This window comes from Variovorax sp. dw_308 (genome assembly GCF_019207085.1).
Taxonomy (GTDB): Bacteria; Pseudomonadota; Gammaproteobacteria; order Burkholderiales; family Burkholderiaceae_C; genus Variovorax.
Map to the genome: position 1 here is coordinate 1 of NZ_JAATOM010000012.1, position 196676 is coordinate 196676.

The following is a 196676-nucleotide window of genomic DNA, read 5'->3' on the forward strand; positions in this document are numbered from 1 at the left end:
GCGGTGGACGAATTGCTTTCCATCTACTATCCGTCGCTGAAGTTGAGCGAAGGTCATGCTTTATGGTTGACTCAAACGCTATCTACGAATAAAAGAGTGATCTTACATTTTATGAATTTCAAGACCAAAGACGGTCACGGCGACTATCAACCGATCAAAGCGCAAATAATGAATGAAATTACTGAATTGCTAGCAAAAATCCGCTTCCAGTTGAATGGAAACCCATCAGATAAAGAACTTCGTCATCTGCGCCAAGAACTATTCATTTGCCAGGAATTTATGAAAGCTATCGAGGATTAACAATGACTGCATGTCGTCTTAGCCTATCTAACAGCGGCGCGTTTCGCGTCGAGAATCGCCGCGTTCTGAGCCTCTGAGGGGGGTGTAATGGCAGAAATTGGCACCCTCAACGGCCTTGGAAGCCCCGTGGAAGCATCGAAACGGGCTTCACCCCCCCGCCGTATGCGCCTGCACCTGAAAACGGCTGAGGACGTGCGTGCCGAGCTTGCGCGGCTCTACCGTGAGGGCAAGTCAGGAACGCGTGATGTTTCCGATGTTAGCCGCCTCGCAAACGTGTTGGGTTTGCTAGGTAGGCTTATTGAAACCGGCGATCTTGAAGCCAGACTGCAAAAGCTTGAAAAATCTGATGAATGAGTAACTTAGCGCAACGACTGACTAAGCTTGAGGCAGGCCGCATTAAAAAGAATGCGCGCCTGCCTTCACTCGTTTATTCCATAACAGACCGAAATGGTTTGTCATGTGGGCAATATTACATCGCTATCGGCAAAAAATTTGGTCATTACAGGCAACCAACGCCCGAAGAACTTAGGGCGCTGGCTCACCGAACGTGCTAAGCGCCCTTTTTAGATCTCACCGAATCGACCGATTCTGTAAATTCTTTCATTGAAAGAATTGCCGTACCCTGTCCTCCGGGAATGCGTTCTATTGAAAACTGCGAGTCCTCATAGCCTTTGCTAGTGTGGATTCGCAAGCGGGTATCCTTTGCAGCCACCATTCGTTTAAGCAATGGATATGGAATTACAACTGCGTTTTTTGACGAGGTATATATCGTTTTCGATACAGTGTTATAACTACTACTGCTCAAATCAGTTGGCGCCCCAACTGCAAATGATGATATTTCTCCATCAATGTTTATCTGAAGAGATTTCAAGCCAATGTAGGCAGTGCCAGATGCCACATTTGACTCATAGGCAAGTATCAATGCAACACTATCAGGCGATGCGCTTGACCAACGCGCACCAAGCCTGACCGCGTTACCCCATGAGCCCTCCGCGTAGAGATGGGCCGGCGACATTGCGATAACTGTCGCGTTATCAAAGGTCGATCGCTCGCGAGTGACTACACCTAGTCCCGCAACCTTCGACACTGAGTCTGCCATGTCGGCACATCCGCCCAAAAATGCCAACGCAGCAATAGCAAGCGCTAATCGTTTCATCCTCGCTCCTTGATCAGTGGGTGAAAATTATTGACTGTATCGGGATGCTTCGACAACTGTTGTGATAATGCTGATGTGAAGTAGGCCGCCCAGCCTCTCTTCTTCAAAGGTTTCGATCGCTGTTCTGAGTCCAATCGCCTACCTGCTTCGTACGTTTCCGTACCGCCTCAGCGAGATCAGCGGCCTTAATCGGCGGCCACATGGTCCCCTGGAGAGTGGCATAGGTGTTGTCGGACCATTCGCTTACGACAGCCTTCCATTTGCGATGATTTCGCCTTAGCCAGTCCGCGCTTCCTGCCTGTCGCGCGTCCTTAAGTGCGACCCGCATCGCGTCGGCTAGCCCCTTCCTCGCAGACATTACTTCTGCCCTCCCGTGGTCGTTCATCTCACGCGTTGTCAGCGGGAGACTTGTGTAGACCGTAGTCCAAAGCACGCCATCAACAGCTCGTATCCAAGTTGTCACCGCTTCAAACAACAGTCGGCAATAGTCGGCGTCTATTTCAACATTCGGAGCCGCTTCATGCGCAAATATGTGCCGAAGCCTGAATGCGTCCGCTAATCGGCTGAGCATTTCGTCAGTATTGGCGACGAGTTTGACAGGATTCGCGATTCGATTTCGTCGGTCATGTGGGTTGATGGCTTCGGCAACAGCTACCCGCATGTCACAAGCCAGCAGTTTGCCCAGCCACGACAGGAGGTCGCTTACCGAGTTGCAAGGCGCCGTATGGGCAACTAGTTCTCCGAACGTAGCTGACTGGCCGCGAAGCCACCCGAGAGCGTCCTTCATCAAAAATTTCTCAGATATAGCTTCGGCGGCGCGCTCCCTGTACTCGTCGCCAGAGTCAATGATCGACACAAGCGTTCCCCGATGAAACGTTTGCAGGGCGGCGATGGAGGCAACGACGACGTGGCGATGGAATTCGTTATCAACGGGTCTTTCCAAGACTAGTTCCCGCAGCTTCATCATTCGCTGCTCCACGTCGAGCCACATCGTGTCCCATTGCTTCAACACCAAGCGCGACCGAACATCTTCGATTTCTTGAATGTTTCCGATCCGTCGCGTCGCCATATCTTCGCCTTTGATGGACAGCCTACTGCGTGTAGTTTGTGGGTACAAACATGGGTAGCACGCATTCGGACGAAAAAAAACCTAAGTAAATCAATTACTTAGGTCTTCAATCTGGCGGACCGGAGACGTTCGCATATCGGGCTGCAGGGCGTATGGATGCTAAGTTTGGCTAAGGTTCTATCGAGTGCGTTCCCCCTCTGCTTCCCCCGCTTTGAAAAGTCACTCGCCCTGCTGGTCTGCAGCGTCAAGCAGCCCAGAAAAACAAGCTCAAGAGAGTTGATCCTTCCGTTGCTTTCTCACGAATGCGGGGCGCCGGCAGCATCAGGGCATTGGGTGCCTTGATTACTTCTTCAGGGACCGCCGCCAGTTTCTGCGCCCGGCTGGACAGGGTCTTTGCTGACTCCAACATCGGACAGTTTGGGACGCAAAAGTGCGGTCGTCAGTAACGACCGCACTTTTCCCGTGGTCGTTGGTGACGACCACGGAGCCTTGCTTCAGCGCGCCAGCGTTTCTTTGACCGCCGGCTACAGCGCGCGTACCGGCGCGGTCGGTCGGAAACGAGAACCTGACAAAACCTGACATAGCCCAGGCCGTCCAATCGGCCTTGAAGTTCGCCTTGTCGCTGATCTCTCTCTCGCACTAAGGGTTTGAGAGGGGGTGCGACGAGGAGTCGCGGAGATCTTCGTTCCACTCGACATCGGTCGACCGCAGCTCGCCTGCGTACACGGGCATGAAGACGCGGCAGCCTGGGTGCGTCTCCATGGCCCGAGCCTTGAGGTCGTCGAGGCGCTCGGCATGTCGGCGGCGGATGCCACGCAACGGAGCGCCCGACATCCCCAATGTGTAGCCGATCGTCGTCTCGTCGCTGTACTCGACCTGGCCAGAGATCACAGGCCCGGCGTCCTCCAAGGTCGCACCGTCCGGCAGGCTGGCGTCAACGACCACCAGGAACAACGTGGGCAACGGATCGTCATGCATGCCGAGCCACTTCTCGAGCTCGGCGGCGCGTGCGAGCAATGCCTTGTTCACCATAGCGCCACCTCCCGGCCTTCGTGCCCGAAGACGGTTGCACGCCCCTTTGCGTTGATCTCGCAGAGGTAGCCCACGTCGAGGCTGTCAGGCGCGAGGAAGTAGAGCCCTGGCCCGCTGGCGCGCTCGACAGCGATCAGAGGGGTTTCGGTGCAGTCGTTGTACGTCAGCATGCCATCGAGGCCTCCAGCGCCGCGCTCGGCCCTTTCCAGCGCCACGAGGCGGCTCATCAGTGTCTTGTTGACCATCGTCCTTGTCCTTCCTGCTTTGCAGATTCGAGTTGTTCGATTCGCTTCTCCAGATCGCTGCCTTCGATCAGCCGACCGAGGATCGCGAGCATGTTCGCCATGCGCGACGCGTCCTGCGTGTCGACCTTCTTGGAGCGCGCCTCGCGGTACAGCCTGGCCATCTCGCGCTTGACGTCGTCGATGGTGATCAGGCGCACGCGGACCCGGGAGGGGGGCTTGGGCCGATCTCCAGCACTGGCGCGGGTTGCAGCCGGTTTCTTGGTGCGTTTTTCCGCCACCTATCCTCCGCTTCGAAGCCACAGCAGCGCGCGCGCCGCGGGGAAGGGTTGGGGGAACGATGGCAGCACAACGGCCAGCAAAGGCCCGCTGCGCGCGCCCTGGCGCCGATGTTGAGAAGGCACAGACATCAGCCGAGCCTCGCCGTGGCGCGCCGAGTCTGCACGCCAAGTTTGTGGAGCATCTGGTCGGCCGTGCGCCTGTCCACGCTGCCGTTGACGGTGACGTGGTTGACCTGATTGAACCCGGCACCCGCACCACGCGCGACAGCAGCAGGATTGCCGCCACCGCCGCCGAGAGCGGCCACAAGCCCGCCTTCTGCATACCCGCGCTTGTTCAGGCGTTCGAGGAAGGACAGGCCGAGACGCTTGGTGTTCTCAGCATTCACCACGTACTCTCCCGCGTGGACGATGCCCGCCGGCTGGTACTTGGTGCCCGGACCGGTGAAGCCGCCATCGGAGAACCCGAGGCCGGCAATCAGGTCATCGAGTCCGGCCTGGTCGGATGCGCTGTAGCCACCGCCGCCGCCGAGTTTGCTGATGAAGTCGCCGAGGACATCGCCGCCGCCACCGCCGGATTGACCAGTCAAACTATCCAGTCCCACCGATTGCACGTACAGCGGGTTTGCTGGTGTAGCGCCGCGCGCAAGAGCGCCGCCGAGCGCACTCGTCGCGCTGCCGCTCTTCTTGCCGCCAATAAGGCCGGCAATCGTGTCCAGAAAACCGCCGCCGCCAGCTTCCCCAGCGTTCGCGCCCGCCACAGTGCCACCCAGTCCCGCCGTCCCAAGGAACGAGCTGGCAGCCTTCGCCAAGGGGCCTGTAATGCTCTCTTTCACCGCATTGCGCGTCAGATCGTTGGCGATCGAATTGAGCAGCGCCTTGCCGTCGAACTTCTTGCCGGTGAACAGGTTCGTCAGTTGGTCTTCCAGGCCCTTGAATGCGTTGCCGAATGCCTCCTCGGTGTGCTTCGCGGTGTTGTCCGCCTCGTCGGCGTAGTTGTGCAGCGCGTCCTGCGCACCGGCGAGCCAGCTGGCCTGCAGCTCGTCCATGCGTTTGGTGCGGGCTTCGTAAAGCGCAACCTCCTTGCTGTAGGTTTCATCGGCGACGGAGATGTACTGTTTGTACGCGTCCTCCGTGATCTCCTTCCGCCGCAGCTCACCGTCATACAGCATCTTTTGCTGCTGCAGGCGGTCGTCGATCTGGCCACGTGCCGTCAGGTCAGCGCGGTTCTTGTCGCCGGTGCCGACACCCTGGATCTCGCGGTTATAGCTGCGTGCGATCGTGTCCAGGTAGCTGGCGGCCGACTCCTTCGCGCGGTCGTACGCATCGGTGATGCGCTTGATGCTGGCCTCTTGCTGGAGGCTCAGCACCTGCAGGTTGGTCGCGCCGTCCTGCCGGGTCTTGGCCAGCTTGGCTTCGACATCCAGGATCTTGCGGGCATTGTCGATCTGGTCCTTGCCCGAAAGTTTCTCCTGCTGGAGGCGATCCAATTCCTTCTCGAGCCCCTCCTGCTGAGCCTGGTTGTTCTCGATGAGAAATTGCTTCTTCTGGTCCCAGTACTGCTGCTCGGTGACCAGGCTGGCGGCGCGCTTCGCTTCGAGGACCTTCTCCCCATTCGCGATGGTGTTCGTAATGGCATCCTGAGCTTTCCTGATGTCTTCCAGGTCGAATGCCAGCTGCGCCTTCGCCTCCTGCCTCGAGGTGTCGCGCCCGGGGCTGCCCGCCTTCTCCGGCACCTTGAGCGTCGGCTTGTTGGTCACAGCATCGGGGGCCGGCGCAGTGAACTTCTCGCCGAAGCCCTTGTCGCTGCGCAGGAACGACTTCGAGAGCGACTGCAGCTCGCTGGTCTTGTCCGCGATCTCCTTGTCGATGCGGCCCTTCTGCCCGAACACGTCGAACGAAATGTTCGAAGACGCATCCTTCAGCTCGTTGATGTCGGCCGTGAGGCTCTTGATGCGCTTGGCGTTCGCGTTGCTGGTCCAGCTGAAGGCGCGCTCTCCGAAGTCATCGATCGCAGCCTTGAGACCACCGTTGTTGAACGTGGTGATGATCGCGTTGAGCGCCGGCAGGAAGTCGCTGACGATGTTGCGCGCAGCATCCTGCGAGTTCGCGCTGAGCCGCGCGATGGACTTGCCGAACTTGTCGGCCTCTTCGGTCGCCGCGGCCGACTTCGTCGCGGTGAGCCCGGTCTGCTCGGCCAGGTCGTGCAGGAAGGGTCCGACCTCCTTGACCGACTTGCCGAACAGCTCCTGGATAGCGCGCGCCTTGTCGCCGTTGTCCGCGAAGCCGTCGAACGCCACCGCGACCCGGCGCAGCGCTTCGGCAGGATCGAGCGCCTTGAGTTCTTTCAAGTCCAGATTCAGTGCCTTGATCACGCGCGACGCATCGTCCTTGCCATTGGCCTTGGCCAGCTCCGCGTTGAACTTGATCAGGCTCGTCGAGACTGTGTCGAAGCTGCCGCCGGTCTCGCGTGCGATGCGGTCGAGCGCGCTGATGTTGTCGACGCTCGCGCCAGTGGCGTCGGACAGGTCCTTGAAGTCGGCGATGCTCCCGGCGATCTTCGACACGTACGCGACGGCAGCCCCGGACGCGGCGATCAGCGAGGCGCCGAGCACCGTCGCCGCAGACGCTGTCGAGATCATGTCGGTCCTGAAGCGCTGGCCCATGGCCAGGCCCTTCTTGTAGCCTTCATCCAGTCGGATAGCCGCATCGGCGGCCTGCAGCTGCGACTTGGTCGCACCCTGCAGTGCGAGGTCGTACAGCTTGGCTTCTCGCGTGCCGAGCCCATTGGTTGCGGCAACCTTCTGGAGGTTCTGCACATACCTGTCGATGCTGTCGCTGTTGGCCTTCGCGGCCTTGGCGCCAGCATCCATCGACTGCTGCAGCTTCTTGCTTGCGTTCGCGGTGTCCGCGATCGATTTCGAGACCTTCTCGCCGGTGGCGGCAAGCTTGTCGAGGTCCTTCGTTGCTTGGACAGCTTCGCTGCTATCGATCCTGATGCCCAGGGCGGCAAAGTCCATTTTTGGCCTTTCAGCGCATCAAGCGCGGGGGTTGAGTTGGGGGCAAGTCGCCTGGCCGGCCGGCGCAGCGTGAGCACCGGCGCGGCCTGGCGCGCATGGTTGGGTTGCCGGTATGGCAGCGAGACAAGCGATGCTGGCTTCGTTGGCAGCGCGCCGGGCCGCAATGGCCAGGGCGCTGCGTTGGTGGCCCAGCACCACGGGCGGCTGGTGGGGCAACGATGCCCACCGCAGCGCCGCGGAGGCGCCACGCCTGCTCGAACGTCAACGTCCCGGCCACGTCAGGAGACCCGTTGCCGCTTTTCACCGGCGATGCGCTGGCGCATGCGCACCACCGTTGCCTGCCCGTAACCGAAGACACCGAAGCCCTTCTGCACGCGCTCTTCTTCCGAGGAGATCAAGGTGTGCAACGTGCGATCGTCATTCCACCCGATGACCTGCCTCGCGAGTGCTGCCACCGTCGTCACGCCTCTGCGCGCCCATTCGACGGCGGCGCGGCCCGAAGAGATTGACTCGGCCTCTGGGAGGTTCTCGAGGCGCTTGCTGCGGTTCCAAACATCGCGCACGAACTTCACCTCGTGGTCGAGTTGCGGCACAGGGCTGCGCAGGAGCGCGATCATCATTCGATCGTGGCCAGGCTCGTCGCCGATCTGGTTGAGCAGCTTCGTCCGGGTATCGCTGTCCTGCCTGGCCCACCAGTCGCGCATTTCGCGATCCTCGATCGCCATCGCGGTGTGGGTGGGATCAAGGTTGGGCACTCGCAGCATCTCCGCTTCGCGCCTGTCCAGACTCTGCTCGTAGTTTTCGATAGACGCCCACGCGCGGGAGACGCCCTCGATTCGCTCCTTCTGCTTGGGAAGGAGCTTCTGCTCTTTGCCCAAGGGACTGAGCATCGCGTCACCGTGAATGAGCGCGGACTCCTCAACGAAGGTGTCGAGAAGACTGAGCTGGCCTTCGAAATACATCAGCGGCTCGCTGGCCACTGCCACGGTTGCCGAGTCGAGAGTGGGCATGACAAAGGTCTTCCCGCCCGCCAGGTTGATCTGCGTCTGGCCGCCGTTGAGGATCGTTTTTTCAACAGCCATTTCAGACCCCCGTGACCTTCTTGATCTGCTCCGCGCGCGCCTGCACGCGCTCGACGTGCGTGCCGTGGATAGGGTCGGCAAGGAAGTCGCCGTGCGGCGTGGGCGGGCGGAACTCGGGGAAGCCGGGCCCGGCGCCGCCGTGGTACGCGAGATCGTGCGCGTGCAACTCGACATAGGCGTCGAGATAGGCTTGAGCAGCGGCCGCGTATGCGGCGCCGGCGGCTTGCCGCTGTTGTTGGAGTTGGTTCGTTGCCATTTGATGTGCCCTTTCAAGAATTGGTCGGTTGGCCGGCTGCGATCGCGAGGGCCTTTTCATCGTCGGGAAAGAACTTGCTGCGCGCGGAGCCGGGGAGGCCGTAGGTGGCGTCGTGGCTGGCGAGTCCGTTCGTATCGCCGACCTCCTGCAGCATCGCGCGCACGTTCGCGCACAGCCTCATCCGGTCGGCATCGTCGAGCACAAGGTGACCGTCGTTGTATCTGGTCCCGTTCGCTCGAGGCGGGTTGTAGGTAATGCTTCCGCTTCCGTCGGTGTTGGTCGTGACGACGACTACGGTGCGATCGAACTGGAACGTCTTTGTGGAAGTTGCCATGGTGGTTTGCCTTTCTTGGGCTGTTGGGAAAGAGGAAAGGGGGCAATGCCGGGGGACTGGCGCCGCGGTGTGAGCGCCGAGAGGCGCGCCGGGGCAGGCCTGCCGCGGATGATGGGAAAGCTGGTGGAGCATCACGACACGGCCTCCAGCTCCAGCGCTGACTGGTCCGTCACGGCGTCACGTGACGCGTCACGCACTTTCGTGGCGGTGTTCGTGACGCGGCGGCGCGCGCGATAGTCCTTGGCGCGCTCGGCGGCAGACTTCGCCGGAACGGTGGACAGCTGTTGGCCAACGGATGTCACGCGTGCCGCCGGCGCGACAGAGCGTGACTCCGCGTGACATGGCAGGTCGTCGAGGTCCCGGACGAACTCCTGGGCAATGTCGCAAGTCGCACGGCTGTAGCTGACCTCCCAATCGAGATCCGCGTGCTCGTGATCGCTGCAGTTCAGCAGGTAGTCGTCAAAGCGGTCGATGCGTTCGTAGAGCGTCCTGATGCGGCGCGCGAGCTTGTCAATGGTCCGACCTTCGCCCGCTTCCGGGCCCAGCAGGCCCAGCCGCTCGGCCAACGCCCGGATGTGCAGCCGATGAATGACCACGCACGCGGTCTCGTTGCCGCCGAAGCCGTCCTGGCTCAGTTCGAATAGGCCGCTCGGCAGCTCCTCGACCGAAAGGTCCGGAAAGTCGAGCCCGGTCAGCATGCTGCGCACCCCGGAAAGGTGTCCAGAGCCTCCAGCACGCCGGCAGAGGGCTTCATCCGCCAATCGGCCGCGGCGGGGTTCTCCAGCCCGTAGTACTGCAGGTTCGCCTCCACCCACGGAGCGCTGACTGGTCGGCGTGTGTAGTCCACCATGTCGGTCGCCGCATCCATCTTCGACACGAAGAAGTAGCCCGGGTGCTTCAGCGATGGCTCGATCGCATAGACGGTCGTGTCGGGCAGGACAACCGCATAACAGTGCCCAGCCTCGGGCACGAACTCGGCCGCGGGCGGGCCGCCAGGGAACAGGCGCGGTGCGTCCACTTCCAAATGCGACACGGTGTCGTTTTTGGGCAGCGCGGGTGTAGTCGGACTACACGGCGCTTTAATCGGCAGCGGCCGCCCCTGGGCAACTTGCATATAGCGCTGCACTTGGCGGGCGCTCACGAAGATGTTCTGTTCGAGCCAGGGCAACCACTCGCCATGCTTCAGGGCCGCCTTCGCCTCCAGCAACAAGAGGCCCGCTTGCTTCGCGTGGTCGACCGCCTCCTCCGCCCGCTTGCATGCCAGTTCGTGGAATCGGTTGATGTCGGCCGCGATGTTGAGTCGTAGTTCGGTCATGCCTGCACCCCCTTCAATGCGACACCACAGATGGCATCTCTAGAGGGTGTCCGGGAGACGGAACAGAGGAAGGGGCTGAAATGGCCCGCATAGCTCCGGGAGACGGAACAGCAGGGAGTCGCTCTGTTCCGGGAGACGGAGCTATAGAAGCCCTCCCTGTTCCGGGAGACGGGATAAGCACATCGTTTTTGCGATAGGCCCCTTGCCTGAAGGCTCGCTCGATTCCCGGGTCGAACCCCTGCAGCTTTCCGAGCTTGTGCCAGGTCACCGCGTACCAACTCGCCTTGTTCGGCCTGCAGCCCTGCACGGTCTGAAAGATGAACTCCGCTTCGAGCAACTCGGTCTTGGCGCGCTGGATCACATCGGCCGACTTCCAGCCGCGGGCAGCAAGGTACACGCGGGACAGCAGGAGCCGTCCGTTGTCGTCCCCGTGGCATTGCCTCGCCAACTCCAGCAGAAGCGCCTTGGCGGGGTGCGAGAGCTTCAGGAAGGCCTGGGAGTCCAGTACTGCCCATGGCAGCGCCACGAAGCCCCCTGCGTCCCGTCCTGCGCCTCGCGCTGATCGTTCCTTGCGGGCCATGCATCACACCGCCCCTTTCGGCTCGTGCAGCACATAGAGGGCTGCGCGCGGGTGTGAGTAGCTTTCCCGATCGACGACGGTGACGCGCACCGTCTCGATGTCGTATCCGAAGCGGTCGCGCAACTCCTTCACTCGAGCGGGCACCTGAAAGATGCCGATCGTGCGTAGGTCTTCGGTGGTCTGGCCACGGCGGCGGAGCGCTTCGATGATGCGCTGGCGCTGGGCTTGACCGCTTGAAGCGGGGGCGTGAAACTCGGTGCGCATTCTGATTTCGTTTGTGACCCCAGTGCCGTTCCCGCGGTGCTGGGGTTTCTTTTTGGCCGTCATGGGGTGCGTCCTTTCGCCTTGCCGGTGAGCTGTTCCATCAGGCCGGCCGTGAGCGCGTCAGCGGTGGTCATCGCAGCAGCGCGGATGCCCGGGCCCTTGTCGTTGAGCACGTCGCGCAGCATCTCGAAGCTGACGAAAGAGAGCCGCTCGCCGATCTCGGGATGACCCAGCAGCGCGCGGGCGAGGCCGTCGGCGCCCTTGCCATCGGAGTTGTCCACGAACGCGACCAGGCCGCGCAGGATCGCGAAGTTGCTCATGGCAGCACCTCGCACGCCAGCTGCTGCGGCAGGCGGTCGAGCCAGGCGTGTGCCTTCTCAACCGTCCCGAAGATCCACGCACCACCAGAACGGCCCAGGACGATGTTTCCGGCCTCGGTGAGGGTGCAGGTGTAGCCAAGCAACGCCGAGCGCGCCTGGAGCGTGGTGAAGGCCTTGCCGGCCTCGATCGCGGAGCTCATTGCGGCGCGACCTCGCCCTGCGCGTCGAGGAACGCGATCAGCTTGTCGCGGTCGTAGAGCGTGACCCGCGGGGTCGGACGGCTGGGCTTCGGAAAGTCGGCCCGCTCCTTCTCCCAGCGGAGCAGCGTCGCCTTGCTGACGCCGCAGAGATGGCTGGCGACGGTGGGTCGCAGCTTTTGATGGGTTGCCTGAGATTGATGCATCTATTCGCTCCGTGTCGCTGCGGGGTGCAGCACGGAGCGAATGGTGTCTGGGGACGCTTACCGGATGTGGAACCGAAAACGCCGCTTGAGTTCTAGCCTCGGTCCGGCCACAACTCCTGAACTATCTTCTGCGGAAGCTCAGACTTGTAGAACACGCTGAGTTGGTCCCGCCGCTCTTCCTGTGTCCATCCCAGATTCCTGAACATGATGGGGAGGTGCTTCAATTCGTCCGCCACACGAGCGACCGCCTTTTCAATGGCCTTTCCGGTCATGCTCATTCGACCGAGCGACTCAGAATGGCGCCCGATTTTGATGACCTGACCATCGGGGATCCGGTCCAGCAGACTTGCAAGAGCTCGAGCCGCCTGCGGCCGCGAAAGCCCCAAGCTCTGCATCTTGAGCACCAATCTAGCCATCTTGAAATCGCGCACGCGAAGGTCGTTCTCCCTCCATGACGTTGCCTCGCCTCGCCCTCGGACCAAGCCAAGCGCTCCATCGAGATTCCCCATGCCCTCCGCCGCCGCGGTGACGTATCTGGTGAAGCCATTCTGTAGGCTGTCAAGGACCCAGAGCGGCGGATACAGACGCTTCGCAGTTGCGATCCTGAAGGCCTCGATCACGTATAGAAAATTGCCCGTCTGCTCGAACTCGACGCGCAGCATGCGGAGACTGCGCTCCACGCCCGCGTACTCTTTGTCGATCCCATAATTTGCTGGCTTCCATTCGTTTCCAGGGAGCCGATGGCCATCATCGCCTTCTGGCGGATATGTGACGAAGATGGCCATGCGCGGATCAGAAGTCAGCAAGCCCGGCTGGGGGCAAGAAATGGGGGCGCCCGCAGTGCGCACGATGGCGCATTGCAGGCGTGGTGCGGCTTGCGGCCGAAGATCATGACGAGTGGGCCTCGGTCACAGGCTTTCGCACCTTCGTCGACTTCGGCTTTGCAATGGGCTTGTCCTTCTCCGTCGTCCGGGCCAGGCCGTCATCGTCGTCGCCCAAGGGCTCGAGGTCGGCATCCTCGCAGACACAAGCGATCGAGTCGCCGAGGTACTTCCCTGTGTTCGAGCAGACGATTGTTATGGGACCGCTGAGGGAGATGACCTTCCAAGGGAAGACGCATGCCGCCCAATTGCTGGACCCAGCGTATTCGGTTCCATGGAACCATGGACCGACGACCATGACGATGGTTCCTTGGCTCCGCCCTGTGACGAAGCGGGCGCGTTGCCCAGGCTTGCAGCGGCGGCTCACGACGCTTCTCCTTCGAGGATGGAAGGGTTCGGTGCGACGAGCTTGTCGAGGTGCGCGTAGAACGACGGGTCGGCCGCCTTGATGGTGGCTTGGTAGCCCTCGACGATCCTCGCGTGAAGCGCCACGTCGAAATGCACAGTGGACTGCATGATCGCCTCGACCACCGCGTCGCCGGCGAGCAGGACGGCCTCCTTGGACTCTTGGTCCAACCTGTAGGCGTGCCAGTCCTTCGGCTTGTCGCTTTCGCCGTACATGATGCCGAGCATCTCCGTGATCTTTTCGACCAGGCTGCGACGATATTCGTCCTCGGATCGAAAAACCGACTTCAGATTACGCTTCGCGCGCTCCGCCGCTTTGGCGCGCTCCTGCTGGGCCTCCGCTTCATACCTTCGCCGGCGCTGGCCCTCCGCCGCTGCCTTTCTTGCCCGCGCGGCCTCCTGCGAGATGCCAACGTACACGCGCATCAATTCACCACGGAAGCGCTCAACACGGAGATAGGTCTGGTCCTTGCGGACGTTGCCATGCACCTGCTTGCCCTGCAAGTACGAGATGCCGTAGCGTCCATCGGGCGGGAACTGGTCGGCGCGCGCCAGGCCGGCGGCAATCAGGTCGGCGGCGGTGCCGCGGTACTGATCGCAGGTGGCTTCTTCGATCTTCTCGATAGCGGTGCTCATGATTCGTGTCCCTCACAGCGCAGCACGTGCGGCCAAGCGCACGGCATCACGACGGATGGAGGCAACGATGCTGCCGGTGGTCCGGCCCTGCGTGAAGCCCTCGGCAACGGCGGTGCGCATGATCTGCAGCATCTCCGGGCTGAGCTTGTCAGCGTAGGCCTTCAGCAGCGGGGACTCAAAGGGGCAGGATGCCTGCGCGGCCGCGGCGCGCTTGGCGGCGGCAAAGTCGATAACATTCGAGGTAGCCATGATTCACTCTCCAGTAGTGGTTGATGGTTAGACGGCTGCAGGAGGTCAGAGCCCTGCGGCCGTCGCCTTTTTTGCCTCAGATAGGTAGGCTGAAAATTCAGCCCACGTCGCCCCGAGGCGCGGCGTCATTCCTTCGGCAACTTCGCCTTTTCGATCCTCTCGCGCACCCATGGGGCGCCGCCAAGGATCTGCAGCTTGTCGCGCTGCCCCTCGGTCATGCGCACCGCCACCGGTACCGTCTTCTCGCCGTCCTCGCGCGGAGGCCGGCCGGGTTTGCGTTGAGGTGGTTGCTTTGTTGCCATGGGAATTAATGTAAACATCAATCCGGCAGATTGCAAGCTAATTTCTGTAAACAGAAACTCCGGCGCTACGATTCGAAACTCAACAACAACGAGGAGTTGAAGATGGCAACAGCCGGCGGATTGACGATTGTGTTCGCTCTGATCGCGTTTTTCATCGGGGTGCTCTGGATCCTGATGCCCTTCGCGATCTTCGGCACCAAGCCAATGCTTCGCGAGCTCATCAACGAGCAGAAGAAGACCAACAAGCTGCTGCAGGAACAGGCGGATCGAGCGAAGGCGATACGCGAGGCGGCGCAGGCGCTGCCGCGCAAGGTCGAGCACTCCGCTGCTACCTGAGCGTCAGCATCTCAGGCAGCAGGCCGCGCCGGTGCTGGAAAGATGGCCTGCGCCACGAATGCTTGCCCCCGCTTCATGCCCCTGTTGGTGATCCGCCGGCGGGTTTTCCGAACATATGCTCACGCAAGACCTCGACGGCCTGAACGCTGATGTCGGGGAAGCCCTTGTCACTGGCCAAGATGCCAGCGATCGTGCGTTCGAACAGATCATCGAAAACCGCGCGCAGCGCCGGTCGGTCGCTCTCATCGTACCGATGCGTCAGCGCCTGCAAAAGGAAGTGCACAAAGCTGATGGCGATGGCCTGCTGAGCTTCCAGCACTTCAACCCGTGCTCGGAGTTCGTCAAGTTCGCTGGCCATCACGCAGCCTTGAAGGGCAGGATCTTCGCGCCCCGGCGCAGCTGGTCCAGGTGGTCGGCGTACTCCTGCATCATCTTGCGGCGCTGCGGCAGGTAGGTCGCGAAGTTGTAGGCCGCGCTGACGTTGTCCCGCTCCTGGTGGGCCAGCTGCAGCTCAATGATGTCGTGGCGATGGCCGTGCTCGTGCAGGATGGTCGACGCCACACCGCGGAAGCCGTGGCCCGTCATGCGGCCGGCGTAACCCATGCGCTTGAGCGCGCCCAGGATCGTGTTGTTGCTCATCGGCTTGTCGTGGTCCCTCTCGCCAGGGAACAGGAGGCCGCTCAGCCCGCGCAGCTCGTGGATCGCCTGCAGCACTTCGATCGCCTGCGTTGAAAGCGGAACGATGTGCGGGGTCTTCATCTTCATGCGCTCGGCCGGCACGCGCCATTCCTTCGCGTCCTCCAGGTCGAACTCGTCCCAGTGCGCCGCGATCAGTTCGCCGGTGCGCACGAACGTCAGCGCCATCAGCTTCATTGCCAGGCGTGTTGCAGGCGCGCCAGGGTAGGCCTCGATCTTCCGGAGCAGCTCGGGCATCTCCTTCGCTTCCAGCCGTGCATAGTGGCTCTTCACCCGAGGCTTGAGGGCGTCCGCCGGCTTCACGTCGGTGGCGGGGTTGCGCTCGACAAGGCCATGCGCCACGGCATAGCGGAAGATCTGGCCGCACGTCTGCCATGCGCGCTTCGCGATGTCCCCTGCTCCCCTGCTCTCGATCTTCTTGGCCACGGCGAGCAGCTGCGGCGCGGTGATGCTGGCGATGGGCTGCTTCCCGAGGTCAGGGAAGACGTCGGCCTCCAGGCGGCGCAGAACGTAGTCGGAGTGCCGCACAGAGCGCGGGCCCTTCCAGTGGGCGAACCATGCCCGCGCGACCGCCTCGAAGTTGTTCTCCATCTTCACGCGGTCAGCCAACTTTCGAGTGGCCTTGGCCTGCACCGGGTCGCTGCCTGCCTTGAGCGTGTCGCGCGCATCGTCGCGGTCGCGCCGGGCCTTGGCAAGCGGTACGCCGGGATAGGCGCCCAAGGCAAGGCGCTTCTCCTTTCCCCCGTATCGGTACTTCCAGTACCAATGCTTTCCCCCAGTCGCTGCGACCTCGAGGTAGAGGCCGCCGGCGTCCGCGAAGCGCGTACGGGGCTTGTCAGGGGCGCACTTGGCGTTCTTGCAGGCGGTGTCGGTGAGAGCCATGGTGGGGGAAAAACTCCGGGGTTGCGGGGGCAAAACGCCTCCTGTTCCCCCGAATTTGCCCCCAAACCGCGTGTTGTGTCAAAACGCAATGTGAAGCGACCGGACGCAAAAAAGCCCCGACTGGCGGGGCTTTCAAGGGCTTTTTGATGCACCGTGAGGTGATCTGGAAGCCAATCCTGGCGGAACCGGAGGGATTCGAACCCTCGATGAGGCTCTACACCCCATACTCCCTTAGCAGGGGAGCACCTTCGGCCACTCGGTCACAGTTCCGGAACCATCGATTATGCCATCTTTGGCAACGGTTTTACGCCGGTGGCTGGTCCAGGTCAAAGGCCTTGTGCAGCGCACGCACGGCGAGTTCCATGTACTTCTCGTCGATCACGACCGAGGTCTTGATCTCGCTGGTGGAAATCATCTGGATGTTGATGCCCTCTTCGCTCAGCACGCGGAACATCTTGCTGGCCACGCCCACGTGGCTGCGCATGCCGATGCCCACGATGCTGACCTTGCAGATCTTCGCGTCGCCCACCACTTCGGCCGCGCCCAGTGTCGGCAGGACCTTTTCCTTGAGCAGGTCGATGCACTTGGCAAAGTCGTTGCGATGCACCGTGAAGCTGAAGTCGGTCCTGCCGTCCTTGCTCAGGTTCTGGATGATCACGTCGACCTCGATGTTGGCATCGGCCACCGCACCCAGGATGTGATACGCGATGCCCGGCTTGTCGGGCACGCCCAGCACCGAGACCTTGGCCTCGTCACGGTTGAACGCGATGCCGGATACGACGGCTTGTTCCATGTTTTCGTCTTCCTCGAAAGTGATCAGCGTGCCGGACTTGGCTTCTTCGTTGATGTCGATGTCCCAGGGCGTGAAGCTCGAAAGCACGCGCAGGGGCACCTTGTACTTGCCGGCGAATTCCACCGAGCGGATCTGCAGCACTTTGGAGCCTAGGCTCGCCATCTCGAGCATCTCCTCGAAGCTCACCGTGGTCAGGCGGCGTGCGTCGGGCTCGACGCGCGGGTCGGTCGTGTAGACCCCGTCGACATCGGTGTAGATCAGGCATTCGTGCGCCTTCATCGCCGCGGCAATGGCCACCGCCGAGGTGTCGCTGCCGCCACGGCCGAGCGTCGTGATGTTGCCCGCGTCGTCCACGCCCTGGAAGCCGGTGATGACCACCACCTTGCCGGCCTCGAGGTCGGCGCGCACGCGCTCGTCGTCGATGCTCTCGATGCGCGCCTTGGTGTAGGAGTTGTCCGTGCGCACCGATACCTGCCAGCCCGCATAGCTGACCGAAGGCATGCCCTCGGCCTGCAACGCGATTGCCAGCAGCGCCGACGAGGCTTGCTCGCCAGTCGAAGCGAGCATGTCGAGTTCGCGGTTGTAGTCGTCGTTGGTGCGGCCGGGTGCGAGTTCCTTGGCCAGGCCGAGCAGGCGGTTGGTCTCGCCGCTCATCGCGCTCGGAACCACCACCATCTGGTGGCCGGCGCGTGCCCACTTGGCAACGCGCTTGGCGACATTCCTGATGCGCTCGGTCGAGCCCATCGACGTGCCGCCGTATTTGTGAACGATCAATGCCATGGGTGAAGTATGGGAAAGAAATGAAACCGGCCCGGGGTTGCCCTGGAGCGGTACACCTTGACGATCAGCGCGAAGCCTCTGTCGGGGGCGAGGGATTGTACCAATGGAGCAATGCCCCCCTCCGCTCCGCGAAGCCGGCGCCGATCTTGATGTGCAAGCGGTGTCCGCGCGTGGTGCAAGCGTGAACCTGGTCCAGCAGTTCCTCGAGTTGCGCCGTGCTGGGCGTGCAGTCATGCGCCTGCAGCAACCAATGGCGCAGGACATTCGCCTGGCGGGCGCGCGACAGCCGGCGCAACGCGTCGATGCCCGGCGGCGCGCCAATCGCCCCGAGGTCCTGCTGCGCGAGTTCGACGAGCAGGGCATGCGCTTGCGCCGCGTGCCGCGCGCTTCGGGCAAAGGTCGAACGAAACTGCGGGAACGCGCGATCGAGTGCCGGCAGCAGCTCGGCCCGGATGCGGTTGCGCGTGAAGCGCGCGTCCGCATTGCTCGGATCTTCGATCCATGGCACGTCGCGCGCCTTCAGCCATGCGCGGATCTCCGCGGCCGGCACGCCAAGCAAGGGTCGGTGGAGCACAAGGCCATCACGCTGCGCCACCTCGGGCATGGCGGCCAGCCCGGCCACGCCTGCGCCGCGCGACAGTGCCAGCAGCACGGTTTCCACCTGGTCGTCGGCATGCTGGCCGAGCGCGATCGACCCGATACCGGGTCGCGTGCCCTCGGCCCGTGCCAGCGCGGCCAGCGACGCGTAGCGCGCACGTCGTGCCGCGTCTTCCGGGCTCTCGCCCGGCGCATGTCGCGCATCGACGCGATGCACCCGCAGCGTCACTCCCAGCCGCTCGCACACGACCGCACATTGGCGCTCGAACTCATCGGCCGCGACCTGCAACCCATGGTGCACGTGAAAGGCCTCGACCTGCCCCGGCCAGCGCGCAGCACAAGCCACGAGCAACGCGGTCGAATCGGCGCCACCGCTGTAGGCCACGGCAAGCGGAAGCGACGGCGCGAAAGCCGCGATGGCCTCATCGAAATTCATCGGGCAATTGTGCGACGCACCCGGCCCGCGCAAAGGGCCAGTTGCAGGCGCCGCCCCTCGGGCGGCGCGGGTCGACTACTTGTCGGCCTTGGTGTCGTTGAAGCGGCCGTAGCTCTGCAGGCGTTCGTAGCGGCGATCCAGCAGTTCCTTGACCTTCAAGTCACTGACCTGGCGGAAGGCGTCACCCAGGGCACGCTTCAGGAATGCAGCCATCTGCCGATGATCACGATGCGAACCGCCGACCGGCTCGCTCACGATCTTGTCGACCAGGCCCAGCGCCTTCAGCCGATGCGCCGTGATGCCCAGCGCATCTGCGGCTTCCTTCGCCTTCTCGGAAGTCTTCCAGAGAATCGACGCGCAACCTTCGGGGCTGATCACCGAATAGATCGAGTACTGCAGCATCAGCAACTGGTCGCCCACCGAGATCGCCAATGCGCCACCCGAGCCGCCTTCGCCGATGATGGTGACGATGATCGGCACCTCCAGTTGCGCCATCTCGAAGATGTTGCGGCCGATGGCCTCTGACTGCCCGCGCTCTTCCGCATCGATGCCCGGATAGGCGCCCGGCGTGTCGACGAAGGTGAAGACGGGCAGCTTGAACTTCTCGGCCGTCTTCATCAGGCGCAGCGCCTTGCGATAGCCCTCGGGCTTGCTCATGCCGAAGTTGCGCGCAGTGCGCTCCTTCGTGTCGCGCCCCTTCTGGTGGCCGAGGACCATGCACGGCGTGCCGTTGAAGCGCGCGAGTCCACCCACGATCGACAGGTCGTCCGAGAAATGCCGGTCGCCATGCAGCTCCACGAAGTCCGTGAAGATCTCGTTGACGTAGTCGAGCGTGTAAGGGCGTTCCGGATGCCGGGCGATCTTCGTGATCTGCCAGGGCGTCAGGTCGCTGTAGATATCCTTGGTGAGTTGCTGGCTCTTCTTGCCGAGCTGGTCGATCTCTTCCGAGATGTCGACCGCCGATTCAGTTTGCACATAGCGCAGCTCTTCGATCTTGCTTTCGAGTTCCGCAATCGGCTGCTCGAAATCGAGGAAGGTTCGTTTCGCCAACGTCTTCTCCTTGTTGTTCAGTACACGACCGGTGCCGGGTCGAGCGAGCGCCAAATATACCAAGTTGCGACGCTGCAATAGGGTGCCCAGGCGACCGCAACCTCGCGTGCGTCGCTGCGGCTGACAGGGTCGCCGGAAAAATAGTTCTGGCTGATGCCGGTGATGAGGCCAACGTCGTCCAACGGGAGCACATTGGGCCGCATCAGGTGAAAGATCAGGAACATTTCAGCCGTCCAACGGCCGATGCCACGGATCGCAACGAGCTCTTCGATGATGAGTTCGTCCGCCATGTGTTTCCACGCATTGACATGCACGGCTTGCGTATCGAAATGGATCGCCAGGTCGACCAGGTACTCGACCTTTCGCGCCGACAGTCCGCAGGCCCGCATGTCGTCGACCTTGAGCTTCAGCACGTTCGCCGGCGTCATCTTGCGCGGCAGCATCTCGAACTTGTCCCACACCGATTGCGCGGCCTTCACCGATATCTGCTGGCCCACGATGCTGCGTGCCAGCGTGGTGAAGGCGTCGCCACGCGTTTCGAGCCGCACATCGCCGAATTGCGGGATGAGCCGCTTCATCACGCGATCCTTCTTGCCCAGGTGCTTGCACGCCTCTTCCCAGTAATCGGGCGTGAAGATCTCGACGCTTGCTTTTTTGACAGGAGCCACGCTGATCCTCAATTCACTGCGCCGAAGCCCATGTGGTTCCGGTGGGTGAATCCTTCAGCACGATGCCCTGTTCCAGGAGCTGCTTGCGGATGCGATCGGCCTCTGCGAAATTCTTCTGCGACTTGGCACTTGCCCGCTCGGCGATCAACACCTGGATCGCCGCATCGTCGAGCGCGCTGCCGGCCTGCAGGAAGGCCCGTGGGTCACCCTGCAGGACACCCAGCGTGCTGCCGAGCGCCTTGAGCAAGCCGGCCAATTCGAGCGAGCGCGTACGGTTGACTTCGCTGGCCAGGTCGAACAGCACCGCGATCGCTTCCGGCGTGCCAAAGTCTTCGTTCATCGCGGCCCTGAATCGCGCTGCATGAGGCTGCGACCAGTCGATTGCAACGTCTGCCGGCGTCACGCCATCCAGTGCCGTGTAGAGCCGCTTGAGCGAGTTGCGCGCATCGTCCAGATGCGCATCGCTGTAGTTCAACGCGCTGCGGTAGTGCGTTCGCACCAGGAAGAAGCGCAGGCTCTCCGCGTCGTACTTCTGCAGCACTTCGCGGATGGTGAAGAAGTTGCCCAGGCTCTTGGACATCTTCTCGTTGTCCACGCGCACGAAGCCGTTGTGCACCCAGAAGCGCGCGAGCGGCTTGCCGGTGGCGCCCTCGCTCTGCGCGATCTCGTTCTCGTGGTGCGGGAACTGAAGGTCCGCGCCGCCGCCGTGGATGTCGAAGGTCTCGCCGAGCGTGGCGCAGCTCATCGCCGAGCATTCGATGTGCCAACCCGGCCTGCCGATGCCATAGGGGCTTTCCCATTTCGCGTCATCGGGCTCGGTCGGCTTCGCGGACTTCCAGAGCACGAAGTCCAGCGGATCCTCCTTGCCGTCCAGCACTGCCACGCGCTCACCCGCATGCAGTTCGTCGAGCGACTTGCCCGAGAGCTTGCCGTAGCCGGGGAACTTGCGCACCGCATAGTTCACGTCGCCATTCGTCGAGCGATAGGCCAGGCCCTTCTGCTCGAGCTTCTCGATGATGCCGAGCATCTGCGGCACGTACTCGGTGGCGCGCGGCTCGATGGTGGGCGGCTCGATGCCGAGCGCACCGATGTCCTGGTGCATGGCCGCCACCACTTCCTCGGTCAACGCGCGGATCGTGATGCCGCGCGCCAGGGCGCGGGCGATGATCTTGTCGTCGATGTCGGTGATGTTGCGCACGTAGGTCACGTCGAAGCCGCTCGCGCGCAGCCAGCGTTGCACCACGTCGAAGGCCATCATCATGCGGGCATGGCCGATGTGGCACAGGTCGTACACCGTCATGCCGCAGACGTACATGCGCACACGGCCGGGTTGCAGTGGAGAAAACTCCTCCAGTTCACGCGAGAGCGTGTTGTAGATGCGCAGGCTCATGGAATTCGGAAGGCCGCCATCTGGTGCTCGAGCATTGCTGAAGCAACGCCGACAAATGGCCGTGGATTTCAGGGGTGTTGGGGTTGTAGCGGCAAGGGCTGCCGAACGGTCCCTCAGCTACAATTCATTTCAAGTATAAACGGCCGGCGGCGGGCATTTTCGGGTGTTTGTCGAGCCCTCATCCGCCCATTTTCCAGAGGCTTCATGAAGCACGCCGCACCTCCTCTCATGCACACCATCCCCCGCATTGTCTCCGCCCTGGCCTTCGGACTGCTGCTGGGTGCGGCCCATGCGGACGAGTATGCCGACGTCAACCTGCTGCTGCGTCAGGGCAAGCAGGCCGAAGCCCTCAACAAGGCCGAGACCTACATCGTCGCCAAGCCGCGTGATCCGCAAATGCGCTTCCTGCGCGGCGTGATCCTCAGCGAGCAAGGCAAGGTGCCCGAAGCGACCGTGGCCTTCACCCAGCTCACGCAGGACTTCCCCGAACTGCCCGAGCCCTACAACAACCTGGCGGCCCTGTACGCTTCGCAAAGCGAATTCGACAAGGCCCGCACCGCACTCGAAATGGCGGTCAAGCTGAACCCGTCCTATGCCACCGCGCATGAGAACCTGGGCGACGTGTACGCCCGGCTCGCCGCACAGTCCTACACCCGTGCCCAGCAACTCGAACCCGCCAACGCCGGGCTTGCACCCAAGCTCACTCTGATCCGGCAGATCTTCACGCCGGCCAGCGAGCGCGCCGCGGGTACATTGCCACCAGCCGTGCCGGCCGTTACCAAGCCAGGCATTCGCAAGTAACTCCGCCGATGGGCGCTGCTCCGGCGGTGCCGGCGGCACTGCCATGAAAGCGAGACTCTCTTGAACATTTCCCACCTGACCCGCCGCGCCGCATTGGCGCTTGGCACCGCAGTGCTGTTGACCGGCACCGCGTGGGCGCAAGACGCCGCGCCCCGCGTCAAGCTCGCCACCTCGATGGGCGACATCGTGGTCCAGCTCGACCCGGCCAAGGCGCCGAAGACCGTGGCCAACTTCCTGCAATACGTCAACGAGAAGCACTACGACGGCACGGTGTTCCATCGCGTGATCGACGGCTTCATGATCCAGGGCGGTGGCTTCACGGCCGACCTCAAGCAGAAGCCAACGCGCGCGCCGATTCCACTGGAAGCCAGCAACGGCTTGAAGAACGACAAATACACCATCGCCATGGCCCGCACCGGCGACCCGAATTCGGCCACCTCGCAGTTCTTCATCAACGTGAAGGACAACGCGATGCTGAACGCACCCAGCCCCGACGGCCACGGCTACACCGTCTTCGGCAAGGTCGTCTCCGGCACGGAAGTCGTCGACAAGATCCGCGCCGCGCGCACCGGTGTCAAGGGCGGCATGTCCGACGTGCCAGCCGAACCCATCACCATCCAGTCCGCCACCGTCGTGGCGAAGTAACCCAAGGACCGCATCATCATGAGCAACCCGCAAGTCGAACTCCACATCAAGAACATGGGCGTCGTCACGCTCGAACTCGACAGTGCCAAGGCACCCAAGTCGGTCGAGAACTTCCTGGCCTACGTCAAGAAGGGCCACTATGACAACACCGTGTTCCATCGCGTCATTCCCGGCTTCATGGTCCAGGGCGGCGGCTTCGAACCCGGCATGACACAAAAGCCAACCGCCGGCGAGATCGAGAACGAAGCCAACAACGGCCTGAAGAACGACAAGTACACCGTCGCCATGGCGCGCACCAACGCACCGCACTCGGCCACCGCGCAGTTCTTCATCAACGCCTCGAACAACGGCTTCCTGAACCACACCGCACCCTCGGCCCAGGGCTGGGGCTATGCCGTGTTCGGCAAGGTCGTCTCGGGCAGCGACGTCGTCGACAAGATCGAAGGCGTGAAGACCGGCCGCAAGGGCTTCCATGACGACGTGCCGCTCGACGACGTCGTAATCGAGAAGGCCGTCGTCAAGGCCGAATAACCGCCGGACGAGCGATGTTGCAAAGGCCCGCATGACGACCCATGACGCGGCTTTTGCCGAATGCGTTGCGCCGCCCGGGTGGCGCACCGTCGCCTTGATTTCCGACCTGCACCTGCACGTCGACGAGCCGGCCACCTTCCAGGCCTGGTGCGGCTACTTCGAGACCACGCCAGCGGACGCCGTGTTCATCCTTGGCGATCTGCTGGAGGTCTGGCCTGGCGACGACGTGGCCGCCGTGCCCGGCTTCGAGGCGCAATGCGTCGAGGTGCTGCGCAATGCAGCCCAGCGCCGTCCGATCTTCGTGATGCACGGCAATAGAGACTTCCTGATGGGCGCGGACTTCGCCGCCCGCAGCGGCGTCACGATGCTGGACGACCCGACCGTGCTTGTGCTGCATGGCGAACGCTGGTTGCTGAGTCACGGCGACGCGCTGTGCCTCGACGACCACGAGTACCTCCAGTTCCGCGCGCAGGTGCGATCGCCCGAGTGGCAGCAGGCCCTGCTCGCGCGCCCCCTGGAAGAACGGCGTGCGCTGGCCCGCTCGGTACGCAACCAGAGCGAAGACCGCAAGCGCAGCCCCGGCATGGTGTGGGCCGATGTCGACGCCGACGCGGCGCGCGCGTGGCTGCGCCGCGCGGATGCCCGCACGCTGATCCACGGCCACACGCATCGCCCCGCGGAGCACGACCTCGGCGACGGCCTGCGACGCATCGTGCTGAGCGATTGGGATGCGGCTGCGCATCCGCCCCGCGCCCAGGTGCTGTGTCTCTCCCTCGCTGGCGCGCAGCGCGTGGACCTGCGTTAGATGCTGAGTTGGTTGCGCAACTTGCGCGCCGGGCCGCGGATTCCGGATGCGGCCTGGCAAGCGACACTCGACCGCTACCCGTTCCTGTCGGAGCTTGCGGCATCCGATGCAACGCGCCTGCGTGAACTCTCGGCCCTGTTCCTGCGCGACAAGCGCTTCCACGGCGCCAAGGGCTTCGAGATCACCGACGAGGTTGCGCTGGCGATCGCCGCGCAGGCCGTGTTGCCGGTGCTGCACCTGCGGGGCGGCCTGGACTGGTACGACGATTTCGTCGGCATCGTGGTGCATGCCACCGAGGTCGTCGCGCGCCGTCGCGTCACCGACCCATCGCAAGTGGTGCACGAATACGACGAGGTGATCGCCGGCGAGGCCATGGAGAACGGCCCGGTGACCCTGAGCTGGAAGGCCGTGCTGGACAGCGGTGCCACCGCCGGCACCGGCTACAACGTCGTCATCCATGAGTTCGCCCACAAGATCGACATGCGCGACGGCGCGGTGGACGGTTGCCCGCCGCTGCCCGCCGGATTTGCGGGCGCGCGAACGCCGAACGCAGCGCGCGCCGCATGGCTCGCGGTGCTGAAGCCCGCCTACGAGGACTTCCGCGAAAAGACAATCCTCGCCGACCGCTTCGGCGCCGAACGGCCGTGGCTCGATGACTACGGCGCCGTCAACATCGGCGAATTCTTCGCGGTGGCGTGCGAGGCGTACTTCGTGAATCGCCCTCGATTCGGCGCCGACTTCGCACCGCTGCTCGCGCTGTTCGACGAGTTCTTCAGGCCCGCCCGGCGGTAGCGCCCGAATCAACTCAGCGGCTGCGCTGGCCCAGCGTCAGCGTGTCGAGCTGGAACCTGCCGCTCTTGTCCCAGAGCCAAGTCTCGACGTAGGTGTGCGCGCCGACCGTCTGCGGTGGCGGAGGCAGCGGGGAGGCCTTCCTGATCAACTCCGCAATCTCCAGACTGACCTCCGGCGCGTGTTCCGGCGTCCGCATGAAGGTCACGGCCTCGACTTCGCCGCTGGCGCCCAGGTGCGTCTCGACCGTGACCACCGCATAGACCAGCGGCGGAATCTTGCCCTTGTAGATCCGCGTCTTGTAGGCCGCGTAGATGTGCCGGGCGCCGGTCTTGCGATAGGCACGCACCTCCGGCGTCTGCGGCGTGATCTTGCGCACCGGCGCGGGCAATGCGTCCCTGGCCGCCTGCTGCTCGGGCGTCAAGGGAGGAGCACCGGCCTCACCGGCCTGCTTCGGCGCCATCAGCTCACAGCCACCCAGCCCTGCCGCCAGCACGATCGCCGGCAGCAAGAAGCCGTAGCGGCTGCGGGGCATCGCTAGCTCTTCAGCAGCGCCTTGAGCACGTTCTGCAAACGACGCGCGGTGGAGGCGTCATGGCTGCCGGCCAGCACCCTGGCGGCATCCTGGCCCCAGGTCTGCGCGGGCGTCGGCTCATTGCGCTTGGTCAGCAGCTGGAGCTGCATGGCGCGGCGCGCGTCGACATGCTCGGCGGGTGTCGGCACTTCGGCTGCGATTTCGAGCCGCAGGAGCGCGTCCTGCGGATTGCCCGCCGGCGTCGATCCGAGGGCTTGCGACCATGCACCGCGCACTGCCGGCGAGACCGCCCGGCCGAGTTCCTGCACAGAAGGCAACGCTGCGGCGTCGCGCTTTTCCCAGGCGCCGAGCAGTTGCGTCAAGGCCTCGCCATGCGCCTGCGCGGCGAGCTTGCGCAGCGCCGCCTGGGCGTGCTCGACCGCATCCCGTTGCGCGCGGAAAGCCGCATCGCCAAGCCGAGGTCCCCGGTCCTCGAACCGAGGGGACGCGCCACGGTCGCCGAAACGGCCACCGCGATCGCCTCCGGGCGCGCCAGCGCGGTCCGGCCGGCCACCAGGTCCACCGGCGCCGCGGCTGTCACGCCGGTCGCCACCGCGATCGCCAGGACGGCCGCCACGGCCTGCCATCGCCGGTTCGGGCTTGCGCATGCCGGGACGGTCATCGGCACGGCGCATCGCGACCACGGGCTTGGGCGCCGCCACCGGAGGCGCAGCGGGTGCGGGGGCCGCATCGCCAGCGGCGTCTCCACTGGCCGCAGCATCGGCACTGCCCTCCGGCGCGACGAGATCATGCGCCTCGGCAGCCGTCGTGGGTGCGGCGGATTGATCGCCTTCGCCCGAGGTCTGGGCCAGGCCCGCGCTCTCGGCGAATTCGGCTTCGGCTGCCTGCGCGGCTTGAGCGGGCGGGGCCGCCTCGGCCGTGTTGAGATGCGATGTGGCTGCGGGCGCGGCCTTGGCCGGCGCTTCCACGATCTGTACCTTCTCGCCACGCATCGCGGCTTCGAGCTGGTTCATCGCGACGCGGATCTTCTGCGCATCGCCGGTGGCATTGGCAGCTTCCAGCGCCTTCGAGGCCAGCAGCACGTTGCGATCGTGCTCGCTCATCGCCGACGAGACCTTTTCGCGCTCGGCGGTCTTGCGGTTGAAGGCCTCGTCGATCGGCGCGCGGAAGGCGTCCCACATCTTCTGCTCCTGGCGGCGGTCGAGCGGAACGCCCTGGGCTTCCGCTTGCCAACGCTGTTGCAGTGCCTTGACCGCGTCGATGCGCAGCATCGGCGCGGCCCCGAGTTCCACGGCCTCGGCAATCATGGCCTGCCGCCGCTCGACACTCGACTTCTGGGCCGACTCGAAGGGCGCGCGGGCCGCGCCGAATGCCTCGTTCCATTGCGGCTGCAACTCGGCGAACACCTTCTCGCCCACATGCCCGGCATCGCGCCAACGGTCTGCGAACTGGTGCAGGGCGCGGTTGTGCGCCTTGAGGTCGGCCGCATCGGCATGCGCCGCCGCCCACGTCTTGACTTCCTCGATCAGCGCGAGGCGTTGCGCCCGGTGCTCGGCCGCATCGGCACGCACCTTCTCCAGCCATGCCTCGACCACCTTGTGCGCCTCGTTGCAGGCTTCGTCGAAACGCTTCCACAGCGCATGATTCGGCACGCCGCCCTGGTCGGACTGCTTCCACTGGTCACGCAGGGCACGCAGGGTCTCCTGCATCTTGCGCCCGCCCAGGGCCTGGCCCTCAGGGCGCTTGAGCAGGCCTTCGGCCTTGGCGACGAGGTCTTCGCGCACCTTGTCGGCGCTCCAGCGTTGCCAGCCTTCGAGTTCGCCGGCGGCGACGAGCGCCGCATGGACGCGCGACTCCAGTTCCGATTCGACCAGCTTGCCGTGCTCCTTCAACACCGCACGCAATGCCGCGGCAGCGCCGGCGCTGCCCTTGCCATGGCCCTCGGCGGTTTCCTGTTCCAGCTTGGCAAGCGCGGCTTGCACCGCTTCCTGCGCAGCGGCACGCACGGCCGGATCGACCGGCGGCCGGGCCGGCTTGGCAGGCGCCGCCTTGGGCGCCACCACTTCACCACGCGCGGCACGCAGTTCGTCAGCCCACACGGGCACCGGCGGCAAGGCCGCGGCGGCATCGTTGGCAGCGGCAACGGCCTGGGCCAGCGCGGCATGGAAGGCGTCGGACACGCTCAGCAACTGGGCGCGCGAGGCTTCGAGCTGCGGTGCGAACTTGCCGTCGAGGCTGGTCCAGTTGACATCTGTAGCGATCTCGTCGGCCTGCTGCTGCCAATGCGTGACGTCCCCGCGCAGCGCTTCCTCGGCCGCCTGCGCGTCCTTCCAGCCCTTGGTCGACAGCACCTCGAAGCGCTGCGCCAGCAGCACGGCGGCCTCGCGATGCACCTGCGCCCGGTGCTGCAGGTCCTCGATGCCCTTCACGCGATCGGCCAGGCGGGCCTTGAAGCCGGTCAGCGGCTCGCGCGACAGCGGCGCGCCGGCCTTGGCCGCATCGCGTTGCCAGGCGAGCGCGTCGGCAATGTTGAGCTTGGGCTGGGCCAGCAACGCCTCGGCCTTCTGCGCCCATTCGGCAGCAATGACTTCCTGCCCCTTGGCGCGACGGATCTCGTCGAGCTTCTCGCGCACGGGGCGCGCCGCGCCCTTGTCGCGGCCGCTGAGTTCCTTGAACACATCCTGCAATTGCTCGGCGGTGGGCTGCCCGGCCAGCCAGTCGCGGATTCGCTGGGCGCGTTCGCCCGAAGTCGGCGCGGTGAAGGCGCCGCCGGTGAGCGTATCGAGGGCCTGGATGTCGAGGGATTTGGTGGAGCTTGAGGTCACGGGAACGGATGTCTTTGTCTGGAAGGAAGGTGCGCGGAAACGCACCCGGCAAGGGGCGCCCGAATTCCGGCGAACCCCGCATTTTCACAGACCCGGGGGAGCGTGTCTGCGAGCAACTGTTTACGCGCCTGCTATCGCATGTCGAGTTTGAGTTCGGCGCCCGGCCTGGACTCGCCGGCGCCGGCCTGTACGTGCACCGCGCCGAGGAAAAGTCGCTCTGTCGGCACATTCTGCGCGAGCAGGTAGTCGCGCACCTCGCCGCCGCGCTCCACGGCGAGTTGGCGGATCACTTCCTCATCCACCGGGATGTTGGTGATCATCAGGTTTTCCATCTCGGAGACAGGAAGGTCCTTGGCCAGGCCGACCATGTTGCGCGGCTTGGTGATGTCGGCCCGCTTGTAGATGGCCGCGAGCAACTCGGGGTACTCCGCATCGGTGACCGGCTCCACCTCGGCCGCATCCTTGCCCGCCCGCACCGCGACGCGGCGCTTCTCGGCCTGCGTCAACTGCCGCAGGCGCTGCTTCTGATAGGGAATGCGCTCCTGTTCCAGGCTGGCCGAGCCGCTCACCGTGAGGCGCAGGCTCGGCTTGTCGACCATGGCCTTGCCGATCTTGTCGAGGTTCTCTTTCGCTGCTGCATTCAAGGTCGCGCTGCCGGGATCGAACGCGATGGCGCTGGCATCGCCGCCGCCTCCGCCGCCGCCGGTGAGAAGAGCGAACGGCGCCGTCGCGGCCTTAACGATCAGGTTGACGATGGCCTTCCAGATCAGCGGGCCGATGCTGAATTGCGGGTCGTTGAGGGACCCGCGCAGCGGCAGGTCCACGTCGATCACGCCGTTGCGATCGGCCAGCAAGGCCACGGCGAGGCGCACGGGCAGGGTGCGCGTTGCGCCGGGGACTTCCTCGCCGAACTGGAGCTGGTTCAGCACCAGCTTGTTGGTCGCGGTCAGCTGGCCGTCCGGCGCCACCTTGTAGTTGACCTCCATGCTCATCTTGCCGCGCTCGATGCCATGGCCTGCGTACTTGGCCGAGTACGGCGACAGCGGCGCCAGGTCCAGCTCGCGCATCTTGGCGGTAATGTCGAGCTCCAGCGGCTTGGCCAGCGGGTTCAGCTTGCCGGTGATCTCCAGCGAAGCGGTCTGCTGGGCCTTGCCCCGCAATTCCAGGTCGGCCAGTTCGGGCGACCCGGTGCTGCCCTTCGGCGGATTGGATGAGAACGCGCTGAGCTTGCCGGTGAGTTCGCTCAGGTCCGCCGAATAGTTGGGCTTGACGAACAGGTCGGTGAAGTCGATCTTGCCGTTGACCAGGCTCATCGGGCCGAAATTGACGATCGGCTTCATGCCGGTGTCTTCCGGCTGCGCCGCGGCCACCGGTGCGGGAGCCGCCGGCGTCGGCGCTGGCGCACCTCCGCCGACCATCAACTCGGCCGGCGGCGGCTCGCCCGTCGCACGCCCCGGCGCCGGCTTGGACGTGATCCGCGCGCCGCCGAACTTGCGCTGGGTGGTGGTCGTCGGCGGCTGCGGCGCGGCGGCGGCCTTGGCAATCCCCTCCTGCTCGCCCTTCTTCGTCAGGTCCTGCAAGTTGAGCCGGCCGCTGGGGTCGACGATCACACGCGCGAAGAAGTCGGTCAGCGAGGTTTCGCGGACATCGACCCTGGGCGGCGCGCTGGGGGCCAGCGTCACCTGCAGGCCGCCCAGGCCCAGTGTCTTCCAGCCGAGCAACTGGTTGTTCGATCGGTCGAACCCGGGAGACTGGGTCAACTGGACGCTGTTGATGCGCAAGTCGTCCACCGCCAGGTCGCCCGCCAGTTTCGCGCTCATCCCGGTGGGCATCTGGGCATAGTTCACCGTGCCCCGGTAGCTGGCGAACGCCCGTCGCACGTCCACATTGAGTGCCTCGGAGTAATAGGCCTTGAACGCATGCACAGGGAAATTGCCGAATTCCAGACGGCCTTCCGCCGACACCGGCTTCAACACCACCTGGCCCTTGTAGAGGAACCTGCCCGGGTCCGAGCGCCCGGCGCCGATACGACCGGACACTTCCAGCGGAGACGCCGTGGCGGTATTGGGCGCCAGCTTCTGCGCGTTGACCTTGAGCGCGGTGATCTCCACGGCCACGGGCGTGCTGGCGGCATCGTCGGTATAGGACACCGCGCCGCCATCGACCAGCAGATTGCCGATGGTCAGGCCCCAGGGCTTGGTGTTCGCGTTCGCCTTCGCCGATCCGGCATCGGGCGGCTTGGGTGCGGCAACCTTGGCCGGCTCGCCTTCGGACTGCCCGTTGCCGGACGGCGCCTTGAGCCAGCGCTCGAACATCCAGTGCTTCTCCTTGTCGCGCTCGACCCGGACCTTGGGCTGGTTGGCGCTGAAGGTGCCGATGGCCAGCGTGTGCTGCGTCATGTCCGCCACGGCGGCGGTCAATTCGAATCGACCGACGCTGGCCAGTGCCGTCTTGCCCTGCGACAGCGCCAGGCCATCGATCGAGACCTTGGTTGCCTTGAACTTGAGGTCGGGCTGGGCCCAGTCGATCTCGACTTCGCCGCCGAGCTTGCCGTCGAGCGTGGGTTCCAGGCTTTGCGCCAGGTACGGCGCCGCCAGCGACAGCGGCAAGGCCTCGACCTGTGCCTTGACCGTGGCCGCCTTGTCGGTGCCCTGCCCCTCGAATTTGAGCCCCGCCCCGCCAATGGCCACGCCGCCGCTGAAGTTGGCCGGCTTTTCCATGGGCCACTGGATCCCGGTGGCGTGGACGCCGAGCCCGGTCATCTCGACCACGGCGGCCGGCTTGACGGTTTCGTCATGCCAGCCGATGTTGCCGTCGCTGAGGGCGAACGTGTCGACCTCGATTTTCCAGGGCGCAGGCGCCGGGGCCTTGGGCGCGGTGGCGGCCTCCTCAGCATCCGATTTGGGCTCCGGCTTCTCCGCGGCGCCGGTTGCCGGGTTCTTCGGCAACAGGTTCAGCTTGCCGGCCGCATCGCGCGCCACCGCCAAGTTGGGCGCAACGAGGCCGATTTCACCGAGGTGGATCAGCCGCTCCAGTGGCCGAATGTCGGCGAGGCCGACCGTCAGGCTGTCGAAGGCGAGCAACTCGCGTCCTTCGCCATCTGCCATGCGAATGCCATGCGTCGCGACCGTGCCGGAAATCTTCAGCCCGGCAGTGGCGGCGCGCTCGAAATCGATCTTGATGTCGGCGTCGAGCGAGCCTGCCTTCAATTGCACGGGCATCCCGCTTGGCACATAACCAAGGTAAGGCACCAAGTCGAGCCCCTTGAACTGGATCTGCGCATCGGTCTTGCGGCTCTCGGCGAAGGGCGTGGTCGCCGCGGTCGAGTCGAACTTGCTGCCGTTGAAGGTGAAGGCGAGCTTGGGCTCGACCTTGGCCTCGCGCAGGGAGGCCAGGTTGCTGATGAACGGCACGTTCAACACGAGGTCGCGCAAGGTGTGCTTGCGTTGGACGGCCTGGTCGTCGAAATCGACCGAGCCCCCATTCACCGCGATGTTGTAGATGGCAAAGCGCGTCGGGTCGCCGGGCGGCTTGTCGGGCGGCGTCGCGAGCTTGGCAAGGATGTCGTCGATGTCGTAGTGCCCATCGCCCAGATGGGTCAGCGCGATGGTCGGCTGATCGATGGTCACCGCGTCGATCACCGGCGCCAGGCGCACGATCGACTCCATGTCGGCATCGACGTAGATCCGGGCGATTTGAAGCTGGGCGCCCTTGCCGTCGGCCGTGGCGATGCGCAGATCGTTCAGCGTGAGTTCCAGCGTCCACGGCTTGAAATCGATCTTGCCCACGGTGACCTGGCGCCCCAGCTTGGCGCTTGCCAGGGATTGAATCTGACTCTTGAGCAGCGGCGGCACCACCAGCCAGGCCACCAGCCAGATCACAAGAACAGTGAGCATGGCGACGATCACCCGTCGCACCCATTTGCTTTGTATCAGGGCAGCAGCTTTCATCATCGGGAAGTGTGCCGCAAGGCAACACGGGTTCGCAGAAACAAGAAAGCCCGGTGAGTTGACGCGGAGTCTCGTCACCGGGCTCGATGGCGAGTTCAAAACCCATGCCATCTTTTCGCTTGACCGGAAGTTGAATGGTTCCGGCTTCGCTGGCAGCAAGAGATTGCCACCGGGGGGTGCTTCCAACGTCGAACCGGGAGAAATCCCTCTGTTCTCGGCCTTTGGCGTGACGCCTGACGGTTCAGGCATCTTCACTTTAAGCGGTGGAATGGTCTTTTCAAATCGGTGTTGCAATCACTTGCAGTGAGCCGTTTCCCTCTACTGATCCAGACTTTTCTCAGGTCATTTTTAGAATAAGACCCCTAGACGTTATTCTTGACCAGGTATTAGGCGACCCCTAGAATTCGTCCAACCTTGCTGCCCGCTTGCAGCATGTAGTCTTTTGTACTCCGCCGCCGCGTGCACTATTGCCACCGGCCCTATCAGGCGGCCGCGCTCCCCAGACCACTTCGCGCGGAACCTGATACCCACCCCAGCGACGTCACCGTCGACCCGGCTCGCTTTATGCGTTGCCTGCGTTTTCCGGTGCCGACGACGAAAGGAAAAGCGATGAAACAGGCCTTGGCCTCCACAGCCCGCGGGCTACGGACCTTCGGGTCCGATGTGGCAGATGGTTTCTTTGAACTCACCCACAACGGCTTTGCGTTGATCGGTCTGGCTATCGTGTTTGCCGCGTTGGCACTCGTGGCCCGGCCCGACTTGCGCGAGTCCGGGGAAGCCCAGTTGATGGGCTGGCTCCAGTCGCGCAAGCCTGCGCCGGAGCCAAGCGCAACCGATCTGCAACCGAACGCGATCGAACGCACCACGGCAGCGAGCCCCGGCGACCTGCCCAAGCAGCAAGCCGCGGTGGCCTATTGGCTCAGCAAGAAGTACCGTGTTGCAGCGGAACCCCTGAGCGTGCTGGTCGCGGAGGCCTATGACATCGGCAAGCGCACCAAGCTCGACCCGACCCTGATCCTGGCCATCATGGCCGTCGAATCCAGCTTCAATCCGTTCGCCCAGAGCAGCGTGGGTGCCCAGGGCCTGATGCAGGTGATGACGCGCGTCCATGGCGAGAAATACGAAAGCGCCGGCGGCACGCTGACGGCCTTCGACCCGGTCACCAACATGCGCGTCGGCGTCAAGGTGCTGCAGGAATGCATTTCGCGCGCCGGATCCGTCGAGGGCGGCTTGCGCTACTACGTCGGCGCCGCCAAGATGGAAGACGACGGCGGCTATGCCGGCAAAGTGATGGCCGAGCACGAGCGGCTGCGCCTGGTTGCCCAGGGCAAGGCGCCCTCCACGACTTCGAACCGCACCGCTGGCCTGCCTGTGGCCGAGCGGAACAAGTCCGCCGAATCGACGGGCGGACAAAAGGTCGCATTGCTGGAGAGCGACTCCTGGAAAGACGCTGATCCTCTGCGTCAGGAGCCTCTCGGCTACACTGGCGCGGTACGCGACTGGCGATAGGCGCAACCCTGGGGCAACTTGCTCCGGGTGCATGCGCTGACGTGGAATACCACTTGGGAGCGTACCGCCCGGTTTGCCGGGTGTTCCGCCGTTCGCCTGGGCAGCCCTTGTTTGCATGAACAAGGAAATTTGTCTTCAGGACTGCCATGTACCAACGCAACAATCTGGTCGAACAGACCGACCCCGAAGTGTGGGCTGCCATCCAGGCCGAAAACGCACGCCAGGAACAGCACATCGAACTCATCGCGAGTGAAAACTACGCGTCGCCCGCCGTCATGGCGGCGCAGGGTTCGCAGCTCACCAACAAGTACGCCGAGGGCTACCCCGGGAAGCGTTACTACGGTGGCTGCGAGCACGTCGACGTGGCCGAGCAACTGGCCATCAACCGCGTCAAGCAGTTGTTCGGCGCGGACGCGGCCAACGTGCAACCGCACTGCGGCGCCTCGGCCAACGAAGCCGTGATGCTGGCGTTCCTCAAGCCCGGCGACACCATCATGGGCATGAGCCTGGCCGAAGGCGGCCACCTCACCCACGGAATGCCTCTCAACATGAGCGGCAAGTGGTTCAACGTGGTGAGCTACGGCCTCGACAAGAACGAAGCCATCGACTACGACGCGATGGAGCGCAAGGCGCATGAGCACATGCCCAAGCTGATCATCGCCGGCGCCTCGGCCTATTCGCTGCACATCGATTTCGAGCGCTTTGCCAAGGTCGCGAAGGACGTGGGCGCGATCTTCATGGTCGACATCGCCCACTATGCCGGCCTGGTGGTCGCGGGCTGCTACCCCAACCCGGTGCCGCACGCGGACGTGGTCACCTCCACCACCCACAAGAGCCTGCGCGGCCCGCGCGGCGGCATCATCCTTATGAAGTCGCAGCACGAGAAGGCGATCAACAGCGCGATCTTCCCCGGCCTGCAGGGTGGCCCGCTGATGCACGTCATCGCCGCCAAGGCGGTCGCCTTCAAGGAAGCGCTGACGCCCGAGTTCAAGACCTATCAACAGCAGGTCATCAAGAATGCGCAGATCGTCGCGGAGACGCTCACCCAACGCGGACTGCGCATCGTGAGCGGGCTCACCCAGAGCCACCTGATGTTGGTCGACCTGCGGCCCAAGGGCATCACCGGCAAGGAAGCCGAGGCGGTGCTCGGCAGCGCGCACATGACCATCAACAAGAACGCGATCCCAAACGATCCGGAAAAGCCGATGGTCACCAGCGGCGTGCGCATCGGCACGCCGGCCATGACGACGCGCGGCTTCAAGGACGAGGAAGCCCGTGCGACGGCGCACCTGATTGCCGACGTGCTGGACAACCCGCGCGACGAGGCGAACCTGGCGACCGTGCGCACCAAGGTCGAGGCGCTGACGACGCGCTTCCCGGTTTATCGCTGAGCAGGACCGCAGGTGGCCGCAGCATGAAATGCCCGTTCTGCGGCCACCTTGAGACGCAGGTCGTGGAGACCCGCGTCTCGGAGGACGGCGACTTCGTGCGCCGCCGCCGACAGTGCGGGTCCTGCGAGAAGCGTTTCACCACCTACGAGCGGCCGGACGTCAACTTTCCGGTGGTCGTCAAGAAGGATGGCGGCCGGGCAGACTTCGAAGCATCAAAGGTCCGCGCATCGATGATGCTGGCGCTGCGCAAGCGACCCGTGACCATCGAGCAGATCGACGGCGCGTTGCTGCGCATCGAGCAGGAGTTGCTGGCGCTCGGCCTGCGCGAAATCGAGTCCAACAAGGTCGGCGAACTGGTGATGCGCGAACTCAAGAAGCTCGACAAGGTGGCCTACGTGCGCTTTGCGTCGGTCTACCGGAGCTTCGAGGATGTGGACGAATTTCGGCAGTTGCTGCGGGATATCTAGGCAACCGATTTCGACGCAATCACGCGTCATCTTTGTGACTTCTTCAGCACAAAGATCGTTAATTGTCTCAATTCGCCGGATTGGCTCCGTTCGTCGGAGACAGACTGCCGTCTGGTTTTGTTCACTTTTTTATTACATTTGCGCCCCTAGCATGCGGGCGTGAATTCGCAACCCCTTACTCAGCAGATCGCATTGTTTGCCCGTGAAGCGCGCCGCGTGTCGGGCTTCACTGCGATCGAATTGCTGGTGGTCGTTGCGGTCGTGGCCATCCTGGCCACGCTAGCGTTGCCCAGTTTCAACGCCGTCGTGTCCCGCTACCGCGTTCGAACCGCCGTCGAGGACTTCACTGCAACCATCTACTTCGCGCGATCGGAAGCGATCCGGCGCGGCGGCGGGGTCGTGCTCCGCAAGGCGACACAGGCGGGTTGCTCGGCGCCGGGGTCCCAGAACTGGAGTTGTGGGTGGCTGGTGTTTGCGGACCTCAACGGCAACGGATCCGCCGACAAGGGCGATGAGGTCTTGCAGCAATCGCCCGCTCCCCGCGGAGTCGATGTCCGGCGAACGACGAACGCATCGCTCATGCGATTGAATCAGTGGGGCGAAGCCGGCGCCGGCATGGTCGGCGTCGTCTTCAGTCCTGCCGACGATGACAACGTTGCGAACAAGACAGCGCTGTGCCTGAGCTCGGGCGGCAGGCTGCGAGTCGTGCCGGGCGTCGAGGAGTGTGCTGGATGATCGCCCGCCCTGTTCTTCGGCGCCACTGCGAGCGCGGGGTGACCTTGCTGGAGTCCCTGGTCTCGATCCTGATCCTGGCAGTGGGCGTGCTCGCGATTCTGTGGGTGCAGGTGCGCACGCTGGCGGAAACACAGACTTCCGCGCGACGCGCACAAGCGGTGCGGGCGATCGAAGACCTCGGCGAACGCATCAAATCCAATCCCGACGCCTTCGCGCAATTGAGCGCTTACGTGGCCGACTGGAACATCGGCGATGCGCCTGAAGAGGATTGCAGGGCCAAGGCCTGCACCACCACGCAACTGGCCGCCCGCGACCTCTGGGAATGGAAAACAGAAGTCTCACAGCGACTGCCGTTGGGCAAGGCCACGGTCTTCCTGTCGTCGGACGAGGACGCCAACAACAAGCGGCAATTGGGCGTGATGGTCGGCTGGCGCTCCAACGAACGCTCGAATGACAAGGGCTATCTCGCGCCGCTGGCCCAGCCCACCCCCACCAGCGCGGGCATCCCTGATTGCCCTGCCGGCTTGATCTGCCACGTCGTGTATGTCCAACCGTAGTCCATCCACGAGCCCAAGGCCAGCTGTACGCCGGGCGCAACGCGGCGTGACGCTCGTCGAATTGCTGGCCGCGCTTGTCATCGGTCTACTCGTGATTGGTGCAGCCATTGCCTCGATGTTGCTCTCACGGAATAGCGCGGCCGTGGTCACGGACGTCGCGCACCTGCAGCAACAGGGGTCGTACGCATTGAGGGTGTTCGGCATGCAGGCGCGGCAGGCTGGTTCCCTCGACCTGGCGAAATCTTCCGCGCCGGGCATGGTGTCCTTCAATACCAGCTTCACCGGCTTCGATGGCGCCGCGGTACAGGGCACGGAGGGCACCAAGGGTGCTCCGGACACCGTCTCTTTCAGCAACCAGCCTGTCCTCGCAGGCGCTGAAGCCGATGGGGAGGCCGCAGACGACAAGCGGCCACGCGACTGCCTCGCCAACAGGGTGCCGAAGGAGATGGCGGGTTTGCGCTTGGATAGCACCTTCTCGGTGAAGGAAGGTGCGTTGATGTGCAAGGGTGTGCAGGACGCCGCCCAGCCCATGGTCGCCAACGTCGCGGACTTCCAGGTCTGGTACCGCGTGAAGGCCTCGCCGACCACGATCCGGCGCATGGACGCCAACGAAGTAGAGGCCGCCAAGCTCTGGGGCATGGTGAGTTCGGTCGAAATCTGCCTCGACCTGAAGGGTTCGGAAAACACCGGCGACCAACCGTCCAGGAACTACGTCAATTGCCAAGGCGAAGCCGTGCCGCACAAAGGCGTGGTCCACATGCTGTTTCGCAACGTGTTCGACCTGCGCACCCAGGGAGCCTCGTGACAAGGCCGGGCCTGCGCCAGCGCGGCGTATCCATGTTCATCGTGCTGGTCATGGTGATGCTTTCGAGCCTGCTGGTGATCTGGGCCTCGCGCACCGCGCTCTTCAGCGAAATGATCACCGGCAACGACAGCGATTACCAGCGCGCGTTCGAGGCCGCGCAGGCCATGGTGCGCGATGCCGAATTCGACATCATGGGCACCCTCTCGGACGGCAGGACCGAATGCAGGCGCGGCGCCGCGTACGTCGGCTGCCGTGACCTGTCCGGCGGGATCTTCTTCCCGGCCGACGAAGCCGACTTCCAGAATCTGTCGGATTCCCTGCGCAAGGCGCCGCTCCTTTGCGTACGCGGCATCTGCCTTGCCAACGACGGCAAGTTCCTGAATTCGCAAGGTGATCTGGAGGCCATGAAGAAAGTCGCAGCCACCTACGGCGCCCACACGGGCGCCAAGGCCACGGCCGCCAGCAACCCGCTCCTGATGACGGGCGCTGGCCAGGAGGCGCGGGCCTGGTACTGGGTCGAGGTGCTGCCCTACGACGTCGGCGCGGCCACCGCGGCCGGTCCGGCACAACGGTATGCGCCCGACGCCGGCAGCCCCTACGTCTTTCGCATCACGGCGATCGCGAAAGGGCTCAAGCCCAACAGTCTGGCCGTCGTGCAGACGGTGTTCGTGCGGAAGCGGATGGATTCATGAAGAGGTCACAACTCCCCAAGTCCACCGCTTGCGCGCTGCTGCTGGCGCTCGCGATGCTGTCGTCGCATGCGGCCGCGACTCCGCTGCAGTTCAGCACCGCACCCGCCGGCACGAGCTACAGGAAGCCGGCACCCAACGTCATCGTGTCGGTGGACGATTCGGGCAGCATGGGGGATGAAGGAATGCAGACCTTGCGCGAAGCATTGCTCGACACCTTCTCGCAAGCGAACGTGCCAGATGGCGCCATTCGCCTGGCCTGGCAATCGATGGCGCACTGCTACACGATTCCGAGCGGTGGCGACTGCGATGGCCAGAATGAAATGCGGGTGCTGGACACCGCGCACCGCAACAATTTCAAGACATGGGTCCGCACACTTGCGGCAGTGGGCGACACGACGTCCCATCGCATGCTGTTCAACGCCGGCCAATACCTGCGCATGCCTCCCGGCATCAACAGCCCCTGGGCCAGCGTGCCGGGGCGCGTTCAGGAGCCGATGCTGGGCTGCCGCAAGGCTTACAACCTGTTCATGACCGACGGGGGATGGAACACGCCTTTCGGAAATCGGGATGACCCGGTCCGATGGGATGCGGGCAACCCGCAGGCCGCGGCGTTGATTCCAAATGCAGACGGCACCTCGCGCACGCTCGGCGACGGGACGACGCCATACGCCACGACGAATGAACAAACGCAGATCTACCGCGACGATTTCGGCGCCGGCCTGTACGGCGACGGCTACAGCTCCGGCGTGCTGCCGACCTTCTCGGACCTGGCCTTCTACTACTGGGCGACCGATCTGCAGCCGGACTTGCCCAACAACGTGCCCCGACGCATCGCGCGCGAAGGCAGCGAGACCTTCACGGACGCGGAGGGCACGAAGACGCGCACCCTCACGGAATTCTGGAATCCCCGCAACGATCCCGCCAACTGGCAGCACCTGACGCTGTACACCGTGGGCTTCAACGGCGCCGCCAAGTGGGACGCGAGCGTGGGACCGGTGTTGGGCGACAGCACCTGGAGCGGTGAGGACTACAACCGCCTGATGCTTGGTACGACGTCCTGGCCCAACCCGTTGAACTTCGCCTCCGCCATCGATGACACGAAGCGGATGCCCGAGTTGTGGCACTCCGCCCTCAACTCACGCGGCAAGTTCATTCCGGCCCCCACCGCTGCATCGTTGGCCGTGGCTTTCAAGGACGTCCTGAACACGATCGCCGCGGAGACGGGCAGCGCGCTCAGCTCGGTGACCGGCAGTTCCGGATCGGCACGGGGCGCGTCGATGTCGTTCGAGGCCGGGTATTCAGCGGACGGATGGCATGGCGCCGTCACCGCCTACAACGTGGCCGCGGGGACCGCCGTGGTGTCGGCGGGCGGCGCCTGGGGCACGGCGGTTGCCGCCTCGGGCAATACGCTCGCAAAGCCGGTTTCGACCGCCACCCTTCTGGACGCCAGTTCCTACGTCCCCGCCAGCCGGCTTGTGCTGACCCACAACGGCACCGAAGGCATCTCGTGGACCTGGGACAGCCTCTCCGAAGCGCAAAAGGCCGCGCTCGACACGGGCGGCGCAGGCGTCGACGGCAAGGGGCAGGGCCGGCTTGCCTACCTGCGCGGCGACCGCACCCAGGAACTCTCCAATGGCGGGACTTTCCGCAACCGCAAATCGCGTCACGGCGATATCGTCAATTCGGCGCCGTGGGTGGTGCCAGGCAAGCCCGCGGGAACCTACAACGACGCCACCTACGCCACATTCCGCAACGCCCGAGCAGCGCGGCCCTCCATGCTGTACGTCGGCGCCAACGACGGCATGCTCCATGGCTTCGACACCGCCGACGGCGCCGAGAAGATCGCCTATGTGCCGCAGGGCTTGTACGGCAAGTTGTCGCAACTGAGCTCGCCTGCCTACGAGCACCAGTACTTCGTCGATGGCTCGCCGCTTTCAGGTGACATCAAGCCGGTCGACGGCACCTGGAAGACGTACGTTGCGGGCTTCCTCGGCGCCGGAGGCCATGGCTACTTCGTGCTGGATGCAACCGATCCGGCCGCCTTCGCATCCGCATCGCCGGGCAGCCTGGTGGTACTGGACAAGACCGGCGCCGATGCCGACCCGGACATCGGAAGCATCTTCAGCCGACCGGCCATCGAACAGGCCAACCCCAACGTGACACAGCAGATCACCCAGCTCAACGACGGCCGCTGGGCGCTGGTGACCGGCAATGGTTACAACAGCCCGAACGAAAAAGCGGTGTTGTTGATCCAGTACCTCGACGGCGACAAAGCGCTGGTCAAGATCAACGCAGGCCACGCGGGCGGCAACGGCCTGGGCGCACCCCGCCTCGTCGACCTCAATGGCGACGGCAAGCCGGACATCGCCTATGCCGGCGACCTGAAGGGCCAACTCTGGAAGTTCGACCTGACGGGAAATACCGCAGGCCAATGGAAGCTTTCCTTCGACAACGCGCCGCTGTACACCGCCCATGATGCGACCGGCAAGGCCCAGCCCATCACCAACGCGCCGGTGTGGCTGCCCCATCCGGACGGTGGCCTCATGCTGGTGTTCGGCACCGGGCGCAATCTCACCAACGAGGATCGGGGCGACGCTTCACCTCAGAGCATCTACGGCATCCGCGACAACACCGTGATCACGCGCAGTTCAGAGAACGCAGTGGTGTTGTCGGAAGGCGAAGCCGTGTCCAACGGCCGCCTTTCGCTGGTCGCACAGACCATCGGCGCAGAGGCCGGCACGTCCAACGCCACCGGCAGCCGGCTTTGGCGCCTCAGCAGCAACGAGGTGGATTTCACTTCGCACAGGGGGTGGTACCTCGACCTGCCCGCGGGCGAGCGCGTGGTGCAGAACCTCGATTGGTTCGACGGCTTGCTGGTGGACGTGCCGAGCGCCATCCCCGGAGTGGATGGCAACACGACCGAAGAGACCTGCGGTCCAACCATGGTGAACGGACGCAGCTACCTCACCACCCTGAACGCCATCACCGGCGGCGCCCCGCGCTCGCAGCTCTACGGCTACACCGCAAGCACCGCCATGGCGGATGCCCCGATGACCGCCTCGCGCATCGAATCGTCGCTGCGCTACGCACTCAAGACGGACAAGAAGCTCATCAGCGTCTGCCCCTCGGGCCAAACCTGCGACGACCGGGATCGCCTGGGCAAGATCAGCCTGCGGCCGAGCTGGAGGCAGTTGCGGTGAAGGTGCAGACGAAGGCTCGCCCGCGCCTACGCGGCTTCACGCTGATCGAGGCCATGATCGTGCTCGCGGTGATCGGGATCCTCAGCGCCATCGCGCTGCCGAGCTACCGGGAGTACATCCGCCGCGGCCACCGCGCCGAGGCGCGCGCCGGGTTGCTGCAGGCGGCCCACTGGCTGGAGCGCGTGGCGACGGCCCGCGGCACCTACCTCACCACGGAAGAGGCCGCGACCAAGTTTCCGTCGGCGCTCGAGGCCGTGCCCTCCAGGAGCTATTCCATCAGCATCGCGGGCACGGATACGAATGGCGCCCGCTACACTTTGAAGGCGACTCCGCAGAACGGCCAGGTCGGCGACAAGTGCGGCGAATTCACGTTGACACATGATGGCAAGCGCGGCCTGTCCTCCGCCACCGCTTCGCCCGAACTGGTGGCGGACTGCTGGAGTCGTTGAAAGCCCGTACTGCTCAACTTCACATCCTGATCACGCATCCATGCCCCCTGCCGCGCAAACGATGGAATTGGCGCTCGCGCTGGCGAGCGCGGCACACGCCAATGTCTCACCCAATCCCGCCGTCGGCTGCGTCATCACGAACAGCAACGGCGAGGTCATCGGCCAAGGCCATACCCAGCCGGTGGGCGGTCCGCACGGCGAGATCAAGGCGTTGCACGATGCCGCGGCACGCGGCCATTCGGTCGCGGGCGCAACGGCCTACGTCACGCTGGAGCCCTGTTCCCACCACGGACGCACCGGCCCGTGCTGCGACGCGCTGATCGCCGCGGGCATCCGGAAGGTGGTTGCGTCGATCGCGGACCCCAACCCGCTCGTCGCGGGCGAGGGCTTTGCGCGGCTGCGCGCGGCGGGCATCGAGGTCCAGGTCGGCCTGGGCGCCGCCGAATCGCGCGAACTCAACATCGGCTTCTTCAGCCGCATGGTGCGCAAGACGCCCTGGCTGCGGATGAAAGTCGCCGCCTCGATCGACGGCAAGACCGCCCTCGACAACGGCGTGAGCCAGTGGATCACCGGCCCTGCGGCACGCACTGACGGGCACGCCTGGCGGGCACGGGCGAGCGCGGTGCTGACAGGCGTGGGCACGGTGCTGGAGGACAACCCCCTGCTCGACGTGCGCCTGGTCGAAACGGGCCGCCAGCCCCACCTGGTGATCATCGACAGCCAGTTGCAGACACCGCCCGATGCGCGCCTCTTCATGCCCGGCCGCTCCGTGTGGATCTATGCCGGCGCGCGCCCGAACCCCGAAAAGGAAGAAGCGCTCAAGGCACGCGGCGCCACGGTCACGCACCTGCCCAACCCGCAGGGCAAGGTCGACCTGGCCGCGATGCTGGCCGACCTGGCGCGACGCGAGATCAACGAACTGCATGTGGAAGCCGGCCACAAGCTCAACGGCTCGCTCATGCGCGAGGGTCTGGTCGATGAACTGCTGGTCTACCTGGCGCCGAAGTTCATCGGCAGCGGCATGGGGATGGCCAGCCACGTTCACGCCGACGGACCGTTGACCGAGCTGGCCGGCGCACTGCCGCTTGAGTTCCGATCCGTCGAGATGCTGGGCCCCGATCTGCGGATCGTCGCCCGGGTCGCCGGCCGCGACGTCTTCTAGCCCCGAAACGGGCGCACCCAGTGCCAGGAACACCGTGGAACCGGCTTTGCCGGCCACCGGTTTGGGCTCTGCGAAGCGCACGAAATGCGTGGAGCCCGGAGGCAGGCCAATACTCTGCGAAAATGTGCGAATGTTCACCGGAATCATCACCGGCGTGGGGCGCATCGCCGCCATCCACGACCTCGGCAGCTCTTCTTCCCACGGCAAGCGACTCAGCATCGCCACGCCCGACGGCTATCTCGACGACGTGGGGCTCGGTGACAGCATTGCGCTGAACGGCGCGTGCATGACCGTCACCACCCTGGACCCCGCCAACAAGCAGTTCACAATCGACATTTCCGCCGAGTCGCTCGACAAGACGGCCGGCCTGACCGAAGCCTCCGCGCGCATCAACCTGGAGAAGGCCTTGCGCGCCAGCGATCGCCTGGGCGGCCACATCGTGTCCGGCCACGTCGATGGCATTGGCACGGTAAGCCGCTTTGCGCCGGTGGGCGAGAGTTGGGAGTTGCGCATCGTCGCGCCTCCTGCGCTCGCGCGCTTCCTGGCCTACAAGGGCTCGATCACGGTCAACGGCGTGAGCCTCACGGTCAATAGCGTCAGCGACGGCCCGCAGGGTAGCGAGATCAGCATCAACCTGATTCCGCACACCGTGGAAAACACGTCGCTGGGAGGGCTGGTTGAAGGCAGCCGAGTGAACCTCGAAATCGACACCGTCGCGCGCTACGTGGAGCGCATGCTCCAGGCTGGCGCCATCCCTCTTCCCACCCAGACGAACAAGCCATGAACGCCACCGTCACGCCGCTTGGCGCTCCTGTCAACGGGCGAACGCCCGCCCCCATTTCCCCCGTCGAGGACATCGTGGCCGACCTCCGCGCTGGCCGGATGGTCATCCTTGTCGACGAGGAAGACCGCGAAAACGAGGGTGACATCGTCATCGCGGCCGACCATGTCACGCCGGAAGCGATCAATTTCATGGCCCGCCACGCGCGCGGCCTGATCTGCCTGACCCTGTCGCGCGAGATGTGCGAGCGCCTGAACCTGCCGCCGATGGTGGCGCGCAATGGCGCCAAGCACTCGACCGCTTTCACCGTGTCGATCGAGGCCGCCGAGGGCGTCACCACCGGCATCTCCGCGGCCGACCGCGCACGGACCGTGCAGGCGGCCGTCGCGCGCAATGCCGTGGCAACCGACCTGGTGCAGCCGGGCCACATCTTCCCGTTGCAGGCGGTGGATGGCGGCGTGTTGATGCGCGCGGGCCATACGGAGGCGGGTTGCGACCTCTCCGCCATGGCTGGCTGCTCGCCCGCCTCGGTGATCTGCGAGGTGATGAACGAGGACGGCACCATGGCCCGCCTGCCGGACCTGCAGGTGTTCGCCGCCGAGCATGGGCTCAAGATCGGCACCATCGCCGCGCTGATCGAGCACCGCGCGCAGACTGAAACGCTGATCGAGAAGGTCGGCAGCCGCGAGATCAACACCGCCTGGGGTGCGTTCACGGCGCACGCTTTCCGGGACAAGCCAAGCAACGGCGTGCACCTGGCACTCGTGCGCGGCGCTTGGGCGACCGACGATGTCGTGCCGGTGCGCGTGCACGAGCCGCTGTCGGTGCTCGATGCGCTCGAAGTCAACCGCGCGCTGCATTCATGGAGCCTCGATGCGAGCCTGGCGCACATCGCGGCAGAAGGCAAAGGCGTGGCCGTGCTGCTCAACTGCGGCGAGTCGGGGGCCGAGTTGCTGAGCCAGTTCGAAGGCACCGCACGCCCCGCGCAGGCGCCGGAGCGCGGCCGCATGGACCTGCGCAACTACGGCGTGGGCGCGCAGATCCTGCGCGACTGCGGCGTGCACAAGATGAACCTCATGGCGAACCCGCGTCGCATGCCGAGCATGACGCCCGGCTATGGCCTCGAGATCGTCGGCTACACCCACAAGGACTGCTGAACATGCTGAACGCGAACAAGGGCGCCGCTGGCGCGCTCGATGGCAAGGGCTTGCGCATCGGCATCGTGCAGGCGCGCTTCAACGAGGACATCACCGGCGCACTCGCGGCGGCCTGCCTGGCCGAGCTGGCTTCGCTAGGTGTTGCGGACGACGACATCGACCACGTCTACGTGCCCGGCGCGCTGGAGGTGCCCGTGGCGCTGCAGGCCTTCGCCGAGCGCGGCGGTTACCAGGCGCTGATCGCGCTGGGCTGCATCATCCGCGGCGAGACCTATCACTTCGAGCTGGTGGCCAACGAGTCGGGCGCAGGCGTGAGCCGCGTGGCGCTCGACTACCGCATCCCGGTCGCCAACGCGATCATCACCACCGAGAACCTGGCGCAGGCCGTGGCCCGACAGACCGACAAGGGCCGCGACGCGGCGCGCGTGGCGGTCGAGATGGCGCAGCTGCTGGCGCAATTGTCATGACCGAACAAACCCCCAGCAAGAACAAGCCGTCGCGAAAGTCAGCCCCCGGCCTGACGAGCACCGGCGCGCGCAAGGCCTCGGCAAAGTCCAACCGCAGCCGCGCGCGCGAGTTTGCGCTGCAGGCGCTGTACCAGCACCTGGTCGGGCGCAATGACGCGACCGAGATCGATCACTTCACGCGCGACCTCGCGGGCTTTCACAAGGCCGACGCAGCGCACTACGACGCGCTGCTGCACGGCTCGATCGAGCAGGCGGCGGACATGGATGCACTCATCCTGCCGCTGCTTGATCGAAAGATGGAAGAGATCTCGCCGGTCGAGCACGCGGTGCTGTGGATCGGCGTCTACGAATTCCAGAATTGCCTCGACGTGCCGTGGCGCGTGGTGCTCAACGAATGCGTGGAACTCGCCAAGGAATTTGGCGGCACCGACGGGCACAAGTATGTGAATGCCGTGCTCAACGGGCTCGCGCCGAAGCTGCGCGCCGCGGAGGTCGAGGCGGACCGGGCCAAGGGCAACGTCCGATGAGGGTGTCGGCGCGGGCGGAGCGCATCGAGCCGTTCTACGTGATGGAAGTGGCCAAGGCCGCCAGCAAGCTGGCGCGCGAGGTGGCCAACACCGATCGCCCGATGATCTTCCTCAACATCGGCGAGCCCGACTTCACCGCGCCGCCGCTGGTGCAGGAGGCGGCCATGCGGGCCGTGCGCAGCGGCGCCACGCACTACACGCACGCCGTCGGCCTGGACGCCCTGCGTGAGCGCATCAGCGGCTGGTATGCGCAGCGCTTTGGCGTCGACGTGCCGGCGCGCCGGATCGTGGTGACGGCTGGCGCTTCGGCCGCGCTGCAGCTGGCCTGCCTGGCCTTGATCGAGGCCGGCGACGAGATGCTGCTGCCCGACCCGAGCTATCCGTGCAACCGCCATTTCGTGAGTGCCGCCGAAGGCAAGGCGATACTGGTGCCGACCACCGCGGCAGAGCGTTTCCAGCTCAGCGCGGAAAAGGTTGAGGCAGCCTGGACCGACCGAACACGCGGCGTGTTGCTGGCTTCGCCCTCCAACCCGACCGGCACGTCGATCGCGCCGGACGAGTTGCGGCGCATCCACGAAGTGGTGACAAGGCGCGGCGGCATCACGCTGATCGACGAAATCTACCTGGGGCTGTCGTACGGCGCAGCGCTGGGCCGCCCCGAGCAAGCCGGCGCCCCCCCGGGGGGCAGCGAGGACACGCCAGTGCCGAGCGTGGGGGCACGTGACCACGACGCTTTTGGACAGACCGCATTGGCGATCGACGACAACGTCATCAGCATCAACAGCTTCAGCAAGTACTTCAACATGACCGGCTGGCGGCTCGGCTGGATGGTCGTACCGGAAGCGCTCGTGCCGGTGATCGAGCGTCTTGCGCAGAACCTGTTCATCTGCGCCAGCACCGTGTCGCAGTACGCGGCACTGGCCTGCTTTGAGCCCGAGAGCATTGCCGAATACGAACGCCGTCGCGCCGAATTCAAGGCGCGGCGCGACTGGTTCATTCCGCAATTGAACGCGCTCGGCCTGACCGTGCCGGTGGTGCCGGATGGCGCTTTCTACGCCTGGGCCGATTGCAGTTCGCTCGCACGGAAACTGGGCATCGAAGGCAGCTGGGACTTCGCCTTCGAGGCGATGAAACGCGCGCATGTCGCCGTCACGCCGGGCCGCGACTTCGGCACGGCCGAGACGGCGAAGTTCGTGCGCTTCTCGACGGCGAGTTCGATGGCGCATCTGCAAGAGGCCATCGAGCGGCTGAAGGCATTGGCGGCATGAGCGCGAACACGAACCGCGGCGCGTGGAGGCTCCCGTGAGCTTTCAGTTCCCGATCCGCGTGTACTGGGAAGACACCGACGCCGGCGGCATCGTGTTCTATGCCAACTATCTGAAGTTCATGGAACGCGCGCGCACCGAATGGTTGCGCTCGCTCGGCATTGAACAGCGCCAGTTGCGCGACGAGACGGGCTGCCAGTTCGTCGTGAGCGAGACGCAGATCAAATACCACCTTCCCTCCCGCCTCGACGATGAACTGCTCGTTACAGCCGATGTCCGACAAATCGGCTCGGCGTCATTGATAATCGGCCAGCGCGTGCTATCAAAAACGGAGCAAGGCAAGCTGCTTTGCGAAGGCACGATCCGCATCGGATGGGTCGATGCCACCACCTTGCGGCCAGCGCGCATTCCGGCCCGCGTCACGGGAACCCTCGGCACGCCGGCGGCTCCATGTTTCAACAACGAATCGCCGGGGGGCCCGCGCGACGAAGCGGCCAAGGGGCCCTCACCTAAGCTCAAGCCATGAACCAAGACCTCTCGATACTCTCCCTGCTGCTCCATGCCAGCATTCCTGTGCAGCTGGTGGTGCTGCTGCTGGTCGTGGTGTCGGTCGCGAGCTGGGCCGCCATCTTCCGCAAATACTTTTCGCTCAAGCGCACGCGTGCGCTCAATGACGAGTTCGAGCGCGAGTTCTGGTCGGGCACCAGCCTCAATGAACTGTTCGCCTCCGCTGCGCAGAACGCCAAGCTGGCCGGCCCGATGGAACGCATCTTCGCGAGCGGCATGCGCGAGTACCAGAAGCTGCGCGAGCGCAACATCATCGACGCCGGCACGCTGCTCGACGGCGCACGTCGCGCGATGCGGGCGAGCTTCCAGCGTGAACTGGATGCGGTGGAGCAAAACCTCTCGTTCCTGGCCACCGTGGGTTCGGTGTCGCCCTACGTGGGGCTGTTCGGCACGGTGTGGGGGATCATGCATGCCTTCACCGGCCTGGCCGCACTGGCGCAGGTGACGCTCTCCACCGTCGCCCCCGGCATCGCCGAGGCGCTGGTGGCCACGGCCATCGGCCTGTTCGCGGCGATCCCGGCAGTGGTGGCGTACAACCGCTTCGCACGCGAGATCGACAAGATCGCGATCGCGCTGGAAACGTACATCGAGGAGTTCTCGAACATCCTGCAGCGCAACCTGTCGGCCAACGTCGCTGCCGCGACGAACCGCTGAACGGAGACGCCCGCCATGCCCGCCATGTCCTCCCGCGGCCGAGGCCGCCGCACGATCAACGAGATCAACATGGTCCCGTTCATCGACGTGATGCTGGTGCTGCTGATCATCTTCATGGTCACAGCGCCGCTGATCACGCCGAGCGTGATCAACCTGCCGAGCGTCGACAAGGCCAACAAGCAGCCCGACAAGCCGATCGAGATCGTCATCAAGAGCGATGACGAGGTGCAGTTCAAGAAGGACTCGTCGCAAGGCACCGGCGGCACGTCGATACCCATGGCGCAGATCGGCAAGGCCGCGAAGGATGCACAGGGCGGCGACGACCAGCGCCCGGTGGTCATCAGCGCCGACAAGTCGGTCAAGTACGAAACCGTCGTCAAGGCGATGAATCAGCTGAAGCGAGGCGGCATCGACCGCGTCGGCCTCTCCGTGACCACGACAGGCGGCAAATAACGCATGTCACTGGCCGCTGACCGCCCCGAATTCGCGCCGCCACCGCAACGCGGCACACCGCGCGCCGTGGTGCTCGCGCTGATCGCGCATGCGCTGCTGATCGCTGCCCTCACCTGGGGCGTGCACTGGAAGCGGGAAGCCGACGACGAGGCGGTCGAGGCCGAACTCTGGTCTGCGACCGTGCAGCGCGCAGCGCCGCGGCCGGAGCCGCCGCCAGCGCCCGTGCCGCCGCCTCCGCCGCCCACTCCGGCGCCGGCCCCGCAACCACCACCGCCACCCCCTCCACCGCCGCCGCAAGCGGTGAAGCCGCCGGAGCCCACGCCGAAGGCGCCCGACATCGCGCTCGAACGCGAGAAGAAGCTGAAGGAGCAGCGCGAGGCGGCCGAGGCAGAGGAGCAGGAACGGCTGCGGCAGCAGCAGGTCGCCGCAAAGAAGGCGCAGGCCCAGAAGGACCGCGAAGCCAAACAGCGCGCGGACGACGAAGCCGAGCGCAAGAAGGACGAACAGAAGCAGAAGCTTGCCGAGCAGCGCAAGCGCGACGAAGCGGAAGCGAAGAAGGCGGAAGCGGCCAAGCAGGCGGACGCAGCAAAACAGGCTGAAGCGAAGAAAGCCGAAGCGGCCAAGCAGGCAGCGGCTGATGCGGCGAAACAAGCTGCGGCCGATCGCGCGGCCACGCTCAAGCGGATGCAGGGGCTGGCGTCCGGCGATCAGAATTCGGCACCCAAGATCGGCAATGCCGGCGGCTCGGGAAGCGGCGGAGACGCCGGGTACGGCGCACGCATCGCGAACGCGGTTCGTCCCAACATCACCTATCCGGACGCCGACACGGTCAGCGGCAATCCACGCGCGGAGTTCGAGGTCAAATTGGCGCCTGACGGCACGATCACCGGTGTCCGGCTGGTACGGTCCAGCGGGAACTCGGCCTGGGACACCGCTGCAGAAGGTGGGCTGCGCAAGACCGACAAGCTGCCTCGCACGGCAGATGGCCGGATCATCACGCCGATGCTGGTCGGCTTGCGTCCCAGGGACTGACATGAATCCCAGCGCTGCCAATGGCGACCGTCGCCCCGGCAGGGCCGATGCGCGGCTCGTTGCCACGCTGCTGCGGGTCGAAGTGCCTGGACGGGATGAAGTGATCGCCGCGCTGGAACGAACAATTTGACAGTGCGGCCTGCACAGTCACCTCGACCCTGCGAAGCGCAGACCTGAATTCGGGATCGGGTGCCGAACGCAGAAGTCGCAGAGCTTTCGCAGAAGTCGCAAAAGGAAAACCCAAAGAATTCTTGGATTTTTTCTTGTCTTCTTCTGCGACTTCCGCGGAATCTTTGCATCCTCTGCGTTCGGAAGCCCGCATTCAGCAGGCCCCTTCCGCCGCCCCTATTCGTAGACCACCACCGCATCCCCCGCCTCGGCCTGCGCCGTCCAGCTCGCCAGCGCCGCATCTTCCGGGAAGAATCGCGCCGCCTCCCCAAGCTGCAGCTCCACCTGCGCACCGCCACGCGCAAGTGACAGCCGCACCGGCAGGCCGATGCGCGGCTCGTCGGGCTCGCTGTTCTCCGGCCTGCGCGGCGGAAAGTCCCGGGCGATGCGCGCTATGTCCGGCGCCTTGCCATTCACCGCAACACGCAGGAACTTGCCGAAGCGGCAACGCGCCGCAGCCAGGCTCCAAACTTGCGCGACCTTGAAGCGCGCCTCGAAGCCGCCTCGGCCCTGTTGCAGCACGCCGCTGACGACGACGAGTTCGTCGTCTTTCAGCACGTTGCGATTGGCGTTGTAAGTGGCTTCGTCGCAGGTGGCGTCGATGGCGTCGCTCTTGTCGTCGAGCTTGAACAGCACCATGCGGCCACGCTGGCCGTTGATGATGCGAAGGTCGCTCACGATGCCCGAGATCACCTGCTGGTCGCGCGAGTCGAGCAGGTCGGTGATCTCGCGCTTGCAGAAGCGGCGCACCTCGTGCTCGACCTCGTCGAACAGGTGGCCGGAGAGGTAGAAGCCGATGGCGGTCTTCTCGTAGGTCAGGCGCTCCTTCACGCCCCACGGCGTTGCCGCGACGAGTTCGGGCTCCTGCGTGGCCGAGCCGTGCTCACTGTCGCCGAAGATGTCGACCTGCGCCGCGTTGGCCGCGGTCGCGTTGGCGAACTCGTAGGCCCGATCGATCGATGCAACCAGCGACGCGCGGTTCTGCTGGATCAGGTCGAAGGCGCCGGCCTTGATCAGCGCCTCGACCGTGCGCTTGTTGATGCGCGTGCGGTCCACGCGCACGCAGAAGTCGAACAGGCTCTTGAATGGGCCGCCCTCTTCCCGCGCTGCCGCAATGGCGTCGATGGCATGCTGGCCCGTGCCCTTGACGGCACCGAGGCCGTAGCGGATCACCTTGTCGGTGACCGGCTCGAAGCGATAGCGGCCACGGTTGACGTCCGGCGGCTCGAAGGTCAGGCCGAAGTTCTTGATCGCATCCTGGAACAGCACCTTGAGCTTGTCGGTGTCGTCCATTTCCACGGTCATGTTCGCGCAGAAGAACTCGGCGCAGTAATGGACCTTGAGCCAGCCCGTGTGATACGCCAGCAAGGAGTAGGCGGCAGCGTGCGACTTGTTGAAGCCGTAGCCTGCGAACTTCTCCATCAAGTCGAAGATCTCGTCGGCCTTCTCTTCGTTGATGCCATTGACCGCCGCGCCCTTGCGGAAGATGGCGCGGTGCTCGGCCATTTCCTCGAGCTTCTTCTTGCCCATCGCGCGGCGCAGCAGGTCGGCGCCGCCGAGCGAGTAGCCGCCCAGGATCTGCGCGGTCTGCATGACCTGCTCCTGGTAGACCATGATCCCGTAGGTCTCGCTGAGCATGTCGGCGACCAGCGGATGCGGGTACTCGACCGGCTCGCGGCCGTGCTTGCGCGCGACGAAGCTCGGGATCAGGTCCATAGGGCCTGGGCGATACAGCGCGTTGAGCGCGATCAGGTCTTCGAGCCGCGTGGGACGCGCGTCCTTCAGCATGCCCTGCATGCCGCGCGATTCAAACTGGAACACGGCCTCGGTCTTGCCGTCGGCGAAGAGCTTGTAGGTGGCGGCGTCGTCGAGCCGGATGTTCTCGAACGCGAAGTCCTCCTGGCCTTTGTGGCGCGCGACGATGAAGTCCTTGGCGATCTCCAGGATCGTGAGCGTGGCAAGACCCAGAAAGTCGAACTTCACCAGGCCGATGGCTTCGACGTCGTCCTTGTCGTACTGGCTTACCGCGGAGTCGCTGCCCGGCTGCTGGTAGAGCGGGCAGAAGTCGGTGAGCTTGCCCGGCGCGATCAGCACGCCGCCCGCGTGCATGCCGATGTTGCGGGTCATGCCTTCGAGCTTCTGCGCGAGCTCGACCAGCATCTTTACTTCTTCTTCCTTCTCGATGCGCGCCGCGAGCTGCGGCTCCATCTCGATGGCGTAGTTGTTCTTGTCGCCCTCGACCTTCGGCACCGGCGGGTATTGCAGCGTGTACGACATGCCCGGCTTGTTCGGGATCAGCTTGCTGATGCCGTCGCAGAACATGTAGCTCATGTCGAGCACGCGGCCCACGTCGCGGATGGCGGCGCGCGCGGCCATGGTGCCGAAGGTGGCGATCTGGCTCACGGCATTGCGGCCGTACTTGTCCTTCACGTAGTCGATCACCCGGTCGCGGTTGCCCTGGCAGAAGTCGATGTCGAAGTCGGGCATCGAGACGCGCTCGGGGTTCAGGAAGCGTTCGAACAGCAGGTTGTATTCGAGCGGGTCGAGGTCGGTGATCTTGAGCGCATAGGCCACGAGCGAGCCTGCGCCCGAACCCCGGCCCGGACCGACCGGACAGCCGTTGTTCTTGGCCCACTTGATGAAGTCGCCCACGATGAGGAAATAGCCCGGGAAGCCCATCTTCAGGATCGTGTTGATCTCGAACTCCAGGCGCTCGACGTAGCGTGGCCGCTGCGCGTCGCGCTTGGCCGCATCGGGGTACAGGTGCGCGAGCCGAACCTCCAGCCCTTCGAATGACTCCTCCCTGAAGAAGTCGTTGATCGGCATCGGCACGCCGTCGATGAGCGGCGTCGGAAAGTCCGGCAACTGCGGCTTTCCGAGCACCAGCGTGAGGTTGCAGCGCTTGGCGATCTCGACCGTGTTGGCGATGGCACTGGGCACGTCGGCGAACAGCGCCTTCATCTCGGCAGAGGACTTGAAATACTGCTCTTGCGTGAACTTGCGGACGCGTCGCTGGTTGCCCAGGATTTCGCCTTCGGAAATGCAGACACGCGCTTCGTGCGCCTCGAAGTCTTCCGGCGCGGCAAATTGCACCGGATGCGTTGCGACCACGGGCAACTGCAGGCGCGCCGCCAACTGCACGGCGGCGATGACGTGCGGTTCGTCCTCTGGACGGCCGGCGCGTTGCAGTTCGACGTAGAAGCGATGCGGGAAGATCCCGGCGAGCTGCAACGCGATTTCAGGAGCGCGTGCATCGCCATGCGCACCGCCTTGCAGCAGCGGATGGCCCAGCGGCCCGGCCTGCGCGCCGGAGAGGCAGATCAAGCCGCCATTCAACTCCTCGAGCCACTCCAGCTTGCAGGCCGCCTGCGACTGGCCACGCCCGACGTTCTGCGTCCAGGCACGCGCCAGCAGTTCCGAAAGGTTCAGGTAGCCCTGCATGTCCTGCACCAGCAGCACCATGCGGGTCAGCGCGCCGGGCTCCTTTCCCAGGCCTTCCAGGAAAATCTCGGTGCCGAGCACCGGCTTCACGCCCTTGCCCCGTGCTTCCTTGTAGAACTTGATCGCGCCGAAGAGGTTGCTCAGGTCGGTGATGGCCAGCGCGGGTTGCTTGTCCTTGGCGGCAGCCTTGACAACTTCGTCGATGCGGTTGGTGCCGTCGACGACGGAAAATTCGGTGTGCAGGCGCAGGTGAACAAACATGCCTCCATTGTAGGAAGCGGGCCTTTCACAAGGTGCATTCACGGGTGGTCGAAGGGTTGTCCTCATCAGGGAGAACGAGCACCCACGCGCTTATTGACGATACTTGCAAAAAATTTCAGAGAGACACCTTTCATGGCCATTTCCATCGCCGCGCGCGAAGCTGGGCTGTTGCAGCGATTTCCGGTGCTGCGGCACGTTCCAGAGGGCCAGCGCCTCTTTCTGGCAAGGCAAGCCGCGAAGCAGCGCGCGGTCTGGGGTCCGCTGCTGCTCACGCTCGTGCCGTTGCTGCCGGTTCTGTGGCTGGGCCTGTCGGGGGGCCAGGAGAACCTGGCGCGGGGATCGCTCGCCGCAATAGGCGGGCTGGTCGGCGGCTTGCTGGTCGCCACGTTCATGCAGCTTTTCCACTACAGGCACGGCAAGGCGATCCAGCGGCTGGTCGGGCAGTAGGCATGCCCGGATGGGCCGGCATGCCCCGCCTAGAATCCCGCCCCGTGAATGAAATCCTGAACATCGCCGCCTACAAGTTCGTCGCCATCGACGACGGGCACGAACTGCGCGAGCAGTTGCTCTCGCAAGCCCGGGGGCTCGGCCTCATGGGCACCATCCTGCTGGCGCCTGAAGGCATCAACCTCTTCCTGGCCGGGCCGGGCGATGCGGTGCGCGAATTTGTCGCGGCCTTGCGTGCCGCCCCGCGCTTTGCCGACCTCGAAACCAAGGAAAGCTGGTCGGCCGCGCAACCTTTCCGGCGCATGCTGGTCAAGCTCAAGCGCGAGATCATTCGCATGGACCATCCGGCGATCCAGCCCGCCACCGGCCGCGCGCCGGGCGTGGAGGCGCAAACACTCAAGCGCTGGCTCGACCAGGGGCATGACGATGCGGGCAAGCCCGTGGTGCTGCTCGATACGCGCAATGCCTTCGAGGTCGATCACGGGACCTTCGAAGGCGCGATCGATTGGCGCATCGAGAAGTTCACCGAGTTTCCGAGGGCCTTGCTCGACCATCGCGACGAGTTGGCAGGCAAGACCGTCGTGAGCTTCTGCACCGGCGGCATCCGCTGCGAGAAGGCCGCCATCCTGATGCACGAAGCCGGCCTGCCCGACGTACTTCAGCTCGAAGGCGGCATCCTCAAGTACTTCGAGGAAGTTGGCGGCGCGCACTACCGGGGCGAATGCTTCGTCTTTGATGGCCGCCGCACGCTCGACGCCAACCTTGCAGCCAGCGGCCACGCCGCGAGCGCCCGCGCTGCGGAAGACCCGGATATCGCGATCAAGCAATAGTTGCTGCCTTGGCGGCGAGCGTCCCAGTGCGCAGGCCAGGTCGCTCGTCCGCTATTTCAATTTCAGTTTCCCACCGCGATTTCGCGCGACCCGCGACGCATGAATCTTGAGCGGGAGTGTGGGTCGAGTACACATCGGGGCGCGGGCCGAGGGCGGTGGGCATCCCCCTCCGCGAATGCCCCCCGCCTTCGGCTCCTCCCCGGACCCTGGAGCCCGCGGCCCCATGCACCCGATCGCACCGCGCTCGACGCGCCATGCGGCGTTGCTCCTCCTTGTGGGCAGGAGCCCACTGCGTCGTCGCGCCTTGCCTGGCACGCCGATCACGGCACGCTCAGGCACATGCGGCTGCGGTTCCAGGGTCATTTCGCTGCGGGGGACACCCACCGCCGTCGGCGTGATCCCGCCCCAGCCTCCAATCCGCGTCCCGGCTCGCAAGGGCAGTCGGAGGCATCCGAGCTGTTCATTTCAGCGTGAAACGGGCCGTGGACGGCGATGCGCTGGCACCCGTCACGACCGTCACCGCCTTGGTGCCAGGCCCTACCTTGAAGGCGCCCGTCGCCTCGAGCCTGTCGCCCGCGGGCCGCAACTCGACCTCTTGCTTCTCGCTGCCCGACAGCAGGGTGAGTCGGGCACTGGCCTTGGTGATATCGACTGGTTTGCCGTGGTCGCGCAGGTAGAGCCGGATCACATCGGGCTTGGCGACCAGTTCCTGGTCGAGCTGCCTTGTTTCCGCCACCACGCCGCCGTGGCGAGGGGCGTGACCGTGGTCTCCGGCAGCGAATGCCGACGCAGAGACGACGGCGGCGCAGAGGGCAACGAGCAATGAGCGTTTCATGATGAACCTTTGTGTTGAGAAAAATGAATGGGATCGGCACGCTCACAGCGCGCCCGCGTCCTTGTCGTCCAGCAAGCGCTCGGCCGGCTTGCGGCCGAACAGCCAGAACATCGCCGGCGTGAGGAAGGTGTCGAGCAAGGTCGAGCTGATCAGGCCCGCGAAGATCACCACTGCCACCGGATGCAGCACCTCAGTGCCCGGTTGCTCGGCCTCGAACAGCAGCGGCGCCAGCGCAAAAGCCGTGACCAGCGCAGTCATCAGCACCGGCGCCAACCGCTCCAGCGAGCCGCGCAAGACCATCTGCCGGTCGAAGCCCTCGCCTTCGAGGCGCATCAGGTTGATGTAGTGGCTGACCTTCAATATGCCGTTGCGCACCGAGATGCCCGCCAGCGTGATGAAGCCCACCAGCGCCGCCACCGACAGCGGCTGCCCCGAGATCCACAGGCCGACCACCGCCCCCACCAGCGCCAGCGGGATGTTGACCATGATCAGCGCCGACAGCACTGCCGACCTGTAGCGGCCATACAGCACCACGAACATCAGCGCGAGCGACACGAACGACAGCAGCCCGACCAGCCGTGACGCCTCCTCCTGCGCCTCGAACTGCCCGCCCAGCGTGATGAAGTAGCCCTCGGGCAACCGGGCCTGCGCCACCGCGGCGCGGATGTCGGCCACCACCTCCGACAGCGGCCGGCCCTGCGCGTTGGCCGAGAGCACGATGCGCCGCTTGCCGTCGTCGCGGCTGATCTGGTTCGGCCCGTCGCCGTCCTCGATGGTCGCGATCCTCGACAGCGGGATGCGCCCGGTCGGCGTCTCGATGAGGATCTGCCCCAGCCCGTCGACCGATCGCGCCGTTTCGGGCAAGCGCACGACGAGCGCAAAGCGCCGCCCGCCCTCGACGACCTGCGCCACCTTCTCGCCTTCGACCAAGGCTTGCAGCGTGGCCATCACCTGCGGCGCGGGCACGCCGTACTGCGCGGCAGCCGCATAGTCCACGCGCACCTTGATCTGCGGCGCCAGCACCTGTTTCTCGACCTGCAGATCGGCGATACCCGGGATGGTCGCCAGCGTTGCACGCAGCGCGTCGGCCTGCCCCCGCAGCACATCGAGGTCATCGCCGAAGATCTTGATGGCGATCTGCGAGCGCACGCCCGAGAGCATGTGGTCGATCCGGTGCGAGATCGGCTGGCCGATCTCCAGCGCGGCCGGCAGGTTGGCCAGCCGGGCGCGGATATCGGCCTTGATGTCGTCCATGCTGCGCGTCAGCCTGGCCGTCGGCAGCAGGCCCACGTCGAGTTCGCTGACATGCACGCCCTCGGCATGCTCGTCGAGTTCGGCGCGGCCACTGCGCCGGCCCACGTGTGTGACTTCCGGCACCTGCTTGACCAGCACCTCGGCCTGCCGCGCGAGTGCGGCTGTTTCGGCCAGCGTCACGCCGGGGCTCAGGCGCAGCCCGATCAGCAAGGTCCCTTCGTTGAAGGGCGGCAGGAAGGTGGTCGGAAAGAATGGCACCGACGCGCCTGCGGCCAGCACCGCGATGCCGGCCGCGGCCAGCGCGGCCTTCGGCCGGTCGAGCACGCCTTGCAATCCGGCACGGTAGCGCGCCTTCAGCCAGGCCAGCATCTTCGTGTCACCGTGGTCCAGCGACTTCATGCGCGGCAGCAGGTAGTAGCTGAGCACCGGCGTCACGGTGACCGACACGACCAGCGAGGCCAGAGTCGACACGATGAACGCGATGCCGAGCGGCACGAACAGCCGCCCCTCCAGCCCCGGCAAGGCAAACAGCGGGATGAACACCAGCACGATGATCACCGTCGCATAGAGGATGGCCGAGCGCACTTCCATGGTCGCCCGACCGACCAACTCGACGGTGTCCATCGGATGTTCCGGATGTGCGGCACAGTCTTCCTTCAGCCGCCGCAGCACGTTCTCCACGCCGACCACCGCGTCATCGACCAGTCCGCCGATCGCAATCGCCAATCCGCCCAGCGTCATCGTGTTGATCGACAGGCCGAAGTACTTGAAGACCAGCGCCGTGACGAAGATCGACACCGGGATGGCCGTGAGCGCGATCACGGTCGGGCGCAAGGTGCCGAGGAAGAAGAACAGGATCACCGCCACGAACACCGAGGCACCGATCAGCTTGCCTTGCAGCGTGGTGATCGAGGCCTCGATGAAGCTGGCCTGCCGGAAGGTGACGCGCGGCGCCTCCATGCCGGGCGGCAGCGAGGCCTTCATGCCGGTCAGCGCGTCTTCCAGTGCGCGCGTCAGCGCGATGGTGTCGGCGCTCGGCTGCTTCTGGATGCCGAGGATCACGGCGGGCTTGCCTTCGAAGCCTGCGTCGCCGCGCTTGGTGGCCGCCGCGAAGGCCACCTCGGCGATCTGGCGCAGCAGCAAGGGTTGCCCGTCCTTCGTCGAAATCGGCAGGTCCTTCAGGTCGTCGAGGCGCGAGGTTCGCCCGAGGTTGCGGATGAGGTACTCGCGCCCGTTCAGTTCCAGGAAGCCGCCCGAGGTGTTGGACGAAAACCCCTTGAGCGCAGCCTCCAGTTGCGCGTGCGTGATGTCGAGCTCGGCCATGCGCACGGTGTTCGGCTGCACCTGGAACTGCCGCACCTCGCCGCCGATCGGGATGACCTGTGCCACGCCGGGCACCGACAGCAGGCGCGGGCGCAACACCCAGTCGGCGTATTCGCGCACCGCCATCGGGCTGATCTTGGTGGTGTCGACCGGGATCGCGATCTGCATGATCTCGCCCATGATCGAGCTGATCGGCCCCATGCGCGGCGTGACGCCGGCTGCGATGCCCTCCTCCATCGACGCCAGCCGCTCCGACACGAGCTGGCGCGCACGGAAGATGTCGGTGCGCCAGTCGAAGGTCAGGTAGAGGAAGGACAGACCGGCCGACGACACGGAGCGCACCGTCTCCACGCTCGGCAGGCCGTTCATCGTCGTCTCCAGCGGGAAGGTGATGAGCTGCTCCACCTCCTCCGCCGCCATGCCGCCCGCCTCGGTGACGATGGTGACGGTGGGCTTGTTGAGATCGGGGAACACATCCACCGGTGTGCGCGACAGCGTGAAGGCGCCGTAGCCCATCACGACCAGGCTGCCGATGATCACCATCAGCCGGTTGCGCAAGCTGTTGTCGAGTAGCCACTTGAACATCTCAGCGCACCTGGTTGATCAGGGTTGCGCCCTGCGTCGCGACACGGTCGCCAGCGGCAAGGCCAGAGGTGATGGCAACGTCGACGCCATCGAGCGGCTCGACCGTGACGGTGCGCGGCTCGAAGCGCTCGGGCGCGGTCTTGACCCACACGATGGTTTGATTCGCAGGGTTCTTCATTAAGGCGGCCACCGGCACGGCAATGCCCTTGACCTTCTGCCGCGTCTGCACGAACACGCGCACCGGCTGGCCGACTGCCAGCTTCGAGACGCCATCGCCTTGCGCCTTGAAGCCCAGCGGCAACGCCTGCTGGCGCAGGCTGCGTCCCGCGCCGGTGAAGGTGAGCGCAAGCCGTTCGTCGCCGACGGCCAGCGTGGCCCCGGCGATGTCGGCTGCCACGGCGGTGTCGAAGGCCAGTGCCTCGATGCGCATGCGGGATGGGTCGACGACCTCGAAGACGAGTTCACGCGCATCCACGACCTGGCCGGCGACCACATTCGCTGAGGCGATCAGGCCGGTCACCGGCGCGACCAGCGGGTCCCGGTTGCTCAATCCCGCGCCGATGGCTGCGGCACGGGCCGCAAGGCTTGCGGCCTCGCTTTCAACGGCCTCGATGTCCTTGCGCGGCACGGTGTCGGCAAGTTCCTTCAGCCGCGCAACACGCTTGTTCGCCAGCGCCTGGCTCGCCCGCAATTCGGCCAGCAGCGCCGACTGATTCGAGCGCTCGATGGGTGCGGCCGATGGCAGCACCCAGCCCAGGACCTCGCCCTTGCGCACCGGCTGGCCGGCCACCGGCAGGCCCCTGGGGCCGGGCTCGATGCGGCCGGCGACCATCGCCTGCACACGTCCACCGGCGTTGGGGTCCATCAGCACCTTGCCGCTCAGTTCGACTGTGCGCGGCAGTTCGCCGGCTGCGGTCAGGCGTGTGCGCACGCCGAGCTGGCGCTGGGCCAGCTTGGGCAGGAACACGCTTCCATCGGGTTGGCGGTGCGGACCATTGGTGTTCGACGCAGCGGACGCGCCACCGTGGTCATGGCCTTCGCCGGCGTGCGCAGGCGCTAGAAAGAGCGGCAATGCGATGGCCGCGAGCAGAACGAGGCGGTTCATGCGGCACCTCCCGCGCGCCGTTCGCGCGCCGGCCCCATGCGTCGCGCTCCCCGCACCAGCAAGGCCAGTGTCGCCACCCCGCCGAAGGCCCAGCCCGCGATCGCTTTCCAATCGCGTCCGTTTGCAGCGGCGTCCTCATGCGCGTCGGCGTGAATGTCCAGTTCGCCCGCGAGCAGGTCGGACTCGTTGCCAACCCCGACGCCGGCAATGACCGACAACACGCCCGCCCGCGGCTGCGCGGCCAGCGTGGCCTCGAACTCGCCTTCGCCGTGCGGCTCAGCCTTCAACTTGACGCCATCGATCTCGAGGTCGAGCCGGGCATCCTTCACCGGGCTGTTGTCGGCAAAGCGGTCGAGGTACAGCGTCAGGTGCTTGCCGTTCAGCACGCCGACCAGTTCGAAAGTGTCGGAGACGGCGGCAAAGCGCGGCGAGGCCGGGCCGGCGGCGGCGGACGACGCATTGCCGTGGTCATGGCCGTCGCTGGCCGCTGCGGGGCCGGTCGCCAGCAGCATGGCCGCGAGGCTCCATGTGAAGAAGAAATTCGGTGTCATGGGAAAGCTTTCGTATTCGGGGGATGGATGTAGCGATGCGTCATTCGGGCAGCAGGCCCAGCGCCTGGCGCCATTGCGAGATGGCGGCTGCGAGTTCGATGCGTGCGCTCGCGGCCTGGCGCTGTGCTTCGACCGCCTCGGCCTCGATGCGCAGGCGCGTGGGCAAGTCGCTCTCGCCCATGCGGAATGACTTCTCGAAGAAGCCGCGCGATTCGTTCGCCAGCCGGGCGCGCCGTTCGGCAGCCGCCACCAGTGCTCGTGCCGAGCCCACGCGTTGGCGCGATGCCTCGTACTCGGCCGCGAGGCGTTTGCGCTCCAGCGCCAGCTGCGCCTGCAACTCGATAGCTTCGGCCTGGACGCTCGCCGTACGGGCCGATTCGCGGCTGCCCGCGCCAAATGGAATGCGCAGTGCCAGCGTGATGGACGGGTCGTAGCGTTCGTTGCGCAGGTGGCGCTCGCGCGTCGCCGCGATCAGCAACTCGGGGTTGGCACGCGTGCGCACGGCGCTCAATGCAGCATTGCGGTCGGCAACGGCCACACGATGCTGCAGGTCCTGGATCGCAGGGTGCGCGGCGGCGTCGGGGGGCCCTGGATCGTTTGGCGGTTCGGGCTCGGCGGCAAGCTGCGCTGCACCGGCGGGCTGCGTTGCGCTGGATGCGGTCGGCGGGGTTCCGGCCATCGCGACGCGCAATTGCTGCGCAGCGCTCGCACCGGCTGCCTGCGCGCGTGCTGCTGCGGCCTCGGCGGCAGCCACTGCGCCATCGGCCTGGTGCTGGTCGGCACGCGCAAGGTCGCCGGCTTTCACGCGCCGTTCCACATCCGCGGCCAGCAGTCGAGCGTTGGTCAGTTGATCGCGCGCCAGATCGACGTCGACCTGTGCCCGCTGCCATTGCCACCACGCCTCGCGCAGCACGCCGGCCAAGCGCAGCCGGGCCGCGAGCGCGCGGCTCTCGACACCTGCGGCCTCGGCATCCGCAAGCGCACTACTGCTGGAACGCTCACGGGGCAGCCACAGCGGGATGGCCACGCCGACCTCCAGTTCGCGCGCGCCGAGGTCCCGGTTGAACCGGTCGGTCTTGTTCGAGATGGCAAGCGCTGGCGGCTCAGGCGTCCAGGCTTGTGCGGCGTCCTGCCGGGCCCTGGCAGCGTCGTGGCGCAAACGCAATGCTGCTGCTTCGGGTTGGCGCGACCATGCGGCCTCGAAGGCCTGTCGCAGCGTCGTCGCCGCAGGCTCGATCGTGCGCGGTTGCGCGGCAGCGCCAGCCCCGCAAAGGATGGCCAGCGCGATCGCGTGAACGCGCACGAGGCCCAGTAGTCTTCGTTTTCTTCGGTGCATCCGATCCTCCGGTGAAGTTGAAACTCACGAGAGATCGGCGAGGTGCGATCGATAGGATCGCCACGCACGGCATACGCCAGCGCGACGCGCGGCTCAGTGCCGTGCGCGAACGGTGCTCAGGGAATGTGAGGTGCCGCCCCGCCGATCAGGCGAGGCGTGCCCATTTCGGGCGATCGGGCGGAGATGCAGGCGGCGCACGCAGCGCCGCCCGGGACCACGGCGCGGGCTGGCCGGCACCGGCACGATGGCCATCGGAAACAACCAGCAGAAGCATCGCGCCAGGGCTGTGGCAATGGTCGCAGTGGGCTTCGGATGCGCCCGCATTCGAACCACCTTGATCGTCGTCATGGTGCGCGTCCACATGGTGGGCCACATGCGCCGGGCGTTCGATGGGCTCATCGCCGCAATAGGCGGCCGCCGCGCTCCAGCTCGACAGGAGCGGGAGGAGAACCAGCATGAACAGGGAGAGCCAGCGACGCATCGCGGGCGAGTCTAGCAGCGCGATGATTGCCCTTGCCTCGCCCACGGGAGATGTGCGCTCGCTCGAGGGGGTGTGGTCAACAGCAGCCACCCCTTGCTCAATGCGGGTGCCGGTGATGCGCATCGGGGAAATGCGGGTGCGCGTGTTCCAGCGGCTCGTGGCGATGCCAATGCGAGTGACGCGCGCCCTCCTCGATGCCCGGCGGATGCGGATGCTGGTGGTGCGCGTCATGCTCATGCGCGTGCTCGTGTTCCATGGCCTCGTGGACATGGGCGTGCGCGTGGTCCTCGCTCAGGTGCAGCCAGACGCCGATGCCCATCAGGAGGCCGGCCGCCAGCAAGCGCGCATCGACGGCTTCACCCAGCATCGCCACGGCCACCAATGCGCCAAAAAAGGGTGCCACCGAAAAATAGGCGCCGGTTCGCGCGGTGCCCAGGTGCCGCAGGCTCACGACAAACAACGCAAGGCTCAGCCCGTAGGCCAGGAAGCCCAGCGTCATGGCACCGGCCACCAGAGCCGCGGACGGCAGCGCAGCGCCCATCGCGAAGGCCAGCGACAGGTTGACGACGCCGGCAGCGAGGCCCTTGACCGACGCGATCCACATCGCGTCGTTGAGCGAGACCTTCCGGGTCAGGTTGTTGTCGACGGCCCATGCAAGGCAAGCACCCAGCACCAGCAACGCGGGCCATGCATCGCCGAAGCTCGCCTCGCCCGGCCAGCTCAGGACCAAGGCGCCGATCACGATGCACAGCATGCCGAGCGCAATGCGCCGGTCGAAGTTCTCCCGGAAGGCAAACCAGGCAAGCAACGCGGTGAACACGCCTTCGGCATTCAGCAGCAGGGACGCACCGGATGCCGGCAAGCGCGAGAGCCCCAGCATCAACAGGACAGGGCCCACCACGCCACCCGACAGGACCGCGCCTGCCAGCCAAACGCCCTGTCCCTGCGGCAGTTCGACCCGCGGCGCGCGCCGCAGCCTTCGCAGCAACGCGAGGCCGATGCCTGAGCCAAGGTAGAGAAGTCCCGCGAGCATCCACGGACCGACGCCCTCCAGCAGCCGCTTGGCCAGCGGTGTTCCGATGCCGAAGAGCAGTGCGGCCGCCAGTGCTGCCGCAACGCCGGGTTGGTCGATGGTCTCCCTGATCTTCATGAGTGGCTGTCTGCCCGCGTCTGGAATCCTCTTGCAGAGGGAATGACGAAGCTACGTCGGCGTAGTCTTGACGTCCGGCTGCGCGTTGCCGAAGGGATGTTCAGGCAACGGGATGAATTCCGTTTCGCCGGGCACGTGACCCATGCGCTGCGCCTTCCAGTCGGCGCCCGCTTCGAGGATGCGCTCGCGCCGGCTGGATACGAAGTTCCAGGTGATGAAGCGCGGGCCGTCGAGTGGGTCGCCGCCGATCACGACCAGGCGCACCGCCGTTTGCGCTTCCAGCGAGGCGCCGGTGTTGTCGGCCAGCGCGGCCATGGTGTGCTCCGCCACGGGCGCGCCGTCGAGCATGACGTCCCCTTCGACGACGTAGATCGCCATCTCCCGCGCCAGCGCCGGCAGTTCGAACCACTCGCCGGCGGGCAAAGCGATGTCGAGGTACAGCGTCGGCGCGAACGTCTTCACTGGCGAGGTGAGCCCGAAGGCCGTGCCGATCAGCACCCGCACCGGAACGCCCTGCACCACCGTCTCGGGAATGTCCGATGCGGCTGTGTGCTCGAAACTCGGGTCTGTTTCCTCGAAGGCTTGTGGCAGTGCACACCACAGTTGCAGACCGTGGTTCACATAGCTCGCATCGAGCAGCCGCTCGGGCTTGCGTTCGGAATGCACGATGCCACGCCCGGCGGTCATCCAGTTGATGGCGCCCGGCAGGATCTCCTGCACGCTGCCGATGCTGTCGCGATGCATCATCGCGCCCTCGAACAGGTAGGTGACCGTGGCCAGTCCGATGTGCGGATGCGGCCGCACGTCGTGCGCGTTGCCGGGCTGCTCGGTGGCCGGGCCGAAGTGGTCGAAGAAGACGAAGGGTCCGACCGATCGGCGCTTCGCGGCAGGCAGCAGGCGCCTGACCTTGAAGCCGCCGCCGAGGTCCTTGTCGGCGGGTTGCAGCAACTGGAGCGAGTCTGGGTTCATGGCCGCGATCATGCTGGAAACGGGCCTGCGATGCACGTCGCTGCGCCGCAATCAGGGCAGCGGCGACGAAGAAGGTGTGACGATTTCGTAGCGAGGGCGCCGAGGTCGGTTTGAGGAGCGGAACTGCACTCCCGTGCAGTGACAACGAAGTTGCGGCAGAGGCTAACAACTGCGCGAAGCGCTTGCTATGCCGGAGCCAACACCGCAGGCCCGAGATCGGCGGCCGCAGTAGAAAGATTCACACCTTCGGTGCCTGGCGGGTTGCGATGCTGGCCACCCTCTCCCCGAAAGCCCGTGCCGTCTCCAGATCCCCCTTGGACATCTCGCCCGGGCTCGCATCGGTCGGCGAGGTGGTCATCAACCCGCCGTAGCCGCCGACGTAGTTGAGCGACTCGCGCGTGGCGGCCTTGTTGTTGCTCGGCATGAGGCCCTGGCTGATCCACAGGCCGTGGTGCTGCATGGCGAGCGTCCACAGGTAGGTGATGGTCGCGTACTTGTCGCCGTTCATGGCGGCGCTGTTGGTGAAGCCGGCGAAAAGTTTGTCTCGCCAGCCCTGGGCGAACCAGACCTTCGACGAAGCATCGGCAAAGCGCTTGAACTGCCAGCTCGGACCGCCCATGTAGGTGGGCGCGCCCAGGATGATGGCGTCCGCCGCGGCAAGCATCTCCCATCCGCCTGCCGGCAGCTTGCCGTCGCCGTCAATCTGCAGAAGCACCGCGCCGGCGCCGTCCGCCACGGCCTGCGCCACGCGCTGGGTGTGGCCGTAGCCTGAATGAAAAACGACGACGATGTCGGCCATGAATGTCCTTGGCGAAGGGTGACGGGAGCGACGGCATGACGATCGCTTCGTCCATCGCCGTGCAGTGCCGGCGATTCTGCCGTGCCGGCGCCCCCTTCGATTCGCTTCCCCGGGAGGCTGGAAGCTGCGCCGGATCCCGAATTCATGGCCACGCACCGATTTCGGCGACAAGCCGTCGTCAGGGATGCAGGCGAATCCAGGCTGGGCAGGGAATAAGCGCGCCAAAGCCCGCATCCGCGGGCCAGGAAGGATCAGGCTCGGGCAGGGACGGTGGAAGCCCTGTCACTGCACATTGCATGCGCCTGGAATTCAAAGTGGCGGAACGCTCGGCGGGCTCCCGCCGCTCGAGCGGGAGCCTGATATGACTCATCGGCACCGGGCGATCGCGCTGCGCGACGGGGTTGGCCGCCGCCACGCTGTCGCCCGTACCCCACCGCTGCTCAGCGCTTGCCGTCGAAGCTCAACCGCCCTGCCCCGAAACCGGCCAGCGCGATGAGACCACCGGCAATGGCCATGTTCTTGTTGAAGTTGATCGTCTGCATCATCTTCATCGCGTCAGGCGCCGACCAGTACTTGTGGAAGAACAGCGCCGCGGCCACGGTGAACACGGCCATGGCCAGCGCGGTCAGGCGCGTCTTGAAGCCCAGCAGCAGCGCGATGCCGAGGCCGACCTCCACGAAGATGGCGATGGCCGCGCCGACTTCCGGCAGTGGCAAGCCCGCCGAAGCGACGTAGCCGACGGTGCCCGTGAAGTTCATGAGCTTGCCGATGCCGGCCGGGATGAACAGGTACGCGATCAGGATGCGGCCGATGAGCGCCGTGATGTCCTGGAACGAATTGGTCGAGACGCCCGAAGAAAAGGTCGAGGTGGTGGAAGCTGAGGCCATGACTGACTCCTTGGTTGAGAAAAACAAATGGGTACCGTGCTGCGGGACCGGGCGGGCCGACCGCGGCTGTGATGCGTGGGATGAAGCGCCGCGACCTGCGCGGCGCCTGTAGGTGAACTACGGATTCAGGTCGAAGACCAGGACTTCCGCGTCCTTGCCGCCGGAGAGCGTGAGCGTCGACTCGCCTTCGAGCATGGCGGCGTCGCCGGTGCCCAGCTTCTGGCCGTTCACTTCAAGCTCGCCGCGCACCAGGTGCACGTAGTTCTTGCGCTTCGGGTCCAGCGCCAGCGTGGCTTGCTCGTCGCCGTCGATGAGGCCGGCGAACAGCTTCGCGTCGGCATTCACCTTGACGGAGCCATCGGCGCCATCGGGCGATGCGACCAGGCGAAGCTTGCCGCGCTTTTCGGCCACGTCGAAATTCTTCTGCTCATAGTCGGGCGCGATGCCGCGCACGTTGGGCTCGATCCAGATCTGCAGGAAGTGCGTGGTCTGGTCGGTCTTGTGGTTGAACTCGCTGTGCTGGACGCCGCGCCCCGCGCTCATGCGCTGCACGTCGCCGGGCGGGATCGACTTCACGTTGCCCATGCTGTCCTTGTGGGCCAGTTCGCCCGACAGCACGTAGCTGATGATCTCCATGTCCTTGTGGCCGTGGGTGCCGAAACCGGCGCCACCTGCCACGCGGTCTTCGTTGATCACGCGCAGGTTGCCGAAGCCCATGTGGGCCGGATCGTAGTAGCCAGCGAACGAGAAACTGTGGAATGAACGCAGCCAGCCATGGTCGGCATAACCGCGGTCTTGTGATTTACGGACTTGCAACATCGTTGAACTCCTGAGGCCCAAATGGCCTTCTCTTCGAATGCCGCGCCGGATGCGCAGCGGATGTGAAGAACTTTAGGGCGTGCAATCCTCCGCACCAGCGCGCGGTTTTGATGGCACCATTCAAATAATTTGAACGAATGACCCGCCAAATGCCTTCACCGCGCGATGTCCTGACCCCCGACGCCCTGGCGATGCTGCAGACGGTGGCGGCCACCGGCAGCTTTGCCGCCGCCGCGCGATCGTTGAACCTGGTGCCCAGCGCTCTGAGCTACCGTGTGCGGCAGATCGAGGATGCGCTGGACGTGCTGCTGTTCGACCGCAGCGCGCGCCAGGCCCGCTTGACCGAGGCCGGCGCGGAGCTGCTGCGCGAGACCGATCGCCTGCTGGCCGACATCGACGCGGTCGCCAACCGCGTGAAGCGCGTGGCCACGGGTTGGGAGCCGCAACTGACCATTGCGCTGGACAGCGTGATCGCGCGCGACCCAGTGCTGGACCTCGTCGGCGCTTTCTATGCGCTCGAACCGCCGACGCGATTGAAGCTGCGCAACGAGACCCTGCTCGGCACCATCGAGGCGCTCAGCGTGGGCGAGGCGGACCTGGCGATCGGCACGGTGCTCGATGCATCGAGCCTGGCTTTCACCGCGACCGGCATCCGCACGCGGCCGCTCGGCGAGTTGCGTTTTGTCTTCGCCGTCGCGCCGCACCATCCGCTTGCGCGCCTGACCGGGCCGCTCAGCGACGCGGTCATGCGGCAGCATCGCGCGGTCGCGGTGGCGGACTCCTCGCGCGCCGGTCCGAGCATGACGGTCAACCTGGCCGGCGGACAAGACCGGCTGACCGTGCCGACGATGCACACCAAGCTGTCGGCGCAATTGCATGGCCTCGGTGGCGGCTTCCTGCCAGAGCCGATGGCGCGTCCCTTCATCGAGGCCGGCCACCTGGTCGAGTGCCAGACCGAGCGCGTGATGCCGGTCGGCCAGATGCACGTCGCATGGCGCGCCCCCTCGGCGGGCAAGCCCGGACGCGCGCTGGAATGGTGGCTCGCGCAGTTTGAACACGAAGGTACGCGTCGCGCATTGCTGGAACGCCACAGGGGGCGTTGATGCCCGCGCGAGGTAGAGTCGGAGAAGGTGTGAACGAACCCGAACACGTCGCAAAGAAAGAGACTCGTCATGAAAGTACGCCCTCCCGCCGACCGCCATCGACCCACCGCCGCCAGGCATTTCGCCATCGTTGGTGCGGGCATCGCGGGCATCACCGCAGCCCGCACGCTGGTGCAGGCCGGCCACCGCGTGACGGTGTTCGAGCGCAATTCCGGCGCGGGCGGCCGCATGGCCAGCGAGGCGACGCAGTTCGGCCGCTTCGACAGCGGCGCGCAGTACTTCACCATCCGCGATGACCGCTTCGCGCTGGCGCTGCAGACCGTGCATCCGCTGTGCAAGCCGTGGAGCGCCAACCTCATCCGCGTGCTCGATGCGCATGGCCGCGTGGCCGAGGCCGCATTGCCCTCGCTGGAGCCGCATTGGGTCGCACAACCGGGGATGGACGCCCTGGTCGCCACGTGGGCGCGACCGCTCGGCGACGCGCTGGTGACCGATACCGAAGTGACCGGCATCGAACGCGATGCGCTCAATCCCGCACGCTGGCAGCTGCGCACCACTGGCGCGGGCGACAGCTCCCATGTGTACTCTGATTTCGACAGCGTCCTCGTCACCGTGCCGGCAGGCCTCGCGCGCACGCTGCTCGCCAACAGCAAGGTGCCGGACACGCTCGGCAAGAAGATCGAGCATGTGCGCATCGCGCCCTGCTGGACGCTGATGATCGCGTTCCCGCAGGCCAACCAGCCGACCATGTCGCACCTCGGCCCGCAATGGAACGCCGCGCGCAGCAACCACCACCGCGTGGCCTGGCTGGCGCGCGAATCGTCCAAGCCCGGCCGCGACCCGATCGAGCGCTGGACGCTGCAGGCCAGCCCCGCCTGGTCGCAGGAACACATCCGCGACGATGCCCAGCGCGTCGAAGCCAAGCTGCTGCGCGCCTTCTCGGAAATCACCGGCATCCTGGCCACGCCGAGCTATTCGCAGGCCCGCTGCTGGCCCGAGGCGCAGACGCTGGCGCCGGCGGGCGCGTCCCACTTCTGGGATGCCGAGGCGCAGATCGGGCTGGCCGGCGACTGGTGCACCGGGCATCGGGTCGAGGACGGATTCCTGTCGGGCCTCTCGCTTGCGCTGGATGTGATCTAAGGCTCACGCCCAGGCTCCGCGCACGGCGTGCGCCTTCCCCCCAAGGGAACGCCAATCGCCCGGCAAGGCCCGTTTCACGCTGTTCGCGGACTGGGTGCCCACAGACTCCGGCAATGCCCGCGATTCCTTCCGGTCGATTCGCCCCATCGCCCACCGGCCCGCTGCACGCAGGCTCGCTGGTCGCCGCGCTGGCAAGCTGGCTCGACGTGCGCGCACGCGGACCGCAGGCGGAATGGCTGGTGCGGATCGAAGATGCCGACACCGAACGCTGCCTGCCCGGCATGGGCGACGTCATCCTGCAGCAACTCGCGGCCTGCGGACTGGCGCCGGATGAACCCCCGGGGTGGCAGACGCAGCGCGTCGCGCTCTACCAGCAGGCGCTGGACACTTTGCAATCGCTGGACCGGGCCTATCCCTGCGCCTGCTCGCGCAAGGACATCGAGCATGCGCTGACGCGGCTGGGCCTCGTGCACCACCGACACGGCGAGCGCGTCTACCCCGGCACCTGCAGGGACGGATTGCGTGGCAAGCCCGCACGCGCGTGGCGCTTCCGCGTGCCGCCCGGCGATGTTCAATGGGTCGACCGCCGGCTCGGCGCGCAGCACCAGGACGTTGGCGCGGAGGTCGGCGACTTCATCCTCAAGCGTGCCGACGGCCCCTGGGCCTACCAGCTCGCGGTCGTCGTCGACGATGCGGCGCAGGGCATCACCGACGTCGTGCGCGGCGAAGACCTGGCCGACAACACGGCCCGCCAGATCCTGCTGCAACGCGCGCTCGGCCTGCCGACGCCCAGCTACCTGCACACGCCGCTGGTGCTCGCGGCGGACGGCCAGAAGCTCTCCAAGCAGAACGGCGCACAGCCGCTGGATACCGGCACACCCGCTGCCGCACTGACGGCTCTCAAGGCCGCCGCCGTCGCGCTCGGCCTCCCCGCCGGCAGCGCGGCCACCCTCCCCGAGGCGCTAGCCGCATGGGTGCCCGCATGGCGCGATCTCTACAATCCGGCCCCGTGAGCCAAGCCCCTTCCACCCCCCACGACCTCCCGCCCGCCACCCCTCCGGGCCAAGACGACAAGCCGCATCCCCTGCACCGCCGACTCAAGAGCTTCGTCAAACGCGGCGGCCGCACCACCGAAGGCCAGGCCAAGGCCTACGAGGACTTCGGGCCGCAGTTCCTCCTGCCCTACCAGCAGGCGCCGCTCGACTTCGACGCCGCCTTCGGCCGACATGCGCCGACGGTGTTGGAGATCGGCTTCGGCATGGGCGAGGCAACGGCGCACATCGCCACGGTGCTGCCCGGAACGAACTTCCTGGCCTGCGAAGTGCATGAACCCGGCGTCGGCAAGCTGCTCAAGCGCTGCGGCGAACAGGGCATCGGCAACATCCGCATCGTGGCCCATGACGCAGTCGAGGTGCTCGACCACATGATCCGGCCCGGCACGCTCGCCGGCGTGCATGTGTTCTTCCCGGACCCGTGGCACAAGAAGCGCCACAACAAGCGCCGCCTGCTGCAGACGCCCTTCGTGCACAAGCTGGCCGAACACCTGGCGCCCGGCGGCTACCTGCATTGCGCCACCGACTGGCAGCCCTATGCCGAACAGATGCTCGAAGTGCTCGGCGCCGAACCGCTGCTGCGCAACACCGCGAACGACTACGCACCCAAGCCCGACTACCGGCCGCTGACCAAGTTCGAGAACCGCGGGCTCAAGCTCGGCCACGGCGTCTGGGACCTGGTGTTCGTAAAGCCGAGGGAATGAAGATGCATCTGCAGGCCGCCCGTCGTGGGTGAGCTCGCAGGCGTGCTCGCGGCTATGCTGTCGAGCGGCCTCGGCGGCACGGCGATCGGCGCCACGCGCTACCTGATCGGGCTGACCGATCCGCTCACGCTGGGCGCCTTTCGCTTCGGAATCGGCGTCGCGCTGCTGCTGCCGGTGGCGCTGCTGCGGCGCGAGCGTTGGCCCGGTGCGCGCGACTGGCCCGCGGTCGCCGCGCTGGGCCTGTTGTTCTTCGCGCTCTTTCCGGTGCTGTTCAATGCCTCGCTGATCCACACCACGGCTGCACGCGGCGCGCTGGCGCTGTCGACGCTGCCGCTGCTGACCATGCTGATCGCGGCGCTGTTCGGCGTCGAACGGCTCACGCGGCGCAAGTCCGCGGGGGTGTTGATCGCCATGAGCGGCGTTGCGCTGGCGCTGCTGGCAGGTCTTGCCAACGCGCCGGCGGGCGCCTGGCGCGGCGACCTGCTGATGGTGGCCGCAGCGCTCTGCATGGCGCTCTACAGCGTGAGCGCGAGGCCGCTGATGGCACGCTCCGGGCCAGTCGCATTCACCGCCTTCGCCATGGGCGTGGGTGCGCTGTGCCTCAGCGCCATCTCGGCCTGGCGCGGCGGCTTTGCCTCGGTGGCGAAGCTTGGCGCGGCGCAGCGGTGGGCCTTGCTCTACCTCGGCGTCTTTGGCGGCGCTGTCGTCTTCATCCTCTGGGCCTATGCGCTGGAACGCACCACGCCCACGCGCGTGGCCGTGTCGATCACGGTCAACCCCATCATGGCCGCGCTGGTCGGCGCATGGTTGCTGCGCGAACCGATCGGCTGGAACCTCGTCGCCGGCCTCTTCGCCGTCTTCCTCGGCATCTGGATCGCGACGACGCGCGGACGCGCCACGCCGGGACAAGCCTGACGCCTGCTTTCACGCGGCCACCCCGATGCTTCCTTGCAAAAGTGGCGACAGGCCCTGCTCCGGTTGCATGACATCATCAGCGAAGCCTTCAACAGCCCCCAGGAAACATGACATCGCAAGAGACAAGCAGCGCAGACGCCAAGGCCCGCGAATTTGGCGAGCTATTTGCCCGCCGCATACCGCATGGCCTCGACATCGGCATGCAAGTCGAGGACGCGGGCGCGGACGGCAAGACGCGGGTGCGCCTCGCGCCACGGCCCCACTTGTCGGGCGACAACGGCGGCGCGTTCTTCTTTCCCGGCGTGCTGTTCAGCCTGGCCGACTCGGCCTGCGGGCTGGCGGTGATGCGGGCGCTGGAGCGCGTCGTTCCCATTGCCACGCTCGACATGCGCATCGACCACCTCGCACCGGCCACGATGGATGCCGAACTGTGCGCGCAAGCCGAGTGCTACCGCATGACCCGCACAGTGGCCTTCACCCGATGCGAAGTCATCGCCGGACCTGCGTCGAAGCTCGTGGCCGTCGTGATGGGCACCTTCATGCTCTCGTCGAGCACGCCGCGTGGGAGCCGCGCATGACGAAGGAGCTCGATCCCGGCGAAGTCGGCGCGCAAACCCTGCGCGACAGGACGGCTGCGGCACTGGAGGCCGCGCCCTATTGCCGTTATCTCGGCATCCGTCTGGCGCCGGGCGCGCCAGGCGGGGAGTTGACGTTCCACATGCCCTTCGATGCACGGTGGATCGGCAACGCATCCCTGCCCGCGATCCACGGCGGCGTGCTGGCCACGTTCATGCAGGCCGCTGCCCTGACGGCCACCAGCGCCGCGCTGAGCAACCTGATGCCGCCCAAGCTGGTCGATTTCTCGCTCGACTACCTCAGTTCCGCGGGCGCGGCGGACCTCTATGCGCAATGCGAGATGCACCGCGTCGGCCGGCGCATCGCCGCCGTCGGCATCCGCTGCTGGCAACGCAGTGCGGAGGAACCCGTAGCGCTGGGACGCGCGCATGTGTACGTGGCGCACTCGGCGTCCGACGCCTCGCTGCGGGCGGCGGACCAGAAGGACTAGCGGCCTCTCACCGCCAATTCGCGAGTGCCTGCCACGCCAGCGGAGGCTGGGCAAGGCGAATCCGTTCGGGAGCACCTCCGGACCCGGATCTGCCGGGCCGCCGGGTGCGCCCCCTTCGAGGGTGGCGCCGCTGGCGCCACGGGAGTGGGTGTCAATCCCCCCGGGGTGACGGCGTCCGCATCCGATCCGGCAGACCCAGCGCGCGATTGATCTTGACGATCAGCCCGGGGACGTCGATGGGCTTGGTGTCGACGTCATTGCAGCCCGCGTCGAGCGCACGTTCGCTCTCCTCGGGCACGCCCTGGGTGGTCAACGCGATGATCGGGATCGACAGCGTTCCCGGGTCCGCCTTCAGGCGGCGCGCGGCCTCCCAGCCATCGATCACCGGCAGGCTGCAGTCCATGAGGATGAGGTCGGGTGACTCCATGCGCGCCCGCTCGATGGCCACCGCGCCGTCGCCGGCCACGGCGATCTCGAAGCCCTGCCGCACCAGCCGGCGCGAGAGCGCGTCACGTTCCGCGTCGTTGTCCTCGACGATCAGGATGCGCGGCATGGGCCTCCCGCGCAGGCGTCAGGGGCCCGGCATGCGGGCGCGCCGGCCTCGCGCGCGGGTCGACCTCGATGACAACGCCCTTGAGTCATACAGAAAGTAATACTTGTGTTTATATGCAGACACAGATTAAGCTTTCCACGGGGAGCAAGACTGTCCGCAGCCGCCAATCCACTCGCTTTTCGCGCCAAGCGTGAATGAGGTTCGCGGCCGGATTATTCGATCAAGGCCTGTCGTCGTGGCGTCCTGCGCTCCTCTGCCGTTGAACATCCTCCATGGCCTGCAAAAAGCCGGCATCGATCTCGCCGAAGCTGCGGCAAGCGCCCACCTCACCGTCGAGGACCTGAAGAAGTCACTGGGCGAAGAACAGGCCGACCGCTTCTTTACCGCCGCTTACGAATCCCTCGGCGATCCTGCCGCTGGCCTGGCCATCGGAATGCAGATGCGGCCCGAGCTCTTCGGCGTGGTCGGCTTCTCGGTCATGACCTGCCCGAATTTCGGTGCAGCGCTGGCGCGCATCGTCCGCTACACGGCGCTCGCATCGGCCTGCAACGTGGAACTCGTGCAGGACGCGCGGGAGATCGAGGTGCGCATGCACTGCGCCGGGCCGCAGCGAAGCTACAGCCGTTGTCGCATGGACATCCAGATGGGTGCGCTCCTCAGCTTCGGGCGTCTCTTCACCGGACAGCCGATCACGCCGCTGCGCCTCGCCTTGCGCGGCGAGCACCCTCCCTACCATGCCCGGTATGCCGAAGTGTTCTCCTGCCCTGCCCTGTTTGAGCAACCGCACGATGCCATCGTGTTCCGCCGCGCCGATCTCGATCTGCCGCTGGTCGGCGCCAATCCGCAGGTCACGGCCTTGTTCGACGATGCGGCCGAACGCGACCTGCTTGCCTGGCGCATGCCTCGCAGCATGACGAAGGCCGTGCGCGACGCGCTGCGCGAGATGTTGCGCGGCGAGCTACCCACCATCGAGCAGGTGGCCAGCAGGCTGTGCGTCAGCGAGCGCACGCTGCAGCGGCGGCTGGCGCGGGAGGGCGCACAGTTCACAGCCTTGCTGGACGAGGTGCGGCTGGAGATGGCGCGGCACCACCTGGCAGCCGGCCGCGCCAGCCTGACCGAGATCGCCTACTTGCTGGGATTCGTCGATCCCAACTCCTTCTTCCGCTCCTTCAAGCGCTGGACCGGCCAGACGCCCGACGTCTACCGCAGCGGCGCAGCACTTCCATCGTTGCCGTTGCCGCCGGGCGCCCACGCGTCGGGCAGTGCGTGGCCGGCGCCGTCGGCCGGATCCGTGTAGCACGGCAGCGCGCCTGGCGCATACACCGCCGCGATCCGCGATCCGCATTGCGACAGCTCCGCTAGACTGCGCCGGTGTATTTGCCGCTTTGACATTCGCGAGCGCTACCTGATCGATTCCTGAACGTATGGTTCATGCTGCAGTCACGCGCAAGCGATAGCCTGCCAGCTTGCAATCCGTCAGACCTCCTGGGCTGCGTCCTGCCCCTGCGGCAGCGAGGTGTCCCGCCCAATGAACCTCCTCAATCACCAACTCTTCCAGTGGATCGGCGCCGGCTTCTCGCCCAACGCCGCCCTGCTTTGGCTGGCCACGCAATTGGCTGTCGGCACGTCCTGGATGATGGCGGGCGCGGTTGCCTTCGCGGCTTGGCGGCGCCCCGCAGACCGTCCCTACATCCTTGCGGCGTGCCTGATGGCCGTGTGCGCGGGCATGCTGGCCCATGAGATCGCAGCCACGCTGAAGCACCCGAGGCCGTTCATGATCGGGCTGAGCCCGCCCTGGATCGCCCACGGCGGCCGCGGCTCGCTGCCCAGCACCCACGCGAGTGTGATGTTCACCGTGGCGCTGTGCTTCCTGTACCGACCGCAATTGCGCGTGTTTGGCGCAATCCTGGCCGCGCTGGCACTTCTGACGGGCTGGGCACGCGTCTATGTTGGCGTTCATTTCCCCCTGGACGTTGCAGCCGGCCTGCTTCTCGGCGCCACGATGGCAGCCGGCCCGGCTTTGGCCAGCCAATGGCTGAAACGTCTCCAGGTGCCGCGGCCTACGCTCCCTGCCTGACACCCATCTCGTAGAAGCCGGGCTTGATCGCCGCTACTGGGCGACCAGTTCGACGCGCTGGTTTCTTGCACGGCCTCTGCTGCTCTGGTTCGACACCATCGGTGAGAGGCTGCCCATTCCGTTGGCCGTCAAGCGGTTGCGCTCGATTCCGTAATCCACCACCAATGCGACGCAGATCGCGTGCGCTTGCCGCTTGCTGATCTCGCGGTTGCCGGCCAAGGCCCCGATGTTGTCCGTGTGCCCCACGACATGCAGCCGGAGACCGGGCCGCAGTTTCATGAGCTTGCCGATCTGATCGAGCGCAGGCTTGCTGGAGGGGTCGAGGTGGTCCCGGTCGTTGAACATGACGCCACCGATCACCACCTTGCCATTGACATCGAGGCTTCGGCCCAACTCCGCAGCGCTGAAGACCTGCCCTGACGGGCCGGGCATTGGCTCTTGTCCCGGCATCGGCGGACGCATGTGCTGCGCACCGTCGCGCCGGTCCACTGGCACATGGATCTCGTCGTTGCCAGCGTCGTCCCGAAGAATCAGCACCTGGGCAGGCGGCAGACGCCTGCTGTCTTCGCTGGCCACGAGCTGAGCGTCGGCGGACGACGTGCGGTAGACCAGCAGCAAATAGGCGAATGCGAACCCGGCAACCGGGCGGCTGACGACACGAGACATGGTTTTCACGTGGCTCCCTGAAACGAATAAAACGGATTGTCACCCAGACAATCAGAAATTCAATTCGTCTCCAGGAGCTTCTTGCCATAACCCCTTGATCGCCGATCGCAACGCCATTTCATGCTATTACTTTCGTAGCAAAAAATGTGCTTTGGACCCGTTGATCAAACCCGAAGCAGCGCAGGCGCATTCGGGGACAGGCCTTACTTCCGCATCAGGCGCAGGCCGTTGCCCACCACCAGCAGGCTCGCGCCCATGTCGGCGAACACGGCCATCCACATCGTTGCACTGCCCATCACCGCGAGCACGAAGAACACCGCCTTGATCGCCAGCGCGATGGCGATGTTCTGCCACAGGATGGCGTGCGTGCGGCGCGAGAGAGCGATGGTGTCGGCGATGCGGCCGAGGTTGTCGTTCATGATGACCACGTCGGCGGTTTCCACGGCAATGTCGCTGCCGGCGGCGCCCATTGCGAAACCGATGTCGGCCTGCGCGAGCGCGGGCGCGTCGTTGATGCCGTCACCGGTCATGGCGGTGGGGCCGTAGCGCTTCTGCATCTCGCTGATTGCGGCCAGCTTGTCCTGCGGCAACAGGCCGCCGCGTGCGTCCGCGATGCCGGCCTCGCGGGCAACGGCCTGCGCGGTGGCGGGGTTGTCTCCGGTGAGCATGACGGCCGCGACACCCATGCGCGCCAGTTGCGCCACGGCGTGCACCGAGCCCGGCTTGAGCGTGTCGGCCACAGCGAACAGCGCCAGCACGCCGTCCTCGTCGGCCAGCAGCGTGACGGTGCGGCCCAGGGCCTCGTGGGCTTCGAGTTCGGCATCGAGCGTGCTAGTGCTTTGCTGGCGTTCCTTGATGAGCCGGTGGTTGCCCAGCACCAGCCGTCGGCCGCCGACCCATCCCTCGACGCCCCGACCCACGAGCGCCTTGAACGAATCGACCTCGACCGGCACCGCGTCCAGCCCCGCCGCGATCGCGCGCGAGACCGGATGGTCGGAACGCACGGCCAGGCTGCGGGCCAGCAGCCATGCGCGCGCCTCCTGCGCGCCATCGATGGCCCGTGCTTCGACGAGCCGGGGCTTGCCTTCGGTCAGCGTGCCGGTCTTGTCCAGCGCCACCGCCTTGATCAGCCGCGCCGTCTCCAGGTAGGTGCCGCCCTTGATGAGGATGCCGCGCCGGGCCGCCGATGCCAGCCCGCTGACCACGCTGACCGGCGTCGAGATGACCAGCGCGCACGGGCAGGCGATGACTAGCAGCACCAGCGCCTTGTAGATGGCGTCGAGCCACGCCCAGTCGAGCAGCAGCGGCGGCAGCACCGCCACCGCCAACGCCATCGCGAAGACGGCCGGCGTATAGATGGCCGCAAAGCGGTCGACGAAACGCTGCGTCGGCGCCCGCGTGCCTTGCGCCTCTTCGACGGCGTGGATGATGCGGGCCAGCGTGGTGTCGCTGGCCGCGGTCGTCACGCGGTACTCCAGTTCACCATCGAAGTTGATGGTGCCCGCGAAGAGCGGCAGCCCCGGCCCCTTGTCGACGGGCATGCTCTCGCCCGTGACCGGCGCCTGGTCGACGCTGCCGTAGCCCTTGGTGACCGTGCCATCGAGCGCCACGCGCTCGCCCGGCTTGACGCGGGCGATCGCGCCGACCTCGATGGCGGCGGACTTCACGCGCTGCCATGCGCCGTCCTGCATGACCTCGGCATCGTCCGGCGCAAGCGCGACCAGGCCCTGGATCGCCTGCCGGGCCTTGTCGACGGCGCGAGCCTCGATCAGTTCCGCGATGGCGTAGAGCGCCATCACCATCGCCGCCTCCGGCCACTGGCCGATCACGAAGGCGCCGGTTACGGCCACCGACATCAGGGCGTTGATGTTGAGGCGGGCATGCCGCAGGGCCAGCAAGCCCTTGGTGTAGGTTTCGATGCCGGCGAGCCAGATCGCCACCGCCGCGACGCCCATGCCGGCGACGCGCCAAGCCGTCGTGTCGGGGGCGAAGTAGTGGACGCACTCGGCCAGCAGTGCGAGGGCGAGCGCGGCGCCGAGGCGGGCGTGGATCGACGTGCCGGATGCAGCGTGCTGCGCGTGATCGTGGTCATCCGCATGACCGTGCCCCTCCACCGAGGCACCCGGCAACGGACCCGCGCCGACCGGCACCGGCGCGAAGCCCGCCTTGCGGATCGCGGCCAGCGCAAGAGGCAGCGCCTCATCGCTGCCGTCGATGCGCAGCAGCCGCCGGGCCAACTGGAAATGCAGCCCGCGGATGCCCGCGATCGGTTCGACGACACGGCGGATCTCCGATTCCTCGATGCTGCAATCCATCGTTGCGATGCGATAGGTGCCGGGCGCGGCGACCAGCGCGGCAGCCGGGGTCAACGCCTCTGGTTCGGGTGCGCAGCAAGCGCCTGTGTGTGCGCCGTGTGTGTGTGAATGATTTGCCATGTTCGCTTTCTGAGCTCGAGCCGGGATGGCAATGCCACATCGACTGGAGCGGGCATTTCACACCTTGGAGCCGCTCCAAGGTCAAGCGCGTAGCATGCGGAGAACGCACCAGCACGGAGCCACGGCCATGAAAATCAGCGAACTCAGCCGGGCGACCGGCGTCGACAGCGACACCATCCGCTACTACGAGAAGACGGGCCTGTTGCCCGCGCCCGCGCGCGAACCCAACGGCTACCGCGCCTACGGGCCGGAGCACCTGGAAGGCCTGTCCTTCGTGCGGCATTGCCGGGCGCTCGACATTCCCTTGGCCGACGTGGCCCGGCTGCTGGCCTTCAGCGCCGCACCCGGCGGCGACTGCGGCGACATCAACCGCCTCATCGACGACCAGATCGGCCGCGTGCGCGCCCGCCTCGCCAGCCTGCAGGCGTTGGAGGTGCAACTCACGCAATTGCGCAGCCGCTGCACCGAGCCGCACGAGGCCGCCGACTGCGGGATCCTCAACGAGCTCGTCTCCGCCGCGCACGGTGAAGCGTGCGCCTGCCATCCGACATGACCCCAGCCAGGACGATCGACACCCGCTTCCTCGACATCCACAACGCGTCGCCCGCCGAATGGGCCGCCTACCACCGCTACCGCAGGCTGCGCGCCAGCCAGGACACGCCGGATGAACCTGTGCTGGCCGACGCGGACTTCGAGCTTGCCGTGCGCAAGCGCTCCCCGCTCATCGAATCGCGCCGCTACGTCGCGCTGATCGACGGCGAGGTGGTTGGCAACCTGTTCATCGGCGCGCGCCGCAATGGCTCGCCCGACTACGAGACCTTTGCGCCCTTCCTCGACGCCGGTGGCGGCGTGCTGCACGAGCATCGCCGGCAGGGTGTCGCCACCGCCTTGCTGCGGCCGCTGCTGGATTTCATGGAAGCGCACGGGAAGCACACAGCCACCGCGAGCGCGGACCTGCCCGCAGGCCACGCCTTCCTCAGCGCCCTCGGCGCTACCGAGAAGCTGCGGATGATCGAGAACCGCCTGCCGCTGGCCGGGCTGGACTGGGCCGAACTGGCGCGCTGGAAGGCCGGCGTGGACGCGCCGGCGCTGGGCCTGCGCTGGAGATTCACGCGGGCCGGGTGCCGATGGACCGGCTTGCCGAACTGATGGGCCCCTTCACGGCCATCGTCGACGACATGCCCCAGGGCGCCGGCCCGTCGCTGCGCTTCGAACTGCAAGCCCACATCACCTGGTACGAGGAGATGGACCGCATCGGCAGCGAGCACTTCGTCGTCATGCTGGTCGACGGCAGGAACGAGGTGGCCGCGGTGTGCAACGCCCATTGGGACGCACGCTTTCCGGACCGGCTGTTCCAGGCCCTCACCGGCGTCACGAGACCGTGGCGCGGCAAGGGCCTGGCGAAGGCAATGAAGGCCGCCATGCTCGAGCTGGTGCACACACGCCATCTCGAGGTGCAGATGATCATCACCTCCAACGCCGAGATGAATGCGCCGATCCTGTCGATCAACCAGCGCCTGGGCTTCGCGGTGCACCGTTGCAACGGCCAGTACCAGCTGGACCGGCAGGCGTTGCGCGACTTCCTGGCGTTCAGGGCGACACCGGCCAGCCCGTCAACGAACGCGCACTGACGAACTCCCTCGCCATGCCGGTGAGCGGGTCGTCAAAGGCCAGCTTGCGCGCGAGCAATTGCATCGGCCGCGCCAGGTCGTCGGGGCCGAAGGGCTTGAGCACCGGGTAGATCTCGTCGTTGACGATCGGCATGCCGAGCGCGTTGCAATGCACGCGCAACTGGTGCTTGCGGCCGGTCACGGGCGACAGCCGCAGCCGCCCATGCTGCCCGCGCACTTCGAGCAACTCGATGTGCGTCTGCGAATTGGGCTCGCCAGGCGCCTCCTGCGTGCGCATGAAATGGGCGTCGGGCAACAGCCGGCTCTCATACGAAGCCGGCGCCGTGGCGCCGGACGGCCAATGCACGATGGCCTCGTATTCCTTGTGCATCGCACGATCGATGAACAGCCGCTGGTACTGCCCGCGCGAGGCCGGGTTGGCGGAGAACAGCACGAGGCCCGCAGTCGCCCGGTCGATGCGGTGCAGCGGCACCAGTGCGTCGATGCCGAGCGCCCGTTTCAAGCGCACCAGCAGGCTTTGCTGCAGGTACGGTCCGGAGGGCGTGACAGGCATGAAATGCGGCTTGTCCACGACGACCAGCTCGGCGTCTTGATGGAGCACCGTTTCGTACTCGGGCAGTTCGGGCTCCCTGCCGAGCGAGCGGTAGTAGAAAAGGCGCAGGCGCGGCTGGTAGCGCCGCGTGGGCGTGACCGGTTCGCCGCGCTCGTCGACCACCGTGAGCGCCGCGATGCGCTCCAGCCACGTACTGCGCGCGATCGCCGGAAAGCGCTCCACGAGAAAGTCCAGCATCGTCGGCCAGTCGCCTTCCGGCAGCGCCACCACGCTGGGCCCGACGCCGTCGCGCGTGGGCAAGGGCGCGACGGGGCGAGTCGATGGCGGGATGGGCATGGCGCCCACTCTATCGTCACATCGAGCGATCACCGCGCAGCCCACCGTCGCTTCATGGATGACGCCGCACGACAGCCGTCGTATCCTCATGCATCCACAGCTCCCGGGGAAAGCGATGATGAAGATTCTTCTGCCCATTGACGGCTCCGACGAGGCACTGGCCGCGGTGCGGCATGCGATCCGGCTCGTGGACGAAGGGCTGAAGGCAAGCTTCGTGGTGGCCAACGTGCAGGCGCCGGCCAACCTCTACGAGATGGTGTCGGCGCCCGACATCGGGGTGCTCGAAGAAGTGAGCACAAGCGCCGGCACGCACCTGCTGGCGTCGGCCGAGGCGCTGCTGCGGCACGCGGGCCTCGAGTTCGAAAGCGAGGTCGGCACGGGCGACCCGGGCCACACGCTGGTGGACATCGCGGAAGGCTTCGCCTGCGACATGATCATCATGCAGACCTCCGGCTCGAGCGACCTGCGCAGCGCGCTGGTGGGCTCGGTCTCTCATTCCGTGCTGCACGGCGCCGGGGTTCCGGTGATGCTGGTGAAGGCCGTCGGGGATTGATGGCTGCAGCCCCTCCCTGCGCGCTGCTCACGGCCGAGTTCATCGCGATGGTGAACCGGGGCGTGTCGACCGTGGTCGCATCGCGCGACGCGGCCTTGAGGCCGAGCCTGATGCGGGCCATGGGCAGTTCCATCTCGATGGACGGCACGCGCATCACCGTGTTCCTGGCGCGCAGCCAGGGCAGGCAACTGTTGCTTGACGTGGCGTCCACCGGGCAGATCGCAGTGGTGTTCAGCGACCCGGGCAGCCACCGCACCTTGCAGGTGAAAGCTGGCGCGGTCGAGCTTCGCAACGCCGATGCGGGCGACACGGCCCTGCTGCGACGCTACCTGCTCGCGATGGAGCGCGAGATCAGCGCCATCGGCTACCCGACCAGCGTGGTCGACGCCATGCTGGCCTGCCGGCTCGAGGACCTGGTGGCGATCAGCTTCTCGCCAGCCGCCGCCTTCGACCAGACGCCGGGCCCGCGCGCGGGCAGCGCATTGCCGGCGACGAACTGAACGCCCGGCGCACCGATGACGATCCACGCCACCATCGAGCTGTCCGCGATCCGCGGCTGCCTCGAAGGCATGGTGCCGTCGATGATGGCGACCTGCGCGCAGGACGGCACGCCCAATGTCGCCTATCTGTCGCAGGTCTGCTATGTGGACGATCGCCACGTCGCCCTGTCCTTCCAGTTCTTCAACAAGACGCGCCAGAACATCCTGGCCAACCCGCACGCGGCGGCGCTGGTGATGCATCCGCGTACCGCCGCCTTCTACCGGCTGCACCTGCACTACCTGCGCACCGAAACCAGCGGCCCGACTTTCGAGAGCATGAAGGCGCAACTGGCGGGCATCGCCTCGCACTCCGGCATGGCGGGCGTCTTCAAGCTGCTGGGCGCCGACATCTACGAGGTGCTGTCCATCGAATGCGTGGACGGCTCGCCGTTGCCCGCGCCACCGGCGCCAGCGATCGGCCTGCTGGGTGCGCTGCGCCGTTCGGCCGAGCGGCTGATGCGCTGCAGCGGCACCGACGAACTGCTGCAGGCCACGCTCGCCACCCTGCACGACCAGATGGACGTGCAGCATGCGATGGTGCTGATGCTGGACGCCAACGCGCACCGGCTCTACACGGTGGCCAGCGCGGGCTATGCGACCTCCGGCGTGGGCTCCGAGATCGAGATGGGCCACGGCGTGATCGGCGTCGCGGCACGCGAATGCACACCGGTGCGCATCAGCCACATGACCAACGCGGCGAGCTACAGCCACGCGGTGCGCAGCAGCATGCAATTGCTGGAGCCGGGCCTGGCGCTCGACACCGACATCCCCTACCCCGGCCTGCCCGAGCCGCACAGCCAGCTGGCCGTGCCGATCGTCTCGACCGGCCGGCTGCTGGGCGTGCTTTTCGTCGAAAGTCCGCTGGACATGCGCTTCGGCTACGAGGACGAGGACGCGATGGTCGCCATTGCCGGGCAACTGGGCGCCGCGCTGGAATTGCTGCAGAACGCCGCGGAACCGGCCGGCGAGACGCCTTCCGTGCAGGACGCCGCGCCGCCGCGCGCGCAGCCAGCGCCCGGCGCAGCCGCGCTGGAGCTGCGGCACTACCGGGTCAACGACAGCGTGTTCATCGACGGGCAGTACCTGATCAAGGGCGTGGCCGGCGCCATCCTGTGGAAGCTGCTGCGCGACCACGCCGGCCACGGCCGCAGCGAGTTCAGCAACCGCGAGCTGCGGCTCGACCCAAGCATCGGCCTGCCCGACGTGGCCGACAACCTGGAGGCGCGCCTGGTGCTGCTGCAGCGCCGGCTGGTGGAGAACAGTCCCCACATCCGCATCGAGAAGACCGGGCGGGGACGCTTTCGGTTGCGTGTCGAGCGGGCCGTGAACCTGGTCGAGATGGGCTGATCAACAGCCTTCGAGCGGTCCGCGTTCCACCGGTAGGCCGAGGCTCTTCATCAGCTTGGTCCATTCCTGCTCGCGCAGATGCGGTCGCACCAATCCGAGCGCCGCCTCGAAGGCCGGCGCGGGCGCATGGGCCTGCATGTCGCCCAGCATCGCGGCGCGCTGGGCCGGGTTGATCCACGGCACCATCCAGCGCACGGCGAACATCATTTCATGCGGCGGAATCGAGGCCAGCAGGGCGTTGTGGATGTCGATCAGCTCCGCGTCCGTGTAGCGCGCCCACAGCACCGCGTTGTGCGCCGTTTCCTCGATGTACATGTGCTCGTAGTTGTGCGAGACAAAGAGCGACAACCGGCCGTAGAGCGTCGCCGCGGCCCGCGCCCGGTCCTCCGGCGCGCATTGCAGAAGGGCCGTGACCAATTCCCCGAGCAAGCGGATGTCACGCTCGTGCTCTTCATGCTCATGCGCGATGACGCCGCTCGCGCCCGGCGCACGCGCCTCCAGTGCAGGATGGATGAACTCGTTCTCGTGCGCCAGGTGCGAACGGCAGAAGTCGAGCAGTTCCATCACGCGCTGCGTGGTCTGCGCCAGCTCCAACGCGTCGTCGCAGTCCATGCGGCCCACCGCCAGCAGCGTGTCTGCCATCAGCGCGCGCAGCCCCTTGTGAATGCCTGCATACAAATCGACGCGCGATGCATTTGCGGCCGCGGCCTGCGCCACTCGTTGCAGTTCGTCGAGGTCGTTCTTCATGGTGATCGGTCCTTCATTCAAGTGGGTGGAAGGCGGTGCCGGATGCGCCAGCCTTGAACGGAAGTCTAGGAACCGGCGCGCCGCAGCGCTGCTAAGAAATGCCTAAGGGATTACTCAGAATTTCTTAAATGGGCTTGGACGCCCAAGGGATTTGCGTGCCACGCCGTCAGCTTGTTGTCGTGCGTTCGGCATATGCTCGGGCAGGCTCGACCACGCACATGAATCCATCGACAGACTCGTTTGGCATCCCCGCCCCACCGCCCTGGAAAGCCGAGATGTGGCTGCGCTTTCGCAGTTTGTTCTGGCTGAAGCTCGTGGGCACCACGACCTTCACCTGGCTCTTTTTCATCGGCTACTTCCACCTGCTGCGCCATCCGGTCAATTCCGTGACGGAGATGCCGCTGACCGCGCTGGACCACCTGATCCCGTTCGGGCCGCAATGGCTGGGCGCGTACCTGTCGCTCTGGCTCTACGTGGGCGTTGCGCCCGGCTTGCAGCGCAACTTTGCCGAGCTTGTGGTCTATGGCCTCTGGGTGGGCGGGCTATGCCTGTCCGGCCTGGCCCTGTTCTACGTGTGGCCGACCGCGGTGCCCCCGCTGGCCTTCGACGTCTCGGGCTATGCCGGCTTTGCCATGCTGCAGGGCGTCGACGCGGCGGGCAACGCCTGCCCCTCGATGCATGTGGCGGCGGCCATGTTCACGGCCTTGCGGCTAGACGACGTGTTCCGGCAGGCGCGCACGCCGATCGCCTTCCGGCTGGCGAACGCCCTGTGGTTCATGGCCATCGTGTATTCGACGCTGGCGGTCAAGCAGCACGTGGCGCTCGACGCCCTCGCCGGCGCGCTCCTGGGCCTGGCTTTCGCGCTGCCCTCGTTGCACTGGCGTCCCACCCCCCATCGGATGGAAGCCCTCACGGTCTGAACGGATATCATCCGTCATCAATGACTAACTGGCCTCGCTCGGTGGCCACGCGATACAGGCATGAGTTCGCTGAAAGAATTGCAGGAACTGATCCACGAGAAGTACGGGATCGACACGTCCACACTCGACCCGAACACCTCCTTGCGCGACAAGGGATTTGATTCGCTGGCATTGGTGGAATTCGTGTTCGCGATCGAAGACAGGTTCGGCATCACCATGCCCGATGCCGACACCGACGTCGACACGCTGGCCAAGCTGGCCGATCTGGTCGACCAGCTCAAGGCCGCGCAGACAACGTGAACGTGCGGGTCGACGTCACCGGCCTGGGTGTGATGGCGCCGCATGGCGCGGACGCCCAGGCGATGTTCGAGGCACTGATGCGCGGCGAATCCGCGGTGCGACCAGTCTTTCCGGAACTGCCCAAGCCCGCCGCCGCAGCCACCGTGGCCTTCGACGAGACGCGCTGGTTCACCAAGCTGCAACTGGCCGGCGTCGACCGGGTCAGCCAGCTTGCAGTGGCCGCGGCCGACCTGGCCATGCGCGATGCGGGTTTGTCCGACGGCGGCAACGGAACCCATGTCGACCCCGAACGCATCGGCATCTACGCGGGTTGCGGCATGGGCGGAGCCACGGCGCTCGAGTCCGCCTACCGCAGCGGCGGACGTGTGCCGCCGCTGACCATCCCGGCCTTCATGCCCAACGCGCCCGCCTCGCACATCGCGCTGCGCCAGCGTGTGCAGGGGCCGGTGTTGACCTACTCCGTGGCCTGCGCCTCGTCCGCGATCGCCATTGCTGAAGCAGCCAAGGCGATACAGCGCGGCGAGATCGACGTGGCCATTGCCGGCGGCAGCGAGGCGCTGGTGGTGCCCGGCGTGGTGCTGGCCTGGCAGGCGATGCAGACGCTCGCCACCTTCCAGCCCGGCGAGGCGGCTTCGGCGGTGCGGCCTTTCGCGGCCGATCGCAGCGGCTTTGCGCTGGGCGAAGGGGCCGCGTTCATCGTGCTGGAATCGGCCGAGCGCGCCCGGGCGCGAGGCGCCCGCAGCTATGCGACGCTGGCCGGCTGGGGCATGAGCTGCGACGCCACGCACCTGACCAAGCCCGACGCCACGGGCCAGGCCCGCGCCATTCGCGCCGCGCTGAAACAGGCCGGGCTGCAGCCCCGGGACGTCGGGTACTGCAACGCACACGGCACGGCCACGCGCATCGGCGACGTGGTGGAGCGCGATGCGCTGGCTTCCGTCTGGGGTGAGGACGAGGCCTTTGGCGATCTGCGCGTGAGTTCGACCAAGGCCTTGCACGGCCACCTGCTCGGCGCGGCTGGCGCACTGGAAGCCGTGGTGACGGTGCTGGCGCTGCACCACCGAGCATTGCCGCCCAATGCGAACTGCGCCACCGTCGAGCCGGCATGCGGCGGCCTGAACCTGGTGCGCGAAGCCGGCGCCAACGCGCCGGGGCTGGAAGCGGCCATCAGCAATTCGTTCGCGTTCGGCGGGACGAACTCGGTGCTGGTGTTCACCAGGCAGTGATTTTCAGAGGATGTCGAGCGGGCTGAGCACGCCGCGCCCGGCCTTGTTGAGCACGTGCGGGTAGATCATGGTGGTGCTCACGGCACTGTGGCCGACCAGATCCTGGACCGTCCGGATGTCGTAGCCGGCCTGGAGGATGTGTGACCTGCCCCCTCCCGCCATGCCATTCATAACGAGGAAGTCCGGGGTTGGCGATGCGCTATGAGTCGACAGGGTAGCCAAAACTGCGCGCGACATTAAAGTCGGCGAACGAGCCACCCGCTGAGGACAGGAGCGTTTCCATCATGGCCAGAAAACTCATCGCATCCACATTCGCCTCGCTCGACGGAATCATGCAGGCGCCGGGCGGGCCGGAGGAAGACCCCACGGGTGGGTTCAGCCTTGGCGGCTGGATGTTCAGCTACGCGGACGACAGCATGGACATCTCCGAGGCAGGCTTCGACGGAAAGGATCGCGAGCTGGTGCTGGGGCGCAAGACCTATCAGATCTTCGAGGCGTACTGGCCCTACCAGCCAGACGACAACCCGATCGCGAAGACGCTCAATGCAGCAAGAAAGCATGTGGCTTCGCGCACGCTGACAACGCTGCACTGGAACAACTCGGTCCTGCTCGATGCAGACGTGGTCCCGGCGATCACCGCGCTCAAGGCCTCGCCGGGCCCGGACCTGCAGATGATCGGCAGCGGCGACCTGATTCAAACGCTGCAGGCCGCTTCGTTGATCGACGAGTACAACGTGTGGACCTTTCCGGTGGTGCTGGGACGAGGCAAGCGGCTCTTCGGCGAGACGGCCAGGCCATCGGCGCTTCGGCTTGTCCGGTCGAAGCTCTCGACGAGCGGCGTGGTGATGAGCACCTATTTGCCGAGCGGCGATATAGAGCCCGGTTCGTTCGCGAGCGCCGCGCCGAGCGAGAGGGAACTGGCTCGACGCGAGAGGATGGCGAAGGGGATCTGGTGAATCCCGACCCCGGCCCACTCCCGCGCGCGGGAGTGGGAGTGAAGGGAGTGAAGGGGGTGAACGCCCTCTTGCGCGGCCCGGTGCCGAACGCATACTTCCTTCGCGAATATCCGCACGCGAAGAAAGGATGGTCTGCATGCGCCTTCACAGGACAACCCTGGGTCTACTCATTGCCGTTGCATTCGTTGCCGGCATCGTCGTCGCACCGACGGCCCATCACCTGATCGGCGAGGCGCATGCGCAGGCGGCGCCGTTGCAGCCGATGGTGATCGACCTGATGGCGATCAAGCATGGCGACCTCCCCACAACGCCGCTGCCCGAGATGAACTCCAAGGGCCTGGTGAGCACCGACAACGCCACCATCGCGATCCAGTCCGGCAACGTCGCCAAGCACAACCATCCGAAAACCGACGAGATCCAGTACATCATCGAGGGAACCGGCGCGATGTGGCTCGGCAATGAACGCAAGGAGTTCAAGCCGGGCACGCTGATCATCATTCCCAAAGGCATGGCGCATGGCGGTTCGATCGTGACGAGCGGACCGGTCAAGGCGATTGCGATCAAGATACCGCCGCAGCCGAAGGACGACACGGTCTTCATGAACTGAGTCCCGCGCCATGCCCGACAGCGAAGCGCTGCTCGCGAGCCAATGGGTCGTGCGCATCGGATTGTTCCTGGTGGCGGCAATTGCCATGGCCGGGGGCACCTTGCAGATGGTGCTGGGCCAGCCGCACACCGAGCCACGGCTGGACAACGTGCACCGCTTCATGGCCGGGGTGTACTTCTCGACGGGGCTCATCAGCCTCTGGGCCGGCATCACGATCCGGCAGCAAGGAACCCTGGTCTACCTGCTGGCGCTGGGCGTGCTGCTGGCTGGTTGCGGGCGACTGCTGTCGATCAGCAAGGTCGGATTGCCGAAGCCGGCCGCGGTCTGGCTGGGCTATCTCATTCCGGAACTGGTGCTGCCCTTCGTCATCGCCGGTGCGCACTACGCCGGTCACGGAGTCTGAGATGTTCCCCACCGAAGTCCTCGCCGCCTACCTCTTCGCCGTGCTGCTGGTCGTGATCGCACCGGGGCCGGACAACATCCTCGCGATCAGCCGCGGGCTCAGCCAGGGGCGGGCCGCCGCGGTGCTTTCATCGATTGGCGCGGGGCTGGGCATCATGGTCCACACCACGGCCGCGGCGCTGGGGCTGACGCTGGTGATCCAGGCGTCGCCTGCGGCCTTCTGGGCGGTCAAATTGATTGGCGCGGCCTACCTGCTGTGGCTGGGGTTCAAGGCGCTGGCCTCGCGCAATCTGATCTCCTTCACGCCGGCCGCGCGGCAGAGCCTTCCGCGCGTGTTCGCGACGGGGCTTCTGTCGAACGTGCTCAACCCGAAGCCGGGGCTGTTCGTGCTGGCGTTCATCCCGCAGTTCGTCAGCGCGTCGCGCGGCTCGGTGACGGTGCAGATGCTGGTCTACGGCGCGATCTTCGCGGTGGTGACGGCCATCATCTTCTCGGTGCTGGGCAGCTATGCGGCCAGGCTGTCCGGATGGCTGGAGCGACGGCCGAAGGCGACGAGCTGGCTCAACTTCGGGGCGGGGGCGACGTTTGTCGCTTCGGGGGTGTCGATACTGGTGCTGGGGAATCGGCGCTGAGGGGCGCGGCGGCGGGGCATGCCCTCAATCCGGCCCTCTCCCGCAGGCGGGAGACGGGGTAGCCACCGTGCGCCATCACAAGCCCTCCCGGTCAGCAAGTGCACAGCAAAGTCGCGACCCATTCAGGGTCCGGTACATCACCCATTCGCGGTACATGAAAGCACGAGTGCATCACGCCTGATACACCGCGCCGCCATTGCGCCACGGAAAGTGACAAAAGTCACATGACCCCTATGCAGCCTGCACTCCTTCAAAGAGGACAGGACGACTAAATTTGCCCGCACCCAAGTCGCGCAACCGGCGCGAATCCACTTCGGAGCACGGCCCATGAAACTCTCTTCGCGCTTCCTGTTCTGGACGACCTGCATGCTGTCGCTGGTGGCAGCACTCGGCGCACTGCTGCATCCGATCCCGGCGGTCGCCGAAGACCGCACTTACCTGAACAAGGGCGAGATCCAGGAAAGCCTGGTCGGCAAGGCGATCCTGTCGAAGAACCTGCAGAGCGGCGCGGTGTCACATTGGGCCTACCACGCGGACGGCACGGTCGACGCGTCGCGCTCCGGCATGGGCAAGGCCAGCGGCACCTGGGCCATTCGCGACGACGGGCAGATGTGTGTGACGATGGTCAAGCGCACGGGCTGCCGCTACTGGTTCCGCAAGGGTGACACGCTGGCCAACGCGGACACCAATTCGCCTGGCGCGCCGGTCGTGGCGGAAGTGCTCTTCGAGTAAGGCGCTTTCAGGCGCCGGCCGGGCGCCAGAGGGCCAACAGCGACGGACCCGTGGCCGGGTCGGTGTCGCACGGGAAAGTGACAAGGCGGCGGCAACGGCACGCGATGCAAACGGAGGTCGCGGACGCCAAAATGCTGCCTGCTGCCGCCACCCAGGCGCTCGCGTCTGCGCGCGGCACAGTCACTCAACCCCTGAAAGCCGCCCATGCCCCGCCCCGTCCTCGACGAAGCCCACATCCACCCCGCCATCCGTACCAAGGTGGCCGAGAGCCGCCAGACCCTCGTGCGCGAGGTCGTGGCCGCGATCGCTTCCAACGACGTGGTCGTGGTGGGCATGGCGATGAACCCGCATCCCCGGAGAGCGCGCAAGGCGCTGGACCAGGCCGGGCAAGCCTACAAGTACCTGGAGTACGGCAGCTACCTGAGCCAGTGGCGCGACCGCAATGCGCTCAAGATCTGGACCGGCTGGCCGACCTTCCCGATGGTCTTCGTCAAGGGCGTGCTGGTCGGCGGCGCGACCGAGGTGCAGAAGCTGATCGACAGCGGCGAATTGAAGACCTTGCTGCAGCGCGGCGCGCCGAGTTGAGAGCGGGGGGATCGCGTCGAGATGGCAAAGCCACATCGACTCGAGAACCCCCAGCGCCGGGCCAAGCCCGGCCCGCCCCCATCAAGCGCTCGCGGCCTCCAGCCCAAGATAGGCACGTCGCAATTCCGGCCGCGCCATCAGCTCATCGGGCGGCCCGACCGCCACGATGCGCCCCTCTTCCAGCACGGCGGCCTGCTGTGCAATCGCCAGCGCCATGCTGACGTTCTGCTCCACCAGCAGGACGGAGATGCCGTCCTGGTGGATGCGACGTATCGCCTCGAACATGTCGAGCACGATGCTCGGCGCCAGGCCGAGCGAGGGCTCGTCGAGCAGGAGCAGCCGGGGCTGCGCCATCAGCGCGCGGGCGATGGCCACCATCTGCTGCTGGCCGCCGGACAGCGCACCGGCCGGCTGCGACAGCTTTTCGGCGAGCACGGGGAACAGCTCGCACACGCGAGCCAGCGAACGCGCACGCTCGCGCCGCGCCGCGGGCAGGTAGCTGCCGATCTCCAGGTTCTCGCGCACCGTCATCCCGGTGAACAGCCGACGCCCTTCCGGCACCAGCGCAATGCCCCGCGCGCAGAAGCGATGCGGCGCCAGCCGCGAGATGTCCTGCCCCTCGAACACCATGCGCCCGGCGCCGATGCGGTGCAGCCCGGCAATGGCATGGATCAGCGTGCTCTTGCCGGCGCTGTTGGGGCCGACGACGCAGAGCAGTTCGCCAGCGCCAATGCTCAGCGACACATCCCACAGCGCAACCGCCTGGCCGTAGGCGACGCGGATCGAATGCAGCTCAAGCATGGGCCGGCTCCGGGTCGAAGCCCGCTGCTGTCGGCAAACCCGCTTCCTTCGCCTGGCCGAGATAAGCCGCGACCACGGCGGGCCGCTGCATCACCTCGGCCGGCAGGCCTTCGGCCAGCACTTCGCCACGGTTGAAGATCACGACGCGGTCGCACAGCGCCATCACCGCACGCATGACGTGCTCGACGAAGACGATGGTCGCGCCCTGGTCGCGGATGCGCCGGATCAGCGCCACGGCCTCGTCGATCTCCGAAGGCGTGAGGCCGGACAGCACCTCGTCCAGCATCAGGATCCGCGGCCGCGCGGCCAGGGCGCGGGCGAATTCCAGGAACTTGCGCTGGTGCAGGTTGAGTTCGGCCGGCAACGCATGGGCCCGCCCGGTCAGGCCGGTGAAGGCCAGCCACTGCCAAGCCTCGTCCTCGGCCGCGCGGCGGTCCAGCGATGCGGCGCCGAACATCGCCGGCAGCGCCACGTTCTGCAGCACCGTGAGGTGCGCGAAGGGCCGCGGGATCTGGTAGGTGCGGGCCATGCCGCCATGCGCGATGCGGTGGGCCGGGATGCCGGAGATGCGCCGTCCCGCGAACTCGATGTTGCCCGCGCTCACCGCATAGTGGCCGCTGGCGACGTTGATGAAAGTCGACTTGCCCGACCCGTTGGGCCCAAGCAGGCCAAGGATCTCGCCCTGCCGCACTTCCAGGTCCACGCCGCGCAGCGCCTGCACACCTTTGAAGGACTTGTGCACGCCCTGTGCGCGCAACAGCACCTCGCCGGTCTGCGGCGCGGGCGATGCGGGCTGCGTCAGCGATCTTGCGGAGGCCATATCCGCTTCTGACACGGGTTGCGTCGTCGACATTGCAGCGACCTTGCGCCCCGCTGTCGCAGGCCCGCGCCGCGCCCCCCACCACTTCAGCGCCTGCCCCAGCAAGCCCTCCGGCATGAACAGGATCACGACGATCAGCACCAACCCCGTCAGCCCCTTGCCGATGACCGCGCTCTCGCTGCCGGTGAAGGCATAGAGCAGCAGCGTGATCGCGGTAGCGCCGACGATCGGCCCGGCCCAATGGCGCGTGCCGCCCAGCACCGCCATCAGGATGACGGTGAGCGGCATCGCGATGGTGAAGGTGTCGCCGGTCGTCACGTACGAGATGAACAGCGCATGCACGCCGCCCACCAAGCCGGCCAGCCCGCAGGAGAGCGCGAAGGCGCCCAGCTTGTAGCGGAAAGTGGGCACGCCCATCACTTCCGCCACGTCCTCGTCGTCATGGATGGCAAACAGGCCGGTGCCGAAGCGCGAGCCATGCACGACCAGCGCCGCCACCACCGCGAGCAGCGCGCCAGCCAGCGCAAGCAGGTAGAAGGTGCCCGATGCCGTCGGCCCGATCGCCGGCACCGCAACGCCGGCCATCGACACGCCCGGCCCGCCATCGATCGGCGTGTTGAGGATGATCGTGGCCACCACGAAGGTCGCGGCCAGCGTCAGCAGCGAGAACAGCTCCGCGCGAACGGCCTGCACGCGGAACGCGACGGCGCCAAGCAGCGAGCCGAACAGCGCGGCAGCCACGGCCGCTGCCGGCAAGGTCCAGAGGAAGGGCACGTCGAAGCGCGTCGCCAGCGTGGCCGTGGTGTACATGCCGATGCCGAAGAACGCGCCATGCCCGAAGGAGAAGTACCCCGAGTAACCCGAGAGCAGGTTCCACGAGGTCGCCAGCGCGATCCAGTGCAGCACCAGGTAGAGGATGGATTCATAGAAGGCGGGCAGGCGCAGCCACGGGACCACGGCCAACACCGCGCCCACGGCGAACAGCAGCAACAGCGAACGCCTCAAGCCACCCTCCCCGGCCGCGCCAGCAGCACGGCCATCAGCAGCGAGAAGGACACCAGCGGCGCCCACGAAGGCGCGGTGACGGCCATGGTGACCGCCTCCGTCACACCGATGATGCAGCCGGCGATGAGCGGCCCCAACGGCCGGCCCAGCCCACCCAGCATGACCGCCGCGAAGACCACGCCGATCCACGCGTAGATCTGCGAAGGCGACATCGTGTAGGCCAGCGCGATGCACACGCCCGCCACGCCGGCGAGCGCCGCGTTCAGGCCCGAGAGCATCAGGGCCAGCGCATTCTGGTTCACGCCGAAGGCCGCGGCGATCGGCGCGTCTTCCGCCGCGGCGCGCATCGCCTTGCCGAGGTCGGTGCGGCTCATCACGAGCCACACCGCGAATGAAATCCCGACGCCCAGGCCCAGCGTGATCAGTTCCGGCACCGGCAGGAACAGCGGTCCGAGCCGCAGCTTGTGCTCCGCGTAACTCGATTCGAGCTTGCGAAAGTCTGCAGTCCACACCCACTGGATCAGCGCTTCGATGATCACCGTCACGCCGAAGGTCACGAGCAGCGAGTTGAACGGACTCACGCGGAAGCGCGTCAGCAGCGCGTGCAAGGCCACCCCCAGCACGAAGAACAGCGGCACGATGATCGCGAGCGTGAGCAGCGGGTCCATGCCGAACCGGCTCGACAGCTCGTAGGTCAGGTACGCACCCAGGAAGGCCAGTGCGAAATGCGCCAGGTTGATCTGCCGCAGCAGGCCCCACGACAGGCTCAGGCCCAGTCCCAGCAAGCCGTAGAGCGCGCCGGTGAACAGGCCTGCAAGAACCGACTGGGCCAGCAGCGTGGCGCTGGGAAGGTTCATCCGGGCTCGGCTACGTGCTTCGGGTCACCAGCTTCGCGCCGGGCGCGGCCCACTCGGGCGGCCAGACCGTCACCCACTTGCCGTTCTGCACTTGCTTCACCTTGCTCAGGTCGGCGCCGAAGTTGCCGCGCTCGTTGAAGCGCAGCTTGCCCTGGATGGTGTCGACCTGGTTCGCCTTGAGCCAGGCGGCCATCGCCTTGTCGTCGATGCCCTTGGTGGCGACCACCGCCGCCTCGATGAGTTGCCAGGCGGTGAACGAGGCCGCGGCCTGCGTCTCGACGGTCGTGTCCGGCAGGTTGGCTTGCGTGGCACGCTCGCGGTAGACCTTCACGAACTCGGCGGCGGCAGGGTTGCTGGTGAACGGCGGATGGTCCTCGAAGATCGTCATCGAGAGCGCACCGTTGGCCTCCGGCGCCTTCAGCATCGGCGCCGGAGAAGGGAAGTGATAGAAGTGCAGGCGCGGCGCATAGTCGATCTTCTTCATCGCATCGAGCAGTTGCGTGCCCTCCAGGCCGATCGCGCCGGTCCAGATGAAATCCGGGTTCGCTTCCTTGATGCGCCCGGCGATCGGGCCGTAGTCGCGGTTGCCGAAGTCCCATTCGAGGAACAGCACTTCATTCAGTCCGCGCTGCTTCGCCACCTCGCGCGCGCCCAGCGCAACGAAGTGCACCGACGGGAACTTGCTCGTGACCACCGCGATGGTCTTCGGCGGCTGCGCCGTCTTGTTGAGCGCGTCCAGCACCAGCGCCGGCAAGGTCTTCTCCGGGTCCGGCCCGATCGACCAGGCCGGGAACTGTTGCGCGTACTTCGCCAGGTTCGGGATGCCGAAGGTGTGGTGCACCAGCGTCTTGTTGTAGCGCTCCGCCACGCCCATCGCCGCCAGGATGTTGCCCGTCGCGTAGGGGCCGATCAGCAGGTCGACCTTGTCGGAGGTGACGAGTTGCTCGTAGAGCGTGCGCGCCAGGTCGGTCTTCGACTGGTCGTCCTTCAGCACCCATTCCACTGGCCGGCCGAGCAGGCCGCCGCGCTTGTTGAGCCCGTCGACATAGATCTCGCCAGTGAGCTTGTGCACCAGGCCCGTCGCCGACAGCGGTCCCGTGAGCGCCAGCGTGCCGCCGATGCGAATCGGCGCGCCCGCGGGCTGCGCCCCGGCGTTGCCCCCGAGCAGCGAACTCGCGCCGAGCGCGCCGATCGAGCCGGCAGCGGCCACGAATGAACGACGGTCCATGGTCATGCTTGTCTCCTTGAAATGGGGGAATGCGGCCTGTTCGACCGCGCGGGCTTCAGCCCTGGATCTCGAAATTGGTGACGAACTCTTCCGGCACCTTCGGACCCCAGGCGTAGAACGAGTCCTCCGGCGGGTGGTCCGCCGAGGTCCAGTCGAAGTCGCCGGGCACGTAGTCGATGTCGAAGGAGTACTCGGCGTAGCTGCCCCACGGGTCACGCACGTAGTAGAAATAGTTGGAGCCCAGCACATGCCGGCCCACGCCCCAGCCCTCGGTGTGGCCAGCCGCAAGCATCTGCTCCATGCCGCGCCCCACCTCGTCGACGCTGCCCACGTCCCAGCTCGAATGATGCAGGCCCGGTCCGTTCGACTTGGCCATCGCGATCATGTGATGGTCGCTGCCATGCGCACCATGCAGGAACACGATGATGTCGGCCGAGCGGTCGGAGACGCGCAGGCCCAGCGCCTTCTCATAGAAGTCCGCGGCGGCGGCGACGTCCGGCGAAAACAGCAGCACATGCGACAAGCGGCGTGGATGCACCTTGGGAATGCGCGAGCGCGCGAGCGATGCGCCCGTACCCACCGGCACCGGGTCCGCCACGATGGGTGTGCTGCGCGCATCCGCCATGCTCTTCGGCCCCACCACGACCTGCACCGGAAAGCCGTCCGGATGCATGAGCCAGAGGCCTTCGTCGTTGCCCAGTGGATGCGGCGCGCAGGGCGGGAGTTTCAGTTCATCGATGCGTGCGGCGATGGCGTCGAAGTCCTCGGCAAAACAGGCAAAGCGCAGGTACTGCAGCTTCTTCGGCCCCGGCGCCTGGAAGACTGACCCCCACGTGTGCGGATGGCCGCAGGTGCGCAGGTCGAGCTGGCCGTTCGTACGCCGCAACTGCAGGCCGAAGGCATCGTAGAAGCGCACCGCCGTGTCGAGGTCCGGCACGGTGAAGACGAAGCGGTCCAGCGAGTGGACGCCGTGGACGCTGGCGCGTTCAGCGGACTTCTGTGTGCGTAGCTGGAGACCTGTCATCTGCCTCTTCCCGGTGGTCGCGCCCACCTCGATGAAAACAATTTGATTCGCCAATCAAACTATATCGACGGGAAGTTTTGGGATGGCTAGGGTTAACAATTAGCAACAGTAGTGCCCGCAGCCCCGATGTGGGACGCCGGTTTTCCATCGTCGGACGCGCGACAACACGGCGGGGCCGCCTCACCCAAACCTGTACGTTCACGTATATGTTGTGCTAGACTTGCTCCCGCCAGGAGCGAATCGGCCATGCCCATCAAGGAAGCAGCCCCACCCGTCACCGTCCGTGAAGCCGCAGCCCGGCTCGGCGTAACGCCGCGCACCCTCAAGTACTACGAGGAGCGCGGGATCGTCGTGCCCATGCGCAGCGAAGGCCGCTACCGCCTCTACGAAGCGGCCGACCTCGAGAAGCTCGCGCGCGCATTGCGCATGAAGTCGCTGGGCTTCTCGCTCACCGTCATCACCGCGATGCTCCAGCAGCCCGTGGACGAAGCGCCGGAAGGTGGCTCGTCGGCGCTGTCCGAGGCGTCGCTGCGCAAGCTGCACGACACGCTCGGCGAACAGATCGCCGCGCTCGATGCCCGCATGGCGCAGGTCCGCCGCGAACTCAAGGAAGCCTCCGCCTTGCACGCGCAACTCCAGCGCGACCAGCAGTACGTGGAGCGCCGCCTCGCAGGCGAGGCGCCGGCAGCCGCGCTGGCGCATCTCCGCCGCGGCGGGCCGGCGCGATGAAGCCGCAGCGCATCAGCGCCTCATCGGCGATGCCGTGGGCGATCGGCCTCGTGGTCGCGCTCGATTACTTCGACGCGGCGCTGTTCGCCTTCTTCGCGACCTACATTTCCGCGGGCGTCAACGCGTCGCCCGAGGAACTGGTCTGGGCCTCCAGCGCCTACGCCCTGTTCGCGGTGCTGGGCATCCTGCAGCAACATGCGTGGGTCGAACGCATCGGCTACCGCCGCTACCTGGCCATTTGCATGTTCATGTTCGCGCTCGGCGGCTTCGGCGCCGCGCTGTGCGACAACTCGGCGCAGCTCACGCTCGCGCGGTCGCTGCAGGGCTACTTCATCGGCCCGATGCTCGGCGCCTGCCGCATCCTGATCCAGAACAACCTACCCGCCTCCGGCCGACCCAAGGCCCTCAAGTCGCTGATGACGCTGGTCGTCTTCGGCGGGGGGCTCGCGCCGATCCTCGGCGCCTGGCTGGTGGCCGGCTTCGAATGGCGCTGGCTGTTCGTGTGCACCGCCATCCCGGCCGTGGGCGTGGGGCTGCTGGTGCTGTGGTCGGTGCCTGACGTGGGCGATGTGCCTTTCCAGCAGCGCACCGAGCCCCACCATGTGGCCTTCCTGGTGTTCGCACTGGCGCAGGCCGCGCTGCAAGTGGTGCTGACGCGCACGCACTTCGAGTTGTTCTCCGGCTCGCCGGCCATGGTCGGCATGGCCATCGCAGGGCTGGCCGGGCTTGGCTGGTTCGCGGTCCAGCAGTGGACGCATCCCGCGCCGATCATTCGCATGCGAACACTGCAGAACAAGACCTTCCAGGTGGGCCTGGCGCTGTACGTCGTCTACTACTACCTCTCGACGGCCTTCAGTTACCTGCTGCCGCGCCTGATGGAAGGCGGCTACGGCTACACGGTGAGCGAAGCGGGCTACCTCACAGGCACGATCGCGCTGGTGACCGGCTTGCCGCTGTTCGTCTACCTGCGCTACGCCTCGCGGCTCACGCGCAAGAAGTGGCTGATCGTGGCCGGCTTCGGCGTCGCGGCCGTCGCGGGCTTCTGGATGGCGCACCTGTCGCCCGAGGCCAGCGAGGTCGCGCTCGTCGGGCCACTGGTGCTGCGCGGCCTCTTGATGCTGTTCATCGTGCTGCCCGTGGCCAACCTCACCTTTCGGCAGTTCGCGGGCGAGGAGTTCGCGCACGGCTACCGGCTGAAGAACCTCATGCGGCAGCTTGCCATGTCATTCGCCACGTCGAGCGTGATCGCGTTGCAGCAGCATCGGCTGGCGGTGCACGAAGTGCGGCTGAGCGAGACGACGACGCCTGCGAACGCGAATTTCATGCAGGCCGTCGATGCGCTCACGCGAGGCTTCGAGGCCTCGGGACATGCCGTGTCGCAGGCGCATGCGATGGCGCTTGGCACCTTGCAGCGCTTGCTTGAGCAACAGGCGACATTCATGGCCTCGATGGACGGCTTCACCGCGATCGCGGCGATCGCGCTGGCGGCAGGGCTGTTTGCGGCGTGGCAGCGACGCATCGACTGACGACTTCGCAATCAAACGCATAACTGCGTTGGATCGCCTTGCCGTGCTACAGCACTGTCTGCGGCGCTCCGCCTTGTTCTGCGCTTGATTGCAAAGTCGTATGAACTCCTGAGCTTTCGGCAGGTGTCGGTCCCGGCCGAAGCTCACCTCTTGTGAGGATGGCACCGCAACCCGCCATGGATGTAATGGCCGCATGGAGCCTGATTCCAGCAAGACCCTGCGTCGACTGGCAACTGTTGCCGGCCTGGCCTTGCTGGCTGGCTGCGCGCACGTGTGGGTCGACAGCGAAGGAAACCGGCACATCGTGGGTGCGATGGTCCTGACGCTCCCGCCGATGAATCCGCAGGCTGCGGCAGAGACCCTGAACGTGCGCACGGTCGGGCTGACGTGGACCCAGGCAGAGGCCGGCAACGCCCTCGTCCTGGGATACGGCGACACCACGCTCGGCTTCCTGCGCAACGACGTGTGCGTTGCACCGGTACGGGCGGCTCACCTGGAGACATCGCGATGAAACGCCTGCATGCCCTTCCCGGCCTCCTGGTCTCGCTGTTGCTGGCAGCCTGCGCCACCGGACCCGACACCGTGGTCTTCGTGACCAAGTCCTCGCTCGCCATCGATGTCGAGCAGACACCTCCCGCCGCCAGCATCGCCTACGACCGCGTCGAGGGCTACTTCGGCCCCCGCTACGACACCAGCGCCGTGCCGCCCGTGCTGGCAACCTTCACCACGAACGGCAAGCTCCTGGACCGGCAGGTGAAGCAGGTCTACGCGACCGGCGACGCCGCCCGGGTGTTGGCCAACCCGAACGTGAAAACTTCGCCGGACCCGGCGCTGACAGGCAACTTCAAGCCGATGTTCTTCGGCACCTCGACCACCCTCGGGCTGAAACTCGGCTTCGAAGCCAGCGGCAGCACGTCGACCTTCACCTTGGGCTACAAGCGCAAGGAACTCTCGGTCATTCCGGTGACCGACGGCGCCTTCCCATCGGTCCTGGCGACACTGCAGTCCGATGTGGACGGCACGTCGGCACAGGCCACGCAGTTCGGCGCGGGCCAGTTGTTCGCCACCGGCAGCGTCGCCACCGATCTCGCGCGACAGCCTGAAGTGCGCAGGATGTTCATGTCCAAGGCCAATTCCGCACTGGATGCCTATCGGCTGGAAGAGCGCACGCAGAGCCGGGCTGCGCTGGTCACCTTGAGTTGCCTGGCCAGCCTTGGCGACGCGCAATTGCCCAAGGTATGGAACAACGCGGACGCACTCGGCGTGCTCGACAAGGAAGCAAAGGTCGGCGACTTCGCCACCATGACCCCGGCCGCAGCCCGCAACAGGTACACGATGTTCCTGGTGGAAATCAACGCCGATTCGCCAGACACCACCCTGCGCATGAACCTGCACCGCCAATACGTCTGCGGGCTCGCCGGTCGTCCATCCCCTGCGTAGAAGGAGCTCCCATGAACCGCAACATCCCCTGCGAAGACTGCGCCGACAGGACGCTGGACACCGAGCAGATCGGCTTTCACGTCACCGGCTGCGCCCCGGACCCCGCACGGCCGGGCCGCTGCATCCTGACATTCGAAGAAGTCGCCGCATCGGCTGCGGCTGCGACCGCCCCGGCCCCCGCACAGGCTGCCCCGGCGGCCGGCGTGACCGCCGCCATCACACCCACGCAGGCGGCTGCGGCCAAGGCCATCGTCAACATCTTCGAGACGGGCGAAGTGCTCGGCGACTACGGCAACGTGACGCTGATTGCCGGCGACACCGGCCACCTCACCTTCGGTCGCTCGCAGACCACGCTGGGCTCGGGAAACCTGGCGCTGCTGCTGCAGAAATACTGTGCGAACCTGGGCGCCCGGTTCGGCGCGCGACTCAAGCCGTCGCTGCCGCGCTTCGTGGCCATCGACCATTCCCTGGACAACGACCTCAAGTTGCAGAACGTGCTGCGTGCCACCGCCGACGATCCGGTCATGCGCGAGACGCAGGACATCTTCTTCGACCAGACCTACTGGCAGCCCGCGTTGCGCGCGGCCGGCAAGCTGGGACTGAACAGCCCGCTGGCGACCACCGTGGTCTATGACGGCTTCGTCCATGGCGCGTGGGCTGCCATGCGCGACCGCACCACGCAGTCTGCCGGCGCACCGGACGCCATCGGCGAACGCGCCTGGATCACCGCGTACGTCGCCACCCGGCGAGACTGGCTCGAGAACAATGTACGCGCGGACTTGCGCCCCACGGTCTACCGCATGGACGCCTTCAAGCGCCTGATCGACCAGGGCTTCTGGGCGCTCGGGCTGCCGCTGCTGGTGCGCAGCCAGGAAATCTCGGCGGCGACCCTGGCCGCGATGCCGCCGGGCTGCTACGACGGTCCGCACCCGGGATCGCGGCCGATCGCGCTGCAGGCGCCGTTGGCGCGCGGGCTGGACGTGCGCCTGGTGCAACTCGGGCTCTCCGATCGCGGTGTCGATATCCACGCCGACGGTGTCTTCGGCCAGACCTCTGCCAACCTGGTCAAGACCTGGCAAGCGCAGAACGGACATCCGGCCAATGGCGTGCTCGACGCGGCCATGATCGGCGAACTCACTACCTGAACGCGCGAATTTCCCATCACCCTGAAGAAGAAGGAAGGATTGCGCCCGTCGACAGCGCGGGCGCCATCGCGAATGCGGCGCCAGCGAAGCGCGCCGCCTCCACCCGGCGCGCACTCACGGCGGCCCCGGGCGACTGAGCGCACCGCGCGGCGTGCAATCCGGGCGCCGGCGCCCGGCTGCCCCCGGAGAAGGTCCTGATTCCTTCCCACGTCGAGCAGCGCGAAGTCACTTGAACGATGATGGCTCCCTCGACCGGAGTCACCATGAAGAAAAGAGCCTTCCAATTCGCCGCGGCTTGCGTGGCGCTTGCTGCCTTGCTCGGTTGCGCCGCGCCTGCGTTGCAGGTCACCGAGGTCGGCAGCTTCCATGTCGGCGGCCGCGCGGTCACGCTCTCGGGCCTGCCGGAGAAGGAACTGACCTTCACGCCCGGCGCACCGCCGCTCAAGCTCAATCCGAATGGCGACTTCGAGGTCGAGGCCCTCTATGCGCGGTACACGCGGCTGGCCAACCCGAAGGCAAGGTACCCGTTGCTGCTGTGGCACGGCGGCGGCCTGGCCGGCACCACCTTCGAGACCAAGCCCGACGGCAAGCCCGGCTGGGAGAGCTACTTCCTGCGCGCCGGCTACGACGTCTACATCAGCGACGCGGTCGAACGCGGCCGCGCATCGTGGGCGCGCTACCCGGAGATCTTCAAGAGCGAGCCCTTCTTCCGTCCGAAGAAGGAAGCCTGGGAACTGTTCCGCATCGGCGACACCGATTCCTACAACACCGACCCGGCACAGCGCACGGCCTTGCCGGGCACGCAGTTCCCGATTGCCGCCTTCGACCAGTTCACCAAGCAGTCGATCCCGCGCTGGGGCACCAACGATGCGGCCACGCAGGCCGCCTACGACGCCTACGTCGACAAGGTCTGCCCGTGCGTGATCGTGGTGCACAGCCAGGGCGGCAACTTCGCGTTCAACTCGGCGTTGAAGTACCCGGACAAGGTCAAGGCGCTGGTGGCGGTGGAGACATCGGGCTCGCCCAACCCGGACACCTTCGACTTCGCGCGCGTCAAGGGCGTGCCGATGCTCTGGGTGTGGGGCGACAACCTCGGCAAGTTCCCCTTCTGGGGACGCATCGCGGCCCAGCAGGAGAAGTTCCGCGGCAACCTGATCGCGGCCGGCGGCATCGGCGACCGTATCGTGCTGCCCGACCTGGGCATCAAGGGCAACACGCACATGCTGATGATGGACCGCAACTCCGACCAGATCGCCGGCTTGATCGACCAATGGCTCGTCAAGCAGGGCATCAAGCCCTGAATATCAAGCCGGCGCGACCGCCGCCAGCCGCGGCACCGCCTCGATCAGCTTCCGCGTGTAGGCATGCTGCGGATCGCCCAGCACGCGGTGCGTCTCGCCGTACTCCACCACCTCGCCGCGCTGCATCACCGCGATGTGGTCGCACATCTGCCCGGCCACCCGAAGGTCATGCGTGATGAACACCATCGCCAAGTGAAACTGCTCGCGCACCTGCGCAAACAACTCCAGCACCTGGGCCTGTACCGACACATCGAGCGCTGACACCGGCTCGTCGGCCACCAGCAGTTCGGGCCGCATTGCCAGGGCGCGGGCAATGCCGATGCGTTGCCGCTGTCCGCCGGAGAACTCGTGCGGGTAGCGTTCCGCCGCATCGGCGCGCAGGCCGACGAGCGCCAGCAGCTCCGCCGTGCGCTTCATGGCTTCCGCCTTGTCCACGCCCTGCGCGATCGGCCCGCCCGCAATCGCCGCGCCGATCCGATGGCGCGGGTTGAGCGAGGCATACGGGTCCTGGAACACCATCTGGATCTTGCCGCCCGCCTCGCGCCGGAAAGCCGGCCCCCGCGGCAGCGGCTTGCCGTTGAACAGGATCTGCCCGCTGTCGTATGGCGCCAGGCCGACGAGGCAGCGGCCCACGCTCGACTTGCCGGAGCCGGATTCGCCCACGATCCCCAGCGTCTCGCCGCGTCGCAGGGCGAAGCTGATGTTGCGCGCCGCCTGGACCGAGCGCCCCTTCTTGAACAGGCCGTTGCCGGACCGGTAGGTCTTGCACAGGTCCACCACCTTCAGCACGTCGGCCACCTCGCCGCCGGGCGTGGCGCGCTCGGCCAAGCCCGTGGGAATCGCCGCGATCAGCTTGCGTGTGTAGGGGTGTGCCGGCGCGTCGAGCACCTGCCGCGCCGGACCCGATTCGACCACCTGCCCGGTCTGCATGACCACCACCTGGTCCGCGATTTCCGACACCACGCCAAAGTCGTGCGTGATGAAAAGGATGGCCGTGCCGCGCCGTTGCTGCAGCTCGCGCATCAGCTTCAGGATCTGCGCCTGCGTGGTCACGTCGAGCGCGGTGGTGGGCTCATCGCAGATCAGCAACAGGGGGTCGAGCACCAGCGCGCAGGCGATCATCACGCGTTGCCGCTGGCCGCCGGAGAGGCGGAACGGGAAGGCGTCGATGATCAGTTCCGGCTCGGGCAGCCCCACGTCGGCCAGCGCCGCCAGGATGCGGCGCCGCTTCTCCTGCGCCGCCACATGGCCGTGCGCATCGAAGACCTCGCCGATCTGGTCGCCGATGCGCATGACCGGGTTCAGGGCCGTCATGGGTTCCTGGAACACCATGCCGATGCGCCGCCCGCGCAGTTCGCGCATCTGCTCCTCGCTCAGCTTCAACAGGTCCACGCCTTCGAACAGCACCTGGCCGGCCACCGGCTGCACGTGCGGCCTGGGCAGCAGCCCCATGACCGAGTTGGCGATCATCGACTTGCCCGACCCCGACTCGCCGACCACGCACAAGGTCTGCCCGGGCATCACCGACAGGCTTGCCTCCGTCACGGCCAGCGCGCGGTCGGCGCCCCTGGGCAGCGAGATGCTCAGCCCGATGACTTCGAGCACCGGTTGCAGGACCGGGTTGGCTGGTTTGCCGCTCATTTGCTCCTCCCGTCCAGGCGCGAGTTGAGGCCATCGTTGAGTCCCTCGCCCACCAGGTTCAGCGCCAGCACCGTCAGCACGATCGCCGCCCCCGGAAACACCGCCATCCACCAGGCCTGGCGCAGGACCGTGCGCGCCGCACCCACCATATAGCCCCAGCTCATCTGGTTGGGGTCGCCCAGGCCGAGGAAGCTCAGGCTGGACTCCAGCAGGATCGCCGTCGCCACCATCAGCGAGGCCATCACGATGATCGGCGACATGGCGTTGGGCAGGATCTGCGTCAGCATGATGCGCGGCGTCGACTCGCCGGCCAGCACGGCGGCCTGCACGAAGTCGCGTTGCCGCAGCGTCAGGAACTCCCCGCGCACCAGCCGCGCCACGGGCGGCCAGGAGACGATGGCGATCGCGGTGACGATCGAATACACCGAGGGCTGGAAGATCGCGACCAGCACGATGGCCAGCGCAAAGCTGGGCACCGACTGGAACAGTTCGGTGAAGCGCATCAGCCCCACGTCGACCCAGCCGCCGAAATAGCCCGCCAGCGCACCCACCGTCACGCCGATGAGCAGCGCGACCACGGTGGAGACCAGGCCGATCAGCAAGGAGATGCGCGCCCCGTAGACCACGCCCGCCAGCACGTCGCGCCCCAGCGCATCGGTGCCCAGCGCCAGGCCGGGCTCGCTCCACGGGTGCAGGAACGGCTGCTCGACCATGGCCCACGGGTCGTTCGTCGCAAGCGATGGTCCGACCAGCGCGACCACAGCCACCAGCGCCAGCACGGCCACCCCGATCACCGCGCCCTTGTTGCGGCGAAAGCGCCGCCAGAATGCACTGTTCATTTCAGATCTCGATGCGTGGATCGACCAGCGTGTAGACGAGGTCGGTGATGAGGTTGAACAGCACGGCCATCGCGGCCGTGACCAGGAACACGCCCAGCAGCAGGCTGTAGTCGCGCTGCAGCAGCGCATCGAACATCAGCCGGCCGATGCCCGGCCAGGCGAACACCGTCTCGGCCAGCACCGCCCCGCCGATGAGCCCGCCGGCCTGGATGCCCGCCAGCGTGACGACCGGCAGCAAGGCGTTGCGCAGCACATGCGCGCGCAGGATGCGGTTGGGCCGCACGCCTTTGGCACGCGCGGTCTTCACGAAGTCCATCTGCGCCACTTCGAGCATCGAGGCACGCGTCATGCGCGCATACACCGCCATGTAGAACAGGGCCAGGGTGAGCGCGGGCAGTACCAGGTGCTTGCCGATGTCGAGGGCCAGTGCCAATCCGCTCAAGCCCGCGCCGACGGTGCTGAAGCCGAAGCCCGGCAGCCAGCCGAACTGCACCGAGAACACCAGCACCGCCATCAACGCCAGCCAGTAGGGTGGCATCGCGTAGAAGACCAGCGCGACCACGGTGATGGCGCTGTCTACCCACGTGCCGACCTTCCGGGCAGACAGCGCGCCGAGCGTCACGCCGAACAGCAGCGACAACACAAAGGCGCTGCCCGTCAGCAGCAGCGTTGCGGGCAACCGGTCCAGGATCAGGTCCAGCACCGGCTGTTGCTGCCGATAGGAGAAGCCCAGGTCCAGATGCAGCACCTTGCCGACATAGGTGGCCAGTTGCGTGGTCATCGGCTGGTCGAGCCCGAACTGCTCGCGCAACTGCGCCACGAACTGCGGGTCGGTGGCACCGGCCTCGCCCGCCAGCACCGAGGCCGGGTCGCCGGGCGCCGCGCGCACCAGCATGAAGTTGACGATGGCGATCAGCAACAGCGCCACCATCCCCTGCAGCACGCGCGTGAGCAGGAACTGCACGCGCTTCATCTGCGGCCTCCATCAGGCCGCCGGTGTGACTGCTGCGTCATCACGAGACGGACGCGCCGCCCAGGCTGTCGTTGAGGCCCACGCCGGAGCTGATGAAGTCCTTGACCTTGGTGCGGTAGAGCGTCGGAAAGTTGATCTCGTAGAGCCAGGCCACGGGAACGTCTTCCAGCAGGATCTTCTGCACCTCGAGGTAGATGGCCTTGCGCTTCTCCGGGTCGACCTCCTTCGCGCCGCTGTCGAACAGCGCATCGACCTTCGGGTTTTCGTAGCCCTCGACATTGTTGAAGGGCGAGCCCTTGGCAATGTTGCCGGAGGTGTAGTTGCGCGCCACGCCCAGCGCCGGGTCCCCGTACTGGTAGAGGAAGGTGAAGGCCAGGTCGTAGTCCCAGTCGTTGAGCTTCTGGTTCCAGCCGGCCACGTCGGTCGCCGACATCTCGATCTTGAGGCCGGCCTGCAACAGGTTCTGCCGCACGATCTCGGCGGAGCGGTTCCAGGTCTCGCCATAGGGAATGGGCAGCAGGCGGATCGTCTCGCCCTTGTAGCCGGCCTCGGTCAGCAGCTTCTTGGCGGTGTCGATGCTGCGCGGGTACTTCGGAACGTCGGCGCTGTAGAACTTGACGCTGCTGTTGAACGGGCCGGTCGCGGGCTTGGCGAAACCCTGCCACGCCACCTTGCACAGCGCCTCGCGATCGATGGCGTGCATCAGCGCCTGGCGGAACTTGACGTTGTTCATCGGCGCCTTGCGGTTGTTCACCCAGATCCACGACTGCGGCGCGAAGAACTCCCAACCCTTGGTCGTGACGGCGCAGCCCGGCAGCTTGGCCAGCCGCTGCACGTCGAAGTACTCGACCGCCCCGCCCGGCACCAGGTCGATCTTGCCGGACTCGAAGGCCGCCGCGCGCGCGCCCGCATCCGGGATCACGTGGAAGTACACGCTCTCGACCATCGGCTGGTCCTTTACGTGGTACTTGTCGTTGGCCACCAGGTGGATGTACGAGCCCTTGACCCACTCCTTGAACTGGAAGGGGCCGGTGCCGATCGGCTTGGCGTTGGCAGGGTTGGTGAGGAAGTCCGTGCCGTCGTAGATGTGCTTGGGCACCATCGGCATGCCGGCGGCATCGAAGATGTAGAGGAAGGGCGCGAACGGGTACTTGAGCTTGAACTCCACCGTGAGCGGATCGATCGCCTTGATGCTTTCCACGGCCGCGAGGTTGTTGCGCAGGCGTGCATGCGTCTTGCGCAGGAACACGTCCGCGGAGAACACCACGTCGGCCGAGGTGAAGGGCTTGCCGTCATGCCAGGTGACGCCGGGCTTGAGCTTGAAGGTGAAGACCGTGCCTTCCTTGTTCACCGTCCAAGACGTTGCCAGCGCGGGCATCGGGTTGATCTTGTCGTCGTAGCGCAGCAGGCCTTCGTAGATGTTGCTGGCGACCAGCGCGGCGGGCCCGTTCTGCGTGATGCCCAGCATCAGGCCGGGCGGCTCGGGCTGCACCACCGCATTGATCACGCCACCGCGCTTGCCGGCGGCCAGCAGGTGCAATGGAACGCCGGCGAGCGTGATGCCGGTCGCCGCGGCGGCGCCGAGTTTGATGAGATTGCGTCGTTGCATGGGGATGTCCTCCTTGGGGGCTCTGGGTGGTTTGTCTCTGGTTTTAAGAATGAAGCGTCTAGGCGCTCTTGCGCTTTGCACGCTCGCCGAATGACCGGGCGAGCCGCACAAAATATCGCACGCCGACCGGGATGAGTTCGTCGTTGAACTCATAGCTGGCGTTGTGGAGTTCGCAGGGCCCTGCCGCCCTGCCGTCGATGCTCTGGTCTGCCGCGCCATTGCCGATGAAGGCATAGCAGCCCGGCCTGGCCTGCAGCATGAAGGAGAAGTCCTCCGAGGCCATGGTCGGCTCGCAGTTGACGATGACGTTGTCTGCGCCGACGACCTGGGTGGCGACCTGCGCGGCGTAGTCCGCTTCGAAGGCGTCGTTGACGGTCGGCGGGTAGCTGCGGAAGAAGCTGCTTTGCGCGGTGCAGCCGAAGGTGGCAGCCGCGGTGCGTGCGACCTCGTCGATGCGCTTCTCGATGGCGTCCGTGACTGCGCGGTCAAACGTGCGCACCGCGCCGCTGAGCCATGCCGAGCCGGGCACGATGCCATCGGCGTTGCCCGAATGGATCTGCGTCACCGACAGCACCGCGCTGTCGATGGGCCGCAAGCGCCGCGAGACGATGGTCTGCAGCGACAACGCGATCTGCGAGGCTGCGAGCAGGGCATCGGCGCCGTTGTGCGGCATGGCCGCGTGGCACTCGGTTCCCTGCACCTGCACCTTGAACAGGTTGCTCGACGCCATCAGCCCACCCGGGCGCAACGCAATGCTGCCTTGGGGCAGGCCGGGCCAGTTGTGCACGCCGAACACCGCATCCACCGGGAAGCGCTCGAACAGCCCATCCTCGATCATGGCCCTGGCGCCCGCGCCGCCCTCTTCCGCCGGCTGGAAGATGAAGTGCACCGTGCCGCTGAATTCATCGCGATGCGCGGCGAGGTAGCGCGCGGCCCCGAGCAGCATCGCCATGTGGCCGTCATGCCCGCACGCGTGCATGACGCCGTCGTTGCGCGAGCGGTGCGCGAAGGTGTTGGCCTCGTGGATCGGCAGCGCGTCCATGTCGGCGCGGAGGCCGATGGCCGTCGTGCCCGGGCGGCCGGCGAGCGTGCCGACGAGGCCGGTCTTGCCGATGCCGCGCGTGACTTCGACGCCCCAGGATTCGAGCGCTTCGCAAACGACTTGTGCTGTCTGGTGGACCTCATAGCCGAGTTCGGCGCAGGCATGAAGCCGGCGTCTCAGTTCGCGCACCGGCGCGACATCGATGACTTCGTGGACATGGCGCATGGGGCGAGCTTTCCTTCGAAGCGGTGGGCGAATCAGGCCATCGCCGCAGGGGCCGTGGCGCCGGACAGCCTGTCCGTCGCCCTGGCAGTCGATGGCTCCTGGCGCACCAGGGCAAAGAGGTCCTTGGGGTCGACCAGCGAAGGGATGAGGTTCAACTCGCGCCCCACGCCATGGCGCTGCCCGAGGTCGCGCAGGTACCGCAGCGCGGAGAAGTCTTCGAGCGCAAAGCCGACCGAATCGAACACCGTGACCTGCTGCTCGCTGGTCCTGCCCGGCTGCGCCCCCGAGAGGATCTGGTGGAACTCGGTCACCGGGAAGTCCGCCGGCATCTGCTGGATGTCGCCTTCGATCCTTGTCTGCGGTTCGTATTCGACGACCACGCGCGCGTCTCGCAACACGTCGGGATGCAGTTCGGTCTTGCCAGGGCAGTCGCCGCCCACCGCGTTGATGTGCATGCCGGGCTCCAGCATCTCGGGCCGCAGGATGGTGGCATTGGTCTTGTCCGCCGTGACCGTCGTCACGATGTCGGCGCCCCGCACGGCCTGCTCGGCGGTCAGAGCAATCGTCACCTCGAGCTCCGGGAACGCCGCGAGGTTTCGCTTCAGCTTCTGCGAGGCCTCGAGGTCCGTGTCGTACAGGCGGACCTGCCGGATGCCGAGCATCGAATGGAACGCGATCGCCTGGAACTCGCTCTGCGAGCCGTTGCCGATGATGGCCATGACGCGCGAGGACTTGCGCGCGAGGCGGCTGGCCGCCAGCGCGGACATGGCGGCGGTGCGGATCGCGGTGAGCAGCGTCATCTCGCTGAGCAGCAACGGAAAGCCGGTGCCGACGTCGGCGAGCACGCCGAAGGCCATCACCGTCGGCAGCGCGCTGAAGGTGTTTTGCGGATGGCCGTTGACGTACTTGAACGCATACAGCGCCTCGTTGGCGGTCGGCATGAGTTCGATGACGCCCACCGTCGAGTGGCTTGCGACACGCGCGGACTTGTCGAAGTTCTCCCAGTCGCGGTAGTCCGATTCGATGTAGCCGGCCATGGCGCCGATCACGCGGGGAAGGCCTTCGCGCTTGACGAGTTCCGCGACATCCTGGACGTCGATGTATTGAGTCATATCTGGTCAGTCTTGGTTGGGTTCAAAAAGGATTTGGAGCGCTCAGCCGCGTGCCTCGAAGCCCTGCAGCACGTTGACGGCGTTGATGCCGATTTCATCCACCATGTAGCCGCCCTCCATCACGAAGAGCGTGGGGCACTGGATGGCGGCGATCTGCTCGCCCAGCCTGGAGAAGTCATCGGACTTCAGCAGGAAGTGGCTGATGGGGTCGTTCTCAAACGTGTCGACGCCCAGCGAGACGATCAGCAGTTCCGGCGCATGCGCGGCGACCGCCTGGCACGCGGCCTTCAATGCCACGGTGTAGGCAGCCCAATCCGTGCCCTTGGCCAGCGGCAGGTTGACGTTGAAGCCCAGGCCGGCATTGCAGCCGCGCTCGTCGGCGTGTCCGCTGAAGTACGGGTACGACACCGACGGGTCGCCGTGAATGGAGACGGTGAGCACGTCCGGCCGCTCATAGAAGATGTCCTGCGTGCCGTTGCCATGATGAAAATCGACATCGAGGATGGCAACGCGCTTGACGCCCCTGGCAATGGCGTGGGATGCCGCGATGCCCGCGTTGTTCAGGTAGCAGTAGCCGCCCATGTACTCGCGGCCCGCATGGTGTCCCGGTGGCCGGCACAGGGCGAATGCGCTGCGTGCGCCTTCGAGCACGACCTCGGCGCCGGTGAGCGCCAGGTTGGCGCTTTCCGCGACCGCGTTCCAGGTGTGGGCCGTGATGGGCGCACCGGCGTCCATGGAGAAGTAGCCGAGCTTGCCCTCGATGACCGAAGGCTCGATGTCGTCGCGCATGTTTCGCACCGGCCAGACCAGCGGCAACGCGTCGGAGCTTCGGCCGCCCGCGCTCCATTTCTGCCAGGCCATGGACAGGAATTGCACATAGCGCTCGCTGTGCGCGCCGACGTAGCGCTCGGCGCCGAACGGACGACACCCGACGACATCGCCCAGGCCCACCGCCCGCACGCGGCGAAGGATCGTATCGGCCCGCCCCGGCTCCTCGAACGAAGGGGTCAGCGCACCGTCCTTGAGTTCCTTGCCGTGGTGCAGGTGATGTGAAGAACTGAAAACCGTAAGCATCTTTGCCCTCTGTTGAAGACAAAAATCTTAGCTCGCCAGGTGCGCAAAAACATTGCTATTGCAACAGCAAAGGCTATGCTTTTCGAACTTTTCGACTCTCAAAGTCTACCCATGAGCAAAAATCGCCCTTCACCACCTTTGGATGACATTGACGTTGCCATGCTCGAATTGCTCCAGGCCGATGGCGCCATCTCGAACGCGGCGCTCGGAGACAAGCTGTCGCTGAGCGTCACCCCATGCTGGCGCCGCCGCAAGCGCCTGCAGGACGAGGGCGTGATCAAGGACTACCAGGCCAACCTGGACCGGCGCATGCTCGGGCTCAATGTGCTCGCCTTCGTCCAGATCCAGTTCGGCATGCACGGGGACGACGCGCCGGACAAGTTCGAGAAGGCCATGAAGCTGCAGCCCGAGGTGCTGTCATGCCACAAGATCACGGGGGATGCCGACTACCTGCTGCAGGTCCTCGCCACCGACCTGGACGCATACAGCGATTTCGTGGAGCAGGTGTTCCGCAAGCAGCAAGGCGTGACATCCATCAAGTCGAGCCTGGCGCTGCGAGAGGTGAAGTCGTCTGCGCGGATTCCGGTGCCGAGGCGTTGAGGCAATCCACCGAGCCCCTGGACTGACGGACTGACGCGGGAGCGGGACCGGCTCCCGGCAACGACGGATGCGGTGCGCACAGCGGCGAGAATCCCGGCGATGAAACGCCAAGGCACGCTCGTACGCTGGGTCAAGGACCGGGGCTTCGGCTTCATCCACTGTCCCGACATCTCAGCCGATGTGTTCGTGCATCTGCGCGACTTCACCGACAAGGGCATCACGCCGCAGGTCGGCATGATGCTGCGCTTCGAGGAGATTCACATGGGCGGCAAGGGTCCGCGCGCGGTCGCGGTGCAGGCGGCCGGTGCGGCGCGGCAGCCGCAAGGTCGGAGCGCTTCCGAACCGTCCCGCCGGCCATCCGACCGTCCGAACGGCCGATCGCGCGACGTTGCGCCGTCGACTTCTTCGTTGCCCATGGCCCTGCTGATCGCAATCTATGTTGCGTTACTTGGCTATGGCGTCTGGATCGCGCGCATCTCGCCGATCACACTCGCCGTGTTGCTGGTGATCAGCTTGTCGACCTTCTTCATCTATGGCCTCGACAAGAGCGCCGCCGAGGCAGGGCGCTGGCGCACGTCGGAGACCACGTTGCACATGCTGTCACTGCTTGGCGGCTGGCCGGGGCGCCTGGTGCGCCCAGCGCCTGTTTCGCCACAAGGTTCGCAAGCCGGACTTCATGGCGGTCTACTGGACGATGGCGGCGGGCCATGTCGCCATCGTGGGCGCATGGGTCGGCAAGCTGTTGCCAGCAGGCCTGTCGGGGTCCTGAGTCTCCAGGCCTGAGTCTCGTCGGATTGCCTGTCCGTCAAGCGACTCAGCGTGCCTTGCGAATCGGCGGTCGCGCGCTGCCCGGCTTCTTGCCGACCGCCGGCCGGCCCGATCCGTTGTCCCGCGGCGGCAGGCCCGTGTGCTGCGTAAGCAGGCGGCCCTTGGTCACGGGCGATGACTTCACCGTCTCGGCCGACGCGCTGGAATTGCTGCGCCGCGCGCTGGTGTAGCTGCCATCGGTGAGCGGCTGCCAGGTCGGGATCAGGTGGTGCTTGCCGTTGCCGATCAGGTCGGAGCGGCCCATGCTCTTGAGCGCCTCGCGCAGCAGCGGCCAGTTGTTGGCATCGTGGTAGCGCAGGAAGGCCTTGTGCAGGCGGCGGCGCTTGTCGCCACGCACGATGTCCACCGTCTCGCTCTCGCGCGTGATCTTGCGCAGCGGGTTCTTGTTGGTGTGGTACATCGCCGTGGCCGTGGCCATCGGGCTCGGATAGAAGGTCTGCACCTGGTCGGCGCGGAAGCCGTTCTTCTTGAGCCAGATCGCGAGGTTCATCATGTCCTCGTCGCTGGTGCCCGGATGCGCGGCGATGAAGTACGGGATCAGGTACTGCTTCTTGCCGGCCTCGGCGCTGAACTTTTCGAACAGCTGCTTGAACTTGTCGTAGCTGCCGATGCCCGGCTTCATCATCTTGGTGAGCGGGCCTTGCTCGGTGTGCTCGGGCGCGATCTTCAGGTAGCCGCCGACGTGGTGCTGCACCAGTTCCTTGACGTACTCGGGACTTTGCACGGCCAAGTCGTAACGCAGGCCGGAGCCGATCAGGATCTTCTTGATGCCCTTCAGCGCACGCGCGCGGCGGTAGATCTTGATGAGCGGATCGTGGTTGGTGCCGAGGTTCGAGCAGATGCCGGGGTAGACGCAGCTTGGCTTGCGGCAGGCCGCTTCGATCTCGGGCGACTTGCAGCCCAGGCGGTACATGTTGGCGGTGGGGCCGCCGAGGTCGGAGATGGTGCCGGTGAAGCCCTTCACCGAATCGCGGATGGCCTCGACCTCCTTGATGATCGACTCTTCGGAGCGGCTCTGGATGATGCGGCCCTCATGCTCGGTGATCGAGCAGAAGGTGCAGCCGCCGAAGCAGCCGCGCATGATGTTCACGCTGAAGCGGATCATTTCCCACGCGGGGATCTTGGTCGCGCCGTCGTGGCTGCCGGCCTCGTCGGCATAGCGCGGATGCGGGCTGCGGGCGTACGGCAGGTCGAACACGTAGTCCATCTCGGCCGTGGTCAGCGGGATGGGTGGCGGGTTGATCCAGACATCGCGCGCGGTCGTGCCTTCGCCGTGGGCCTGCACCAGCGCGCGGGCGTTGCCGGGGTTGGTTTCGAGGTGCAGCACGCGGTTGGCATGGGCATACAGGATCGGGTCGCTGCGCACCTGCTCGTACGACGGCAGCCGGATCACCGACCGATCCCGTGGCGGCACCTTGATTCGCTCCCTGGCTGTTGTCCCCTCTCCCGCTGGCGGGAGAGGGTTAGGGTGAGGGCTCTTCGTCTTCAGATTCGGGTTGGGCATGAACACCAGCGGCTGCGCCGCGCCCTCACCGCTGCCCTCTCCCGCTCGCGGGAGAGGGAGTGAACCCCGGGACTCTGCCGCCTTGGCGACCGCCTCAGCCTCGTCTTCCCGCGCGCAGCTCGCGCCATTCGCCTTGGCCTGCTCCGACACCATCAGGTACGGATTCACATGCGCCTCGACGCGGCCGGGTTCGTCGACGCTGGTCGAGTCGATCTCGAACCAGCCCTCGGGCGTGTCACGCCGCACGAAGGCGGTGCCGCGCACATCGGTGATCTGCTGGATCGGCTCCTTCGCTGCAAGCCGATGCGCCACCTCCACGATCGCCCGCTCCGCATTGCCATACAGCAGCAGGTCGCACTTGCTGTCCACCACGATCGAGCGGCGCACCTTGTCCGACCAGTAGTCGTAGTGCGCGATGCGGCGCAACGAGCCTTCGATGCCGCCAAGCACGATCGGTACGTCGTTCCAGGCTTCCTTGCAGCGCTGCGAATAGACGATGGCCGCGCGGTCGGGCCGCTTGCCGCCGACGTCGCCGGGCGTGTAGGCGTCGTCGCTGCGAATCTTGCGGTCCGCCGTGTAGCGGTTGATCATCGAATCCATGTTGCCCGACGTCACGCCGAAGAACAGGTTCGGCTTGCCGAGCGCCTTGAAGGGCTCGGCGCTCTGCCAGTCGGGCTGGGCGATGATGCCGACGCGAAAGCCCTGCCCTTCGAGCATGCGACCGATCACCGACATGCCGAAGCTCGGGTGGTCGACATAGGCGTCGCCGGTGACCACGATGATGTCGCAGCTGTCCCAGCCGAGAGCGTCCATCTCCTTGCGTGACGTGGGCAGGAATTTCGCGGTGCCGAAGCGGGCCGCCCAGTACTTGCGGTAGCTGGTCAGCGGCTTGGCGGCGCGATGAAAGAAGGAGACGTCGACAGGGGCGTTCATTGAAATTGCGGCTTGCGAGGGGCTGGCGCAATGCAACGCCATATGGGCCCGATATGGGCAACCCTCGATTTTAGGGTTTTTCCTTAGCTTTGTCGCCCAAAGGCCATCCGTCGAACCGGTCGACCATTCGGAAATCATTGCTTTTGTCAATTAATATCCATGACAATGGCAAGCATGAATGTTCCCGCCACCCGCCCCGTAGACGCCGCCGCCGTGAAGGCGGTCCGCCAATTCAACCGCTTCTACACCGCCCGCATCGGCGCACTCGACGGCTACCTTGGCAGCGATCTCTCGCTGACCGACGTGCGCGTGCTCTATGAACTGGCGCATCGCGAAACGCCCATCGCCAGCGAGATCGGCAAGTCGCTGGGCCTGGACGCCGGCTACCTCAGCCGCATCCTGCGCCGCTTCGATGCGGCCGGCTGGCTGACGCGCAAGCCGCACCCGGGCGATGCGCGCCACCAGTTGCTGGCGCTGACCGAGGCCGGCCATGCCGCCTTCGCGCCGCTGCAACAGAAGTCGCGCGACGAAGCAGGCGCCCTGCTCGCCCCACTCTCCGCGGCGCAACGGCAGCAGATGCTGGACGCGATGAGCACGGTACAGGCCCTGCTCGACCCCGCCACGCCCGCCGCGACCCGGCCCACCACCGCCATCCTGCGCGACCCTGTGCCCGGCGACATCGGCTGGGTGGTACAGCAACACGGCGAGATCTATGCCCGCGAATACGGCTGGAACAGTGAATTCGAAGCGCTGGTCGCCGAGATCGCGGCCCAGTTCCTGCGCAAGTTCCAACCCGACAGTGAACGCTGCTGGATCGCGGAACTCAACGGCGAACGCGTCGGCGCGGTGTTCGTCGTCCGCAAGTCGGCCACGACGGCGCAGTTGCGCATGCTGATCCTTGCGCCCCAGGCGCGCGGCCTGGGCCTGGGCGCCCGACTCACCGATGAATGCATTGGCTTCGCACGCCGCAAGGGGTACAAGAAGATGGTGCTCTGGACCAACAGTTGCCTGGCGGCGGCACGCGGCATCTACGCGGCGCGCGGGTTCAAGCTCACCAAGTCGGAGCCTTATGAGGGATTCGGGCAGCAGCTCGTCGGGGAGACCTGGGAATTGAAACTGTAGCGACGACGAGGGCCTCTCTAGGGCAATGCCACCCCGGCTGCCGCAGGCGCCGCACGAACCTGTGCCGGCCAGTTGATGTTCCCCGGGTCCTGGCCGCTGGCCATGCCCATGAGGTACGCGGGCTCCGCCGCGATGTTCCTGAAGCCACGCGAGACGCCCGGCGGAATCGCCACCGTGTCCCACGGTTCAAGCACCACGCTGCGCGCGCCGGTCGGGCCCCAGAAGACCTCCCATCGCCCGGAGAGCGCGACGAACACTTCCTGCGTCAGGTGGTTGTGCAGCGGCGCCGACTTGCCGGGCTCGCAGCAGACGATGTTGAGGTGGAAGCCTTCCGCCGCGAGCGGCGCGGCGGGCGGCGTGCCGAGCACGCGATAAGTCGTCCGCTCGCATCCCGGGATGGATGCATCGACGTAGTCCGTCGTCGGCTGAAGCGAACGAAATCTTGCGACGCGCGCCTGCATTTCTTCGACGGTGGGGTTGGCGTCCGTGATCGGGGCGGTGGGCGGCATGAGGAGCTCCGCGTGCGTGGTGTGGTCGCGCGAGTCTTTCATTCTTCCGCCGCGAAATCCAGGGGCCTCGAACGACGCCGCCACACTCACTCGATCCTGATGTCCCGCTCCTTCACCAGCTTCGACCACTTCACGCTACCCTGCGGGCGCATCAACCTCCGACGACGCGCATCCCGATCAGCACGATCACCGCCGCGCCCAGCATCACCGTCGTGGCCTGCCAGAAGCGCACCGGGTTCCGCTCGATCAACGGCGGTGGCCTTGCACGCATGAACTCCGGCCCCGGCGCGCGCAGGTCATGCGCCAGTTCGCTCACCGCTTGCTGCCGCTTCGCCGCGTCCGGATGCAGCGCCTTCTGCAAAACCGCATCGAGCCATGCCGGCAACTCGGGCCGGAAGTGGCGGACCGGCACATAGCGCAGCTTGCTCACGTCCGCTGTCGTCCGGATGCGTGAGGCGTCCAGACCGTAAGGCAATTGGCCGGTGAGCATGCGGTAGGCAATCACGGCCAGCGAGAACAACTCGGAGCGCACGCTGCCACCTCGCCCGACGAAGTATTCGGGCGCCGTGTATTGCAAGGTGCCGGCGATGGCGAGTGCCCTGCGCTCACCGGTGCTTTCAGCGAGGCCCGCGACATGCGTGGACGCCAGGTCGATGATCCTGACGGTGCCGCCGCGGTCGATCATCACGTTCTCGGGCCGGATGTCCTGGTGCAGCATCTCGCGCCGATGCAATGCCTGCAGTCCCATCGCCAACTGCTCGACGATGCCGCGCACGGTGTCCAGGCTGGGGCGCGGATGGTCGACCATCCATTGCGCGAGCGTCTGGCCGTCGACGTATTCCATCGCGACATATAGATGACTGCGCGGCCGGTCGATGGCGCTCGCCTTGAGCACATGCGGACTGTCCACACGACGCGCCACCCACTCCTCGAGCACGAAGCGGTCGAGGTAGTCGGCGTCATCGCGCAGGTCGACGGAGGGCAGCTTCAGCACGACCTGCTGCCCGGTGGCGTCGTCCACGGCCAGGTGCACGTGGCTGCGCGCACTCACCTGCAACTCGCGCACGAGCGTGAATCCCTCGAAACTTGCACGTGAGGCCAGCGGGGGCGCTATCGCCAGGTCGTCACGTTGCATCGGCAGTCGCGCCGCATCGGCAGCGGGCAGTTCGTCGATGCGAAGCAGTTGCACTGTCGCATCGTCTCGCGAGCCCCTGGCCCGCGCCTCGGTCGCGAGCAGCCGCGCCGCTTCATCGAAGTCATTCCCGCCCTGCACCAGCGCGGCGTGAACCGCTGCCGCATCGAGATGCGGGTACGCGCCATCGGTGGCCAGCAGGTAGATCTCGCCGGGTTCGGCTTCCCAATGGGCGTAGTCGATCTCCACGCGCGAGTCCGCGCCCAGCGCGCGACCGAGATACGACTCCACCGAAGAAAGATGCACGCGGTGATCGTCGGTGAGTTGTTCGAGCGCATGTGCATGCACCCGGTAGATGCGCGAGTCGCCGACGTGCAGCATGTGCACGTCGCGGCCCTTGAGGATCAGCGCGCTGAAGGTGCAGATATAGCCGCTGTCCTTGTCGAAGCGCGCGTCGCTGCGCATCGTTTGCGCATGCAGCCAGGAGTTGGTGGCGCTCAGCACGCGTTGGCCCGCGCGCCGCACCGACCATGCCTCGGACGTGGCGTAGTAGTCGTCCAGGAAGCCGCGCACCGCGGCGGCACTGGCCACCTGGCTGACGCGGCTGGAGCCGATGCCATCGGCAATCGCCACGGCGATGCCTTTGGAGATGCGCGCGAATCCCCGGGGCAGCATCGCGCCGTGGAAGTCCTGGTTCACGCCCTCGGCGCCGGCCAGCGAGTGTTGGCCAAGCGTCACGCGGAGCTCCTTGCGCCTCCGGTCGTCCGGCTGTTCCTCGGCGCGAAGAAGGCGTGAAGATTTCGTAGCGAGGGCGCCGAGCTCGGGTAGAGGAGCGGAACCGCACTCCTGTGCAGTGAGCACCGCAGACCCGAGATCGGTGGCCGCAGCAGGAATATTCACACCTTCTTCAGGTCAGGGCGCCCTTGGGGGCCGTCTTGTAGTGCGTCGCGTACAGCGTCAGCCCCACGAAGCTCAGCCCGCCGACCAGGTTGCCGAGCACCGTCGGGATCTCGTTCCAGATGAGGTAGTCCAGCAGCGTGAAGTTGCCGCCGAGCATCAGGCCGGTGGGGAACAGGAACATGTTGACGATGGAGTGCTCGAAGCCCATGTAGAAGAAGATCATCACGGGCATCCACATGCCGATCGCCTTGCCCGACACGGTGGTGGACATCAACGCGGCGACCACGCCCGTCGACACCATCCAGTTGCACATCACGCCGCGGATGAACAGGGTCAGCATGCCGGCCGCGCCGTGCGCCGAATAGCCCAGCGTGCGGCCTTCGCCGATGTGGCCCAGCTTCTGGCCGATGGCGTTGGGCGCCTCGCTGAAACCGAAGGTGAAGATGATGGCCATGAACACCGCCACGGTCAGCGCGCCAGCGAAGTTGCCGCAGAACACCAGGCCCCAGTTGCGCAGCACGCCCTTCCAAGTGGCGCCGGGGCGCCTGTCCAGCACGGCCAGCGGCGCCAGCGTGAACACGCCGGTCAGCAGGTCGAAGCCCATGAGGTACAGCATGATGAAGCCGACCGGGAAGAGCATCGCGCCCACCAGCGCATTGCCGGTGTTGACGGTGATGGTCACGGCAAAGGCCGCCGCCAGCGCGAGGATGGCGCCGGCCATGTAGGAGCGGATCAGCGTGTCGCGGGTGGACATCAGGAGCTTGGATTCGCCGGCGTCGACCATCTTGGTGACGAATTCGGCAGGTGCGAGGTAGGCCATAGGGTTCCTTGGGGATCTTGATGAAAAACGAAATGGGGGCTCAGGACAGCGCGACGTGCACGCGGCCTTCGTGGACGCGCACCGCGTGGGCGCGCACCGAGTGCTCCGGCGCTTCGAGGCATTCGCCGCTGCGCAGGTCGAAGTGGTTCTTGTAGAGCGGCGAGGCGACGACGATGCGTTCGCCCAGGCTGCCGACCAGGCCGCGCGACAGCACGCTCGCCCTGGACTTCGGATCGACGTTGTCGATGGCGAAGAACTGCCGCGCGCCGGCCACGTTGAAGATCGCGACATGCACGCCATCGACGAGAGCGCAGACGCCGGTGTCGGGCAGGATGTCGCTCGCGGCGCACACGGCGGTCCAGTGGAGGGTTTCAGCGGTCATGGGGATGTCCTCGCGTGCATCAGGCGGTTTCAAGATCGGTCGCTGCTTCATCGCGCTGCGCGCCGCGCGCCGGCCGGATCTGGCCGCGCTCTTCCACGAACACGATGTGCTCGTCCGGCTTCTCGCTGTTGACGAAGGAGCGGAAGCGCTGGCGCGTGGCCGGGTCGTTCACCGCGGTCTTCCACTCGCATTGGTAGGTGCTGACGACGTGCTGCATCTGCGCTTCGAGTTCAGCGCCGAGGCCCAGCGTGTCCTGGATCAGCACGCCCTTCAGGTAGTCGAGGCCGCCCTCCAGGCTCTCGCGCCAGGTGCTCGTGCGTTGCAGGCGATCCGCGGTGCGCACGTAGAACATCAGGAAGCGATCGACCAGCTTGATCAGCTCGGCCTTCGAAAGATCGGAAGCGATGAGTTCGGCATGCCGCGGCTTCATGCCGCCGTTGCCGCACACGTATAGGTTCCAGCCCTTCTCGGTGGCGATGACGCCCACGTCCTTGCTCTGCGCCTCGGCGCACTCACGCGTGCAACCCGAGACGCCGAACTTGATCTTGTGCGGCGTGCGCAAACCCTTGTAGCGGTTCTCGAGTTCGATCGCCATGCCCATGCTGTCATCGACACCGTAGCGGCACCAGGTCGAGCCGACGCAGCTCTTGACCGTACGCAGCGACTTGCCATACGCATGGCCCGACTCGAAGCCAGCGGCGATCAACTCTTCCCAGATCGAGGGCAGCTGTTCAACGCGCGCGCCGAACAGGTCCACGCGCTGGCCGCCGGTGATCTTGGTGTACAGCCCGTACTTCTTCGCGACCTGCCCCACCGCGATCAGGCCATCGGCCGATACCTCGCCGCCCGGCATGCGCGGCACCACCGAGTACGAGCCGTCCTTCTGGATGTTGCCCAGGAAGTAGTCGTTGCTGTCCTGCAGGCTGGCCAGGTCCTTCTTGAGCACGAAGTCGTTCCAGCACGAGGCGAAGATGCTGGCCGCGGTCGGCTTGCAGATGTCGCAGCCCAGGCCCTTGCCGTGCTTGTGCAGCAGGTCGCCGAAGGTCTTGATCTCGCCCACGCGGACCAGGTGGAACAGCTCCTGGCGCGAGTACGGGAAGTGCTCGCACAGGTGGTTGTTGACTGCCATGCCGCGCTTGCTCATTTCCATCTTCATCACCTGCGTGACCAGCGGCACGCAGCCGCCGCACGAAGCGCCGGCCCTGGTGCAGGCCTTCAGGTCGGCGACGGAGCACGCGCCTTCGCCGACGGCCGCGCAGAGCTGGCCCTTGCTCACGTTGTTGCACGAGCAGATCTGCGCCGTGTCGGGCAGCGCTTCCACGCCGATGCCGGGACGCGCCTTGCCGTCGCTCGACGGCAGGATCAAGAACTCCGGCTCCTCCGGCAAGGCGATCCCATTGAGCGCCAGTTGCAGCAGGTTGCCGTACTCGGCCGCATCGCCGACCAGCACGGCACCCAACAGTTGCTTGCCGTCCTCGCTGACGACGATCTTCTTGTAGACCTGCTTGTGCTCGTTCACGTATTGATAAGAACGCGACTTCGGCGTCCTGCCGTGCGCGTCGCCGATGCTCGCCACATCGACGCCCATCAGCTTGAGCTTGGTGCTCATGTCGGCGCCGGTGAAGGCGGCCTCGTCCTGACCGGCGATGTGCTTCGCGGCGACGCGGGCCATGTCGTAGCCGGGCGCGACGAGGCCGAAGGTCTGGTCGTTCCATGCGGCGCATTCGCCGATCGCGTACACGTTGCGGTCGCTGGTGCGGCAATGCGAGTCCACAGCGATGCCGCCGCGCGCGCCCAGCGCCAGCAGGCTCTGGCGGGCCAGTTCGTCGCGCGGGCGGATGCCGGCGGAGAACACGATCATGTCGGTCTCCAGGTGCGTGCCATCGGCGAACACCATGCGGTGCCGCGCGGTCGCCCCATCGACGATCTCGACCGTGTTGCGGCCGGTGTGCACATGCAGGCCAAGCGCCTCGATGCTGTTGCGCAGCGCGCGGCCGCCGCCCTCGTCGACCTGCACGGCCATGAGGCGCGGCGCGAACTCGACCACGTGCGTTTCCAGGCCCATGTCGCGCAGGGCCTTCGCGCACTCCAGGCCGAGCAGTCCGCCGCCGACGACCACGCCGGTCTTCGAGCGCGCGCCGCAGGCCTTCATGGCTTCGAGGTCTTCGACGGTGCGGTAGACGAAGCAGTTGGGCCGGTCGCGGCCCGGCACCGGCGGCACGAAGGGCGAGGAGCCCGTGGCCAGCACCAGCTTGTCGTAGTGCACGACTTCGCCATCGGCGGTGGTGATGGTGTTGTTGCGGCGCTCGATGGCCACGGCCTTCGCCGCCAGGCGCAGCGTGAAGCCGCTGCGCTCGAAGAAGCCGGGCTCGACCAGCGAGAGGTCTTCCGCCGTCTTGCCTGCGAAGAATTCGGAGAGGTGGACCCGGTCGTAGGCCGGGCGAGGCTCTTCGCACAGCACCGTGACCTCTGCCTGCGCGACGTCGAGCTCGTGGAGTTGCTCGAGGAACTTGTGGCCCACCATGCCGTGGCCAATCACTGCGATTTTCATGTCGGATCCTGCACACACAGCCGATGCCGTGAGGGTGCAGACCACCGGCCATGCTGTCTGGAACGACAGCGGCAGTGGGCCCCCGCATGGAACGGATGCGAATCGGGTTGGAACAGACGAACCGCCAGCTGCATCGCTGTCGATTCGCTCGGATCCCGCCTTCATTAGCGGAGGCACTGATACCTGCGGCAACGGTGCCGAGCAGGTCAGTGATGAATGGTGAGCAATATGCGTGCCGGCGGTTGGAGCCCGAAATGCACGTTGAATCACCGTTCATGTTTACGGCGCGCGCCCATCTGGTGCAACGGCGCTGCCACCGCACCGAACTGGGCAGCGAATGCGCCGCCGCATTGGTCGTGACCTACCGGGACACCGGCCACATCTCGCCGGCCGCGCAAAGGCTGATCGACCTGTTGGCGAAATACGCCGACGGACCACCGCTCTGACAGTCGGTCTGGCAGCCTCCAGAGCCGCCGGAATACCAAAGCATCACATCGACCGCGAATAGCTATGCGCAAGTCGTCATTTGGCGCTCGATGCAACTCCGCGAGCCTCGAGCGCAAGTTCAACCGCAGAATCGATGGCGGCGGCAGCGGGTCGCCCAATTCCGGAGGTATTCAAGTTGGCGCATTTGCGAATCTTTTTTCCGCTCGTGATGTCCTGTACGCTCGCCCAGGCCGCACCGGCCCACCGCTGTGCTGAGGATGCCTTGAAGCAGGCCAAGTCGCTGCTCTTGTTCCATGCGGGCACCGACAGCCAAGCCGATGCGGGCGTGGAGGACGGCGTCAAGGTCCTTCCTCCCTTGCGCAATCCAGTCGACCGGCGGCAGCAGTTCGATGTACTCCAGGTCCAGGGGTATGTGTATCGCGCCAGCTACCAGATGCGAGTCATCTACGCCAGGATTCCGGGCAAGTGCGTCCTGATGGGGCAGGAAATCCTCGAGCGTTCGAGTCCTTGATCTCGCCAGCCCAGGATCAGGCAGCGGCGGCGAGTGCTGCTTCGATCGCCGCCAACGTAGCCGTGTCTCGGGGACGACCATTGGGATCCAGACCTTTGCGCCGCTGGAAGCTCATCAATGCGTCGATCGACTTCTTCCCGAATGCACCGTCTGTCGCCAGGACGGGGTCGGCACCGAGCCGGTTCAATGCGTCCTGCAGCAGCGCGTTCTTCCACAGCTCCAGCTTCAGGATGCGGTCCTCCAGGCCGATCGTGCCGCCGTTGAGGTGACGCGTCGCACTTTCCACGTCATCCGCCTTGGCGGGCGCCAGGCAACCACACAGGATGAACATTGCGACGCCACATTCCAGGGCATGCTCCGGCTGGTTGACCAGCTCGGGCTGGCTGATCAGATCGAGGCCGACGAGATTGCCGAGCTTCAGGTAGTTCGCACGTCCCGTGGCCTGAGCCAGGCCTCTGCCGATGTATTTCGAGCCGTCGCTGGTGCCGGGCCGGTTGCCGTTGCGATTGCCATACACCAGGTCCATCAACTTCGTCGGGAACGCCGGGTCCCCGGCACTGCATCTGACCTTCGCCAGGCAATCCGCAGCGCTCGAAAAACGCCCGGGCCAGACTTCCGCTGCGCGTTGCGGGCTGTAGCCGATGTTTTCCGTCATCGTGCGGCCATTGCCGCATTCATGACTGAATTGCGAGATGGCATGGGCGACCAGGCGGTCGCTGGTCAAGTCGTACTTGGGGAAGACGGTGGGAGCGTCGCTGGCAATGCATTCAAGCAGTCGCTCATCAGGCTGCGGAGGGACACCGGTGTTCTGCGGCCACATCGTCTGCATCATCTTGAGAGTGATCACGTCGTCTCCTCGAAAAGGGTGAAAACAGCGGCAAAGCCGCCATTGTGGGTCGGCATGGAACGCATCTGCAAAGTCAGGTGGCTGGCTGGGGACCCGCTGTTCCTGGCGTCGTCGAAGGTCAGCATTCCCGCCAAGGCCCTCATCGGCACCGCGCAGACCTTGTTCTGCCTGGGATTGCGGACAGGCTGGGATTGAACGGCATGATCGAATCTACTGCCCTGCGGCGCCCTTTGCCTCGCCACATTTGGGGAGGCCTCATGGCCTCGTCACCGCCCCGATGCCCCAGCCGGATCTATCGATCTTCAAAAACTATCGATTGGACTGAATAGGCGCGCCACCGAAGGACGTGGTTGCCAAGCTGAACGGCGCACTCAACAAGGCATCGTCTTCGGTGGCGCGGACCGGTCCACCCTGTTCGTGACCGACTCGACGCATGGGAACATCCTGCGTGCGCGGCTGGATGCGCCGGGCGTGAGACTGCACCGCGGGGTATCACTGAGGTAGCGCAGCTCCTTGCGGCGTGAGGGCACGCCTATGATCGTTTCAGAACAATCCTGGAGACCCCATGCCCGCCTTCACCACCCTGCGCATCGACAAGGATGCCGCAGAACCCCGCATCGCCCGCCTGCTGCTGAACCGCCCCGAGCGGCTCAATGCGATCAACGACCAGACGCCGCGCGAGATCCGCGCCGCCGTCGAATGGGCCAACGATGACGACGAGGTGCATGTCATCGTCATCGAGGGCGCGGGCAAGGGCTTCTGCGGCGGCTACGACCTCTCGCAGTTCGGCGAGGGCGTGATGGACCACCCCTGCCAGCAGGAGCGCTTCCCCTGGGACCCGATGGACGACTACGCCTACATGAAGCGCAACACCGAGGACTTCATGACGCTGTGGAAAAGCGCCAAGCCCACCATCGCCAAGGTGCACGGCTACGCCGCCGCTGGCGGCAGCGACATCGCGCTGTGCTGCGACCTGCTGGTGATGGCGGAGGACGCGCGCATCGGCTACATGCCGACCCGCGTCTGGGGCTGCCCCACCACCGCGATGTGGACCTACCGCCTCGGCCCGACGCGCGCCAAGCAGCTCATGTTCACCGGCGACACCATCGACGGGCGCAAGGCCGCCGAATGGGGCCTGGCCAACGAGGTCGTACCCGCCGACCAGCTCGAAGACGCGACGATGAAGCTGGCCAGGCGCATCGCCGGCGTGCCACGCAGCCACCTCGCGATGCACAAGATGGTGGTCAACCAGGTCATGCTGACGATGGGCCTGGAGCAGAGCCAGCAGATGGCCACCGTGTTCGACGGCATCACGCGCCACAACCCCGAGGGCATGTGGTTCCGCCGCCAAGCGCAGGCCGAAGGCTTCAAGTCGGCGGTGCAATGGCGCGACAGCGGCCGGCCCATTCCGGAAGGCGACGAGGCCCGCGCGCTGATCCGCGACCACGACGCGAAACGGAAATAACCTCTCGCGCTACTGCATGAACCACCCATGGCTCACCACCAGCGACTGCCCCGTGAGCGCATTGGTCGGGAACCCCGCGAACATCAGCGCGACCTGCGCCACGTCGTCGGTCGTGGTGAACTCGCCGTCCACCGTTTCCTTCAGCATCACGTCCTTGATGACCTGCTGCTCCGTGATGCCCAGCGTCTTCGCCTGCTCCGGGATCTGCTTCTCGACCAGCGGCGTGCGCACGAAGCCGGGGCAGATCACGTTGGCGCGCACGCCATGCTTCGCACCTTCCTTCGCCACCGTCTTGCACAGCCCGATGAGCCCGTGCTTGGCCGTGACGTAGGGCGCCTTCAGCAGCGAAGCCTCCTTGGAATGCACCGAGCCCATGTAGATCACGCTGCCGCCGCGCCCCTGCGCATACATGTGCTTGAGGCAGGCCTTGGTCGTGAGAAACGCGCCGTCGAGGTGGATCGCGAGCATCTTCTTCCAGTCGGCGAAGGTGAATTCCTCCACCGGGTGCACGATCTGGATGCCGGCATTGCTGATGAGAATGTCGATGCCCCCGAAGGCCGCCGCGCCCTCTTCGACCGAGGCGTTGACCTGCTCCTCGTTGGTCACGTCCACGCCGACGCCGATGGCCTGTGCGCCGGTGGCCTTGAGTTCCTCGGCGGTCGCGACCGCGGCGTCCTTGTTGAGGTCGGCAATGATGATCTTCGCCCCCTCCTTCGCGAAGACGATGGCGATCTCCTTGCCGATGCCGCTGGCCGAGCCGGTGATGTAGGCGACCTTGTCCTTTAGTTGCATGGTGAGTCCTTTGGGTGGTTGTTCAGATGTGGGCGCGGGAATGCGGGTACTGAACGCAGAAGTCGCAAAGGTTTCGCAGAAGTCGCAAAAGAAAAACCGAAAAAATCTGATTGGTTTTCTTCTGCGACTTCTGCGTAACTTTTGACTTCCTTCTGCGTTCGGCTGTCCGAATTCCTGCCCGATGAGCTACTTCAAATAATCGAGTTCAACAGTGCCGAGCGCCAGCGTCATGTCGGCGATGTAGTGCAGGGCCGAGATCACCTCCAGCACCGGCAGCGACGCCACGGGTGCGAGCGCATGCGGGTGCAGTTCGAGCGCGGCGGGCCCGGTCCAGGCGCCCTTGAGGTCGATGTCGACCATGTGATAGCGCACCAGTTCGCAGATGCGCGGCGTACCGTCCACATGCGGAATGATCTTGAGCAGGAAGTTGGGTTGCGCGAGCGCCGCAAGAAGCGGACCGGGCTCCGCCGCGCGGTGCTTGAAACCCATCGTGGCCGAGGCCACGCGCACTTTCCCGTAGTCGAGCGTGCCGACGATGGTGTCGATCTCGTAGTCGAGCGTCGGCGTCGCCAGCTTCTTCGGAAAACCCCAGAGCTCGCGTCCGCCGGCGATCGGGGGATGGTCGTTCAGGTACATCGCATGGGTGTAGTTGCCCTGCTCCAGCCCCTTGCCGGTGCGCAGCTGCACCGGAATGACCTGGCCGGACTCGGTGTAGTCGCCGAAGCCGGTGGAGTCGGGCATGCGGATGAACTCGTACTTCACCAGCGGCTCGGCCACCTCCAGCGGCTCGGGCACCACGGCGCGCAGGGCGTCCATGTCGGTGCGGTAGGTAATGACCACGAACTCGCGTTGCATGAACCTGTAGGGCCCGGGCGGGAACGCCGGGCTGGTGGCCGGCATGGCGAATGCCTTGCGCACGTCATCGATCTTCATGGGTGGTTCTTTCGTTGAACAGGAGCCCACTCTCGGCCGCCCCGCTTAGCGGAACCTGATCTGCGCGAGGATCGCGGCCTTCGCCTACAACCGCCTACATCGGGCGCTTCACGCGAACCTGCCCCGGCTCGCCGAGGTCGAAGGTCGTGACGCCGTTGGTCTGCACGTCGCCGCGCAGCGCCTCGGGGTGCCGCAGCGTGCAGATCATGTCGCGCGCGCCGGCCTTCCAGTGCTCCTCGACCGTGATGCGCGAGAACTCGTAATCCTTCGAGTCGCGCTCGTAGGGCTTGTCACGGTAGATCAGGTGGAAGATGTCGATCGGCTGGTGCGTGAGTTGCGCCTGCACCGCCTGCACGCTGGCGTCGTCGCGCAGCGCAGGCGGCAGCTTGCCGATCAGGTCGGCAATCGCCTGCTGCAGGTTGACGTTGGCCGCCAGCGCATCTGTGTTCATGCGGGTGCGGCTCGAATAGGTGATGTCCTTCTGCCGCTCCAGCACCTCGGAGATGTTGGTCGGCATCGGCCCCTGGGCATTGAACAGGTCGACCTGCAGCACCACCAGCGGCTCGCTGCTCGGCTGGTTGTCGAGCACGTATTGCAGCGGCGTGTTGGAAACGATCCCACCGTCCCAGTAGGGCTGCCCATCCACTTCCACCGGCGCAAAGCCGGGCGGCAGCGCGCCGCTGGCCATGATGTGCTCGGGCCCGATCTTCTGCGTGGTGTTGTCGAAGTAGACGGAGTTGCCACTGAGTACGTTGACCGCGCCAACGCTCAGGCGCACCTCCCTGGCTTTATCGTTGATGCGGTCGAAGTCGACCAGGCGCTCCAGCGTCTCCTTCAGCGGCGTGGTGTCGTAGTAGCTCAGGAGCGGGGCTGCGCCACCCAACAGCAGCGCGGGCGTGATGCGCGGCCGGAAGAAGCCGGGGATGCCGAAGATCGAAGCGGCATTGGCGCTCCACTGGTTGAGCAAGGCGCGGTCGCCCGCCCAACCGGGCAGGCGCTGCGACGGCCCGGAAGACACCAGCGCCCAGAATTCGCGCAGGCGCTCCGAACGCTTCTCCGGCGCGTTGCCGGCGATCAATGCAGCGTTGATCGCGCCGATGGAAACGCCGGCGATCCATTGCGGCTCATGACCGTGCCGGCTCAGCGCCTCGTACACGCCGGCCTGGTAGGAGCCCAGTGCGCCGCCGCCCTGCAACACCATCACCTTGCGGGCGACGCTCATGTCGGGGAGCTTGAATGCGGGGGCCGGGGCGGCGGCCTGGATAGCCTTGAGTGCCTTGGCGGTCTTTGTGGCCGGGACGGATTGGGGTTGGCTGGATCGGGACTTCTTGGCTGCGGGTGTGCTCATGCCGTCATTGGACACCCGTAGCGCTTAGGCGAGCCTGACAGGGCTCGCCCGGACTCACATCTTCGGCAGCATCTGCCCGCGGATCTCGCCGCCGGGGTTGGCGGCCGTGTGCACATTGGCATACCAGCGGCCGGCCATGAGGTCGGCCGCCTGCGCGGGCGTGAGCGTGGCCTGGCCCTCGATGGGACTTGACGGGTTGGCAAAGGGCAGCACCACGCCGGCATTGGAACCAGCAACCGCCGGGCCGTGGAAATGCGCGGCCGTGGCCGGACCGCTCAGGCCGTCATAGGTGATCTTGTACTTGAGCACGTTGGTGTCCTTGTTGAGCCAGGCTTCCGCCGTGCCGCTGCCGCGCGTCATGTTGGGGGGCACCTCGCTCGCTGCGTTCATGGTCCCGCTGAAGGATGCGGTCTTGGACCCTCCCATCATTCCGCAGCCCGCCAGGGCCACGGTGGCCAGGCCGGCCAGCAGGGAAGCGCGCAGATAAATACCGTATCGGTTCATGGTGTCGACTCCTTCGTGATTGAAGCGCAACAGCATAGACCTGCGTCGCGGAAAGCCCGTGTCGGCCACTGCCGCGACTTCCCTGTCCGCACGCGCCGCGCAGGTCCGAACCATAATCGGGCGCATGCCTTCAGCCCCTGCCGGCGCGGCCCCCTCGGCCGAACTCGCCCGACCCGAATCCCCTCGCGACCTGTTTGTTTCCTTCACCTGGCTGGCGCTGCAAGGCTTCGGCGGCGTGCTGGCCGTGGTGCAACGCGAGATGGTCGAGAAGAAGCGCTGGCTCAGCCCCGACCAGTTCCTCGAGGACTGGGCCGTGGCCCAGGTGCTGCCGGGCCCCAACGTGATCAACCTGGCGCTGATGATCGGCGACCGCTACTTCGGGCTGCGTGGCGCCATCGCCGCGCTCGCCGGCATGCTGGCGGTGCCGCTGGTGGTGATCCTCGCGCTGGCCATCCTCTATGCGCAGTACGCCGGTCATCCGCAAGTGGCGGGCGCATTGCGCGGCATGGGCGCGGTGGCGGGTGGCCTGATTGCGGCCACCGGCATCAAGCTCGTGCCGCAGCTGCGACGCAACCCGCTGGGCTTCGGCGTGTGCCTCGCTTTCGTCACCCTGGTCGCCATCGCCATCGCGGCGCTGCGCTGGCCCTTGCTGTGGGTGCTGGTGGCATTCGGCGGCACCGCATGCGTCTGGACCTGGCGGAGGATTCCGGCATGAGCGCAGCGCCGGGCCGCGAGGACACGCCATTCCCACGCGTGGGGGCCACATGACCATCGTCATGGAATGGCACGACTGGCTGGGCCTCTTCGCCCAGTACATGATGCTGTCGCTGCTGTCGATCAGCGGCGCCATCACCACGGTGCCCGACATGCACCGCTACCTCGTGGCCCAGCACCACTGGCTGACCGACGCGCAGTTCACCTCGTCCGTGGCCATCGCGCAGGCCGCACCCGGGCCCAACGTGCTGTTTGTCGCACTGATGGGCTGGAACGTCGGCATCAACGCCGGCGGAGGGCTGGCCGCCGGCTGGCATGCGTGGCCGCTCGGCTTGCTGGGCCTCGCGACCACGATGATCGGCATCATGCTGCCCAGCACCACCCTCACCTACCTGGCCACGCGCTGGGGGCACCGCAATCGCGAGAAGCGCGGCGTGCGGGCCTTCAAGCAGGGCATGGCGCCGGTCGTCGTCGGCCTGCTGATCGCGACCGGATGGGTGCTCGCCAACAGCAACCGCGCCGGCGACACGCCCGCGTGGCACCTGTGGCTGGTGAGCGGCGTAGCCGCGCTCATCGTCTGGCGCACGCGCATCCACCTGCTCTGGCTGCTGGGCGCCGGTGCGCTGCTCGGCGCCTTCGGCTTCGTTTGAAGATCACTTCCAAGGACCCTTGACATGCAACTGCGTTCCCTCGGCCGCTCCGACCTGAAGGTCTCCCCGCTCGCCTTCGGCGGCAACGTGTTCGGCTGGACCATCGACGAGGCGCTTTCGTTCCGCCTGCTCGATGCCTGGCTCGACGCCGGCTTCAACTTCATCGACACAGCCGACGTGTACTCGAGCTGGGTGCCTGGCCACACCGGCGGCGAGTCCGAGACCATCATCGGCAAGTGGCTCAGGCAGACCGGCAAGCGCAACCGCGTGGTGCTCGCCACCAAGGTCGGCAAGCCGATGGGCGAAGGCAAGGTCGGCCTCGCCCCGGCCTACATCCGCGAGGCGGTAGACGCGTCGCTGCGCCGCCTTCAGACCGACCACATCGACCTCTACCAATCGCATGACGACGATGCCAATACGCCCCTGGCCGATTCGCTCGGCGCCTTCGGCGAACTCGTCAAGGCCGGCAAGGTGCGCGCGATCGGCGCCTCCAACTACACCGCGCCGCGGCTGGCCGAGGCACTGGACGTGGCCGAGCGCAACAGCCTGCCGCGCTACGAGAGCCTGCAGCCGCTCTACAACCTCTACGACCGTGCGGTGTTCGAGGAGGCACTGGAGCCGCTGTGCATCGAGCGCGGCGTGGGCGTCATCAACTTCTATGCGCTGGCCGCTGGCTTCCTCACCGGCAAGTACCGCAGCGAAGCCGACGCGGCCAAGAGCAAGCGCGGCGGCAGCACGACGAAGAAGTACCTCAACGCGCGCGGCCTTCGCATCCTCGACGCACTGGACGCGGTCGCAGGGCCGCTCGGCGCCACGCCGTGCCAGGTCGCCATCGCATGGCAGATCGCGCGGCCGGGCATCACCGCGCCGATCGCGAGCGCCACCTCGATCCAGCAGCTGGACGAACTGGTGAAGGCCGCGCAGTTGAAGCTCGCGCCCGAAGCCATCGCGGCGCTGGACGCGGCCAGCAGCGAGGCCGGGGCGACGACCCGGTAGGCTCGCTCCCACAGCGACTGGCGGCAAAGGCCGGGTGCCTGCGAGCGGCCCGGGCATGAATACTTCGGAGCACTACAGCTCACGGAGAAGAACCATGTCCTTTGCCCTCTACATGATCGGCTTTCTGATTTTCCTCGGCGGCATCGTCTGGGGCGCGTCGGTCGCCGGCGTGCCCACGCTCTACATCGGGATCGGCGCACTGATCATCCTCGGCATCGGCATCTTCAGCGCCGTCGGGCGCACGCGCAGCAAAGACCCATCCTGACGCGGATCAGGACGCACCGCGCTCGAGCATCAACGCGAACAACTCGTTGCGGAAATGGATGCCAAGCCGGCCGAAGGCGCGGTTGCGGTAGGTCTTGACGGTGGGCACACCGAGGCCGAGGTCCGCCGCGATGCCTTCCTGCGTCATGCCCTGCAGCAGGCGCACGCACACATCGATTTCCCGGGCCGTCAGGTCCGGCTGCAGCAGCCGCAGGCGGTCGCTCATGCGCGCAAGCGGCTGCAGTTGCGGCTGCCCTTGTGCGAGCGCGATGTGCTTGCGGGCCAGGGCCATCAGCAGTCCGCCCAGGCGGCCGAATTCGGCCAGTTGCCCGTCGCTCAGCGGGCGCTGGTGCTGGTGGCGATAGAAGTTGACCGCGAAGATCCCTCGGTCGCTTTCTTCCTGCACCACCGAAACGCGCTCCGCCACGCCGTGTGCGTCATAGACCTTGGCGCGATGCTCGGCGGGCACTTCAGGCGCGGTGATGTGGCACAGGCGCAGGCCCGCTTCCGGCGCCGACGCGCCGTCGCTCGCGGGCCGCAGGGTCCGGTCGACCGCAACAGGACCTGAAAGGTAGGCCCTCCAGCAGTCACGCGTGGTGTCGGGCACGCCGAGGCTGGCACTGAGGAAGATGGCTGGCAGGGTGCCGGTCCGGTACACCGACACCGAGTTCACGGGCAAGGTATCGCGCAGGTCACCGAGCAGTGTTTCGCCGAAGCGTCCTTCGCCCAGCGCGAACACCGTATCCGCCAGCGCATTGCCGGCGGTGGAGGCGGGGTCGGGCTTCCAGGAGCGCATGAGGGTTGTCCCGTCATCTTCGCGGATGACAGGCGGGCATTGTCGCCCGACTTACGCTCGGGGCATGCCCATCGACCCGCTCGCCCCTCCCACCCTCGACCACTTCGCCGACCTGCATGTCGACGTCGGAACGCCCCAGGTGCTCGGACAGGGGCCGGGTGGCCTCCGGCGCGTGGTGCCGATCCTCGGCGGCAGCGCCACCGGCGCCGGCTGGCGTGCGCGGGTGCTGCCCGGCGGCAGCGACTTCCAGTTGATCGTCAGCGACACGCTGTCCATCCTGGACGCGCGCTACGGCCTCGAGACCGAGGCCGGCGATCTGATCTACGTTCAGAACCATGCCGTGCGCGCCGCCCCGGCCGCGGTGATGGCCGCCCTGCTGCGCGGCGAGCCGGTCGACCCGGCAAGCATCTACTTCCGCTGCACGCCGCACTTCGAGACCGCGGCGCCCGCACTGCGCTGGATCAACGAGCGCCTGTTCGTCGGTGTCGGCGTGCGGCACCCGGCGCAGGTGGTGATGCGCTTCTTTGCATTGAATTGAGCCCTGCCGATATTTCCGGAGACCAGAACCCATGCCCCGCCTCATCCGCCGCCGCAGCCTCGCGGCCGCAATCGCCCTCGCCACTGCCATGCTCGCGCCGCACGCGTTCGCGCAGTCAACGGCCTATCCCACCCATCCAGTGCGCATCATCGTCGGCTTCGCGGCCGGCACCGGCCCCGACATCGTCGCGCGCCTGCTCGCGCAGAAGCTCTCCGAAGCCTGGGGCGGCCAGGGTGTCATCGTCGACAACAAGCCCGGCGCGGGCGGCCTCATCGCGGCCAGCGAAGCCGCACGCGCCCAGCCCGACGGCTACACGCTGATGCTCGGCGAGACCGGCCAGCTCAGCATCGCGCCCAGCAGCTACAACAAGCTGCCCTACGACCCGCAGAAGGACTTCGTGCCGGTGAGCCAGGTCGTGACCTCGGACTTCGTGCTGCTGGTCAATCCACAGAAGGTGCCGGCGAAGAACGTCAAGGAATTCGCGGCCTGGACGCAGCAACAGAAGGGGCTGTTCCTGGCCACCTTCGGGGCAGGGACGCCGGGCCACTTCGGCGCCTACATGTTCGGCGAAGCGTTGAAGCAGAAGCCCGAGCCGGTGCACTACAAGACCCCCACCGATGCGCTGGGCGGCCTGTTCAGTGGCGACGTGCAGGGCGTGTTCGCGAGCGTCGCGCTGGCCGCGCCCAACGTGAAGTCGGGCAAGCTGGCCGCGCTGGGCACCACCGGCGCCACGCGCAGTCCTGCCCTGCCCGACGTCCCGACCATCAAGGAACAGGGCTACCCGACGCTGGCGTTCAACTCCTGGTTCGGCATCGTCGCGCCAGCGAAGACACCGCCGGAGATCGTCGCCAAGCTCAGCGCCGACATCCAGAAAGCTGTCAGCTCGCCCGAAGGCAGGCAGAGGATCGAGGACGCCGGCTTTCGGGTGACCGGCACCACCAGCGCCGAGTTCGGCCGCATCATCGCGGCCGATACGGTGATCTGGGGCAAGGCCGTCGCGGCCACCGGGTTCAAGGCCGATTGAACCCAGCTTCATGGAGCACTGACATGCACAGATCGCCTTTCCACGCCCCCTTGTCCGTTTTGGCCGCTGCGGCCCTGCTCGCGGCCTGCAGCAGCCCGTCGGACACCCGACCGGCTTCGGCCACCGCGCCAACGGCCTGCGCGCAACTCGCCGCCACCGCCCTTCCCGGCACGCGCATCACGCTCACCGAATCGGTGGCCGCCGGCAGCATCCAACTCACCGGCGTTCAACCCGGCACACCCGGCTCGCAAGCCCCGGTGCCGGCGCATTGCCATGTGCAAGGCAACATCAACGAGCGCACCGGCATCGACGGCAAGCGCTACGCGATCGGCTTCGACCTGCGCTTGCCTGTGCAATGGAACGGCCGCTTCTTCTTCCAGGGCGGCGGCGGCACCGACGGCACCTTGCGCGACGCGGTCGGCGTGCTGACCGGGGGCGGCAACACGAGCAACGCGCTGTCGCAAGGCTATGCCGTGGTCTTCACCGACACCGGCCACCGCGACGAGCCCGGCCCCAACGGTCCGTACCAGTTCGGGCTCGACCCGCAGGCGCGCATCGACAACGGCTACAACTCCATGGCCGAGACCGGCCGCGTGGCCAAGGCGCTCATCGGCACGCACTACGGCCGCGCACCGCAACGCTCGTACTTCGTCGGCTGTTCCAACGGCGGTCGGCAGGCGATGATGATGACGCAGCGCTACCCCGACATGTTCGACGGGGTCATCGCTTCCGCGCCCGCCTACCGCGTGCCGCTGGCCTCGGTGCAGGCGGTGTACGACACGCAGCTCTTCGCGAAGGCGGCGGCCCAGAACGCGCCGCTCGTCGACGGTCGGCCGGTGCTGTCGAAGGCCTTCTCGACCGCCGACATGAAGCTGCTCACCAACGAGGTGCTCAACCAGTGCGACGCGCTCGATGGCCTGAAGGACGGCATCGTCGCCAACTTCCCCGCGTGCAGGTTCAAGCCCGAAACATTGAAGTGCACCGGCGCCAAGACCGACCAGTGCCTCACCGGCACGCAGGTCGACGCCATCACGAAGTCGTTCGCGGGCGTGAGGGACTCCAGCGGCAAGCTGCTCTATTCCGACTGGGTCTTCGACGCCGGCCTGCATTCCCCGGAATGGACGCGCTGGCGCTTCGGCGACTCGGCCACCGCGACGTCGAACGCGCGCAACATCATCCTGATGACCGGCGGCCTGGCGATGTTCTTCACCACGCCGCCGACGGTGACGAACGACTTCTGGTCGTATGCGATGGCTTTCGACTTCGACCGCGACGCGCCCAAGGTCTACGCCACCAACGCCACTTTCCGCGAATCGTCGATGCGCTCCGTGGCCGCCGATTCGACCGACGTCGATGCCTACGTGAAGCATGGCGGCAAGCTGCTGTTCTTCCACGGCCAGAGCGACCCGGTCTTCTCGATCAACGACACCATCCGCTACGTCGACGGCCTGCGCCAGCGCTACGGCACGCGCACCGATGACATTGCGCGCTTCTTCCCCGTGCCCAACATGGCGCACTGCTCGGGCGGCCCGGCCACCGACCAGTACGACGGGCTCACCGCGCTGGTGAACTGGGTGGAAAAAGGCGAGGCGCCCAGCCGCATCGTGGCCCGCGCGCGACCCCAGAACCCCGACGTGACGACGCCCGGCCGCACCCGCCCGCTGTGCGCGTGGCCGATGCAGCCGCGGTACAACGGTGCCGGCAGCATCGAGGACGCCGCGAGCTTCAGTTGCCGCATGCCCTGAGGCCACATTCGGCCCCATGAAAAAAGCCGCGCGGCTCGTGGGCTGCGCGGCTTCTCGTTCATGACGACAGGCCTGGGCTCGGCGCCCGGCCCGTGTCCTGGCCTGCTCAGGCCGATGCGACGTGCACTTCGTTGCCCGCTTGCATCGCAGCCGTCAGCTTGCGCAGCACTTCGGCGGCATCGCCGTAGTCCGGCGCAGTGGCTGCATCGTTGGCTGCGGACGCCTGGGTCGAGCCCACGCTGCCCAGCACGCCATCCAGCGAGCCGTCGCCCAGCAGGTCGGCCATGCTCACGCCCGACAGTCCTTCCGCCTTCGCGTCCTCGCCCGAGACCGCGAAGTACACGTCGGTCATGTCGACCTGCTGGCCACCGGCCAGCGTCGCGCTGCTGCGCTCCAGGTGCAGGTTGCCCTGCGCGTCGATCTCCGGCACGTCCGTGTGGGCCACCTTGAGGCTGTCGACACCGGCTTGCGCCAGCGTCATCAGCTCGCCCGCGTCGGTGACGTGATTGCCGTTGGCGTCGCGCCAGACCGTCAGCTCGTTGAAACGCGCATCCTTCGCGTCGACCACGCCGTCGCCGTTGCTGTCGAAGCTCGCCAGCTTCGCAAAGCCAGCGCCCTTGGCAGTGCCGCCGAACAGTTCCGACACACTGTCGATGGTGCCGTTGTGGTTGTTGTCCACCGCCAGGAACGCATCGCCCGAGGAGATCCAGCCCGACTTCACAGCCGTGCCGTTGCCCAACAGGTCGAAGCTGCCTTGCGCATCGAAGCGGCTCACCGTGTGAATGCCATTGCCGTCCAGGTCCAGCACGATCGGCGTGATGCCGGCGTCCCAGGTCAGGTCGGTCTGGCCGGCGGCGAGCGCGAAATAGGCCGTGTATGCCGTGTTCGTGGTGCTGTAGGCATCCGCGTCGATCGCGTCGTTGGTGCCGACATCCTGTGCCGCGAAGTTCCAGCCGTCCTTTTCGAACATGACGCGGTAGTTGCCAGCCTCCACGTTGTTGAAACGGTACAGCCCATCGGTGTCCGTCACCATCGAGGCGATGGTCTGGCCGCTGGCGTTTTGCAGCGACACGCGCACATTGCCCCAGCCGGGGTTGTTGGCTTGCTGCAGGCCGTCGTGGTCGAAGTCCCAGAACACCTTGTCCCCCACGGCGCCCTTGACGGATGCATGCAGGCCAGCATCGACAGTCATGTTGCTCTGGCCGGCCGCCAGGGTGATGACGTCGGTCACGCCGGTGTTGATGTTGACGTCGGAATCGACCGTGTCGGCGCCCTTGTCCTTGCCCGACCACTCGTACCCGTCCACGGCCATGAAGCGAACCTGATACTGTCCCGCCGCCAGGCCGGTGAACTGGTAGTTGCCGTTGGCATCCGTCGTCGTCGTGGCGATGACGGCGTTCTGGGTCATGTCATCGCCATTTACGGTGTTGAGCGCGGCTGCGTTGTACCGGGTGGCGTCGAGCAGCTTGACGACGACACCGGCCTTGCCGGCTTCACCGGCATCCTGCACGCCGTTGTTGTTGGCATCGATCCACACGCGGTCGCCCAGGGAAGCCTTGCCTGCCACCACCGGGGCGGCATTGCGGATGCCGGCATCGATGTCGGTACGGTCCTGGCCGGCCGCGAGCGTGAAGGTCTGCGTCGAGCCATTCAGGCCGACCACGTCGCTGTCCTGCGTGTCGTAGCCGTTGGCGCCATAGTTGGCAGTCGTGAACTGCTGGCCCTCGCCAAGCCCGTTGAAGACGACTCGGTAGTTGCCCGCCTCCACGTTCGTGAACAGGTACTTCCCGTTGCTGTCGGTGAGTTGGTTTCCGAGGGCCACGTCGTCGCCAGTACCAAAAGTGCCGTCCGCGCCCGCGCTTCTCAACGTGACGAGAATCCCCGCCATGCCGGTATTGCCATCGTTCTGCAGGCCGTCGCCGTTCTTGTCGAACCAGACCGTGTCACCGATGCTGCCCGTGCGGCTCGCCACCCCGATGTCGACGCTGGTGTTGTAGTCGCCTGCCTTGAGCGTCACGGCGTCGGTGTAGCCGGTGATGCGGTTGGCATTGAAGATGTTGACATCCGAATCCACCGCATCATTGCCGCCCACATTGCGGCGCGTGAAGTCCTGCGTTGCCGCGTTGAGGCCGCTGCCGTCGAGGCGCACGCTGTAGGTGCCGGGCGCCAGGTCATTGAACCTGTAGTTGCCATTCCCATCGGTGGTCGTGCTCTTGCCGGTGTACACGTCGTCCGCCGTACCAGCGAACCCGTCCGCACCGACGGTGTAGAGCTTCAGACCGACGTTGGCAATGCCGGTTTCACCGGCGTCCTGGAGGCCGTTGCGATTGGCGTCGTTCCAGACGCGATCGCCCAAAGTCGCGGTCAGCGCCTTGAAGCCCGCGTCCGCCGTCGTGTTGACCTGGCCCGAGCTGAGGGTGTACGTGCCGGTGAAGCCGTTGGCGCCCGCGTCGGAGTCGAACGCGTCGTTGCCGACATTGGCCGTGCTCAGCAGCGTGCCGTCGGCGGAGGTGAATTTCACGACGTAGTCGCCCGGCTTCAGGCCGGTGAAGCTGTAGTTGCCGTTGGCGTCCGTGGTCTGCGTCGCGACGACGGTGCCGGGTGCGCCGTTCACCGAGGTGTACAGCTCGACTTTCACGCCCGCCTTGCACGCTTCGCCCGTGTCCTGCACGCCATTGCCGTTGGTGTCGATCCACACCTTGTCGCCGATACGGACGTACTTGTAGAAGCCGGAGTCGACCGTGGCGTTGTATTCGCCGGGGGCGAGCTTGATGATGCTGGACAGCGCGCCATCGCTGTCGGTGCCGGAGGCGGCGTTGCCGTCCACCTGGCGCGGGCTGGCTGCGTCGTAGCCGCTGGGGCTGACGAAACGCACCTGGTAGCTCAGGCCCGGCGTCAGGCCCTTGAAGCTGTAGTTGCCGTTGGCATCCGTGGTGGTGGTGCCGAGCACCTCGTTGGCACCGACGAACTGGCCGTCGCCGTTGACGTCCCGCACGAGTTGCACGGTGGCGCCGGCGATGCCGGCCTCGCCCGCGTCCTGGACGCCGTCCGCGTCGGCGTCATGCCAGACGCGGTCGCCAAGCTTGGCCGCCTTGGTCTCGACGATGAGGTTCTGGTCGTGGATCTGCGCCCCCGTCACCGGGTCGATGACCACGGCGATGATCTGGCCCGCATCGGCCACGAAGTCGTTGTGCCTCAGCGCCAGGTCGGCCAGCCCGTTGGGGATCGAGAAGTCCTGCGCGACCAGTTGCCAGATGGTCTCTTGCACCGACTGGGCCGAATAGCCCGACGTTCCGCTGCGGTAGTAGTTGAGCAGCCAGTTGATGGCGCCCTCCTGCTCGAAGCCGTTGTCGGCGGCCACTTCGAAGCCCGGATAACCGAAGCCCGAGTACACGTAGCCGCTGTTGTAGTCCAACCTGACCAACGGCTGGATGCACCAGCCGTCCAGCACGGTGCCCGAGGGCCCGAGCGGCGAGGCGGCATTGAACAGGACATCGTAATAGCTGTCATTGCCGGGCGATGCCGGCTTTGCAATGACGATGGGCGAAGAGAAATAGGCAGTTGCCATGTCGAGCGATCCTTGTCTCAGGTCAACAAACCCGATGCACGACGGCAGTCGAAGCGGGCCTCGACCGGCACATGCACCGGCATGCAGGATGAACAAGGGTGATGTGCGATTGCGCTCTTCCGGCGCCCGCCACGCGCACCCGGACGGGTCGCGCGCGATGACCGAGGGCTTCCGCCGGTCACACGCGAGTGCGCCGCAAGCCTGCTCTCCATCCCCCTGCCAATCCAATTCACCGGTTTCGGTGAATGAAGGATGCTACCGAGCAACCAGAACTTTTCTCGTATCAATCGACCTAGTTCAGAGGTATGACAACGGGCGGAAAAGCGCGAGACCACAGGGCTTCGTGCCGCGTCCCGCCGGACCGGCCTTCGGGGCCGCGAACCGCTTCGGCTTCGATGCTTGCACGGCCGACAATCACAGCTCCCACTCCCCCTCACAAGCCATGACCACACTCACCCTCGACCAGGCCCAACAGATCATCAGCGGCGCCCTTGCCGCCTCCAGGGAAGCAGGCTACGCGCCCATGGGCGTCGCCGTGCTCGACGAGTCCGGCAACCTCAAGGCCTATGCGCGCGAGGACGGTGCCAGCATGTTCCGCTTCGACGTGGCGCAGGCCAAGGCCTGGGGCGCCGTCGGCATGGGCGTTTCCAGCCGCACGCTCGGCGAGCGCGCCAAGGGCAACCCGAACTTCTTCGTGTCGCTCGCCGCCACCTCGAACGGCCGCTTCCTGCCGCAGACCGGCGCAGTGCTGATCAAGGATGCGAATGGTGCAGTGCTCGGCGCCGTCGGTGCGAGCGGCGGCACCGGCGATGAAGACGAGGCGATCTGCATCGCTGGCGTCAAGGCTGCCGGCCTGGCGCCGGGCTGAAGCGCTATTCGGGTTGCACGCCGGCCACCTTGATGGCCTTGCGGTTCAGCGCGATGTCCCGCTCGACCCGGACGCGGAACTCCTGTCCCGTATCGGTCGCCGGCACCGCGCCATTGGCCTCGAAGGACTCGCGCAAGGCCGGCTGCTGCAGCGCCACGGTCAGCGCCTGCCGCAGGGTGTCGGCCACCGAGGGCGGCAGGCCCTTCGGCGCCATGAGCCCGATCCAGCTGGAGAACTCGAAGCCGCGCACCGTCTCCCCGATCGACGGCACAGGCCCCAGCGGATGCGCCTCGACGCCCATGCTGTGGCCCAGCAGTCGCAGCCGCCCCGACTGCACCAGGCCGAGTGCCGCAGGCGCGGGCGTCAGCACCCAGTCGGTTTCCCCGGACACCACCGAGGCCACGCCCTGGCTACCGCCTTTGTACGGCACGTGCAGCGACTCGAATCCCGCCGCCGACTGCAGCGCGATGCCAGCCAGGTGGCTCACCGATCCCACGCCGGCCGAGGCCATGTTGGTCTTGCCATCGCGCGACTTTGCCCAAGCGATCAGTTCCGCAGTGTTGCGCACCGCGAGTGCCGGATGGCACACCAGGACGTTCGGCAACACGGCCACCAGCGAGACGAAGTCGAAGTCGTTCAACGGGTCGTAGGTGACGGCCTTCTGCAGCAGCGGCGCGACGCTCATCGAGCTGCTGGAAGCAACGATCAGGGAGTAGCCGTCGGGCGCGGCCATGCGTCCGACCTCCACGCCCAGCGCGCCCGCAGCGCCCGCGCGGTTGTCCACCACGACAGGCTGGTGCAAGGGCTGCGCCAATTGGTTGGCCACGATGCGGCCGATGGTGTCGACCGAGCTGGCAGGCGCGTTTGGAACGATCAGCCTGACCGGCCGCGTCGGCCATGCGGCGGGCTGCGCCAATGCCAGCAGTGGCTGGGCACCCAGCAGCGCCAGCAGGTGCCGCCGCGACCGCTGGAACACGGTGGCCTTCATTCCGGCAACAAGCCGATCTCGACGGCGATCTGGCCGAGGCGCTGGTGTTCCTCGCGCAGGAAGGCATCGAACTGCTGGGGCGTCTGCGGCGGCGCCGCGATCGGCCCGACCGCCAGCATCTTCTCGCTGAGGGCCGGCTTCTCCAGCATGCCGTTGATGCCGGTGTTCATGCGCGCGACGATGGGTGCGGGCGTGCCCGCGGGCGCGACCACGGCCAGCCATCCGACCATGTCGAAGCCGGGCAAGGTCTCGGCCAACGCGGGCACGTTGTCCCAGCCGGCGATGCGCTTGGGCGAGGTCACGGCGAGCATGCGCATACGGCCCTGCTTCACGAGCTGTCCGGTCGATGCCACGTCTGCCACCAAGGCATCCACCTGCCCGCCGATCAGGTCCTGCACGCCCGTGCCGATCGAGCTGTAGGCCACCAGGTTGGCGCCGGCCTTGGCACGCGCGTTGAACAGCCGCGCGATCATCCCGCCGAAGGTGCGCGGGCCCTCGTTGGCCAACGAAAGCTTGCCCGGATCGGCCTTGCTGCGCGCGACCAGGTCCTGCACGGTCTTGATCGGCGACTCCGCGCCCACCAGTAGCGCAAACGGGCTGTTGGCCACGAACGCCACCGGTGCGAAATCCTTCAGCGGGTCATAGGGAAGCGTCTTGAACAGGTAGCTGTTGGTGACCAGCGCCGCCGTCGTCGCGAAGTAGAAGGTATAGCCGTCCGGTGCGGACTGCTTGACCGCCTGCGCGCCGATCACGTTCTGTCCGCCCGGCTTGTTGTCGATGACGAAGGGCTGGCCGATCGACTGCGCCACGCCGTCGCTCAGCATGCGTGCGATCGCGTCCGGCCCCGAGCCCGCAGGCTGCGACAGCACCAGCTTGATCGGTTTGGAAGGCCACGGGTCCTGCGCGCTCGCCAGGCCCCATGGCCCGCAAGCCGCCGCCGCAAGCGCCAGGTGGAAGCTTCTTCTGTTCATCATCACGTCGTCTCCGTTGTATGAATTGGTGATTGATCTGCAAAACGGGCTGCGAGGGCGTCGCGCTGCGCGCCGAGTTCGGACGCGGTCGAGGCCACGCCGTACACATAGCGGTCGGGGCGGACGATGGCGGCGCGGCAGCCATGGCGACGGAACCAGCCCGCAGCAATGCCTTCGGTCTCGCGCAGCGTATCGCCCAGGCGCAGCGTCGTCATGCGCGGCGCGGCGTTTTCGAACTCGACGACCTCGAAACCTTCGTCCAGCACCAGCCACCAGCCATGGCCCGCCAGCGCGTCGAGGCGCACCTGGCTGTCGCCTTGCGTGATCCACGGTTGCGGAAAGATGGTGCCGGTGGCCGCATGCGCGACCGGGGAAAGCATCCCCCCTTCGAGGCCTGGAATCACGTCCTGCCGCGGCATGTCGCGCACCACACCGCTACATTCGGCCAGCATGCGCGCGTCACGTTCGCGCGCCCTCGCTTCGTTGCGCTCGCAGATCACCGCGCCGATGCCCTTGATGCGCGTCGTCAGTTGCTCGACGTGCCGCTTTCGCTCGATGCCATAGCTGTCGAGCAGCGATTCCGCGGCGGCGCCGCGAACTTCGCCACTGCACACCGCCGCCAGCTTCCATGCGAGGTTGGCGACGTCGCGCACGCCCTGGCACATGCCCTGCCCGAGAAAGGGCGGCTGCTGGTGCGCCGCATCGCCGGCGACGAACACGCGGCCACGGCGCCATGTGTCTGCCACCAGCGCATGGAACCGGTAGCTGGCCTGCCGCCACAAGCTGCCTTCGTCCGGCGACAGCCAGCGTGAGAGAAGCTTCCAGGTCTCGGCAGGCTCAACGACCTTGCGCGGGTCTTCCTCCGGCTTGAGCGAGATCTCCCAGCGCCGATGGTTTCCGGGCCCGATCACCATCGTGCAGGGCCGGTCGGGCTCGCAGTACTGCACGCTGGTCTTCGGCAGCTTCGCCAGACCGCGCTCGTTGGCAAGCACGTCGACCACCAGCCAGGGCTCGTCGAAGCTCAGGTCCTCCAGCGCGATGCCCACCCGCTCGCGCACGAAGCTCGATGCGCCGTCGCAGGCGACGACGTAGCGGGCCTGCACCTGGCCCGCATGGCCGTCGTCGCGCCGCCACTGCAGGGTGACGGCATCGGCGTCCTGCGAAAGCGCCGCCACCTCGGTGCCGAGCGCGATGTGGGCGTTGGCCAGCGACTGCACATGCGCACGCAGCGCGGCCTCAACCAGCGGCTGCGTGAACACGTTCGACGGCGTGTAGCCCAGCGGATACGGCGGCGCCACCATCGTGAGCCGCTTGATGAGCTGCCCGTCCACGCCAAAGTACTCGGAGGGCGTGAAAGGCTCCAGGTGCGGCGCGACCGCGTCCATCACGCCCAGTTGCTGGAACACGCGCAGGATCTCGTGGTCGACGGCGATGGCGCGCGGCTTGTCGTACACCTCGCGCGACCGGTCGCACACCCACACGCGCAGGCCCAATCCCGCGAGCAGGCCCGCGGCCACCGCGCCGGACGGGCCGAAGCCGACCACCGCGACGTCGAAGACGGCGTCGCGTTGCATTGCGGACGCCATCCGCTCAGGCCTCGGCGACGATCGTGTTCACCAGCGTGCCGATGCGCTCGATCTCGACTTCGTAGGTGTCGCCCGCCTTCATCCACACCGGTGGCATGCGCGCCTGGCCGACGCCGGCCGGCGTGCCCATGACGATCACGTCGCCGGGCTCCAGCGTGAGCACGTCGCTCAGCAGCGAGATGGTCTCGGCCACGCCCCAGATCATGTCGGTGGTGTTGGCGTCCTGCATGACCTCGCCGTTGAGACGGCCCTGGATCCTGAGTCCCGTGGCCGCAGGCGGCAATTCGTCGGCCGTGACCAGCGCCGGTCCAAAGCCACCGGTGCCGTCGAAGTTCTTGCCGATGGTCCATTGCGGCGTGCGCTTCTGATAGTCGCGCACAGACATGTCGTTGAAGCAGGTGTAGCCGAAGACGTACCCCGGCGCGTCGTCCTGCGACACATGGCGCGGAACGCGCTTCCCGATCACGAGCGCCATCTCCGCCTCGTAGTCGAATTTGCCCGAGACCTTCGGCAGGATACCGGGCGCGCCATGCGCGACCAGCGAGGTGGCGCCGCGGAAGAAGAACCACGGGTACTCGGGCTTCTCGCGACCGCCCTCCTTCGCGTGGTCGAAATAGTTGAGGCCGAGGCAGATGATCTTGCCGGGCTCCGGAACCAGCGGCGCAAGCTTCAGTGACGCGAGCGGCTGCCGCGGTGCATCGGAAGCGATGGCGGCCTTGGCGGCGGCGGCCAGGTCGACGCCCGCGGCGAGCGCCGCGCGAAGGCTGTCCGGCACCTGCGGCTGCGCCGCGTTCAGGTCGATGACCTGGTCGCCATCGATCACGCCCAGGCGCGCGCGATCGTCTTTCAGGAAGGTGGTGAATCTCATGGATGCTCCGGAGTCGGGATGAAGAAAACCTGTCGCTGCGCTTCCTTGAGGTGCGCCGAGGGCGGCTGCGAGATGCCCCACTGGTCGACACGGCCTGGCGGCCAGGTCCAGTCGGCGGGGCCGCCGGCCACGTAGCTGTCATCGATCTGTTCGACCTCGGCGGTGTACTCGATGACCTCGCCGAACGGACCGATGAAGTAGTTGAAGGCGTTGTCGCCCGGACCGTGGCGGCCGGGGCCCCATTCGATGGCGTGGCCCGCATCCTTCAAGCGACCGCCCCCGCGCATCACCGACTCGAGGTCGGGCATGACAAAGGCGATGTGGTTCAGCGCGTCATTGTCGGTGTCGCCCAGCGCCACGCTGTGGTGGTCGCTGTTGCAGTTGAGGAAGGCCATGATGCGCGTGCGGTCGGCCAGGCGGAAGCCCAGCGCCTGCTCGAAGAAGGCTTGCGTGGCAGGGACGTCATGGGTGTTGAGCACGACGTGGGCGAGGCGTGACGGCCGGTCCTTCGCCTCGTGTGCGTCGGCGTGCTGCGCGTCGCCGTGCACGACCTGCAGCAACCGGCCGTGCGGATCGCGGATCGTCAGGCCCGTGCCGCCACCGGGCGCCGCGAGGGGTGCGATCGGCTGCAGAACATGGCCGCCGGCGCTCATCGCTGCTTCGGCCACGGCCTGCAACGCGTCGGCGCTGCGGGCGCGCAAGGTCACATGGCGGATCGCGCAGGGTCCGCCATCGCGATGCAGGGACAGCAGGTGATGGTCGGCGCCGGTGCCGCGCAGGTAGAGCGCATCGTCGCGGCGCTCGGCCACGTCCAGGTGCCACACATCGGTGTAGAACGCCTCGGCGCGCGCAAGGTCGGGCACGTTGAGTGCCACGCTGCGCAGGCTGTTGATCCAGGGTGAGCTCATGGCCTCTCCTTCGATGATTCGGTCTGTGCAGCAAACGCGCGCGCCAGGAAGCGTCGCGCATTGCCATCGGTCAGCAGCGCCGCCGCGTCGGCGCCAAGTCCGGCCGCCTCGATTCGCGCGAGCGGCGCGCGCTCGTGGAAGTTGAACGGGTAGTCGGTGCCGACCATCAACTGCGTGGGGCCGAACACGGTGGCCAGATGTGCCAGCGTCGGCGCATCGAACACCAGGGTGTCGAAGAACAATTGCCGGGCCTGTTCGACCGGCGAGGTCCGCACCTGCTCCTTCAGTGCCGGGAATACGCCCCAGCCTTGCTGCAAGCGCGGCAGCAGCATCGCCAGCGTGCCGCCGCCGTGGCTGAAGGCGATGCGCAGCCCTGGCCGGCGCAGCATCAGGTTGCCGGTGATCACCGACGCGGCCGCCAACCCGACATCGGTCGGATAGGCCAGCACCTGCTGCAGTGGCGCCGGGCCCACCAGGCGGTCCATGCCGGTCGGCTTGAGCGCATGGACGAACACCGCCGCACCGAGCGCCTCGCAGGCTTCGAAGAATGGATCGAAGCAAGGGTCGCCAATGGGCACGCCGTTCACGTTGCTGCCGATCTCCACGCCCGCGAAGCCCAGCGTCTCGATGACGTAGCGAAGCTCCACGATCGCGGCGTCGACGTCCTGCAGCGGCACCGCGCCCATGCCGATCAAGGCGCCCCTGCCCTCCGCCACCATCGATGCGATCTGCTCGTTGAGGTAGCGCAGCAACTCCTGCGCATCGGCTGGCTCCATCCAGTACGACAGCAACTCGGGCATCGGCGAGATGGCCTGGTGCGCCAGGCCCATGGCGGGCAGGTCGGCCAGGCGGCGCGTCACGCTCCAGCTCTTTTCCGAAACGGTCCGGTAGTTCTTGCCGGCGATCATCACGTGCCTGTGGCACAGGCCGCCGGCATCGGGCGCGGCGGCGGTCGATGGCCATTGCGCGGGCATCCTGCGGCCGAGGTAGGCCGGGAATTCCGCCGGCACCATGTGCGCATGCACGTCGATGCCACAGGCGCAGCGCAGCCGCTGCGTTGCGTCGTCAACCATGCGCTGCACCCCGCGAAGTCCTTCGATCCATGTTGTCTCCTGGCGCCCGGCGCGATCAGGTCGGCAGGCTTGTGGAGGTGGAGTCTAGGCAGCTGCCTTGCATTGATGAAGTGGATTGGTCATATACATAGAATCCACGGCATGGATATCCGGCAAGTCGATCTCAACCTGCTCGTGGCCTTCCACGCCATGTCGGAACACCGCAGCGTGACGCGCGCCGCGGAGTCGATCGGCCTGAGCCAGCCCGCCATGAGTGCGGCCGTCGCGCGCCTGCGGCTGTTGTTCAACGACGCCCTGTTCGTGAAGACCGGCGCGGGCATGCAGCCCACCCCGCGCGCGGCCGAACTCGACGGCGCGGTGCGCCGCGTGATAGACACGGTCAAGGCCGAGATCCTCCCGGCGCCGGCCTTCGATCCGCTGCGCGACAGCAAGGTGTTCACCCTGGTCACGCCGGACATCGCCGAGGTGCATTTCCTGCCGAAGATCCTCGCCTGCTTTGCGCAGGAGGCGCCGCATTGCGACCTGCGGACGCTGTCGATGCCGCGCCAGGCCGCGGCGGAGGCCCTGGAAACCGGCGCGGCGGAACTCGCCATCGGCTACCTGCCCGACCTGCAGAAGGCCGGCTTCTTCCTGCAGAAGCTGTTTCGCAACGACTACGTGTGCATCGTGCGCGGAAGGCATCCCACCATCGGCGAGCGGCTCACGCTCAAGACCTACCTGGCCGCTTCCCACGCCGTGGTGAGCCCCGACGGCCGCGAGCACCTGCTCGACCAGTTCCTGCAGCGGCGCGGCCTGAAGCGACGCGTGCTGGTGGGGCTGTCGCACTTCATGAGCCTGCTGCCGATCATCGAGACTTCCGACCTCGTCGCGACGGTGCCGCGCGACCTTGCGAACATCTGCGTTCGGCATGCCGACATCCGCATCGTCGACCCGCCCTTCAAGGCGCCAGTGGTCGAGGTGCACCAGTTCTGGCACCGGCGATTCCACCAGGACGCGGCCAACATCTGGCTGCGCGGGCGCGTACAAAAGCTCTTTGGCGCCTGATCAGGCTGCGAAGGCTCAGCCGTTGTCCGGCGCCAGCGGAATATCGCCCAGCGCCTCGTCGTTGCGCACGCCATGCGCGGCCTTCAGCAGGCCGATCGACAAGCCCTCTTCCTGATTCGCGAAGCCCTTGGCAATGCCTTCGAGCGCATTCGCCAGGTTGCTGTCGCCGTCGTCGCGGGCGTCCATGCTGATGTTGAGCACCCGCGCCGCCATCTGGCGGTAGCTGACCACGCCGGATCGTTCGAGCAGCGCCACGAGGTCCAGATAGAGCGCAAGGTTGACGTCGAAGACCAGCTTCGCGGAAACATCGAGATCTTCGTGCCTGTTCTCCATGGCTTTGCTCCTCTTTAGATACGGATGGGTTGGCGCTGCCGCATGGCCTCATAGAGGCACACGCCGCTGGCCACGGACACATTCAAGCTTTCTACCGCACCCGCCATCGGGATGCTGATCAATTCGTCGCAGGTCTTGCGCGTCAGTTGCCGCATGCCTTCGCCTTCGGCGCCCAGCACCAGCGCCAGCGGACGCTTCAAGTCGCACTGGTAGAGCGTACCCGACGCGTCGTCGCTGGTACCCACGCACCAGATGTTGCGCTCCTTCAGCTCGTTCAACGTGCGCGCCAGGTTGGTCACCATGAAGTAGGGCACCGTGTCGGCCGCGCCGCTCGCCACCTTGGCCACGGTGGCGTTGATGCCGGCCGCATGGTCCTTCGGCGCGATCACCGCATGGGCCCCGGCGCCATCGGCCACGCGCAGGCAAGCGCCCAGGTTGTGCGGGTCGGTCACGCCGTCGAGCACCAGCATCAGCGGCACGGTGCCGGCGGCTTCGAGGCCTTCCAGCAGCTCGTCGATCGAATGGCTTTGCTGCATCGGCGAAACCCGTGCGGCGACGCCCTGGTGCCCGTGGCTGCCGGCCAGCTTGGCAATGCGCAGCGCATCCGCCTCGACCAGCCGGACGCCGGCCTCCTGCGCTCGCGTGACGAAGGTTTTCATGCGCGCATCGCGACGGCTGGCATCGAACAGCACCTCCAGCACCGATGCCGGCGCCGTCTTGATGCGCACGCCCACGGCATGGAAGCCGAAAATTACTTTGGGGGAAGACATCGCGCGATTATCGATGGCGCGCCGCCCGCGCCTGATGAAACCCGGCAAGCAAGACTTGACTCATGCAATGGGCAGGCCGCTCGTGGCCTGGCTCAGTTGATCGTGGACGTCCTGCACGCGCTGCGCGGCTGGGTGCACCTTCGCGCTACCGACCGCCTCCAGGAAGCGGCAGGCCGCGTGGCCACGCGCCGATGCGTCATAGCGCCGGACCCAGGCCTCGCGCATGGGCAGGCGTTCCGGCGCCACGGGCCAGACGCCGGGCCGTGGGCGCAGGTGATCGGCGATGCCGATGCGCCAGGGTTTCGCCGTCAGGCGCGCACGAAAGCAACCCTGGTTCTGGCACATGCGTGCATAGACCTTGTCGACGCCCAATTGCCTGAAGCACTCCGTCACGGCCGCACTCGCCGGATCGAAGACATCGTGCATCGCCAGCAACCGGAAGCCCGCGGGCGTGCGGTAGATGCGCAAGTGCCAGTCCGCATGTTGCTGCATGAAGCGTGCAATGCGCGCCTTGGCCCGCTTCTCCGGCCCCGGGTTGACGGCGCTCGCATCGCCACGCTTGCGATCCTTGCCGATGCGCAGCGCCACGGCAAACACCGCCACCGCCGCGATCGCCCCGGCAATCCACGATTCCGCAGACCAGCCGGCCAGCAGGCCCGCGATCAGCGCCGGGCCGAGCGCGAACTCCATCGCGCCGCTGTCCATCTTGTGCGACTCGAAGTCGATGTCGAGGAACAGCACGTCTGGCGTATTGAGGCACAGCGCGCCATAGCTGTTGCGCGTGATCACCGCATCGCCCGCGCGCTGCACGATCTCCTCGCGGATCGGCATGCCATCCGCGCCGTTGTAGGCCACCTTGCGCTCCCGCCGCGCCAGTTGCTCACCCGAGGCGATGCGGTCGAACGCGGCCAGCGTGCGCGCGTCGGCATGGCGCTGCGCCGCCTCCGCGCTTTCGTCGGACCAGCCGAAGCGCCGCACTGTCACCTGCTGGCCGTTGACATGATCCTGTACGCGCCCTTCCGCCCAATGCGCCGGAATGATCATCCCTTGAAGCTCCCCATTGACCTATTCACCCGCCTTGAAAAACCGCCAGGCGATCACCGCGATGGCCAGCAGCACCAGCCAGAACACCGGCGACGAGAGGAAGGTGCTGCGCACGCGCCCGGGCTCGGCCATCGGATCGGCGAGCACATTGCGCATGCCGCGCTCCACCGGCGCGTGATGGGCCGGCGGCGCGAACGCCTCGTCGAAGTCCTCCGTCGTGCCCGCTGCCACGCCCAGGGGCGACCGGTCGCCGTTGCGATAGCGCTCGACCGCATCCTTCGCCTCCTTGAGGCCGAGCCCGGTGTGCTCGCGGACCAGCTTGATGGCCTCGATCCACTCGCCGCGATCGATCGCGGCAATCGCTTCGGGCGGCAGGTTGAGGTTCGACATGGCCATGATCCTCGATTGCGACTATGAATCGGACGCGACCCGCCCGGCCTCGATCGTGATGCGCCGTTCGCACTGCGCCGCGATGCCGCGATCATGCGTCACCAGGACCAGCGTGGTGCCGCGTTCGCGGTTCAGGTCGAACATCAGCTTCATGACCTGCTCGCCGGTCGCGAAGTCCAGGCTGCCGGTCGGCTCGTCGGCCAGCAGCAGCGCCGGCTGCACCACGAAGGCGCGCGCCAGCGCCACGCGCTGCTGCTCGCCGCCGGACAGCACCTTGGGATAGTGGCCGAGCCGCTGCCCCAGTCCGACGCGGCCCAGCATCTCGGTGGCCGCCTTGCGCGCATCCTTGCGGTCGGCCAGTTCGAGCGGCAGCATCACGTTCTCGAGCGCACTCAGGTTGGCCAGCAACTGGAAGCTCTGGAACACGAAGCCGACCTTCTGCGCACGCAGCGCGGCACGGTCGTCCTCGTCGATGGAGAAGATGTCCGCGCCCGCCAGCTTCACCGTGCCGCGCGTCGGCGTGTCGAGCCCCGCGATGATCGACAGCAGCGTGCTCTTGCCCGAGCCCGAGGCGCCGACGATGGCCGCGGTCTCCTTCGCACCCAAGGTGAAATCGATGTCCTGCAGAATGTCCAGCGTGCCGGCCGAGTCGGTGACGGACTTGAACACATGCTCGACCGCCACGATTGGCTCGGACTTGGGTACAGACATTTGGAAGGGCTCTCGTTTTGAATCGCAGACACTTTATCCCGGCCGCCTCGCTGGCCCTCGCAATGGGCTTTCCGGGGCTGGGCGCATGGGCCCAGTCGAGCGGCGGTCCCACCGTGCTGATCATGGGCGATTCGCTGAGCGCGGAGTACGGTCTCAAGCGTGGCGAAGGCTGGGTCGCACTGCTGGAGAAGCGCCTGGCCGACGAGAAGATTCCAGCCCAGGTCATCAACGCCAGCATCAGCGGCGAGACCACCGCTGGCGGCAAGTCGCGCGTCGACGCTTTGCTCAAGACGCACAAGCCGAACGTCGTGGTGATCGAGCTCGGCGCCAACGACGCGCTGCGCGGCCTGCCCTACACCCAGACCCAGGCCAATCTCTCGGCCATGGTCGACGCGTCGAAGGCGGCGGGCGCCAAGGTCCTGATCGTCGGCATCCAGGTGCCGCCGAACTACGGCATGACCTACCTCAACAACTTCTCGAAGGTCTTCACCAACGTCGGCGTGGCGGGCAAGGCGCCGGTGGTGCCGTTCATGCTCAAGGGCGTGGCCGACGGTCCCGATGCCGCGACGATGTTCCAGCCCGACCGCATCCACCCCGTGGCCGCGGCGCATCCACGGATCCTCGACAACATCTGGCCGGAACTGAAGAAACTGCTGAAGTGAAGTAGCTTCGCGGCTCGCAGCGCGCGCCAACGAGAAAGCCGCCGCCTGCATGGCGCAGGTGGCGGCTTTTTCGTGGCGGGTTCGGTGGGACCGTTCAGCCGTTCTTCGTCGGGATCGTGGGCACCGTCGGGGCCTCGTTCTCGAGCGAAGCCACGTCCGTTTCCGGATCGCCTGGCATCAACCCTTCGCTGCTCGGGCTCAGCTTTCGGGTGGCCTTCTCCCGCAACTTTTCTTCCTTCTTCTTCTTCTTGGCCAGTTCCTTTTGGCGCTTCTCGTATCCGTAGTTGGGTGCGGCCATGTTGCTCCTGATGTCGCGCCCCGGAAGCGGGGCAAACCGGCACCCACTTTAAGCGATAACGCTTCCCGCGAAAACGCACCGGAAGCGTTGTCAGTTACGCATGCCGTCCAGCGCTTGCGCCAGGTCGTCCCGTAAGTCGGCCAGCGCTTCCAGGCCCACCGAGAAACGCACCAGCGTGCCCTTGTAGGGCCAGCGCGCCACGCTCGCGTCGCGCATCAAGCGGATGTCGTAGGGCACGACCAGGCTGATCGGGCCGCCCCATGAATAGCCCAGTCGAAACAGTTTCAAGCCGTCACAAAAACGATCGACCTCTTCGCTGCTGAATCGCTCGTCGAACACCACCGAGAAGATGCCGGCGGCGAGGTCGCGGGCGCCGCACAGCGCGCGCCAGTGCTCATGCCCCGGCGAGCCTTCGATGGCCGGATGCAGCACCTGCGCGATCTCGTCGCGCGCGCCCAGCCAGTGCGCCAACGCGCGCGCGGCCTTGTCATGGGCCGCATAGCGGATCGCGATGCTCGGCAGCGAGCGCAGCAGCGTCTCGACGTCGCCCACCCCGACACCCCAGCCCATGCGCATGTGCGTGAGCTTCAGCGCCTGGTGCAGGCGCCCGTCGTCGCGGGTGACCACGCTGCCCATCAGCACGTCGCCGCCGCCGCTCGGGTACTTGGTCAGCGCATGGACCGACACGTCCACGCCCTGCCCGGTGCCGTTGAAGTCGAACGGGTCGAAGGCCAGGCCGGCGCCCCAGGTGTTGTCCAGCGCGGTGATCACGCCACGTGCGCGGCACAGGTCCACCAGTGCAGGCAGGTCCGGGAACTCCATCGTCACCGAGCCCGCGGCCTCGAGCCAGACCAGCCTGGTGCGCTCCGACAGCTTGGCCGCCAGATCGGCCGGATTCATCGCGTCGTACGTGCGGTGCGTGATGCCGAAGTTGGCCAGCTCGCCGTTGGCCAGCGCCTTGTTGGGACCGTAGGCGTTGTCGGGCAGCAGCACCTCGTCACCGGTCTTGAGGAAGGCGAAGGCCACCAGCGCGATGGACGCCAGACCGCTGGGCACCAGCAGGCAATGCGTGCCACCCTCCAGCGTGGCCAACCGCTCTTCCAGCGTGAAGGTGGTGGGCGTCCCATGCAGGCCGTAGGTGTAGCCCACCTTGGTCTTCCAGTCGCGCGCACGCATGGCCGCGACATCGGCGAAGAAGACCGTCGAGGCCTTGTAGGTGCCCGGCTGCGGCGCCGCGAACTTCGCGGGCGGCTTGTAGGGATGGTGGATGAGGTCGGTGATCGGTTCGTGAGCCATGTCGCGATGCTAGCCCGGTTGCGGGCCGCGGCGCTGGGGCGCGCACGACCGCAGCTGAGGCACCCGTGCGACAAGGGCGCAGAATGAACCCGGCGCGCGCAGACGCGCATCCAGGAGCAAGTTGCCATGGCGATCCACGAACTCTTCCCCTACCTGCGCGTGCACGACGCCGCGGCCGCCATCGATTTCTACTGCGCCCTCTTCGCCGTCAAGGAAAAGTTCAGGCTGACAGAACCCGGTGGACGGATCGGCCATGCCGAGATCGACTTCGGCAACGGCGCCACCTTGATGCTGTCAGACGCGTATCCCGAGTACGGCATGGACAGCGCACGCACCATCGGCGCGAGCCCCGTGGCCATGCACCTCCACGTCGACGACGCGGATGCGCTGATCGAGCGCGCGGTCGCCGCGGGCGCCACGCTGGTGATGGCGCCGCAGGACCATTTCTACGGAGAGCGCTCCGGCAGCTTCGACGACCCGTTCGGGCATCGATGGAGCATCGGGCACAGCATCGAAGAAGTGACGCCCGAGGAAATGCAGCGGCGGTACACCGCCATGATGACTAACTGAATGAATAGGCCCCGAGGACCGGGCTATGCCCGGCCCGCTTCCCGAGGGGGATCAAGTCGAGATGGCAAAGCCACATCGACTTGAGCGACTCACACCGACCACTTCTCGATCAGCTTCTCCGCGCCCATGCCGTCGTAGCCCTCGAAGGGCTGGTGGATCCACGGATTGGTCGAGAGGAATTCGACCGAGTAGTCCGGCTCGAAGGTCGACAGGGCCTTGGTCCAGATCACGGCGCTGCGCAGTTCAGTGATGGGTGCATAGCGGTTGCGAAGCATGTCGACCACCGCGTGCAGCGTATGGCCCGAGTCCGCCAGGTCGTCCACCAGCAGCACCTTGCCGGCGATCTCGCCCTTGGGCGTGGTGATGTAGCGGGCGATATCGAGGTGGCCCTGGATCGTGCCGGCGTCCGCACGGTAGGAACTGGTCGACATGATGGCCAACGGCTTGTCGAAGATGCGCGAGAGCACGTCGCCGGGGCGCATGCCGCCACGCGCCAGGCACAGGATGGTGTCGAACTCCCATCCCGACTGATGCACCTTGATCGCGAGCTTCTCGATCAGATTGTGGTACTCGTCATAGCTCACGTAGAGATGCTTGCCGTCTTCCGTCAACATGGGTTGGCTCCTGAACTTTGGATGTTTTTGAGGTCGTGGGAAATCAATGATCTCGGCGATGATCAATCGGCGAGGTACGGGTGGCGCATCATGATCGTGTGATCGCGGTCCGGACTGGTCGACACCATGTGGATCGGCACGCCGGTCACCTGTTCGATGCGCTGCAGGTAGAGGCGCGCGTTCACGGGCAGCTTGTCGTATTGCGTGACGCCGACGGTGCTGTCGCTCCAGCCTTCCAGCGTCTCGTAGATCGGGGTGCAGCGTTCGATCTCGTCGGCGCCCATGGGCAGGATGTCGGTCACTTCGCCGTCGAGGATGTAGCCTGTGCAGAGCTCCAGCTTCTCGATGCCGTCGAGCACGTCGAGCTTGGTGATGCACAGGCCCGACAGGCCATTGACCTGCGCCGAGCGCTTCAGCAGCGCCGCATCGAACCAGCCGCAACGGCGGCTGCGGCCGGTGGTCACGCCCTTCTCGGCGCCCACGGTGCTCAGGTGGTAGCCGGCGGTGCCGGGCGTGGCCCAGTCCAGTTCCGTCGGGAACGGACCGCCGCCGACGCGCGTGCAATACGCCTTGGTGATGCCCAGCACGTAGTGCAGCATGCCCGGGCCCACGCCCGAACCGGCGGCCGCATTGCCGGCCACGCAGTTGCTCGAGGTGACGTACGGGTAGGTGCCATGGTCGACGTCGAGCAGCGTGCCTTGCGCGCCTTCGAACAGCAGGTTGGCGCCATTCTTGTTGGCATCGTTCAACTCGCGCGACACGTCGGCCATCATGGGCTTGAGCAGTTCGGCATGCTTCATCGCCTCGTTGAAGACCGTGTCGAAGTCCACCGCCGGCGCCCCCAGCACTTCCACCAGCACATGGTTGTGCAGGTCGAGGCACACGCGCAGCTTGGCCGCGAAGCGCTCGGGGTGCTTCATGTCCTGCACGCGCAAAGCGCGGCGCGCGATCTTGTCTTCGTAGGCCGGGCCGATGCCGCGGCCGGTGGTGCCGATCTTCTCGATGCCGCCCTTTTCCCGGTAGTTCTCGCGCGCGATGTCGAGCGCCGCGTGGAACGGCAGGATCAGCGGACAGGCCTCGCTGATGCGCAGGCGCGAACGCACCTCGACGCCGGCCTTCTCAAGGCCTTCGATTTCCTCGAACAGCTTGGCCGCCGACAGCACCACGCCATTGCCGATGTAGCACTTGACGCCCGGGCGCATGATGCCGCTCGGGATCAGGTGCAGCGCGGTCTTCACGCCGTTGATGACCAGCGTGTGGCCCGCGTTGTGGCCGCCCTGGAAGCGAACCACTCCCTGGGCGCTTTCGGTCAACCAGTCGACCAGCTTGCCCTTGCCCTCGTCGCCCCACTGGGTGCCGACGACGACCACGTTTCTTCCGGTGGTAACGCTCATGTCTACTCGCTTCTCAAAAACTGATTCAGATGGATTGCAGTGTCCACTGCCCGCCCCGCTCGATGAGCTCGCGGTCACAGTGGAATTCGTCGATTTCGCTCTCGTGGCCGGGCAGCACGCAGACCACGGTTTCACCGCTGCGGCGCAGCGCGGCGATGGCGTCGCGCAGGCCGGACGCATCGCTCCACGGCGCGCGCACGGCCGCACGCAACGGGCGGGCTGGCAGCACTTCAACCAGCTCGCGCAGATCCAGGCTGAAGCCCACGGCGGGCCGGTTGCGTCCGAACACGGCGCCGACCTCGTCATAGCGGCCGCCGCGCACCAGGGCATCAGCCGCGCCGTTCACGTAGATGCCGAAGCGCATGCCGCTGTAGTAGGCATAGCCGCGCAGGTCGGACAAGTCGAAGCTCACGTTGGCGCCGCCGCCGAGCCGGCCCGCGAGCTGGCGCAGGTCGGCCAGCGCCTGCCGCACAGCGGGGGTGGCGGGCAACGCGCGCTCGGCTTCGTCGAGCACCTTGGCGTCCCCGTACAGCTGGACCAGCGCCAGCAGGCCATCGCGCGAAGCCGCGGGAAAGTCGCGCGTCAAATTGCGCAGTTCGCTGGCGTCCTTGGTGGCCAGCGCCGCATGCACGCGGACCAGCACGCCAGCATCCACCGGCACGCCGGCGAACAGCGAACGCACGATGCGCGCATCGGCCATGTCGACCAGCACCTTCTCGGTGACGCCGGCGGCATGCAGGCAATCGAGTGCGAGCACGAGCGATTCGGTGTCCGCTTCCAGGCCGGCGTGCCCATAGATCTCGGCGCCGAACTGCAACGGCTCGCGCGTGGCATGCGGACGATCGGGCCGCACGTGGACGACCGGGCCGCAATAGCACAGTCGCGCGACGCCTTGGCGATTCAACAGGTGCGCGTCGATGCGCGCGACCTGCGGCGTGGTGTCGGCACGCAGGCCCATGCTGCGGCCGGACAGTTGGTCGACCAGCTTGAAGGTTTGAAGGTCGAGCGCCTCGCCCGTGCCCGAGAGCAGCGATTCGAGGTGCTCGAGCATCGGCGGCATGACCAGCTCATAGCCATAGCTACGGGCGGTGTCGAGCAACTGACGACGAAGTTCTTCGATGTGGCGCGCTTCGGAAGGCAGCACATCGGCAATGTGATCCGGGAGGACCCAGGCGGACATGGGAAAAGGAGGCGTGGGTTAAACGCGAATTCTACTGGGCCCGCAGTGGCCGCCCGCCGACCGACTTCACAGGCTCAATTTGCAACCCAAAGGAGCAAGACGCCGAGAAGGATGCTGCAAAGCCCGAAGAAGCGAAGCTGGCCGTCGCGCAATTGCAGCAGTTGGACGAAGCCCTTGCGCCAGGTGCCGGGCGACAGGAAGGGCATCGCACCTTCGATCACCAGCACCAGCGCCAAGGCGCTCCAGAAGACGTCGGAGCTCAACGCAGGGGTCCCCTCTTGCTAGCGCCGAGCAGCCGGGGGCGCCGCGGCTGCCGGGGCGGCGGTGCCCGAACCGCGCATCGCACGGAAGAAGTCGCTCGACGCGGGGTCGACCACCAGCACGTCGTTCTTCTTGTTGAAGCTCTGCTTGTAGGCGTCGAGGCTGCGATAGAACTGCGCGAATTGCGGATCGCGGCCGAACGCATCGGCATAGATGCCCGCCGCCTGCGCGTCGCCGTCGCCCTTGATCTTCTGCGCGTCGCGATAGGCATTCGCCACGGTCACTTCGCGCTGGCGATCGGCGTCCGCACGGATCTTCTCGCCTTCGGCAAAACCGGTGGAGCGCAGTTCGTTCGCCACGCGCTTGCGTTCGGCTTCCATGCGGCGGTAGACCGATTCGGTAATGGCTTCCACGTAGTCCACGCGCGTGATGCGCACGTCGACCACATCCACGCCCCAGGGCTTCGCGCCCTTCACCACGCCGAGCACCTCGCGCTGCACGTTGGCCATCAGTTCCTCGCGAGTGGCCGAGATCAACTGGCGCACCGTGTACTTGTTGATGTTCTCCTGGAACGCATTGCGCACCACGCGGTTGAGTTGCATGGCGCCGGCGTTCTCATCCAGGCCCACGTTCCGGATGTACTCCGACGGGTTGGAGATGCGCCAGCGCACGTACCAGTCGATCACCACGCGCTGCTTCTCGGCCGTGAGCATCGGCTCGGTGTCGATGCTCGACAGCATCAGCAGGCGCTTGTCGATGTACGACACGTTCTGGAACGGCGGCGGCATCTTGAAGTTGAGGCCCGGCTCGGTGATCACGCTCTTGATCTGCCCGAGTTGGTACACCACGCCGAACTGGCGCTGGTCGACGACGAATAGCGTGGAGCTCAGCAGCGCGAGCGCCACCAGGACCGACGTTGCGATAAATCCGATTCTGTTCATGTCAACGTTTTCCTCAGCGGGCGTCGCGATCGCGCGAACGGCCTTCGCGGGCGCGTGAGTCGGCGCCCGACATCGGTGTCACCGGAATCACCGAGGACTGGGTCGGCGCGGTGCCGGCCACATTGGGACTGGCTGCATCGGAGGGCGTGGGCGCGGCAGCGCCGGCTTGCGCGCTCAGTTGCATGAGCTTGTCGAGCGGCAGGTAAAGCAGGTTGGAGCCTTGCCTCGAATCGATCAGCACCTTGGTCGTGCTGGCGTAGATCTGCTGCATGGCGTCGATGTACATGCGGTCCCGCGTGACCTGCGGCGCCTTCTGGTATTCGGCCAGCACCTGGCTGAATCGCCCGGCATCGCCTTGCGCCTGCGCCACGATGCGCGCCTTGTACGCCTCCGACTCTTCCTTCAGGCGCGACGCGGTGCCGGTTGCCTTGGGGATCACGTCGTTGGCATAGGCCTGCGCCTCGTTCTTGGTGCGCTCGCGTTCCTGGCCGGCCTTGAGCACGTCGTCGAACGCGGCCTGCACCTGCTCGGGCGGACGCACGCCACCCTGCTGCAGGTTGATGCCGACGACTTCCACGCCGACCTTGTAGCGGTCCAGGATGGTCTGCATCAGCGTGCGCACGCGCGGCGCGATCTGGTCCCGCTCCTCGGCGAGGGCCTTGTCCATCTTCATCTTGCCGACGACTTCACGCACCGCGGTCTCGGCCACCTGCACCACGGTCTCCCCTGGCGACTTGCTTTCAAACAGGTACTGCCGCGCATCGCTCAGGCGGTACTGCACGGCGAACTTGATTTCGACGATGTTCTCGTCCTCGGTCAGCATCGCCGACTCGCGCAGGCCGGTGGAACGCACGATGCTGTCGCGCCCGACGTCTGCCGAGCGGATCTGCGTCACGACCACGATCTCGTGGCGCTGGACCGGATAAGGAAAGCGCCAATTGAAGCCCGCACCCACGGTGCTCTTGTAGCTGCCGAACTGGGTGATCACGGCCTGCTGGCCTTCGTTGACGATGAAGAAGCCGGTGCCCAGCCAGATCAGCGCCGCCACCGCGGCTACCAGGCCCAGGCCGAAGCCCGCGTTCTTCATGTCGGGCTTGAAGCCGCCGCCATTGCCGCCCCCGTTGGGACGCTGGCCATTGCCACCGCCGTTGCCGCCACGACCGCCGAACAGACCGCCGAGCTTGCGATTGAAATCGCGCCAGAGTTCGTCGAGGTCCGGCGGCCCCTGGTTCGGACCCTGCCCGCGGGGTGGATTGGGCCGCGGAGGTTGCGGAGGCGGCGTTGAAGGTGGTTCGCTGTCGGGCCGGTTGCCGGACGGTCGCTGCTCTCCATTGGACGAGGGCTCGTCGCCCCGTCCCCATCGACCGTCGTTCAGGTTGAACATTCCCTGAAGACGACTCCACACTGGCTTTGCATTCATTCGTTTTGCTTGTTATCTCGTCAGAGGCGGGATTGTGCCCAATCAACTTGCTGCATCGTGCAATTCAGCGTCGGCGTCTAAGGTCATGGCCGCAGCGCTCGCGGAGCCGGAGCGCAAGGCCAGTTCGGCCCGCAACACCGGCAGCCCCTGCCCCGAATGAGCGCTCACGAAGATGCGCGGAACCTGGACCCCATCGACCTCGATCTCGTCTTGCAGATGCAGCGGCTCTTGCCCACTTTCAAGGGCATCGAGCTTGTTGAACACCACAAGCTGCGGAATGTGGCTCGCACCGATTTCCTCGAGTACACGCTGTACCTCGGCCATCTGCTCGGGATGATGCGGGTTCGACGCATCGACGACATGCAGCAGCAAGTCGGCGTCGACGGCTTCCTGCAGCGTGGCTTTGAAGGCGTCGACCAGTCCATGCGGCAGTGCACGGATGAATCCCACCGTATCGGAGATCGAAACCTGCCGCCGCGCGTCGCCCAGGTACAGGTTGCGCGTGGTGGTGTCGAGCGTCGCGAACAGCTGGTCGGCCGCATAGGCACGCGCCTTGACCAGCGCATTGAAGAGCGACGACTTGCCGGCATTGGTATAGCCGACCAGCGAAATGTTGAAGGTCTCGCGCCGCTCGCGCTGCCGGCGTTGCGTGCCGCGTTGCTTCTGCACCTTGGCCAGGCGCTCGCGCGTGCGCTTGATCGACTCGCTGATCATGCGACGGTCGAGTTCGATCTGCTTTTCGCCAGGGCCGCCGCGAACGCCTGCGCCGCCGGTCTGGCGCTCCAGGTGAGACCACCTGCGAACAAGTCGCGTGCTGAGGTATTGCAGGCGCGCGAGTTCCACCTGCAACTTGCCTTCGTGCGAGCGTGCCCGCTGCGCGAAGATCTCCAGAATGAGAAAGGTCCGGTCGTAGACAGCCAGATCGAGCGTTCGCTCAAGGTTGCGCTGTTGCGCCGGACTCAGGGCCTGGTCGAAGATGACCTCGCTCGCGCGATGCATCAACGCCAGTTCCTTGATCTCGTCGGCCTTGCCGCTGCCCACGAACAGGGCGGCGTCGGGCGCCTTGCGTCTGCACACGATGCGCGCCACGGGTTGGAGGCCCGCGGTTTGCGCAAGCAGTCCGAGTTCCTCCAGTCCGCTGTCGAAATGAGGCAAGCCGAAGTCGACGCCGACGAGAACGGCGGCGCCTTCCTGGGTTGAAATCAGTTCAGACAAACGGAACCGTACCAATCAGGGGAAAGGCGCGACGAGCGGGCCGCCGCGCCGGAGGTAACGCTCAAGAACCCGAGTCGTCGCTCTCGGCGGCCGAGAAGTTCACCGCGCGGCCCGGAACGATCGTGGAAATTGCATGCTTGTACACCATTTGAGTAACAGTGTTGCGCAGCAGCACGACGTACTGATCGAAAGACTCGATCTGACCCTGTAGCTTGATGCCGTTCACCAGATAGATGGAAACCGGCACATGCTCCCGACGCAAAGTGTTCAGGAACGGGTCTTGCAAAAGTTGCCCTTTGTTGCTCACGATATTCTCCGTGTTCAAGGAAGAGTTATAGAAGCGACGACCTTAACACAGCGTTTCCGCGCCGCAGCAACGGTTGCCAAAGCCCTGAAAAAATAACTTCTTCTATCGGAGCGAACTTTCGCCTCAGGACAACCGAACTGTTGTCTTTAGCAGTCAACCGCGCACCAATACGGAGTTCAGTGGCCGGATTTGTCCGCGTAGGGGTTGGTCGAGGTCTTGAACTCGATTCGCATTGGTGTCCCAACGAGATCAAACTCCTTGCGGAATCGCGCCTCCAGGAAACGCTTGTACGCGTCCGTGACATGCTCCAGTGAATTGCCATGGATCACGATCACCGGCGGATTCATACCGCCTTGGTGGGCATAGCGCATCTTGGGCCGGAACATGCCGGCGCGCTGGGGTGACTGGAACTGCACCGCCTCCAGCAGCAGGCGCGTCAGCACCGGCGTGGACATCTTGCGCGTGGCCGACTTGTGTGCCTGCGCGATCGACTGCCAGACCGGACCCAGTCCCTGCCGCTTGATGGCCGAGATGAAGTGCAAGGCGGCGAACTTCAGGAACGGCAGGCGAGTTTCGATCTGCCGCTGGATCTGCTCGCGCTGGTAGCTGTCGACCGCATCCCATTTGTTGATGGCAATGACCACGGCGCGGCCCGATTCGAGGATGTAGCCGGCAATATGCGCGTCCTGGTCCGTCACGCCCTGCGTGGCATCGAGCAACAGCAGCACCACGTTCGAGGATTCGATGGCCTGCAGGGTCTTGACCACCGAGAACTTCTCGATCGCCTGGAACACCTTGCCCTTGCGGCGCAGTCCCGCCGTGTCGATCAACTCGAATCGCTGGCCGTTGCGCTCGAACGGCACCGAGATCGCGTCGCGCGTGGTGCCCGGCATGTCGAACGCCACCAGGCGCTCCTCTCCCAGCCAGGTGTTGATCAGTGTCGACTTGCCGACGTTGGGGCGTCCCGCGACAGCAAGCTTGATAGGCTTGGCTTCGCCGTCGTCTTCCTCCTCTTCGGGCTCGGCCAGGTTCAGCGGCTCCAGCGCCAGCTCGACCAGGTCGCGCATGCCCTGCCCGTGCGCCGCGGAGACGCCATGCACGTCGCCCAGGCCGAGTTCATAGAAGTCGACCAGCTTGGTGCCGTCAAGCATGCCCTCGGCCTTGTTGGCCACGAGCACGGTCGGCTTGCCGAGCCGGCGCAGTTCGCGGGCGATGTCGTGGTCCTGCGCCGAGATGCCTTCGCGCGCATCGACGACGAAGATGACCACATCGGCCTCGGCCACCGCCTGGCGCGTCTGCTTGGCCATCTCCTTGAAGATGCCGCTGCCCGCATCAGGCTCGAAGCCGCCGGTATCGATCACGATGAACTCGTGCTTGCCCAGGCGCCCGTTGCCATAGTGGCGGTCGCGCGTCAGGCCGGCGAAATCGGCGACGATCGCGTCGCGAGTCTGGGTCAACCGGTTGAACAGCGTCGACTTGCCGACGTTGGGCCGTCCGACCAGCGCCAGTACCGGCTTCATGGCCGGACCCTCATCACTGCTGGCTTCAAGGTCGGTCTTTCAAATGGGTTGGGTTATTCAGGACGGAAGCCGAACACGCCACCGTTGCGCGTCACGACGACCACCGTGTTGGCGGCGACCACCGGCGTGGCGGCGATGGCCGAGCCATCGACGCTGAGGCGGTTGAGGGGAGCGCCGTCTTCGCGCGAGACGAAATGCAGCAGGCCTGTGCCGTCTCCGATGACGATCGAGCGTCCGACGACCAGCGGCGCCGTGAGGTCGCGGTACTTGAGCCGGTCAGACTGCCAGGCGCGCTCGCCGTCGGCACGGCGCCATGCCATCAGGTTGCCGTCCGACTCGGTGCCCACCACAAGTTGCGCGTCGCCGCTGAGGCCCTCGGCGCTGACAGCCGGCTTGCTCCACAGCAAGCCGCCACGCACCGCGTCGACACAGCCGACATTGACGTAATAGGCCCGGGCGCAGACGCTGTCGCCCACGCGGCTCACGCTGCCGGTCAAGTCCACCAGGCGTTCGACATCGTTGGTGCCGCGAGGCGCTGCGATGGGCGACTCCCAACGCGAGGAGCCGTTGGATGGATTCATGCCCACCAGCCGACCACCGATACCGGACACCAGCGTATCGCCGACGGCGAGCAACACGCCGGGCTTCTTCAGCACCAGGGCTTCCGGCGTACGTTGCTGGATCCAGAGGCGGCGTCCGCTGCCGCCGTCGTAGGCACTGGTGGCTCGGTCGGCCGTCTGCACGAAGACACGTCGCCCCGCCACCAGCGGGGCAGTGAAGGTCTCGGCCGCAAGCGGCTCGCGCCACAGGACCTTGCCGCCATCCAGGACGACGAGTTCGTTCTTCTTGGTCACTACGGCCGCCATCGAGCCGTCGCTGCCCACGCCCGCCGTCAGCGGCGCGCCCACGCTGGCGCGCCAGGCTTCGGTGCCGGTGCGTGCATCGATGGCCACCACCGTGCCGTCGGTGCTGGCCACCGTGACCATGTCGCCGTTGACGCTGGTCTGCAAGGGGAAGGCCACCTGCGGGATCTTGACGCTCCAGGCCTGGCGCACGCCAAGCACCACCACATTGGCCGGCAGTTCCGGCGGCTTGGGCTTGCTCGTGCTGGAGCATGCCGCCAATGCCGCGACCAGGACCATCGCCAAACCGGTGCGAAGAACGGGTGCTGCAGGCAGGAGACGCTTGGGATTCATGTTGCGATCAGGATTGTTTGGAGGCTGCAGGCTTGAGGGATTGCGTGTCGACGCCGACCGCATTGAGCTTGATCTCGACCATGCGCCGGTAGTCGTTGCGCGGCTCCAGCGCGGTCCACGCCTTCTGGTATTCGGCGCGGGCTTCGTCGCGCTTGCCCTGGGCCATGTAGATGTCGCCCTTGCGATCCGCCACGAGCGGCTCGTATTCCTTGGGGAAGGAGGCGCCGAGTTGCTTCAGCGCTTCGTCGTAGCCCTTGCTGTCGAGCAGTTCGGCCGCGAGGCGCAGGCGCGCCACGGCCTGGTAGCCGGGGTCGACGGCCTTGTCCGCCACCCAGGCCAGCGCAGCGCGCGAGCCCTCGGCATTGCCCTTGTCGTGCAAGGCCTTGGCCGCGAGCAAGCCGGCTTGCTGGGCATAAGGAGTGGAACCGAAGCGGTCTTTCATCTCGCCCAGCGTGCGCTCGACGGTGGCCGGGTCGCCGGCTTCGACGTTGCGCTCGAGCGTGTCATAGAGTGCTGCGGCCTGCGCCGCCTGGTTGCGCTGGTAGTACTGCCAGCCGTTCCAGCCGGCGAACGCGAGCGCGACGACGAGCAGCACCGAGGTGATGAGGTTGCCCCAGGTCTTCCAGAAATGCTTGATCTGGTCGAGTTGTTCCTGTTCCTGGAGGTCTAGAGGTGTTGCCATGCGGATCAATGTGAGGGAGCCGGGGATTGTAGGGTGGTGGCCCACTGGGCCACCTCGGAGAGGGCGCGCGCGACCTGGGCGCCATCGCCGTCGCGCAGCGACTTGACGGAGACCTCGCCGCGGGCCAGTTCATCGCCACCGAAGATCAGTGCATGGCGCGCGCCGCTGGCGTCCGCCTTCTTGAGCTGCGACTTGAGGCTGCCGCCGCCCGCGTGCATCTGCACGCTGACGCCCGCAGAACGCAAGGCTTCCAGCGCCACCTGCACCTTGGGGCTCAGGGTGAGGTCCGGAACCACCGCATAGGCATGCGGCGCGGCGGAAGGCACCGGCAAGCCCAGGGTGTCGATCAGCAGCAGCAACCGCTCGACGCCGAGGCCGAAGCCCACGGCCGGCGTGGGCTTGCCGCCCAGCTGTTCGAACAAGCCGTCATAGCGTCCGCCACCGCAGACGGTCCCCTGCGAGCCGAGTTGGTCGGTGACCCACTCGAACACGGTCAGGTTGTAGTAGTCCATGCCGCGCACCAGGCGGGTGTTGACGCGGTAGGCCAGGCCGGCTTCGTCAAGGACCGCACGCACGGCGTTGAAGTGCGCCAGCGTCTCCTCGCCAAGGAAGCTCATCAGCTGGGGCGCAGCTTCGATCAGCGCCTGCATCGAAGGGTTCTTGCTGTCGAGGATGCGCAACGGGTTGGTGAGCAGGCGACGCCTGGAATCCTCGTCCAGTTGATCGGCATGCGCCTCGAAGTAGGCCACCAGCGCGGCGCGATGGGCCGCACGCTCGGCGGGCTGGCCCAGGCTGTTCAATTCCAGGCGCACATGCTCGCCTTCGACCAGGCCCAGTTCCTTCCAGAGGCGGCGCACCAGCAGGATCAGCTCGGCATCCACATCCGGCCCGGCAAAGCCCAAGGCCTCGACGTCGAGCTGGTTGAACTGGCGGTAGCGTCCTTTTTGCGGCCGCTCATGGCGGAACATCGGCCCGATGGTCCACAGGCGCAGCGGCCCGTTGTAGAGCGCGTTGTGCTCGACCATCGCGCGCACGATGCCGGCCGTGGCTTCCGGGCGCAGCGTGAGCTTGTCGCCGTTCATCGAATCGGTGAAGGAATACATCTCCTTCTCGACGATGTCCGTCACCTCGCCAAGGCCGCGCACGAACAAGGCCGTGGGCTCGACGATGGGCGTGAGCATGTACTGGTAGCCGTAGCGACCCAGCACCGAGCGCAGCGCGTTCTCGAACCACAGCCAGAGCTGGGAATCCGGCAGCTTGTCCTTGCGGGTCACGCTGCCGGGCAATATGTCATTCATGCCTTTGACGGCACTCAGTTTTTCAGCCATGTGTCAGTGAATCAGGCGACCACGGCAGCGGGGCTGCCAAAGCGCTTCTCGATGTAGTTTTCGACGAGCTGGTGAAACTCGTTGGCGATGTTGTCCCCGCGCAGCGTGAGTGCCTTCTGGCCGTCGATGAAGACGGGCGCGGCCGGCGACTCGCCGGTGCCCGGCAGGCTGATGCCGATGTCGGCATGCTTGCTTTCGCCGGGACCGTTCACGATGCAGCCCATCACGGCCACCTTCATGTTCTCGACGCCGGGGTACTTGCTGCGCCAAACCGGCATCTGCTGGCGCAGGTAGTCGTCGATCTGCTTGGCCAGTTCCTGGAAGGTGGTGCTGGTGGTGCGGCCGCAACCCGGACAGGCAGTCACGCTCGGGACGAACACGCGCAGGCCTAGCGCCTGCAGGATCTCATTGGCGATCAGCACTTCCTGGGTGCGCGACTCGCCCGGCTGCGGCGTGAGCGACACGCGGATGGTGTCGCCGATGCCTTCCTGCAACAGGATCGACAGCGCGGTGGCCGAGGCCACCGTGCCCTTGGTGCCCATGCCGGCCTCTGTCAGGCCCAGGTGCAGCGTGTAGTCGCAGCACCTGGCCAGTTCGCGGTAGACCGAGATCAGGTCCTGCACACCGCTGACCTTGCAGCTCAGGATGATCTGGTTGCCATTCATGCCCATGGACTCGGCCAGCTTCGCCGAATCGATGGCCGAGGTGACCAGCGCCTCGTACATCACCGACTTGGCATCCCAGGGCTCGGCGCGCTGGCTGTTGGTGTCCATGAGGCTGGCGAGCAGTTCCTGGTCCAGGCTGCCCCAGTTCACGCCGATGCGCACCGGCTTGTTCCACCGCATCGCGGCCTCGATCATCTGGCCGAACTGCTTGTCCTTCTTGTCGCCCTTGCCCACGTTGCCGGGGTTGATGCGGTACTTGCTGAGCGCCTCGGCGCAGGCCGGATAGTCGGTCAGCAGGCGGTGGCCGTTGTAGTGGAAGTCGCCGATCAGCGGCACGTCGACGCCCATGCGGTCAAGTTGCTCGCGGATGTAGGGCACCTGCTCGGCCGCTTCGGGCGTGTTGACCGTGATGCGCACCATCTCCGAGCCGGCCAGCGCCAGTTCCTTGACCTGGATGGCGGTGCCGATGGCATCGACCGTATCCGTATTGGTCATCGACTGCACGCGCACCGGCGCGTCGCCGCCGACGGTGACCGTGCGCGCGCCCCACACCACGCGGGCCTGGCGCGAATTGCGCGCCCGGGGCGATGCCGGCTCGATCGGCAGGCAGGGAGGAACGATCAGATCATTCACGGCTTGACCTCGAATCTTGCAACGCCGCCGGCCTTGGCCAGCGGGGTGGTGTCGAACGGCTTGCCACGCACCTGCACATCGACCTGCGAGGCGCGCCCGACGATGACCTTCAGGGGCAGGGTGCCGGACACGCCCACCGTTTCGCCGGTCTTGACGGTACGGCGCAGCAACTCCTTGCCACCGGAATCGGTCACGGTGACCCATGAATCGCCACGGGCGGTGAAGACCAGCACATCCGAAGGCGGCGCTGGCGTCGGCGGCGGGACGGGAGCCACGACGGCAGGCACCGGTGGCGTCGGCTCCGCCGCGGGCCCGTTCGGCGCGACGGGCTCGACCACGGTGCCAGGCGGCGCCGGCGGGGCTTCGACCGCGGCCGTTTCGGACTGGCCGGTCATCTTCGAAACCGCGCCGCTCAACTTGTCGAATGCCGATTGCGGAATCCAGAACATCAGCGCTGCGCCCAGGAGCAACAAGCCCACCACCACCATCAAGGCACGCGACGGCATGGACACGCCACCGGTACGGCCCTGGTGCGGCGCGCCCGAGCGAATGTTGGAACTCATGGTGCGGTCGGCATCGGCCAGACCGGGACGCTTGGCGCCAGGTATCTTGGCCAGCACCGGCGCGGGGTCGATCTTGAGCGCGCGGCAGACGCTGGCCGCCAGGGCGCGCGCAAACACGGGATCGGGCAATGCGCCGATGTTGTCGTCTTCCAGCGCCTCCAGCTTTTGCACCGGCACCTTGAGCGCAGCCGCGACCACGGCAATGTCCAGGCCATGCGCCTCGCGCGCCTGCCGCAGCATCGCGCCGGCGCTCAGCAGCGCACTGTCTCCGCCTGCCAGCGGCACGGCGACCGGGGCACCAAACTGACTGGCACGTTCAATCATTGAAATTTCCGCGCTCATACGCAATGGCTTCCCGCGACTGGGGGAAGCGGCTCTGCAACTGGCCGCCCAACTGGCTCACCGCTTCGCGATTGTTCAGCTTGCGCTCCACCTTCACGCCCAGCCAAAGTGTTTCGGCATTGGCCGCCGGACCGTTGTTGACGCGACGCACATAGAACTGCGCCCGGGTCCAGTCCTCGCGCTTGGCCAGCAGCGCCGCGAGGTTGTAGCCGATGACGGGGTTGGCGGCATCGAATTCGTAGGCCTTCATCAGGGTCTTCTCGGCTTCGGCGTTCTGGCCGGCGCGGATCTGACACAGGCCTTGCGTCATCAGCGTCTTGGACGCGTCGATGTAGCCGGGGACGGCCAGTGCGGCGTTGAACTGCGTCATCGCATCGTTGTAGCGATTCTGCTGGCACAGCAGCCAGCCGTAGTTGTGCATGGTGTTGGCGTCGCGCGGATTGATCGCGATGGCGCGCCGGAAGCTGTCTTCGGCCAGGCCCGGATCGTCCATGCGCATGTACACCAGGCCGCGCAGGTTGTAGGCCTCGGCATAGTTGGGGTCTGCCACCAGCGATTGCTTGATCTCATCCAGCGCCGTCGTGGTCTGCCCGGCCTCGAAATAGCTGATGGCCAGTTCGAGCCGGGTGCGCGCACGCTTGCGCGCCTTGCCCTCGTCGGATTCGGTCGTGAGTTCGGCGCCGCTGGCGGCCGTGGTCGTGGACGCCGCCGGCATGCCCTTGTTCGCGCAGCCGGCCAGCGTCACCACGGCGGCCGCGAACAACGGGGCGAGTGCCCACCGGCCCGGAAAGACTTTGCTCATGAATTCAACCTTGAAACGGCAATTGGATGCGCGCGATGGCGCCGTGATCGGATGGCCGGGGATTGTCGTTGCTCACGCGGACCTTCTCTTCCAAGGTTCAAGCTCCTGCACCCGGCTTGGCCCCGGCGCGCAGTGGCCGGTGCACTGTCACGGTGTGCTCCGCGAGGCGGCGCTGCGCCATCCGTTCGGCCGCGCGCGTACGGTCCTTCACGTCACCCGCCAGTTGACCGCAGGCTGCATCGATATCGTCCCCGCGCGTCTTGCGCACGGTCGTGACGATGCCAGCCTCGCTCAACAGCTTCGCGAACGCGAGCACACGCGGTTGCGGCGAACGCAGCAGGCCCGAGGCGGGAAACGGATTGAACGGGATCAGGTTGAACTTGCAGGAGACGCCATGGGCGCCCTTGACGAGTTCGACGAGTTGCCTCGCATGCTCGGGCTGGTCATTGACGCCATCCAGCATGCAGTATTCGAATGTGATGAAGTCGCGCGGCGCGTGCGCCAGGTAGCGGCGGCAGGCATCGAGCAGTTCTTCGATCGGGTATTTCTTGTTGAGCGGCACCAGGTCGTCGCGCAGCGGATCGTTGGGCGCATGCAGCGACACCGCCAACGCGACCGGGCAATCGGCGCCGAGCCTGTCCATCATCGGCACCACGCCGGAGGTCGACACCGTCACGCGACGACGCGACAAGCCATAGGCGTTGTCATCGAGCATGGTGCGCAAGGCCGGCACCAGCGCGGAGTAGTTCTGCAGCGGCTCGCCCATGCCCATCATCACCACGTTGGAGATGACGCGCTCTGTGCGCTTGAGGTGCTTGCGCAGGAAGTGCTCGGCGAACCAGAGCTGGGCGACGATCTCGCCGGTCGTCAGGTTGCGGCTGAACCCCTGGTGCCCGGTCGAGCAGAAGCGGCAGCCCACGGCACAGCCGGCCTGCGACGACACGCACAGCGTGCCGCGATCGTCCTCGGGAATGAACACGGCCTCGACCGCATTGCCATCACCGACATCGAACAGCCACTTGATGGTGCCGTCGGCGGATTCGTGTTGCGAGAGCACCTTGAGCGCCTCGACGCGTGCGGTGCCTGCGAGCTTTTCACGCAGCGACTTGGCGAGGTCGGTCATCTGGCCGAACTCGCTGGCGCCGCGCTGGTGGATCCAGCGGAACAGCTGCGTGGCGCGGAACTTCTTCTCGCCGAGCTTTTCGCAGAACGCGGCCAGCCCCTCGAGATCGAATTCGAGCAGGTTGGCCGTGGTCATGGATCAGCGCTTGTAGACGTTGAGGCCCGCGAAGAAGAAGGCGATCTCGCCCTTCGCGGTTTCAGGCGCATCGGAGCCGTGCACTGCGTTGGCGTCGATGCTGTCGGCGAAGTCGGCGCGGATGGTGCCGGCGGCGGCCTTCTTGGGGTCCGTGGCGCCCATCAGGTCGCGGTTCTTGGTGATGGCGTCTTCGCCTTCGAGCACCTGCACGAACACCGGGCCCGAGATCATGAATTCGACCAGGTCCTTGAAGAAGGGGCGCGCGCTGTGCACGGCATAGAACTGCTCGGCTTCGCTGCGCGACAGATGCACCAGCTTGCCGGCGACCATCTTGAGGCCGGCGGCTTCAAAACGGGAGACGATCTTGCCGATGACGTTCTTGGCGACGGCGTCAGGCTTGATGATGGAGAGGGTGCGTTCGATGGCCATTGAGATGCTTCCTGAGATTAGGATTTTTGAAATGTTCGATCAAGCGCGCAACAAAGGGTTGCGCTGCCTTGACAAAGCCTTTGATTTTAACCGGGGCAGGCCTGGGGTCCGATGACGGACCGATCAAAGACTGCCGGATCGGCTGGTTTCAGCGTCCGCGGCGACGCTGTCCCCCGCCACCGCCGGAACCACCGCCCGGGCCACCGCGTCGCGGGCCCTGGCGCTGCTCCTTGCGCTGGCGGGAGAAACTGTCCGCACCGATGTAGCCGAGTGATGTCTTCATCGGATCCGGCTGGTTGGCGCCGGTCGGCGGCCCGTCGGCACGTCCACGCGCGCCGCCGCCACCACCGGCACCGCCACCACGTCGCTGGCCGCCCTGCCCTTGGCCTGGGCCTGGGCCGCCTGCATTGCCGCGGTTGCCTCGCGGCCCGCGGCCATCGCCGAGCGGGTTCGGAATGTTGTTGGGTTGCGCGCGCATGTCGTCGCGCGGACCGGCCGGCCCCTTGCCGCCCTTGCCACGGCGGCGCTTGTTGCGGCCACCGCCTTCGCCGCCGGGCCCACCGCCGGGTCCGCGCGCCTGCTGCGGACGCGGGCCGCGCTCGGCGACGCCGCCGGCGGCCTGGAACAGCCCGCGAATGTCGCGCTCGTCGAGTTCCATCCACGCGCCGCGTTTGAGGCCGCGCGGCAGCACCATCGCGCCATAGCGGATGCGGATGAGCCGGCTGACCGCGTGGCCCACCGCTTCGAACAAGCGGCGCACTTCGCGATTGCGGCCTTCGGAAATCGTCACGCGATACCAGCAGTTCGAACCCTCGCCGCCACCATCCTCGATGCTGCCGAACTGGGCCATGCCGTCGTCCAGGCGCACGCCATCGAGCAGCTTCTGGCGCTCTTCCTTGCTGATGGCGCCGAGCACGCGCACGGCGTATTCGCGCTCCAGGCCGAAGCGGGGATGCATCAGGTTGTTGGCCAGTTCACCCGAACTCGTGAACAGCAGCAGGCCTTCGGTGTTCAGGTCGAGCCGGCCGACCGACTGCCACTTGCCTTGCTGCAGGCGCGGCAGCTTGCGGAACACCGTGGGGCGGTTCTGCGGATCGTCATGCGTGACCACTTCGCCGACGGGCTTGTGGTACGCGATGACGCGGGCCGGCGGCGGCGCGATGCGATAGCGGATCGGCTTGCCGTTGACCTTGACCTGGTCGCCGTACTGGATGCGCTGGCCGATGTGGGCCGGTTCGTTGTTGACGGAGATGCGGCCTTGCAGGATCAGCGCCTCCATCTCGAGCCGCGAACCAAGGCCGGACTGGGCCAGCACCTTGTGCAGCTTGGGCGAATCGGCCTCGGGCAGCAGCACGCGCTTGAGCGGCGGCACCTCGGGACTCTCTTCGTCGGCGTCGAATTGGCCCGACACCACGTCGGCAAAACTGATCGGCTGCGGCGGCGGGGCGTTGCGCTGCTCGCGCTCGGCGGCGCGCCGGGCGCGGTCGAGGTCGTCTTCCTCCTCGTCGGGCTCTTCTTCCTCGTCGTCGTAGTCGTCGTCCGCTTCGTCGGACTGCGCGACCGGCTCGGCTTGAGCAATCGGCTCGGCCTCAGCAACTGGCGCGGCATCAGCGACTGGCGCAGCCTCGACACCTGCCTCGGCCTGAACTGCGGGCTCGTCTTGCGCGACGGGTGCAGCCTGAAGAGGCAATTCCGGCGTCGCGTCGGCGGCAGCCGGTTCGGCTGCTTCGTTCGCCGGCTCCGGTGCGTCCTGCACCTCTTGCGCGGCAGGCTTGCGGGCGCGCGGGCGACGCTTGCGCGGCGCGGCGGGGCTGGTTTCGACAGCCTCGCCATCCTGCACAGGCGCGACAGGCGCAGCAGCCGCCTTGTCTTCGGCAACAGGCTCGACCGGCAAGATCAACGCGTCGGGTTCAGAGGGGCTCATGATGGGGTTCCGGAAGGGGCAGGAGTCAGGTCGGCCGGGTTGCGATCGGTATCGGGGTCGGACGGGGTGTTGTCGACTTGGGCGCCGAGCAGCTCGTCGGCTTCGGCGAGCGGCTCGGCCGCAGGTTCAGGCGCGCGGGCCGCTTTGACGATCGAAGGCGCGACTTCATCGAGCGCATCGGGAGCCGGCGTGTCGATCGGCAGGTCCGGTTGCACCTCATCCGCGGCGGCAGCGGCCAGCGCATCGACCAGCGCGCCCTGCTGGGCCGGCGACTCGATCAATGGCAACTGGTCGAGCGAGGCAATGCCGAGGTCATCGAGGAACTGGCGAGTGGTCGCGAAGAGCGCCGGGCGCCCCACGGTTTCCCGGTGTCCGATGACCTCGACCCAATTGCGGTCCTCGAGCTGCTTGAGGATCTGCGAATTGATGGTCACGCCCCGGATGTCTTCCATGTCGCCGCGCGTGACGGGCTGGCGATAGGCAATGATGGCCAGCGTCTCGAGCGCGGCGCGGGTGTAGCGCGGCGGCTTCTCGGGGTGCAGGCGGTCGAGATGGTCGCGCAATTCCGGTCGGCTCTGGAAGCGCCAGCCGCTGCCCACGCTCACGAGTTCGAGCCCACGCTGCGCCCAGTCCAGTTGCAGGTCGTGCAGCAGGGACTTGATGGTGTCGGCGCCGAGTTCGTCGTCGAAAAGCACGCGCAACTCGCGGACCTGCAGCGGTTGGGCTGAACAGATCAAGGCCGTTTCCAGAATGCGCTTGGCATCCGCCGTGTTCATGGTTCGCGTTGTGTCCGGGACAAGGCGCCCCGTGGGCGCGCGTTCAGTGGGATCTAGATCGGGTGGGGCGTCGCAGGCGCTTGGGCAGGTGCAACGCAGGGCCGGCTCCGGGTGGCTGGCGCGGCCCGCAGGCCGTCAGGCGCGATTGTAGTCCAGCCCCCATTCGTGCGCGCCCGCCGCCAGGTCGGGCGGCAATGGCGAGTGAAAGGTCATTTCCGCCTGCGTCACCGGATGCACGAAGGCGAGTCGGTAAGCATGCAGCGCCTGCCGCGCGACGCCGGCGGCCGGCGCACCGCCATAGGTGGCGTCGCCCACCAGCGGATGGCCGATCGACGCCATGTGCACGCGGATCTGGTGCGTGCGTCCGGTTTCGAGGGTGCAACGGACGATACAACCCTTGTCACCGCTGTCGAGCCGCTCGATCAGCGTGCGCGCCACCTTGCCGCCATGGCGCTCCAGGTCGACCACGGCCATTCGCAGGCGGTTGCGCGGATCGCGCCCGATCGGCGCATCGACACGGCGCGCCGCGGCGCCCTCCCAGGGCCGGTGTGCCATGGCGATGTATTGCCGCGTGACCTCGCGCGCGGCGATCAACGCGACCAGCGCATCCATCGCGGCGCGGGTGCGCGCGACCACCATCAGCCCGCTGGTGTCGCGGTCGAGCCGATGCACGATGCCGGCGCGCGGCAGCAGGACCGCCTTCGGGTCGAGGGCCAGCAGGCCATTGAGCAGGGTGCCGCTCCAATGGCCCGGCGCGGGATGGACCACGAGGCCGGCGGGCTTGTCGATCACGCGCAGGTCGGCATCCTCGTGCACCACGCGCAGTTCCATCGGCTCGGGCCGGAAGGCCTGGCTCTGCGGCGTGGGCTTGAGTTCGATGGCGCCGGCCTCGCCCGCGTGCATGGTCATCGACGGCTTGGTCGCCGGCCGCCCGCCCTGGAGGCTGACCGCGCCGGCCTCGATCAACTGCTGCAGATAGCTGCGGGAGAACTCGGGCACCAGGGCTGCCAGGGCCCGGTCGAGGCGCTGGCCGTGCTGCGCCACGCCGATGGTGAACGCGCGCGTTTCGCTGGCGTCGGCAAGGTCGGCGGCCTCGTCCGACTCTCCTGCCGTCAGGGTCATGTCCAAAGGGTCGGTCGATATAATTGAAGGCTCCTGTTTCACGAAAGCTTCATGTGATGTTTCGCGCCAAATTATCGGCGGTCCCCGGCTGGGTGGTGGCGCTTGCCGCGGCAGGGCTGTTGGCCGGCTGCTCGACGACCGAAGACGACAAGACGGCGAACTGGAGCCCCAACAAGATCTACGCGGAAGCCAAGGACGAGGCCGATTCCGGTTCCTACGAAAAGGCCGTGCCGCTGTACGAGAAGCTGGAAGGCCGCGCCGCCGGGACGCCGCTGGCCCAGCAAGCCCAGCTCGACAAGGCCTACGCCCAATACAAGTCGGGCGAAAAGCCCGCCGCCATCTCCACGCTCGACCGCTTCATGAAGCTGCACCCGGCCAGCCCGGCGATGGACTATGCGCTCTACATGAAGGGCGTGGTCAACTTCAACGACGACCTCGGCATGTTCTCGTGGATGACCCGACAAGACCTGTCCGAGCGCGACCAGCGCGCGGCCAAGGAATCGTTCGAGGCCTTCAAGGAACTGGTCACCCGCTTCCCGGACTCGCGCTACTCGCCCGACGCCCGGGCGCGCATGAACTACATCGTGAACTCGCTCGCGCAGTATGAAGTTCACGTGGCGCGCTACTACTACACGCGCGGCGCCTACCTGGCCGCCATCAACCGCGCGCAGATCGCGCTGGCCGACTACCGCGAGGTGCCGGCGCTCGAGGAAGCGCTCTACATCATGATGCGCTCGTACGACCAGTTGGGCCTGACCCAACTGCGCGACGACACGCAACGCGTGCTGGCACAGAACTACCCGAACAGCCAGTTCGTCGCCAAGGGCTTCCGCGGCAAGGACGATCCCTGGTGGAAGTTCTGGTAGCCACCCGGCTGCCCCGCCCCGCCTACACCAGCTCCGCGAGCGCTGAATCGAACGCAGCCTCGCCCTCCACCCGCCGCATGGGCGGCAACGCCGCCAGCAGGCGCTTGCCGTAGCCCATCGCCACCAGGCGGGTGTCGCAGATCACCAGCAAGCCGCGGTCGGTCTCGCGCCGGATCAACCGGCCCGCGCCTTGCTTGAGGGCGACGCCCGCCTCGGGCAGGAAGTAATCGTTGAACGAACTGCGCCCCTGGCCTTCGAGGCGGCGCGAGCGCGCCTCCACCAGCGGGTCGTTCGGGGGCGGGAACGGCAGCTTGTCGATCACCACCAGTTGCAGCACGTCGCCCGGCGCGTCGAAGCCCTCCCAGAACGACGCGGAGGCCACCAGCACGCAACCGGCCCGACCGCCGCCCGCGCCTTCGCGGAAGCGGTCCATGAGCACACGCTTGGGCAGTTCGCCCTGTACCAGCACTTCAGGCCGCAGTTCGGCCTCGGTGTGCTCGAAGTGCGCCCGCATGGCTTCGCCGATGGTGCGCAGCGCACGCAGCGTGGTGGTGAGCACCAGCGTGCGCCCGCCCAGGACCGTGGCGCCTCGTGCGGCGAGTTGGGCGACCGCTGCGCTGTGGCCTGGGTCGTTGGGCTTGGGGAACTGGCGCGGTACATACAGCGCGGCCTGCGATGCATAGTCGAACGGGCTGGCCACGCGCAGCACCTCTGCATCGCCAAGGCCGCAGGGCTCGGTGAACCAGCGCAGGCGGGCATCGTCGCCGAGCGTGGCGGAGGTGAAGACCCAGGCCCGCCCGATGGCATCCGGGTCGGCCTTGTCCGCCTTCAGCACGCGCGTCTGCACCGCTTCGGCAATGTCGAGCGGCGACTCGATCAGGCGCAACTGCTGGCCCACGTCGACCCAGCGCACGGACTCCGGCGGGCAAGCCAATGCGAAACGGGCGGCGCGCTGAGAGAGCTGCGTGGCGCGCTCGTGCAGGCGCACGAAGTCGGGCGCCATCTCGCTGACGGTGTCGATGGCCTCGGCGGCTTGTTCGAAGCCTTGCTGCAGCGCTTCCAGCGCCCTCTGCCAGCCCTCGGGCTCGATGGCCTCGGGCGCGGCGTCCAGCCAGCGCAGCTTGGCGCCTGGCCATTGCTTGCCAACGACCAGGCGAAGCTCTCGCGCGGCGCGTTCGACCGTGGCCGCGACCGTGGTCCAGTCGACCAGGCCGCGCGCATGTTGCAGCCCTGCGGCGAGGATGTCGCGCGCGAAGTCGAGTGCCTGCGCCGTGCCGATCTGCACGCCGAGGAATTGCACGCCGGTCTCGTTGAGCTGATGCGCCTCGTCGAACACGACGACGCGTACCGTCGGCAGCAATTCGGCCATGCCCGACTCGCGCACCGCCAGGTCGGCGAAGAACAGATGGTGATTGATCACCACCACGTCCGCCGCCAGCGCCTCGCGGCGGGCCGCGTTGACGTGGCAGGGCCGGAACTGCGGGCATTGCGCGCCGAGGCAGTTCTCGCGCGTCGAGGTGACGAGCGGGATCAAGGGCGAGCGTTCGTCCAGGCCCGGCAACTCGGCCAGGTCGCCGGTACGCGTGGCCTGGGACCATTGCTCGATCTTGGCCAGCGTGCGCGCCGAGACGCGGTCAGGCCCCGCGTCATGGCGCGCCAGTTCGAGCCGGTGCAGGCAGAGGTAGCTGGCGCGGCCCTTCAGCAGCGCCGTGCGCACCGGGAGGCCCAGCGCTTCGACGAGGCGCGGCAGGTCCCTGCCAAAGAGCTGGTCCTGCAGCGTCTTGGTGGCGGTCGACAGCAGCACGCGCTCGCCGCTCAGCAGCGCTGGAACGAGGTACGAGAAAGTCTTGCCGACGCCGGTGCCGGCCTCGACCACAAGTTGGCCGCCCTCCTCGATGGTTCGGGCCACGGCCAGCGCCATGTCGGTCTGCCCACCGCGCTCGCGGAACTGGTCGGCCGCCAACGACAACGCGCCCTCCTGCGCGAAGGCTTCGCGCGTCCGCGCGACGAGTGCCCCCTCGCTCGCCATCAGGCAGGCTCGGCCGGATCGATCTGCCGCACCAGTCGCTCGATCTGGTCGCGCAGGGCGAGGCGGCGCTTCTTGAGGCGGCGCAGCAGCAATTCGTCTTGCGGCGACGCCTCCGCCAGCCTGTCGATGGAGGCGTCGAGGTCTGCGTGCTCGATGCGCAGTTCGATCAACTGGCGCGAGAGGGAGTGAAGATTGGAGTCCAACGGATGGGGTTCGACCGCATAGGGCCGACACTTGTTCACTTGATAATACGTCGAGTCTTTGTCAGACGAACAACACATGGATCGCGCCTCAGGCGCACAACGCGCGCATGAGTCGAGGCTTTCGGATAGCTGCAGCCACTGGTCTCCACAAGGGAGATCGCCCCTATCAACAGGATCAGGTCCTCCTGATCGAACATCCCCGCGTCAAGGGTTGCGTGCTGGGCCTCGTGGCCGATGGCATGGGCGGACGCAGCGGCGGTCGCAAGGCCTCCGACCAGGTGATGATGACGGCCAGGCAACTGTTCAACCGCTTCTCGCCCAGCATCGACGACATGCACGACCTGCTGCGCCGCATCGTCAACGATTCGCACACGGTGATCAAGCTGACAGCGATGTCGAGCGAGAGCGAGCCGCACAGCACGGTGGCCGCGTTCCTGGTCAACCCCAACGGCGAGTGCGTCTGGATCCATGCAGGCGATTCGCGCATCTACCATTTCCAGCGCGGCCGCATGGTGCTGCGCACGCGCGACCATTCGTACGTCCAGGCGCTGGTCGACCGCGGCGAACTCACCGACGACGAGGCCAACGTGCATCCGCAGGGCAACATCCTGATCGGGTGCCTCGGCATGACGACTTCGCCGCCGCCCATCGACACGCACCATATCGCCAAGCTCAAGCCGGGCGACTTGCTGATGGCCTGCAGCGACGGGCTCTGGCATTATTTTTCGCCAGAAGAAATGGGGGCGGTGCTGCACGAGCAATCGCCGCGATCCGCGGTCGAACTGCTGGTCGACGAAGCGCGCATACGGGCGATGGGCACGGGTGACAACATATCGATCGCGGTGCTCAAGTTCGAGTCCTTGCCGCGGGAGCCGAAGACCGCCGCGGAGGCGGGCGAGCACTGATTTCCGGTATCAGGGCGGCAACGGTGCGGCGCGCGGCTTGTCGCGCTCCGCGTTGCGCCGTTCGACGTCGGCGCGGTGCTTTGCCGCCTTGTCCAGCCGCTCGTCGTTGGCCTGCACGTTGGCCGGCGCCTGGACCCGTTCGCGCTGGCGGCTGGCATCTTCCCTGGCCTGGCGTTGCTGCTTGTCGGCGAAGGCGCGCTGGTTTTGCGCTTCCTGCGCGGTCATGGCCTCACGGCTCGCCGCATGATCCGCGGTGCGCTGCTCGCGTTCCTTTTGCGCGTCGGCGGCACGTTCGCGCTGGGCTTCCTGGTCTTTCGCGCGTTGCTGCGATGCGTTGTCCTGGAGCTTTTGCGTTTCGATCGCGGCACGGCGCTTGCGCTCGATGTCGTTGAGCGCGGACTCCTGACGCTTCAGGTCGTCGCTGACCACCCTCGCACGCCGGCGGCTGTCGCTCAGGCAATCCTCGACGGCGAACTTCTGATAGCACGCCGCGCGCTCGCTATTGACGCGCACTTGCAGCGCCTGGCGCTCGGAGGCGATGCGCGCCCGCTCGGCGGCCGGGTCGAGCCCGCCCGAGGTGCTGCCGGACTGGGCCCTTGCGGACCCGGCCAGCACGGCCAACAGCAGCGAGAGCGCAAGATGCTTCATGTGAGACGGGTGTCGACCGTGCGACGCTCCAGGGCCAGGAACTCGGCCGACTGCATTTCGTTGAGGCGGGAGACGGTGCGCGGGAACTCATGGGCCAGCGGACCTTCCGTGTACAACGCCTCGGGTGGAACCTCGGCCGACATGATGAGTTTCACGCGGCGATCGTAGAACACGTCGACCAGCCATGTGAAACGGCGGGCTTCCGAGGCCCGGTTGACGCCCATGCGCGGCACGTCGGACAGCAGCACGGTGTGGAACTGCGAGGCGATCTCGAGGTAGTCGTTCTGCGAGCGCGGGCCGCCGCACAGCGTCTTGAAGTCGAACCACACCACGCCGCCGGCCATGCGCCTCGCGTGGATCTCGCGCGCCTCGATATGCAGGATCGGGTTCTCGTCGGCCGATTCGGCCAGGCGCGCAAAGGCGTCTCGCATCTCCTTGTCGGCCACCGCGCCGTTGGGCGTGAGGTACATGCGCAGCTGTTCGAGCGTGCGGCGCCGATAGTCGGTGCCGTTGTCGACGCTCAGCACTTCGAGCTGCTCGTTGAGCAGCGCGATCGCGGGCAGGATGCGGTCGCGGTGCAGGCCGTTCGGATAAAGATCGTCCGGCTTGAAATTGGAGGTGGTGACGAAGCCCACGCCGTTGTCGAACAACGCCTTCAGCAGGCGGTGCAGGATCATCGCGTCGGTGATGTCGGATACGTGGAACTCGTCGAAGCAGATGAGCTTGTAGCGCCTGGAGATGCGCAGGCCCAGTTCGTCGAGCGGGTTGACCGTGCCTTGCAGATCGGCCAGCTCGCGGTGCACCTCGCGCATGAACTCGTGGAAATGCAGCCGCGTCTTCCGGCGCAGCGGCACCGCGTTGAAGAACAGGTCCATCAGGAAGCTCTTGCCCCGTCCCACGCCGCCATACATGTAGACGCCGCGCGGGATGTCGGGCCGGTTGATGAGCTTCTTGAAGGCGTTCGAGCGCTGGGCCTTGTAGTCGCCCCATTCGCGCGCGCAGCGGTCGAGCGCCTCGACCGCGTGCAGTTGCGCGGGATCGCTCTGGAACCCGCGCTTGGCGAGTTCCGCTTGGTAGGCCTGGAGGACGCTCAAGAGGTCAGAAATTCAGCGTGCGCTTGTCCACGGCCAGGGCCGCTTCCTTGGTCGCTTCCGACAGCGACGGGTGCGCATGGCAGATGCGCGCGATGTCTTCGCTGCTCGCCTTGAACTCCATCGCCACCACGGCCTCCGAGATCAACTCGCTCACCTGCGGTCCCACCATGTGGACGCCGAGGATCTCGTCAGTCGCGGCGTCGGCCAGGAACTTGACCATGCCGGTCGTGTCGCCCAGCGCGCGTGCGCGGCCGTTGGCCAGGAAGGGGAAGGTGCCGGCCTTGTAGGCGCGCCCTTCGGCCTTGAGTTGCTGCTCGGTCTGGCCGACCCACGCGATCTCGGGCGAGGTGTAGATCACCCACGGAATGGTGTTGAAGTTGACGTGCCCATGCTGGCCGGCAATGCGCTCGGCCACCGCCACGCCCTCTTCCTCCGCCTTGTGCGCAAGCATCGGGCCGCGCACCACGTCGCCCACGGCCCAGACGTTCGGCAGGTTGGTCTTGCACTCGTCGTCGACCACGATCGCGCCGCGCTCGTCGAGCTTCAGGCCGACCGCTTCGCCGTTCAGGCCGATGGTGTTGGGCACGCGGCCGATCGAGACGATCAGCTTGTCGACATCCAGCTTCTGGTCTTCGCCCTTGGCATTGGTCCAGGCGATGCTCACGCCCTTCTTGCCCGACTTCACCTCGCCCACCTTCACGCCGAGCTCGATCTTCAGGCCCTGCTTGTCGAAGGCCTTCTTGGCTTCCTTGGCGATCTGCTCGTCGACCGCGCCGAGGAAGGTGGGCAAGGCCTCGAGCACAGTCACTTCCGAGCCGAGGCGACGCCAGACCGAACCCATCTCCAAGCCGATCACGCCAGAGCCGATCAGCGCCAGCTTCTTCGGCACGTTGCCGATGCGGAGCGCCCCGTCGTTCGAGAGGATGTTCTCCTCGTCGAAGGCTGCGCCCGGCAGTGCGCGGGCGTTCGAGCCGGTGGCGATGATCACGTGCCTGGCGCTGATCGATTCTTCTGCAGCGCCTGCGACCTTGAGTTCGTACCCCGTGTCGTCCGTCTTCGAGAAAGACGCGCGGCCGTGGAAGAAGCTGACCTTGTTCTTCTTGAACAGGTACAGGATGCCGTCGTTGTTCTGCTTCACGACGGTGTCCTTGCGGCCGAGCATCTTGGCGATGTCGAGCCCCAGGCCTTCGACCTTGATGCCGTGGTCGGCGAAGTGCTTGCCGGCATGCTCGTAATGCTCGGACGATTGCAGCAGCGCCTTCGACGGAATGCATCCGACGTTGGTGCAGGTGCCGCCCAGCGCCGGGCCGCCCTTGCCGTTCTTCCACTCGTCGACGCAGGCGACATTGAAGCCGAGTTGCGCCGCGCGGATGGCCGCGATGTAGCCGCCGGGGCCGCCGCCGATGACGACGACGTCGAATTTCTTGTCAGACATCCAGTGCTCCTCAGATGTCGAACAACAGGCGCGACGGATCTTCCAGCGCTTCCTTCATCGCCACCAGGCCCAGCACGGCTTCGCGGCCGTCGATGATGCGGTGGTCGTAGCTCATGGCGAGGTAGTTCATCGGGCGGACGACGATCTGGCCGTTCTCCACCACCGCGCGGTCCTTGGTCGCGTGCACGCCCAGGATGGCCGACTGCGGCGGGTTGATGATCGGCGTCGACAGCATCGAGCCGAAGGTGCCGCCATTGCTGATCGAGAACGTTCCGCCGGTCATTTCTTCAATGCCCAGCTTGCCGTCCTTGGCCTTCTGGCCGTACTCGGCGATCTTCTTCTCGATCTCGGCAAAGCTCATCTGGTCGGCGTTGCGCAGGATCGGCACGACCAGGCCGCGCGGCGAACCGACAGCGATGCCGATGTCGAAGTAGCCGTGGTACAGGATGTCGTTGCCGTCGACCGACGCGTTCAGCACCGGGTACTTCTTCAGCGCATGCACCGCGGCCTTCACGAAGAAGCTCATGAAGCCGATCTTGACGCCATGCTCCTTGCTGAACGCATCCTGGAACTTCTTGCGCATCTCCATGACCGGGGCCATGTTGACTTCGTTGAAGGTCGTGAGGATGGCGTTGGTCGATTGCGACTGGATCAGGCGCTCGGCGATACGGGCGCGCAGGCGGCTCATCGGCACGCGCTGTTCCGGACGGTCGCCCAGGTCCGGCGCACTGACGGGTGCCGAGACTTGTGCAAGCGCCGGGCGAGCGGCGGGCGCAGCCACTGCCGGAGCGGGTGCAGCCTTGGGGGCGGCGGCGCCGGCGGCCACCGCGCCGAGCACGTCGCCCTTGGTCACGCGGCCGTCCTTGCCCGAGCCGGCCACGTCGCCAACCTTCAGGTTGTTGTCGGCCAGCAGCTTGGCGGCCGATGGCATGGCGACGTCCGACTTCGAGCCGCCCGTGGCAGCAGCAACCGGAGCAGCAGCCGGTGCAGCAGCAGCAGCGGCCGGGGCCGCCGCAGGTGCGCCGGCGCTCGCCTTTCCTTCGGTATCGATCTTCGCGATCAACTGTTCGGCCACCACCGTGGCGCCGTCACCCTGGACAATCTCGGCCAGCACGCCGGCGGCTGGCGCCGGCACTTCCAGCACGACCTTGTCGGTCTCGATCTCGATCAGGATCTCATCGATGGCGACGGCTTCGCCGGCCTTCTTCTTCCAGGTCAGCATGGTGGCTTCGGCCACCGATTCGGACAGCTGGGGGACTTTGACTTCTACGATAGACATTTGAGTTTTGCTCCGCTTCGCGTGCTTGGCTTGTAGTGTTTTAAGAGTGGGATTACTTGGTCAGCACGAAGCCCTTGAGCTTGCCGAATGCGCCGTCGACCAGCGACTTCTGTTGTTCCTGGTGCAGGTGCGAGTACCCGGCCGCAGGCGAAGCTGAAGCGGCACGGCCCGAATAGCCGAGGCGCTGGCCTTCCTGCATGTTCTCGTGGATGTAGTGCTGCACGAAGAACCATGCGCCCTGGTTCTGCGGCTCGTCCTGGCACCACACCACGTCGACGAGGTTGGTGTACTTCTTCAGTTCCGCGCCGAATGCCTTGTGCGGGAACGGATAGAGCTGCTCGACGCGGATGATCGCCACGTCTTCGCTGCCGCGTTCCTCGCGCTTCTTGGCCAGGTCGTAGTAGACCTTGCCCGAGCAGGCGATCACGCGCTTGACCTTCTCGGCCTTCAGGTCCTTGTTGTCCGGAATGACCGTCTGGAAGTTGCCCTTGGTGAACTCGGACAGCGGCGAGGTCGCGTCCTTGTTCCGCAGCAGCGACTTCGGCGTCATGATGATCAGGGGCTTGCGCAGGTTGCGCACCATCTGGCGGCGCAGCACGTGGAAGATCTGGCTGGCGGTGGTGGGTTGCACCACCTGCATGTTGGTGTCGGCCGACAGCTGCATGAAGCGCTCGATGCGCGCCGAGCTGTGTTCCGGCCCCTGGCCTTCATAGCCGTGCGGCAGCATCAACGTGATGCCGTTGACGCGGCCCCACTTCACTTCGCCCGAAGCGATGAACTGGTCGATCACGACCTGCGCGCCGTTGACGAAGTCGCCGAACTGCGCTTCCCAGATCACCAGCGTGTTGGGATCGTTCGAGGCGTAGCCGTATTCGAAGGCCAGCACGGCTTCTTCGGACAGGATCGAGTCGATGACGACGAACGGGGCCTGGTTGTCGGCCACGTTCGACAGCGGCGTGTAGATGCCGGTGTCGAACTTCTCGCGGTTCTGGTCGTGCAGCACGGCATGGCGGTGTGTGAAGGTGCCGCGACCGCAGTCCTCGCCCGACAGGCGCACCGGGTAGCCGCTGGCCACCAGCGAGGCGAAGGCCATGTGTTCGCCCATGCCCCAGTCGACGTTGATCTCGCCGCGGCCCATGGCCGCGCGATCGTCCAGCACTTTCTTGACCAGCGGGTGCACGGTGAAGCCACCGGGCACGGTGGTGATCTTCTCGGCGAGGCGCTTCCACTCGGAGGTGGGAATGGCGGTGTCGCCGGCATCGGTCCACTTCTTGTTGAGGAAGGGGCTCCAGTCGACCGCGTACTTGCTCTTGAAGTTGGTCAGCACCGGGTCGATGGTGTTGCGGCCTTCGTCGAAGGCGGCGCGCTGGGCCTTGACCATGTCGTCGCCGAGCGTCTCGCCCATGCCTTGCGCAGCCAGCTTGTCGGCATACAGCTTGCGCGTGCCGGGGTGCTGGGCGATCTTCTTGTACATCAGCGGCTGGGTGAGCGAAGGCGTGTCCTGCTCGTTGTGGCCCAGCTTGCGGAAGCAGACGATGTCGATGACAACGTCCATGTTGAATTCCTGGCGGTACTCCAGTGCCCATTGGGTGCAGAGCACCACGGCTTCCGGGTCGTCGCCGTTCACGTGCAGCACCGGCGCCTCGATCATCTTGACGATGTCCGAGCAATACAGCGTCGAGCGGCTGTCGCGCGGGTCGCTGGTGGTGAAACCGATCTGGTTGTTGATGACGATGTGCACCGTGCCGCCCGTGTAGTAGCCACGGGTCTGCGCAAGCGCCAGCGTTTCCATCACCACGCCCTGGCCGGCGAAGGCCGCATCACCGTGCACGATGATCGGCAGCACCGAGTCGCCCTCGGCGTCGCCGCGGCGGTCCATGCGCGCGCGCACCGAGCCTTCGACCACGGGGTTCACGATTTCAAGGTGCGACGGGTTGAACGCGAGGCTCAGGTGCACCGGGCCGCCGGGCGTGGTCACGTCCGAGCTGAAGCCCTGGTGGTACTTGACGTCGCCTGCCGGCAGGTCTTCCGGCGCGGTGTGGTCGAACTCGGCGAACAGGTCGGCCGGCATCTTGCCGAGCGTGTTGACCAGCACGTTGAGACGGCCACGGTGAGCCATGCCAATCACGATTTCCTGCACGCCGGCAATGCCGGCCTGGTTGATCAGCTCGTCCATCGAGACGATGAAGCTCTCGCCGCCTTCCAGCGAGAAGCGCTTCTGGCCGACGTACTTGGTGTGGAGGAAGCGCTCCAGGCCTTCGGCGGCCGTCAGGCGGTTCAGGACGTGCTTCTTCTTCTCGACCGTGAGTTGCGGGTTGGTGCGGGCGCGTTCGAGCTTTTCCTGCCACCAGCGCTTCTGGTTCTGGTCGGTCGTGTACATGTACTCGGCGCCGATGGTGCCGCAGTAGGTTTCACGCAGGGCGTTGAGCAGGTCGCGCAGCGACATGGTGTCGCGGCCGAAGAAGGTGTTGCTGGTGTTGAACACGGTCTCGAGGTCGGCGTCGTGGAAGCCGTAGAACGAGGGTTCGAGTTCAGGGATGGCCGGGCGCTCGGTGCGCTTGAGCGGGTCCAGGTCGGCCCAGCGGGCGCCGACGTTGCGATAGGCGGCGATCAGCTGCTGCACCGCGGTGCGCTTGCGGCCGAGTTCGGAGTCTGCGCCGCTGGCCTGCACCACACGCGTGGTGCCCTGCTTGGCCCGTTCGGCGAAGGCGTTGATCACCGGCAGGTGGGGAACGTCGCGGGTGTTGCTGCCGTCGCCGGCGGGGACGTTCTGCAGCGCGTCAAAGTACGAGCGCCAGTTGTCGGGCACGCTGCCGGGGTTGGCGAGGTAGTTCTCGTACATCTCTTCGACATAGGGCGCATTGCCGCCGAAGAGGTAGGTGTTGCCTTGATAGGCGCGATACGCCGATGGCGTGCTGGATTCGCTCATATTCCGCTGACCTTCGCTTCCCTGAAGGAAGCACTAGCTGGTAAGAAAACCTTCCGCGACACGGCTGAACCGATTGGCGGATGCGACTGTGGCTGGGGAAGGGCCTGAGTACCGGGGGATTGTGCCACGTTGAACCGTGACACAACATGCGAAGCTTTCATGAAGCTTTCAAGGTGCAACCAGTTGTTTGATCTGCTGCAGCGAGGAAGGATCGTCGATGGTGGTCAGGTCGCCGGGGTCGCGCTGCTCGCAGACCGCCTGGATCGCGCGACGCAGGAGCTTGCCGCTGCGGGTCTTGGGCAATGCGGTCACGAAGCGCACGCGGGCCGGACGGGCCACCGCGCCGAGCTGGTCGGACACGCGCATCATGATTTCCCCCTCCAGCGTCAGGGCCACGTCCGCATCGCTGGCGGCGGCGCCGGCCTTCGGAACGACAAAGGCCATCGCGACCTGGCCCTTCAGCGCATCGGCAACGCCGACCACAGCGACCTCGGCCACATTCGCATGGCCGGAAATGCTTTCCTCGATCTCGCGCGTGCCGAGGCGGTGGCCGGCCACGTTGATCACGTCGTCGGTGCGGCCGAGGATGTAGAAATAGCCGTCTTCGTCACGAATGCCCCAGTCGAAGGTCGAGTACACGACCTTGCCGGGCACGCTGCTCCAGTAGGTGTTGACGAAGCGTGCGTCATCGCGCCAGACGGTCTGCATGAAGCCGGGCGGCGTCGGGCCTTCGATGGCGACCACGCCTTTCTCGTTGGGCGCGGTGAGTTCCTCGCCGGTCTCCTCATCCAGGATCTTCACGCGCCAACCGTACATCGGAACGCCGGGGCTGCCGAACTTGCTCGGCTTTTTCTCGACGCCGTTGGCGATCGTGAGGATCGGCCAGCCCGCTTCGGTTTGCCAGTAGTTGTCGATGATGGGTACGCCCAGGCCTTCGCTGATCCAGCGCGCGGTGGGCTGGTCCAGCGGCTCGCCGGCGAGGAACAGCGCGCGCAGGCTGGACAGGTCGTACTTGCCGAGCAGCGCAGGGTCCTGCTTCTTCAACACGCGCACGGCGGTGGGCGCGCTGAACATCACGGTGACCTTGTACTTCTCGACGAGGCTCCACCAGATGCCGCCGTCCGGCTGCTGGTCGAGGCCCTGGGTCGGCAGGCCCTCGTACATGATGGTCGCCATCCCGGCGATCAGCGGGCCATAGACGATGTAGCTGTGGCCCACCACCCAGCCGATGTCGCTGGTGGAAAAGTAGGTCTCCCCGGCGCGGCCATCGAAGATGTGCTTCATGCTGGCCGCAAGCGCGACGGCATAGCCGCCCGTGTCGCGTTGCACGCCCTTGGGCCGGCCCGTGGTGCCGCTGGTGTAGAGGGTGTAGCTGATGGCCGTGGCATCGAGCCAGGTGCACGGCACTTGCGTATCAATGTGCGTGGCGCGCAGCGCGCTCATCAGGTGGTCGCGCCCTGCCGCGAGTTCCATGGGCGCCAGCCCGCGATCGGCCAGCAGGACGGCATCGGGCTTGTGCTTCGACAGGCGAATGGCCTCGTCCAGCAGCGGCTTGTACGCCTGCACCTTGCCGCCGCGAGACCCGGCATCGGCGCTGACGATGACCTTGGGCTCCGCGTCTTCGATGCGCGATGCCAGGGAAACACTGGCGAATCCGCCGAACACCACGCAGTGGACGGCCCCGATGCGAGCGCAGGCCAGCATCGCGAAGGCGGCCTCGGGGATCATCGGCATGTAGATCAGCACGCGGTCGCCCTGCCCCACGCCGAGTCCGATCAGGCTCGCGGCCATGCGCTGCACTTCGGCGTGCAGATCCTTGAAGCTGAACGTGCGCTCGACGCCGGTTTCGGTCGAGACGAAGATCAGCGCGGCCTGGTCGCCACGCGTCGCGAGGTGCCGGTCGACCGCGTTGTGGCACAGGTTGGTGGTGCCGCCCACGAACCACCTGGCAAAGGGCGGACGGCTCGCATCCAGGATCTGCCGGGGCGGCGTCTGCCAGTCGACCAGGCCGGCCTGCTCGGCCCAGAAGGCCTCGGCGTCATCCACCGAACGACGATAGAACTCACTGTACGAACCCATGCTTCGTTGCCTCCTTGTATGCACCTCGCCGCCGCGTGGAATGGATCAGCGCCCGTTCATCGAATCATCGCCTGAAATTCCTTGAACTTCGGATGCTCGGCCGTGGCCAGCCATTCGAAGCCCACCATCTCGGTGGTCACCAGCTCGGCCCCCGCGCCAGCCAAGCGATCGAAGGCCGCATCGCGGTTGCGTTCGGTACGGGAACTGCAGGCGTCCACCACGACCCAGACTTCGAAGTCGTCTTCCAGCAGGTCCAGCGCCGTCTGCAGCAGGCACACATGAGCCTCGCAGCCCGCGATGACGATGCTGTTGCGCTCGTCCGCCTGGGCGGCCGGCTTCTGCAGGTGCTTGGGCAGGCTGCGCGCATTGCCCTTGGGCGCCGGGGCCGGCGCGCGCAGCCATTCGCCCAGGCCCTCTTCCGCACCGCTGAAATGCATCTTGGCCAGCGTGCGGTCGCACAGCGCGCGAATGGCCGGCAGGTTCTCGCCGAGCTTCGAAGGGTTCTGTTCGGTGCCGAATACCGGCACGCCCAGCAGCCGGGCGAACTGCCCGAGCCGCACGGCATTGGCGGCCACCGCCTCGCCCTCGAAGATCGCGGGCATCAGGCGCGCCTGGTAATCGACCAGCACGAGTTGGGATTGGGATGCATCGAGCAGCATGGCGGAATATCTCTTCAAAAACGGCGGACGTAGAACGTACCACCGAACCTGGAGCGTTCCTCGATTGCGAGGCGGAAATCGGGAGCGGACAGCCGAACGCGGAAGTCGCAAAAGGATTCACGACCCGCATACCCACGCGGCGATGCGGTGGTCAAATTGCCGGCGCCCCGCGCCACTCGAAGATCCGGAGACACCGATGAACGCCCCGCTTCCGCACGCCACGCTGATGAGCGGCCAGGACTATCGCGAGTCGCTGCGGCGCTACAAGCCTCGGGTTTTCGTCGAAGGGCGACGGGTCGAGAGCGTCGCCGATGATCCGGCCTTCCAACCCGGGATCAATGCCATCGGAGTCACCTACGACCACGCGCTGAAGCCCGCGTACGAGCGTCTCATGACCGCTGTGCAGCACACCAGCGGCAAGCGGGTCAACCGCTTTTCGCACATCGACACCAGCGCGGGTGACCTGCTCAACAAGCTGGAGGCCGTGCGCCTCGTCTGCCAGGAAACCGGCTGCGCGCAGCGCTACCTGACGCACGACGCGCTCAATGCCATCGCGCAGGTGTCGGCCCGCATCGACGATGCCAAGGGCGGCACCGAGCACACCGCGCGCTTTCACAACTACCTGCACCGCGTGCAGGACCAGGATCTCACGCTCGGCGTCGCGATGACCGATGCCAAGGGCGACCGCAGCCGTCGCCCGCACGAGCAGGCCCATGTCGACAGCTATGTGCATGTGGTCGAACGCAATGCCCGGGGCATCGTCATCTCCGGCACCAAGGCCATCGTGACCGCTGCGCCCTATGTGCATGAATTGCTGGTCATGCCCTGCCGCAACATGGGCCGCGAGGATACCGACTTCGCCGTCTGCTGCGCCGTGCCGCTCGATGCGCCAGGCCTCACGATCATCGCGCGCCCGGCAGGCCGGCCCGGCGAGAGGCTGGAGCATGGCGAGGCGCTGTTCAGCCGCAAGTACGGGCAGAGCACCGGCGTGTGCATGTTCGACCGCGTGTTCGTGCCGTGGGAGAGCGTGTTCTATGCCGGTGAATGGGAGCACTCCGGCCACCTCACCTACAGCTATGCCACGCACCACCGCCAAAGCTGCATCGGTGCACGCGCCGGCTTTGGCGACCTGCTGATCGGCGCCAGCGCGCTGATGTGCGAAGCCAATGGCTTCAATCCCGGCAAGGAGTCCCATTTGCGCGAACAGATGGTCGAACTCATCACCATCACCGAAAGCTTCTTCGCCTGCGGTGTTGCCGCCAGCGTCTATGCCAAGGCCGATGCGCATTGCGAGGTGTTCATGCCCGACCCGGTGTTCAGCAACATCGGCAAGCTGCTGCTGGCCACGAAGATCTATGACATGCACCGCATTGCCCACTACGTGAGCGGCGGCCTGATCGTCACCCTCCCCGGCCCCGACGAAGACCACAATCCCGAGACCGCCGCCAGCCTGGCCGATGTGCTGCGTGCCAACCCTTCCGTGCCGTATGAACAGCGCATCGAGACGGCGCGCTTCATCGAGGACCTGACGGCCGGCTACCAGGGCGGCTGGTACAGCGTGATCAGCCTGCACGGCGGCGGCTCGCCCGCAGCGATGAAGCAGGAGATCTGGCGCAACTATCCCGTCGGCTCCAAAGTCGAGCTGGTCGAGCGCCTGCTGGAGCGCGGCGTGGCGCACGACCCCGAACGCGCCATCACGAAAAACCGGCAGCCAGGCAAATGCTGCGATACCGGCTGCACCACGCCCGGTCAGCCAGTCATGGTCGATTTGCCAGAGCCGACGCGCCCGAAGGCATGCGACTGACCCGCTGCCTGGCGGTGTTCGCGCTCGCAGCGTGCGCGTTGATGGCCGCCGGCTGCGCCTCGCGCAAAACGGTCGCGCCGATGGCCATGCAACGCGATGCCAGTGCATGCCCCGCGCAGACCGACACCTTGCTCGTGCTGCTGCCCGGCGCTTACTCCGACCCGGAGGAATTCGTGAAGGAAGGCTTCATCGATGCGGTGCGCAAGCGCCGCCTGGCGGTCGATCTGCTACGCGTCGACGCGCACCTCGGCTACTACAGCGAAGAGGTCATCATCGACCGGCTGCGGGCTGACGTGATCGCGCCTGCGCAGGCCCGGGGCTATCGTGCGATCTGGATTGCCGGCATCTCGCTCGGCGGCTATGGCGGCATGGTCTACGCCGAAGAGCGACCCGGCGAGTTGGCCGGCATTGTCGCCATCGCGCCCTACCTCGGCGAGCGCCTGATCGCCACCGGCATCGACAACGCCGGCGGCCTGGCGCGATGGCGCGCGCAGCCGCTTCTGCCGGAGATGTCGCCGTTCGAAAAGCGCGAGTTGAGGGTATGGCGCTGGCTGCAGGCATATTCGGCCGATCCGCCACTGGGCGACCATCCGCCGTTGTGGCTGGGCTATGGGATGGACGACCGCTTCGCCTTCAGCCATCGATTGCTTGCCGCTGCATTGCCTGCGGACCATGTGGCGACGACCGAAGGCGAGCATGACTGGCCCGAATGGATGCGGCTCTGGCGCAGCCTGCTGCCACGTTTGCCGCTGCCCAGATGCCCGAGCTGAAATTCAGTCCTTGAGCTCGATGCGGTCGAGGTAGCCGAACTTCAGCGAGCCGACAAACAGGTTGCCCCTCCACGCCGGGTCGTACTGGTCGCTGGTGAGGAAGGCCATTCCGGACGGCGCGCCGGGCGGCACCCAGTCCCATTTGCCTCTTTTTCATCAGCGCGATGGAAGAAGTTAGATGCAAATTGACTCTATTTGGCGAACTTTATGATTAACGACAGATGACAGAACGGAGTCACGACTTCACGAGCTTTACATTTCACATAACGAGTTTGTAAAAATATCGTTATGCGACAAGGACTTAGCATGCAAATCACAAAGTGTGATTAATTTGACATGACCGTTTGTCATCAATATCCTACCGACCATGCGTTTTTTAGTCTTAATTGCTTCCCTCCTGCTGGCCGCCGCCGCACACGCAGCTCCCCAGCAGGACCGCACAGACGACACGGACCGCACGCTCAATGACAACAACAAGGGCTTGATCGGCCAGCTCGATCAAGTTCGCCAGTCCGTCACCGACCGTACCTCCGAACTCGTCGTCAGCGCCATCGGCTTCCTGGGCGTGCCCTACCGTCGCGGCGGCAACACGGCCGAAACCGGATTCGATTGCAGCGGCTTCGTCCGCGCCATGTACAACCAGACCGTCGGCATGGTGCTCCCGCGCCGCGCCGAAGAGCAAGCCCGCGCGACCGAACCCGTCGCCCGCGCGGACATGAAGCCGGGCGACTTGGTGTTCTTCAACACGATGCGCCGCGCCTTCAGTCACGTCGGCATCTACATCGGCGAAGGAAAATTCATCCATTCGCCACGTTCAGGCGCTGAAGTGCGCGTCGAGGACATGACGGGCAGCTACTGGCAAAGACGCTTCAATGGCGCGCGTCGTGTCGAGGCGGTGCAAGGCCCCGTGAGCGCTGGCGAATAGCCTCCCGGATTCGCAAGACCGGTCAGCCGCTTCCCGACGACCCAATAAAAATCCCGCCTCTCAGGGCGGGATTTTTCATTCGCGCCGTGCTTTCGCGTGCTCAGCGCTTCGACGGTGGCAAGTCGGTGCAGGTCCCGTGCGCCACCTCGGCCGCCATGCCGATGCTTTCACCCAGCGTCGGGTGCGGGTGGATCGTCTTGCCGATGTCGACCTCGTCCGCCCCCATCTCGATGGCCAGCGCCACCTCGCCGATCATGTCGCCCGCATGCGTGCCGACGATGCCGCCGCCGATGATGCGGTGCGTCTCGGCGTCGAACAGCAGCTTGGTGTAGCCCTCGTCACGGCCGTTGGCGATGGCGCGGCCGGAAGCCGTCCACGGGAACAAGCCCTTCTTGACCTTCACGCCCTCGGCCTTGGCCTGGTCCTCGGTGATGCCGACCCATGCCACCTCGGGGTCGGTGTAGGCCACGCTCGGAATCACGCGGGCATTGAAGGCGGCGCTGGAGAGCTCCCTGTCGCCCTTCTGCTCGCCGGCGATCACCTCGGCCGCCACATGCGCCTCATGCACCGCCTTGTGCGCCAGCATGGGCTGTCCGACGATGTCGCCGATGGCGAAGATGTGCGGCACGTTGGTGCGCATCTGGATGTCGACGTTGATGAAGCCACGGTCGGTGACGGCGACGCCGGCCTTCTCGGCACCGATCTTCTTGCCGTTCGGGCTGCGGCCGACGGCTTGCAGGACCAGGTCGTACACCTGCGGCTCCTTGGGTGCCTGTTCGCCTTCGAAGGTGACCTTGATGCCGTCCTTGGTCGCCTCTGCGCCCACGGTCTTGGTCTTCAGCATGATGTTGTCGAAGCGCGGCGTGTTCATCTTCTGCCAGACCTTGACCAGGTCGCGGTCCGCGCCCTGCATGAGGCCGTCGAGCATCTCGACCACGTCCAGCCGCGCGCCGAGCGTCGAATACACCGTGCCCATTTCCAGGCCGATGATGCCGCCGCCCAGGATCAGCATGCGCTTCGGGTCGGTGCCCATCTGCAACGCGCCGGTCGAGTCGACCACGCGAGGATCGTCCTTCGGCATGAAGGGCAGGCTCACCGCCTGCGAGCCGGCCGCGATGATGCAGTTACGGAACTTGACGACCTGCTTCTTGCCGGTGGTGTCCCAGCTCGTGCCGGAGGTCTCTTCCACCTCGATGTGGAACGGGTCGATGAAGTTGCCGACACCGCGCACCGTCGTCACCTTGCGCATCTTGGCCATCGCGCTGAGGCCGCCCGTCAGCTTGCCGACCACCTTGTTCTTGTGTGCGAGCAGCTTGGCGCGATCGACCGTGGGCGCCGCGAAAGTCACGCCGAGCGATTCGAAGTGCTTCACTTCGTCCATCACCGATGCAACGTGCAGGAGCGCCTTCGAAGGGATGCAGCCCACGTTCAGGCACACGCCGCCGAGCGTGGCGTAGCGTTCGATCAGCACGACCTTGAGGCCCAGGTCGGCCGCGCGGAATGCCGCCGAATAGCCACCGGGGCCCGCGCCAAGCACGACCACGTCGCATTCGACATCGACCGATCCGCTGTAGGAACCGGCGGGCGCCGGCGCGGACACCGCAGGCGCCTGCTTCGGCGCCGGGGCTGCTGCAGCAGGTGCCGGCGCCGGCGCGGCGGGGGATGGCGCAGTTGCGGCCGCGCCGCTGACCTCCAGCGTCAGCACCACCGAGCCCTCCTTGACCTTGTCCCCCACCTTCACAGCCAGCGCCTTCACGACACCGGCTGCAGACGACGGGATCTCCATCGAAGCCTTGTCCGATTCGACCGTGATCAGCGATTGCTCCGCCTTGATCGTGTCGCCCACCTTGACCAGCACCTCGATCACCGCGACTTCGTCGAAGTCACCAATGTCGGGCACCTTGATTTGTTGTTCGCTCATTTGGACACCTTGAGTTTGAGTGTGAGAACGTCGACCGGTCCGGCCGAATTGCGATCGAATTCGCAGGCGGCATCGATGCCGGCCTGCGCGACTTCCAGCGCGGTGCGCGCCTTCGGGTAAGCCGCATGCATGGCGCCGAGCGCGAAGTTGCGTCCGGAGCCGATGCCCCAGAACTCCTTGAACTCGAACACTTCGCGGTAGCTGTAGACACCGTAGATGCCACTCGGGTTGGCCAGCAGCAGCGTGAACTGGCTCGACTCGTAGGGCTCGTGCTCGTCTTCCTTGGTCTGCATGAAGAACGTGTCCTTCAACACCGGATGCAGCAGGGTGAAGGTGCGGTACACCTCGTCCTTGCTGCCGAAGCGAAGCTCCTCGCGCGCCGTCGCCGCCAACGCATGCCGCAGCGCCGGAAAGTGCGCCGCGGAGCCAGCCACAGCGATGACGCTCTGGCCAACGGCATCGTCGACCTTGAACATCTTGCGGTTGGCCTCCATGCGATGCGACATGCGCGTGTCCCCGAAGGTCACGAGCGAGTCCGACACCATGGCCACCTGGCCGCCCTTTCGAACGGCCACGACGGTGGTCATATGAGACCTCGCCGGGCCGCCCCAAGAGGTCTGCTCCCCCCGGGGGACGACGCCGCAGGCGTCAAGGGGCCCGCAAACCCTCGCCGAGCCGCGGACGCTCCAGGCGTCGATTCGCTCATAGAAGAACGCGGCGGAAGTCCCCGAGGATCTGCCCGATGAACACGTTGAAGCGTGCTGCGGCAGCGCCGTCGATCACACGATGGTCCCAGCTCAGCGACAGCGGCAGCATCAGGCGCGGCTGGAAGGCCTTGCCGTCCCACACCGGCTCGATCGTGCTCTTGCACACACCCATGATGGCCACTTCGGGCGCATTGATGATGGGCGTGAAGTAGCGCCCGCCGATGCCGCCCAGCGAACTGATGGTGAAGCAGGCACCCGACATGTCGGCCGGCCCGAGTTTGCCGTCGCGCGCCTTCTTCGCGAGCTCGCCCATTTCCTGACTGATCTGGATCACGCCCTTCTTGTCGGCGTCCTTGATGACGGGCACCACGAGGCCGTTCGGCGTATCCGCCGCGAAGCCGATGTGGAAGTACTTCTTCAGCACCAGCGCGTCGCCGTCGAGCGAACTGTTGAACTCCGGGAACTTCTTCAGCGCCGCCACCGAGGCCTTGATCAGGAAGGCCAGCATCGTGACCTTGATGCCGGACTTCTCGTTCTCCTTGTTGGTGGAGACGCGGAAGGCTTCCAGGTCGGTGATGTCGGCGTCGTCATGGTTGGTGACGTGCGGAATCATCACCCAGTTGCGATGCAGGTTGGCGCCGCTGATCTTCTTGATGCGCGACAGGTCCTTGCGCTCGAACTCGCCGAACTTGGAGAAGTCGACCTTGGGCCACGGGATCAGGCCCAACGCGGCGCCGTCTCCGCCACCGCCGGCCGGAGCCTTCGCGGCGGAAGCCTTGGTGCTCGCCTGGCCGGTCATCACGGCCTTGGTGAAGCCCTTGACGTCTTCCTCGGTGATGCGGCCCTTGGGCCCCGAGCCCTTGACCTCCTCGAGCGGCACACCAAGCTCGCGGGCGAACTTGCGCACCGAGGGCGATGCGTGGGGCAGGTTCCCCTTCGGCGCAACGGTCGGGTCATGCGCCGCCGGTGCCGTCGCAGGCGCCGAAGCTGTCGCCGGCGCAGCGGCCGCGACCGGCGCGGAAGCGGTTGCGGTCGCCGGGGCCGCAGCAGCCTGCGCTGGCGCAGGAGCGGCAGCACCGCCACCGGCACCCTCGATCACCGCGATCAGATCCCCAATGTTGACCGTATCGCCAACC

Annotated in this window: 201 protein-coding genes, 1 tRNA gene, 3 pseudogenes and 1 riboswitch; of the genes and pseudogenes, 85 read left to right on the forward strand and 120 right to left on the reverse strand. The window is 66.2% G+C overall.

What is annotated here, in order from left to right:
* Positions 1-300 (forward strand): hypothetical protein (locus HCU76_RS21675; protein WP_218510606.1); only part of this gene is annotated, 300 nt, incomplete at its 5' end.
* A gap of 162 nt (positions 301-462) precedes the next feature.
* A complete protein-coding gene (locus HCU76_RS21680; RefSeq protein ID WP_256354336.1) occupies positions 463-654 on the forward strand; it encodes a hypothetical protein in 192 nt (63 codons plus the stop codon).
* Between the two features lie 196 nt (positions 655-850).
* Here HCU76_RS21680 and HCU76_RS21685 read toward each other — a convergent pair whose 3' ends face one another.
* From HCU76_RS21685 to HCU76_RS21780, 20 genes are all read right to left on the reverse strand, one after another.
* Positions 851-1456, reverse strand: coding sequence for a hypothetical protein (locus HCU76_RS21685; RefSeq protein WP_218510608.1), 606 nt, complete (start codon positions 1454-1456; stop codon positions 851-853).
* Between the two features lie 103 nt (positions 1457-1559).
* A complete protein-coding gene (locus HCU76_RS21690) occupies positions 1560-2525 on the reverse strand; it encodes a hypothetical protein (protein ID WP_218510609.1) in 966 nt (321 codons plus the stop codon).
* 639 nt (positions 2526-3164) lie between these two features.
* Positions 3165-3557: a hypothetical protein gene (locus HCU76_RS21695; RefSeq protein ID WP_218510610.1), complete on the reverse strand. Its 393-nt coding sequence runs from the start codon at positions 3555-3557 to the stop codon at positions 3165-3167.
* The gene (locus HCU76_RS21700) at positions 3551-3802 is read right to left on the reverse strand and encodes a hypothetical protein (protein ID WP_218510611.1); all 252 of its coding nucleotides are present in this window, start codon (positions 3800-3802) and stop codon (positions 3551-3553) included. The genes HCU76_RS21695 and HCU76_RS21700 overlap by 7 nt, the downstream gene beginning before the upstream one ends.
* Positions 3784-4080, reverse strand: a complete 297-nt coding sequence (locus HCU76_RS21705; RefSeq protein WP_218510612.1) for a hypothetical protein — start codon at positions 4078-4080, stop codon at positions 3784-3786. Before HCU76_RS21705 ends, HCU76_RS21700 begins: the two co-directional genes overlap by 19 nt.
* Positions 4081-4208: 128 nt before the next feature.
* Positions 4209-6692 carry a phage tail tape measure C-terminal domain-containing protein gene (locus tag HCU76_RS21710; RefSeq protein WP_218510613.1) on the reverse strand — a complete coding sequence of 828 codons (2484 nt, stop codon included), beginning with the start codon at positions 6690-6692 and terminating at the stop codon, positions 4209-4211.
* Positions 6693-7375: 683 nt separating this feature from the next.
* On the reverse strand, positions 7376-8179 hold the full coding sequence (locus tag HCU76_RS21715; RefSeq protein WP_218510614.1) for a hypothetical protein: 804 nt from the start codon (positions 8177-8179) through the stop codon (positions 7376-7378).
* A gap of 1 nt (position 8180) precedes the next feature.
* Complete coding sequence (locus tag HCU76_RS21720; protein ID WP_218510615.1) at positions 8181-8435, reverse strand: hypothetical protein; 255 nt, start codon at positions 8433-8435, stop codon at positions 8181-8183.
* 13 nt (positions 8436-8448) lie between these two features.
* On the reverse strand, positions 8449-8769 hold the full coding sequence (locus tag HCU76_RS21725; RefSeq protein ID WP_218510616.1) for a hypothetical protein: 321 nt from the start codon (positions 8767-8769) through the stop codon (positions 8449-8451).
* Between the two features lie 131 nt (positions 8770-8900).
* Positions 8901-9467: a hypothetical protein gene (locus HCU76_RS21730; protein WP_218510617.1), complete on the reverse strand. Its 567-nt coding sequence runs from the start codon at positions 9465-9467 to the stop codon at positions 8901-8903.
* Positions 9461-10084, reverse strand: a complete 624-nt coding sequence (locus HCU76_RS21735; RefSeq protein WP_218510618.1) for a DUF3102 domain-containing protein — start codon at positions 10082-10084, stop codon at positions 9461-9463. Before HCU76_RS21735 ends, HCU76_RS21730 begins: the two co-directional genes overlap by 7 nt.
* 583 nt (positions 10085-10667) lie before the next feature.
* Entirely contained in the window at positions 10668-10991 is a 324-nt protein-coding gene (locus HCU76_RS21740) for a helix-turn-helix domain-containing protein (protein ID WP_218510619.1), read from the reverse strand.
* The gene (locus HCU76_RS21745) at positions 10988-11248 is read right to left on the reverse strand and encodes a hypothetical protein (RefSeq protein WP_218510620.1); all 261 of its coding nucleotides are present in this window, start codon (positions 11246-11248) and stop codon (positions 10988-10990) included. Before HCU76_RS21745 ends, HCU76_RS21740 begins: the two co-directional genes overlap by 4 nt.
* Positions 11245-11448, reverse strand: a complete 204-nt coding sequence (locus HCU76_RS21750; protein WP_218510621.1) for a hypothetical protein — start codon at positions 11446-11448, stop codon at positions 11245-11247. Before HCU76_RS21750 ends, HCU76_RS21745 begins: the two co-directional genes overlap by 4 nt.
* A complete protein-coding gene (locus HCU76_RS21755; protein WP_218510622.1) occupies positions 11445-11651 on the reverse strand; it encodes an AlpA family transcriptional regulator in 207 nt (68 codons plus the stop codon). Before HCU76_RS21755 ends, HCU76_RS21750 begins: the two co-directional genes overlap by 4 nt.
* A 92-nt stretch (positions 11652-11743) precedes the next feature.
* Positions 11744-12436, reverse strand: a complete 693-nt coding sequence (locus tag HCU76_RS21760) for a hypothetical protein (protein ID WP_218510623.1) — start codon at positions 12434-12436, stop codon at positions 11744-11746.
* A 103-nt stretch (positions 12437-12539) separates the two neighbouring features.
* Positions 12540-12830 (reverse strand): hypothetical protein, encoded by a 291-nt coding sequence (locus tag HCU76_RS21765; RefSeq protein ID WP_218510624.1) that lies wholly within the window; start codon positions 12828-12830, stop codon positions 12540-12542.
* 65 nt (positions 12831-12895) lie between these two features.
* Positions 12896-13573: a hypothetical protein gene (locus tag HCU76_RS21770; protein WP_218510625.1), complete on the reverse strand. Its 678-nt coding sequence runs from the start codon at positions 13571-13573 to the stop codon at positions 12896-12898.
* Positions 13574-13585: 12 nt separating this feature from the next.
* Complete coding sequence (locus tag HCU76_RS21775; protein WP_218510626.1) at positions 13586-13822, reverse strand: hypothetical protein; 237 nt, start codon at positions 13820-13822, stop codon at positions 13586-13588.
* Positions 13823-13947: 125 nt separating this feature from the next.
* Positions 13948-14160 carry a hypothetical protein gene (locus HCU76_RS21780; RefSeq protein WP_218510627.1) on the reverse strand — a complete coding sequence of 71 codons (213 nt, stop codon included), beginning with the start codon at positions 14158-14160 and terminating at the stop codon, positions 13948-13950.
* A gap of 66 nt (positions 14161-14226) precedes the next feature.
* Between HCU76_RS21780 and HCU76_RS21785 the strand changes: the two genes are divergently transcribed.
* Complete coding sequence (locus HCU76_RS21785) at positions 14227-14460, forward strand: hypothetical protein (protein WP_218510628.1); 234 nt, start codon at positions 14227-14229, stop codon at positions 14458-14460.
* Between the two features lie 73 nt (positions 14461-14533).
* Here the strand turns inward: HCU76_RS21785 and HCU76_RS21790 are convergent, their stop codons facing one another.
* From HCU76_RS21790 to cysS, 8 genes are all read right to left on the reverse strand, one after another.
* On the reverse strand, positions 14534-14818 hold the full coding sequence (locus HCU76_RS21790) for a hypothetical protein (protein WP_218510629.1): 285 nt from the start codon (positions 14816-14818) through the stop codon (positions 14534-14536).
* A complete protein-coding gene (locus HCU76_RS21795) occupies positions 14818-16038 on the reverse strand; it encodes an integrase arm-type DNA-binding domain-containing protein (protein ID WP_218510630.1) in 1221 nt (406 codons plus the stop codon). The genes HCU76_RS21790 and HCU76_RS21795 overlap by 1 nt, the downstream gene beginning before the upstream one ends.
* Positions 16039-16215: 177 nt before the next feature.
* A tRNA-Ser gene (locus HCU76_RS21800) sits at positions 16216-16308 on the reverse strand.
* Positions 16309-16342: 34 nt separating this feature from the next.
* Positions 16343-17611, reverse strand: coding sequence for an aspartate kinase (locus HCU76_RS21805; protein WP_213954120.1), 1269 nt, complete (start codon positions 17609-17611; stop codon positions 16343-16345).
* Positions 17612-17675: 64 nt separating this feature from the next.
* A complete protein-coding gene (tilS, locus tag HCU76_RS21810; RefSeq protein ID WP_218510631.1) occupies positions 17676-18644 on the reverse strand; it encodes a tRNA lysidine(34) synthetase TilS in 969 nt (322 codons plus the stop codon).
* Positions 18645-18719: 75 nt separating this feature from the next.
* Positions 18720-19694 carry an acetyl-CoA carboxylase carboxyltransferase subunit alpha gene (locus HCU76_RS21815; protein ID WP_213954118.1) on the reverse strand — a complete coding sequence of 325 codons (975 nt, stop codon included), beginning with the start codon at positions 19692-19694 and terminating at the stop codon, positions 18720-18722.
* Between the two features lie 17 nt (positions 19695-19711).
* Positions 19712-20362: a DNA-3-methyladenine glycosylase 2 family protein gene (locus HCU76_RS21820; protein ID WP_213954117.1), complete on the reverse strand. Its 651-nt coding sequence runs from the start codon at positions 20360-20362 to the stop codon at positions 19712-19714.
* 13 nt (positions 20363-20375) lie between these two features.
* Positions 20376-21752 carry a cysteine--tRNA ligase gene (cysS, locus tag HCU76_RS21825; protein ID WP_218510632.1) on the reverse strand — a complete coding sequence of 459 codons (1377 nt, stop codon included), beginning with the start codon at positions 21750-21752 and terminating at the stop codon, positions 20376-20378.
* 228 nt (positions 21753-21980) lie between these two features.
* Between cysS and HCU76_RS21830 the strand changes: the two genes are divergently transcribed.
* From HCU76_RS21830 to HCU76_RS21850, 5 genes are all read left to right on the forward strand, one after another.
* Complete coding sequence (locus HCU76_RS21830) at positions 21981-22553, forward strand: tetratricopeptide repeat protein (protein ID WP_218510633.1); 573 nt, start codon at positions 21981-21983, stop codon at positions 22551-22553.
* Positions 22554-22628: 75 nt separating this feature from the next.
* Entirely contained in the window at positions 22629-23198 is a 570-nt protein-coding gene (locus HCU76_RS21835) for a peptidylprolyl isomerase (protein ID WP_371319883.1), read from the forward strand.
* Between the two features lie 18 nt (positions 23199-23216).
* Positions 23217-23729: a peptidylprolyl isomerase gene (locus tag HCU76_RS21840; RefSeq protein ID WP_213954114.1), complete on the forward strand. Its 513-nt coding sequence runs from the start codon at positions 23217-23219 to the stop codon at positions 23727-23729.
* Positions 23730-23760: 31 nt separating this feature from the next.
* The gene (locus tag HCU76_RS21845; RefSeq protein WP_218510635.1) at positions 23761-24534 is read left to right on the forward strand and encodes a UDP-2,3-diacylglucosamine diphosphatase; all 774 of its coding nucleotides are present in this window, start codon (positions 23761-23763) and stop codon (positions 24532-24534) included.
* Positions 24535-25326, forward strand: coding sequence for a zinc-dependent peptidase (locus tag HCU76_RS21850; protein ID WP_213954112.1), 792 nt, complete (start codon positions 24535-24537; stop codon positions 25324-25326).
* Positions 25327-25339: 13 nt separating this feature from the next.
* Here the strand turns inward: HCU76_RS21850 and HCU76_RS21855 are convergent, their stop codons facing one another.
* The 3 genes from HCU76_RS21855 to HCU76_RS21865 all read right to left on the reverse strand — a co-directional run bounded on the left by HCU76_RS21855 (position 25340) and on the right by HCU76_RS21865 (position 32579).
* Positions 25340-25858: a hypothetical protein gene (locus HCU76_RS21855; protein WP_213954111.1), complete on the reverse strand. Its 519-nt coding sequence runs from the start codon at positions 25856-25858 to the stop codon at positions 25340-25342.
* A gap of 2 nt (positions 25859-25860) precedes the next feature.
* A complete protein-coding gene (locus HCU76_RS21860) occupies positions 25861-28683 on the reverse strand; it encodes a DUF349 domain-containing protein (protein ID WP_218510636.1) in 2823 nt (940 codons plus the stop codon).
* Positions 28684-28814: 131 nt separating this feature from the next.
* Positions 28815-32579: a DUF748 domain-containing protein gene (locus HCU76_RS21865; protein WP_256354337.1), complete on the reverse strand. Its 3765-nt coding sequence runs from the start codon at positions 32577-32579 to the stop codon at positions 28815-28817.
* Between HCU76_RS21865 and HCU76_RS21870 the strand changes: the two genes are divergently transcribed.
* The 21 genes from HCU76_RS21870 to HCU76_RS36700 all read left to right on the forward strand — a co-directional run bounded on the left by HCU76_RS21870 (position 32578) and on the right by HCU76_RS36700 (position 50633).
* A complete protein-coding gene (locus HCU76_RS21870; RefSeq protein WP_218510727.1) occupies positions 32578-32940 on the forward strand; it encodes a hypothetical protein in 363 nt (120 codons plus the stop codon). The genes HCU76_RS21865 and HCU76_RS21870 overlap by 2 nt on opposite strands.
* 302 nt (positions 32941-33242) lie before the next feature.
* On the forward strand, positions 33243-34142 hold the full coding sequence (locus HCU76_RS21875) for a lytic transglycosylase domain-containing protein (protein ID WP_256354349.1): 900 nt from the start codon (positions 33243-33245) through the stop codon (positions 34140-34142).
* A riboswitch (ZMP/ZTP riboswitch) is annotated at positions 34119-34251 on the forward strand. It overlaps the preceding gene by 24 nt.
* Positions 34252-34288: 37 nt before the next feature.
* Entirely contained in the window at positions 34289-35533 is a 1245-nt protein-coding gene (gene glyA / locus HCU76_RS21880) for a serine hydroxymethyltransferase (RefSeq protein WP_213954108.1), read from the forward strand.
* 23 nt (positions 35534-35556) lie between these two features.
* The gene (gene nrdR, locus HCU76_RS21885; protein WP_213954107.1) at positions 35557-36000 is read left to right on the forward strand and encodes a transcriptional regulator NrdR; all 444 of its coding nucleotides are present in this window, start codon (positions 35557-35559) and stop codon (positions 35998-36000) included.
* A gap of 159 nt (positions 36001-36159) precedes the next feature.
* On the forward strand, positions 36160-36735 hold the full coding sequence (locus HCU76_RS21890) for a GspH/FimT family protein (RefSeq protein ID WP_218510638.1): 576 nt from the start codon (positions 36160-36162) through the stop codon (positions 36733-36735).
* On the forward strand, positions 36732-37292 hold the full coding sequence (gene pilV, locus HCU76_RS21895; protein ID WP_218510639.1) for a type IV pilus modification protein PilV: 561 nt from the start codon (positions 36732-36734) through the stop codon (positions 37290-37292). The genes HCU76_RS21890 and pilV overlap by 4 nt, the downstream gene beginning before the upstream one ends.
* On the forward strand, positions 37279-38097 hold the full coding sequence (locus HCU76_RS21900) for a PilW family protein (protein ID WP_256354338.1): 819 nt from the start codon (positions 37279-37281) through the stop codon (positions 38095-38097). The genes pilV and HCU76_RS21900 overlap by 14 nt, the downstream gene beginning before the upstream one ends.
* Complete coding sequence (locus HCU76_RS21905) at positions 38094-38789, forward strand: PilX N-terminal domain-containing pilus assembly protein (RefSeq protein WP_218510641.1); 696 nt, start codon at positions 38094-38096, stop codon at positions 38787-38789. The genes HCU76_RS21900 and HCU76_RS21905 overlap by 4 nt, the downstream gene beginning before the upstream one ends.
* On the forward strand, positions 38786-41989 hold the full coding sequence (locus HCU76_RS21910; RefSeq protein WP_218510642.1) for a pilus assembly protein: 3204 nt from the start codon (positions 38786-38788) through the stop codon (positions 41987-41989). Before HCU76_RS21905 ends, HCU76_RS21910 begins: the two co-directional genes overlap by 4 nt.
* A 2-nt stretch (positions 41990-41991) precedes the next feature.
* Positions 41992-42438 carry a type IV pilin protein gene (locus HCU76_RS21915; protein ID WP_218510723.1) on the forward strand — a complete coding sequence of 149 codons (447 nt, stop codon included), beginning with the start codon at positions 41992-41994 and terminating at the stop codon, positions 42436-42438.
* 40 nt (positions 42439-42478) lie between these two features.
* On the forward strand, positions 42479-43600 hold the full coding sequence (ribD, locus tag HCU76_RS21920) for a bifunctional diaminohydroxyphosphoribosylaminopyrimidine deaminase/5-amino-6-(5-phosphoribosylamino)uracil reductase RibD (RefSeq protein WP_218510643.1): 1122 nt from the start codon (positions 42479-42481) through the stop codon (positions 43598-43600).
* Positions 43601-43730: 130 nt separating this feature from the next.
* Complete coding sequence (locus HCU76_RS21925; RefSeq protein ID WP_218510644.1) at positions 43731-44384, forward strand: riboflavin synthase; 654 nt, start codon at positions 43731-43733, stop codon at positions 44382-44384.
* Positions 44381-45538, forward strand: coding sequence for a bifunctional 3,4-dihydroxy-2-butanone-4-phosphate synthase/GTP cyclohydrolase II (gene ribBA, locus HCU76_RS21930; protein ID WP_218510645.1), 1158 nt, complete (start codon positions 44381-44383; stop codon positions 45536-45538). The genes HCU76_RS21925 and ribBA overlap by 4 nt, the downstream gene beginning before the upstream one ends.
* A gap of 2 nt (positions 45539-45540) precedes the next feature.
* Complete coding sequence (ribH, locus tag HCU76_RS21935; protein WP_218510646.1) at positions 45541-46005, forward strand: 6,7-dimethyl-8-ribityllumazine synthase; 465 nt, start codon at positions 45541-45543, stop codon at positions 46003-46005.
* Complete coding sequence (gene nusB / locus HCU76_RS21940) at positions 46002-46532, forward strand: transcription antitermination factor NusB (RefSeq protein WP_218510647.1); 531 nt, start codon at positions 46002-46004, stop codon at positions 46530-46532. The genes ribH and nusB overlap by 4 nt, the downstream gene beginning before the upstream one ends.
* Positions 46529-47800 carry a pyridoxal phosphate-dependent aminotransferase gene (locus HCU76_RS21945; RefSeq protein ID WP_218510648.1) on the forward strand — a complete coding sequence of 424 codons (1272 nt, stop codon included), beginning with the start codon at positions 46529-46531 and terminating at the stop codon, positions 47798-47800. Before nusB ends, HCU76_RS21945 begins: the two co-directional genes overlap by 4 nt.
* A gap of 34 nt (positions 47801-47834) precedes the next feature.
* Positions 47835-48323 carry a tol-pal system-associated acyl-CoA thioesterase gene (gene ybgC, locus HCU76_RS21950; protein WP_218510724.1) on the forward strand — a complete coding sequence of 163 codons (489 nt, stop codon included), beginning with the start codon at positions 47835-47837 and terminating at the stop codon, positions 48321-48323.
* Complete coding sequence (tolQ, locus tag HCU76_RS21955) at positions 48320-49018, forward strand: protein TolQ (RefSeq protein WP_218510649.1); 699 nt, start codon at positions 48320-48322, stop codon at positions 49016-49018. Before ybgC ends, tolQ begins: the two co-directional genes overlap by 4 nt.
* A gap of 15 nt (positions 49019-49033) precedes the next feature.
* Positions 49034-49471 (forward strand): biopolymer transporter ExbD, encoded by a 438-nt coding sequence (locus HCU76_RS21960; RefSeq protein ID WP_213954093.1) that lies wholly within the window; start codon positions 49034-49036, stop codon positions 49469-49471.
* Positions 49472-49474: 3 nt separating this feature from the next.
* Positions 49475-50503: a cell envelope integrity protein TolA gene (gene tolA, locus HCU76_RS21965; protein ID WP_218510650.1), complete on the forward strand. Its 1029-nt coding sequence runs from the start codon at positions 49475-49477 to the stop codon at positions 50501-50503.
* A 1-nt stretch (position 50504) separates the two neighbouring features.
* Positions 50505-50633 (forward strand): hypothetical protein, encoded by a 129-nt coding sequence (locus HCU76_RS36700; protein ID WP_256354339.1) that lies wholly within the window; start codon positions 50505-50507, stop codon positions 50631-50633.
* Positions 50634-50848: 215 nt separating this feature from the next.
* Here HCU76_RS36700 and dnaE read toward each other — a convergent pair whose 3' ends face one another.
* Entirely contained in the window at positions 50849-54373 is a 3525-nt protein-coding gene (gene dnaE / locus HCU76_RS21970) for a DNA polymerase III subunit alpha (protein WP_218510651.1), read from the reverse strand.
* Positions 54374-54505: 132 nt separating this feature from the next.
* On the opposite strand from dnaE, the gene HCU76_RS21975 reads away from it, so the two are divergent.
* Both HCU76_RS21975 and HCU76_RS21980 read left to right on the forward strand, forming a co-directional pair.
* A complete protein-coding gene (locus HCU76_RS21975; RefSeq protein WP_218510652.1) occupies positions 54506-54820 on the forward strand; it encodes a hypothetical protein in 315 nt (104 codons plus the stop codon).
* Positions 54821-54864: 44 nt separating this feature from the next.
* Entirely contained in the window at positions 54865-55650 is a 786-nt protein-coding gene (locus tag HCU76_RS21980; protein WP_345944634.1) for a sulfurtransferase, read from the forward strand.
* A gap of 460 nt (positions 55651-56110) precedes the next feature.
* On the opposite strand, the gene HCU76_RS21985 is transcribed toward HCU76_RS21980, so the two are convergent.
* The 11 genes from HCU76_RS21985 to HCU76_RS22035 form a co-directional block, all read right to left on the reverse strand.
* Positions 56111-56485 carry a hypothetical protein gene (locus HCU76_RS21985; protein WP_218510653.1) on the reverse strand — a complete coding sequence of 125 codons (375 nt, stop codon included), beginning with the start codon at positions 56483-56485 and terminating at the stop codon, positions 56111-56113.
* Between the two features lie 42 nt (positions 56486-56527).
* The gene (locus tag HCU76_RS21990) at positions 56528-59647 is read right to left on the reverse strand and encodes an efflux RND transporter permease subunit (RefSeq protein ID WP_218510654.1); all 3120 of its coding nucleotides are present in this window, start codon (positions 59645-59647) and stop codon (positions 56528-56530) included.
* 1 nt (position 59648) lies between these two features.
* A complete protein-coding gene (locus tag HCU76_RS21995) occupies positions 59649-60752 on the reverse strand; it encodes an efflux RND transporter periplasmic adaptor subunit (protein WP_218510655.1) in 1104 nt (367 codons plus the stop codon).
* Entirely contained in the window at positions 60749-61303 is a 555-nt protein-coding gene (locus HCU76_RS22000) for a hypothetical protein (RefSeq protein WP_218510656.1), read from the reverse strand. Before HCU76_RS22000 ends, HCU76_RS21995 begins: the two co-directional genes overlap by 4 nt.
* A gap of 40 nt (positions 61304-61343) precedes the next feature.
* Positions 61344-62606 carry a TolC family protein gene (locus HCU76_RS22005; RefSeq protein ID WP_371319877.1) on the reverse strand — a complete coding sequence of 421 codons (1263 nt, stop codon included), beginning with the start codon at positions 62604-62606 and terminating at the stop codon, positions 61344-61346.
* 178 nt (positions 62607-62784) lie between these two features.
* Positions 62785-63243, reverse strand: coding sequence for a hypothetical protein (locus HCU76_RS22010; protein ID WP_218510658.1), 459 nt, complete (start codon positions 63241-63243; stop codon positions 62785-62787).
* Positions 63218-64270: a DMT family transporter gene (locus HCU76_RS22015; RefSeq protein ID WP_218510659.1), complete on the reverse strand. Its 1053-nt coding sequence runs from the start codon at positions 64268-64270 to the stop codon at positions 63218-63220. The genes HCU76_RS22010 and HCU76_RS22015 overlap by 26 nt, the downstream gene beginning before the upstream one ends.
* A 51-nt stretch (positions 64271-64321) precedes the next feature.
* On the reverse strand, positions 64322-65239 hold the full coding sequence (locus HCU76_RS22020; RefSeq protein ID WP_218510660.1) for a pirin family protein: 918 nt from the start codon (positions 65237-65239) through the stop codon (positions 64322-64324).
* Positions 65240-65477: 238 nt separating this feature from the next.
* Positions 65478-66038 (reverse strand): flavodoxin family protein, encoded by a 561-nt coding sequence (locus tag HCU76_RS22025; protein ID WP_218510661.1) that lies wholly within the window; start codon positions 66036-66038, stop codon positions 65478-65480.
* Positions 66039-66478: 440 nt separating this feature from the next.
* The gene (locus HCU76_RS22030) at positions 66479-66925 is read right to left on the reverse strand and encodes a DoxX family protein (protein WP_213954079.1); all 447 of its coding nucleotides are present in this window, start codon (positions 66923-66925) and stop codon (positions 66479-66481) included.
* A 117-nt stretch (positions 66926-67042) separates the two neighbouring features.
* Positions 67043-67744, reverse strand: coding sequence for a pirin family protein (locus tag HCU76_RS22035; RefSeq protein ID WP_213954078.1), 702 nt, complete (start codon positions 67742-67744; stop codon positions 67043-67045).
* A 149-nt stretch (positions 67745-67893) separates the two neighbouring features.
* On the opposite strand from HCU76_RS22035, the gene HCU76_RS22040 reads away from it, so the two are divergent.
* The 7 genes from HCU76_RS22040 to HCU76_RS22070 all read left to right on the forward strand — a co-directional run bounded on the left by HCU76_RS22040 (position 67894) and on the right by HCU76_RS22070 (position 73724).
* Positions 67894-68847: a LysR substrate-binding domain-containing protein gene (locus HCU76_RS22040; protein WP_213954077.1), complete on the forward strand. Its 954-nt coding sequence runs from the start codon at positions 67894-67896 to the stop codon at positions 68845-68847.
* A gap of 69 nt (positions 68848-68916) precedes the next feature.
* Complete coding sequence (locus tag HCU76_RS22045) at positions 68917-69987, forward strand: NAD(P)/FAD-dependent oxidoreductase (protein ID WP_218510662.1); 1071 nt, start codon at positions 68917-68919, stop codon at positions 69985-69987.
* Between the two features lie 113 nt (positions 69988-70100).
* Positions 70101-71000: a tRNA glutamyl-Q(34) synthetase GluQRS gene (gluQRS, locus tag HCU76_RS22050; protein ID WP_213954075.1), complete on the forward strand. Its 900-nt coding sequence runs from the start codon at positions 70101-70103 to the stop codon at positions 70998-71000.
* Positions 70970-71743 carry a tRNA (guanosine(46)-N7)-methyltransferase TrmB gene (trmB, locus tag HCU76_RS22055; protein ID WP_371319878.1) on the forward strand — a complete coding sequence of 258 codons (774 nt, stop codon included), beginning with the start codon at positions 70970-70972 and terminating at the stop codon, positions 71741-71743. The genes gluQRS and trmB overlap by 31 nt, the downstream gene beginning before the upstream one ends.
* Positions 71744-71767: 24 nt before the next feature.
* Complete coding sequence (locus tag HCU76_RS37245) at positions 71768-72658, forward strand: DMT family transporter (RefSeq protein WP_371319879.1); 891 nt, start codon at positions 71768-71770, stop codon at positions 72656-72658.
* 107 nt (positions 72659-72765) lie between these two features.
* Positions 72766-73236 carry a PaaI family thioesterase gene (locus HCU76_RS22065; RefSeq protein ID WP_218510663.1) on the forward strand — a complete coding sequence of 157 codons (471 nt, stop codon included), beginning with the start codon at positions 72766-72768 and terminating at the stop codon, positions 73234-73236.
* Positions 73233-73724 carry a PaaI family thioesterase gene (locus tag HCU76_RS22070; RefSeq protein WP_218510664.1) on the forward strand — a complete coding sequence of 164 codons (492 nt, stop codon included), beginning with the start codon at positions 73233-73235 and terminating at the stop codon, positions 73722-73724. Before HCU76_RS22065 ends, HCU76_RS22070 begins: the two co-directional genes overlap by 4 nt.
* Before the next feature lie 151 nt (positions 73725-73875).
* Here the strand turns inward: HCU76_RS22070 and HCU76_RS22075 are convergent, their stop codons facing one another.
* A complete protein-coding gene (locus HCU76_RS22075; protein WP_213954072.1) occupies positions 73876-74277 on the reverse strand; it encodes a response regulator in 402 nt (133 codons plus the stop codon).
* 259 nt (positions 74278-74536) lie between these two features.
* Here HCU76_RS22075 and HCU76_RS22080 point away from each other — a divergent pair, with 259 nt between their 5' ends.
* Both HCU76_RS22080 and HCU76_RS22085 read left to right on the forward strand, forming a co-directional pair.
* Positions 74537-75574 carry an AraC family transcriptional regulator gene (locus HCU76_RS22080; protein ID WP_213954071.1) on the forward strand — a complete coding sequence of 346 codons (1038 nt, stop codon included), beginning with the start codon at positions 74537-74539 and terminating at the stop codon, positions 75572-75574.
* A 231-nt stretch (positions 75575-75805) separates the two neighbouring features.
* On the forward strand, positions 75806-76354 hold the full coding sequence (locus HCU76_RS22085) for a phosphatase PAP2 family protein (protein ID WP_213954070.1): 549 nt from the start codon (positions 75806-75808) through the stop codon (positions 76352-76354).
* Between the two features lie 33 nt (positions 76355-76387).
* Here the strand turns inward: HCU76_RS22085 and HCU76_RS22090 are convergent, their stop codons facing one another.
* Positions 76388-77020 carry an OmpA family protein gene (locus HCU76_RS22090; protein WP_256354355.1) on the reverse strand — a complete coding sequence of 211 codons (633 nt, stop codon included), beginning with the start codon at positions 77018-77020 and terminating at the stop codon, positions 76388-76390.
* Positions 77021-77223: 203 nt separating this feature from the next.
* Entirely contained in the window at positions 77224-79455 is a 2232-nt protein-coding gene (locus tag HCU76_RS22095; RefSeq protein WP_371319880.1) for a heavy metal translocating P-type ATPase, read from the reverse strand.
* A 127-nt stretch (positions 79456-79582) separates the two neighbouring features.
* On the opposite strand from HCU76_RS22095, the gene HCU76_RS22100 reads away from it, so the two are divergent.
* The 3 genes from HCU76_RS22100 to HCU76_RS22110 are packed head-to-tail and all read left to right on the forward strand — an operon-like array spanning position 79583 to position 81086.
* Entirely contained in the window at positions 79583-80008 is a 426-nt protein-coding gene (locus HCU76_RS22100; protein WP_213954068.1) for a Cd(II)/Pb(II)-responsive transcriptional regulator, read from the forward strand.
* A complete protein-coding gene (locus HCU76_RS22105) occupies positions 80005-80604 on the forward strand; it encodes a GNAT family N-acetyltransferase (protein ID WP_213954067.1) in 600 nt (199 codons plus the stop codon). Before HCU76_RS22100 ends, HCU76_RS22105 begins: the two co-directional genes overlap by 4 nt.
* Positions 80583-81086, forward strand: coding sequence for a hypothetical protein (locus tag HCU76_RS22110; protein WP_213954066.1), 504 nt, complete (start codon positions 80583-80585; stop codon positions 81084-81086). Before HCU76_RS22105 ends, HCU76_RS22110 begins: the two co-directional genes overlap by 22 nt.
* On the opposite strand, the gene HCU76_RS22115 is transcribed toward HCU76_RS22110, so the two are convergent.
* Positions 81046-81975: a pseudouridine synthase gene (locus HCU76_RS22115; RefSeq protein ID WP_213954065.1), complete on the reverse strand. Its 930-nt coding sequence runs from the start codon at positions 81973-81975 to the stop codon at positions 81046-81048. The two genes, HCU76_RS22110 and HCU76_RS22115, sit on opposite strands and share 41 nt — an antisense overlap.
* Before the next feature lie 115 nt (positions 81976-82090).
* Between HCU76_RS22115 and HCU76_RS22120 the strand changes: the two genes are divergently transcribed.
* The 3 genes from HCU76_RS22120 to HCU76_RS22130 are packed head-to-tail and all read left to right on the forward strand — an operon-like array spanning position 82091 to position 84414.
* Positions 82091-82528 (forward strand): universal stress protein, encoded by a 438-nt coding sequence (locus HCU76_RS22120; RefSeq protein WP_218510665.1) that lies wholly within the window; start codon positions 82091-82093, stop codon positions 82526-82528.
* Positions 82528-83028: a hypothetical protein gene (locus HCU76_RS22125; protein WP_213954063.1), complete on the forward strand. Its 501-nt coding sequence runs from the start codon at positions 82528-82530 to the stop codon at positions 83026-83028. Before HCU76_RS22120 ends, HCU76_RS22125 begins: the two co-directional genes overlap by 1 nt.
* Positions 83029-83043: 15 nt before the next feature.
* Positions 83044-84414 (forward strand): GAF domain-containing protein, encoded by a 1371-nt coding sequence (locus HCU76_RS22130; protein ID WP_218510666.1) that lies wholly within the window; start codon positions 83044-83046, stop codon positions 84412-84414.
* On the opposite strand, the gene HCU76_RS22135 is transcribed toward HCU76_RS22130, so the two are convergent.
* On the reverse strand, positions 84415-85161 hold the full coding sequence (locus tag HCU76_RS22135) for a hemerythrin domain-containing protein (protein ID WP_218510667.1): 747 nt from the start codon (positions 85159-85161) through the stop codon (positions 84415-84417).
* A gap of 218 nt (positions 85162-85379) precedes the next feature.
* Here HCU76_RS22135 and HCU76_RS22140 point away from each other — a divergent pair, with 218 nt between their 5' ends.
* From HCU76_RS22140 to HCU76_RS37250, 3 genes are read left to right on the forward strand one after another with little or no spacing between them, the layout of a single operon-like run.
* Positions 85380-86081 (forward strand): phosphatase PAP2 family protein, encoded by a 702-nt coding sequence (locus HCU76_RS22140; protein ID WP_213954060.1) that lies wholly within the window; start codon positions 85380-85382, stop codon positions 86079-86081.
* 60 nt (positions 86082-86141) lie between these two features.
* Entirely contained in the window at positions 86142-86381 is a 240-nt protein-coding gene (locus HCU76_RS22145; RefSeq protein WP_218510668.1) for an acyl carrier protein, read from the forward strand.
* Positions 86378-87607, forward strand: a complete 1230-nt coding sequence (locus HCU76_RS37250; protein ID WP_218510669.1) for a beta-ketoacyl-[acyl-carrier-protein] synthase family protein — start codon at positions 86378-86380, stop codon at positions 87605-87607. The genes HCU76_RS22145 and HCU76_RS37250 overlap by 4 nt, the downstream gene beginning before the upstream one ends.
* A gap of 3 nt (positions 87608-87610) precedes the next feature.
* Here the strand turns inward: HCU76_RS37250 and HCU76_RS22155 are convergent.
* A pseudogene (locus HCU76_RS22155) lies at positions 87611-87745 on the reverse strand (tyrosine-type recombinase/integrase); the annotation flags it as partial.
* A 146-nt stretch (positions 87746-87891) separates the two neighbouring features.
* On the opposite strand from HCU76_RS22155, the gene HCU76_RS22160 reads away from it, so the two are divergent.
* The 6 genes from HCU76_RS22160 to HCU76_RS22185 all read left to right on the forward strand — a co-directional run bounded on the left by HCU76_RS22160 (position 87892) and on the right by HCU76_RS22185 (position 91521).
* Entirely contained in the window at positions 87892-88563 is a 672-nt protein-coding gene (locus HCU76_RS22160; protein WP_213954057.1) for a dihydrofolate reductase family protein, read from the forward strand.
* A 136-nt stretch (positions 88564-88699) separates the two neighbouring features.
* Entirely contained in the window at positions 88700-89170 is a 471-nt protein-coding gene (locus HCU76_RS22165; RefSeq protein ID WP_213954056.1) for a cupin domain-containing protein, read from the forward strand.
* A gap of 10 nt (positions 89171-89180) precedes the next feature.
* Entirely contained in the window at positions 89181-89573 is a 393-nt protein-coding gene (locus tag HCU76_RS22170; RefSeq protein ID WP_218510670.1) for a DUF4345 family protein, read from the forward strand.
* Between the two features lies 1 nt (position 89574).
* Positions 89575-90204 (forward strand): LysE family translocator, encoded by a 630-nt coding sequence (locus tag HCU76_RS22175; RefSeq protein ID WP_218510671.1) that lies wholly within the window; start codon positions 89575-89577, stop codon positions 90202-90204.
* A gap of 327 nt (positions 90205-90531) precedes the next feature.
* Entirely contained in the window at positions 90532-90936 is a 405-nt protein-coding gene (locus tag HCU76_RS22180) for a hypothetical protein (RefSeq protein ID WP_213954053.1), read from the forward strand.
* Between the two features lie 204 nt (positions 90937-91140).
* On the forward strand, positions 91141-91521 hold the full coding sequence (locus HCU76_RS22185) for a glutaredoxin domain-containing protein (RefSeq protein ID WP_213954052.1): 381 nt from the start codon (positions 91141-91143) through the stop codon (positions 91519-91521).
* An 81-nt stretch (positions 91522-91602) separates the two neighbouring features.
* On the opposite strand, the gene HCU76_RS22190 is transcribed toward HCU76_RS22185, so the two are convergent.
* From HCU76_RS22190 to HCU76_RS22210, 5 genes are read right to left on the reverse strand one after another with little or no spacing between them, the layout of a single operon-like run.
* Positions 91603-92322 carry an ABC transporter ATP-binding protein gene (locus tag HCU76_RS22190; protein WP_213954051.1) on the reverse strand — a complete coding sequence of 240 codons (720 nt, stop codon included), beginning with the start codon at positions 92320-92322 and terminating at the stop codon, positions 91603-91605.
* Positions 92315-94147 (reverse strand): ATP-binding cassette domain-containing protein, encoded by a 1833-nt coding sequence (locus HCU76_RS22195; RefSeq protein ID WP_218510672.1) that lies wholly within the window; start codon positions 94145-94147, stop codon positions 92315-92317. The genes HCU76_RS22190 and HCU76_RS22195 overlap by 8 nt, the downstream gene beginning before the upstream one ends.
* Positions 94144-95004, reverse strand: a complete 861-nt coding sequence (locus HCU76_RS22200; RefSeq protein WP_256354341.1) for a branched-chain amino acid ABC transporter permease — start codon at positions 95002-95004, stop codon at positions 94144-94146. Before HCU76_RS22200 ends, HCU76_RS22195 begins: the two co-directional genes overlap by 4 nt.
* A gap of 10 nt (positions 95005-95014) precedes the next feature.
* Positions 95015-96238 (reverse strand): amino acid ABC transporter substrate-binding protein, encoded by a 1224-nt coding sequence (locus tag HCU76_RS22205; protein WP_213954049.1) that lies wholly within the window; start codon positions 96236-96238, stop codon positions 95015-95017.
* 49 nt (positions 96239-96287) lie between these two features.
* Positions 96288-97256, reverse strand: coding sequence for a VOC family protein (locus HCU76_RS22210; RefSeq protein ID WP_213954048.1), 969 nt, complete (start codon positions 97254-97256; stop codon positions 96288-96290).
* Positions 97257-97502: 246 nt separating this feature from the next.
* On the opposite strand from HCU76_RS22210, the gene HCU76_RS22215 reads away from it, so the two are divergent.
* The 6 genes from HCU76_RS22215 to HCU76_RS22240 all read left to right on the forward strand — a co-directional run bounded on the left by HCU76_RS22215 (position 97503) and on the right by HCU76_RS22240 (position 103397).
* Complete coding sequence (locus HCU76_RS22215; protein WP_213954047.1) at positions 97503-97985, forward strand: MerR family transcriptional regulator; 483 nt, start codon at positions 97503-97505, stop codon at positions 97983-97985.
* Positions 97982-99511, forward strand: a complete 1530-nt coding sequence (locus HCU76_RS22220) for an MFS transporter (RefSeq protein ID WP_218510673.1) — start codon at positions 97982-97984, stop codon at positions 99509-99511. Before HCU76_RS22215 ends, HCU76_RS22220 begins: the two co-directional genes overlap by 4 nt.
* Before the next feature lie 193 nt (positions 99512-99704).
* A complete protein-coding gene (locus HCU76_RS22225) occupies positions 99705-100022 on the forward strand; it encodes a hypothetical protein (RefSeq protein ID WP_218510674.1) in 318 nt (105 codons plus the stop codon).
* On the forward strand, positions 100019-100951 hold the full coding sequence (locus HCU76_RS22230; protein WP_218510675.1) for a hypothetical protein: 933 nt from the start codon (positions 100019-100021) through the stop codon (positions 100949-100951). The genes HCU76_RS22225 and HCU76_RS22230 overlap by 4 nt, the downstream gene beginning before the upstream one ends.
* An 11-nt stretch (positions 100952-100962) precedes the next feature.
* Positions 100963-102096: a peptidoglycan-binding protein gene (locus HCU76_RS22235; RefSeq protein WP_218510676.1), complete on the forward strand. Its 1134-nt coding sequence runs from the start codon at positions 100963-100965 to the stop codon at positions 102094-102096.
* Between the two features lie 263 nt (positions 102097-102359).
* The gene (locus HCU76_RS22240; RefSeq protein ID WP_218510677.1) at positions 102360-103397 is read left to right on the forward strand and encodes an alpha/beta fold hydrolase; all 1038 of its coding nucleotides are present in this window, start codon (positions 102360-102362) and stop codon (positions 103395-103397) included.
* A 3-nt stretch (positions 103398-103400) separates the two neighbouring features.
* On the opposite strand, the gene HCU76_RS22245 is transcribed toward HCU76_RS22240, so the two are convergent.
* The 7 genes from HCU76_RS22245 to HCU76_RS22275 are packed head-to-tail and all read right to left on the reverse strand — an operon-like array spanning position 103401 to position 111912.
* Entirely contained in the window at positions 103401-105038 is a 1638-nt protein-coding gene (locus HCU76_RS22245) for an ABC transporter ATP-binding protein (protein ID WP_218510678.1), read from the reverse strand.
* Positions 105035-105877: an ABC transporter permease gene (locus HCU76_RS22250; RefSeq protein ID WP_218510679.1), complete on the reverse strand. Its 843-nt coding sequence runs from the start codon at positions 105875-105877 to the stop codon at positions 105035-105037. The genes HCU76_RS22245 and HCU76_RS22250 overlap by 4 nt, the downstream gene beginning before the upstream one ends.
* A 1-nt stretch (position 105878) precedes the next feature.
* Positions 105879-106850, reverse strand: a complete 972-nt coding sequence (locus tag HCU76_RS22255) for an ABC transporter permease (protein ID WP_218510680.1) — start codon at positions 106848-106850, stop codon at positions 105879-105881.
* A 40-nt stretch (positions 106851-106890) separates the two neighbouring features.
* Positions 106891-108459: an ABC transporter substrate-binding protein gene (locus tag HCU76_RS22260; protein ID WP_218510681.1), complete on the reverse strand. Its 1569-nt coding sequence runs from the start codon at positions 108457-108459 to the stop codon at positions 106891-106893.
* Between the two features lie 58 nt (positions 108460-108517).
* Positions 108518-109726 carry a M20 aminoacylase family protein gene (locus HCU76_RS22265; protein WP_218510682.1) on the reverse strand — a complete coding sequence of 403 codons (1209 nt, stop codon included), beginning with the start codon at positions 109724-109726 and terminating at the stop codon, positions 108518-108520.
* A gap of 32 nt (positions 109727-109758) precedes the next feature.
* Complete coding sequence (locus HCU76_RS22270) at positions 109759-110838, reverse strand: ornithine cyclodeaminase (RefSeq protein WP_218510683.1); 1080 nt, start codon at positions 110836-110838, stop codon at positions 109759-109761.
* Between the two features lie 42 nt (positions 110839-110880).
* Complete coding sequence (locus HCU76_RS22275; protein WP_218510684.1) at positions 110881-111912, reverse strand: histone deacetylase family protein; 1032 nt, start codon at positions 111910-111912, stop codon at positions 110881-110883.
* Positions 111913-112023: 111 nt separating this feature from the next.
* Between HCU76_RS22275 and HCU76_RS22280 the strand changes: the two genes are divergently transcribed.
* On the forward strand, positions 112024-112512 hold the full coding sequence (locus tag HCU76_RS22280) for an Lrp/AsnC family transcriptional regulator (RefSeq protein ID WP_218510685.1): 489 nt from the start codon (positions 112024-112026) through the stop codon (positions 112510-112512).
* Between the two features lie 99 nt (positions 112513-112611).
* Positions 112612-113295 carry a cold shock and DUF1294 domain-containing protein gene (locus tag HCU76_RS22285; RefSeq protein ID WP_256354342.1) on the forward strand — a complete coding sequence of 228 codons (684 nt, stop codon included), beginning with the start codon at positions 112612-112614 and terminating at the stop codon, positions 113293-113295.
* 31 nt (positions 113296-113326) lie between these two features.
* Here HCU76_RS22285 and HCU76_RS22290 read toward each other — a convergent pair whose 3' ends face one another.
* Positions 113327-115777 carry a YgiQ family radical SAM protein gene (locus tag HCU76_RS22290; RefSeq protein ID WP_218510686.1) on the reverse strand — a complete coding sequence of 817 codons (2451 nt, stop codon included), beginning with the start codon at positions 115775-115777 and terminating at the stop codon, positions 113327-113329.
* A 174-nt stretch (positions 115778-115951) separates the two neighbouring features.
* Between HCU76_RS22290 and HCU76_RS22295 the strand changes: the two genes are divergently transcribed.
* Complete coding sequence (locus HCU76_RS22295; protein ID WP_371319881.1) at positions 115952-116899, forward strand: GNAT family N-acetyltransferase; 948 nt, start codon at positions 115952-115954, stop codon at positions 116897-116899.
* 17 nt (positions 116900-116916) lie between these two features.
* Here HCU76_RS22295 and HCU76_RS22300 read toward each other — a convergent pair whose 3' ends face one another.
* The 5 genes from HCU76_RS22300 to nirB all read right to left on the reverse strand — a co-directional run bounded on the left by HCU76_RS22300 (position 116917) and on the right by nirB (position 123193).
* Positions 116917-117408, reverse strand: coding sequence for a cupin domain-containing protein (locus HCU76_RS22300; protein WP_218510688.1), 492 nt, complete (start codon positions 117406-117408; stop codon positions 116917-116919).
* Positions 117409-117559: 151 nt separating this feature from the next.
* Entirely contained in the window at positions 117560-119278 is a 1719-nt protein-coding gene (locus tag HCU76_RS22305; protein ID WP_371319882.1) for a protein kinase, read from the reverse strand.
* Between the two features lie 169 nt (positions 119279-119447).
* Positions 119448-120260, reverse strand: coding sequence for a formate/nitrite transporter family protein (locus HCU76_RS22310; protein WP_218510689.1), 813 nt, complete (start codon positions 120258-120260; stop codon positions 119448-119450).
* A 40-nt stretch (positions 120261-120300) separates the two neighbouring features.
* The gene (gene nirD / locus HCU76_RS22315; RefSeq protein WP_218510690.1) at positions 120301-120642 is read right to left on the reverse strand and encodes a nitrite reductase small subunit NirD; all 342 of its coding nucleotides are present in this window, start codon (positions 120640-120642) and stop codon (positions 120301-120303) included.
* Positions 120643-120661: 19 nt separating this feature from the next.
* A complete protein-coding gene (nirB, locus tag HCU76_RS22320) occupies positions 120662-123193 on the reverse strand; it encodes a nitrite reductase large subunit NirB (protein ID WP_218510691.1) in 2532 nt (843 codons plus the stop codon).
* Positions 123194-123405: 212 nt separating this feature from the next.
* Between nirB and HCU76_RS22325 the strand changes: the two genes are divergently transcribed.
* Both HCU76_RS22325 and HCU76_RS22330 read left to right on the forward strand, forming a co-directional pair.
* Positions 123406-123639 carry a hypothetical protein gene (locus HCU76_RS22325; protein WP_218510692.1) on the forward strand — a complete coding sequence of 78 codons (234 nt, stop codon included), beginning with the start codon at positions 123406-123408 and terminating at the stop codon, positions 123637-123639.
* A 263-nt stretch (positions 123640-123902) separates the two neighbouring features.
* Positions 123903-124151 carry a hypothetical protein gene (locus tag HCU76_RS22330; protein ID WP_218510693.1) on the forward strand — a complete coding sequence of 83 codons (249 nt, stop codon included), beginning with the start codon at positions 123903-123905 and terminating at the stop codon, positions 124149-124151.
* A 16-nt stretch (positions 124152-124167) separates the two neighbouring features.
* Here HCU76_RS22330 and HCU76_RS37255 read toward each other — a convergent pair whose 3' ends face one another.
* Positions 124168-124998: a peptidoglycan-binding protein gene (locus tag HCU76_RS37255; RefSeq protein ID WP_218510694.1), complete on the reverse strand. Its 831-nt coding sequence runs from the start codon at positions 124996-124998 to the stop codon at positions 124168-124170.
* Between the two features lie 54 nt (positions 124999-125052).
* Between HCU76_RS37255 and HCU76_RS22340 the strand changes: the two genes are divergently transcribed.
* The 3 genes and pseudogenes from HCU76_RS22340 (at position 125053) to HCU76_RS22345 (ending at position 126463) form a co-directional block, all read left to right on the forward strand.
* The gene (locus tag HCU76_RS22340) at positions 125053-125193 is read left to right on the forward strand and encodes a hypothetical protein (RefSeq protein WP_218510695.1); all 141 of its coding nucleotides are present in this window, start codon (positions 125053-125055) and stop codon (positions 125191-125193) included.
* 186 nt (positions 125194-125379) lie between these two features.
* Positions 125380-125502: pseudogene (locus HCU76_RS37260) on the forward strand (SMP-30/gluconolactonase/LRE family protein); the annotation flags it as partial.
* Between the two features lie 61 nt (positions 125503-125563).
* Positions 125564-126463 (forward strand): crotonase/enoyl-CoA hydratase family protein, encoded by a 900-nt coding sequence (locus HCU76_RS22345; RefSeq protein ID WP_213954023.1) that lies wholly within the window; start codon positions 125564-125566, stop codon positions 126461-126463.
* Positions 126464-126472: 9 nt separating this feature from the next.
* On the opposite strand, the gene HCU76_RS22350 is transcribed toward HCU76_RS22345, so the two are convergent.
* From HCU76_RS22350 to HCU76_RS22365, 4 genes are all read right to left on the reverse strand, one after another.
* Positions 126473-127255, reverse strand: a complete 783-nt coding sequence (locus HCU76_RS22350; protein ID WP_218510696.1) for a 3-hydroxybutyrate dehydrogenase — start codon at positions 127253-127255, stop codon at positions 126473-126475.
* Positions 127256-127441: 186 nt separating this feature from the next.
* Positions 127442-128188: an acetoacetate decarboxylase gene (locus HCU76_RS22355; protein WP_218510697.1), complete on the reverse strand. Its 747-nt coding sequence runs from the start codon at positions 128186-128188 to the stop codon at positions 127442-127444.
* 94 nt (positions 128189-128282) lie between these two features.
* A complete protein-coding gene (locus HCU76_RS22360) occupies positions 128283-129410 on the reverse strand; it encodes a patatin-like phospholipase family protein (protein ID WP_213954020.1) in 1128 nt (375 codons plus the stop codon).
* Between the two features lie 180 nt (positions 129411-129590).
* Positions 129591-130040: a CHRD domain-containing protein gene (locus HCU76_RS22365; RefSeq protein WP_218510698.1), complete on the reverse strand. Its 450-nt coding sequence runs from the start codon at positions 130038-130040 to the stop codon at positions 129591-129593.
* 124 nt (positions 130041-130164) lie between these two features.
* Between HCU76_RS22365 and HCU76_RS22370 the strand changes: the two genes are divergently transcribed.
* From HCU76_RS22370 to HCU76_RS22385, 4 genes are all read left to right on the forward strand, one after another.
* Positions 130165-130755 (forward strand): chromate transporter, encoded by a 591-nt coding sequence (locus HCU76_RS22370; RefSeq protein ID WP_213954018.1) that lies wholly within the window; start codon positions 130165-130167, stop codon positions 130753-130755.
* A 49-nt stretch (positions 130756-130804) separates the two neighbouring features.
* A complete protein-coding gene (locus HCU76_RS22375; RefSeq protein WP_218510699.1) occupies positions 130805-131404 on the forward strand; it encodes a chromate transporter in 600 nt (199 codons plus the stop codon).
* 24 nt (positions 131405-131428) lie between these two features.
* Positions 131429-132400, forward strand: coding sequence for an aldo/keto reductase (locus tag HCU76_RS22380; protein ID WP_218510700.1), 972 nt, complete (start codon positions 131429-131431; stop codon positions 132398-132400).
* 94 nt (positions 132401-132494) lie between these two features.
* Positions 132495-132665: a hypothetical protein gene (locus HCU76_RS22385; RefSeq protein WP_218510701.1), complete on the forward strand. Its 171-nt coding sequence runs from the start codon at positions 132495-132497 to the stop codon at positions 132663-132665.
* 6 nt (positions 132666-132671) lie between these two features.
* Here HCU76_RS22385 and HCU76_RS22390 read toward each other — a convergent pair whose 3' ends face one another.
* A complete protein-coding gene (locus HCU76_RS22390) occupies positions 132672-133460 on the reverse strand; it encodes a helix-turn-helix transcriptional regulator (protein WP_218510702.1) in 789 nt (262 codons plus the stop codon).
* A 64-nt stretch (positions 133461-133524) separates the two neighbouring features.
* Between HCU76_RS22390 and HCU76_RS22395 the strand changes: the two genes are divergently transcribed.
* From HCU76_RS22395 to HCU76_RS22405, 3 genes are read left to right on the forward strand one after another with little or no spacing between them, the layout of a single operon-like run.
* Positions 133525-133998: a DUF3237 domain-containing protein gene (locus tag HCU76_RS22395; RefSeq protein ID WP_218510703.1), complete on the forward strand. Its 474-nt coding sequence runs from the start codon at positions 133525-133527 to the stop codon at positions 133996-133998.
* A 31-nt stretch (positions 133999-134029) separates the two neighbouring features.
* Positions 134030-135022, forward strand: coding sequence for a tripartite tricarboxylate transporter substrate binding protein (locus HCU76_RS22400; protein ID WP_218510704.1), 993 nt, complete (start codon positions 134030-134032; stop codon positions 135020-135022).
* A 23-nt stretch (positions 135023-135045) separates the two neighbouring features.
* Positions 135046-136767 carry a tannase/feruloyl esterase family alpha/beta hydrolase gene (locus HCU76_RS22405; protein WP_218510705.1) on the forward strand — a complete coding sequence of 574 codons (1722 nt, stop codon included), beginning with the start codon at positions 135046-135048 and terminating at the stop codon, positions 136765-136767.
* A 106-nt stretch (positions 136768-136873) separates the two neighbouring features.
* Here HCU76_RS22405 and HCU76_RS22410 read toward each other — a convergent pair whose 3' ends face one another.
* Positions 136874-140335, reverse strand: coding sequence for an SdrD B-like domain-containing protein (locus tag HCU76_RS22410; RefSeq protein ID WP_218510706.1), 3462 nt, complete (start codon positions 140333-140335; stop codon positions 136874-136876).
* 442 nt (positions 140336-140777) lie between these two features.
* On the opposite strand from HCU76_RS22410, the gene HCU76_RS22415 reads away from it, so the two are divergent.
* Positions 140778-141203 carry a heme-binding protein gene (locus HCU76_RS22415; RefSeq protein ID WP_213954009.1) on the forward strand — a complete coding sequence of 142 codons (426 nt, stop codon included), beginning with the start codon at positions 140778-140780 and terminating at the stop codon, positions 141201-141203.
* A 4-nt stretch (positions 141204-141207) separates the two neighbouring features.
* On the opposite strand, the gene HCU76_RS22420 is transcribed toward HCU76_RS22415, so the two are convergent.
* From HCU76_RS22420 to HCU76_RS22445, 6 genes are read right to left on the reverse strand one after another with little or no spacing between them, the layout of a single operon-like run.
* Positions 141208-142191 carry a tripartite tricarboxylate transporter substrate binding protein gene (locus tag HCU76_RS22420; RefSeq protein WP_218510707.1) on the reverse strand — a complete coding sequence of 328 codons (984 nt, stop codon included), beginning with the start codon at positions 142189-142191 and terminating at the stop codon, positions 141208-141210.
* Complete coding sequence (locus HCU76_RS22425; RefSeq protein WP_218510708.1) at positions 142188-143165, reverse strand: tripartite tricarboxylate transporter substrate binding protein; 978 nt, start codon at positions 143163-143165, stop codon at positions 142188-142190. The genes HCU76_RS22420 and HCU76_RS22425 overlap by 4 nt, the downstream gene beginning before the upstream one ends.
* Positions 143165-144736, reverse strand: a complete 1572-nt coding sequence (locus HCU76_RS22430; RefSeq protein WP_218510709.1) for a bifunctional 3-(3-hydroxy-phenyl)propionate/3-hydroxycinnamic acid hydroxylase — start codon at positions 144734-144736, stop codon at positions 143165-143167. The genes HCU76_RS22425 and HCU76_RS22430 overlap by 1 nt, the downstream gene beginning before the upstream one ends.
* Before the next feature lie 16 nt (positions 144737-144752).
* On the reverse strand, positions 144753-145616 hold the full coding sequence (locus tag HCU76_RS22435; RefSeq protein WP_218510710.1) for a fumarylacetoacetate hydrolase family protein: 864 nt from the start codon (positions 145614-145616) through the stop codon (positions 144753-144755).
* Complete coding sequence (locus HCU76_RS22440; RefSeq protein WP_218510711.1) at positions 145613-146524, reverse strand: VOC family protein; 912 nt, start codon at positions 146522-146524, stop codon at positions 145613-145615. Before HCU76_RS22440 ends, HCU76_RS22435 begins: the two co-directional genes overlap by 4 nt.
* On the reverse strand, positions 146521-147597 hold the full coding sequence (locus HCU76_RS22445; RefSeq protein ID WP_218510712.1) for an amidohydrolase family protein: 1077 nt from the start codon (positions 147595-147597) through the stop codon (positions 146521-146523). The genes HCU76_RS22440 and HCU76_RS22445 overlap by 4 nt, the downstream gene beginning before the upstream one ends.
* A 141-nt stretch (positions 147598-147738) precedes the next feature.
* On the opposite strand from HCU76_RS22445, the gene HCU76_RS22450 reads away from it, so the two are divergent.
* On the forward strand, positions 147739-148641 hold the full coding sequence (locus HCU76_RS22450) for a LysR family transcriptional regulator (protein WP_213954002.1): 903 nt from the start codon (positions 147739-147741) through the stop codon (positions 148639-148641).
* A gap of 15 nt (positions 148642-148656) precedes the next feature.
* Here the strand turns inward: HCU76_RS22450 and HCU76_RS22455 are convergent, their stop codons facing one another.
* The 5 genes from HCU76_RS22455 to HCU76_RS22475 are packed head-to-tail and all read right to left on the reverse strand — an operon-like array spanning position 148657 to position 151889.
* Entirely contained in the window at positions 148657-148974 is a 318-nt protein-coding gene (locus tag HCU76_RS22455) for a hypothetical protein (protein WP_213954001.1), read from the reverse strand.
* 14 nt (positions 148975-148988) lie between these two features.
* Complete coding sequence (rlmB, locus tag HCU76_RS22460; protein ID WP_213954000.1) at positions 148989-149744, reverse strand: 23S rRNA (guanosine(2251)-2'-O)-methyltransferase RlmB; 756 nt, start codon at positions 149742-149744, stop codon at positions 148989-148991.
* A 60-nt stretch (positions 149745-149804) separates the two neighbouring features.
* Positions 149805-150788: a hypothetical protein gene (locus HCU76_RS22465; RefSeq protein ID WP_213953999.1), complete on the reverse strand. Its 984-nt coding sequence runs from the start codon at positions 150786-150788 to the stop codon at positions 149805-149807.
* A 21-nt stretch (positions 150789-150809) separates the two neighbouring features.
* Positions 150810-151178: a ribosomal protein L7/L12 gene (locus tag HCU76_RS22470; RefSeq protein WP_213953998.1), complete on the reverse strand. Its 369-nt coding sequence runs from the start codon at positions 151176-151178 to the stop codon at positions 150810-150812.
* A gap of 21 nt (positions 151179-151199) precedes the next feature.
* A complete protein-coding gene (locus HCU76_RS22475; protein ID WP_213953997.1) occupies positions 151200-151889 on the reverse strand; it encodes an ABC transporter ATP-binding protein in 690 nt (229 codons plus the stop codon).
* 62 nt (positions 151890-151951) lie between these two features.
* Between HCU76_RS22475 and HCU76_RS22480 the strand changes: the two genes are divergently transcribed.
* Entirely contained in the window at positions 151952-152551 is a 600-nt protein-coding gene (locus HCU76_RS22480; protein WP_213954311.1) for an arylesterase, read from the forward strand.
* A gap of 94 nt (positions 152552-152645) precedes the next feature.
* Here the strand turns inward: HCU76_RS22480 and HCU76_RS22485 are convergent, their stop codons facing one another.
* On the reverse strand, positions 152646-152849 hold the full coding sequence (locus HCU76_RS22485; protein WP_213953996.1) for a hypothetical protein: 204 nt from the start codon (positions 152847-152849) through the stop codon (positions 152646-152648).
* A 90-nt stretch (positions 152850-152939) separates the two neighbouring features.
* Entirely contained in the window at positions 152940-154145 is a 1206-nt protein-coding gene (locus HCU76_RS22490) for a PLP-dependent transferase (protein WP_213953995.1), read from the reverse strand.
* Between the two features lie 126 nt (positions 154146-154271).
* On the opposite strand from HCU76_RS22490, the gene HCU76_RS22495 reads away from it, so the two are divergent.
* On the forward strand, positions 154272-154715 hold the full coding sequence (locus tag HCU76_RS22495) for a VOC family protein (protein WP_213953994.1): 444 nt from the start codon (positions 154272-154274) through the stop codon (positions 154713-154715).
* 89 nt (positions 154716-154804) lie between these two features.
* Here the strand turns inward: HCU76_RS22495 and HCU76_RS22500 are convergent, their stop codons facing one another.
* From HCU76_RS22500 to HCU76_RS22595, 20 genes are all read right to left on the reverse strand, one after another.
* Complete coding sequence (locus HCU76_RS22500; protein WP_213953993.1) at positions 154805-155329, reverse strand: phosphoribosyltransferase; 525 nt, start codon at positions 155327-155329, stop codon at positions 154805-154807.
* A 62-nt stretch (positions 155330-155391) separates the two neighbouring features.
* Positions 155392-156723, reverse strand: a complete 1332-nt coding sequence (locus HCU76_RS22505; RefSeq protein WP_213953992.1) for an adenylosuccinate synthase — start codon at positions 156721-156723, stop codon at positions 155392-155394.
* 25 nt (positions 156724-156748) lie between these two features.
* On the reverse strand, positions 156749-157903 hold the full coding sequence (locus tag HCU76_RS22510) for an ATP phosphoribosyltransferase regulatory subunit (protein ID WP_213953991.1): 1155 nt from the start codon (positions 157901-157903) through the stop codon (positions 156749-156751).
* Between the two features lie 74 nt (positions 157904-157977).
* On the reverse strand, positions 157978-158166 hold the full coding sequence (locus HCU76_RS22515) for a DUF2065 domain-containing protein (RefSeq protein WP_213953990.1): 189 nt from the start codon (positions 158164-158166) through the stop codon (positions 157978-157980).
* Between the two features lie 18 nt (positions 158167-158184).
* On the reverse strand, positions 158185-159105 hold the full coding sequence (gene hflC, locus HCU76_RS22520) for a protease modulator HflC (RefSeq protein ID WP_213953989.1): 921 nt from the start codon (positions 159103-159105) through the stop codon (positions 158185-158187).
* A 13-nt stretch (positions 159106-159118) separates the two neighbouring features.
* Positions 159119-160489, reverse strand: coding sequence for an FtsH protease activity modulator HflK (gene hflK, locus HCU76_RS22525; RefSeq protein WP_213954310.1), 1371 nt, complete (start codon positions 160487-160489; stop codon positions 159119-159121).
* A gap of 78 nt (positions 160490-160567) precedes the next feature.
* Positions 160568-161740 carry a GTPase HflX gene (gene hflX / locus HCU76_RS22530; RefSeq protein WP_213953988.1) on the reverse strand — a complete coding sequence of 391 codons (1173 nt, stop codon included), beginning with the start codon at positions 161738-161740 and terminating at the stop codon, positions 160568-160570.
* A gap of 61 nt (positions 161741-161801) precedes the next feature.
* Positions 161802-162065 (reverse strand): RNA chaperone Hfq, encoded by a 264-nt coding sequence (gene hfq, locus HCU76_RS22535; RefSeq protein ID WP_213953987.1) that lies wholly within the window; start codon positions 162063-162065, stop codon positions 161802-161804.
* A gap of 158 nt (positions 162066-162223) precedes the next feature.
* Entirely contained in the window at positions 162224-163567 is a 1344-nt protein-coding gene (gene der / locus HCU76_RS22540; RefSeq protein WP_213953986.1) for a ribosome biogenesis GTPase Der, read from the reverse strand.
* A 53-nt stretch (positions 163568-163620) separates the two neighbouring features.
* Positions 163621-164763, reverse strand: a complete 1143-nt coding sequence (bamB, locus tag HCU76_RS22545; protein ID WP_213953985.1) for an outer membrane protein assembly factor BamB — start codon at positions 164761-164763, stop codon at positions 163621-163623.
* 7 nt (positions 164764-164770) lie between these two features.
* Positions 164771-165445: a tetratricopeptide repeat protein gene (locus HCU76_RS22550; protein ID WP_218510713.1), complete on the reverse strand. Its 675-nt coding sequence runs from the start codon at positions 165443-165445 to the stop codon at positions 164771-164773.
* Between the two features lie 5 nt (positions 165446-165450).
* Entirely contained in the window at positions 165451-166773 is a 1323-nt protein-coding gene (hisS, locus tag HCU76_RS22555) for a histidine--tRNA ligase (protein ID WP_213953983.1), read from the reverse strand.
* A gap of 11 nt (positions 166774-166784) precedes the next feature.
* Positions 166785-168062, reverse strand: a complete 1278-nt coding sequence (gene ispG, locus HCU76_RS22560; RefSeq protein WP_256354359.1) for a flavodoxin-dependent (E)-4-hydroxy-3-methylbut-2-enyl-diphosphate synthase — start codon at positions 168060-168062, stop codon at positions 166785-166787.
* A gap of 5 nt (positions 168063-168067) precedes the next feature.
* Entirely contained in the window at positions 168068-168958 is an 891-nt protein-coding gene (locus HCU76_RS22565) for a helix-turn-helix domain-containing protein (RefSeq protein ID WP_213953982.1), read from the reverse strand.
* A complete protein-coding gene (gene pilW, locus HCU76_RS22570; protein WP_218510714.1) occupies positions 168951-169778 on the reverse strand; it encodes a type IV pilus biogenesis/stability protein PilW in 828 nt (275 codons plus the stop codon). The genes HCU76_RS22565 and pilW overlap by 8 nt, the downstream gene beginning before the upstream one ends.
* 97 nt (positions 169779-169875) lie before the next feature.
* On the reverse strand, positions 169876-171036 hold the full coding sequence (rlmN, locus tag HCU76_RS22575; protein ID WP_213953980.1) for a 23S rRNA (adenine(2503)-C(2))-methyltransferase RlmN: 1161 nt from the start codon (positions 171034-171036) through the stop codon (positions 169876-169878).
* A 3-nt stretch (positions 171037-171039) separates the two neighbouring features.
* Positions 171040-171465 carry a nucleoside-diphosphate kinase gene (gene ndk, locus HCU76_RS22580; protein WP_213953979.1) on the reverse strand — a complete coding sequence of 142 codons (426 nt, stop codon included), beginning with the start codon at positions 171463-171465 and terminating at the stop codon, positions 171040-171042.
* A gap of 148 nt (positions 171466-171613) precedes the next feature.
* Positions 171614-173389 (reverse strand): pseudouridine synthase, encoded by a 1776-nt coding sequence (locus tag HCU76_RS22585; RefSeq protein ID WP_218510715.1) that lies wholly within the window; start codon positions 173387-173389, stop codon positions 171614-171616.
* Entirely contained in the window at positions 173386-174165 is a 780-nt protein-coding gene (gene scpB, locus HCU76_RS22590) for an SMC-Scp complex subunit ScpB (protein ID WP_218510716.1), read from the reverse strand. The genes HCU76_RS22585 and scpB overlap by 4 nt, the downstream gene beginning before the upstream one ends.
* A 135-nt stretch (positions 174166-174300) precedes the next feature.
* Complete coding sequence (locus tag HCU76_RS22595; protein ID WP_218510717.1) at positions 174301-175287, reverse strand: RluA family pseudouridine synthase; 987 nt, start codon at positions 175285-175287, stop codon at positions 174301-174303.
* A gap of 56 nt (positions 175288-175343) precedes the next feature.
* Between HCU76_RS22595 and HCU76_RS22600 the strand changes: the two genes are divergently transcribed.
* On the forward strand, positions 175344-176153 hold the full coding sequence (locus tag HCU76_RS22600; protein ID WP_213953976.1) for an outer membrane protein assembly factor BamD: 810 nt from the start codon (positions 175344-175346) through the stop codon (positions 176151-176153).
* A 22-nt stretch (positions 176154-176175) separates the two neighbouring features.
* Here HCU76_RS22600 and HCU76_RS22605 read toward each other — a convergent pair whose 3' ends face one another.
* A complete protein-coding gene (locus HCU76_RS22605; RefSeq protein ID WP_218510718.1) occupies positions 176176-178182 on the reverse strand; it encodes an ATP-dependent DNA helicase in 2007 nt (668 codons plus the stop codon).
* Complete coding sequence (locus HCU76_RS22610; RefSeq protein ID WP_213953974.1) at positions 178182-178385, reverse strand: DUF465 domain-containing protein; 204 nt, start codon at positions 178383-178385, stop codon at positions 178182-178184. The genes HCU76_RS22605 and HCU76_RS22610 overlap by 1 nt, the downstream gene beginning before the upstream one ends.
* A 107-nt stretch (positions 178386-178492) precedes the next feature.
* On the opposite strand from HCU76_RS22610, the gene HCU76_RS22615 reads away from it, so the two are divergent.
* Positions 178493-179290: a PP2C family serine/threonine-protein phosphatase gene (locus HCU76_RS22615; RefSeq protein ID WP_213953973.1), complete on the forward strand. Its 798-nt coding sequence runs from the start codon at positions 178493-178495 to the stop codon at positions 179288-179290.
* Between the two features lie 9 nt (positions 179291-179299).
* On the opposite strand, the gene HCU76_RS22620 is transcribed toward HCU76_RS22615, so the two are convergent.
* The 7 genes from HCU76_RS22620 to HCU76_RS22650 all read right to left on the reverse strand — a co-directional run bounded on the left by HCU76_RS22620 (position 179300) and on the right by HCU76_RS22650 (position 189413).
* Positions 179300-179905: a hypothetical protein gene (locus tag HCU76_RS22620; RefSeq protein WP_371319884.1), complete on the reverse strand. Its 606-nt coding sequence runs from the start codon at positions 179903-179905 to the stop codon at positions 179300-179302.
* 29 nt (positions 179906-179934) lie between these two features.
* Positions 179935-181032 (reverse strand): cell division protein ZapE, encoded by a 1098-nt coding sequence (gene zapE / locus HCU76_RS22625; RefSeq protein WP_213953971.1) that lies wholly within the window; start codon positions 181030-181032, stop codon positions 179935-179937.
* Positions 181033-181036: 4 nt separating this feature from the next.
* A complete protein-coding gene (gene lpdA, locus HCU76_RS22630) occupies positions 181037-182467 on the reverse strand; it encodes a dihydrolipoyl dehydrogenase (protein WP_218510720.1) in 1431 nt (476 codons plus the stop codon).
* A gap of 10 nt (positions 182468-182477) precedes the next feature.
* A complete protein-coding gene (odhB, locus tag HCU76_RS22635; protein ID WP_218510721.1) occupies positions 182478-183746 on the reverse strand; it encodes a 2-oxoglutarate dehydrogenase complex dihydrolipoyllysine-residue succinyltransferase in 1269 nt (422 codons plus the stop codon).
* Between the two features lie 52 nt (positions 183747-183798).
* Entirely contained in the window at positions 183799-186675 is a 2877-nt protein-coding gene (locus HCU76_RS22640; RefSeq protein WP_213953968.1) for a 2-oxoglutarate dehydrogenase E1 component, read from the reverse strand.
* A gap of 168 nt (positions 186676-186843) precedes the next feature.
* Positions 186844-188778, reverse strand: a complete 1935-nt coding sequence (locus tag HCU76_RS22645; protein WP_345944632.1) for a propionate--CoA ligase — start codon at positions 188776-188778, stop codon at positions 186844-186846.
* A 32-nt stretch (positions 188779-188810) separates the two neighbouring features.
* On the reverse strand, positions 188811-189413 hold the full coding sequence (locus tag HCU76_RS22650; protein WP_213953966.1) for an isochorismatase family protein: 603 nt from the start codon (positions 189411-189413) through the stop codon (positions 188811-188813).
* 196 nt (positions 189414-189609) lie between these two features.
* On the opposite strand from HCU76_RS22650, the gene HCU76_RS22655 reads away from it, so the two are divergent.
* Positions 189610-191217: a 4-hydroxyphenylacetate 3-hydroxylase family protein gene (locus tag HCU76_RS22655; RefSeq protein WP_213953965.1), complete on the forward strand. Its 1608-nt coding sequence runs from the start codon at positions 189610-189612 to the stop codon at positions 191215-191217.
* Positions 191208-191987, forward strand: coding sequence for an alpha/beta hydrolase (locus HCU76_RS22660; protein WP_213953964.1), 780 nt, complete (start codon positions 191208-191210; stop codon positions 191985-191987). The genes HCU76_RS22655 and HCU76_RS22660 overlap by 10 nt, the downstream gene beginning before the upstream one ends.
* A 6-nt stretch (positions 191988-191993) precedes the next feature.
* Here the strand turns inward: HCU76_RS22660 and HCU76_RS22665 are convergent.
* A pseudogene (locus HCU76_RS22665) lies at positions 191994-192122 on the reverse strand (PQQ-dependent sugar dehydrogenase); the annotation flags it as partial.
* Positions 192123-192354: 232 nt separating this feature from the next.
* On the opposite strand from HCU76_RS22665, the gene HCU76_RS22670 reads away from it, so the two are divergent.
* Positions 192355-192912: a C40 family peptidase gene (locus tag HCU76_RS22670; RefSeq protein ID WP_213953963.1), complete on the forward strand. Its 558-nt coding sequence runs from the start codon at positions 192355-192357 to the stop codon at positions 192910-192912.
* A 100-nt stretch (positions 192913-193012) separates the two neighbouring features.
* On the opposite strand, the gene lpdA (HCU76_RS22675) is transcribed toward HCU76_RS22670, so the two are convergent.
* From lpdA (HCU76_RS22675) to HCU76_RS22685, 3 genes are all read right to left on the reverse strand, one after another.
* Complete coding sequence (gene lpdA, locus HCU76_RS22675; protein WP_213953962.1) at positions 193013-194833, reverse strand: dihydrolipoyl dehydrogenase; 1821 nt, start codon at positions 194831-194833, stop codon at positions 193013-193015.
* The gene (locus tag HCU76_RS22680; RefSeq protein WP_213953961.1) at positions 194830-195420 is read right to left on the reverse strand and encodes an MFS transporter; all 591 of its coding nucleotides are present in this window, start codon (positions 195418-195420) and stop codon (positions 194830-194832) included. The genes lpdA (HCU76_RS22675) and HCU76_RS22680 overlap by 4 nt, the downstream gene beginning before the upstream one ends.
* A 115-nt stretch (positions 195421-195535) precedes the next feature.
* Positions 195536-196676 (reverse strand): 2-oxo acid dehydrogenase subunit E2 (locus tag HCU76_RS22685; RefSeq protein ID WP_218510722.1); only part of this gene is annotated, 1141 nt, incomplete at its 5' end.

Excerpts from the sequence above, each read along its gene's own strand:
- HCU76_RS21960 (WP_213954093.1), top strand. The coding sequence starts at position 49,034 with ATGCCCGCCATGTCCTCCCGCGGCCGAGGCCGCCGCACGATCAACGAG.
- HCU76_RS22640 (WP_213953968.1), bottom strand. The coding sequence starts at position 186,675 with ATGAGCGAATCCAGCACGCCATCGGCGTATCGCGCCTATCAAGGCAAC.
- nrdR (WP_213954107.1), top strand. The coding sequence starts at position 35,557 with ATGAAATGCCCGTTCTGCGGCCACCTTGAGACGCAGGTCGTGGAGACC.
- HCU76_RS22145 (WP_218510668.1), top strand. The coding sequence starts at position 86,142 with ATGAGTTCGCTGAAAGAATTGCAGGAACTGATCCACGAGAAGTACGGG.
- HCU76_RS22415 (WP_213954009.1), top strand. The coding sequence starts at position 140,778 with ATGACCACACTCACCCTCGACCAGGCCCAACAGATCATCAGCGGCGCC.
- HCU76_RS21745 (WP_218510620.1), bottom strand. The coding sequence starts at position 11,248 with ATGAGCAACTTCGCGATCCTGCGCGGCCTGGTCGCGTTCGTGGACAAC.
- HCU76_RS22265 (WP_218510682.1), bottom strand. The coding sequence starts at position 109,726 with ATGCGCCATGTCCACGAAGTCATCGATGTCGCGCCGGTGCGCGAACTG.
- HCU76_RS22200 (WP_256354341.1), bottom strand. The coding sequence starts at position 95,004 with ATGAACCTTCCCAGCGCCACGCTGCTGGCCCAGTCGGTTCTTGCAGGC.
- HCU76_RS22025 (WP_218510661.1), bottom strand. The coding sequence starts at position 66,038 with ATGGCCGACATCGTCGTCGTTTTTCATTCAGGCTACGGCCACACCCAG.
- HCU76_RS21765 (WP_218510624.1), bottom strand. The coding sequence starts at position 12,830 with ATGGTCGTCGGTCCATGGTTCCATGGAACCGAATACGCTGGGTCCAGC.
- HCU76_RS22365 (WP_218510698.1), bottom strand. The coding sequence starts at position 130,040 with ATGAACCGATACGGTATTTATCTGCGCGCTTCCCTGCTGGCCGGCCTG.
- HCU76_RS22075 (WP_213954072.1), bottom strand. The coding sequence starts at position 74,277 with ATGCCGCGCATCCTGATCGTCGAGGACAACGACGCGGAACGTGACGCG.
- HCU76_RS22065 (WP_218510663.1), top strand. The coding sequence starts at position 72,766 with ATGACATCGCAAGAGACAAGCAGCGCAGACGCCAAGGCCCGCGAATTT.
- HCU76_RS21750 (WP_218510621.1), bottom strand. The coding sequence starts at position 11,448 with ATGAGCTCCGCGATCGAGGCCGGCAAGGCCTTCACCACGCTCCAGGCG.
- gluQRS (WP_213954075.1), top strand. The coding sequence starts at position 70,101 with ATGCCCGCGATTCCTTCCGGTCGATTCGCCCCATCGCCCACCGGCCCG.
- HCU76_RS22205 (WP_213954049.1), bottom strand. The coding sequence starts at position 96,238 with ATGACCATGGACCGTCGTTCATTCGTGGCCGCTGCCGGCTCGATCGGC.
- tilS (WP_218510631.1), bottom strand. The coding sequence starts at position 18,644 with ATGAATTTCGATGAGGCCATCGCGGCTTTCGCGCCGTCGCTTCCGCTT.
- odhB (WP_218510721.1), bottom strand. The coding sequence starts at position 183,746 with ATGTCTATCGTAGAAGTCAAAGTCCCCCAGCTGTCCGAATCGGTGGCC.
- HCU76_RS22240 (WP_218510677.1), top strand. The coding sequence starts at position 102,360 with ATGAAGAAAAGAGCCTTCCAATTCGCCGCGGCTTGCGTGGCGCTTGCT.
- tolQ (WP_218510649.1), top strand. The coding sequence starts at position 48,320 with ATGAACCAAGACCTCTCGATACTCTCCCTGCTGCTCCATGCCAGCATT.
- HCU76_RS22110 (WP_213954066.1), top strand. The coding sequence starts at position 80,583 with ATGGACCGGCTTGCCGAACTGATGGGCCCCTTCACGGCCATCGTCGAC.
- HCU76_RS22285 (WP_256354342.1), top strand. The coding sequence starts at position 112,612 with ATGAAACGCCAAGGCACGCTCGTACGCTGGGTCAAGGACCGGGGCTTC.
- HCU76_RS22000 (WP_218510656.1), bottom strand. The coding sequence starts at position 61,303 with ATGACACCGAATTTCTTCTTCACATGGAGCCTCGCGGCCATGCTGCTG.
- HCU76_RS21775 (WP_218510626.1), bottom strand. The coding sequence starts at position 13,822 with ATGGCTACCTCGAATGTTATCGACTTTGCCGCCGCCAAGCGCGCCGCG.
- HCU76_RS21865 (WP_256354337.1), bottom strand. The coding sequence starts at position 32,579 with ATGCTCACTGTTCTTGTGATCTGGCTGGTGGCCTGGCTGGTGGTGCCG.
- HCU76_RS22295 (WP_371319881.1), top strand. The coding sequence starts at position 115,952 with ATGAATGTTCCCGCCACCCGCCCCGTAGACGCCGCCGCCGTGAAGGCG.
- HCU76_RS22360 (WP_213954020.1), bottom strand. The coding sequence starts at position 129,410 with ATGAGCGTCGCCCGCAAGGTGATGGTGTTGCAGGGCGGCGGCGCACTG.
- HCU76_RS22180 (WP_213954053.1), top strand. The coding sequence starts at position 90,532 with ATGAAACTCTCTTCGCGCTTCCTGTTCTGGACGACCTGCATGCTGTCG.
- HCU76_RS21985 (WP_218510653.1), bottom strand. The coding sequence starts at position 56,485 with ATGAAACGCTCATTGCTCGTTGCCCTCTGCGCCGCCGTCGTCTCTGCG.
- HCU76_RS22275 (WP_218510684.1), bottom strand. The coding sequence starts at position 111,912 with ATGCTTACGGTTTTCAGTTCTTCACATCACCTGCACCACGGCAAGGAA.
- HCU76_RS22465 (WP_213953999.1), bottom strand. The coding sequence starts at position 150,788 with ATGATCATTCCGGCGCATTGGGCGGAAGGGCGCGTACAGGATCATGTC.
- HCU76_RS21755 (WP_218510622.1), bottom strand. The coding sequence starts at position 11,651 with ATGCATCAATCTCAGGCAACCCATCAAAAGCTGCGACCCACCGTCGCC.
- HCU76_RS22600 (WP_213953976.1), top strand. The coding sequence starts at position 175,344 with ATGTTTCGCGCCAAATTATCGGCGGTCCCCGGCTGGGTGGTGGCGCTT.
- HCU76_RS21785 (WP_218510628.1), top strand. The coding sequence starts at position 14,227 with ATGGCAACAGCCGGCGGATTGACGATTGTGTTCGCTCTGATCGCGTTT.
- HCU76_RS22215 (WP_213954047.1), top strand. The coding sequence starts at position 97,503 with ATGCCCATCAAGGAAGCAGCCCCACCCGTCACCGTCCGTGAAGCCGCA.
- cysS (WP_218510632.1), bottom strand. The coding sequence starts at position 21,752 with ATGAGCCTGCGCATCTACAACACGCTCTCGCGTGAACTGGAGGAGTTT.
- HCU76_RS22405 (WP_218510705.1), top strand. The coding sequence starts at position 135,046 with ATGCACAGATCGCCTTTCCACGCCCCCTTGTCCGTTTTGGCCGCTGCG.
- HCU76_RS21990 (WP_218510654.1), bottom strand. The coding sequence starts at position 59,647 with ATGTTCAAGTGGCTACTCGACAACAGCTTGCGCAACCGGCTGATGGTG.
- HCU76_RS21680 (WP_256354336.1), top strand. The coding sequence starts at position 463 with ATGCGCCTGCACCTGAAAACGGCTGAGGACGTGCGTGCCGAGCTTGCG.
- HCU76_RS22230 (WP_218510675.1), top strand. The coding sequence starts at position 100,019 with ATGAAACGCCTGCATGCCCTTCCCGGCCTCCTGGTCTCGCTGTTGCTG.
- HCU76_RS22370 (WP_213954018.1), top strand. The coding sequence starts at position 130,165 with ATGCCTTCAGCCCCTGCCGGCGCGGCCCCCTCGGCCGAACTCGCCCGA.
- HCU76_RS22380 (WP_218510700.1), top strand. The coding sequence starts at position 131,429 with ATGCAACTGCGTTCCCTCGGCCGCTCCGACCTGAAGGTCTCCCCGCTC.
- HCU76_RS22175 (WP_218510671.1), top strand. The coding sequence starts at position 89,575 with ATGTTCCCCACCGAAGTCCTCGCCGCCTACCTCTTCGCCGTGCTGCTG.
- HCU76_RS21760 (WP_218510623.1), bottom strand. The coding sequence starts at position 12,436 with ATGGCCATCTTCGTCACATATCCGCCAGAAGGCGATGATGGCCATCGG.
- HCU76_RS22290 (WP_218510686.1), bottom strand. The coding sequence starts at position 115,777 with ATGAACGCCCCTGTCGACGTCTCCTTCTTTCATCGCGCCGCCAAGCCG.
- bamB (WP_213953985.1), bottom strand. The coding sequence starts at position 164,763 with ATGAATCCCAAGCGTCTCCTGCCTGCAGCACCCGTTCTTCGCACCGGT.
- HCU76_RS22425 (WP_218510708.1), bottom strand. The coding sequence starts at position 143,165 with ATGATGAACAGAAGAAGCTTCCACCTGGCGCTTGCGGCGGCGGCTTGC.
- HCU76_RS36700 (WP_256354339.1), top strand. The coding sequence starts at position 50,505 with ATGAATCCCAGCGCTGCCAATGGCGACCGTCGCCCCGGCAGGGCCGAT.
- HCU76_RS22550 (WP_218510713.1), bottom strand. The coding sequence starts at position 165,445 with ATGGCAACACCTCTAGACCTCCAGGAACAGGAACAACTCGACCAGATC.
- HCU76_RS22100 (WP_213954068.1), top strand. The coding sequence starts at position 79,583 with ATGAAAATCAGCGAACTCAGCCGGGCGACCGGCGTCGACAGCGACACC.
- HCU76_RS21690 (WP_218510609.1), bottom strand. The coding sequence starts at position 2,525 with ATGGCGACGCGACGGATCGGAAACATTCAAGAAATCGAAGATGTTCGG.
- HCU76_RS22220 (WP_218510673.1), top strand. The coding sequence starts at position 97,982 with ATGAAGCCGCAGCGCATCAGCGCCTCATCGGCGATGCCGTGGGCGATC.
- HCU76_RS22085 (WP_213954070.1), top strand. The coding sequence starts at position 75,806 with ATGAACCTCCTCAATCACCAACTCTTCCAGTGGATCGGCGCCGGCTTC.
- HCU76_RS22455 (WP_213954001.1), bottom strand. The coding sequence starts at position 148,974 with ATGGAGAACAGGCACGAAGATCTCGATGTTTCCGCGAAGCTGGTCTTC.
- HCU76_RS21910 (WP_218510642.1), top strand. The coding sequence starts at position 38,786 with ATGAAGAGGTCACAACTCCCCAAGTCCACCGCTTGCGCGCTGCTGCTG.
- HCU76_RS22395 (WP_218510703.1), top strand. The coding sequence starts at position 133,525 with ATGCCCATCGACCCGCTCGCCCCTCCCACCCTCGACCACTTCGCCGAC.
- der (WP_213953986.1), bottom strand. The coding sequence starts at position 163,567 with ATGAAGCCGGTACTGGCGCTGGTCGGACGGCCCAACGTCGGCAAGTCG.
- HCU76_RS22010 (WP_218510658.1), bottom strand. The coding sequence starts at position 63,243 with ATGCGCATCACCGGCACCCGCATTGAGCAAGGGGTGGCTGCTGTTGAC.
- HCU76_RS21840 (WP_213954114.1), top strand. The coding sequence starts at position 23,217 with ATGAGCAACCCGCAAGTCGAACTCCACATCAAGAACATGGGCGTCGTC.
- HCU76_RS21730 (WP_218510617.1), bottom strand. The coding sequence starts at position 9,467 with ATGCTGACCGGGCTCGACTTTCCGGACCTTTCGGTCGAGGAGCTGCCG.
- HCU76_RS22280 (WP_218510685.1), top strand. The coding sequence starts at position 112,024 with ATGAGCAAAAATCGCCCTTCACCACCTTTGGATGACATTGACGTTGCC.
- HCU76_RS22090 (WP_256354355.1), bottom strand. The coding sequence starts at position 77,020 with ATGTCTCGTGTCGTCAGCCGCCCGGTTGCCGGGTTCGCATTCGCCTAT.
- hflK (WP_213954310.1), bottom strand. The coding sequence starts at position 160,489 with ATGTTCAACCTGAACGACGGTCGATGGGGACGGGGCGACGAGCCCTCG.
- HCU76_RS22385 (WP_218510701.1), top strand. The coding sequence starts at position 132,495 with ATGTCCTTTGCCCTCTACATGATCGGCTTTCTGATTTTCCTCGGCGGC.
- HCU76_RS22170 (WP_218510670.1), top strand. The coding sequence starts at position 89,181 with ATGCCCGACAGCGAAGCGCTGCTCGCGAGCCAATGGGTCGTGCGCATC.
- HCU76_RS22120 (WP_218510665.1), top strand. The coding sequence starts at position 82,091 with ATGATGAAGATTCTTCTGCCCATTGACGGCTCCGACGAGGCACTGGCC.
- hflC (WP_213953989.1), bottom strand. The coding sequence starts at position 159,105 with ATGAACAGAATCGGATTTATCGCAACGTCGGTCCTGGTGGCGCTCGCG.
- HCU76_RS22255 (WP_218510680.1), bottom strand. The coding sequence starts at position 106,850 with ATGAAGCGCGTGCAGTTCCTGCTCACGCGCGTGCTGCAGGGGATGGTG.
- HCU76_RS22490 (WP_213953995.1), bottom strand. The coding sequence starts at position 154,145 with ATGGCTCACGAACCGATCACCGACCTCATCCACCATCCCTACAAGCCG.
- HCU76_RS22125 (WP_213954063.1), top strand. The coding sequence starts at position 82,528 with ATGGCTGCAGCCCCTCCCTGCGCGCTGCTCACGGCCGAGTTCATCGCG.
- HCU76_RS22615 (WP_213953973.1), top strand. The coding sequence starts at position 178,493 with ATGAGTCGAGGCTTTCGGATAGCTGCAGCCACTGGTCTCCACAAGGGA.
- HCU76_RS22565 (WP_213953982.1), bottom strand. The coding sequence starts at position 168,958 with ATGATTGAACGTGCCAGTCAGTTTGGTGCCCCGGTCGCCGTGCCGCTG.
- HCU76_RS21790 (WP_218510629.1), bottom strand. The coding sequence starts at position 14,818 with ATGGCCAGCGAACTTGACGAACTCCGAGCACGGGTTGAAGTGCTGGAA.
- HCU76_RS22390 (WP_218510702.1), bottom strand. The coding sequence starts at position 133,460 with ATGCGCTCCTGGAAGCCCGACCCCGCCTCCACCGCCGGCAATGCGCTG.
- HCU76_RS22105 (WP_213954067.1), top strand. The coding sequence starts at position 80,005 with ATGACCCCAGCCAGGACGATCGACACCCGCTTCCTCGACATCCACAAC.
- pilV (WP_218510639.1), top strand. The coding sequence starts at position 36,732 with ATGATCGCCCGCCCTGTTCTTCGGCGCCACTGCGAGCGCGGGGTGACC.
- scpB (WP_218510716.1), bottom strand. The coding sequence starts at position 174,165 with ATGAACACGGCGGATGCCAAGCGCATTCTGGAAACGGCCTTGATCTGT.
- trmB (WP_371319878.1), top strand. The coding sequence starts at position 70,970 with ATGGCGCGATCTCTACAATCCGGCCCCGTGAGCCAAGCCCCTTCCACC.
- HCU76_RS22480 (WP_213954311.1), top strand. The coding sequence starts at position 151,952 with ATGGGCTTTCCGGGGCTGGGCGCATGGGCCCAGTCGAGCGGCGGTCCC.
- tolA (WP_218510650.1), top strand. The coding sequence starts at position 49,475 with ATGTCACTGGCCGCTGACCGCCCCGAATTCGCGCCGCCACCGCAACGC.
- HCU76_RS21900 (WP_256354338.1), top strand. The coding sequence starts at position 37,279 with ATGTCCAACCGTAGTCCATCCACGAGCCCAAGGCCAGCTGTACGCCGG.
- HCU76_RS22655 (WP_213953965.1), top strand. The coding sequence starts at position 189,610 with ATGAACGCCCCGCTTCCGCACGCCACGCTGATGAGCGGCCAGGACTAT.
- HCU76_RS21855 (WP_213954111.1), bottom strand. The coding sequence starts at position 25,858 with ATGCCCCGCAGCCGCTACGGCTTCTTGCTGCCGGCGATCGTGCTGGCG.
- dnaE (WP_218510651.1), bottom strand. The coding sequence starts at position 54,373 with ATGTTTGTTCACCTGCGCCTGCACACCGAATTTTCCGTCGTCGACGGC.
- HCU76_RS21830 (WP_218510633.1), top strand. The coding sequence starts at position 21,981 with ATGCACACCATCCCCCGCATTGTCTCCGCCCTGGCCTTCGGACTGCTG.
- HCU76_RS22040 (WP_213954077.1), top strand. The coding sequence starts at position 67,894 with ATGCCTTCACCGCGCGATGTCCTGACCCCCGACGCCCTGGCGATGCTG.
- rlmB (WP_213954000.1), bottom strand. The coding sequence starts at position 149,744 with ATGTCTTCCCCCAAAGTAATTTTCGGCTTCCATGCCGTGGGCGTGCGC.
- HCU76_RS22190 (WP_213954051.1), bottom strand. The coding sequence starts at position 92,322 with ATGCTTGAGCTGCATTCGATCCGCGTCGCCTACGGCCAGGCGGTTGCG.
- hisS (WP_213953983.1), bottom strand. The coding sequence starts at position 166,773 with ATGGCTGAAAAACTGAGTGCCGTCAAAGGCATGAATGACATATTGCCC.
- HCU76_RS21695 (WP_218510610.1), bottom strand. The coding sequence starts at position 3,557 with ATGGTGAACAAGGCATTGCTCGCACGCGCCGCCGAGCTCGAGAAGTGG.
- HCU76_RS22135 (WP_218510667.1), bottom strand. The coding sequence starts at position 85,161 with ATGAAGAACGACCTCGACGAACTGCAACGAGTGGCGCAGGCCGCGGCC.
- HCU76_RS22095 (WP_371319880.1), bottom strand. The coding sequence starts at position 79,455 with ATGGCAAATCATTCACACACACACGGCGCACACACAGGCGCTTGCTGC.
- HCU76_RS22310 (WP_218510689.1), bottom strand. The coding sequence starts at position 120,260 with ATGGCCTACCTCGCACCTGCCGAATTCGTCACCAAGATGGTCGACGCC.
- HCU76_RS22375 (WP_218510699.1), top strand. The coding sequence starts at position 130,805 with ATGACCATCGTCATGGAATGGCACGACTGGCTGGGCCTCTTCGCCCAG.
- nusB (WP_218510647.1), top strand. The coding sequence starts at position 46,002 with ATGACCGAACAAACCCCCAGCAAGAACAAGCCGTCGCGAAAGTCAGCC.
- ribH (WP_218510646.1), top strand. The coding sequence starts at position 45,541 with ATGCTGAACGCGAACAAGGGCGCCGCTGGCGCGCTCGATGGCAAGGGC.
- HCU76_RS21995 (WP_218510655.1), bottom strand. The coding sequence starts at position 60,752 with ATGAACCGCCTCGTTCTGCTCGCGGCCATCGCATTGCCGCTCTTTCTA.
- HCU76_RS22115 (WP_213954065.1), bottom strand. The coding sequence starts at position 81,975 with ATGCCCATCCCGCCATCGACTCGCCCCGTCGCGCCCTTGCCCACGCGC.
- HCU76_RS22475 (WP_213953997.1), bottom strand. The coding sequence starts at position 151,889 with ATGTCTGTACCCAAGTCCGAGCCAATCGTGGCGGTCGAGCATGTGTTC.
- HCU76_RS22470 (WP_213953998.1), bottom strand. The coding sequence starts at position 151,178 with ATGTCGAACCTCAACCTGCCGCCCGAAGCGATTGCCGCGATCGATCGC.
- HCU76_RS22410 (WP_218510706.1), bottom strand. The coding sequence starts at position 140,335 with ATGGCAACTGCCTATTTCTCTTCGCCCATCGTCATTGCAAAGCCGGCA.
- HCU76_RS22355 (WP_218510697.1), bottom strand. The coding sequence starts at position 128,188 with ATGAAGATCGATGACGTGCGCAAGGCATTCGCCATGCCGGCCACCAGC.
- HCU76_RS21770 (WP_218510625.1), bottom strand. The coding sequence starts at position 13,573 with ATGAGCACCGCTATCGAGAAGATCGAAGAAGCCACCTGCGATCAGTAC.
- HCU76_RS21945 (WP_218510648.1), top strand. The coding sequence starts at position 46,529 with ATGAGGGTGTCGGCGCGGGCGGAGCGCATCGAGCCGTTCTACGTGATG.
- HCU76_RS22245 (WP_218510678.1), bottom strand. The coding sequence starts at position 105,038 with ATGAGCGGCAAACCAGCCAACCCGGTCCTGCAACCGGTGCTCGAAGTC.
- lpdA (WP_218510720.1), bottom strand. The coding sequence starts at position 182,467 with ATGTCTGACAAGAAATTCGACGTCGTCGTCATCGGCGGCGGCCCCGGC.
- HCU76_RS22440 (WP_218510711.1), bottom strand. The coding sequence starts at position 146,524 with ATGAGCTCACCCTGGATCAACAGCCTGCGCAGCGTGGCACTCAACGTG.
- HCU76_RS22435 (WP_218510710.1), bottom strand. The coding sequence starts at position 145,616 with ATGAGATTCACCACCTTCCTGAAAGACGATCGCGCGCGCCTGGGCGTG.
- HCU76_RS22045 (WP_218510662.1), top strand. The coding sequence starts at position 68,917 with ATGAAAGTACGCCCTCCCGCCGACCGCCATCGACCCACCGCCGCCAGG.
- HCU76_RS22270 (WP_218510683.1), bottom strand. The coding sequence starts at position 110,838 with ATGACTCAATACATCGACGTCCAGGATGTCGCGGAACTCGTCAAGCGC.
- HCU76_RS22345 (WP_213954023.1), top strand. The coding sequence starts at position 125,564 with ATGCCCGCCTTCACCACCCTGCGCATCGACAAGGATGCCGCAGAACCC.
- HCU76_RS21685 (WP_218510608.1), bottom strand. The coding sequence starts at position 1,456 with ATGAAACGATTAGCGCTTGCTATTGCTGCGTTGGCATTTTTGGGCGGA.
- HCU76_RS22185 (WP_213954052.1), top strand. The coding sequence starts at position 91,141 with ATGCCCCGCCCCGTCCTCGACGAAGCCCACATCCACCCCGCCATCCGT.
- HCU76_RS21875 (WP_256354349.1), top strand. The coding sequence starts at position 33,243 with ATGAAACAGGCCTTGGCCTCCACAGCCCGCGGGCTACGGACCTTCGGG.
- HCU76_RS22400 (WP_218510704.1), top strand. The coding sequence starts at position 134,030 with ATGCCCCGCCTCATCCGCCGCCGCAGCCTCGCGGCCGCAATCGCCCTC.
- HCU76_RS22300 (WP_218510688.1), bottom strand. The coding sequence starts at position 117,408 with ATGCCGCCCACCGCCCCGATCACGGACGCCAACCCCACCGTCGAAGAA.
- HCU76_RS22585 (WP_218510715.1), bottom strand. The coding sequence starts at position 173,389 with ATGAGCCCCTCTGAACCCGACGCGTTGATCTTGCCGGTCGAGCCTGTT.
- HCU76_RS22160 (WP_213954057.1), top strand. The coding sequence starts at position 87,892 with ATGGCCAGAAAACTCATCGCATCCACATTCGCCTCGCTCGACGGAATC.
- HCU76_RS22430 (WP_218510709.1), bottom strand. The coding sequence starts at position 144,736 with ATGCAACGCGACGCCGTCTTCGACGTCGCGGTGGTCGGCTTCGGCCCG.
- HCU76_RS21700 (WP_218510611.1), bottom strand. The coding sequence starts at position 3,802 with ATGGTCAACAAGACACTGATGAGCCGCCTCGTGGCGCTGGAAAGGGCC.
- HCU76_RS22495 (WP_213953994.1), top strand. The coding sequence starts at position 154,272 with ATGGCGATCCACGAACTCTTCCCCTACCTGCGCGTGCACGACGCCGCG.
- HCU76_RS21805 (WP_213954120.1), bottom strand. The coding sequence starts at position 17,611 with ATGGCATTGATCGTTCACAAATACGGCGGCACGTCGATGGGCTCGACC.
- HCU76_RS21795 (WP_218510630.1), bottom strand. The coding sequence starts at position 16,038 with ATGGCTCTCACCGACACCGCCTGCAAGAACGCCAAGTGCGCCCCTGAC.
- HCU76_RS21845 (WP_218510635.1), top strand. The coding sequence starts at position 23,761 with ATGACGACCCATGACGCGGCTTTTGCCGAATGCGTTGCGCCGCCCGGG.
- ndk (WP_213953979.1), bottom strand. The coding sequence starts at position 171,465 with ATGGCCATCGAACGCACCCTCTCCATCATCAAGCCTGACGCCGTCGCC.
- HCU76_RS22595 (WP_218510717.1), bottom strand. The coding sequence starts at position 175,287 with ATGACCCTGACGGCAGGAGAGTCGGACGAGGCCGCCGACCTTGCCGAC.
- HCU76_RS21715 (WP_218510614.1), bottom strand. The coding sequence starts at position 8,179 with ATGGCTGTTGAAAAAACGATCCTCAACGGCGGCCAGACGCAGATCAAC.
- HCU76_RS21870 (WP_218510727.1), top strand. The coding sequence starts at position 32,578 with ATGGCGACGATCACCCGTCGCACCCATTTGCTTTGTATCAGGGCAGCA.
- HCU76_RS22500 (WP_213953993.1), bottom strand. The coding sequence starts at position 155,329 with ATGTTGACGGAAGACGGCAAGCATCTCTACGTGAGCTATGACGAGTAC.
- pilW (WP_218510714.1), bottom strand. The coding sequence starts at position 169,778 with ATGAGCAAAGTCTTTCCGGGCCGGTGGGCACTCGCCCCGTTGTTCGCG.
- rlmN (WP_213953980.1), bottom strand. The coding sequence starts at position 171,036 with ATGACCACGGCCAACCTGCTCGAATTCGATCTCGAGGGGCTGGCCGCG.
- glyA (WP_213954108.1), top strand. The coding sequence starts at position 34,289 with ATGTACCAACGCAACAATCTGGTCGAACAGACCGACCCCGAAGTGTGG.
- HCU76_RS22325 (WP_218510692.1), top strand. The coding sequence starts at position 123,406 with ATGAATGGTGAGCAATATGCGTGCCGGCGGTTGGAGCCCGAAATGCAC.
- HCU76_RS22660 (WP_213953964.1), top strand. The coding sequence starts at position 191,208 with ATGCGACTGACCCGCTGCCTGGCGGTGTTCGCGCTCGCAGCGTGCGCG.
- ribBA (WP_218510645.1), top strand. The coding sequence starts at position 44,381 with ATGAACGCCACCGTCACGCCGCTTGGCGCTCCTGTCAACGGGCGAACG.
- HCU76_RS22340 (WP_218510695.1), top strand. The coding sequence starts at position 125,053 with ATGGAACGCATCTGCAAAGTCAGGTGGCTGGCTGGGGACCCGCTGTTC.
- HCU76_RS22225 (WP_218510674.1), top strand. The coding sequence starts at position 99,705 with ATGGAGCCTGATTCCAGCAAGACCCTGCGTCGACTGGCAACTGTTGCC.
- HCU76_RS22020 (WP_218510660.1), bottom strand. The coding sequence starts at position 65,239 with ATGAACCCAGACTCGCTCCAGTTGCTGCAACCCGCCGACAAGGACCTC.
- HCU76_RS22015 (WP_218510659.1), bottom strand. The coding sequence starts at position 64,270 with ATGAAGATCAGGGAGACCATCGACCAACCCGGCGTTGCGGCAGCACTG.
- HCU76_RS22670 (WP_213953963.1), top strand. The coding sequence starts at position 192,355 with ATGCGTTTTTTAGTCTTAATTGCTTCCCTCCTGCTGGCCGCCGCCGCA.
- HCU76_RS22210 (WP_213954048.1), bottom strand. The coding sequence starts at position 97,256 with ATGACAGGTCTCCAGCTACGCACACAGAAGTCCGCTGAACGCGCCAGC.
- HCU76_RS22505 (WP_213953992.1), bottom strand. The coding sequence starts at position 156,723 with ATGAGCGTTACCACCGGAAGAAACGTGGTCGTCGTCGGCACCCAGTGG.
- HCU76_RS22070 (WP_218510664.1), top strand. The coding sequence starts at position 73,233 with ATGACGAAGGAGCTCGATCCCGGCGAAGTCGGCGCGCAAACCCTGCGC.
- nirD (WP_218510690.1), bottom strand. The coding sequence starts at position 120,642 with ATGACCGCTGAAACCCTCCACTGGACCGCCGTGTGCGCCGCGAGCGAC.
- HCU76_RS22035 (WP_213954078.1), bottom strand. The coding sequence starts at position 67,744 with ATGTTGCAAGTCCGTAAATCACAAGACCGCGGTTATGCCGACCATGGC.
- HCU76_RS22140 (WP_213954060.1), top strand. The coding sequence starts at position 85,380 with ATGAATCCATCGACAGACTCGTTTGGCATCCCCGCCCCACCGCCCTGG.
- HCU76_RS22350 (WP_218510696.1), bottom strand. The coding sequence starts at position 127,255 with ATGCAACTAAAGGACAAGGTCGCCTACATCACCGGCTCGGCCAGCGGC.
- HCU76_RS22420 (WP_218510707.1), bottom strand. The coding sequence starts at position 142,191 with ATGAAGGCCACCGTGTTCCAGCGGTCGCGGCGGCACCTGCTGGCGCTG.
- HCU76_RS22680 (WP_213953961.1), bottom strand. The coding sequence starts at position 195,420 with ATGACCACCGTCGTGGCCGTTCGAAAGGGCGGCCAGGTGGCCATGGTG.
- HCU76_RS22130 (WP_218510666.1), top strand. The coding sequence starts at position 83,044 with ATGACGATCCACGCCACCATCGAGCTGTCCGCGATCCGCGGCTGCCTC.
- HCU76_RS21850 (WP_213954112.1), top strand. The coding sequence starts at position 24,535 with ATGCTGAGTTGGTTGCGCAACTTGCGCGCCGGGCCGCGGATTCCGGAT.
- HCU76_RS21720 (WP_218510615.1), bottom strand. The coding sequence starts at position 8,435 with ATGGCAACGAACCAACTCCAACAACAGCGGCAAGCCGCCGGCGCCGCA.
- HCU76_RS22260 (WP_218510681.1), bottom strand. The coding sequence starts at position 108,459 with ATGCAACGACGCAATCTCATCAAACTCGGCGCCGCCGCGGCGACCGGC.
- HCU76_RS22485 (WP_213953996.1), bottom strand. The coding sequence starts at position 152,849 with ATGGCCGCACCCAACTACGGATACGAGAAGCGCCAAAAGGAACTGGCC.
- HCU76_RS22445 (WP_218510712.1), bottom strand. The coding sequence starts at position 147,597 with ATGGTTGACGACGCAACGCAGCGGCTGCGCTGCGCCTGTGGCATCGAC.
- HCU76_RS21925 (WP_218510644.1), top strand. The coding sequence starts at position 43,731 with ATGTTCACCGGAATCATCACCGGCGTGGGGCGCATCGCCGCCATCCAC.
- HCU76_RS22510 (WP_213953991.1), bottom strand. The coding sequence starts at position 157,903 with ATGTCCGCCTGGGTCCTCCCGGATCACATTGCCGATGTGCTGCCTTCC.
- HCU76_RS22235 (WP_218510676.1), top strand. The coding sequence starts at position 100,963 with ATGAACCGCAACATCCCCTGCGAAGACTGCGCCGACAGGACGCTGGAC.
- HCU76_RS21735 (WP_218510618.1), bottom strand. The coding sequence starts at position 10,084 with ATGACCGAACTACGACTCAACATCGCGGCCGACATCAACCGATTCCAC.
- nirB (WP_218510691.1), bottom strand. The coding sequence starts at position 123,193 with ATGAAAATCGCAGTGATTGGCCACGGCATGGTGGGCCACAAGTTCCTC.
- HCU76_RS22650 (WP_213953966.1), bottom strand. The coding sequence starts at position 189,413 with ATGCTGCTCGATGCATCCCAATCCCAACTCGTGCTGGTCGATTACCAG.
- HCU76_RS21725 (WP_218510616.1), bottom strand. The coding sequence starts at position 8,769 with ATGGCAACTTCCACAAAGACGTTCCAGTTCGATCGCACCGTAGTCGTC.
- HCU76_RS21740 (WP_218510619.1), bottom strand. The coding sequence starts at position 10,991 with ATGACGGCCAAAAAGAAACCCCAGCACCGCGGGAACGGCACTGGGGTC.
- HCU76_RS22605 (WP_218510718.1), bottom strand. The coding sequence starts at position 178,182 with ATGGCGAGCGAGGGGGCACTCGTCGCGCGGACGCGCGAAGCCTTCGCG.
- HCU76_RS22030 (WP_213954079.1), bottom strand. The coding sequence starts at position 66,925 with ATGGCCTCAGCTTCCACCACCTCGACCTTTTCTTCGGGCGTCTCGACC.
- lpdA (WP_213953962.1), bottom strand. The coding sequence starts at position 194,833 with ATGAGCGAACAACAAATCAAGGTGCCCGACATTGGTGACTTCGACGAA.
- HCU76_RS21975 (WP_218510652.1), top strand. The coding sequence starts at position 54,506 with ATGGCCATTTCCATCGCCGCGCGCGAAGCTGGGCTGTTGCAGCGATTT.
- HCU76_RS22165 (WP_213954056.1), top strand. The coding sequence starts at position 88,700 with ATGCGCCTTCACAGGACAACCCTGGGTCTACTCATTGCCGTTGCATTC.
- HCU76_RS22250 (WP_218510679.1), bottom strand. The coding sequence starts at position 105,877 with ATGAACAGTGCATTCTGGCGGCGCTTTCGCCGCAACAAGGGCGCGGTG.
- HCU76_RS22450 (WP_213954002.1), top strand. The coding sequence starts at position 147,739 with ATGGATATCCGGCAAGTCGATCTCAACCTGCTCGTGGCCTTCCACGCC.
- ribD (WP_218510643.1), top strand. The coding sequence starts at position 42,479 with ATGCCCCCTGCCGCGCAAACGATGGAATTGGCGCTCGCGCTGGCGAGC.